General features: G+C 71.8%; 223 protein-coding genes, 1 tRNA gene and 1 riboswitch (2 of these 225 running past the window's edge). Of the genes, 86 read left to right on the top strand and 138 right to left on the bottom strand.

Translation table 11 applies throughout. The annotated features are described in order from the left end of the window. The 4 genes from ACN9MM_RS24470 to ACN9MM_RS24455 form a co-directional block, all read left to right on the top strand. On the top strand, positions 1 to 263 hold the final stretch of the coding sequence (locus ACN9MM_RS24470) for an ATP-binding protein (RefSeq protein WP_426365738.1). It extends 1,270 nt beyond the left edge of the window; only the last 263 of its 1,533 coding nucleotides appear in the window; its start codon lies beyond the left edge, outside the window; it ends in the stop codon at positions 261 to 263. Continuing rightward, entirely contained in the window at positions 260 to 880 is a 621-nt protein-coding gene (locus ACN9MM_RS24465) for a hypothetical protein (protein WP_426365736.1), read from the top strand. The genes ACN9MM_RS24470 and ACN9MM_RS24465 overlap by 4 nt, the downstream gene beginning before the upstream one ends. Before the next feature lie 145 nt (positions 881 to 1,025). After that, complete coding sequence (locus tag ACN9MM_RS24460) at positions 1,026 to 1,553, top strand: VanZ family protein (protein ID WP_426368816.1); 528 nt, start codon at positions 1,026 to 1,028, stop codon at positions 1,551 to 1,553. Positions 1,554 to 1,643: 90 nt separating this feature from the next. Beyond that, the gene (locus tag ACN9MM_RS24455) at positions 1,644 to 1,844 is read left to right on the top strand and encodes a PspC domain-containing protein (protein ID WP_365219655.1); all 201 of its coding nucleotides are present in this window, start codon (positions 1,644 to 1,646) and stop codon (positions 1,842 to 1,844) included. Positions 1,845 to 1,921: 77 nt separating this feature from the next. Here the strand turns inward: ACN9MM_RS24455 and ACN9MM_RS24450 are convergent, their stop codons facing one another. Both ACN9MM_RS24450 and ACN9MM_RS24445 read right to left on the bottom strand, forming a co-directional pair. After that, the gene (locus ACN9MM_RS24450; protein ID WP_426365734.1) at positions 1,922 to 2,293 is read right to left on the bottom strand and encodes a hypothetical protein; all 372 of its coding nucleotides are present in this window, start codon (positions 2,291 to 2,293) and stop codon (positions 1,922 to 1,924) included. A 171-nt stretch (positions 2,294 to 2,464) separates the two neighbouring features. After that, positions 2,465 to 3,619, bottom strand: a complete 1,155-nt coding sequence (locus ACN9MM_RS24445) for an adenosine deaminase (RefSeq protein ID WP_426365733.1) — start codon at positions 3,617 to 3,619, stop codon at positions 2,465 to 2,467. A 91-nt stretch (positions 3,620 to 3,710) separates the two neighbouring features. Between ACN9MM_RS24445 and ACN9MM_RS24440 the strand changes: the two genes are divergently transcribed. Further along, entirely contained in the window at positions 3,711 to 4,478 is a 768-nt protein-coding gene (locus tag ACN9MM_RS24440; RefSeq protein WP_426365732.1) for a GNAT family N-acetyltransferase, read from the top strand. Positions 4,479 to 4,566: 88 nt separating this feature from the next. Beyond that, positions 4,567 to 5,355: an alpha/beta hydrolase gene (locus tag ACN9MM_RS24435; RefSeq protein WP_426365731.1), complete on the top strand. Its 789-nt coding sequence runs from the start codon at positions 4,567 to 4,569 to the stop codon at positions 5,353 to 5,355. Here ACN9MM_RS24435 and ACN9MM_RS24430 read toward each other — a convergent pair. Further along, the gene (locus ACN9MM_RS24430) at positions 5,341 to 6,312 is read right to left on the bottom strand and encodes a LysR family transcriptional regulator (RefSeq protein WP_426365729.1); all 972 of its coding nucleotides are present in this window, start codon (positions 6,310 to 6,312) and stop codon (positions 5,341 to 5,343) included. The two genes, ACN9MM_RS24435 and ACN9MM_RS24430, sit on opposite strands and share 15 nt — an antisense overlap. A 62-nt stretch (positions 6,313 to 6,374) precedes the next feature. Between ACN9MM_RS24430 and ACN9MM_RS24425 the strand changes: the two genes are divergently transcribed. From ACN9MM_RS24425 to ACN9MM_RS24415, 3 genes are all read left to right on the top strand, one after another. Next, the gene (locus ACN9MM_RS24425; RefSeq protein WP_426365728.1) at positions 6,375 to 7,634 is read left to right on the top strand and encodes an MFS transporter; all 1,260 of its coding nucleotides are present in this window, start codon (positions 6,375 to 6,377) and stop codon (positions 7,632 to 7,634) included. Positions 7,635 to 7,751: 117 nt separating this feature from the next. Continuing rightward, positions 7,752 to 8,438: a L,D-transpeptidase family protein gene (locus ACN9MM_RS24420; RefSeq protein WP_426368815.1), complete on the top strand. Its 687-nt coding sequence runs from the start codon at positions 7,752 to 7,754 to the stop codon at positions 8,436 to 8,438. An 84-nt stretch (positions 8,439 to 8,522) separates the two neighbouring features. Beyond that, positions 8,523 to 9,494, top strand: coding sequence for a sigma-70 family RNA polymerase sigma factor (locus ACN9MM_RS24415; protein WP_426365727.1), 972 nt, complete (start codon positions 8,523 to 8,525; stop codon positions 9,492 to 9,494). On the opposite strand, the gene ACN9MM_RS24410 is transcribed toward ACN9MM_RS24415, so the two are convergent. After that, positions 9,483 to 9,791, bottom strand: coding sequence for an STAS domain-containing protein (locus tag ACN9MM_RS24410; RefSeq protein WP_426365725.1), 309 nt, complete (start codon positions 9,789 to 9,791; stop codon positions 9,483 to 9,485). The genes ACN9MM_RS24415 and ACN9MM_RS24410 overlap by 12 nt on opposite strands. A 27-nt stretch (positions 9,792 to 9,818) precedes the next feature. On the opposite strand from ACN9MM_RS24410, the gene ACN9MM_RS24405 reads away from it, so the two are divergent. Further along, complete coding sequence (locus ACN9MM_RS24405; RefSeq protein ID WP_426365724.1) at positions 9,819 to 10,469, top strand: HAD family hydrolase; 651 nt, start codon at positions 9,819 to 9,821, stop codon at positions 10,467 to 10,469. Here ACN9MM_RS24405 and ACN9MM_RS24400 read toward each other — a convergent pair. From ACN9MM_RS24400 to ACN9MM_RS24345, 12 genes are all read right to left on the bottom strand, one after another. Further along, positions 10,462 to 11,040 carry a Uma2 family endonuclease gene (locus ACN9MM_RS24400; protein WP_426365723.1) on the bottom strand — a complete coding sequence of 193 codons (579 nt, stop codon included), beginning with the start codon at positions 11,038 to 11,040 and terminating at the stop codon, positions 10,462 to 10,464. The genes ACN9MM_RS24405 and ACN9MM_RS24400 overlap by 8 nt on opposite strands. Before the next feature lie 99 nt (positions 11,041 to 11,139). Next, positions 11,140 to 12,417 (bottom strand): thymidine phosphorylase, encoded by a 1,278-nt coding sequence (locus ACN9MM_RS24395; RefSeq protein ID WP_426365722.1) that lies wholly within the window; start codon positions 12,415 to 12,417, stop codon positions 11,140 to 11,142. An 81-nt stretch (positions 12,418 to 12,498) separates the two neighbouring features. Continuing rightward, complete coding sequence (locus tag ACN9MM_RS24390; protein ID WP_426365721.1) at positions 12,499 to 12,894, bottom strand: cytidine deaminase; 396 nt, start codon at positions 12,892 to 12,894, stop codon at positions 12,499 to 12,501. Continuing rightward, positions 12,891 to 14,153, bottom strand: a complete 1,263-nt coding sequence (locus tag ACN9MM_RS24385) for an ABC transporter permease (protein WP_426365720.1) — start codon at positions 14,151 to 14,153, stop codon at positions 12,891 to 12,893. The genes ACN9MM_RS24390 and ACN9MM_RS24385 overlap by 4 nt, the downstream gene beginning before the upstream one ends. Then, entirely contained in the window at positions 14,150 to 15,265 is a 1,116-nt protein-coding gene (locus ACN9MM_RS24380; protein WP_426365719.1) for an ABC transporter permease, read from the bottom strand. The genes ACN9MM_RS24385 and ACN9MM_RS24380 overlap by 4 nt, the downstream gene beginning before the upstream one ends. Further along, a complete protein-coding gene (locus ACN9MM_RS24375) occupies positions 15,262 to 16,899 on the bottom strand; it encodes an ABC transporter ATP-binding protein (protein ID WP_426368814.1) in 1,638 nt (545 codons plus the stop codon). The genes ACN9MM_RS24380 and ACN9MM_RS24375 overlap by 4 nt, the downstream gene beginning before the upstream one ends. Positions 16,900 to 17,093: 194 nt before the next feature. Then, positions 17,094 to 18,152: a BMP family lipoprotein gene (locus ACN9MM_RS24370; RefSeq protein ID WP_426365717.1), complete on the bottom strand. Its 1,059-nt coding sequence runs from the start codon at positions 18,150 to 18,152 to the stop codon at positions 17,094 to 17,096. Between the two features lie 350 nt (positions 18,153 to 18,502). Then, the gene (locus tag ACN9MM_RS24365; RefSeq protein WP_426365716.1) at positions 18,503 to 19,723 is read right to left on the bottom strand and encodes an amidohydrolase; all 1,221 of its coding nucleotides are present in this window, start codon (positions 19,721 to 19,723) and stop codon (positions 18,503 to 18,505) included. A gap of 116 nt (positions 19,724 to 19,839) precedes the next feature. After that, positions 19,840 to 20,952, bottom strand: coding sequence for a hypothetical protein (locus ACN9MM_RS24360; RefSeq protein ID WP_426365715.1), 1,113 nt, complete (start codon positions 20,950 to 20,952; stop codon positions 19,840 to 19,842). Beyond that, on the bottom strand, positions 20,949 to 21,842 hold the full coding sequence (locus ACN9MM_RS24355) for an N-acetylneuraminate synthase family protein (RefSeq protein WP_426365714.1): 894 nt from the start codon (positions 21,840 to 21,842) through the stop codon (positions 20,949 to 20,951). The genes ACN9MM_RS24360 and ACN9MM_RS24355 overlap by 4 nt, the downstream gene beginning before the upstream one ends. A gap of 9 nt (positions 21,843 to 21,851) precedes the next feature. Beyond that, positions 21,852 to 23,045 carry a cytidylyltransferase domain-containing protein gene (locus ACN9MM_RS24350; RefSeq protein ID WP_426365713.1) on the bottom strand — a complete coding sequence of 398 codons (1,194 nt, stop codon included), beginning with the start codon at positions 23,043 to 23,045 and terminating at the stop codon, positions 21,852 to 21,854. After that, positions 23,045 to 24,334, bottom strand: a complete 1,290-nt coding sequence (locus ACN9MM_RS24345) for a DUF6716 putative glycosyltransferase (protein ID WP_426365711.1) — start codon at positions 24,332 to 24,334, stop codon at positions 23,045 to 23,047. Before ACN9MM_RS24345 ends, ACN9MM_RS24350 begins: the two co-directional genes overlap by 1 nt. Positions 24,335 to 24,553: 219 nt before the next feature. Between ACN9MM_RS24345 and ACN9MM_RS24340 the strand changes: the two genes are divergently transcribed. Both ACN9MM_RS24340 and ACN9MM_RS24335 read left to right on the top strand, forming a co-directional pair. Next, positions 24,554 to 25,573 (top strand): glycosyltransferase family 2 protein, encoded by a 1,020-nt coding sequence (locus tag ACN9MM_RS24340; RefSeq protein ID WP_426365710.1) that lies wholly within the window; start codon positions 24,554 to 24,556, stop codon positions 25,571 to 25,573. Next, positions 25,570 to 26,904 (top strand): polysialyltransferase family glycosyltransferase, encoded by a 1,335-nt coding sequence (locus tag ACN9MM_RS24335; protein ID WP_426365708.1) that lies wholly within the window; start codon positions 25,570 to 25,572, stop codon positions 26,902 to 26,904. The genes ACN9MM_RS24340 and ACN9MM_RS24335 overlap by 4 nt, the downstream gene beginning before the upstream one ends. A 90-nt stretch (positions 26,905 to 26,994) precedes the next feature. Here the strand turns inward: ACN9MM_RS24335 and ACN9MM_RS24330 are convergent, their stop codons facing one another. The 3 genes from ACN9MM_RS24330 to ACN9MM_RS24320 all read right to left on the bottom strand — a co-directional run bounded on the left by ACN9MM_RS24330 (position 26,995) and on the right by ACN9MM_RS24320 (position 30,203). After that, the gene (locus ACN9MM_RS24330) at positions 26,995 to 27,816 is read right to left on the bottom strand and encodes a MerR family transcriptional regulator (protein WP_426365707.1); all 822 of its coding nucleotides are present in this window, start codon (positions 27,814 to 27,816) and stop codon (positions 26,995 to 26,997) included. Between the two features lie 37 nt (positions 27,817 to 27,853). After that, positions 27,854 to 28,510, bottom strand: coding sequence for a leucine efflux protein LeuE (gene leuE / locus ACN9MM_RS24325; RefSeq protein WP_426365706.1), 657 nt, complete (start codon positions 28,508 to 28,510; stop codon positions 27,854 to 27,856). A 112-nt stretch (positions 28,511 to 28,622) separates the two neighbouring features. Further along, positions 28,623 to 30,203: an acyl-CoA mutase large subunit family protein gene (locus tag ACN9MM_RS24320; protein WP_426365705.1), complete on the bottom strand. Its 1,581-nt coding sequence runs from the start codon at positions 30,201 to 30,203 to the stop codon at positions 28,623 to 28,625. A gap of 144 nt (positions 30,204 to 30,347) precedes the next feature. Between ACN9MM_RS24320 and ACN9MM_RS24315 the strand changes: the two genes are divergently transcribed. Then, positions 30,348 to 31,241 carry a L,D-transpeptidase family protein gene (locus ACN9MM_RS24315; protein WP_426365704.1) on the top strand — a complete coding sequence of 298 codons (894 nt, stop codon included), beginning with the start codon at positions 30,348 to 30,350 and terminating at the stop codon, positions 31,239 to 31,241. Positions 31,242 to 31,391: 150 nt separating this feature from the next. Here ACN9MM_RS24315 and ACN9MM_RS24310 read toward each other — a convergent pair whose 3' ends face one another. The 5 genes from ACN9MM_RS24310 to ACN9MM_RS24290 all read right to left on the bottom strand — a co-directional run bounded on the left by ACN9MM_RS24310 (position 31,392) and on the right by ACN9MM_RS24290 (position 36,603). Next, positions 31,392 to 32,522, bottom strand: coding sequence for a hypothetical protein (locus ACN9MM_RS24310; RefSeq protein WP_426365703.1), 1,131 nt, complete (start codon positions 32,520 to 32,522; stop codon positions 31,392 to 31,394). Then, positions 32,522 to 33,211 (bottom strand): RNA polymerase sigma factor, encoded by a 690-nt coding sequence (locus ACN9MM_RS24305; RefSeq protein WP_426365702.1) that lies wholly within the window; start codon positions 33,209 to 33,211, stop codon positions 32,522 to 32,524. Before ACN9MM_RS24305 ends, ACN9MM_RS24310 begins: the two co-directional genes overlap by 1 nt. Positions 33,212 to 33,598: 387 nt before the next feature. Continuing rightward, positions 33,599 to 34,159, bottom strand: a complete 561-nt coding sequence (locus ACN9MM_RS24300; RefSeq protein ID WP_426365701.1) for a hypothetical protein — start codon at positions 34,157 to 34,159, stop codon at positions 33,599 to 33,601. 66 nt (positions 34,160 to 34,225) lie between these two features. Next, entirely contained in the window at positions 34,226 to 34,870 is a 645-nt protein-coding gene (locus ACN9MM_RS24295; RefSeq protein ID WP_426365700.1) for a DUF4328 domain-containing protein, read from the bottom strand. Between the two features lie 89 nt (positions 34,871 to 34,959). Further along, a complete protein-coding gene (locus tag ACN9MM_RS24290; protein WP_426365699.1) occupies positions 34,960 to 36,603 on the bottom strand; it encodes a beta-N-acetylhexosaminidase in 1,644 nt (547 codons plus the stop codon). A 152-nt stretch (positions 36,604 to 36,755) separates the two neighbouring features. Here ACN9MM_RS24290 and ACN9MM_RS24285 point away from each other — a divergent pair, with 152 nt between their 5' ends. From ACN9MM_RS24285 to ACN9MM_RS24260, 6 genes are all read left to right on the top strand, one after another. Then, positions 36,756 to 37,349 carry a 2-oxo-4-hydroxy-4-carboxy-5-ureidoimidazoline decarboxylase gene (locus tag ACN9MM_RS24285; protein ID WP_426365697.1) on the top strand — a complete coding sequence of 198 codons (594 nt, stop codon included), beginning with the start codon at positions 36,756 to 36,758 and terminating at the stop codon, positions 37,347 to 37,349. 192 nt (positions 37,350 to 37,541) lie between these two features. Next, positions 37,542 to 37,922 carry a succinate dehydrogenase, cytochrome b556 subunit gene (sdhC, locus tag ACN9MM_RS24280; RefSeq protein WP_015035721.1) on the top strand — a complete coding sequence of 127 codons (381 nt, stop codon included), beginning with the start codon at positions 37,542 to 37,544 and terminating at the stop codon, positions 37,920 to 37,922. Positions 37,923 to 37,930: 8 nt separating this feature from the next. Next, positions 37,931 to 38,410 carry a succinate dehydrogenase hydrophobic membrane anchor subunit gene (locus tag ACN9MM_RS24275; protein ID WP_366040856.1) on the top strand — a complete coding sequence of 160 codons (480 nt, stop codon included), beginning with the start codon at positions 37,931 to 37,933 and terminating at the stop codon, positions 38,408 to 38,410. A 25-nt stretch (positions 38,411 to 38,435) separates the two neighbouring features. Continuing rightward, positions 38,436 to 40,190 carry a succinate dehydrogenase flavoprotein subunit gene (sdhA, locus tag ACN9MM_RS24270; protein ID WP_426365696.1) on the top strand — a complete coding sequence of 585 codons (1,755 nt, stop codon included), beginning with the start codon at positions 38,436 to 38,438 and terminating at the stop codon, positions 40,188 to 40,190. After that, complete coding sequence (locus ACN9MM_RS24265) at positions 40,190 to 40,957, top strand: succinate dehydrogenase iron-sulfur subunit (RefSeq protein WP_426365694.1); 768 nt, start codon at positions 40,190 to 40,192, stop codon at positions 40,955 to 40,957. The genes sdhA and ACN9MM_RS24265 overlap by 1 nt, the downstream gene beginning before the upstream one ends. Before the next feature lie 84 nt (positions 40,958 to 41,041). Then, on the top strand, positions 41,042 to 41,581 hold the full coding sequence (locus ACN9MM_RS24260; protein WP_426365692.1) for a hypothetical protein: 540 nt from the start codon (positions 41,042 to 41,044) through the stop codon (positions 41,579 to 41,581). Positions 41,582 to 41,596: 15 nt separating this feature from the next. Here ACN9MM_RS24260 and ACN9MM_RS24255 read toward each other — a convergent pair whose 3' ends face one another. Further along, positions 41,597 to 42,142 (bottom strand): MarR family winged helix-turn-helix transcriptional regulator, encoded by a 546-nt coding sequence (locus tag ACN9MM_RS24255; protein ID WP_426365691.1) that lies wholly within the window; start codon positions 42,140 to 42,142, stop codon positions 41,597 to 41,599. An 86-nt stretch (positions 42,143 to 42,228) separates the two neighbouring features. Between ACN9MM_RS24255 and ACN9MM_RS24250 the strand changes: the two genes are divergently transcribed. After that, positions 42,229 to 43,452 (top strand): MFS transporter, encoded by a 1,224-nt coding sequence (locus tag ACN9MM_RS24250; RefSeq protein WP_426365689.1) that lies wholly within the window; start codon positions 42,229 to 42,231, stop codon positions 43,450 to 43,452. Between the two features lie 19 nt (positions 43,453 to 43,471). On the opposite strand, the gene ACN9MM_RS24245 is transcribed toward ACN9MM_RS24250, so the two are convergent. Next, positions 43,472 to 44,236 (bottom strand): alpha/beta fold hydrolase, encoded by a 765-nt coding sequence (locus ACN9MM_RS24245; protein ID WP_426365688.1) that lies wholly within the window; start codon positions 44,234 to 44,236, stop codon positions 43,472 to 43,474. A gap of 124 nt (positions 44,237 to 44,360) precedes the next feature. Between ACN9MM_RS24245 and ACN9MM_RS24240 the strand changes: the two genes are divergently transcribed. Genes ACN9MM_RS24240 through ACN9MM_RS24230 form a run of 3 tightly spaced genes read left to right on the top strand, consistent with a single transcriptional unit; the run spans position 44,361 to position 46,018 of the window. Then, a complete protein-coding gene (locus ACN9MM_RS24240; protein ID WP_426365686.1) occupies positions 44,361 to 44,795 on the top strand; it encodes a hypothetical protein in 435 nt (144 codons plus the stop codon). 34 nt (positions 44,796 to 44,829) lie between these two features. Next, complete coding sequence (locus ACN9MM_RS24235; RefSeq protein ID WP_426365685.1) at positions 44,830 to 45,252, top strand: thiol-disulfide oxidoreductase DCC family protein; 423 nt, start codon at positions 44,830 to 44,832, stop codon at positions 45,250 to 45,252. A gap of 10 nt (positions 45,253 to 45,262) precedes the next feature. Next, entirely contained in the window at positions 45,263 to 46,018 is a 756-nt protein-coding gene (locus ACN9MM_RS24230) for a TetR/AcrR family transcriptional regulator (protein WP_426365683.1), read from the top strand. 56 nt (positions 46,019 to 46,074) lie between these two features. Here ACN9MM_RS24230 and ACN9MM_RS24225 read toward each other — a convergent pair whose 3' ends face one another. Further along, positions 46,075 to 47,628: an ABC transporter substrate-binding protein gene (locus tag ACN9MM_RS24225; protein WP_426365682.1), complete on the bottom strand. Its 1,554-nt coding sequence runs from the start codon at positions 47,626 to 47,628 to the stop codon at positions 46,075 to 46,077. A gap of 194 nt (positions 47,629 to 47,822) precedes the next feature. Beyond that, on the bottom strand, positions 47,823 to 49,082 hold the full coding sequence (locus tag ACN9MM_RS24220; RefSeq protein WP_426365681.1) for a metallophosphoesterase: 1,260 nt from the start codon (positions 49,080 to 49,082) through the stop codon (positions 47,823 to 47,825). Positions 49,083 to 49,239: 157 nt separating this feature from the next. Between ACN9MM_RS24220 and ACN9MM_RS24215 the strand changes: the two genes are divergently transcribed. Continuing rightward, positions 49,240 to 49,479 carry an SCO4848 family membrane protein gene (locus ACN9MM_RS24215; RefSeq protein ID WP_426365679.1) on the top strand — a complete coding sequence of 80 codons (240 nt, stop codon included), beginning with the start codon at positions 49,240 to 49,242 and terminating at the stop codon, positions 49,477 to 49,479. A 303-nt stretch (positions 49,480 to 49,782) separates the two neighbouring features. After that, entirely contained in the window at positions 49,783 to 50,016 is a 234-nt protein-coding gene (locus tag ACN9MM_RS24210; protein ID WP_426365678.1) for a superinfection immunity protein, read from the top strand. A 4-nt stretch (positions 50,017 to 50,020) separates the two neighbouring features. Here the strand turns inward: ACN9MM_RS24210 and ACN9MM_RS24205 are convergent. Beyond that, positions 50,021 to 50,095 (bottom strand) — tRNA-Leu (locus ACN9MM_RS24205). Then, positions 50,058 to 50,555 (bottom strand): recombinase family protein, encoded by a 498-nt coding sequence (locus ACN9MM_RS24200; RefSeq protein ID WP_426368813.1) that lies wholly within the window; start codon positions 50,553 to 50,555, stop codon positions 50,058 to 50,060. The genes ACN9MM_RS24205 and ACN9MM_RS24200 overlap by 38 nt, the downstream gene beginning before the upstream one ends. A 141-nt stretch (positions 50,556 to 50,696) precedes the next feature. Between ACN9MM_RS24200 and ACN9MM_RS24195 the strand changes: the two genes are divergently transcribed. Beyond that, complete coding sequence (locus tag ACN9MM_RS24195) at positions 50,697 to 52,001, top strand: D-alanyl-D-alanine carboxypeptidase family protein (protein ID WP_426365676.1); 1,305 nt, start codon at positions 50,697 to 50,699, stop codon at positions 51,999 to 52,001. On the opposite strand, the gene ACN9MM_RS24190 is transcribed toward ACN9MM_RS24195, so the two are convergent. Continuing rightward, positions 51,895 to 52,833, bottom strand: coding sequence for a YihY/virulence factor BrkB family protein (locus ACN9MM_RS24190; protein ID WP_426368812.1), 939 nt, complete (start codon positions 52,831 to 52,833; stop codon positions 51,895 to 51,897). The two genes, ACN9MM_RS24195 and ACN9MM_RS24190, sit on opposite strands and share 107 nt — an antisense overlap. A 285-nt stretch (positions 52,834 to 53,118) precedes the next feature. Between ACN9MM_RS24190 and ACN9MM_RS24185 the strand changes: the two genes are divergently transcribed. Both ACN9MM_RS24185 and ACN9MM_RS24180 read left to right on the top strand, forming a co-directional pair. Beyond that, positions 53,119 to 54,495: an FAD-binding protein gene (locus tag ACN9MM_RS24185; protein ID WP_426365675.1), complete on the top strand. Its 1,377-nt coding sequence runs from the start codon at positions 53,119 to 53,121 to the stop codon at positions 54,493 to 54,495. A 16-nt stretch (positions 54,496 to 54,511) separates the two neighbouring features. Next, positions 54,512 to 55,267 (top strand): decaprenylphospho-beta-D-erythro-pentofuranosid-2-ulose 2-reductase, encoded by a 756-nt coding sequence (locus ACN9MM_RS24180; protein WP_426365674.1) that lies wholly within the window; start codon positions 54,512 to 54,514, stop codon positions 55,265 to 55,267. Positions 55,268 to 55,309: 42 nt separating this feature from the next. Here ACN9MM_RS24180 and ACN9MM_RS24175 read toward each other — a convergent pair whose 3' ends face one another. Together ACN9MM_RS24175 and trpS are read right to left on the bottom strand one after the other, a co-directional pair. Further along, positions 55,310 to 55,900, bottom strand: a complete 591-nt coding sequence (locus ACN9MM_RS24175; RefSeq protein WP_426365672.1) for a 2'-5' RNA ligase family protein — start codon at positions 55,898 to 55,900, stop codon at positions 55,310 to 55,312. A 94-nt stretch (positions 55,901 to 55,994) separates the two neighbouring features. After that, on the bottom strand, positions 55,995 to 57,008 hold the full coding sequence (gene trpS, locus ACN9MM_RS24170) for a tryptophan--tRNA ligase (RefSeq protein ID WP_426365671.1): 1,014 nt from the start codon (positions 57,006 to 57,008) through the stop codon (positions 55,995 to 55,997). Positions 57,009 to 57,064: 56 nt separating this feature from the next. On the opposite strand from trpS, the gene ACN9MM_RS24165 reads away from it, so the two are divergent. Both ACN9MM_RS24165 and ACN9MM_RS24160 read left to right on the top strand, forming a co-directional pair. Next, on the top strand, positions 57,065 to 57,655 hold the full coding sequence (locus ACN9MM_RS24165) for an RNA polymerase sigma factor (RefSeq protein ID WP_382862705.1): 591 nt from the start codon (positions 57,065 to 57,067) through the stop codon (positions 57,653 to 57,655). Between the two features lie 151 nt (positions 57,656 to 57,806). Beyond that, positions 57,807 to 58,559, top strand: coding sequence for a hypothetical protein (locus ACN9MM_RS24160; protein ID WP_426365669.1), 753 nt, complete (start codon positions 57,807 to 57,809; stop codon positions 58,557 to 58,559). Between the two features lie 109 nt (positions 58,560 to 58,668). Here the strand turns inward: ACN9MM_RS24160 and glyA are convergent, their stop codons facing one another. Further along, positions 58,669 to 59,952, bottom strand: coding sequence for a serine hydroxymethyltransferase (gene glyA, locus ACN9MM_RS24155; RefSeq protein ID WP_426365668.1), 1,284 nt, complete (start codon positions 59,950 to 59,952; stop codon positions 58,669 to 58,671). Between the two features lie 64 nt (positions 59,953 to 60,016). Next, positions 60,017 to 60,107: riboswitch (ZMP/ZTP riboswitch) on the bottom strand. A 107-nt stretch (positions 60,108 to 60,214) separates the two neighbouring features. On the opposite strand from glyA, the gene rocD reads away from it, so the two are divergent. Both rocD and ACN9MM_RS24145 read left to right on the top strand, forming a co-directional pair. Next, complete coding sequence (gene rocD, locus ACN9MM_RS24150) at positions 60,215 to 61,420, top strand: ornithine--oxo-acid transaminase (RefSeq protein ID WP_426365667.1); 1,206 nt, start codon at positions 60,215 to 60,217, stop codon at positions 61,418 to 61,420. 189 nt (positions 61,421 to 61,609) lie between these two features. Continuing rightward, the gene (locus ACN9MM_RS24145) at positions 61,610 to 62,302 is read left to right on the top strand and encodes a polysaccharide deacetylase family protein (protein ID WP_426365666.1); all 693 of its coding nucleotides are present in this window, start codon (positions 61,610 to 61,612) and stop codon (positions 62,300 to 62,302) included. Here the strand turns inward: ACN9MM_RS24145 and ACN9MM_RS24140 are convergent, their stop codons facing one another. After that, a complete protein-coding gene (locus tag ACN9MM_RS24140) occupies positions 62,303 to 63,487 on the bottom strand; it encodes a glutathionylspermidine synthase family protein (protein ID WP_426365665.1) in 1,185 nt (394 codons plus the stop codon). It lies immediately after the preceding gene. 15 nt (positions 63,488 to 63,502) lie between these two features. Continuing rightward, the gene (locus ACN9MM_RS24135) at positions 63,503 to 63,802 is read right to left on the bottom strand and encodes a hypothetical protein (RefSeq protein ID WP_426365664.1); all 300 of its coding nucleotides are present in this window, start codon (positions 63,800 to 63,802) and stop codon (positions 63,503 to 63,505) included. 121 nt (positions 63,803 to 63,923) lie between these two features. On the opposite strand from ACN9MM_RS24135, the gene ACN9MM_RS24130 reads away from it, so the two are divergent. Next, complete coding sequence (locus ACN9MM_RS24130) at positions 63,924 to 64,769, top strand: hypothetical protein (protein WP_426365662.1); 846 nt, start codon at positions 63,924 to 63,926, stop codon at positions 64,767 to 64,769. A gap of 33 nt (positions 64,770 to 64,802) precedes the next feature. Here ACN9MM_RS24130 and ACN9MM_RS24125 read toward each other — a convergent pair whose 3' ends face one another. After that, positions 64,803 to 66,236 (bottom strand): PLP-dependent aminotransferase family protein, encoded by a 1,434-nt coding sequence (locus ACN9MM_RS24125; protein ID WP_426365661.1) that lies wholly within the window; start codon positions 66,234 to 66,236, stop codon positions 64,803 to 64,805. Positions 66,237 to 66,282: 46 nt separating this feature from the next. Here ACN9MM_RS24125 and ACN9MM_RS24120 point away from each other — a divergent pair, with 46 nt between their 5' ends. After that, positions 66,283 to 66,801, top strand: a complete 519-nt coding sequence (locus ACN9MM_RS24120; RefSeq protein WP_426365660.1) for a carboxymuconolactone decarboxylase family protein — start codon at positions 66,283 to 66,285, stop codon at positions 66,799 to 66,801. Beyond that, positions 66,798 to 67,532 (top strand): isocitrate lyase/PEP mutase family protein, encoded by a 735-nt coding sequence (locus ACN9MM_RS24115; RefSeq protein WP_426365659.1) that lies wholly within the window; start codon positions 66,798 to 66,800, stop codon positions 67,530 to 67,532. The genes ACN9MM_RS24120 and ACN9MM_RS24115 overlap by 4 nt, the downstream gene beginning before the upstream one ends. A 93-nt stretch (positions 67,533 to 67,625) precedes the next feature. Here the strand turns inward: ACN9MM_RS24115 and ACN9MM_RS24110 are convergent, their stop codons facing one another. From ACN9MM_RS24110 to ACN9MM_RS24095, 4 genes are all read right to left on the bottom strand, one after another. Beyond that, positions 67,626 to 68,615 (bottom strand): malate dehydrogenase, encoded by a 990-nt coding sequence (locus ACN9MM_RS24110; RefSeq protein WP_426365657.1) that lies wholly within the window; start codon positions 68,613 to 68,615, stop codon positions 67,626 to 67,628. Between the two features lie 201 nt (positions 68,616 to 68,816). Continuing rightward, on the bottom strand, positions 68,817 to 69,956 hold the full coding sequence (locus ACN9MM_RS24105; protein ID WP_426365656.1) for a DUF2690 domain-containing protein: 1,140 nt from the start codon (positions 69,954 to 69,956) through the stop codon (positions 68,817 to 68,819). Between the two features lie 223 nt (positions 69,957 to 70,179). Beyond that, positions 70,180 to 70,668, bottom strand: coding sequence for a DUF3017 domain-containing protein (locus ACN9MM_RS24100; RefSeq protein ID WP_426365655.1), 489 nt, complete (start codon positions 70,666 to 70,668; stop codon positions 70,180 to 70,182). A 1-nt stretch (position 70,669) separates the two neighbouring features. Beyond that, the gene (locus ACN9MM_RS24095) at positions 70,670 to 71,530 is read right to left on the bottom strand and encodes a bifunctional methylenetetrahydrofolate dehydrogenase/methenyltetrahydrofolate cyclohydrolase (protein ID WP_382862661.1); all 861 of its coding nucleotides are present in this window, start codon (positions 71,528 to 71,530) and stop codon (positions 70,670 to 70,672) included. A 249-nt stretch (positions 71,531 to 71,779) separates the two neighbouring features. On the opposite strand from ACN9MM_RS24095, the gene ACN9MM_RS24090 reads away from it, so the two are divergent. Beyond that, a complete protein-coding gene (locus ACN9MM_RS24090) occupies positions 71,780 to 72,391 on the top strand; it encodes a hypothetical protein (protein WP_426365654.1) in 612 nt (203 codons plus the stop codon). A 161-nt stretch (positions 72,392 to 72,552) separates the two neighbouring features. On the opposite strand, the gene ACN9MM_RS24085 is transcribed toward ACN9MM_RS24090, so the two are convergent. The 3 genes from ACN9MM_RS24085 to purN form a co-directional block, all read right to left on the bottom strand. Beyond that, a complete protein-coding gene (locus ACN9MM_RS24085) occupies positions 72,553 to 73,986 on the bottom strand; it encodes a DUF2079 domain-containing protein (RefSeq protein WP_426365653.1) in 1,434 nt (477 codons plus the stop codon). A 175-nt stretch (positions 73,987 to 74,161) separates the two neighbouring features. After that, complete coding sequence (purH, locus tag ACN9MM_RS24080) at positions 74,162 to 75,727, bottom strand: bifunctional phosphoribosylaminoimidazolecarboxamide formyltransferase/IMP cyclohydrolase (protein ID WP_426365652.1); 1,566 nt, start codon at positions 75,725 to 75,727, stop codon at positions 74,162 to 74,164. Next, positions 75,702 to 76,331, bottom strand: coding sequence for a phosphoribosylglycinamide formyltransferase (purN, locus tag ACN9MM_RS24075; RefSeq protein WP_426368811.1), 630 nt, complete (start codon positions 76,329 to 76,331; stop codon positions 75,702 to 75,704). Before purN ends, purH begins: the two co-directional genes overlap by 26 nt. 322 nt (positions 76,332 to 76,653) lie before the next feature. Between purN and ACN9MM_RS24070 the strand changes: the two genes are divergently transcribed. Next, a complete protein-coding gene (locus tag ACN9MM_RS24070) occupies positions 76,654 to 77,433 on the top strand; it encodes a hypothetical protein (protein WP_426365651.1) in 780 nt (259 codons plus the stop codon). Positions 77,434 to 77,443: 10 nt separating this feature from the next. On the opposite strand, the gene ACN9MM_RS24065 is transcribed toward ACN9MM_RS24070, so the two are convergent. Further along, positions 77,444 to 79,237: a DUF6350 family protein gene (locus ACN9MM_RS24065; RefSeq protein WP_426365649.1), complete on the bottom strand. Its 1,794-nt coding sequence runs from the start codon at positions 79,235 to 79,237 to the stop codon at positions 77,444 to 77,446. Between the two features lie 119 nt (positions 79,238 to 79,356). Here ACN9MM_RS24065 and ACN9MM_RS24060 point away from each other — a divergent pair, with 119 nt between their 5' ends. Next, positions 79,357 to 80,760, top strand: a complete 1,404-nt coding sequence (locus tag ACN9MM_RS24060) for a helix-turn-helix domain-containing protein (protein WP_426365648.1) — start codon at positions 79,357 to 79,359, stop codon at positions 80,758 to 80,760. A 162-nt stretch (positions 80,761 to 80,922) separates the two neighbouring features. Here ACN9MM_RS24060 and sucD read toward each other — a convergent pair whose 3' ends face one another. The 6 genes from sucD to ACN9MM_RS24030 form a co-directional block, all read right to left on the bottom strand. Then, positions 80,923 to 81,807, bottom strand: coding sequence for a succinate--CoA ligase subunit alpha (sucD, locus tag ACN9MM_RS24055; protein ID WP_015035673.1), 885 nt, complete (start codon positions 81,805 to 81,807; stop codon positions 80,923 to 80,925). A gap of 19 nt (positions 81,808 to 81,826) precedes the next feature. Beyond that, the gene (sucC, locus tag ACN9MM_RS24050) at positions 81,827 to 83,005 is read right to left on the bottom strand and encodes an ADP-forming succinate--CoA ligase subunit beta (protein WP_033210588.1); all 1,179 of its coding nucleotides are present in this window, start codon (positions 83,003 to 83,005) and stop codon (positions 81,827 to 81,829) included. 464 nt (positions 83,006 to 83,469) lie between these two features. Then, the gene (locus ACN9MM_RS24045) at positions 83,470 to 84,618 is read right to left on the bottom strand and encodes a VWA domain-containing protein (RefSeq protein ID WP_426365645.1); all 1,149 of its coding nucleotides are present in this window, start codon (positions 84,616 to 84,618) and stop codon (positions 83,470 to 83,472) included. Further along, the gene (locus tag ACN9MM_RS24040) at positions 84,615 to 87,038 is read right to left on the bottom strand and encodes a DUF5682 family protein (protein WP_426365643.1); all 2,424 of its coding nucleotides are present in this window, start codon (positions 87,036 to 87,038) and stop codon (positions 84,615 to 84,617) included. Before ACN9MM_RS24040 ends, ACN9MM_RS24045 begins: the two co-directional genes overlap by 4 nt. Next, positions 87,035 to 88,192, bottom strand: coding sequence for an ATP-binding protein (locus ACN9MM_RS24035; RefSeq protein ID WP_426365642.1), 1,158 nt, complete (start codon positions 88,190 to 88,192; stop codon positions 87,035 to 87,037). Before ACN9MM_RS24035 ends, ACN9MM_RS24040 begins: the two co-directional genes overlap by 4 nt. A 212-nt stretch (positions 88,193 to 88,404) precedes the next feature. Continuing rightward, positions 88,405 to 88,818, bottom strand: coding sequence for a hypothetical protein (locus ACN9MM_RS24030; protein WP_426365640.1), 414 nt, complete (start codon positions 88,816 to 88,818; stop codon positions 88,405 to 88,407). Positions 88,819 to 88,964: 146 nt separating this feature from the next. On the opposite strand from ACN9MM_RS24030, the gene ACN9MM_RS24025 reads away from it, so the two are divergent. Together ACN9MM_RS24025 and ACN9MM_RS24020 are read left to right on the top strand one after the other, a co-directional pair. Next, positions 88,965 to 90,311: an SWIM zinc finger family protein gene (locus tag ACN9MM_RS24025; RefSeq protein WP_426365639.1), complete on the top strand. Its 1,347-nt coding sequence runs from the start codon at positions 88,965 to 88,967 to the stop codon at positions 90,309 to 90,311. A 38-nt stretch (positions 90,312 to 90,349) separates the two neighbouring features. After that, the gene (locus ACN9MM_RS24020) at positions 90,350 to 92,002 is read left to right on the top strand and encodes a DUF5691 domain-containing protein (RefSeq protein WP_426365637.1); all 1,653 of its coding nucleotides are present in this window, start codon (positions 90,350 to 90,352) and stop codon (positions 92,000 to 92,002) included. Between the two features lie 292 nt (positions 92,003 to 92,294). On the opposite strand, the gene ACN9MM_RS24015 is transcribed toward ACN9MM_RS24020, so the two are convergent. Next, positions 92,295 to 92,702, bottom strand: a complete 408-nt coding sequence (locus tag ACN9MM_RS24015; RefSeq protein WP_030549125.1) for a cobalamin B12-binding domain-containing protein — start codon at positions 92,700 to 92,702, stop codon at positions 92,295 to 92,297. 301 nt (positions 92,703 to 93,003) lie between these two features. On the opposite strand from ACN9MM_RS24015, the gene ACN9MM_RS24010 reads away from it, so the two are divergent. Then, on the top strand, positions 93,004 to 93,885 hold the full coding sequence (locus tag ACN9MM_RS24010; protein ID WP_426365636.1) for a lipase family alpha/beta hydrolase: 882 nt from the start codon (positions 93,004 to 93,006) through the stop codon (positions 93,883 to 93,885). A 222-nt stretch (positions 93,886 to 94,107) separates the two neighbouring features. Next, the gene (locus ACN9MM_RS24005) at positions 94,108 to 95,688 is read left to right on the top strand and encodes a M23 family metallopeptidase (protein WP_426365635.1); all 1,581 of its coding nucleotides are present in this window, start codon (positions 94,108 to 94,110) and stop codon (positions 95,686 to 95,688) included. Between the two features lie 70 nt (positions 95,689 to 95,758). Here the strand turns inward: ACN9MM_RS24005 and pcrA are convergent, their stop codons facing one another. Beyond that, the gene (gene pcrA / locus ACN9MM_RS24000) at positions 95,759 to 98,209 is read right to left on the bottom strand and encodes a DNA helicase PcrA (protein WP_426365633.1); all 2,451 of its coding nucleotides are present in this window, start codon (positions 98,207 to 98,209) and stop codon (positions 95,759 to 95,761) included. Positions 98,210 to 98,277: 68 nt separating this feature from the next. Beyond that, on the bottom strand, positions 98,278 to 98,631 hold the full coding sequence (locus ACN9MM_RS23995) for a hypothetical protein (protein WP_383668006.1): 354 nt from the start codon (positions 98,629 to 98,631) through the stop codon (positions 98,278 to 98,280). 304 nt (positions 98,632 to 98,935) lie between these two features. Between ACN9MM_RS23995 and ACN9MM_RS23990 the strand changes: the two genes are divergently transcribed. Beyond that, on the top strand, positions 98,936 to 100,051 hold the full coding sequence (locus tag ACN9MM_RS23990) for an NlpC/P60 family protein (RefSeq protein WP_426365631.1): 1,116 nt from the start codon (positions 98,936 to 98,938) through the stop codon (positions 100,049 to 100,051). 7 nt (positions 100,052 to 100,058) lie between these two features. Here ACN9MM_RS23990 and ACN9MM_RS23985 read toward each other — a convergent pair whose 3' ends face one another. Together ACN9MM_RS23985 and ACN9MM_RS23980 are read right to left on the bottom strand one after the other, a co-directional pair. After that, a complete protein-coding gene (locus ACN9MM_RS23985; protein ID WP_426365629.1) occupies positions 100,059 to 100,787 on the bottom strand; it encodes a LuxR C-terminal-related transcriptional regulator in 729 nt (242 codons plus the stop codon). Beyond that, entirely contained in the window at positions 100,784 to 102,046 is a 1,263-nt protein-coding gene (locus ACN9MM_RS23980; protein ID WP_426365628.1) for a PspC domain-containing protein, read from the bottom strand. The genes ACN9MM_RS23985 and ACN9MM_RS23980 overlap by 4 nt, the downstream gene beginning before the upstream one ends. Before the next feature lie 156 nt (positions 102,047 to 102,202). Here ACN9MM_RS23980 and ACN9MM_RS23975 point away from each other — a divergent pair, with 156 nt between their 5' ends. Then, positions 102,203 to 103,543: a PspC domain-containing protein gene (locus tag ACN9MM_RS23975; RefSeq protein WP_426365626.1), complete on the top strand. Its 1,341-nt coding sequence runs from the start codon at positions 102,203 to 102,205 to the stop codon at positions 103,541 to 103,543. Further along, positions 103,530 to 103,790: a hypothetical protein gene (locus ACN9MM_RS23970; protein ID WP_426365625.1), complete on the top strand. Its 261-nt coding sequence runs from the start codon at positions 103,530 to 103,532 to the stop codon at positions 103,788 to 103,790. Before ACN9MM_RS23975 ends, ACN9MM_RS23970 begins: the two co-directional genes overlap by 14 nt. Here the strand turns inward: ACN9MM_RS23970 and ACN9MM_RS23965 are convergent. The 4 genes from ACN9MM_RS23965 to guaA all read right to left on the bottom strand — a co-directional run bounded on the left by ACN9MM_RS23965 (position 103,700) and on the right by guaA (position 108,338). Further along, positions 103,700 to 104,335 (bottom strand): DoxX family protein, encoded by a 636-nt coding sequence (locus ACN9MM_RS23965; protein ID WP_426365624.1) that lies wholly within the window; start codon positions 104,333 to 104,335, stop codon positions 103,700 to 103,702. The genes ACN9MM_RS23970 and ACN9MM_RS23965 overlap by 91 nt on opposite strands. 90 nt (positions 104,336 to 104,425) lie before the next feature. Beyond that, a complete protein-coding gene (locus ACN9MM_RS23960; RefSeq protein ID WP_426365622.1) occupies positions 104,426 to 105,658 on the bottom strand; it encodes a hypothetical protein in 1,233 nt (410 codons plus the stop codon). Between the two features lie 187 nt (positions 105,659 to 105,845). Then, positions 105,846 to 106,634 carry a class II aldolase/adducin family protein gene (locus ACN9MM_RS23955; RefSeq protein ID WP_426365621.1) on the bottom strand — a complete coding sequence of 263 codons (789 nt, stop codon included), beginning with the start codon at positions 106,632 to 106,634 and terminating at the stop codon, positions 105,846 to 105,848. A 111-nt stretch (positions 106,635 to 106,745) separates the two neighbouring features. Next, positions 106,746 to 108,338 carry a glutamine-hydrolyzing GMP synthase gene (gene guaA, locus ACN9MM_RS23950; RefSeq protein WP_382871923.1) on the bottom strand — a complete coding sequence of 531 codons (1,593 nt, stop codon included), beginning with the start codon at positions 108,336 to 108,338 and terminating at the stop codon, positions 106,746 to 106,748. 334 nt (positions 108,339 to 108,672) lie between these two features. Here guaA and ACN9MM_RS23945 point away from each other — a divergent pair, with 334 nt between their 5' ends. Next, complete coding sequence (locus tag ACN9MM_RS23945) at positions 108,673 to 108,966, top strand: chorismate mutase (RefSeq protein WP_426365619.1); 294 nt, start codon at positions 108,673 to 108,675, stop codon at positions 108,964 to 108,966. Positions 108,967 to 109,682: 716 nt separating this feature from the next. On the opposite strand, the gene ACN9MM_RS23940 is transcribed toward ACN9MM_RS23945, so the two are convergent. The 6 genes from ACN9MM_RS23940 to ACN9MM_RS23915 all read right to left on the bottom strand — a co-directional run bounded on the left by ACN9MM_RS23940 (position 109,683) and on the right by ACN9MM_RS23915 (position 122,753). Further along, complete coding sequence (locus tag ACN9MM_RS23940; protein WP_426365617.1) at positions 109,683 to 111,488, bottom strand: GMC oxidoreductase; 1,806 nt, start codon at positions 111,486 to 111,488, stop codon at positions 109,683 to 109,685. Positions 111,489 to 111,540: 52 nt separating this feature from the next. Then, positions 111,541 to 113,208 (bottom strand): succinic semialdehyde dehydrogenase, encoded by a 1,668-nt coding sequence (locus tag ACN9MM_RS23935; protein WP_426365616.1) that lies wholly within the window; start codon positions 113,206 to 113,208, stop codon positions 111,541 to 111,543. A gap of 153 nt (positions 113,209 to 113,361) precedes the next feature. Continuing rightward, positions 113,362 to 115,074 (bottom strand): serine/threonine-protein kinase, encoded by a 1,713-nt coding sequence (locus ACN9MM_RS23930; protein WP_426365614.1) that lies wholly within the window; start codon positions 115,072 to 115,074, stop codon positions 113,362 to 113,364. 112 nt (positions 115,075 to 115,186) lie between these two features. Beyond that, entirely contained in the window at positions 115,187 to 118,270 is a 3,084-nt protein-coding gene (locus ACN9MM_RS23925; RefSeq protein ID WP_426365613.1) for a protein kinase, read from the bottom strand. 159 nt (positions 118,271 to 118,429) lie between these two features. Continuing rightward, positions 118,430 to 120,859 carry a protein kinase domain-containing protein gene (locus ACN9MM_RS23920; protein WP_426365612.1) on the bottom strand — a complete coding sequence of 810 codons (2,430 nt, stop codon included), beginning with the start codon at positions 120,857 to 120,859 and terminating at the stop codon, positions 118,430 to 118,432. Positions 120,860 to 121,046: 187 nt separating this feature from the next. Continuing rightward, the gene (locus tag ACN9MM_RS23915; protein ID WP_426365611.1) at positions 121,047 to 122,753 is read right to left on the bottom strand and encodes a glycerol-3-phosphate dehydrogenase/oxidase; all 1,707 of its coding nucleotides are present in this window, start codon (positions 122,751 to 122,753) and stop codon (positions 121,047 to 121,049) included. A 280-nt stretch (positions 122,754 to 123,033) separates the two neighbouring features. Here ACN9MM_RS23915 and ACN9MM_RS23910 point away from each other — a divergent pair, with 280 nt between their 5' ends. Together ACN9MM_RS23910 and ACN9MM_RS23905 are read left to right on the top strand one after the other, a co-directional pair. After that, positions 123,034 to 124,275: a nucleotide sugar dehydrogenase gene (locus ACN9MM_RS23910; RefSeq protein ID WP_426365610.1), complete on the top strand. Its 1,242-nt coding sequence runs from the start codon at positions 123,034 to 123,036 to the stop codon at positions 124,273 to 124,275. A 104-nt stretch (positions 124,276 to 124,379) separates the two neighbouring features. Then, a complete protein-coding gene (locus tag ACN9MM_RS23905) occupies positions 124,380 to 124,646 on the top strand; it encodes a hypothetical protein (protein WP_426365609.1) in 267 nt (88 codons plus the stop codon). 120 nt (positions 124,647 to 124,766) lie between these two features. On the opposite strand, the gene ACN9MM_RS23900 is transcribed toward ACN9MM_RS23905, so the two are convergent. From ACN9MM_RS23900 to ACN9MM_RS23885, 4 genes are all read right to left on the bottom strand, one after another. Then, positions 124,767 to 125,891 carry a GuaB3 family IMP dehydrogenase-related protein gene (locus tag ACN9MM_RS23900; RefSeq protein ID WP_093874493.1) on the bottom strand — a complete coding sequence of 375 codons (1,125 nt, stop codon included), beginning with the start codon at positions 125,889 to 125,891 and terminating at the stop codon, positions 124,767 to 124,769. Between the two features lie 106 nt (positions 125,892 to 125,997). Next, on the bottom strand, positions 125,998 to 127,500 hold the full coding sequence (gene guaB / locus ACN9MM_RS23895) for an IMP dehydrogenase (protein WP_426365608.1): 1,503 nt from the start codon (positions 127,498 to 127,500) through the stop codon (positions 125,998 to 126,000). 140 nt (positions 127,501 to 127,640) lie between these two features. Further along, positions 127,641 to 128,243: a sigma-70 family RNA polymerase sigma factor gene (locus ACN9MM_RS23890; protein WP_030211429.1), complete on the bottom strand. Its 603-nt coding sequence runs from the start codon at positions 128,241 to 128,243 to the stop codon at positions 127,641 to 127,643. Positions 128,244 to 128,486: 243 nt separating this feature from the next. Continuing rightward, complete coding sequence (locus ACN9MM_RS23885) at positions 128,487 to 129,098, bottom strand: response regulator transcription factor (protein WP_003948568.1); 612 nt, start codon at positions 129,096 to 129,098, stop codon at positions 128,487 to 128,489. A 430-nt stretch (positions 129,099 to 129,528) separates the two neighbouring features. On the opposite strand from ACN9MM_RS23885, the gene ACN9MM_RS23880 reads away from it, so the two are divergent. Beyond that, positions 129,529 to 129,903: a WhiB family transcriptional regulator gene (locus ACN9MM_RS23880; RefSeq protein ID WP_382864600.1), complete on the top strand. Its 375-nt coding sequence runs from the start codon at positions 129,529 to 129,531 to the stop codon at positions 129,901 to 129,903. Between the two features lie 121 nt (positions 129,904 to 130,024). On the opposite strand, the gene ACN9MM_RS23875 is transcribed toward ACN9MM_RS23880, so the two are convergent. After that, complete coding sequence (locus ACN9MM_RS23875) at positions 130,025 to 130,918, bottom strand: LysR family transcriptional regulator (protein WP_426365605.1); 894 nt, start codon at positions 130,916 to 130,918, stop codon at positions 130,025 to 130,027. Positions 130,919 to 130,998: 80 nt separating this feature from the next. On the opposite strand from ACN9MM_RS23875, the gene ACN9MM_RS23870 reads away from it, so the two are divergent. Beyond that, entirely contained in the window at positions 130,999 to 131,673 is a 675-nt protein-coding gene (locus ACN9MM_RS23870) for an MOSC domain-containing protein (RefSeq protein WP_426365604.1), read from the top strand. 28 nt (positions 131,674 to 131,701) lie between these two features. Beyond that, complete coding sequence (locus ACN9MM_RS23865; RefSeq protein WP_426365603.1) at positions 131,702 to 132,475, top strand: SDR family NAD(P)-dependent oxidoreductase; 774 nt, start codon at positions 131,702 to 131,704, stop codon at positions 132,473 to 132,475. 6 nt (positions 132,476 to 132,481) lie between these two features. On the opposite strand, the gene ACN9MM_RS23860 is transcribed toward ACN9MM_RS23865, so the two are convergent. Both ACN9MM_RS23860 and ACN9MM_RS23855 read right to left on the bottom strand, forming a co-directional pair. After that, positions 132,482 to 134,005, bottom strand: a complete 1,524-nt coding sequence (locus ACN9MM_RS23860) for a right-handed parallel beta-helix repeat-containing protein (protein ID WP_426365602.1) — start codon at positions 134,003 to 134,005, stop codon at positions 132,482 to 132,484. Continuing rightward, positions 134,002 to 135,840 carry a DUF2264 domain-containing protein gene (locus ACN9MM_RS23855; protein WP_426365600.1) on the bottom strand — a complete coding sequence of 613 codons (1,839 nt, stop codon included), beginning with the start codon at positions 135,838 to 135,840 and terminating at the stop codon, positions 134,002 to 134,004. The genes ACN9MM_RS23860 and ACN9MM_RS23855 overlap by 4 nt, the downstream gene beginning before the upstream one ends. Before the next feature lie 197 nt (positions 135,841 to 136,037). Here ACN9MM_RS23855 and ACN9MM_RS23850 point away from each other — a divergent pair, with 197 nt between their 5' ends. From ACN9MM_RS23850 to ACN9MM_RS23825, 6 genes are all read left to right on the top strand, one after another. After that, positions 136,038 to 137,135 carry a substrate-binding domain-containing protein gene (locus tag ACN9MM_RS23850; RefSeq protein ID WP_426365599.1) on the top strand — a complete coding sequence of 366 codons (1,098 nt, stop codon included), beginning with the start codon at positions 136,038 to 136,040 and terminating at the stop codon, positions 137,133 to 137,135. 147 nt (positions 137,136 to 137,282) lie between these two features. Next, complete coding sequence (locus ACN9MM_RS23845; RefSeq protein WP_426365597.1) at positions 137,283 to 138,599, top strand: ABC transporter substrate-binding protein; 1,317 nt, start codon at positions 137,283 to 137,285, stop codon at positions 138,597 to 138,599. Between the two features lie 4 nt (positions 138,600 to 138,603). Beyond that, positions 138,604 to 139,548 (top strand): carbohydrate ABC transporter permease, encoded by a 945-nt coding sequence (locus ACN9MM_RS23840; protein ID WP_426365596.1) that lies wholly within the window; start codon positions 138,604 to 138,606, stop codon positions 139,546 to 139,548. Continuing rightward, a complete protein-coding gene (locus ACN9MM_RS23835) occupies positions 139,545 to 140,396 on the top strand; it encodes a carbohydrate ABC transporter permease (protein ID WP_382864622.1) in 852 nt (283 codons plus the stop codon). The genes ACN9MM_RS23840 and ACN9MM_RS23835 overlap by 4 nt, the downstream gene beginning before the upstream one ends. A 17-nt stretch (positions 140,397 to 140,413) precedes the next feature. Next, the gene (locus ACN9MM_RS23830) at positions 140,414 to 141,433 is read left to right on the top strand and encodes a hydroxyacid dehydrogenase (RefSeq protein ID WP_426365591.1); all 1,020 of its coding nucleotides are present in this window, start codon (positions 140,414 to 140,416) and stop codon (positions 141,431 to 141,433) included. 51 nt (positions 141,434 to 141,484) lie between these two features. Beyond that, the gene (locus ACN9MM_RS23825) at positions 141,485 to 142,183 is read left to right on the top strand and encodes an ester cyclase (protein ID WP_426365589.1); all 699 of its coding nucleotides are present in this window, start codon (positions 141,485 to 141,487) and stop codon (positions 142,181 to 142,183) included. 138 nt (positions 142,184 to 142,321) lie between these two features. Here the strand turns inward: ACN9MM_RS23825 and groL are convergent, their stop codons facing one another. The 4 genes from groL to ACN9MM_RS23805 form a co-directional block, all read right to left on the bottom strand. Beyond that, entirely contained in the window at positions 142,322 to 143,950 is a 1,629-nt protein-coding gene (gene groL, locus ACN9MM_RS23820; RefSeq protein WP_426365587.1) for a chaperonin GroEL, read from the bottom strand. A gap of 119 nt (positions 143,951 to 144,069) precedes the next feature. After that, positions 144,070 to 144,378: a co-chaperone GroES gene (gene groES, locus ACN9MM_RS23815; protein ID WP_017239619.1), complete on the bottom strand. Its 309-nt coding sequence runs from the start codon at positions 144,376 to 144,378 to the stop codon at positions 144,070 to 144,072. Positions 144,379 to 144,524: 146 nt separating this feature from the next. Continuing rightward, a complete protein-coding gene (locus ACN9MM_RS23810) occupies positions 144,525 to 144,779 on the bottom strand; it encodes a hypothetical protein (protein ID WP_426365585.1) in 255 nt (84 codons plus the stop codon). After that, positions 144,776 to 145,726: a polysaccharide deacetylase family protein gene (locus ACN9MM_RS23805; protein ID WP_426365583.1), complete on the bottom strand. Its 951-nt coding sequence runs from the start codon at positions 145,724 to 145,726 to the stop codon at positions 144,776 to 144,778. Before ACN9MM_RS23805 ends, ACN9MM_RS23810 begins: the two co-directional genes overlap by 4 nt. 100 nt (positions 145,727 to 145,826) lie before the next feature. On the opposite strand from ACN9MM_RS23805, the gene ACN9MM_RS23800 reads away from it, so the two are divergent. From ACN9MM_RS23800 to ACN9MM_RS23790, 3 genes are read left to right on the top strand one after another with little or no spacing between them, the layout of a single operon-like run. Next, a complete protein-coding gene (locus ACN9MM_RS23800; protein ID WP_426365582.1) occupies positions 145,827 to 147,014 on the top strand; it encodes a THUMP-like domain-containing protein in 1,188 nt (395 codons plus the stop codon). A 21-nt stretch (positions 147,015 to 147,035) separates the two neighbouring features. Then, positions 147,036 to 147,683, top strand: a complete 648-nt coding sequence (locus ACN9MM_RS23795) for a hypothetical protein (protein WP_426365581.1) — start codon at positions 147,036 to 147,038, stop codon at positions 147,681 to 147,683. Further along, positions 147,676 to 148,233 carry a hypothetical protein gene (locus ACN9MM_RS23790; RefSeq protein ID WP_426365580.1) on the top strand — a complete coding sequence of 186 codons (558 nt, stop codon included), beginning with the start codon at positions 147,676 to 147,678 and terminating at the stop codon, positions 148,231 to 148,233. Before ACN9MM_RS23795 ends, ACN9MM_RS23790 begins: the two co-directional genes overlap by 8 nt. Here ACN9MM_RS23790 and ACN9MM_RS23785 read toward each other — a convergent pair. From ACN9MM_RS23785 to tsaB, 7 genes are all read right to left on the bottom strand, one after another. Further along, positions 148,230 to 149,432, bottom strand: a complete 1,203-nt coding sequence (locus tag ACN9MM_RS23785; protein ID WP_426368810.1) for an RNA polymerase sigma factor — start codon at positions 149,430 to 149,432, stop codon at positions 148,230 to 148,232. The genes ACN9MM_RS23790 and ACN9MM_RS23785 overlap by 4 nt on opposite strands. A 67-nt stretch (positions 149,433 to 149,499) precedes the next feature. Then, entirely contained in the window at positions 149,500 to 149,865 is a 366-nt protein-coding gene (locus tag ACN9MM_RS23780) for a YciI family protein (RefSeq protein ID WP_189800357.1), read from the bottom strand. Positions 149,866 to 149,964: 99 nt separating this feature from the next. Beyond that, positions 149,965 to 150,816, bottom strand: coding sequence for a polysaccharide deacetylase family protein (locus tag ACN9MM_RS23775; RefSeq protein WP_426365578.1), 852 nt, complete (start codon positions 150,814 to 150,816; stop codon positions 149,965 to 149,967). A gap of 46 nt (positions 150,817 to 150,862) precedes the next feature. Next, on the bottom strand, positions 150,863 to 151,108 hold the full coding sequence (locus ACN9MM_RS23770) for a hypothetical protein (protein ID WP_383671367.1): 246 nt from the start codon (positions 151,106 to 151,108) through the stop codon (positions 150,863 to 150,865). Positions 151,109 to 151,119: 11 nt separating this feature from the next. Next, entirely contained in the window at positions 151,120 to 152,217 is a 1,098-nt protein-coding gene (tsaD, locus tag ACN9MM_RS23765; RefSeq protein ID WP_426365577.1) for a tRNA (adenosine(37)-N6)-threonylcarbamoyltransferase complex transferase subunit TsaD, read from the bottom strand. Further along, on the bottom strand, positions 152,217 to 152,678 hold the full coding sequence (gene rimI, locus ACN9MM_RS23760; protein WP_426368809.1) for a ribosomal protein S18-alanine N-acetyltransferase: 462 nt from the start codon (positions 152,676 to 152,678) through the stop codon (positions 152,217 to 152,219). Before rimI ends, tsaD begins: the two co-directional genes overlap by 1 nt. A gap of 23 nt (positions 152,679 to 152,701) precedes the next feature. After that, entirely contained in the window at positions 152,702 to 153,358 is a 657-nt protein-coding gene (gene tsaB, locus ACN9MM_RS23755; protein WP_426365576.1) for a tRNA (adenosine(37)-N6)-threonylcarbamoyltransferase complex dimerization subunit type 1 TsaB, read from the bottom strand. A 95-nt stretch (positions 153,359 to 153,453) separates the two neighbouring features. Here tsaB and ACN9MM_RS23750 point away from each other — a divergent pair, with 95 nt between their 5' ends. Then, the gene (locus tag ACN9MM_RS23750) at positions 153,454 to 154,020 is read left to right on the top strand and encodes a hypothetical protein (RefSeq protein WP_426365575.1); all 567 of its coding nucleotides are present in this window, start codon (positions 153,454 to 153,456) and stop codon (positions 154,018 to 154,020) included. A 106-nt stretch (positions 154,021 to 154,126) separates the two neighbouring features. On the opposite strand, the gene ACN9MM_RS23745 is transcribed toward ACN9MM_RS23750, so the two are convergent. The 9 genes from ACN9MM_RS23745 to ACN9MM_RS23705 form a co-directional block, all read right to left on the bottom strand. After that, positions 154,127 to 154,282, bottom strand: coding sequence for a hypothetical protein (locus tag ACN9MM_RS23745; RefSeq protein ID WP_426365574.1), 156 nt, complete (start codon positions 154,280 to 154,282; stop codon positions 154,127 to 154,129). 111 nt (positions 154,283 to 154,393) lie between these two features. Beyond that, on the bottom strand, positions 154,394 to 154,936 hold the full coding sequence (gene tsaE, locus ACN9MM_RS23740; protein WP_426365573.1) for a tRNA (adenosine(37)-N6)-threonylcarbamoyltransferase complex ATPase subunit type 1 TsaE: 543 nt from the start codon (positions 154,934 to 154,936) through the stop codon (positions 154,394 to 154,396). 10 nt (positions 154,937 to 154,946) lie between these two features. Further along, positions 154,947 to 156,110 (bottom strand): alpha/beta fold hydrolase, encoded by a 1,164-nt coding sequence (locus ACN9MM_RS23735; protein ID WP_426365572.1) that lies wholly within the window; start codon positions 156,108 to 156,110, stop codon positions 154,947 to 154,949. A gap of 6 nt (positions 156,111 to 156,116) precedes the next feature. After that, positions 156,117 to 157,265, bottom strand: coding sequence for an alanine racemase (alr, locus tag ACN9MM_RS23730; protein ID WP_382864665.1), 1,149 nt, complete (start codon positions 157,263 to 157,265; stop codon positions 156,117 to 156,119). 20 nt (positions 157,266 to 157,285) lie between these two features. Beyond that, entirely contained in the window at positions 157,286 to 158,215 is a 930-nt protein-coding gene (locus tag ACN9MM_RS23725) for a L,D-transpeptidase (RefSeq protein ID WP_426365571.1), read from the bottom strand. Between the two features lie 125 nt (positions 158,216 to 158,340). Continuing rightward, positions 158,341 to 159,792: an NAD(P)H-hydrate dehydratase gene (locus ACN9MM_RS23720; protein ID WP_426365570.1), complete on the bottom strand. Its 1,452-nt coding sequence runs from the start codon at positions 159,790 to 159,792 to the stop codon at positions 158,341 to 158,343. Positions 159,793 to 160,219: 427 nt separating this feature from the next. Then, on the bottom strand, positions 160,220 to 160,588 hold the full coding sequence (locus ACN9MM_RS23715) for a holo-ACP synthase (RefSeq protein WP_391748133.1): 369 nt from the start codon (positions 160,586 to 160,588) through the stop codon (positions 160,220 to 160,222). A 7-nt stretch (positions 160,589 to 160,595) separates the two neighbouring features. Continuing rightward, positions 160,596 to 162,443, bottom strand: coding sequence for a glutamine--fructose-6-phosphate transaminase (isomerizing) (gene glmS, locus ACN9MM_RS23710; protein WP_426365569.1), 1,848 nt, complete (start codon positions 162,441 to 162,443; stop codon positions 160,596 to 160,598). Between the two features lie 187 nt (positions 162,444 to 162,630). Next, the gene (locus ACN9MM_RS23705; RefSeq protein WP_426365568.1) at positions 162,631 to 163,398 is read right to left on the bottom strand and encodes a hypothetical protein; all 768 of its coding nucleotides are present in this window, start codon (positions 163,396 to 163,398) and stop codon (positions 162,631 to 162,633) included. Positions 163,399 to 163,616: 218 nt separating this feature from the next. Between ACN9MM_RS23705 and coaA the strand changes: the two genes are divergently transcribed. Then, entirely contained in the window at positions 163,617 to 164,705 is a 1,089-nt protein-coding gene (coaA, locus tag ACN9MM_RS23700; RefSeq protein ID WP_426365567.1) for a type I pantothenate kinase, read from the top strand. An 18-nt stretch (positions 164,706 to 164,723) separates the two neighbouring features. Continuing rightward, positions 164,724 to 165,671, top strand: coding sequence for a DUF389 domain-containing protein (locus tag ACN9MM_RS23695; RefSeq protein ID WP_426365566.1), 948 nt, complete (start codon positions 164,724 to 164,726; stop codon positions 165,669 to 165,671). A gap of 70 nt (positions 165,672 to 165,741) precedes the next feature. Here ACN9MM_RS23695 and glmM read toward each other — a convergent pair whose 3' ends face one another. The 4 genes from glmM to ACN9MM_RS23675 form a co-directional block, all read right to left on the bottom strand. Next, a complete protein-coding gene (gene glmM, locus ACN9MM_RS23690; RefSeq protein WP_426365565.1) occupies positions 165,742 to 167,100 on the bottom strand; it encodes a phosphoglucosamine mutase in 1,359 nt (452 codons plus the stop codon). 132 nt (positions 167,101 to 167,232) lie between these two features. Continuing rightward, complete coding sequence (rpsI, locus tag ACN9MM_RS23685; protein WP_015035601.1) at positions 167,233 to 167,745, bottom strand: 30S ribosomal protein S9; 513 nt, start codon at positions 167,743 to 167,745, stop codon at positions 167,233 to 167,235. A 44-nt stretch (positions 167,746 to 167,789) separates the two neighbouring features. After that, positions 167,790 to 168,233, bottom strand: a complete 444-nt coding sequence (gene rplM, locus ACN9MM_RS23680) for a 50S ribosomal protein L13 (protein WP_426365564.1) — start codon at positions 168,231 to 168,233, stop codon at positions 167,790 to 167,792. Between the two features lie 257 nt (positions 168,234 to 168,490). Next, positions 168,491 to 170,113, bottom strand: a complete 1,623-nt coding sequence (locus ACN9MM_RS23675) for an ABC-F family ATP-binding cassette domain-containing protein (protein ID WP_426365563.1) — start codon at positions 170,111 to 170,113, stop codon at positions 168,491 to 168,493. A 56-nt stretch (positions 170,114 to 170,169) separates the two neighbouring features. Between ACN9MM_RS23675 and ACN9MM_RS23670 the strand changes: the two genes are divergently transcribed. Further along, positions 170,170 to 171,138, top strand: a complete 969-nt coding sequence (locus ACN9MM_RS23670) for a hypothetical protein (protein ID WP_426365562.1) — start codon at positions 170,170 to 170,172, stop codon at positions 171,136 to 171,138. On the opposite strand, the gene truA is transcribed toward ACN9MM_RS23670, so the two are convergent. From truA to ACN9MM_RS23505, 33 genes are all read right to left on the bottom strand, one after another. Continuing rightward, a complete protein-coding gene (gene truA, locus ACN9MM_RS23665) occupies positions 171,109 to 171,966 on the bottom strand; it encodes a tRNA pseudouridine(38-40) synthase TruA (RefSeq protein WP_426365561.1) in 858 nt (285 codons plus the stop codon). The genes ACN9MM_RS23670 and truA overlap by 30 nt on opposite strands. A 91-nt stretch (positions 171,967 to 172,057) precedes the next feature. Next, positions 172,058 to 172,522 (bottom strand): 50S ribosomal protein L17, encoded by a 465-nt coding sequence (rplQ, locus tag ACN9MM_RS23660; RefSeq protein ID WP_015035596.1) that lies wholly within the window; start codon positions 172,520 to 172,522, stop codon positions 172,058 to 172,060. 203 nt (positions 172,523 to 172,725) lie between these two features. Next, a complete protein-coding gene (locus ACN9MM_RS23655; RefSeq protein WP_003966937.1) occupies positions 172,726 to 173,748 on the bottom strand; it encodes a DNA-directed RNA polymerase subunit alpha in 1,023 nt (340 codons plus the stop codon). 131 nt (positions 173,749 to 173,879) lie between these two features. Then, on the bottom strand, positions 173,880 to 174,284 hold the full coding sequence (rpsK, locus tag ACN9MM_RS23650; RefSeq protein ID WP_006376016.1) for a 30S ribosomal protein S11: 405 nt from the start codon (positions 174,282 to 174,284) through the stop codon (positions 173,880 to 173,882). Between the two features lie 66 nt (positions 174,285 to 174,350). Beyond that, positions 174,351 to 174,731: a 30S ribosomal protein S13 gene (gene rpsM, locus ACN9MM_RS23645; RefSeq protein WP_015035595.1), complete on the bottom strand. Its 381-nt coding sequence runs from the start codon at positions 174,729 to 174,731 to the stop codon at positions 174,351 to 174,353. Positions 174,732 to 174,920: 189 nt separating this feature from the next. After that, positions 174,921 to 175,034: a 50S ribosomal protein L36 gene (gene rpmJ, locus ACN9MM_RS23640; RefSeq protein WP_003956441.1), complete on the bottom strand. Its 114-nt coding sequence runs from the start codon at positions 175,032 to 175,034 to the stop codon at positions 174,921 to 174,923. 63 nt (positions 175,035 to 175,097) lie between these two features. After that, positions 175,098 to 175,319: a translation initiation factor IF-1 gene (gene infA / locus ACN9MM_RS23635; RefSeq protein WP_003956442.1), complete on the bottom strand. Its 222-nt coding sequence runs from the start codon at positions 175,317 to 175,319 to the stop codon at positions 175,098 to 175,100. 201 nt (positions 175,320 to 175,520) lie between these two features. Continuing rightward, positions 175,521 to 176,372: a type I methionyl aminopeptidase gene (map, locus tag ACN9MM_RS23630; protein ID WP_190101706.1), complete on the bottom strand. Its 852-nt coding sequence runs from the start codon at positions 176,370 to 176,372 to the stop codon at positions 175,521 to 175,523. A 97-nt stretch (positions 176,373 to 176,469) separates the two neighbouring features. After that, the gene (locus ACN9MM_RS23625; protein ID WP_426365559.1) at positions 176,470 to 177,117 is read right to left on the bottom strand and encodes an adenylate kinase; all 648 of its coding nucleotides are present in this window, start codon (positions 177,115 to 177,117) and stop codon (positions 176,470 to 176,472) included. Continuing rightward, positions 177,117 to 178,436, bottom strand: a complete 1,320-nt coding sequence (secY, locus tag ACN9MM_RS23620; protein ID WP_382864705.1) for a preprotein translocase subunit SecY — start codon at positions 178,434 to 178,436, stop codon at positions 177,117 to 177,119. The genes ACN9MM_RS23625 and secY overlap by 1 nt, the downstream gene beginning before the upstream one ends. Before the next feature lie 213 nt (positions 178,437 to 178,649). Continuing rightward, complete coding sequence (rplO, locus tag ACN9MM_RS23615; RefSeq protein ID WP_030318646.1) at positions 178,650 to 179,105, bottom strand: 50S ribosomal protein L15; 456 nt, start codon at positions 179,103 to 179,105, stop codon at positions 178,650 to 178,652. A gap of 1 nt (position 179,106) precedes the next feature. Then, positions 179,107 to 179,289, bottom strand: a complete 183-nt coding sequence (gene rpmD, locus ACN9MM_RS23610) for a 50S ribosomal protein L30 (RefSeq protein ID WP_015035589.1) — start codon at positions 179,287 to 179,289, stop codon at positions 179,107 to 179,109. Then, on the bottom strand, positions 179,289 to 179,891 hold the full coding sequence (gene rpsE, locus ACN9MM_RS23605; RefSeq protein ID WP_015035588.1) for a 30S ribosomal protein S5: 603 nt from the start codon (positions 179,889 to 179,891) through the stop codon (positions 179,289 to 179,291). Before rpsE ends, rpmD begins: the two co-directional genes overlap by 1 nt. A 45-nt stretch (positions 179,892 to 179,936) precedes the next feature. Beyond that, entirely contained in the window at positions 179,937 to 180,320 is a 384-nt protein-coding gene (gene rplR, locus ACN9MM_RS23600; RefSeq protein WP_015035587.1) for a 50S ribosomal protein L18, read from the bottom strand. Between the two features lie 3 nt (positions 180,321 to 180,323). Next, positions 180,324 to 180,863, bottom strand: a complete 540-nt coding sequence (gene rplF / locus ACN9MM_RS23595) for a 50S ribosomal protein L6 (protein ID WP_073810162.1) — start codon at positions 180,861 to 180,863, stop codon at positions 180,324 to 180,326. Between the two features lie 21 nt (positions 180,864 to 180,884). Continuing rightward, a complete protein-coding gene (gene rpsH / locus ACN9MM_RS23590) occupies positions 180,885 to 181,283 on the bottom strand; it encodes a 30S ribosomal protein S8 (RefSeq protein ID WP_015035585.1) in 399 nt (132 codons plus the stop codon). A gap of 208 nt (positions 181,284 to 181,491) precedes the next feature. After that, on the bottom strand, positions 181,492 to 181,677 hold the full coding sequence (locus ACN9MM_RS23585) for a type Z 30S ribosomal protein S14 (RefSeq protein WP_003948630.1): 186 nt from the start codon (positions 181,675 to 181,677) through the stop codon (positions 181,492 to 181,494). A 5-nt stretch (positions 181,678 to 181,682) separates the two neighbouring features. Further along, positions 181,683 to 182,240 carry a 50S ribosomal protein L5 gene (gene rplE / locus ACN9MM_RS23580; RefSeq protein ID WP_106975815.1) on the bottom strand — a complete coding sequence of 186 codons (558 nt, stop codon included), beginning with the start codon at positions 182,238 to 182,240 and terminating at the stop codon, positions 181,683 to 181,685. Continuing rightward, positions 182,237 to 182,548 (bottom strand): 50S ribosomal protein L24, encoded by a 312-nt coding sequence (gene rplX / locus ACN9MM_RS23575; protein ID WP_017239581.1) that lies wholly within the window; start codon positions 182,546 to 182,548, stop codon positions 182,237 to 182,239. The genes rplE and rplX overlap by 4 nt, the downstream gene beginning before the upstream one ends. Before the next feature lie 2 nt (positions 182,549 to 182,550). Continuing rightward, entirely contained in the window at positions 182,551 to 182,919 is a 369-nt protein-coding gene (gene rplN / locus ACN9MM_RS23570; protein WP_003956455.1) for a 50S ribosomal protein L14, read from the bottom strand. Between the two features lie 97 nt (positions 182,920 to 183,016). Continuing rightward, positions 183,017 to 183,298 carry a 30S ribosomal protein S17 gene (gene rpsQ, locus ACN9MM_RS23565; protein WP_024755411.1) on the bottom strand — a complete coding sequence of 94 codons (282 nt, stop codon included), beginning with the start codon at positions 183,296 to 183,298 and terminating at the stop codon, positions 183,017 to 183,019. Next, positions 183,298 to 183,522: a 50S ribosomal protein L29 gene (gene rpmC, locus ACN9MM_RS23560; RefSeq protein ID WP_017239580.1), complete on the bottom strand. Its 225-nt coding sequence runs from the start codon at positions 183,520 to 183,522 to the stop codon at positions 183,298 to 183,300. Before rpmC ends, rpsQ begins: the two co-directional genes overlap by 1 nt. Beyond that, on the bottom strand, positions 183,522 to 183,941 hold the full coding sequence (rplP, locus tag ACN9MM_RS23555; RefSeq protein ID WP_017239579.1) for a 50S ribosomal protein L16: 420 nt from the start codon (positions 183,939 to 183,941) through the stop codon (positions 183,522 to 183,524). Before rplP ends, rpmC begins: the two co-directional genes overlap by 1 nt. A gap of 5 nt (positions 183,942 to 183,946) precedes the next feature. Next, positions 183,947 to 184,795 carry a 30S ribosomal protein S3 gene (gene rpsC, locus ACN9MM_RS23550; protein ID WP_017239578.1) on the bottom strand — a complete coding sequence of 283 codons (849 nt, stop codon included), beginning with the start codon at positions 184,793 to 184,795 and terminating at the stop codon, positions 183,947 to 183,949. Further along, positions 184,795 to 185,142, bottom strand: coding sequence for a 50S ribosomal protein L22 (gene rplV, locus ACN9MM_RS23545; protein ID WP_004571827.1), 348 nt, complete (start codon positions 185,140 to 185,142; stop codon positions 184,795 to 184,797). The genes rpsC and rplV overlap by 1 nt, the downstream gene beginning before the upstream one ends. 42 nt (positions 185,143 to 185,184) lie before the next feature. Further along, positions 185,185 to 185,466 (bottom strand): 30S ribosomal protein S19, encoded by a 282-nt coding sequence (gene rpsS / locus ACN9MM_RS23540; RefSeq protein ID WP_015035577.1) that lies wholly within the window; start codon positions 185,464 to 185,466, stop codon positions 185,185 to 185,187. 12 nt (positions 185,467 to 185,478) lie between these two features. Further along, entirely contained in the window at positions 185,479 to 186,315 is an 837-nt protein-coding gene (gene rplB, locus ACN9MM_RS23535; protein ID WP_017239576.1) for a 50S ribosomal protein L2, read from the bottom strand. Positions 186,316 to 186,355: 40 nt separating this feature from the next. Beyond that, positions 186,356 to 186,679, bottom strand: a complete 324-nt coding sequence (gene rplW / locus ACN9MM_RS23530; RefSeq protein WP_024755407.1) for a 50S ribosomal protein L23 — start codon at positions 186,677 to 186,679, stop codon at positions 186,356 to 186,358. Further along, complete coding sequence (gene rplD / locus ACN9MM_RS23525; RefSeq protein WP_116159344.1) at positions 186,679 to 187,329, bottom strand: 50S ribosomal protein L4; 651 nt, start codon at positions 187,327 to 187,329, stop codon at positions 186,679 to 186,681. Before rplD ends, rplW begins: the two co-directional genes overlap by 1 nt. 7 nt (positions 187,330 to 187,336) lie before the next feature. Beyond that, positions 187,337 to 187,981, bottom strand: coding sequence for a 50S ribosomal protein L3 (gene rplC / locus ACN9MM_RS23520; RefSeq protein ID WP_030687820.1), 645 nt, complete (start codon positions 187,979 to 187,981; stop codon positions 187,337 to 187,339). A gap of 11 nt (positions 187,982 to 187,992) precedes the next feature. Beyond that, positions 187,993 to 188,301, bottom strand: a complete 309-nt coding sequence (gene rpsJ, locus ACN9MM_RS23515; RefSeq protein ID WP_003948644.1) for a 30S ribosomal protein S10 — start codon at positions 188,299 to 188,301, stop codon at positions 187,993 to 187,995. A 432-nt stretch (positions 188,302 to 188,733) separates the two neighbouring features. Beyond that, entirely contained in the window at positions 188,734 to 189,975 is a 1,242-nt protein-coding gene (locus ACN9MM_RS23510; protein WP_426365554.1) for an RNA polymerase sigma factor, read from the bottom strand. Further along, positions 189,972 to 190,334 carry a YciI family protein gene (locus ACN9MM_RS23505; RefSeq protein ID WP_426365553.1) on the bottom strand — a complete coding sequence of 121 codons (363 nt, stop codon included), beginning with the start codon at positions 190,332 to 190,334 and terminating at the stop codon, positions 189,972 to 189,974. Before ACN9MM_RS23505 ends, ACN9MM_RS23510 begins: the two co-directional genes overlap by 4 nt. 198 nt (positions 190,335 to 190,532) lie before the next feature. On the opposite strand from ACN9MM_RS23505, the gene ACN9MM_RS23500 reads away from it, so the two are divergent. Beyond that, positions 190,533 to 192,506, top strand: coding sequence for a PIG-L family deacetylase (locus ACN9MM_RS23500; RefSeq protein WP_426365551.1), 1,974 nt, complete (start codon positions 190,533 to 190,535; stop codon positions 192,504 to 192,506). A 93-nt stretch (positions 192,507 to 192,599) separates the two neighbouring features. On the opposite strand, the gene tuf is transcribed toward ACN9MM_RS23500, so the two are convergent. From tuf to ACN9MM_RS23475, 5 genes are all read right to left on the bottom strand, one after another. Further along, entirely contained in the window at positions 192,600 to 193,793 is a 1,194-nt protein-coding gene (gene tuf / locus ACN9MM_RS23495; RefSeq protein ID WP_382864721.1) for an elongation factor Tu, read from the bottom strand. A 150-nt stretch (positions 193,794 to 193,943) separates the two neighbouring features. Further along, positions 193,944 to 196,073, bottom strand: a complete 2,130-nt coding sequence (gene fusA, locus ACN9MM_RS23490; protein WP_189800382.1) for an elongation factor G — start codon at positions 196,071 to 196,073, stop codon at positions 193,944 to 193,946. 39 nt (positions 196,074 to 196,112) lie between these two features. After that, the gene (gene rpsG / locus ACN9MM_RS23485) at positions 196,113 to 196,583 is read right to left on the bottom strand and encodes a 30S ribosomal protein S7 (RefSeq protein WP_015035567.1); all 471 of its coding nucleotides are present in this window, start codon (positions 196,581 to 196,583) and stop codon (positions 196,113 to 196,115) included. Between the two features lie 2 nt (positions 196,584 to 196,585). Next, positions 196,586 to 196,957 (bottom strand): 30S ribosomal protein S12, encoded by a 372-nt coding sequence (gene rpsL / locus ACN9MM_RS23480; protein ID WP_003948652.1) that lies wholly within the window; start codon positions 196,955 to 196,957, stop codon positions 196,586 to 196,588. A gap of 438 nt (positions 196,958 to 197,395) precedes the next feature. Then, positions 197,396 to 197,845: a helix-turn-helix domain-containing protein gene (locus ACN9MM_RS23475; RefSeq protein ID WP_382864727.1), complete on the bottom strand. Its 450-nt coding sequence runs from the start codon at positions 197,843 to 197,845 to the stop codon at positions 197,396 to 197,398. Between the two features lie 252 nt (positions 197,846 to 198,097). Here ACN9MM_RS23475 and ACN9MM_RS23470 point away from each other — a divergent pair, with 252 nt between their 5' ends. From ACN9MM_RS23470 to ACN9MM_RS23460, 3 genes are read left to right on the top strand one after another with little or no spacing between them, the layout of a single operon-like run. Beyond that, positions 198,098 to 198,373, top strand: a complete 276-nt coding sequence (locus ACN9MM_RS23470; RefSeq protein ID WP_426365549.1) for a WhiB family transcriptional regulator — start codon at positions 198,098 to 198,100, stop codon at positions 198,371 to 198,373. Beyond that, entirely contained in the window at positions 198,366 to 199,091 is a 726-nt protein-coding gene (locus ACN9MM_RS23465; RefSeq protein ID WP_426365548.1) for a hypothetical protein, read from the top strand. The genes ACN9MM_RS23470 and ACN9MM_RS23465 overlap by 8 nt, the downstream gene beginning before the upstream one ends. Continuing rightward, on the top strand, positions 199,085 to 199,288 hold the full coding sequence (locus ACN9MM_RS23460) for a hypothetical protein (protein WP_426365547.1): 204 nt from the start codon (positions 199,085 to 199,087) through the stop codon (positions 199,286 to 199,288). Before ACN9MM_RS23465 ends, ACN9MM_RS23460 begins: the two co-directional genes overlap by 7 nt. A gap of 55 nt (positions 199,289 to 199,343) precedes the next feature. On the opposite strand, the gene ACN9MM_RS23455 is transcribed toward ACN9MM_RS23460, so the two are convergent. Then, the gene (locus ACN9MM_RS23455; RefSeq protein ID WP_426365546.1) at positions 199,344 to 200,168 is read right to left on the bottom strand and encodes a hypothetical protein; all 825 of its coding nucleotides are present in this window, start codon (positions 200,166 to 200,168) and stop codon (positions 199,344 to 199,346) included. Positions 200,169 to 201,024: 856 nt separating this feature from the next. Between ACN9MM_RS23455 and ACN9MM_RS23450 the strand changes: the two genes are divergently transcribed. The 4 genes from ACN9MM_RS23450 (at position 201,025) to ACN9MM_RS23435 (ending at position 202,944) form a co-directional block, all read left to right on the top strand. Further along, positions 201,025 to 201,432, top strand: coding sequence for a hypothetical protein (locus ACN9MM_RS23450; RefSeq protein ID WP_426365545.1), 408 nt, complete (start codon positions 201,025 to 201,027; stop codon positions 201,430 to 201,432). A gap of 107 nt (positions 201,433 to 201,539) precedes the next feature. Continuing rightward, positions 201,540 to 202,151 carry a phage tail protein gene (locus ACN9MM_RS23445; protein WP_426365544.1) on the top strand — a complete coding sequence of 204 codons (612 nt, stop codon included), beginning with the start codon at positions 201,540 to 201,542 and terminating at the stop codon, positions 202,149 to 202,151. 89 nt (positions 202,152 to 202,240) lie between these two features. Next, positions 202,241 to 202,531, top strand: coding sequence for a hypothetical protein (locus ACN9MM_RS23440; RefSeq protein WP_382864745.1), 291 nt, complete (start codon positions 202,241 to 202,243; stop codon positions 202,529 to 202,531). A gap of 113 nt (positions 202,532 to 202,644) precedes the next feature. Beyond that, on the top strand, positions 202,645 to 202,944 hold the full coding sequence (locus ACN9MM_RS23435; protein WP_426365543.1) for a hypothetical protein: 300 nt from the start codon (positions 202,645 to 202,647) through the stop codon (positions 202,942 to 202,944). 53 nt (positions 202,945 to 202,997) lie between these two features. On the opposite strand, the gene ACN9MM_RS23430 is transcribed toward ACN9MM_RS23435, so the two are convergent. Beyond that, positions 202,998 to 203,867, bottom strand: a complete 870-nt coding sequence (locus ACN9MM_RS23430; protein ID WP_426365541.1) for a hypothetical protein — start codon at positions 203,865 to 203,867, stop codon at positions 202,998 to 203,000. 303 nt (positions 203,868 to 204,170) lie between these two features. Between ACN9MM_RS23430 and ACN9MM_RS23425 the strand changes: the two genes are divergently transcribed. From ACN9MM_RS23425 to ACN9MM_RS23360, 14 genes are all read left to right on the top strand, one after another. Continuing rightward, positions 204,171 to 204,383, top strand: coding sequence for a hypothetical protein (locus tag ACN9MM_RS23425; RefSeq protein ID WP_426365540.1), 213 nt, complete (start codon positions 204,171 to 204,173; stop codon positions 204,381 to 204,383). A 98-nt stretch (positions 204,384 to 204,481) separates the two neighbouring features. Beyond that, positions 204,482 to 205,435 carry a hypothetical protein gene (locus ACN9MM_RS23420; RefSeq protein WP_426365539.1) on the top strand — a complete coding sequence of 318 codons (954 nt, stop codon included), beginning with the start codon at positions 204,482 to 204,484 and terminating at the stop codon, positions 205,433 to 205,435. A 28-nt stretch (positions 205,436 to 205,463) separates the two neighbouring features. Beyond that, positions 205,464 to 206,666: a phage tail protein gene (locus ACN9MM_RS23415; protein ID WP_426365538.1), complete on the top strand. Its 1,203-nt coding sequence runs from the start codon at positions 205,464 to 205,466 to the stop codon at positions 206,664 to 206,666. Then, on the top strand, positions 206,663 to 207,910 hold the full coding sequence (locus ACN9MM_RS23410) for a tape-measure protein (protein ID WP_426365537.1): 1,248 nt from the start codon (positions 206,663 to 206,665) through the stop codon (positions 207,908 to 207,910). Before ACN9MM_RS23415 ends, ACN9MM_RS23410 begins: the two co-directional genes overlap by 4 nt. Positions 207,911 to 208,011: 101 nt before the next feature. Beyond that, positions 208,012 to 208,935 carry a phage distal tail protein gene (locus ACN9MM_RS23405; RefSeq protein ID WP_426365536.1) on the top strand — a complete coding sequence of 308 codons (924 nt, stop codon included), beginning with the start codon at positions 208,012 to 208,014 and terminating at the stop codon, positions 208,933 to 208,935. Between the two features lie 39 nt (positions 208,936 to 208,974). Continuing rightward, positions 208,975 to 210,168, top strand: coding sequence for a hypothetical protein (locus tag ACN9MM_RS23400; RefSeq protein ID WP_426365534.1), 1,194 nt, complete (start codon positions 208,975 to 208,977; stop codon positions 210,166 to 210,168). 38 nt (positions 210,169 to 210,206) lie between these two features. Further along, positions 210,207 to 211,427 (top strand): hypothetical protein, encoded by a 1,221-nt coding sequence (locus ACN9MM_RS23395; protein WP_426365533.1) that lies wholly within the window; start codon positions 210,207 to 210,209, stop codon positions 211,425 to 211,427. A gap of 46 nt (positions 211,428 to 211,473) precedes the next feature. After that, the gene (locus tag ACN9MM_RS23390) at positions 211,474 to 212,616 is read left to right on the top strand and encodes a hypothetical protein (RefSeq protein WP_426365532.1); all 1,143 of its coding nucleotides are present in this window, start codon (positions 211,474 to 211,476) and stop codon (positions 212,614 to 212,616) included. Between the two features lie 12 nt (positions 212,617 to 212,628). Then, positions 212,629 to 213,759 carry a hypothetical protein gene (locus ACN9MM_RS23385; RefSeq protein WP_382864775.1) on the top strand — a complete coding sequence of 377 codons (1,131 nt, stop codon included), beginning with the start codon at positions 212,629 to 212,631 and terminating at the stop codon, positions 213,757 to 213,759. Further along, positions 213,759 to 214,328 carry a hypothetical protein gene (locus ACN9MM_RS23380; protein ID WP_426365530.1) on the top strand — a complete coding sequence of 190 codons (570 nt, stop codon included), beginning with the start codon at positions 213,759 to 213,761 and terminating at the stop codon, positions 214,326 to 214,328. Before ACN9MM_RS23385 ends, ACN9MM_RS23380 begins: the two co-directional genes overlap by 1 nt. Positions 214,329 to 214,345: 17 nt before the next feature. Then, complete coding sequence (locus tag ACN9MM_RS23375; RefSeq protein WP_426365529.1) at positions 214,346 to 214,729, top strand: ATP-binding protein; 384 nt, start codon at positions 214,346 to 214,348, stop codon at positions 214,727 to 214,729. 76 nt (positions 214,730 to 214,805) lie between these two features. Then, the gene (locus tag ACN9MM_RS23370) at positions 214,806 to 215,717 is read left to right on the top strand and encodes a peptidoglycan-binding protein (RefSeq protein ID WP_426365527.1); all 912 of its coding nucleotides are present in this window, start codon (positions 214,806 to 214,808) and stop codon (positions 215,715 to 215,717) included. A 17-nt stretch (positions 215,718 to 215,734) separates the two neighbouring features. Then, on the top strand, positions 215,735 to 215,968 hold the full coding sequence (locus ACN9MM_RS23365; RefSeq protein ID WP_116159371.1) for a hypothetical protein: 234 nt from the start codon (positions 215,735 to 215,737) through the stop codon (positions 215,966 to 215,968). After that, positions 215,955 to 216,218: a hypothetical protein gene (locus ACN9MM_RS23360; RefSeq protein WP_426365526.1), complete on the top strand. Its 264-nt coding sequence runs from the start codon at positions 215,955 to 215,957 to the stop codon at positions 216,216 to 216,218. Before ACN9MM_RS23365 ends, ACN9MM_RS23360 begins: the two co-directional genes overlap by 14 nt. Positions 216,219 to 216,290: 72 nt before the next feature. Here the strand turns inward: ACN9MM_RS23360 and ACN9MM_RS23355 are convergent, their stop codons facing one another. Next, on the bottom strand, positions 216,291 to 220,164 hold the 3' portion of the coding sequence (locus ACN9MM_RS23355; protein WP_382864790.1) for a DNA-directed RNA polymerase subunit beta'. The gene runs 26 nt beyond the window's last position; 3,874 of the gene's 3,900 nt are visible here — the last part of the coding sequence; the start codon falls outside the window, past its right edge; the stop codon is at positions 216,291 to 216,293.

Genomic DNA, 220,164 nt, shown 5'->3' with positions numbered 1-220,164 from the left:
CCGAGGAGGTGCTGCCGCACGTCTTCGACCGCTTCTACAAGGCGAGCGCGTCCCGGCCGCGGTCCGACGGCAGCGGGCTCGGTCTGTCGATCGCCATGGAGAACGCGCTGATCCACGGCGGTTCGATCACGGCGTCGAACTCGGTCGGCGAGGACGGGAACGTCGACGGCGCGGTGTTCGTGCTGCGGCTGCCGCTGGACGCCTCGGGGATCACACGCGAGGTGCAGACCCGCAGCAGCCAGGGCGAGGTGGAGGAAGCGTGAGGCGTCGCGTCCATGTCCTGGCGGCGGCGGTGCTCGTCGCGCTGGTCGGCGGCTGCGGGATCCGGACCACATCGGTCCCGGTCGACGCGGGCGCGGCCCCGTCCCGGGTCCCGTGCAGCGTGACCGACGACGGTACGACCGGGGCGGCGGCGCAGGGCGTGCCGGTCCGGGTGTTCCTGGTGTGCGGCTCGCAGCTGGAGGCGGTGGACCGCCGGTCGCCGCTGCCGGAGGAGAAGGCGGGCGGCGATCCCGTGCGGACCGCCGGGGGCCTGCTCGCGCAGCTGCTCGCCGAGCCCTCGGAGAGCGAGCGGGAGGCCGGATTCACGACCGAGGTGCGCGGGCCGCTGACCGTGGGCGGCGGGCACCGGGGCGACCCGGCGGGCACGCTGCGGCTGAGCCGGCAGCCGGAGGACCTGGCGCCGACGGCGCTGTCGCAGCTCGTCTGCACCTTCGCGGAGAGCTCGGCGGGCGCGGGCGGGCACACGGTGCTGCTCGGGGGGCCGGGTGCGTACCCGCCGAAGCGGTACCGCTGCACGGCGGAACTCCGCGAACGCCCGGACACCACCCCACCCACGGCACCACCCACGGCCCCGACCCCGATCCCGACCCCGAGCTGACCCGCCGCACGTGCCGTGCGGCGCCCGTCGCCACCCACGCCGTGCGGGCCGGTAGGCCGCGCGCGGAGGCGGCGGCGGAACCGATTCCGGTGTGGGGGGCGTCTTGGGGGGCGTGCAGCGTCAAGGTTCGGGCGGCCAGGCCGCCATGGTCGTCCGCGTGGCGGGGTTCGTCCTCCTCGCCGCGCATCTGCTGCTCGTCGCCTGGATCGGTCTCCGCCCACGCGACGTCGCCTGGGTGACCGCCCCGAACACGATCCCGCTGCACGGCCTGCGCGCCGATCTGGCGCTCGGCGGCGCCGAGGCCGCCCGGCTGATCGGTGAGGGTCTGCTGCTCCTGGCCCCGCTCGGGGTGCTGCTGCCGATGGCCGACGGACGGCTCCATGTCTCCGGGTGGGCCTCCCTGGCCCGTACGACCGCCGCGGGCGCGCTCGTGTCGCTGGCGCTGGAGCTGCTGCAGACCGCGGTACCCGGGCAGGTCGTCGACGTGGACTCCGTACTCCTGAACACGACGGGCGTCGCCCTGGCGCACCTCCTGCTGGTCCCGGCCGGCCGGACCCGGCTGCGCCGCAGGTGGGAGGGGCGGCGCACGCCGGGTCAGGGTTCCGCCCTGCCGCGGAACGAGGGTTCTCAGGGTGCGACCCCGACGATTACCAGGGTCCCGATCGCCCGGTAGACCGACGCTCCGTCCCCCTCCGCGGCGGCAGTATGGAGTCATCGGGAGCCCGAAGGAGCGGCTCCCGGACGAACTCCGAAGGAGCCCACCATGGCCGCACTGACCCGCCCCCGTGACGGACGCGTGCTCGGCGGAGTGTGCGCGGCGCTGGCCCGGCGCTTCGGCACCTCCGCGACGACGATGCGTCTGATCTTCCTGGTCTCGTGCCTGCTGCCCGGACCGCAGTTCCTGATCTACCTGGGCCTGTGGATCTTCCTGCCGGCGGAGAAGACCGCGAGCTCGGCCTGGTAGCCGCCGTTCGCACGTACGCCGAAGGGGCGCGTACCCGGGGTTCCGGGTGCGCGCCCCTTCGGCGTGTACGGCGGGGGTCAGCCGATCGGGAGACCACCGGCGCCGAGCGGCAGGCCGCCGAGGAGGCCGCCGAGCGGGGTGGCGCCGAGGCCGCCGGCGGCGGCGTCGAGCGGGAGGTTCTGGGTGGCCTGGCCGGCGGCGGCGGGAAGGGTCTTCACGCCCTGGTCGACGCCCTGGCCGAGGGCGCCCTGCCCGGCACCGAGGGACTCGGTGGCGCCGTCAGGGAGCGTGGTGAGGCCGTCACCCAGCGGGACGGCCGAGGTCACCGTGCCCAGTGCGTCGGCGTCGAGCGGCAGGGACGGCGCGGCGGAGGCCGCGCCGGCACCGGCGGCGACGAAAGCGGCACCGAGAGCGGCGACACCGAGCTTCTTGGCGGCAGACTGCTTCATCAGAAAATCTTCCTTGGGGAATCCGGGGGCTTCGGGAAAGCCGGGAGGGGAAATCCTGGGAATCGAGAGCGGCTCTGCAACCTAACCAGCGAATGTCGCCTCTGCAAACACCGGAAAGCGGCCGGGTGTCGCATCGACCCGGCCGCTCCCACCCCCTTCACGGGGCGCCCCTCAGCCCTCCGTGCGGGAAGACTCGCTGGTCGTGGCGGTCTGCTGGAACAGCCATTCGGACTTGAGCTCGGCGTATCCGGGCTTGATGACCTCGTTGATCATGGCGAGGCGTTCATCGAAAGGAATGAACGCTGATTTCATCGCATTGACCGTGAACCACTGCATGTCGTCGAGCGTGTAATCGAATGCCTCGGTCAGGAGCTCGAATTCCCGGCTCATGCTCGTCCCGCTCATGAGCCGGTTGTCGGTGTTGACCGTGGCCCGGAAGTGCAGCTTGCGGAGCAGGCCGATGGGGTGCTCGGCGAACGAGGCGGCGGCGCCGGTCTGGAGGTTGGACGAGGGGCACATCTCCAGCGGGATCCGCTTGTCGCGGACGTACGCCGCGAGGCGGCCGAGGCGGACGGAGCCGTCGTCGGCGACCTCGATGTCGTCGATGATCCGGACGCCGTGGCCGAGCCGGTCGGCGCCGCACCACTGGAGCGCCTGCCAGATCGACGGCAGCCCGAAGGCCTCGCCGGCGTGGATCGTGAAGTGGTTGTTCTCCCGCTTGAGGTACTCGAAGGCGTCGAGGTGGCGGGTGGGCGGGTAGCCGGCCTCGGCGCCCGCGATGTCGAAGCCGACGACGCCGGAGTCGCGGTAGCGGTTGGCGAGTTCGGCGATCTCCAGGGCGCGGGCGGCGTGCCGCATGGCGGTGAGGAGGGCGCCGACCCGGATCCGGTGGCCGTTGGCCCTGGCCTGCCGCTCGCCCTCGCGGAAGCCCTCGTTGACGGCCTCCACGACCTCTTCGAGGGTGAGACCGCCTTCCAGGTGCTGCTCGGGGGCGTAGCGCACCTCTGCGTAGACGACGCCGTCCTCGGCGAGGTCGAAGGCGCACTCGGCGGCAACGCGGAAGAGGGCGTCGCGGCTCTGCATGACGGCACAGGTGTGCGCGAAGGTCTCCAGGTACCGCTCCAGGGAACCGGAGTCGGCGGCTTCGCGGAACCAGATGCCGAGCTTGTCGGGCTCCGTCTCGGGAAGCTGCCCGTAGCCCTGCTCCCGGGCGAGTTCGATGATCGTGCCGGGGCGCAGTCCGCCGTCGAGGTGGTCGTGGAGCAGCACCTTCGGGGCACGGCGGATCTGGTCCGCGGTGGGGACGTTGGGGGTCTGGCTCGTCATTTCCGCACTCTAGCCCCTACGCGCGTAGAACGCGCCTCGTGGCGCCGTTTTTCTCGTGGCGGGGCGACGACGGCCCGCCTAACCTGCCCGCATGACCTCGACCGCACCCGAACTCCCGCGCGTCCACCGCTTCCTGGCCGACTTCCACCGCCGGCAGGCGACCCGGACCGTCGACTTCCCCGGCGCCGTCGCGGTGCTCCACGACGCCTACCCGCTGTCCCGGGGGAACAACCACGTGCTCGTCGACGGGGCCGTGGACCCCGAGGCGCTGCCCGGGTACACGGAGGAGGCGCTGGGCCACCTCCCGTACCGCTACGCGTACGTCCTGGACGAGACCACCGCCGCCGCCTGCGTGGCGCCGATGGAGAGGGCGGGGTTCCGGCACGCCACCACGCTGGTCATGGCGCACCACGGCCCGGTGCCGGAGCACGGCGGGGCGCGGGAGGTCGACTTCGACGAGCTGCGCGGCCCGGTCACCGCGTCCTGGCCGCGCTTCGCCCCGGACGCGACGCCGGAGCACATCCGCGACCTGGTGGAGCGGCGGACGGCGCGGCGGCGCGGGGCCGAGGTCGTACGGTTCTTCGCCGTGCACACCCCGGAGGGCGAGGTCGCCGCCTGGGTCGACCTGTACATGGACCCGGCGGCGGGGATCGCGCAGATCGAGGACCTGGTGACCGTGGAGGCCCACCTCGGCCAGGGGTACGCGGGCCGGGTCCTGGACACGGCCCTCCACGAGGCCGCCGCCGCGGGCTGCGGGACCCGCTTCCTCACCGCCTTCGCGGGCGACTGGCCGCACCGCTGGTACGCCCGGAAGGGCTTCCGGATGATCGGCACGGTGGCCCGGTTCGAACGGGTATAGGAACAAAGGGCGTTCGCTCCCCGGACGATACGTAACAGAGACCGCGCGTACGGCTGGCGTACACCTCCGCTTCTGAGACTGTTCTGCCATGGCGCACATCGCACTCGTGGGGCCGCCCGAATCCCGGAGACCCCGGCTGGGACGGCCCGTCAGTTCCCGGTCGGCTGCCGCGGAGGTGGGCGGCGTGGTGCTGCTCCTGCCCGACGGTGAGCCGGTGTCGGCGCGGCGGGCCTCCACGCGGGCCCACGCGGCGATGCTGCCGCTGGGGCGCGGTCTGGTCAGGGCGGGCCGGTCCGAGGGGCTCGCCGCGCACGTGGTGCGCTACCGGGCCCGCGGCTGGAACGGCGCGGACGCGGACCTCGTCACGGACGCCTCCTGGGCGGTCGAGGAGGCCGTACGGCGCTACGGCGACGTCCCGGTCTGCCTCCTGGGCCACGGGATGGGCGCACGGGCGGCCTTGCGGGCGGCCGGGCATCCGGCGGTCGCCGCGGTCCTCGCGCTCGCGCCGTGGCTGCCGGAGGACGACGTGGCGGCCGAGCCGGAGCCGGTGCGGCAGCTGGTCGGGCGCCGGGTGCTCCTCGTGCACGGCACGAACGACGCGCGGAGGGACCCGGAGCTGTCGTTCCGGTTCGCCGAGCGGGCGAAGAAGGCCAACCGGGACACCTGCCGCTTCGAGGTCCACGCGGACGGCCACGCGCTGCGCCAGTACGCGGCCGAGGTCCGGGCCCTCGCCGGGAACTTCGTGCTCGGCGCCCTCTTCTCCCGGCCGGTCGCCCGCCCGCTGGCCGACGCGATGGCCGCTCCCCCGCCGCTCGGCCTGCGGATGCCGCTGGCGGCGGGCTTCGGGGCGGCGAGGAGCGGCTCACGCCGGAGGTGAGGGCTCCTTCGGGAGCAGGTGGCCCCGGCGGCTCAGCAGGAACTTCTTGAAGGCGGCCACCGGGGCCGTGTCCGGGTGGCCGTCGAGCCAGGCGACGCCGATCTCGCGGACCGCGCGCGGCGCGGTGACGGTGAGTTCGACGACGCCGGGGCGGGGGACGGCGGGCGGGGGCAGCAGGGCGACGCCGAGCCCGGCGGCGACGAGCCCGCGCAGGGTCTCGGCCTCCTCGCCCTCGAACGCCACCCGGGGCCTGAAGCCCGCCTCGGCGCACAGGTCGTCGGTGATGCGGCGGAGCCCGTACCCCGGCTCCAGGGTCACGAAGGTCTCCTCCGCCGCCTCGGCGAGGCGGACCCGCTTGCGGCCGGCGAGCCGGTGGTCGTCGGGGACGACGAGCCGCAGCCGCTGTTCGTCGAGGCGCCGGGCCACCAGGTCGGGGGCGTCCGGCACCGGGGAGGTCAGGCAGAGGTCGAGGTCGCCGGCCCGCAGCCGCTCGATCATGGCCTCGCCGTAGTTCTGGACGAGGGTGAAGCGGATCCTCGGGTGGTCGACGCGGAAGGCGCGGATGAGGCCGGGGACGGTCTCGGAGCCCATCGTGTGGAGGAAGCCGAAGGCGACCCGGCCCGCCGTGGGGTCGGCGTCCGCCCGTACGGTGTCGGCGGCCCGTTCCACCTCGGCGAGGGCCCGCTCCGCGGCGGTGAGGAAGCGGCGGCCCGCCGGGGTGAGGGAGACCGTGCGGCCGCGCCGGGCGAAGAGGGTGACGCCGAGGTCCTGTTCGAGCCGGACGATGGCCCGCGAGAGCGTCGACTGCGGCACGCCCATCTCCGCCGCGGCCCGGGTCACGTGCTCGTGCCGGGCGACGGCGGCGAAGTACGCGAGCCGCGGCGCGAGCAGCGGTCCCATGTCTTCTTCGTTACTGTTCGGTGACAGGCGAGGCTGTGACCTGTACTCATGCACCATGGGAACGATTACAGCAGTTCCGTGCATTGGACGCATGAAACGGACCGTCCTACGTTCGTGACATGCCTTCCGCCAGTACCAAGGCGGCCGCCACCACCGCGTCCGCCGACACCCGCCTCTCCCCCGGTGCCCCCGGCTACCGCCGGATGAGCCTCGCGCTCTTCGCCGCCGGACTGGCCACCTTCGCCCTCCTCTACTCCACGCAGGCCCTCCTCCCGGCCATCTCGGCCGAGTTCGGCGCCACCGCCTCCGCCGCCTCCTGGACGGTCTCCGCCGCGACCGGCGCCCTCGCCCTCTGCGTCCTGCCGCTCAGCGCCCTCTCGGAGCGCCTCGGGCGGCGCACGATGATGACGGCCTCCCTCTCGGTCGCCGTCGGCGTGGCGCTCCTGGTGCCGCTCGCCCCGAACCTGGAGTCCCTGATCGCGCTCCGCGCGGTCCAGGGCGCCGCGCTCGCCGGCCTCCCGGCCTCGGCGATGGCGTACCTCGCGGAGGAGGTGCGGCCGCGGGCGCTGGTCGCCGCGATCGGCCTCTTCGTCGCGGGCAACTCGATCGGCGGCATGAGCGGCCGGCTCGTGACCGGCTGGGTGGCCCAGATGTGGGGCTGGCGTGCGGGTCTGGCCGCCGTCGGCCTGACCTCCCTGGTGTGCGTGCTCGCCTTCCGGGTGCTGCTCCCGAAGGCCCGGCACTTCACGCCCGGCACGCTGCACCCGAAGGCGCTCGCGCGGACCGTGCGGGGACACCTCGCCGACCCGCTGCTCATGCGTCTGTACGTGATCGGCGCGCTGTTCATGACGGTCTTCGGCGCCGTGTACACGGTGATCGGCTACCGCCTCGTTGAGGCGCCGTTCTCGCTGCCGCAGGGTGTGATCGGCTCGATCTTCCTGGTCTACCTGGTGGGCACGGTCTCCTCCGCCGCCGCCGGGAAGCTCGTCGGGCGGCTCGGGCGGCGCGGGGCGCTGTACCTGGCGGTGTCGACGACGGCGGCGGGCCTGCTGTTCTCGCTCTCGGACTCCCTCGCCCTGGTCCTCGTGGGCCTGGTCCTGATCACGGCCGGTTTCTTCGCGGGCCACGCGGTCGCCTCCTCCTCGGTGAGCCGCACGGCGAAGACGGGCCGGGCGCAGGCCTCGGCGCTCTACCAGTCCGCGTACTACCTGGGCAGCAGCGCTGGCGGCACGCTCGGCGCGATGGCCTTCCACGCGGGCGGCTGGGCGGGCACGGTCCTGATCGGCCTGGTCGCGGTCCTCGGGGTCGTCTCGGTCACGCTGTACGGCTCGCACAGCGCGCGGGCCGCGGCGCGGCGACCGCATCCGGCCACCGCGTAGGTTCGATCGGGAGCGCGTGGTTCCCCTTCTGGGCTGCAACCGTCACACTCCCCCGTACGTCCTCAAATACAGGGACTCAAGGGGGAGTTGACGATCATGAACAGAGTCACGCGACAGATGGGCAGAAGGGCGGGCATCGCCGCCGGGATCACGTCGCTCGTGGTGCCGATGACGATCGCGCTCGGTACGGCTCCGGCGCAGGCGGCGTCCTGCAACGTGACGACGGGGCCGTACCAGAAGCAGGTCGAGAAGTTCCTCGGACGGCCGGTCGACGGACGCCAGTCGCTCGCCGACTGCCAGGCGATACAGGCCTTCCAGCGCAAGCACGGCATCACCCCGACGGTGGGGTACGCGGGGCCGCTGACCTGGCGGACCATGAACACGATGATCCAGCAGAAGGCGGCGGGGTCGAACCCGAACAAGGACCGCAGGTGTCCGACGAACAAGGGCCGGATCGCCTGCGTCGACCTGACGCGCCAGCTGAGCTGGATCCAGGACGGCTCGCGCCTGAAGTACGGGCCGGTGCCGGTCCGCACGGGCAAGGACGGCACCGAGACCCGTACCGGCGCCAAGAAGATCTACTGGCGGAACATCAACCACTGGTCGACGCTCTACCACGTCTCCATGCCGTACTCGCAGTTCTTCGACGGCGGCCAGGCCTTCCACTCGACGACCAAGTCCATGTGGAACCCGCCGGGGTCCGGCGGCTGCGTCAACATGACGTCGAAGGACGCCAAGGCGTACTGGAACCTGCTCAGGAACGGCGACGACGTCTTCGTCTACGGCCGCAAGCCGGGAACCTGACCCCGGCTGTCAGTGCCCTGCGGTAGCTTCCCTCTCACCGGCACCGAACGGGTGCCGGTGAGGGGTGAGTGGGGTGTGGACCCGATGAGTGACGCCGCGGCCGCGACGACCGAGGAACTCGACAAGTACCGCAGGGAGCTGACCGGTTACTGCTACCGGATGCTCGGATCCTCCTTCGAGGCGGAGGACGCGGTGCAGGACACCATGGTCCGCGCCTGGAAGGCCATCGACTCCTTCGAGGGCCGATCCTCGCTGCGCTCCTGGCTGTACCGGATCGCCACCAACGTCTGCCTCGACGCGCTGAACGCCGGCAACCGGAGGGCGCGGCCCATGGACCTGACCGGACCGACGCCCGTCGCGCAGGCGCAGCTCGTCAAGCAGCCGGAGATCACCTGGCTGGAGCCGGTTCCCGACGGGCGGGTCCTGCCCTCGGCCGGCGACCCGGCCGAGACGGCCGTCTCCCGCGAGACCGTGCGGCTCGCGTTCGTCGCCGCGCTCCAGCACCTGCCGCCCAAGCAGCGGGCCGTGCTCATCCTGCGGGAGGTGCTCGCCTGGAAGGCGAGCGAGGTCGCCGAGCTCCTCGACACCTCCGTCGCCTCGGTCAACAGCGCCCTCCAGCGGGCCCGCGCGACCCTGGCCGAGCAGGCGCCGGCCGCCTCCGACCCGGCGAACCCGCTGGACGAGGAGCAGCAGGCGCTCCTGGAGCGTTATGTCGCCGCCTTCGAGGGCTACGACATGAAGGCGCTGACGGCGCTCCTCCACGAGGACGCGACGATGTCCATGCCGCCGTTCGACCTGTGGCTCCGGGGTCACGACGACATCGTCGGCTGGATGCTGGGCGTCGGCGACGTGTGCCGGGGTTCGAAGCTGGTCGCCACCGTGGCGAACGGTTCGCCGGCGTTCGCGCAGTACCACCCGGACCCGGCCGGCGGCTTCAGCCCGTGGGCACTGATCGTCCTGGAGCTGCGGGACGGCAAGGTGCATGGGATGGACTTCTTCCTGGACACCGAGCGGTGGTTCCCGCTGTTCGACCTGCCGGCGCGGCTAGAGGCCTAGAGTCTCGGCGAGGCCGGTCAGGAGGAGCAGGGCCCGCAGCTCGGGCCCCACTCCCTCGAAGCGGATGCGGTGGCCCCGCCGCCCGGCGGCCAGCCTCAGCCGGGCGAGGGCGTCGACGGCGGTGAGGTCGGCGCCCGCGAGCGCGCCGGCCTCGCAGACGACCTCGCGGGGCGGGGCGGCGGCGAGCTCGGCGCAGAGCCGGGCGACGTCCTCCCGACCGGGCCGGGCGGGCAGGGTCACGACGAGGGGCTGACTGGTGTCCACGTTCGTACGACCGTCCGGGTTCCCGGAACTCATCGCAGGACACCCCCTAGGCTCCCGATCATGACTCTTGAGCCTGTCGAACTGGTGATCTTCGACTGTGACGGCGTTCTGGTGGACAGCGAGCGGATCTACTGCCGGGTGGACCGGGAGGTCTTCGCCTCGCTCGGTGCCGAGTTCACCGAGGCGGAGATGGCCGAGTTCTTCGTCGGCTCCTCGCACGAGATGCTCACCGCGATCGTGGAGGAGCGGCGGGGCCGCCCCCTGGAACCCGGCTGGCAGGCCCCGTTCAGGCAGCGGTACGAGGACGCCCTGGACGCGGAGCTGACGGCCGTCGAGGGCGTCGTCGACGTCCTGGACGCCCTGTCCGTCCCGTACTGCCTCGCCTCCAACGGCAGCCACACCAGCATCCGCAGGAACCTGGGCCGCACCGGGCTGCTCGGGCGCTTCGAGGGGCGGGTGTTCAGCGCCCGGGACGTCTCCCGCGGCAAGCCCGCTCCGGACCTCTTCCTGCACGCGGCGGCCACGCTCGGGGTCCCGCCGGAGCGCTGCGCGGTCGTCGAGGACAGTCCGTACGGAGTCCAGGCGGCCCGCGCGGCCGGCATGCGGGCCTTCGGCTACTGCGGGGGGCTGACGCGGGCGGACCGACTGACGGGGACGCGGACGGTGGTCTTCGACGACATGCGCGAGCTGCCGGGACTGCTGCTCACGTGACGGGGAACTCGGCGGTGTCGAGGGTGAGGTCGATGGGTGCGGGGAGGTGGAGCTCCCCGCCGAAGGGGATCGCCCTCAGGACGCGGTAGACGCCGCCGGAAGGTTCTCCGTAGAGCGTGATCGTCGGCCCGCCCGGCACCCAGCGGTCTACCAGGAGGTAGAGGGGTACGCCGGCCGTCGCGTATCCCGCGGCCTTGGCGATGCGGTCGTGGTTCGCGTTCGACTGCGAAGTGATCTCCACCACGAGCTCCGCTTCCGCGGCCGGGATGAAATGACCGGACCCCATCAGCGCCGCCCGGGGAGCGACCAACAGGTCGGGGATGTACATTCCCGACCGAGCCGGGATGGCGACGGCCTGTGTCTGGTAGATGCCCCACTCATCCGGAATCACCCGGTACAGCCTGCGCTGGATCTCCTCCGCAATGCTGTTGTGCTGGTTGGCGGGTGACGGTGCCACGGTGATGATCCCCTCGATGATCTCCACCTTGCAGCCCTCGGGCCAGTCCATCTCGTGCCAGAGGCGGACGACATCGTCCCAGCCCTGCCCGGCCTCGGTGGCGAGTGCGCTCATGGTGTGCTCCTCAATCGGTCGTCACCGATCCCAGCATGCCGAACGGGGCCGGTGGTGGTCCACCGGCCCCGTTCACCCGAAGGTGTCACAGGCATATGCCTAGGCGATGCGGTCCAGCACGATCGGGTTCGCCGTGAACGCCGTGCCCGGGGCCGCGATGTCCCAGGCGCCCTCCAGGGAGCCCAGCGCGTACTCGAACTTCTCCGGGGTGTCCGTGTGGAGCGTCAGCAGCGGCTGGCCCGCCGTCACCGTGTCGCCCGGCTTCGCGTGGAGCTCCACGCCCGCGCCCGCCTGCACCGGGTCCTCCTTGCGGGCGCGGCCCGCGCCCAGGCGCCAGGCGGCGATGCCGATGTCGTACGCGTCGAGGCGGGTCAGGACACCGGTCGACGGGGCCGTGACGACGTGCTGCTCGCGGGCGACCGGCAGGGTCGCGTCCGGGTCGCCGCCCTGGGCCGCGATCATCCGGCGCCAGACGTCCATCGCCGAGCCGTCCGCGAGGGCCTTCGCCGGGTCGGCGTCCTTGATGCCGGCCGCGGCCAGCATCTCGGCCGCCAGGGCGATCGTCAGATCGACGACGTCCTTGGGGCCGCCGCCGGCCAGGACCTCGACGGACTCGCGGACTTCGAGCGCGTTGCCGGCGGTCAGGCCGAGCGGGGTGGACATGTCGGTGAGGAGGGCGACCGTCTTCACGCCGCTGTCCGTGCCGAGGCCCACCATCGTCCGCGCCAGCTCGCGCGCGTCCTCGATGTTCTTCATGAAGGCGCCGGTGCCGACCTTCACGTCCAGGACGAGCGAGCCGGTGCCCTCGGCGATCTTCTTCGACATGATCGAGGAGGCGATGAGCGGGATCGCTTCCACCGTGCCCGTGACGTCGCGGAGCGCGTACAGCTTCTTGTCCGCCGGGGCCAGGCCGTCGCCCGCCGCGCAGATCACCGCGCCCGTGGTGTCGAGGACGTGCAGCATCTCCTCGTTGGAGAGCAGCGCGCGCCAGCCGGGGATGGACTCCAGCTTGTCGAGCGTGCCGCCGGTGTGACCGAGGCCGCGGCCGGAGAGCTGCGGGACGGCCGCGCCGCAGGCGGCGACGAGCGGGGCGAGCGGGAGGGTGATCTTGTCGCCGACGCCGCCGGTGGAGTGCTTGTCGGCGGTGGGACGGGAGAGGGCGTCGAAGTTCATGCGCTCGCCGGACGCGATCATCGCGGCGGTCCAGCGGGCGATCTCCGTGCGGTTCATGCCGTTCAGCAGGATGGCCATGGCCAGGGCGGACATCTGCTCGTCGGCGACCACACCGCGGGTGTACGCGTCGATGACCCAGTCGATCTGCTCGGGGCTCAGCTCGCCCTTGTCCCGCTTCGTGCGGATGACGGAGATGACGTCCATGGTGGTGCCTCTTTCTACGCGCATAGAGGGGGAAAGGGGGAGCGACCCTTCCCATCGTGCCGGAAGGGCCGCTCCGAGGAACTACTTGGCGAGGTGGCCCGGGCCGAAGGCCTGCGGGAGCATCTCGGCCAGGGTCAGGAAGCCGGCCGGGGTCTCCAGGACGAGCTCGGGGCCCCCGAACTCGTACAGCAGCTGACGGCAGCGCCCGCACGGCACCAGGGACTCGCCCCGGCCGTCCACGCACACGAAGTGCGTCAGCCGTCCGCCGCCGGTGGCCTGGAGCTGCGAGACGAGCCCGCACTCGGCGCACAGGCCGAGGCCGAAGGAGGCGTTCTCCACGTTGCAGCCGGAGATCACCCGCCCGTCGTCCACGAGGGCCGCCGCGCCGACCGGGTAGCCCGAGTACGGGGCGTACGCGCGGGACATCGCCTCGCGGGCCGTCTCCCGGAGGAGGTCCCAGTCGGGCGCCGTCGTCACTTGCCCTCGCCCTTGCGGTACGGCAGGCCGTCCGCCTTCGGCATCCGCAGGCGCTGCGCCGAGAGGGCGAGCACGAGCAGGGTGGTGATGTACGGGGCGGCGTCGACGAACTGGCTCGGGACCTCGTCGGTCAGGAAGTACCAGAGGAAGAAGGCGGCCGAGAAGCCGGCGGAGACGGCCGCGACCACGTACTTCTTCTTGTACAGCTGCCACAGCGCGGCGATCACCAGGAGCAGCGCGACGAGCAGCAGCAGCGCGTGGACGTTCTCGGCGCCGCCGCGGAGCTTGAGGCTGTCGGTGAAGCCGAAGAGGCTCGCGCCGAGCGCCATGCCGCCGGGCATCCAGTTGCCGAAGATCATCGCGGCGAGACCGATGTAACCGCGGCCGCCGGTCTGGCCCTCCTGGTAGATGCCGGTGGAGACGATCGAGAGGAACGCGCCGCCGAGGCCGGCGAGGCCGCCGGAGACGACGACGGCGATGTACTTGTACTTGTAGACGTTGACGCCCAGGGACTCGGCCGCGACCGGGTTCTCACCGCAGGAGCGCAGCCGCAGGCCGAAGGCCGTGCGCCAGAGGATCCACCAGGTGGCCGGGATGAGCAGGGCGGCCACGATCGTCAGCAGCGACAGGTGGGTGACCAGACCGCCGAGGATGCCGGCGACGTCCGAGATCAGGAACCAGTGCTTCTGCTGGAGGTCCATCAGCCAGTCCGAGAGTCCTGGGATGGTGATGTCGGTGATCGGGTCGATGCGCGGGGACTGCTTGGAGGAGCCGCCCTCGGCCTTGTCGAAGGTGAAGTTCGACAGGTACTGGGTGAAGCCGACCGCGAGGATGTTGATCGCCACACCGGAGACGATGTGGTTCACGTTGAACGTGACGGTGATGATCGCGTGCAGGAGGCCGCCGAGCGCGCCGCCGAGAATACCGACGACGACGCCGGTCCACGGGCCCCACTGGTAGCCGGCCCAGGCGCCGAACCAGGTCCCGAGCACCATCATGCCTTCGAGGCCGATGTTGACGACGCCCGCGCGCTCGGCCCACAGGCCGCCGAGACCGGCCATGGCGATCGGCACGGCGAGCTGGAGCGCGCCGGAGATCTGGCCGACGGAGGTGAGGTCGTCGGCGCCGGAGACGACGCGGACGAGCGAGAAGAGGACGAGGCCGGCCGCGACGATCAGCAGGATCCAGGGCCAGGTCAGCTTGCGGCGTCCGGCCTTCTTGGGCGCGGCGCTCGGCTTGGCGACAGTGCCGGTGCTCATGCCGAGACCTCCTTGTCGGTCTTGATGGCGCCGCCGGCGGCGAGCTCCTCGCCGACCTTCTGCTGCTGGCGGCGGGTGCCGTAACGGCGGACGAGCTCATAGGAGACGACCACGGCGATCACGATGATGCCCTGCATGATCTGGGTGATCTCCTTCGGGTAACCCGAGACGTCGAGGTTCGAGGACGCCTTGTCGAGGAACGCGAAGAGGAGGGCCGAGAAGAGGATGCCGACCGGGTGGTTGCGGCCGAGCAGGGCGACGGTGATGGCGGTGAAGCCGACGTTGACCGGGAAGGCCAGGCTGTACGTGTGCGACTCGCCGAGCAGGATAGGCATGCCGGCCAGACCGGCGAGGCCGCCCGAGATCAGCATCGCGGTGAGGATCATCTTCTTGGCGTCGACGCCGCTGGCCTGGGCCGCGGACTCGCTCTCACCGGTGGCGCGCAGGTCGAAGCCGAAGCGGGTGCGGTTGAGGACGAACCAGTAGACGACGCCGAGCGCGAGCGCGACGAAGGTGAAGCCGTAGATCTCGCCGCCGTCGCCCATGTCGATGCCGGGGAACCAGCCGGACTCGGCGATCTGACCGGTGGTGAGGTCGTTGGAGCCGGCGGGCTGGACGCCGAAGTTCTTCGGCAGGATGAGCCAGGCCACCAGGGAGGTGGTGATGGCGTTGAGCATGATCGTCGAGACGACCTCGGAGACGCCCCGGGTGGTCTTCAGGATGCCCGCGATACCGGCCCAGACGGCGCCGGTCGCGATGGCGACGATCACGATGAGCAGGATGTGCAGCGGACCGGGCAGGTCGACGGCCGCACCGACGAGCGCCGACACCATCGCGGCGAGGCGGTACTGGCCCTCGACGCCGATGTTGAAGAGGTTCATCCGGAAGCCGATGGCCACGGCCAGGGCCGCCAGGTAGTAGATCCCGGTCTGGTTGACGATGAGGACCTGGACGTCGGAGTACCCGGCGTTCTCGATCATCAGCCGGATCGGCTCGATCGGGTCCAGGCCCGTCGCGAGCAGCACCAGGACGGTGAGCACGAAGGACGTGACCAGGGCGAGCACCGGGCCGGCGGCCCCGATGATCAGCTTGTCCTTGTCGATCTTCATCATCGGGCGTCACCGTCTTCGGGCTGCTCTTCGGTGCCTTCGAGGCGGCCGGTGGCTGCGCCGGTCATGGCGGAGCCCAGCTGCTCGGGCGTGATGGTGGCGGGGTCGGCGTCGGCGACCAGCTTGCCGCGGTACATGACACGCAGGGTGTCGGAGAGGCCGATCAGCTCGTCGAGGTCGGCGGAGATCAGCAGCACCGCGAGGCCCTCGCGGCGGGCGTCCCGGATCGCGTCCCAGATCTGCGCCTGCGCGCCGACGTCCACACCGCGGGTGGGGTGGGCGGCGATCAGGAACTTGGGGTTGTGGCTCATCTCGCGGCCGACGATCAGCTTCTGCTGGTTGCCGCCGGAGAGGGAGGACGCGGTCACGTCGATGCCGGGCGTGCGGACGTCGTACTCGCGCACGATCCGCTCGGTGTCCTTGCGGGCGCCCTTCGGGTCGAGGATGCCGCGCTTGGAGTTGGGGGCCTCGGTGACGTGGCCGAGGATGCGGTTCTCCCAGAGGGGGGCCTCCAGGAGCAGGCCGTGGCGGTGGCGGTCCTCGGGGATGTAGCCGATGCCGCCCTCGCGGCGCTTGCGCACCGAGACCTTGGAGATGTCCGCGCCGTCGAGGGTGATGACGCCCGCGTCGGGGCTGGCGATGCCCATCAGGGCCTCGATGAGCTCGGTCTGGCCGTTGCCCTCGACACCGGCGATGCCGAGGATCTCGCCCTTGTGGATGGTGAGCGAGATGTCGTCGAGGAGCTTGCGGCCGGCGGCGGCCTCCTCGTGCACGGTGACGGTGACGGACGGGTCGGCCGGGGCGGCGGTGGTCAGCGGGGCGGCGGCGGCGCCGCTCTCCAGCAGCGTCAGGCCTTCGACCTTGAGCATGGCCACGTCGGTGACCGTCGACTCGCGGGTCTCCGGCGAGGGCAGCTCGCTGCCGACCATCAGCTCGGCGAGCTGCTTGGTGGTGGCGGTCTTCGGGTCGGCGGTGCCGACCGTGGTGCCCCGGCGGATGACGGTGATGTCGTCGGCGACCTTCAGGACCTCGCCCAGCTTGTGCGAGATGAAGATGACCGTGAGGCCCTCGGACTTGAGCTCGCGCAGGTTGTCGAAGAGCGCGTCGACCTCCTGCGGGACGAGGACGGCGGTCGGCTCGTCGAGGATGAGGATCTTCGCGCCGCGGTAGAGGACCTTGAGGATCTCCACGCGCTGCCGGTCGGCGACGCCGAGGTCCTCGAGGAGGGCGTCGGGGCGGACCCCGAGGCCGTACGCGTCGGAGATCTCCTTGATCTTCTTCCGCGCCTTGGCGCCGATGCCGTAGAGCTTCTCGCCGCCGAGGACGACGTTCTCCAGGACGGTGAGGTTGTCGGCGAGCATGAAGTGCTGGTGCACCATGCCGATGCCGCGCGCGATGGCGTCACCGGGGCTGGAGAAGGTGACCTGCTCGCCGTCGACCGCGATGGTGCCCTCGTCCGGCTTCTGCATGCCGTAGAGGATCTTCATGAGGGTCGACTTGCCGGCACCGTTCTCGCCGATGAGGGCGTGCACGGTGCCCTTGCGGACCGTGATGGCGATGTCCTTGTTGGCGACGACGCCGGGGAATCGCTTGGTGATGCCGTGCAGTTCTACGGCAGGGGGGCTGGACGCGTTGATGACGCACTCTCCTTGGCCGGAAGGAGTGGGAGCGGGGAGGGCAGGGCGGGGCGAAGTTATCGTGCCAGGGAGACATCTACACGCGTAGCGCTGCCGAAAAATGAAAACCCGTACGGGAATGGGCCCGGGGCCCGGGATCCGGTGGGGGTGCCACCGGACGCCGGGCCCGGGCTCAGGTCGTGACCTGCGTGTCCTTACGGAGCGGTCTTGACCGTGATCTTGCCGTCGACGATCGCCTGCTTCGCCTTGTCCACGGCGGCGGTGACGTCGGTCATCTTGACGTACGCCGGGTTGGAGTCGGCCAGGCCGACGCCGTTGGTGGCGAGGCCGTAGCGGATCTCACCGGTCTGCGGCTTGCCGTCCTTGACGGACTTGATCACGTTGTAGACCGAGCCCTGGACGTCCTTGGTGACCGAGGTCAGGATCTGGTTCTTGTACGCGGCCAGACCCGCCTGCTTGTACTGGTCGGAGTCGACGCCGATGGCCCACTTGCCCGCGGCGGAGGCGGCCTCGATGGCGCCGGAGCCCGCGAGACCGGCGGCGGCGTAGATCACGTCGGCGCCCTTGTCGAGCTGGCCCTGGGCGGCGGCCTTGCCGAGGTCGGGCTTCGAGAAGCCGTCGAAGTTCGGCGGCTGGGTCAGGTACTGGGTGAGCACCTTCGCCTTGGGGTTGGTGTCCTTGACGCCCTGCGTGAAGCCCGCCTCGAACTTCTTGATCAGCGGAACCTCGACACCGCCGATGAAGCCGACCGTGCCGGTCTTGGACGCCTTGGCGGCGGCGACGCCGGCCAGGTAGGAGCCCTGCTCCTCGTTGAAGACGAGGTTGGCGATGTTCGGGGCGGTCACCGAGGTGTCGTCGATGAGGCCGAACGTGGTCTTCGGGAAGGCCTTGGCGACCTTCGCGATGGCCGGGGCGTAGGAGAAGCCGACGCCGATGACCGGGTTGTTGCCGGCGCGGGCCAGCGAGGTGAGGCGCGCGACCTTGTCGGCGTCGCTCTCGCCCTGCGACGGCTCGGCCTCGGAGCCCTTGACGCCGAGCTCGTCCTCGGCCTTCTTCAGACCGGCGTAGGCGGCGTCGTTGAAGGACTGGTCGCCGCGGCCGCCGATGTCGTACGCGATGGCGACCTTGGTCGCGCCCGCGGACGAGCTGGGGCTGGAGCTCGAACCGCTCGACGACTTGCCACAGGCGGTGGCGGAGAGCGCGAGCGCCGCGGTGGCGATGCCCACGGTCGTGATCCTGGTGATCCGGCGCAAGAGGAGGGTCCCTTCAAGACTGACCGAAAGCGCCTCTTCCGGCGCTGGTTTCGCGGCGATCGTAACGCGCGTAGATGTCAGTTAAAGACCCGTTCATGAGTCGTTATCGGATCGTCGCGAACCGGCCAGCCGAGGCGACCGGGGGCGTTCGGCCCGGTACCGCCGGTTATACCGCCCTGGAGGGGTGGCGCGACAGGGCCCGGGAGGCGACGCGCCGTGCCCTGGGCCGACCGGGGGACACGGCGTCGGGCCGACCGTGCGACGGGCGGTGGACCGCCCGGGGGAAGGTCGGTGGGCCGGACGGATGACGGGCCCCACGGGCTCCTTCCGGCCTTCCTTCCGGCCGGAAATCAGCGCTGGGGCGTGGCGTCGAGCAGGGCCGCGGCCGTGAAGAGCTCCACGCCGGCCTCGATGCACCGCTCGTCGACGTCGAAGTCGCCGGCGTGCAGGTCCCTGACCCGGGTGTCGCCGGGGGTGCGGACGCCGAGGCGGGCCATGGCGCCGGGGACGTGCTCCAGGTACCAGGAGAAGTCCTCGCCGCCGAGGCTCTGCTCGGTGTCCTCGATCGCCTGCGGTCCGCGGCGGGCCGTCATGGCGTCGCGGAGCAGTTCGGTGATGACCGGGTCGTTGACCACCGGGGGGACGCCGCGGACGTAGGTGACGGTCGACTTGGCCCGGTGCAGGGTGGCGACCTCGTCGATCGCCGCGTGGACCAGGTCGGGCGCGTCCCGCCAGGAGGGCAGGTCGAGGCAGCGGACGGTGCCGGAGAGCTCGGCGTGCTGCGGGATGACGTTGGGGGCGTGGCCGGTCTCGATGCGGCCCCAGGTCACGGAGAGGCCCGAGCGGGCGTCGACGCGGCGGGCGAGGACGGCGGGGACGTCGATGGCGACCCGGGCGGCGGCGGTGACGAGGTCGGTGGTGAGGTGCGGGCGCGCGGTGTGGCCGCCGGGGCCGTCGAGGGTGACCTCCAGGCGGTCGCAGGCGGAGGTGATGGGGCCGACCCGGAGCCCGATCTTCCCGGCGTCGACGCGGGGGTCGCAGTGGACGGCGATGATCCGGCCCACGCCGTCCAGGACCCCGGCCTCGATGGCGTCGGCGGCTCCGCCGGGCAGGACCTCCTCGGCGGGCTGGAAGATCAGCCGCACGGCGTTCGGCAGCAGGCCCCGGCGGTCGAGCTCGGCGAGGACGAGTCCGGCGCCGAGGACGGTCGTGGTGTGGACGTCGTGTCCGCAGGCGTGGGCGCGGTTGGCCACGGTGGAGCGGTAGGCGACGGTCTTCACGTCGGGGATGGGGAGCGCGTCGAGGTCGGCGCGGATCGCCAGCATGCCCCGGCCCGGGTCCCGGGTGCCGATGTCACAGATGAGCCCGGTGCCGGCCGGGAGGACCTTCGGCGCGAGGCCGGCCGCCTCCAGGCGGGCCTTGAGCGCGGCGGTCGTACGGAACTCCTGGTTCCCGAGCTCGGGGTGCATGTGCAAGTCCCTGCGGAAGGCGACGAGTTCGGCGCGCAGGGAGTCGGACAGCGTTCCGGGCAGGGTGACGGAGCCTGGCTCACGGGACTTCAACTGGTTCACCCTTTGAAGGGTAGGCCCGTCGAGAGGTCAACTGCCCGTTGATCACGAGAATTTCAGCCCCTTAGGGGAAAGAATCTCGGTTTCGCAGGCATGAAGCTCACTCCTTGTGGGTACGCTCAGCCGAATTCGAGCCGGTCGGCCGGATGGGACGCCCGGGTGGTGAGGCGGTCGACCTCGTGGGCCGCGGTGCCCGCGACGCCGGACAGGAAGCCCTGGGCGCGGGGCGAGGCGGTCGCCCGCAGCCACTCGGGCGCTATCTCGATGACGGCGACCTTCACCCCGGTGCCGGCGAGGGCCAGCGGCAGGGTGTGCACGACCGTGGAGGGGAAGCTGACGACCGTGCGCCCGATGGGGCCGCGCCGGGCGATCAGCTCCAGGGGCAGGTCCGGCCGGACGACCTGGAGGCCGGTCTCGACCGCGATCCGGTGCAGTTTCTCGGCGCTCTCCCTGCGGTGCGCGAAGTAGCGGGTGGCGCCGTGGGCGCGGGCGAGCTCGCTCACCACGCGCGCGTAGTGGTCGGCGTCGACGACACCGGTCTCGACGAGCGAGGTGCCGACCAGGTCGGCGCCGCCAGTGAGCCGCGGCGGACCGAAGGTGTCCCGGGTCCAGGCGTACGCGTTCTCGGTGACCGTGACGCCCGGCGGGGCCTCCACGGGCAGCGAGGTGAAGATCTCGACGGTACGGCCCCGGGTGGGGGCGAGCTTCCGCCGGGCGAGGCTCGTGACCGGGGCGAGGACCAGCTCACGGGGGCCGAGGCTGCCCTTGCGGTGCCAGCGCACCAGGCGCTCGCCGCGGCCGAGCTGGGCGGCGAACTCCATGGTCGCGGTGCCGTCGTCGACGACCGTCAGGTGCCGGGGGGCGAAGAGGGTCAGCAGGAGCTGGACGTACCGGGAGAACGGGTCCCCGATGATCACCCGCTCCGCCGAGCGCAGCGGCCGGGCGAGCTCGCGCAGGGTGCGGACGAGCGCGCCCCGGCCGCCGCGGGCCTCCTGCCAGCGCACGGTGAGGCCCTGGTCGCGGGCCAGCTGGGCCATCCGGCGCAGCTGGCCCCGCGACATGGGATCGGTCGGCGAGAGGACGACGACCGTGAGGGGCGGGGTGGCGTCCGCGGGGCCGGCGTCCGCCGGATCACCGGTCGGGGGCGCCGTGCCGGGGTTCTGCGTGTGTGCCCATTCCAGGACGTTGAGGAGCTGGACCGGGCTCTCGACGAACGCCAGCTGCCCGGTCATGCGGCGACGGTGCCCTGGACCCGGCGGAGCTTCTTCATCGGGCCGAGCTCCGACTCGTACACCTTCTTGACGCCGTCGCCGAGCGCGGCCTCGATGGTGCGGATGTCGCGGACGAGGCGCTGGAGGCCCTGCGGCTCGACGGAGGCGGCCTGGTCGGAGCCCCACATGGCGCGGTCGAGGGTGATGTGGCGCTCGACGAAGGTGGCGCCGAGGGCGACGGCGGCCAGGGTGGTCTGGAGGCCGGTCTCGTGGCCGGAGTAGCCGATCGGGACGTTCGGGTACTCCTCCTGGAGCGTCTGGATGACGCGGAGGTTGAGCTCCTCGGCCTTGGCCGGGTAGGTCGAGGTGGCGTGGCAGAGCAGGATGTTGTCGCTGCCCAGGACCTCGACCGCGTGGCGGATCTGCTTCGGCGTCGACATGCCGGTGGAGAGGATCACCGTGCGGCCGGTGGCGCGCAGCTCGCGCAGCAGCTCGTCGTCGGTGAGGGAGGCGGAGGCGACCTTGTGGGCGGGGACGTCGAACTTCTCCAGGAAGGCGACGGCCTCGGTGTCCCACGGGGAGGCGAACCAGTCGATGCCGCGCTCCTTGCAGTGCTCGTCGATGGCGCGGTACTCGTCCTCGCCGAACTCCACGCGGTGGCGGTAGTCGATGTACGTCATCCGGCCCCAGGGGGTGTCGCGCTCGATGTCCCACTGGTCGCGCGGGGTGCAGATCTCCGGGGTGCGCTTCTGGAACTTGACGGCGTCACAGCCGGCCTCGGCGGCCACGTCGATCAGCTTGAAGGCGTTGTCGAGGTCGCCGTTGTGGTTGATGCCGATCTCGCCGCAGACGTAGACGGAGCGGCCCGGGCCGGCGGTCTTGGTGCCGAGGGTGCGCAGACGGGTGTTCATGGTCGTTCCTTACGGGTTGGGGGTGTTCAGCTCGGGTCCGAGGAGCCAGGCGGCGATCTCTCGGATCGCTCCGGAGCCGCCCGGGGTGACGGTGACCGCGCGGGCGGCGGCCCGTACGGAGTCGTGGGCGCTGCTCACCGCGACGGGCCAGCCGACGAGGTGGAAGCAGGGCAGGTCGTTGACGTCGTTGCCGGCGTAGAGGACGCGCTGCGGGTCGATGCCCTCGGCATCGCACCACTCCTTGAGGGCGCGGTCCTTGCGGTCGATGCCGTGCAGGACGGGGATCTTGAGCTTGCGGGCGCGGGCGGCGACCACGGCGTTCTGCTCGGTGGAGAGGATGAGGACGGGCAGTCCGGCGCGGCGCAGGGCCGCGATGCCGAGGCCGTCGCCGCGGTGCGCGGAGACGAACTCGCGTCCCTCGGCGTCGAGGTGGACCCGGTCGTCGGTCTGCGTGCCGTCGAAGTCGAGGACGACGGCGTCGACGTCGGCGAAGCCGGGCGTGACGGGCTCGGCGGCCTTGTCGACGAGTGACGCGATGGCATTGGCGCGGGCGAGGTCGTGCGGGTCGTCGATCTCCAGGACCCGGGCGGGGTCGGTGACGACGAGCGCGGTGCGGCCGAAGAAGCGGTGCTCGTGGGTGCGGAACCCGGCGGCGTCCATCGCGTAGACGGCGCCGGTCTCCAGGTACTCGGGCTCCCGGTCCTGGCGGCGCGGACGGTAGGACTTGTCGTGGTTGACGCCGGTGGCCCCTTCGGGGCTCTCGCGCCAGAGGAAGCCGTGGGACGGGGCGGCCGTGAAGGCGGTGTCGGCGGCGCCCGAGGTGATCCGCTCGGCGGTCTCGGCGACCTCGGCGGAGGTCAGGAAGGGGCTGGTGCACTGGACGAGGAGGACCACGTCGGCCGGGCGGCCGTGGGTGGCCTCGAAGGCGTCCATCGCGTGCAGGACGGCGGCCTCGCTGGTGGCCGTGTCGCCCGCGATCGCGGCGGGCCGCTGGACGGCCTCGGCCCCGGCGGTGCGGGCGGCGGCCGCGATGGCGGCGTCGTCGGTGGAGACCACGACGTGGGTGACGGCGCGGGCGCCGAGGCAGGCGTGGACGGCGCGGGTCACGAGGGGGATCCCCGCCACCGGGGCGAGGTTCTTGGCGGGCACGCCCTTCGAGCCGCCCCGGGCGGGGACGACGGCGAGCACGATCGGGGACGACATCACAGTTCTCCCAGGCGGCGGATGACGGGGGCGACGCGCTGCACGCCGTGGCGGTACGCGCCCCGCGCGGCCTCCCGGACGACCCGGCGCAGCCCGCTCTCGCGGGGCTCGGGCGCGGTGACGTCCAGGCGGTGGCGGGCGAGGATCCCGGGCAGGTATCCGGGGGCCGTCTCCGTGGTGTAGTAGGGGCTGATCGGGGGCAGAGCCGGGAGCTCCAGGAGCTCGGCGACCCGGTCGCGGGCGGCGTCGAAGGCCTCCTCGTACGAGCCGTCGGAGGCGACGCCCTGCCGGGCGAGCCAGGTCTCGTCGGGTGCCGGCGCGTCCCCCTTGTCGAGCCGGTCGAAGGAGGCCAGCAGGCCGGAGCCGACGAAGTGGTGGTTGCCGAGCGCCTCGCGGACCCCGAGGTCGGTGAGGATCGCGGTGGGGATCCGGCGGTGCAGCGCTTCGAGGGCGGCCGTCGAGGAGACGGTGACCAGGAGGTCGGTGCGGTCGAGGACCTCGCCCATGTGTCCGTACACGAGCCGGAAGTTGTCCGGCGGGTCGAGCTCGCGGACCAGCTTCTGGAAGGGGAACTCCTCCAGGTGCGTGGTGTGTTCGCCCGGCTTGGAGCGCAGCTTGAGGAGCACCTCGCGGTCCGGGTGCAGCCGGGCGTGTCCGATCAACCGCCGGAGCACGTAGGCGCGTTCGGCGCGGGTGGCGGGCACGGAGGGCTGGGCGGCGAAGACCAGGGTGTCGCGGCCGGCCTCGGGGGCGTGCGGGGCGCCGCCGAGGAAGGGCAGCGCGGCCTCGACGACCGACTCGGCACCGGCGCCCACGCCCTCGTACACGGCGCGGAAACGCTCGGCGTCGTGACGGGAGTTGGCGAGGACCACGTCGGCGCCGTGGCGCAGCAGGAGGCCGTCGGTCAGCTTCTCGTAGACGACGCCGACGTAGCCGGTGACGACCACCGGGCGCCGCTCCAGGGCGAGGTCGGCCAGGCCCTGGAGGACGGCCCGGACGGTGCCGCCGACCAGGGCGAGCACGAGGACGTCGTAACCCTCGCCGCGGGCCTCCGCGTCCCGTATCGCACGCAGGAACTCCGCGCCCGTCACCTCGCGCGGGGTGGTCGTGGACACCCCGGTCTCGGCGAGCTGGCGCGCGGTGGGCGTGGCCCGTCCCCGCAGGACGAAACCGGTGGGTTCGGCGGTCGCCGTGGTGATGCGGCGCGCGGTGAGGGCGCCCCATTTCCACCGGGTGTCGGAGTCGGCGAGTACGGCGACCCGTACCGCTTCTCTGGTACTTGCTGGCACGTCGAGGACGCTAGAAGGGCATTCCGCTTTCCGGCCCAACTGAGCCACAACAAACGGTGAACAGAGCCTCTCCGCCCGCTGAAGTGGGTCGCTATCCGGACGTGCGGCGGCTGATTTCCCCCGCGGGTAAAGGCGGTTAATCGGCCCGCCGCTTGGTGTTCACCGAAAGGCTGCCCGGCGGTCGGTGGGAATGCCGGGGCGGCGCCTAGCGTCGGCCGCGTGGTCAAGCTCTCCGTCGTCGTGCCGTTCTTCAACGTGCAGACATACGCCCCCGACACCCTCACGAGCCTGCGGTCCAACGCCCGCGAGGACTTCGAGTTCCTGCTGGTCGACGACTGCTCGTCGGACGGGACCCCGGAGCTCCTCGAACGGGCCGCGCGCGAGATCCCGGGTGCCGTCCTGATCAGGCACGAGCACAACGAGGGCCTCGCCACGGCCCGGAACACCGGCCTCGACGCCGCCCGCGGCGAGTACATCGCCTTCCTCGACGGGGACGACTGGCTCGCCCCCGGCTACTACGACCGGCTCGTCACCGCCGCCGAGGAGCTGCGCTGCGACTTCCTGCGCACCGACCACGTCACGGTGACCGGCCGCAACCGCGCGGTGCGCCGGGTGCCGGTCCCCCGCCGCGGCGAGGTGCTGCGGCCCCGGGACGCGATCCTGCCCTCGCACCGGACGACCTCGGTCGACTACCCGTACGCCTGGGCCGGGATCTACCACCGCCGGCTCCTGGACCGGGGTCTGCTGCACTTCCCGCACGGCCTGCGGACGGCGGAGGACCGGCCGTGGATCTGGAAACTCCACCGCGAGGCGGAATCGTTCGCCGCCATCGGGGAACTCGGTGTGTTCTACCGGCGCGGAGTGGCGACCTCGCTCACCCAGATCGGCGATGTCCGGCAATTGGATTTCATCCGCGCCTTCGACCAGGTGATCGAGGAAACGGCGCGGGACAAGGACGCGGACCTTCTTCTCCCGAAGGCCGTCCGGACGTATTGCGCGGTGATTTCCCACCATGTCGGTTCGATCGAGAAGTTCGAACCCGAGGTGGCGCGCCTGCTGAGGTCGATGAGCTCGGGCGCGCTGCGGCGGATGCCGCAGGGGGTCCTCGACGAGGCCCTGACGGCGATGGGCGGGGACCGCGCGACGATGCTGCGGCGGCTGCGCAGGCGCCGGCCCGCACCACCACCGGCGGCACCGGTCCGTGACGGCGGCGCCGGCTCCCCGGAGGTGGCCGCGTGAACGCCCGGACCACCCAGGACTCCCGCCGGATCACCCAGGTCTTCTGCGCCTCCACCCTCTACGGCGCCGTGACGCTCGCCGCCGCGCTCGACAGCGGCGCCTTCGCGCCCGCCGACCGCCGCGTCCTCCTCGTCACCAACAACGCGGCCGTGCCGGAGACGACCCCCGCCCTCGACGAGGCCGAGGGCTTCGAGCGGCTGCGCGGCCGCTTCGACTCCGTCCTGTCCTGGAACGAGACGATCTCCCCGCTCCACCCGGCCGGCTGGACCCCGCGCCCCAGCGACCTGCCGCTCCTCCAGCGGCATCTGCGCAAGCTCTGGGACCTCGGCGACGACCGCGTCGAGATCGCCCTGGAGTCCCTCCAGGTGACGCCCGCGCTCGCCATCGCCCAGCTCCTTCCCGACGCGCCGGTCACCGTGTACGCGGACGGCCTCATGAGCTACGGGCCGACCCGCAACAAGATCGACCCGCTGATCGGCGGGCGCGTGGGCCGGCTGCTCCACCTGGACCTCGTCCCCGGGCTCGCGCCGCTGCTGCTCGCCGAGTTCGGGGCGGTGCCCGAGCCGGTGCCGACGGAGGCCTTCACGAAGGTCGTCGAGGAGCTGGCGGGACCGGTCGCCGGAACCGCCGCGGAGGGCCCCGCGCTGCTCCTCGGCCAGTACCTGGCCGCGCTGAACCTGCTGACCCCCGCCGAGGAGGAGGAGCTGCACCTGCGGATGGTCCGGGGCGCGATCGCCCGCGGCCACCGGCGGCTCGTCTTCAAGCCGCACCCGACGGCCCCCGACGCCTGGACGCGGACGCTCGTGGAGGCGGCGGCGGAGCTCGGCGCCGAACTGACCGTCGAGGACCGGCCGGTCCTCGCCGAGGTGCTCTACCGCGAGCTGCGGCCGGCGCTCGTCGTCGGCTGCTTCTCGACGGCGCTGCTCACGGCGGCGACCTTCTACGGGCTGCCGGTCGCCCGGGTCGGCACGCGCGCGCTCCTGGAGCGGCTCACCCCGTTCCAGAACAGCAACCGGATCCCGCTCACGGTCGTCGACGCGGTCGTCCCGCCCCTGGAGGAGGAGGGCGCCGCCGCCGGGATCGGTACGGAGGAGCTGAACGACCTGGTCGCGGCGGTCGGCTTCGCGATGCAGCCGAAGATCCGCCCGGAGCTGCGCGAGCCCGCCGTACGGCACCTCTCGGGCCCGCTCGCCGACCGCACCCGGCACCACTTCACCCGACGCCGCCTCACGGTCCTGGACCTGCCGGGCGGCCTGCCGATCCCCCGCCACCCGAAGGTCCGCCGGCTCGCGCGCCGCGCGCTGCGGCTGCGCAGGGCGCTGCAGAGGTAGCGGGCCGGGGAGGAAGCGCCACCTGCCGAAGGACGGCGGGCCCGGGCACCCGTGCGGGGGCACCCGGGCCCGCAGGGGCCGAGCGGGGGATCAGGCGCGGACGATCGGCTCCTGGATCTCGGAGACCCAGCCGGCCGGGTCCTCCGGGCACTCCAGGTACAGCTCACGGGCGTAGCCGGCGGACCGGAAGCCGTTGGTGTCGATCCAGGCGGCCAGGGTCTGCACGGTCGGCAGGATCTCGTCCATGGAACCGCGGTGGACGATGGTGGCCGCCTCCTCGATACCGGGCAGGACGTGCACCTCGACGCCCTCCGCGGCGGTGCCCTCGGGCACGGTCGTCGCGGCGTGCACGCGGACCGAGCCGTCCCCCTTGCCCGCGTCCTCGTAGTACGCGACGGCCGGGCCGAAGCCCGTGACGCCCGCGGCCTCCAGGCGGCCGCACAGCTCCTCGTACAGCGGTCCGATGACCGGGGTGATGTCCTCGGGGCCGAAGCTCGCGGCGACCGCGCTCAGCTCGGCGACACGGACGGCGGGGACCTTCTTGACGACGACGTCCTGGGTGGACATGCGTCCCTCACTCTCGATGGCGTGGAGCCTCGCACCGACCTGGGCGAGCCGGGCCCGCGCCGCCTCCAGGGCCGCTTCCAGCTCGGCCTGGCGCAGGCGCAGCATCCCGCGCAGCTCCTCCGCGCCGATCTCGTCCCGGAGGATCGACCCCACCTGTTCGAGGGTGAAGCCGAGGTCCTTGAGCGCGATGACGCGGTTGAGCGGGGCGAGCTGGTCCGCCGAGTAGAAGCGGTAGCCGCTGTGCGGGTCGACGTGGGCCGGGCGCAGCAGTCCGATGGCGTCGTAGTGGCGCAGCATCCGGACCGACACCCGCCCGTGCCGGGCGAAGTCTCCGATGGTGAACATGACGACTCCTACGGAACGGCCTCACACGGTGTGAGGGTCAAGCGGCGCTGCTGAGGGAGAGCTTCGCCGCGAAGCCGAGGAAGAGGGCGCCGGCGGCGGAGGTGGCTCCGGCGGAGAGGCGCTTGCGGCGGCGGAAGGCCTCGGCGAGCCGCGTGCCGCCGAAGATCAGGGTCGTCAGGTAGAGGAAGCTGCCGAGCTGGAGCAGGGTGCCGAGGACCAGGAAGGAGAGCGCCGGGTAGGCGTAGGACGGGTCCACGAACTGCACGAAGAAGGAGATCAGGAAGAGGATCGCCTTCGGGTTGAACAGGCTGATGATCAGCGCCCGGCGGTACGGGTGCTCGGACGGTCCGGCGTCCGCCTCGGCCGCGGCCTCGGCGGCGACCTCGTGGCGGGTGCGCCACATGGCCAGGGCGGCCCGCAGCATGCCGATCGCCATCCAGGTCAGATAGCCCGCGCCCGCGTACTTCACGATCGTGAAGAGGAGCGGGGTGGTCTGGAGCAGGGAGGCGGCGCCGAGCGCGGCGAGCGTCATCAGGACGGCGTCGCCGGTGAACACCCCGGCGGCGGCCTTGTATCCGGTGCGGGTGCCCTTGCGGGCGGCGACGGACAGCACGTACAGCGAGTTCGGCCCCGGGAGGAGGATGATGAGGACGAGCCCGGCGAGATAGGTCGGAAGATCGGTGACACCCAGCATGAAGCGGAGTGTCGCACACCGGTACGACCTTCCGCTTTAAGTTTCAACAGGCGAAATCGACCGGAAGATGACGCCGGGCCGTCGGTGGGGCCGGCGGGGATGACGGGGCCGTTCAGAACGCGTCGGTCGGGACGTACGTGCCCCAGACCGCGCGCAGGGCGTCGCAGACCTCGCCGACGGTGGCGCGGGCCCTGAGCGCCTCCTTCATCGGGTACAGGACGTTGTCCGTGCCCTCCGCGGCCTTCCTGAGCGCGGCGAGCGCCGCGTCCACGGCCGGCCGGTCGCGCTCGGCGCGCAGCCTCGCGAGGCGCTCGGCCTGCTGGGCCTCGATGGCGGGGTCGACGCGGAGCGGCTCGTAGGGCTCCTCGACGTCGATCGCGTAGCGGTTGACCCCGACGACGACCCGCTCGCCCGAGTCCGTCTCCTGCGCGATGCGGTAGGCGGAGCGCTCGATCTCACCCTTCTGGAAGCCCCGCTCGATCGCGCTGACCGCGCCGCCCATCTCCTCCACCCGGCCCATCAGCTCCAGGGCGGCGGCCTCGACGTCGTCCGTCATCCGCTCGACGACGTACGAGCCGGCGAACGGGTCGACGGTCGCGGTGACGTCCGTCTCGTACGCGAGGACCTGCTGGGTGCGCAGGGCGAGGCGGGCGGACTTGTCCGTCGGCAGGGCGATGGCCTCGTCGAAGGAGTTGGTGTGGAGGGACTGGGTGCCGCCGAGGACGGCGGCCAGGCCCTGGACGGCGACCCGGACGAGGTTGACCTCGGGCTGCTGCGCGGTGAGCTGCACGCCGGCGGTCTGGGTGTGGAAGCGGAGCATCAGCGACTTGGGGTTCTCCGCGCCGAACTCCTCCCTCATCACCCGGGCCCAGATCCGGCGGGCCGCCCGGAACTTGGCGACCTCCTCCAGGATCGTCGTCCGGGCCACGAAGAAGAACGAGAGGCGGGGCGCGAAGTCGTCGACGTCCATGCCGGCGGCGACGGCCGTCCGGACGTACTCGATGCCGTCGGCGAGGGTGAACGCGATCTCCTGCGCGGGCGAGGCACCGGCCTCGGCCATGTGGTAGCCGGAGATCGAGATGGTGTTCCACTTCGGGATCTCGGCCCGGCAGTACTTGAAGATGTCGGCGATCAGCCGCAGCGAGGGCTTCGGCGGGAAGATGTACGTGCCCCGCGCGATGTACTCCTTGAGCACGTCGTTCTGGATGGTGCCCGTCAGCCGGTCCGCCGGCACGCCCTGCTCCTCGCCGACGAGCTGGTAGAGCAGGAGCAGGAGTGCGGCGGGGGCGTTGATGGTCATCGACGTGGAGACCTGGTCCAGCGGGATCCCGTCGAACAGGACGCGCATGTCGTCGATCGAGTCGACGGCGACGCCGACCTTGCCGACCTCGCCGTGCGCGATCGGTGCGTCGGAGTCGTGGCCCATCTGGGTCGGCAGGTCGAAGGCGACCGACAGGCCGGTGGTGCCGTTGGCGATGAGCTGCTTGTAGCGGGCGTTGGACTCGACGGCGGTGCCGAAGCCGGCGTACTGCCGCATGGTCCAGGGCCGCCCGGTGTACATCGAGGGGTACACGCCGCGTGTGAAGGGGTACGAGCCCGGCTCGCCCAGCTTCTCCGCGGGATCCCATCCGTCCAGGGCGTCCGGCCCGTACACCGGCTCGATGGGCAGCCCCGACTCCGACTCGCGCGCCATGCTGTGTGCCTCCCGACGGTCCTGTCGCCCGGGCCCGTCACCCGGGCTTCCTCAAACAGGATGCGCGGTCCGTGCCCGGAGTGCGCAACCGCACGCGCGCGGGAAGCATCCCTACGTACACACGACGCACCACGGGGGGCAACGATGAAGCGGTCTTCGGCCGTCATACGCAGAGTGGTTCTGGCAGCGGCGGCGGTGGCGCTCGCCGCCGGCTGTACGCCGGACGCGTCCGGTACGGGCACGGGCACGGGTACGCCCTCCGCGTCGGCCTCGGCCTCGTCCGGGACGCCCGGCGCCTCGCCGACCGACTCTCCGACCTCGGACGGCAAGCCGCCGTCCCCGTCCGCGAGCGCCCCCACCGCATCGCCTTCGGGGAGCCCGTCCGCGTCCGCCGGGACGGCCGCGCCGAAGCCGCTCCTGGGCGACGGGGACGAGAACGAGCAGGTGCGCGAGCTCCAGGCGCGCCTGCGGCAGCTCGACTTCTTCGACCGGGCCCCCACCGGGTTCTACGGGACGATGACGGCGGGCGCGGTCAGGAAGTTCCAGGCGAGCCGGGGGCTGCCGGAGACCGGCTCGGTCGACGAGACGACCTGGCAGCAGCTGCTGTCCGCGAGCCGGAAGCCGACCGCCGACGAGCTGAAGCCCGCGACCACGAACAAGCTGGACACCCCGGACCCGCGGTGCATGACCGGCCGGGTGCTCTGCATCAGCAAGGAGAGCCGGACGCTCGCCTGGATGATCGACGGCAGGGTCGTCTCGTCGATGGACGTCCGCTTCGGCTCGGAGAACACGCCGACCCGTGAGGGCCTCTTCAAGGTCGAGTGGAAGGCGCGCGACTGGACGTCGACGATCTACCACACCCCCATGCCGTACGCGATGTTCTTCAGCCGCGGGCAGGCGGTGCACTTCTCGGCGGACTTCGCGGCGCGCGGCTACGCCGGGGCCTCGCACGGCTGCGTCAACGTCCGGGACAAGGTCAAGCTCTCGGCGCTCTTCGACCAGGTGAAGGTCGGCGACAAGGTCGTCGTCCACTGGTAGGGGCGGAGGCAGAAGGGGCGCGGGTGGGACCGGGGGAACGTGTCCCACCCGCGCCAGGTGCGCGGAGCCGTAGGTACGGGGGGAACCCCGGCTCTCTGCGCGGCCGATGACCAGTCGGCATTTCTTACTGCGCCGACGGGCCGAGAAGTGTTACACCCCGAGCGGGACGCGTGCCCGGGCGGTGATTCCGGCGGGCAGCGCGGCGGTGACTCCGGCCTGGAGCCGGGCGTCGGGAAGGGCGGTTCCGGCCCGGGTCCTGGCGTCGCCGCCGCTCCCGTTGCTGCCGTTCTCGCCGCTGTCTCCGCCTGGAGTGCCACTCTCGGACCCGTCCTTCGAGCCGCCCTTGCGGTCGTCGTCGGTGTCCTCGTCGCCCTTGCCGTCGCCCTTGGACGTGTCCTTGGACTCGTCCTGGCCGTCTTCCTTCGACGTGCCGGTGTCGCCGGAGAGGATCCGGTCGCAGTAGAGGCGCAGGGTCTCGCCGGTGCGCAGGGTGTTCGTGAGCTGCCGCCGGCCGGTGGCGTCGAGCTTGCCCGTGCGGTACTGCCGGCAGGCCTTGAGGGCCTTCTCGCGGAGGCCGGTGGAGCCCGAGCCGCCCGTGCCGCCGGTGTCTCCGGTCGTCCTGCCCGGTTCCGGGGTGCTGCGCGGTGCGGGGGTGATCGAGCCGCGCCCGTCCGAGGCGCGGGGGGTCGGGGCGGTGGACCCGTCGGCCGAGGGGGACGAGCCGGGCGTGGGATCGCCGCCGCCCGGTTCCGTCGGGGGTGCCTCGGGGTCCTGGCGTATGCCGGGCTCCTTCGAGACGAGCGGGTCCGCCGTGTCCCCCGCCGAGACGGAGCTGGCGGGCGCCGGGCCGACCAGCGGCAGCACGCCCGTACCTGCGGCGACGGCGACGCCGCCGACCGTGACGGCGGCGAACGCGGCGGCGAGGCCGTACCGCACGGAGCGTCCCCAGCGGCGCGCCGGGGCGGTGCCGGGTGCGAGCCGCACCCGGCCGAGGTCGCGGGCGTGGCCCGCGGGGACGGGCGCGGCGGTCGCGACGGAGGCCGCTGCGGCGGTCGCGGCCCGCTCGGCGGTGGCCTCGCGGAAGGCGGCGAGCGCCGCCGCCTCGCCCGGGAGTTCGGTGCCCGCGGCCGGCGGGGCTGCGGGCGTGCGGGCCGTGCCGAGGGCCTGGGCGAGGCGCTCGGCCTGGTGACGCGCACGGTCGTCGAGGGCCTCGACCGGCTCGCCCCGGAGCAGCCGCTCCGCGGCCTCCTGGTCGAGCCACTGGTACCGCTCGTCGGCCATCACATGTCCTTCTGCGTACGCGGACGTGATTGCGTCACACCGCCGGGGGTCACGGCCCCCGGTGCGCGGCCGCGTTGCGGAGGGACACCGTCCAGTGGGACGACGGCCCCGCCGGTGCCGTCCGGCCCGTCCTGCCCGCCGTCGGCTCCGAGGAGTTCGGCGAGCTTCTTGAGCCCCCGGTGCGCGGCGGTGCGCACGGCGCCGGGGCGTTTGCCCAGGGTGTCGGCGGCGCTCTTGGCGTCGAGGCCGACGACGACGCGCAGGACGACGGCCTCGGCCTGGTCCTGCGGGAGCTGGGCGATCAGGTGCATGGTGTCGCCGGTGGCGAGGGCCTCCAGGGCTTCGCCGGCCGTGTCGGAGTCGGCGGGCTTGTCGGTCAGTTCGGTCTCGTCGGCGCCCACGGCGGGCCTGCGGCCGCGCATCCTGATGTGGTCGAGGGCGCGGTTGCGGGCGATCCGGGCCGCCCAGCCGCGGAAGCGGTCCGCGTCGCCGTCGAAGCGGTCGAGGTCGCGGGCTATCTGGAGCCAGGACTCGGAGGCGACGTCCTCGGCGTCCGCGTCGCCGACCAGCGTGCGTATGTAGCCGAGCAGCCGGGGTTGCACGGCGCGATACACAGTACGGAAGGCGTCCTCGTCCCCGTCCTGCGCAGCGAGCACCGCGGCCGTCAGCTCCGCGTCGTCCCCCAGCACTCCCCAAACCCTGTTCGTCGGTGACGTGGTCGCGCCCCGCGTCATCGCGGCTGGTCATCGCCGCCACGCGGCCTCGCGCACCTGCACGCTACGTCGTGTCGCGGCATCACGTCCACGCGGTCCGGGGTCTTTGTACAACTTGCAACCTTCGGGTGGCCCGCGTGAGTGTGACAGAAACCGCACCCCTGGCGCTGATAGGAGTACGGAGCCGTGCTGCGGCTCCGTGGACGACGACCGGGGCCTCTCCTGTGGGGGGTGGCGGCCCCGGTCGTCTCCCATTTCCCCGCGCTTCTCACCCTTTCGCGCGACCTCACGTCGCGCGGGGCGGATTCCACCCTTCGAGTGCCGACGGGTCGGACGCCGAGACGACGGACCGTGTCCTCGGCCTCAGGCCGTGCGGGCCCGGCGGGAGACGACCGCGCGCAGCACCCGGCCGCCCTCGACGGAGAGTTCTCGCGCCCGGCGCAGTCCGGTCGGGCCGTGGGCGACCGTTTCGAGGACGGCCTGCTGGCGGCGGAGCTCCCCGGCCAGCAGCGGGCCCGCGCCGTCCGCGTCCCCGGCCCGGCAGCGCTCGACGAGGCCATCGGGCACCCCGGCCGCGTCGTACCGCCCGTGCAGGGCGAGCGCCGCGACGGAGCAGTCGGCGGCCCAGACGCGCAGGGCCTCGGCGGTCCAGTCGGCCGGGGCCTGGGCGAGCATCGCGCGGACGGCGCCGGAGTCCTGCGTGCCGTCGGCGTCGAGTTCCACACGGGCCTTGGCGACGGCCTCACCCCAGGCGTGCCCGTCGCCGCGCGCGACGGCCGCCCACACGGGGCGGAGGGCGTCGGCCCCGTCGGGGGCGAGCAGCGGCAGACAGCGGTCGAGGCAGGCGAGTCCGGCCGCGGCCAGCCCTCGCGCGTCGGCCCCGTCGATCAGTTCCAGCAGGCTCCGGCCGTTCCCCGACGTCATGGACGCCTCCTCGCCACCCGATGCGGACGCAGTACTTCCCCTACTGCGCCGGGGGGCGCTTTTTCGTCACTGCGCGGCCGGAATCATGCCAGTGGCCTTGGCGTGCTGCATAGAGGTCAGACGGCGGACGACGAGGATCGCGAGGACGGCGGCGACGACGTTGGTGGTGTAGCTCGCGAGGGACCAGGCGGCGGCGGAGTCGTAGGCCTCCTGCGTATCGGCCCCCTTGTACGCCTGCGAGGCAGCCCTGTCCACGATCCAGTCGATGATCCAGAACGTCCACCAGGCATTCAGGAGCGTCAGCTCCCGGGCGCCGTCGGCGGCATACGGCTGCCAGCGACTGGCCCGCCAGATGTCGACGGCCATCACCCGCGGGATCCAGAGGTTGCCGATCGGGATGAACCAGCCGCCGATGGCCCAGCCGGGCTTCCGTCCCTGCAGGTCGCCGGCCCAGACCTCGGCGTTGTTCCGCAGCCGGTGGAACCAGATGATGAAGACAACGATGGTCGCCACGAAGACCAGGACGTGCACGCTGTAGGCCAGGTTCAGGTCGACCGGCCCGAACACGGCCGGATCGAAGGTGTAGGGCAGCGCGTCGGCCATCAGCCAGCGGGCCTCGAACAGACCGAGCAGGACGTCGAAGAAGATGTTGCCGGCCAGCAGAGCCACGACGGCCTTCGCGAGGCCGTTCGGATCTTTGAGCGTGAGCATGTGGTTCCCCCCAAGGAACGAGCGGCGGCCCGATGGCCGCCGCCGGGGGAACGTACGCGATCCGCACCGATCGCGTCCACGAAGAAGATTCAGCGCACCTTCGCCGCAAGCGCCTTGAACTGGTCCCAGGTCAGCGTCGGTTTCGCCGGGTCCCAGAGCTTCTGCGCGAGGGCCGCGAGCGGCAGCCGGATGCCGGCCGCCACCTGCGCCTGCGTCTGGGCCCGCGGCAGGTCGCCCCAGACCGCGAAGCGGGCGCCGAGGATCTGGGAGTCGTACCGCGCCGGCACCGGGGTGGTGCCGCGCACGACGAGCGGCGTCCACTGCTCGTAGATCCGGCGGCCGGTGGGGTACGTGAAGTCGTTGGGCTGGCCGAGGACGTAGTACAGGTACTCGTCGTTGAGGTTGACCAGCTTCCGGCCCGCGCTCAGGTACGAGACGGGCTGCCGGGCGCCGATCTCCTTGCCCGTCCAGTACTCCACCTCGATGTCCGGGGCCGCGTTCACCACCCCGCCCGTGAAGAAGCCGTCGTTCCAGGCCTTGAGGGTCTTGCCGGTGGGCCGGACGGCGGCCGCGCGGTCGTTGAGCCAGCCGGTGGCGAGGTCCTGGACGCGGCCGGAGGGCCCGTACTTCGCGCGCGCGGCCGCCGCGAGGCGCGGGTAGCTCGCCTCGGGGTTCTTCGACATGAGGGCGACGTACTCGTCGGCCCCGAGGTGCCAGTACGCCCCGGGGAAGAGCCGGGCGTACTCGCGGAGCAGGTCGTCGACGATCCGCGCCGCGTCGGGGTCGGAGATGTCCACGGCCCCGCGCGGGGTCCGCCCGCTCGCGCTCACGAGCTGGAGGTCCGGGTGGGCGGCGATGACCGCGCCGAGGTGTCCGGGCGAGTCGATCTCGGGGACGACGGTGACGTGGCGGCTCGCCGCGAGGGCGAGGATCCGGCGGACCTCGGCCTTGGTGAGGTGCTCCGCCGACACGACCTCGGGGTGGCTCTCGGACTCGATCCGGAAGCCCTGGTCGTCGGAGAAGTGCAGCCCGAGCTGGTTGAGCTTGAGGTCGCCCATCTCGCGGATGCGGTCCTCCAGCCAGGCCGCGGTGAAGGGCTTGCGGGCGATGTCGACGTTGAGCCCGCGCTGCGGTTTCGCGGGCCGGTCGGCGACGGTCCCCTCGGGCATCGCCCCGTCGGCCTTCACCGACTGCTTGAGCGTGCGGGTCCCGTAGAAGACCCCGGCCTCGTCGGGGCCGGCGATCCGGACGCGGCCGTCGCGGACCGTCAGGGTGTACGACTCGGGGGAGCCCGACCCGCCCAGGGCCAGTTCGACGTCCCCGGGTCCGGCCGCGGCGGCGCCGCGGTACGGGATGCCGAGCTCCCCGGCGATCAGCCGTCCCTCGTCGGCGAGGCCCGCGCTGTTCGCGGCGAGGACGACCCCGCCCGTGGGCGCGGGCTTCCAGCCGGGGCCGCGGGCGGCCACGTGGGAGCGGACGGAGGGGATCGTGCGCGGAGCGGTGGAGAGGGGGTAGTCCTTGGTGGGCGCGGGCGTGGGCGTGGGTGTCGGCGTCGGGCTCGGCGGCGGGGCGCTCGTGGTGGTCGCGCTCGCGGACGCGCCGGTGGAGGACGGCACGGAGGGACCCGACGGACCTGACGGAGAACCGTTCGAGCAGGCCGCCACGGTGGCCAGTGTCACCGCGGTGGCCAGAAGGGCGGGGCCCCGGCGGGGCGCCCGTATGGAGTACCGCATCACCCGGAATCCTCCCGCACGGACGGCGGTCCGGCCAATCGGGGGAACGACGGGAGGGCCGGAACCCGATCGTCCATCACCTGTTCCGAAACTCTCCCTTCCGGGTGAAATTCGCGCATCCGTCGGACACTTCCCTCATCCCGTCGATAACGTTGAGTCACGCCCACCCCACCCGTCCCGGAGCACCGGAGCCCACGCTGACCAGCGACACTCATGCCCCCTGCCGGAATCCGGGCTCCACGGACACGCCTGCCATACCTGCCCAGCAGGGATCCGCCCGGCACCTCTCCGGGCTCGTCCGCTTCAACGCCGCACCGGCCGGGGCCGCCGAGGCGCTCCTCTTCGACTGCTGCGCGAGCCGCCGCTGGGCCGAACGGGTGAGCGCTCACCGCCCGTACCCGACGGTCGACGCGCTGCTCGCCGCCGCGGACGAGGCCTCGTACGACCTGTCCCGGGCCGAGCTGGACGAGGCGCTCGCCGCCGAGTCCGCCGCCGCCCCGCACCCCGACGCCCCGCCGGCGGCCCTCATGGCGCTGGGCGCGGCCCACGCCGCGTACGAGAGCCGCTTCGGGCACGCGTTCGTGATCAGCCTGGACGGCGTCCGGCACGACGAGCGTCTCGACCGCGTACTGGCCGGTATCCGGTCACGTCTCGGCAACGAACCGGAGGAGGAGCGCGTGGTCGCCGCCGACGAACTGCGCCGGCTGGCCCGCGCCCGCCTCACGTTCGAAGTCACCACGCCGTGAATTCATCCGTAATGCGGCGATTCGAGCCTGTGCGATAGCCCGTCCGTGCCTGTTTGATCACACTGACGGACCCCGCGCGAGCGAACCGACAAGTCGTCGCTACGATGACCGGGGCCGGTGGACCGTACCCGGCCGGGTCAGACCGACAGAGAAGCCGGCCGACCCTGATCCCCGCTCCCGGAGGGTTTTTCCGTGCCGGCTGGAACGCTGTACCGCGGCCGGGAAGGAATGTGGAGCTGGGTGGCTCATCGAGTCACCGGCGTCCTCATCTTCTTCTTCCTGTTCGTACACGTGCTGGACACCGCTCTCGTCCGCGTCTCCCCCGAGGCGTACGACGAGGTCGTCGCGACCTACAAGACGCCGATCGTCGCTCTCCTCGAGTACGGCCTCGTCGCTGCCATCCTCTTCCACGCGCTGAACGGCCTCCGGGTCATCGCCGTGGACTTCTGGTCCAAGGGCCCGCGCTACCAGAAGCAGATGCTCTGGACCGTCGTGGGCATCTGGGTCGTGCTGATGGCGGGCTCGCTGTACCCCGTCCTCGGCCACGCCGCACGTGAACTGTTCGGGAGCTGACGCCACTCATGTCTGCTGACACGACCTCCGCAGCGATCGGCCCCGTCGAGGGCGGCGCGCACTACGACGTGGACAACCCCGCGCCGTACATCGAGGCCCCCCGCAAGCGCACGGGCAAGACCCCGCGCGCGACCCGCGGCAACTTCGAGATGGCCGCATGGCTCTTCATGCGCCTCTCCGGCGTGGTCCTCGTCGTCCTGGTCCTCGGCCACCTGCTGATCCAGCTCTTCCTGGACGGCGGCGTCACCAAGGTCGGCTTCGCCTTCGTGGCCGGCCGCTGGGCGTCCCCGTTCTGGCAGGTCTGGGACCTGCTGATGCTCTGGCTCGCCATGCTGCACGGCGCCAACGGTCTCCGCACGGTCATCAACGACTACGCGGAGCGGGCCAACACGCGCCTGTGGCTCAAGGGCCTGCTGTACACCGCCACGGTGTTCACCATCCTTCTGGGCACGCTGGTGATCTTCACCTTCGACCCGAACATCCGCTAGGCACGGGGCTGAGGTAATCCACGTCATGAAGATCCACAAGTACGACACCGTCATCGTCGGCGCCGGTGGCGCCGGCATGCGCGCCGCCATCGAGTCGACGAAGCGCAGCCGCACCGCCGTGCTGACGAAGCTCTACCCCACCCGCTCCCACACGGGCGCCGCGCAGGGCGGCATGGCCGCCGCGCTGGCGAACGTGGAGGAGGACAACTGGGAGTGGCACACCTTCGACACGGTCAAGGGCGGTGACTACCTGGTCGACCAGGACGCCGCCGAGATCCTGGCGAAGGAGGCCATCGACGCCGTCCTCGACCTGGAGAAGATGGGCCTGCCGTTCAACCGCACCCCGAACGGCACCATCGACCAGCGCCGCTTCGGCGGTCACTCCCGCAACCACGGCGAGGCCCCGGTCCGCCGGTCCTGCTACGCCGCGGACCGCACCGGCCACATGATCCTCCAGACGCTGTACCAGAACTGCGTCAAGGAGGGCGTGGAGTTCTTCAACGAGTTCTACGTCCTGGACCAGCTGATCACCGAGATCGACGGTGTGAAGCACTCCGCGGGCGTCGTCGCCTACGAGCTGGCCACCGGCGAGATCCACATCTTCCAGGCCAAGGCCGTCATCTACGCCTCCGGCGGCACCGGCAAGTTCTTCAAGGTGACCTCCAACGCCCACACCCTGACCGGTGACGGCCAGGCCGCGTGCTACCGCCGCGGTCTGCCCCTGGAGGACATGGAGTTCTTCCAGTTCCACCCGACGGGCATCTGGCGCATGGGCATCCTGCTGACGGAGGGCGCCCGCGGTGAGGGCGGCATCCTCCGCAACAAGGACGGCGAGCGCTTCATGGAGAAGTACGCGCCGGTCATGAAGGACCTCGCGTCCCGTGACGTCGTCTCCCGCTCCATCTACACGGAGATCCGCGAGGGCCGCGGCTGCGGTCCCGAGGGCGACCACGTCTACCTGGACCTGACGCACCTCCCGCCGGAGCAGCTGGACGCCAAGCTGCCCGACATCACGGAGTTCGCGCGCACCTACCTCGGCATCGAGCCCTACACGGACCCGATCCCGATCCAGCCCACCGCGCACTACGCCATGGGCGGCATCCCGACGAACGTCGAGGGTGAGGTCCTCTCGGACAACACCACCGTCGTCCCGGGCCTGTACGCGGCCGGCGAGGTCGCGTGCGTCTCCGTTCACGGCGCCAACCGCCTCGGCACGAACTCGCTGCTCGACATCAACGTCTTCGGCAAGCGCTCCGGCATCGCCGCCGCCGAGTACTCCGCCAAGCACGACTTCGTCGAGCTGCCGGAGAACCCGGAGTCCCTCGTCGTCGCGACGATCGAGAAGCTGCGCAACTCCACGGGTCACGAGCGGGTCGCGGACATCCGCCGCGAGCTGCAGGAGACCATGGACGCCAACGTGATGGTGTTCCGTACGGAGCAGACCATCAAGACGGCCGTCGAGAAGATCGCCGAGCTGCGCGAGCGCTACGAGAACGTGTCCATCCAGGACAAGGGCAAGCGCTTCAACACGGACCTCCTGGAGGCCATCGAGCTGGGCAACCTGCTCGAACTGGCCGAGGTCATGGCCGTCTCGGCCCTGGCGCGCAAGGAGTCCCGTGGTGGTCACTACCGCGAGGACTACCCGAACCGCGACGACGTCAACTTCATGCGCCACACCATGGCGTACCGCGAGGTCGGCGAGGACGGCTCCGAGACCGTCCGTCTCGACTACAAGCCGGTCGTGACGACCCGCTACCAGCCGATGGAGCGTAAGTACTGATGGCTACCCCCGTACTGGACAAGGTCGAGTCTGCCTCTTCTGGGTCCCCTGCCTCCCCGTACATCACGGTCACGATGCGGATCCGCCGCTTCAACCCCGAGGTGTCGGACGCCGCGGTCTGGGAGGACTTCCAGATCGAGATCGACCCGAAGGAGCGCGTGCTCGACGCCCTTCACAAGATCAAGTGGGACGTCGACGGCACGCTGACCTTCCGTCGCTCGTGCGCGCACGGCATCTGCGGCTCGGACGCGATGCGGATCAACGGCAAGAACAGGCTGGCCTGCAAGACGCTGATCAAGGACATCAACCCCGAGAAGCCGATCACGGTCGAGGCCATCAAGGGCCTCACGGTCCTCAAGGACCTGGTCGTGGACATGGAGCCGTTCTTCCAGGCGTACCGGGACGTCATGCCGTTCCTGGTCACCAAGGGCAACGAGCCGACGCGCGAGCGTCTGCAGTCCGCCGAGGACCGCGAGCGCTTCGACGACACCACCAAGTGCATCCTGTGCGCCGCGTGCACGTCGTCCTGCCCGGTCTTCTGGAACGACGGCCAGTACTTCGGTCCGGCCGCGATCGTCAACGCGCACCGCTTCATCTTCGACTCGCGTGACGAGGCGGGCGAGCAGCGCCTGGAGATCCTGAACGACAAGGACGGCGTGTGGCGCTGCCGCACGACGTTCAACTGCACGGACGCGTGCCCGCGTGGCATCGAGGTCACGAAGGCCATCCAGGAAGTCAAGCGCGCGCTCATCACGCGCCGTTTCTGACCCGCCGGGTTCGGTGCTTCGGCCCGCTTCTGTACGCTGCGGCGTGCAGGAGCGGGCTTTTTTCTTTGTGGAGGACGGGGACTGATGAGCGAGCCGAACCCTTACGCGGACGGTGAGTACAAGTGGGGGCCGGGGCAGGGTGGGGCGCCCGGGCAGCCGGCGTACGGCTACCCGCAGGACGCGACGCCCGGGTACGGGTACCCGCAGACGCCGCCGCCCTACCAGCCGACCCTGCCGGGTGGCGTGCCGGTGCCGCCGCAGCACGGGCCGGCGGGCGGCGGGGCGCCGCTGCTGAGCCTCGGTGACATCACCGTGGTCGGCGACCAGATCATCACGCCGGCCGGCAACATGCCGCTCAAGGGCGCGGTGTGGAACGCGATGGACATGTCGCGGACCGAGGAGAAGATGCCGACGGTCGCGATCGTCCTCGCGGTCATCTTCTTCCTCTTCTGCCTGCTCGGCCTGCTGTTCCTGCTGATGAAGGAGAAGTCCACGACCGGCTTCATCCAGGTCACGGTGACCAGCGGCGGCCGGCACCACTCGACGATGATCCCGGCGACCGGCCCGGACACCATCCACTGGGTGATGGGTCAGCTCAACTACGCGCGCTCGCTGAGCATCTGACGGACGGCGCGCCCGTCAGGCGTGCCAGGACGGGGTCGGGCCGCCCGACTCGGCCTCGACCATGATCCGGCGCAGCATGTCGTTGAGCAGGTCGCGCTCCTCGGGGCCGAGGACACCGAGCAGCCGGTACTCCTCGTGGCCGAGGACGTCCATCGCGCCCAGCCAGGTCTCGCGGCCGGAGGCGGTGAGTTCCACGACGACCCGGCGGCGGTCGGTCGTGGACTGGGTGCGGCGGACGAAGCCGCGCTTCTCCAGGACGTCGAGGCGCCCGGAGACGGAGGCGGGGGCCAGGTCGAGGTCCTGGGCGAGTTCGGAGGGGGCGGCGCTGCCGCCGCGCCCCGCGAGCTTGTGGAGGGTGTCGAACTCGTGGCGTTCCAGGTCGAAGTCGACGAGCGACTGTTCCCGGACCCGGCGCAGGTGGACCGAGAGCTTCTTCATGCGGGTGACCGCGCCTTCGACGACGGGGTCGAGGCCGGGCAGGACGGGCTGCCAGCGGGCGACGTGGTCGTCGGTCCAGTCGCGCGGTTCGCGTGGGGTACGCGGTTCCTCGGGGGACGCCATGGGGTGATCGTACGTGGGTACGGGCACTCTCCCCTCCCGAAGTATTTCGTTGACGAATTATTCGGTGGCGAAATACTCTGCGTCCCATGCCCACGGCCCCCGTGCACCCCGTCGCGACCGCGCCCGTCCGCCACCCCCTGCGCAGCCGCTCCTTCCGCCTCCTCTTCACCGGCCGCGCCCTCTCACTCCTCGGCGACGCCGCCATCCCCGCCGCCCTCGCCCTCGCCGTCCTGGAGGCCACCGGCTCCACCTCGGCGCTCGCCCTGGTCCTCGGCTGCGCGATGGTCCCCAAGCTGCTCCTGCTGCCGGTGGGCGGAGTGGTCGGCGACCGCTTCGACGCCCGTACGGTCGCGCTCACCACGGACCTCGTACGCTGCGCCACGCAGCTCCTCGTCGGCGTCCAGCTGCTCGGCGGCTCCCCCAGCCTCGCCGTCCTCGCGGTCGCCGAGGCCGTCGGCGGCGCGGCCGGAGCCTTCGCCATGCCGACCGTCTCGCCGCTGGTGAAGGGCACGGTGGAGGCGGACGCGCTGCACCGGGCCAACGCGGCGATGGGGGTCGCCCAGAGCGCCACCCGCCTCGCCGGACCCGCGCTCGCGGGCACCCTGGTCCTGACCGTGGGCGCGGGCTGGGCGTTCGTCCTGGACTCGGCCACCTTCGCCGTCAGCGCCCTCCTCCTGACCGCCGTCCGGGTGAAGCGGATCCCCATCCCGCGCCGCTCCCTCCGGGCCGACCTCGCCGAGGGCTGGCAGGAGGTCCGCTCCCGGGACTGGTACTGGACCAGCCTCATCGGCCACAGCGCCTGGAACGGCGCCGCCGCCGTCCTGATGACGCTCGGCCCCGCGATCGCCGTGCGGCAGCTCGGCGGCGGCACCACCTGGGTCGTCCTCCTCCAGGTCGGCGCCGTCGGCTTCCTCCTCGGGGCGCTGCTCGCCGACCGCGTCAGCCCGCGGCGCCCGGTCCTGACCGCGAACCTCGGCCTCGCCACGTACGCGCTGCCGCTGGTGCTGCTCGCCCTCGCCGCGCCCGCGCCGGTGACGATCGCGTCGTACGGGCTCGCGCAGGCCGGGCTCGGCTTCCTCTCCCCCGTGTGGCAGACCGCCGTCCAGCGCGCCGTGCCCGCCCACGCGCTCGCCCGGGTCACCTCGTACGACTGGCTGCTCTCGCTCGCCGCCATGCCCCTGGGGTACGTCCTCGCACCGGTCGCCGCCGCGGCCTGGGGACCCGAAGTGCCGCTGCTCGTGGCCGCGGTGGTGGTCGGCGGCTGCTGCGTGGGCACGGCGCTGGTGCCGGGGGTGAGGCGGTTCCGGTAGGACCGCGCGCGGACCGGCCCTAGGAGAGCTCGGCGAGGAAGGCGAGGAGCAGCCTCGCGGTCTCGTCCGGGCGCTCCAGGGCGGGGAGGTGGCCGGCCCAGTCGAGGTCGACGCGGCGGGCGGCGGGCAGGAGGGCGCCGAGCTCGTCGGCGATCGCCCGGAAGTCGGGCAGGTCGTGGGCGCCGACGGCCACGAGGGCGGGGGCCTGGATCCGGGCGAGGTCGTCGCGGGTGACCTCGGGCGCGACGGGGTGGTTCTCCTCGGCGGCGGCGAGCTGGAGGTCGAAGGCGCGCCGCTGCCCGTCCCGTACGAGGGCGCGGGCGGCGTCCGAGGCCTCCGGCCCGAGCCAGGTGTCGACGTTGAGCTCGACGGCGGCGTCGAGGTCGCCCGCCTCGATGAGCGCGTCCTCGCGGGCACCCCAGGCGCGCAGCTCCTCGCTCGGCGCCATGCCGGGCTTCGCGGAGCCCAGCAGGGCGAGGGCCCGGACGCGTCCGGGGTGCAGGGCGGCGAGTTCGAGGGCGACGCGGCCGCCGAAGGAGGAGCCGACGACGGCGGCCCGTTCGGCGCCGAGGTGGTCGAGGAGCTCGCGCACGTCCTCGGCGTGGGTGTGCGGGGCGTCGACGGGGGTGTCGCCGAAGCCGCGGAGGTCGCAGCGGACGACACGGTGTCCCGCCCCGGCCAGCGTATGGAACTGCCCGTCCCACATCCGGCGGTCGCAGACCCCGGAGTGCAGCAGGACGACGGTCGAGGGGCCGGTGCCGGCCAGGTCATGAGAGAGCGTCACCCGTCGACCCTACGCGGGCGGACGCGACCGGACCAGCGCATAACCGAAGCGACTTGAACGCGTTCAAGAAGAGGTCTACAGTCATGCCTGCCAGCTTTTGAACGCGTTCAAGGGAGGGTGGGGCATGGACCTCACTGTCATCGCGTACATCGCCTACCTGCTGATCGCCGTGGCCCTCACCATCTGGGTCGCCCGCACGCTCAGCCGCAACGGAAGGATCTTCCTCTCCGACGTCCTGCACGGGAACGAGAAGCTCGCGGACGCCGTCAACCACCTCCTGGTGGTCGGCTTCTACCTCGTCAACTTCGGCTTCGTCGCCCTCTACCTGAGCCAGGACGCCGCCGTCGTCGACGCCCGGGCCCTCTTCGAGGCGCTCTCCGTCAAACTCGGCGTGGTCCTGCTCGTCCTCGGCGTGATGCACCTCGCCAACGTGTACGTGCTCAACAAGATCCGCCGCCGCGGGGTCATGGAGCGCGAGCAGGTGCCGCCCGTCCGCCCGCAGGGCTGGACCGCGGCCCCCAAGGCCGGCCCCTGGGCCCCGCCCGCCCCCCAGGGCTGACACGGTGTCGACCCCGGCACACCCCACGATCCCCGTGGGACGCCTGACCGTGCTGTACGACGCCGACTGCCCGCTCTGCGTGCACCTCCGGCACTGGCTGCTGCGCCAGCGGCAGCTCGTCCCGCTCGACCTCGTACCGGCCGGATCGCAGCAGGCGCGACGCCTCTTCCCGGCCCTCGACCACGCCGCCACCCTGCGGGAGATCACCGTGATCGGGGACCGGGGCCAGGTCTACCGGGAGACCGCCGCCTGGATCGTCTGCCTCTGGGCCCTGGCCGAACACCGGCCCCGGGCCCACTGGCTGGCCACCCCCGCCGGACAGCCCTTCGCCCGGATGACCGTCCTCGCGGCCGCGAAGTGGCGCGAGGCCCTCAGGGGCCCGGGACAGGACGACGGGTCCTGGAGGGACGGACCCTGCGGGGACGGGCACTGCGAGGTGCCCGGTCCGCCCCGTTAGGCTCGGCTCTGTGAAGGACGTGAAGGAAGAGAAGACGGCCGACGAGAAGAAGGCCCCCAAGAGCGAGCAGACCCGCACGCTCATCCTCGAAACCGCGCTCCGGCTGTTCAAGGAGCGCGGTTACGACAAGACGACCATGCGGGCCATCGCCCAGGAGGCAGGGGTCTCCGTCGGCAACGCGTACTACTACTTCTCCTCCAAGGAGCACCTCGTCCAGGGCTTCTACGACCGGATCGCCGAGGAGCACCAGGCCGCCGTCGAGCCCATCCTGACCGGCCCCGACAAGGACCTGACCGCCCGGATCCGCGGGGTCTACCTCGGCTGGCTCGACATCGCGGAGCCGTACCACGAGTTCGCGGCCCAGTTCTTCAAGAACGCCGCCGACCCGGACAGCCCGCTCAGCCCCTTCTCCCCCGAGTCCGAGGGACCGCGCGAGGCCGCCATCGAGGTGCACCGGCGGGTCATCTCCGGCGCCTCGGTCAAGGTCGACCCGGAGCTCAGGGAGGCCCTCCCGCAGCTCCTCTGGCTCCAGCAGATGGGCCTGGTGCTGTTCTGGGTGTACGACCGCTCGGAGGGCGCGGCGAACAGCCGGCGCCTGGTGGAGCGCCTGGCGCCGGTCACCGCCCGCGCGATCTCCCTCTCCCGCTTCCGGATCCTGCGCCCGCTGGTCAAGGAGACGCACGAGCTGCTCTCCGACTTCATGCCGACGGCGGCCGGGATGGCAGCCTCGGGCAAGCCAAAGAAGAAGGCGAGCCCGAAGCCCTAGCCGGGGTGCCGGGCGGGCCCCCGAAGCCCCGGCCGGGACGCGGGGCGGGGCACCCCCTAGATCCAGCTGAGCTCCCACAGGCGCCAGATGCCCGTGCCGTCCGTCAGGTACTGGGAGCCGGCGACGGCCTCCGTGGACAGGACGTAGTCCTTCTTCTGCCAGAGCGGGACGAGCGGGACGTCGGAGGCGACCTCGCTCTGGATCTCCTTGAAGTCGCTCGTCGCCCGGCCCCGGTCGCTGTACTGCTGCGTCGAGGCGATCAGGCTGTCGATCCTCTTGCTGGAGAAGCCGTTGTGCAGGGTGTTCTCGGTGCCGACGAGCGGAGCGGTGAAGCTGTCGGAGTCGGGGAAGTCGGGGAGCCAGCCGACGGGGTAGGCGTCGTAGCCGCCCTTCGCGTACCCCTTCTGGAAGGTCTGCCAGTCGGCCTCGACGACCTTGACCTCGAAGAGGCCGGTCTCCTCCAGCTGCCGCTTGATCTCGGCGGCCTCGGCGGCGTAGGTGGCGTCCTTGCGGTAGCCGTACGTGAACTTCACCGGCGTCTTGATCCCGGCCTCCTTCAGGAGGGCCTTGGCCTTCTTCCGGCTCGGCTCCGGGTAGACGTCGAAGAAGGCCGTGCTGTGGCCGACGAAGCCCTGCGGGATGAGGGAGTAGAGCGGCTCGACCGAGTCCTTGTAGACGCCCTCGGTGATCGCCGGGCGGTCGAGGACCGCGGCGACGGCCTGGCGTACGGCCTTGTCCGCCATGGGCGAGCCGGGCCGGACGTTGAAGTTGAGGTTGCGGATCTCGGCGCTCTCAGCCTCGGTGACCCGGGTGCCGTCGTCGGTCTCCAGGGTCGACAGGAACTTGGGCGGGAGCTGCCGGTGCGTCACCTGGACGTCCTTCGCCTTCCAGGCGTTCGCGAGCTCCTCGGACTGGCCGTAGTACTTCACGAGGACCGCGTGACCGGACTTGGTGACGGCGCCCCGGTAGTTCGGGTTGGGCTCCAGGAGCGCGGACTCGCCCTCCTTGTACTCCTTGAGGACGTACGGCCCCGAGCCGTCGACCGCGTAGCCGCCGCGCAGCCTGTTGGCCGGGTACTGGTCCTTGTCGACGATCGAGCCGGCGCCCGTGGCCACCTTCAGCGGGAACGTGGCGTCACGGCCGCTCAGGTGGAAGGTGACGGTGCGGCCCTCGGCCGAGACGCTCTTCAGGGTCGGGAAGAGCGGCTGCGGACCGACGTCCGCCTTGATCCGCAGCATCCGCTCGAAGGAGTACTCGACGTCCTCGCCGGTGATCTTGCGCCCGTTGGCGAAGGTGAGGTCGTCGCGGAGCACGCACTGGTACGTGGTGAGCTTGGTGCCCACGAACTTGCAGCTCTCGGCGGCGTCCGGAACCGGCTGGCTCAGGCCCGGCTTGAACGTCAGCAGCGACTGGAAGACGTTGCTGTACATGGCCCAGGAGCCGGCGTCGTAGGCGCCGGCCGGGTCGAGTGATGTCACCTCGTCGGTCGTGCCGACGGTGATCGGATCGGTCCGGACGCCGTCGGAGGGCAGGAGTTGCCAGCCCCCCACTCCGGCGGCCACCAGTACTCCACAAGTGATGAGGATCCGCAGACGGACCGTCGACCGCATTGCCGTGCTTCCTTTTTTTGGTACCACCCCAGATGCGACGGCCCCCGGAAAACGTCGCGATGGCTGCATCCCATCACACGGATTTCACAAGTGGAAGGAAAAACTTTCACACCACATGTATATGTCCGGGATATGGGAATTTAAGTCGATGAGCAGCACGTATCGCTCTCGGCGCGGGGAGTGACTACGCCCGATCAGGCCTGTTTCGAGGCGAGTTCGACGATCGTGATGTCGGAGGGCGCGCCGACCCGGACCGGGGGCCCCCAGGCGCCGGCACCCCGCGAGACGTACAGCTGGGTGTCCCCGTACCGCTCCAGGCCCGCGACCGTCGGGTTGGCCAGTTCGGCGAGAAGGTTGCCCGGCCAGAGCTGACCGCCGTGGGTGTGGCCGGAGAGCTGGAGGTCCACGCCGTGGCGTACGGCGTCGTGGACGACGATCGGCTGGTGCGCGAGGAGCACGGCGGCGCGGGCCCGGTCGCGGTCGCCGAGGGCCCGTACGAAGTCGGGGCCGTGGCCCTCGCTCTCCCCCGCGACGTCGTCGACGCCCGCGAGGTCGAAGCCGGCCGGGATCTCCACGCGCGCGTTGCGCAGCGGATACAGGCCGAGTTCGCGGACGTGGTCGACCCAGGCGTCGGCGCCCGAGAAGTACTCGTGGTTGCCGGTCACGAAGAACGAGCCGTGCCGGGCACGGAGCCGGGCGAGCGGCTCGGCGGCCGGGCCGAGGTTCTCGACGGTCCCGTCGACGAGGTCGCCGACGACCGCGATCAGGTCGGGCTGGGTGGCGTTGATCGTGTCCACGATCCGCTGGGTGTGGGCGCGGCCCAGGATCGGCCCGAGGTGGATGTCGGACACGACGGCGATCCGGTAACCGTGCGCGGCCCGCGGGATCTTGGCGAGCGGGACGGTGACCCGCTTGACCCGGGGCCCGCGCAGCACGCCGTACGTCCCGTATCCGACGGTCCCGAGGGCGACGGCCGCGGCGGACCCCCCGACGGCCCGGGCCACGAACAGACGCCGGGAGACGTCACCGGCGGCGGGCGCGGGCGCGGGTACGTCCACTGGCTCCGCGGGTACCGCCGGGGATACGGGTACGGTCGCCGCCGCCACGGCCGCCGGCACGGATGCGGGCTCCGCCGCGCGACGGCTCGTCCAGGCGCGCAGGAGCGGCCGGACGGCCTCGCCGACCAGCAGGGCCAGGACCAGGTACAGGAGCACGGCGAGCCACAGGAAGCCGGGCCAGGCGACCGCCTGCTGGACGGGGAAGGGAGCGCCCGCCCGCGAGGAGACCAGGGCGGCCAGCGAGAGCAGCGGCAGGACCACGACGGCGGCCGTGCCCAGACGCCGCGGCAGGCCTCCGGGCGCCGTCACGTCACGCACCAGACGCCGCCACACGTACCAGTGGACCGCGCCGAGCAGCGCGAGCACCACGACCAGGACCAGCAGAAACACGACCACGCCCCCGGAACCCCTCTTCTACACGTCCACGCGGCGCGCGGCACGCACCCCACGCAACCCGATCACGCCGATCACCGTCCCCAGACCCAGCCGCAAGATCGCGGCAGGCCCGTCCGATACTGGCAGGGCACGACCACCCCACTCCGAAGGACACCCCATGAAGCTCAGCCGCCGCGTCTCCTGGTTCCTGCTCGCGTTCGGCGTCTGGTCTTGGGTGATCTGGGTGACCTTCGCGAAGAACCTCTGGAAGGACGGGAGCGGCCTCGCCTTCGACGACGCGGGGAACCCGACGGCGTACTTCTGGGTCCACCTCGCCCTCGCTGTCACGTCGTTCATCCTAGGGACGGCCGTGGGCGTGATCGGCCTGAGGGGCGTACGAGCGAACCCGGGCAAGTAGAAAGCCCCGCCCACGCGGTCCCCTTCCGCTCGATGATCCGGCGGAGCCGTGCAGCAGCATCGTTCCGGGCCGCACGTCGTCGGCTCCGTGCACGGCGGGTGCGAACCGTCGGACGGTCCTCGTACGCCCCGTGGTGTGTCTTGCAGCGGCCCCGATGGGTCGCCGGCTCGGTGCAGTCGATACAGCGCACGGCGCCTCCCGGTGCTTGATGTTGAGCTTGTCACCCATCCTCGGATCAGAACTGAGCGGTGCCGCTCCCGTCGGACTACGCGGCCTGGACAAGCCGCAGCGAGCGAGATAGGGATGGCGTCAACCAACGTTCAGGCCGGGGGACTTATGAGTTACAACGTGCTTGTGCCAGCGGCGCTTGTTGTCGCGCTGCTGTACTTCGTACCGACAGTCGTCGCGGTCGCACGAAGTGTCCCGAACCGAGGGTCGGTCATAGTGATCAACATCTTTCTCGGATGGACGGTGCTCGGCTGGATCATCGCGTTGGCCATGGCAGCCCGGAGCGGGCCGCCGCGTTCCTACACGTAACTCGTGCCCGCCCCCGGACTCGAACCGGGGACCTTCGCGGTCTAAGCGCGACGCCTCTTGCCGTTTGGGCTAGGCGAACTGGTGGTCGTACGCGCCCACCCCGGGAGTCGAACCCGGAACTCTGCGGCCGATATCCCGAGCGAGCCGGGCCGGTACCGCGCACCGCTACCGATTGACCGGGCTCGTTCGACACACGCCGCTTCTTGATGGAATCCATCCGCTTCTCGGTGACGCGTCGCTCGGCTTCTCCGGGCGCCGGTGTCGATCTCCAGGGCGTTGTGTGCGCCCTTGCGGGTCAGCCGGGAGAGTTCGTTGACCACCACCACGTCGACCTCGCCCGCGCGCACGGCGGACATGAGGTCTTCGAATGACGGACGGATCACATGTGGATCCCAACCCGACCTGCCCACGTCTTTGAACGTGTGAACAACCTCCCACCCCCTGCTCGCCGCCAGCGCCTCGCCAGCCGCCACCTGCGCCTCCGGAGACGCCTCGGACGAATCGGGGCGCGCCTTGAACTGTCGGGCGTAGACGGCCACCCGTACGGTGTCCAGCCGCTCGGCTCCCACGGGCGAAACGCATCACCGTCGGTCTCCCGGCCCCCGCTTCCGGGTGGACGGGCGCGGGCGAACCGCCTGCCGGGGTTCGGATCGCTTGTGCGTACCTGTACGTTCTCGACCGTGTCTGCTTCGAAGAAGACCGCTTGGGCGGTCGCCGCTGCTGTGCTCCTGCCGCTCGTCACCGCCGCGCCCGCGGCCCACGCCGACGGGAAGGACGGGAAGGACAAGCAGCCCAAGCCGCCCGCCGTGATGTCCCAGGTCGGCGGGGCCCTGCTCAGCAGGCCGGGGACGCAGGTGCAGCTCCTGTCCGGTGCCCCGGTCCTCCCTAAGGAGCTGTCGGGCCGTTCCTGGATCGTCGCCGACGCGGAGAGCGGCCAGATCCTCGCCGCGCACAACGCGCACTGGCGGCTCGCCCCGGCCTCCACGCTCAAGATGCTCTTCGCGGACACCCTGCTGCCGCAGTTCCCCGCCAAGACGCAGAACCACCTGGTCACCAGCCAGGACCTGGCCGGCATCGGGGCCGGCTCCAGCCTCGTCGGCATCAAGGAGAAGCAGACCTACAGCGTCCGCGACCTGTGGCTCGGTGTCTTCCTCCGTTCCGGCAACGACGCCGTGCACGTGCTGACCAGCATGAACGGCGGTCTCGCCAAGACCGTCACCGACATGAACGACCACGCGGCCGACCTCCAGGCCCTCGACACCTTCGTGGTCTCCCCGGACGGCTACGACGCCCCGCGCCAGGTCTCCTCCGCGTACGACCTGACGCTCATCGCCCGCAGCGGCATGCAGAAGCCGGACTTCCGCGAGTACGCCGCCACGCCCCGCGCCGCCTTCCCCGGCGAGGCCAAGCCGGGCAAGAAGCGCGAGACCTTCGAGATCCAGAACACCAACCGGCTCCTGACCGGCGACATCGGCGTCGCCCCGTACCCGGGCATCGCCGGGGTCAAGAACGGCAACACCACGCACGCGGGTGCCACCTTCACCGGAGTCGCCGAGCGCAACGGCCGGGTCCTGCTCGTCACCGTCATGAACCCCTCCTCGGAGGAGCAGCACGCGGTCTACCGCGAGGCCGCCCGGCTGCTCGACTGGGGCTTCGCGGCGTCCGGGAAGGTGACGCCGGTCGGCGAACTGGTCGCGCCGCGCTCGGCCCGCACGACGCCCCCCACCCACGACGAGGGCACGGTCCCGGCGCCCGGCAAGGACGCCCCGAAGGAGCCGGTCCACGCGACCGCCACCGCCGGGAGGTCCGGCGGGGTCGGGATCGCGCTGGCCGTTGCAGGCGGTGTCCTCGTCCTCCTGGCCGCGGGCGTCTTCCTGGTCAACCGGCGCTGGCCGCTGGCCGCGTCGGCGGCGCGTCGTCGCCGTGCGGAGGAGGACCGGACGACTCCGGAGCCGCAGGACTCTTCGTCGGACGTGAGTCCGTAGCCGTCCACGCCGCGCAGAACAGCAGGAGCTTCGCGGTGAGGTTGATCCAGAGGAGCAGGGCGACCGGCACGCCGAACGCCCCGTACATCGACTTCGCCGCGACCCCCTTCATGTAGCCGCCCAGCAGCAGTTTCAGCAGCTCGAAGCCGACAGCGCCCATGAGCGCCGCCACCACGAGGTCCCGGCGCCGCGGTTCGACGCCCGGCAGCAGCGTCAGCACGTACAGCAGGATCAGGAAGTCGGCGATGACGGCGACCAGGACGGCGGCCGCCTGGAGCAGGTAGCCGCCCGCGCCCTCGCCGGAGATGCCGATCCGGTCGGCGCTCCAGCCGACGGCGGTGGAGCCGAGCCAGGACGCGGCGAGCGAGGCGAGCGCGACGCCGCCGAGGCCGACGAGGACCAGCGCGTCCTTGCCCTTCAGCAGGATCGGGTTGCCCTCGACGGCGTCGAGCCCCCAGACCGCCCGCAGGCACTCCCGCATCGAGCCGACCCAGCTGATGCCGGTCACGAGCAGCAGGGCGCCGGCGACGAGGCCGACGGTGCCGGCGTTGGCGACGAGCGCGCCGATGTCGAGCTGGTCGGAGATGCCGGGCACCTGGTCGGCGACCTTCTTCTCGATCTTGTCGAGCTGGTCGTCGGTGAGGAGCGTGGCGCCGATCGCGGCGGCGACCGTGATCAGCGGGAAGAGGGCGAGGAAGGAGATGAAGGTGATCGCGGCGGCCAGCCGGGTCCAGTGGGCCTCGTCGAGGGTCTCGTACGAGCGCCACGCGTGGGTCCGCATGAAACGCGTCACCCACGGGCCGATGACGGGGAGTCTGCTCAGCCAGTCCATGTCGTACGTCCACTCCTCACGCCGTCGGATCACCCGGGTACGAGAATCCCCCGCCGGGGCGCACAGACCCGCGACCGACATCCCGTACATCGCGGTCCGTGCGAGGGCCGGTGCCGGCGGGCGGCGGGTCGCGGAGCACGACGTCCTCCGGCGCGTGTCGTGCTCGCGCGCGCGCCGCCGCCGCGGGCGCGAGGTCTCTTTCCTGACACTCCTTTAATCACCCATTTCGACGAACCGCCATCCAATACCGGCATAAGCCACAGACCCGGCTATACGGTCACCCTCATGGCTGTCGAGACCCACGTCCTGGACGACGACTGCGAAGCGATCACCGGCTGGGGCCGTACCGCCCCCACCCTCGCGCGCGTGCGGCGCCCCCGCGGGCACGCCGAGGCCGTCGAGGCCGTCCTCGCCTGCGGGCCACGGGGTGCCGTCGCCCGCGGTCTCGGCCGCGCGTACGGCGACGCCGCGCAGAACGCCGGCGGCACCGTCCTCGACATGACCGGCCTCGACCGGATCCTCGCCGTCGACACCACCGCCGGGCTCGTCGTCTGCGAGGCGGGCGTCAGCCTGCACCGGCTGATGGAGGCGCTGCTGCCGCTCGGCTGGTTCGTCCCGGTCACCCCCGGCACCCGGTACGTGACCGTCGGCGGCGCGATCGGCAGCGACGTCCACGGCAGGAACCACCACGTCTCGGGCTCCTTCGGCCGCCACGTGACGGCGCTCGAACTCCTCACCGCCGACGGCGAGATCAGGACCGTGCCGCCCGGGACCCCCCTCTTCGACGCCACCACCGGCGGCATGGGCCTGACCGGCGTGATCCTCTCCGCCACCCTGCGGCTGCTGCCCGTCGAGACCTCCCTCCTGCGCGTGGACACCGAGCGCGTCCCCGACCTCGACGAACTGATGGCCCGGCTCACCGCCGGCGACCACGCGTACCGCTACTCGGTCGCCCGGATCGACCTGCTCGCGCGGGGCGCCGCCACCGGCCGCGCCGTCCTCACGCGCGGCGACCACGCCCCGTACGATGCGCTGCCCCGCCGCCACCGGGCCCGCCGCGCGCCGCTCGCGTTCTCGCCGGGCCGGCTGCCCGTCCCGCCGCCGCGCGTCCCCGGCGGGCTCCTCGGCCGCACGTCCGCCGGGCTCCTCAACGAGCTCTGGTACCGCAGCGCCCCCCGCGCCGCGACCGGCCGTCTCCAGTCGCTGCCGGCCTTCTTCGACCGGCTCGACGGCGCCCTGCACCGGAACCGGATCTCCGGCCCCGGCGGCTTCGTCCACTACCGGTTCGTCGTCCCGTACGGGCAGGAGGAGACCCTCCGGCGGATCGTGCGGCGCATCGCGGACCGGCGCTGCCCGTCCTTCCCCGCCGTCCTGAAACGGTTCGGCGCGGGCGACCCCGGCTGGCTCTCCTTCCCCCTCCCCGGCTGGACCCTCGCCCTCGACCTCCCCGCCGGCCTCCCCGGTCTCGGCAGGTTCCTCGACGGGCTCGACGAGGAGGTCGCGGGCGCCGGCGGCCGGGTCTGCCTCGCCGAGGACTCCCGGGTCCGGCCGGAGGTCCTGGCCGCGATGTACCCCCGGCTCGACGAGTTCCGGGCGCTGCGCGCCGCGCTCGACCCCCGGTCCGTGTTCACCTCGGACCGGGCCCGCCGTCTCAGTCTCTAGATCTCCAGGAGTTCCCGTGAAGGACGCCTTCGGTGCCCCGCAGTCCCTGCTCGTCCTCGGCGGCACCTCCGAGATCGGGCTCGCCACCGCCCGCCGGCTGATCGCTCGCCGTACCCGTACGGTCTGGCTGGCCGGCCGCCCCTCCCCCGCCCTCACGGCCGCCGCCGACTCGCTGCGCGCGCTGGGGGCGGAGGTGCGCACGGTGCCGTTCGACGCGCTCGACACCGAGTCGCACGAGGAGCGCCTCGGGAAGATCTTCACCGAGGGCGACATCGACATGGTGCTGCTCGCCTTCGGGGTCCTCGGCGACCAGGCGCGGGACGAGTCCGACCCGGTCGCGGCGGTCCGGGTCGCGCAGACCAACTACACGGGCGCCGTCTCGGCCGGCCTGGTGTGCGCGGGCGCGCTCCAGGCGCAGGGGCACGGTTCCCTGGTGGTGCTCTCCTCGGTGGCGGGCGAGCGGGCCCGCCGCGCGGACTTCATCTACGGCTCGTCCAAGGCGGGGCTCGACGCCTTCGCCCAGGGCCTCGGGGACGCGCTGCACGGCACGGGCGTGCACGTCATGGTCGTACGGCCCGGGTTCGTGCGCTCGAAGATGACGGCCGGGCTCGCTCAGGCGCCGCTCGCGACGACCCCGGAGGCGGTCGCGAGCGCGATCGAGCTGGGGCTGAGGCGGCGCTCGGAGACGGTGTGGGTGCCGGGGGCGCTGCGGATGGTGATGACGGCGGTACGGCATGTACCGAGGCCGCTCTTCCGGCGCCTGACGGTGTGACCGTACGGGCGTACGGGTGTACGGGTGAACCGGCGTACCGGCCTACGCCGTCGGCGCCGGTGCGTCCACCGGGCTGCCGCCCTGCGCGGGGACCGCCGAGATCGGGCGGCCGCTGCCGAACTCGTAGTCGTACAGCTTCCGCCAGACCCCGTCCGGGCCCTGCTCGTACAGCGCGAAGGAGCGGCAGGTCCAGGCCGCCTCGTACCCGGCGAGCTCCTCGAACGCCCGGTCCATCCCCTCCTCGGAGATGCCGTGCGCCACGGTGACGTGCGGGTGGTACGGGAACTGGAGCTCGCGCACCAGGGGCCCGGCCTCGTCCCGGATCCGGTGCTGGAGCCGGTTGCAGGAGGGCACGCCCTCCGCCAGCTTCACGAAGACGACCGGGGACAGCGGGCGGAAGGTCCCGGTGCCCCGGAGGCGTACGGGGAACGGCTGGTGGTCGGCGGCGACACCCGCGAGGTGCGCCTCGATCTCCGGCAGCCGCTCCTCGGCGACCTCGGTCGGCGGGACCAGGGTGACGTGCGTGGGGATGCCGTAGGCGGCCGGGTCCCCGAAGCCGGCGCGCCGCTCCTGGAGCAGGCTGCCGTAGGGCTCCGGGACCGCGATCGAAACGCCGAGCGTTACGGTCCCCACGTCGTTCTCCTCCGTCGTCCGTCGTCGAGTCGTGTGTGGTGGTGCAGCCGCCAGTGTGCGGCCTGCACCACCCTCGTGGCCAGGGTCCCTGGACTCAGTGCTTGGCGGGCAGGAAGCCGATCCGCTCGTACGTCTGGGCCAGCGTCTCCGCGGCGACCGCGCGGGCCTTCTCCGCTCCCTTGGCCAGGACCGAGTCCAGCGTCTCCGGGTCGTCCAGGTATTCCTGGGTGCGGGCCCGGAACGGCGTGACGAAGTCCACCATGACCTCGGCGAGATCCGTCTTCAGCGCGCCGTACATCTTGCCCTCGTAGCTCTTCTCCAGGTCCTCGACGGACGTGGCGGTGAGCGTGGACATGATGGTGAGGAGGTTGGAGACGCCGGCCTTGTTCTCCGGGTCGAAGCGGATCACCGTGTCGGTGTCGGTGACCGCGCTCTTGACCTTCTTCGCGGTGGCCTTCGGGTCGTCCAGGAGGTTGATCAGGCCCTTCGGCGAGGACGCCGACTTGCTCATCTTGATCGTCGGGTCCTGGAGGTCGAAGATCTTCGCCGTCTCCTTGAGGATGTACGGCTTGGGGATCGTGAACGTCTCGCCGAAGCGGCCGTTGAAGCGCTCCGCGAGGTCGCGGGTCAGCTCGATGTGCTGGCGCTGGTCCTCGCCGACCGGGACCTCGTGGGCCTGGTAGAGCAGGATGTCCGCGACCTGGAGGATCGGGTACGTGAAGAGGCCGACGCTCGCGTTGCCGACGCCCTGCTTGGCGGACTTGTCCTTGAACTGGGTCATGCGGGAGGCCTCGCCGAAGCCGGTGAGGCAGTTCATGACCCACGCGAGCTGGGCGTGCTCCGGGACGTGGCTCTGGACGAAGAGGGTGCAGCGCTCCGGGTCGAGACCGGCGGCGAGCAGCTGGGCGGCGGCGAGCCGGGTGTTGGCGCGCAGCTCGGCGGGGTCCTGCGGGACCGTGATCGCGTGCAGGTCGACGACCATGTAGAAGGCGTCGTGGGTCTCCTGCAGGGCGACCCACTGGCGGACGGCGCCGAGGTAGTTGCCGAGGTGGAACGAGCCTGCGGTGGGCTGGATTCCGGAGAGCACACGGGGACTGTCAGAGGCCATGCACATCATTCTCTCAGGTGTGGGAACCGATCCCCGACTGCCGGTGTATCAAGAGTGTGAGGACGCGGGAGGGGGGCCTGGTCGACGACGAGGCCGCGGTGATCGCCCGTGTGCGCGCCGGGGAGCCGGAGGCGTACGCGGAGCTGGTCCGCGCGCACACGGCGGTGGCGCTGAGGGCGGCCGTGGCGTGCGGCGCGGGCGCGGAGGCCGAGGACGTGGTGCAGCAGGCCTTCTTCAAGGCGTACCGGTCCCTGGGGCGTTTCAAGGAGGGTGCGGCGTTCCGTCCTTGGCTGTTGCGGATCGTCGCCAATGAGACCAGGAACACAGTGCGCTCGGCGGGTCGGCAGCGTGCCGTGGCCGGCCGGGAGGCGGATCTGCTCGGGGGCGAGCCTCGGATACCGGAGTCGGCGGACCCGGCGGTCGCGGCCGAGGAGCGGGAGCGGAGCCGGCGGTTGTGGGAGGCGCTGGACGGTCTCGCCGAGGACCATCGGCAGGTGGTGATCCACCGGTATCTCCTGGAGCTGGACGAGACGGAGACGGCCGTGGCACTGGGCTGGCCGAGGGGGACGGTGAAGTCCCGGCTGAGCCGGGCGCTGAAGAAGCTGGGGCGGGCGCTGGTGACGGAGGGAGGTGAGGGGCGTGGGTGAGGAGCGACACGGGCCGGACGGTCCGGGGCGCGGATCTGACGGTCCGGGGCGCGGGTCTGACGGGCGTCTGCCGGGCGGGCTGGGGGGCGGGTCCGGGGACGGTCTGACGGGTGAGCTGCGTGAGCTGGGGCGGCGGCTGCGGGTGCCGGACGTGGACGGCGAGACGATGGCCGAGCGGGTGCTGGCCCAGCTCCTCGCCGAGCACGTGCCGGTGCCGGAGCGGGTGCCCGAGCCGCGGCGGATCCGGTGGCGGACGCGTGCGGGGGCGTGGGCCCGGGAGCGGTGGCGGGCGGTGGTGGCCGGCCTGACCGGGGTGCTGATCGTGCTGGTGCTCACGCCTCCCGTGCGGGCGGCGGTGGCGGAGTGGTTCGGCTTCGGCGGGGTCTCCGTGCGGTACGACCCGGAGGGCGGCCGGCCGGTGCCGGGCGAGGCGTCGGCAGGCGGGGTGGTGCCGGGGTGCCCCGCCCCGGTGGACCTGGCGGAGGCCGGGCGCAGGGCGGGCTTCGCGCCGCTGATACCCGCCGCCCTCGGAGCGCCGGACGCGGTCGCGGTGACGGGGGCGGCGGAGCGGGGCCGGGCGGTGATCAGCCTGTGCTGGCGGGTCGGGGAGCGGACGGTCCGGCTGGACGAGTTCCCGGCGCGGCTGGAGCTGGGCTTCGTCAAGCAGGTGCCGGTGCAGCCGGAGGCGGTGACGCTGCCGGACGGGACGCGGGGGTACTGGTTCGCCCGCCCGCACCGGCTGACGTTCCCGCTGGAGACGGGCGACGGCGCGGTCTGGACCCACGCGGCGCGCCCCGCGGGCCCCACGCTCCTGTGGACCGGGAGCGCGGGGGCCGTGACCCTCCGTCTGGAGGGCATACCGGACCGGACGGAGGCCCTGCGCGTCGCGGGGACAGCGGGCTGACGGGCCGTCGGCCGACGACCGGCGGGCGGCGGGCGGCTGGCGGGCGGCGGGCGGCGGGCGAAGGCCCGGACGACCGGGTGTCGACCGGGTGCGGGTCGGACCGGGTGCGTCAGACCGGGAGGCCCGGGGCCGGGTAGGAGGCCATGAGGTCGGCGACCTCGGCGCGGACGGTGCGGAGGGCGTCCTCGTCGCCCGTGCCGGCGGCGGCGACGGCGCGGTCGATCCACTCGGCGACCTGGTCCATGTGGTCCGTGGTGAGGCCGCGGGAGGTGAGGGAGGGGGTGCCGATGCGGATGCCGGAGGGGTCGAACGGCTTCCGGGGGTCGTAGGGGACGGTGTTGTAGTTGACGACGATCCCGGCCCGGTCGAGGGCCTTCGCGGCGATCTTGCCGGGGACCCGCTTGGGCGTGAGGTCGATCAGGATCAGATGGTTGTCGGTGCCGCCGGAGACCAGGTCGAAGCCGCGGGCGAGGAGCGCCTCGGCGAGGGCCCTGGCGTTGGCGACGACGGCGTGGGCGTAGTCGCGGAAGGAGGGCTGGGAGGCCTCGCGGAGGGCGACGGCGATGGCGGCGGTGGTCTGGTTGTGCGGGCCGCCCTGGAGGCCGGGGAAGACCGCCTTGTCGAGGGCCTTGGCGTGCTCCTCGGTGGACATGAGCATGGCGCCGCGCGGGCCGCGGAGGGTCTTGTGGGTGGTCGTGGAGATGACGTCCACGTGCCCGACCGGGGAGGGGTGGGCGCCGCCCGCGATGAGGCCGGCGATGTGGGCGACGTCGGCGACGAGGACGGCGCCGGACTCGCGGGCGATCTCGCCGAAGGCGGCGAAGTCGATGGTGCGGGGCAGTGCGGTGCCACCGCAGAAGATGATCTTCGGGCGCTCCTTGAGGGCGAGCTCGCGGACCTGGTCGAAGTCGATCAGACCCCCGCCTTCGGAGATCGGAGCCTGGCGGACGCCGTACTGGACGCCGCGGAACCAGCTGCCGGTGGCGGAGACGCCCCAGCCGTGGGTGAGGTGGCCGCCCATGGGCAGGGCCATGCCCATGACGGTGTCGCCGGGCTGTGCGAAGGCGAGGTAGACGGCGAGGTTGGCCGGAGAGCCGGAGTAGGGCTGGACGTTGGCGTGGTCGACGCCGAAGAGGGCCTTGGCGCGCTCGATCGCGAGGGTCTCGACCTGGTCGATGTTCTGCTGGCCCTCGTAGTAGCGGCGGCCGGGGTAGCCCTCGCTGTACTTGTTCTGGAGGACCGTGCCGGAGGCTTCGAGCACGGCGGCGGAGACGTAGTTCTCGCTGGGGATGAGGCGGAGGGTCTCGGCCTGGAGCCGCTCCTCGGCGCCGACGAGGGCGGCGAGCTCGGGGTCGGCGGCGGCGAGCGCGGGGTGCTGCTGCGGGGTGGTCATGGTGGTGTCCTCCGGGCGTTCGGCGGAACGGTCCCGGGGCTGAGGTGCGCACGGGACCAGGGGCCCGTGATGCCCAGGCGAGCGGCACCTCGTGTGGTGGAGCGCGCACGGCTCCCCCGGGGTCGCTTCCCCGTACGCCAGTCGCCGTGCGTGATTCCAGGGTAGCTGGCGTGCCGTCGCCGAGGTTTCCCTGTCCGGCATCCGAGCGACGATAAGAAGGGGGCCATACGCACTCCCGAGCCGCAGGACGAACGGAGATCCCGTGTCGAGGACAGAAGACGCGATCGCTTCCGCGGACGCGCACAGCGCTCACAACTACCACCCCCTTCCGGTCGTCGTCGCCTCGGCGGACGGCGCCTGGATGACCGATGTCGAGGGCCGTCGCTACCTCGACATGCTCGCCGGGTACTCGGCGCTCAACTTCGGGCACGGCAACCGGCGTCTGATCGACGCCGCGAAGGCGCAGCTGGAGCGGGTGACGCTGACCTCGCGCGCCTTCCACCACGACAGGTTCGCCGAGTTCTGCACGCGGCTCGCGGAGCTGTGCGGCAAGGAGGCGGTGCTGCCGATGAACACGGGGGCGGAGGCGGTCGAGACGGCCGTGAAGACCGCCCGGAAGTGGGGGTACGAGGTGAAGGGCGTGCCGGACGGGCACGCGAAGATCGTGGTCGCGGCGAACAACTTCCACGGCCGGACGACGACGATCGTGAGCTTCTCGACGGACCACGAGGCGCGGGACCACTTCGGGCCGTACACGCCGGGGTTCGAGATCGTGCCGTACGGGGATCTGACGGCGATGGAGGCGGCCGTCACCGAGAACACGGTGGCGGTGCTGCTGGAACCGATCCAGGGGGAGGCGGGGGTCCTGGTGCCGCCGGCCGGGTATCTGGCGGGGGTCCGGGAGCTGACGCGCCGGCGGAACGTGCTGTTCATGGCGGACGAGATCCAGTCGGGGCTGGGCCGGACGGGGCGGACGTTCGCGTGCGAGCACGAGGGTGTGGTGCCGGACGTGTACATCCTCGGGAAGGCGCTGGGCGGCGGGGTGGTGCCGGTGTCGGCGGTGGTGGCCGACCGTGACGTGCTCGGGGTGTTCCGGCCGGGTGAGCACGGGTCGACGTTCGGCGGGAACCCGCTGGCCTGCGCGGTGGCCCTCGAGGTGATCGCGATGCTGCGGACGGGCGAGTTCCAGGAGCGGGCGGCGGAGCTGGGCGAGCACCTCCACGCGGAGCTGGGGCTGCTCGTGGGCGGCGGTGCGGTGGAGGCGGTGCGCGGGCGCGGGCTGTGGGCGGGCGTGGACATCGCGCCCGCGAAGGGGACGGGCCGGGAGATCTCGGAGCGTCTGATGGAGCGGGGCGTCCTGGTGAAGGACACGCACGGGTCGACGATCCGGATCGCTCCGCCGCTGGTCATCTCGAAGGAGGACCTGGACTGGGGCCTGGAGCAGCTGAGGGGCGTCCTGTCGGACTGACGGCGTCCGTCGCGGGTGGGGGCGACGGAACTGACGGCGCCCGTCGCGGGCGGGGCGACGGACTGACGGCGTCCCTCGTGGGTGGGGCGACGGACTGACGGGATCCGCTTTCACGAGGGCGGCGAGCGGGAGGGGCGGGGTCAACTCGGCTCATTGACACCGGACTTGGTCTAGGCCAATGATGCCGCCATGCCGAGACTCCGTCTGCGTCACGCCCTGCGTGCCGCGCTCGCCGCCCTCGTCCCGCTCGCGCTCCTCGGCGCGGTCGCCGGACCCGCGCACGCCGCCCCGGCGGCCTGGCCCGAGCCCGTCCCGGTGGTCTCCCGCGTGGAGACCACCGACCCGGTCGTCTTCATCACCGTCGACGACGGCTGGAACCACGACCCCGCCGCGGCGAGGCTGCTGCTCGACCGCCGGGTACCCGCCTCGCTGTTCCTGCTCCCCGGCGCCTACTCGTACGACTCCGGCTACTTCCACGCCCTGCTCGACCAGGGCCGCTCCCGCGTCGAGAACCACACCGTCGACCACCCCGACCTGACCACGCTCGACGCCGCGGGCCAGAAGGCGCAGGTGTGCGGGGCCCGCGACCAGCACCTCGCGCAGTTCGGCGACGGGCCCCGGCTGTTGCGCCCGCCGTACGGCACGTACGACGCGACCACCAGGACCACCGCCCGCGCCTGCGGGGCGAAGGCCCTGGTGACGTGGACGTACGACCTCACGACCTGGGGCGGGTGGACCCCGCCGGCCCCGCGGCTCAAGGCCGGCGACATCGTCCTGCTGCACTTCAACGAGACGGTGACGCAGGACCTTCGGCGGGCCCTGGACGCGGCCGAGGCGGCGGGCCTGACCCCCGCGCCGCTCCGCGACTACGTACCGGAGTAGCTAGAGGATCACGTGCGGGAGGAAGCGGGCGTACTCGTCGGTGACGGGCCCCGCCGACTCCCGGATGCCGAGCCCCGCCGCCTCGTCCTCGACGACCCACGCGCCGAGCACCACCCGGTTGCCGTCGAAGTCGGGCAGCGGGGCCAGCCCCTGGTAGCAGCAGGCCTCCCCGTCCCGTACGAAGGGCTCCGTACCGGCCTCGTGCAGGGTGACGCCCGCGCCCTCGCGGCCGAGCAGCGGCTTGGCGACCCAGCCGGTGGTCGAGGCGAGTTCGCGCGGCCCGTCGAGGTAGGCGGGGAGCAGGTTGGGGTGGCCCGGGTTCAGCTCCCACAGGACGGCGAGGAGCGCCTTGTTGGAGAGGAGCATCTTCCAGGCGGGTTCGATCCAGCAGGTGGTGCCGGTGCCGCCGCCGTTGTCGAGGGTGTCCAGGACGTGCCGGCCGAAGCGGTCGGTGGTCAGCCACTCCCACGGGTAGAGCTTGAAGCAGCTGCGGACGAAGCGGAGCCGGTCGTCCACGAAGCGCCGCGAGAGCCGGTCCCAGCCGATCCGTTCGACGGACAGCGCCTCGGTGTCGAGTCCGGCCTGCTGGGCGGTCTCGCGCAGGTACGCGACCGTCATCAGGTCCTCGCCGAGCTCGTCGCCGTCCGAGTGGGCGAAGTGGACGGGGCCGGGCGGGAGCAGGGGGGCCTGCCGCCGCCAGGCCTCGACGAGCCGCTCGTGGAGGGAGTTCCACTGGTCGGCGCCGGGGAACCGTTCCTCCATCCAGAACCACTGCGGGCTCGCGGCCTCCACGAGCGAGGTAGGGGTGTCGGCGTTGTACTCCAGCATCTTGGCCGGACCCGTGCCGTCGTAGCGGAGGTCGAAGCGGCCGTACAGGGAGGGGAGTTCGTCCCGTCGGCGCCAGGACTCGGCGACGAGGCCCGCCAGCTTCGGATCGGTGATCCCGAGCTCGGCGAATCGATCCTGCTCGACGATGTGCGCGGCTGCCTCGAGGGACAGCGCGTGCAGCTCCTCGACGACCTCCTCCAGGGCCTCGACCTCGGGCAGCGAGAAGGAGTAGTAGGCGCTCTCGTCCCAGTACGGGCGCAGCGAACCGTCCGGGTAGCGGGTCAGCGGGTAGACGAGGCCCTGCTCCTCGACCGTCTCCTGCCAGCCGGGCCGGGGCTCGATGGTGTGGCGTTCCACGGTGCCGGGCCCGCCTCAGCCGCCGCCGGTGCCGGAGCACCCGAAGCCGCCGGTGTCGACGGCGGTCTTGTCGAAGCTGCCGCCGCTGACGCGCTTGTCGCGGACGGAACCACCGTAGTAGTACGAACCGCGGTGGGTGGAGCCGTTGTCGTCGTCGTCGCTGCCGCCGCCGCTCCGGCACTCGTAGCTCGGCAGTTCCTCCCGGGTCAGCGGGTCCACGCACCGCTTGTCCGGTTCGGAACCGCACGCGGTGATCGTCGCCGCGAGCACACCCATCCCGCCGAGCACGACCGTGCTCGACCTCAGCCTGCGCATGTCCCTCGCCTCCCTTCACCGTCACGACCGCCTCGCGACCCGTCGCGACCGCACAGTGTAGGCCGGTGATTTCCGGCCTCACGGTCCGGAAGGGCCCTAGAGTCGTTTCGTGCTCCTCGGGATGATTTGTGCGCTCGCCTCGTCCGTCTGCTTCGGCGCGGCCTCGGTCCTCCAGGCGATGGCTGCCCGCGCCGCCGAGCCGGGGACGGGCAGCGGCGTCGACGTCGCGCTGATGTGGCGGGCCCTGCGGCAGTGGCGCTATCTCGCCGGCCTCGGGATGGACGGTCTCGGCTTCGTCCTGCAGATCGTGGCGCTGCGGACGCTGCCCATCTACGTGGTGGGCGCGGCCCTGGCCGCGAGCCTGGCGGTCACGGCGGTCATCGCCTCCCGGGTGCTGCGGGTGCGGCTGAGCCGGGTGGAGTGGGCGGCCGTGGCCGTCGTCTGCCTGGGGCTCGCGATGCTGGCGCTCGCCTCCGGCAAGGAGGGCCACCGGGAGCCCTCCGAGGCGCTGGACTGGGTGCTCCTGGGGATCTCCTTCGGGGTCCTGCTGGTCGGCTTGGCGGCGGGCCGGCTGCCGGAGAAGCCCCGGGCGCTGATCCTCGGCCTCGGGGCGGGCATCGGCTTCGGGGTGGTGGAGGTGGCGGTCCGGCTGATCGACGGCATCGACTTCGCCGACCCCGTCTGGTACGCGCTGATCGTCGGCGGCGGGGCCGCGTTCCTGCTGCTGACCTCGGCGCTCCAGCGCGGTTCGGTGACCACGGCGACGGCGGGCGCGGTGCTCGGCGAGACGGTCGGACCCGCGATCGTCGGCGTGACCTGGCTGGGGGACAGCACCCGGGAGGGGCTCGGCTGGCTGGCGATCACCGGTTTCGCCGTGGCGGTGGCAGGCTCCCTGACCCTGGCCCGCTTCGGCGAGGCCCCGGCCCCGGAGCCCAGCCGGAACCCGGCGCCGGAGACGTCGGCGTGAGGATGCGGGCGGCCCGGCCGACACGGACAGCCCCTACGGGAGCACCCCGCACAAGGCGCCGAGCGCGCCCTGCCAGCCGCTGTCCGGGGGTGTGGCGTAGCCGACGACGAGGCCGTCGAGGGTGGGCGGCACCGTGGGGCGGCGGAACTGGTTGACGCCCTGGACGGCGAGGCCGCGCCAGGCGGCGGCGCGCAGCGTGGCCTGCTCGGTGCCGGGCGGGAGGGCCAGGACGGCGTGTAGGCCGGCCGCGATGCCGCTGACCCGGGTCTCCGGCGAGTGTGCGGCGACGGCCGCCACCAGCTGGTCGCGGCGGCGCCGGTAGCGCAGCCGCATCGCCCGTACGTGCCGGTCGTACGCCCCCGAGCGCAGGAACTCGGCGAACGCCAGCTGGTCCGGCGCGCTCGACGACCAGTCCACCGCCCCCTTCGCCTCCGCCACCTCCACGGCCAGGTCCCGCGGCAGGACCATCCAGGCGAGGCGCAGCCCGGGGGCGAGGGACTTGCTCGCGGTGCCCAGGTAGACGACGCGCTCGGGGTCGAGGCCCTGGAGCGCCCCCACGGGCTGCCGGTCGTAGCGGAACTCCCCGTCGTAGTCGTCCTCCAGGACGAAGCCGCCGGAGGCGCGCGCCCAGTCGACGACCGCCGCCCGCCGGTCCGGGGGCAGGGCGCCGCCCAGCGGGTACTGGTGGGCGGCGGTCATCAGGACGGCCCCGCACCCTTCGAGGCCGGCCAGCTCCTCGGTCCTCGTGCCGCGTTCGTCGAAGCCCAGGGCGGGCGTGCCGAGTCCGGCCCGGCGCAGGAGGCCGTCGTGGAGATCGAGCCCGTACGACTCGACGGCCACGTCCCGCACGCCCCGGGCCCGCAGCACCTGGCCGATGAGCATCAGGCCGTGCACGAAGCCCGCGCAGATCACGATCCGCTCGGGCCGGGCGTGCACGCCCCGGGCGCGGGCGAGGTACTCGGCCAGCGCGGTGCGCAGTTCGGTCCGGCCGTGCGGATCGCCGTACCCGAAGGCCTCGTTGGGGGCGTCGGTGAGCGCCCGGCGGTACGCCTTGAGCCAGTCGGCGCGCGGGAAGGAGGCGAGGTCGGGGGTGCCCGAGTTGAGGTTGTGCACGGGCGCGGCAGGCCGGCGCCGGCCCGTGCCGGCCGACGGAGGGGACGGCGGGGCGGAGGACGGGGCGGAGGGCACCGGGGTGCGGGGCGCGGTCCGGCGGGCGACGCGCGTCCCGGAGCCCTGCCGGGCGGTGAGCCAGCCCTCGGCGACCAGTTCGGCGTAGGCGTCGGCGACGGTGTTGCGGGCCATGCCGAGGTCGGCGGCGAGCGAGCGGGAGGACGGCAGGCGGGTGCCGGCCTCCAGGCGCCCGCTGCGGACCGCCTCCCGCAGCGCGTCCATGAGGCCGGCGCGGAGCCGGGTGCCGCGGAGTTCCAGATGGAGGTCGGCCCCGAAAGTGGCCCAGTCGCTCGCCATGGAAATGGACCATACAGCTGCGCCATCCGCTTCGTACGGTGGACGCATGACGACCACGGACATGACGACGACGGAATCGACCGAGCAGACCGCGTACGCGCACGAGCACGCCCCCCGCCTCCCCTTCGCCGAGCGCGTCCCCGAGTTCTACCGGGCGATGATCAGGCTGGAGACGGCGGCCGCGAAGGACATCGACCCGACCCTGTACCACCTGATCAAGCTGCGGGCCTCGCAGATCAACCGCTGCGCGTTCTGCGTCGACATGCACAGCAAGGACGCGCTGGCGGAGGGCGAGAGCATCGAGCGGATCGTGCAGCTCCCCGCGTGGGAGGAGTCCCGGCACTTCTACACCGAGCGGGAGCTCGCGGCGCTCGCGCTCACCGAGGCGGTCACCGTCCTCACCGACGGATTCGTGCCCGACGAGGTGTACGCGAAGGCCGCCGCGCACTTCGACGAGACCGAGCTCGCCCGGGTCATCGCCGCGATCGTCACGATCAACGCGTGGAACCGGATCGGCGTCACCACCCGGATGACGCCCGGCCACTACACCCCGCGCCCCGCGTGAGCGCCGCGGAGCTGCGGGCCCTCCACCGGGGGCGGCCCGCGGACGGCCCGCTGGTGCTGCCCGGCCCGTGGGACGCGGCGAGCGCCCGCGCGTTCGAGGAGGCCGGGTATCCGGCGCTCGCCACACCGAGCGCCGGGATCGCCGCGTCGCTCGGGTACGAGGACGGGGCGACCCCGCCGGCGGAGATGTTCGCCGCCGTGGCGAGGATCGTCCGGTCCGTCTCCGTACCGGTCACGGCGGACCTGGAGGACGGGTACGGCCTTCCGGCGGCCGAACTGGTCGAGCGCGTACGGGAGTCCGGGGCGGTCGGCGTCAACCTGGAGGACAGCGGCCCCGGCCGGGCCCTCAAGGACCCGGAGGCGCACGCGGAGTGGCTGGCGGAGGTACGGGCCGCGGCCGGCCCCGATCTCTTCCTCAACGCGCGCGTGGACGTGTACGTGCGCCGGGCGCCCGGACCCCTGGAGGCGGCGATCGCCCGGGCACGGCGGTACGCGGCGGTGGGCGCGGACTGCGTCTACCCGATCATGGCCCCGCCCGCCGACCTGCCGGCCCTCCGCGCCGCCCTCGGCGACCTCCCGCTCAACGCGCTGGCCCTGCCGGGCGGCCCGTCGTTCCCGGAACTCGGGGGCCTGGGGGCCACGAGGATCACCTTCGGGGACGGGCTCCTGCGGAGGGCGCTGGCCGGGGTGTCGGCGACGGCCGCGGAACTCCTGGCCACCTCCGCCTTGTGAGTCCCCGCCAGGGCGTGGAGAAAACGGCGCCCCCGGGCCGTACGGTCGGTCGTACGGTCCGGGGGCGCCGGGTCTGTGGAGCTGGGATCAGCTTCAGATGAGGCCGAGCTCGCGAACCGCGTCGCGCTCCTCGGAGAGCTCCTTGACCGACGCGTCGATGCGGGCGCGGGAGAACTCGTTGATGTCCAGGCCCTGGACGATCTCGTACTTGCCGTCCTTGCAGGTGACCGGGAAGGAGGAGATCAGGCCCTCCGGGACGCCGTAGGAGCCGTCGGACGGGATGCCCATGGAGGTCCAGTCGCCCTCGGCGGTGCCGTTGACCCAGGTGTAGACGTGGTCGATGGCGGCGTTGGCGGCGGAGGCCGCGGAGGACGCGCCACGGGCGTCGATGATCGCGGCGCCGCGCTTGGCGACGGTCGGGATGAAGGTCTCGGCCAGCCACGCCTCGTCGTTGACGACCTCGGCGGCGTTCTTGCCGGCGATCTCCGCGTGGAAGATGTCCGGGTACTGGGTCGCGGAGTGGTTGCCCCAGATGGTGAGGCGCTTGATGTCCGTGACCGAGGACTTGGTCTTCTGGGCCAGCTGCGTCAGCGCGCGGTTGTGGTCCAGGCGGGTCATCGCGGTGAAGCGCTCGGCCGGGACGCCCTTGGCGGCGGACTGGGCGATCAGGGCGTTGGTGTTGGCCGGGTTGCCGACGACCAGGACCTTGATGTCGTCCGCGGCGTGCGCGGCGATGGCCTCGCCCTGCGGCTTGAAGATGCCGCCGTTGGCGGCGAGCAGGTCGCCGCGCTCCATGCCCGGGCCACGCGGACGGGCGCCGACGAGCAGGCCGATGTTGGCACCCTCGAAGCCCTTGTTCGGGTCGTCGAAGATGTCGATGCCCTTGAGCAGCGGGAACGCGCAGTCGTCGAGCTCCATGGCGGTGCCCTCGGCGGCCTTCACGCCCTGGGGGATCTCGAGGAGGCGAAGCTTGACCGGCACGTCCGCGCCGAGCAGGTGGCCGGAGGCGATGCGGAAGAGCAGCGCGTAGCCGATCTGGCCGGCCGCGCCGGTCACGGTGACATTCACGGGAGTGCGGGTCATGGCGATCTCCGTAAGACAGCTGGCGGTGGGGGTCCCTGCCCCTGGTGCGGGATAGCTCTCTTGATCGATCGGTGTCTCGACATGAAGAGATATCCAGCGGTCAGGCTATCCGACCCGGACCCCCGCCAATCCCCACCCCCTTGTGGTCCGGCTCACTGCCACCCGTCCGGGAGGCCCCCCGGGGGTGTGCTCCGCCGTCGGCTACGGCCGGGCGGTGCAGCCCTCGCGGCCGTCCGCGAGCGTGCCGCAGGCCCGCGCGTCGGCGCCCGACGCGGCGGCGAGCATCGGCGTGTACGCGTCCGTGCCGGCCGGGGCGGAGCCGTCCCCCACGGTGACTGTGGCGCCCCGGTCGGCGCCCGCGACCTCCACGGTGACCGTGTCCCCGGGGGCGGCCCCGGTGATCCGGGCCCAGGCGGCCGCGCAGGTGTCGCTGTACCGGAGCTCGACCAGGGCGGAGCCGACGCGGGTGCTCGCGACGGTGGTGGCGAGGTCGCCGCCGCACCCCGTGGCCTCCGCGTCCTGTCCTGCGCAGTCGGCGCCCGCGCATGTCACCCCCTGGGGGAGGTGGGCGCGCTTGGTCGGGGGCGGGGTCGTGGTGGCGGGCGGGGCGGCCGCGGGGGCGTCGGCGCCGCCCGTGCCGCCGAGGTCGACGAGGAGGAGGGCGGCGGCGACGAGCAGGGCGGCGAGGATCCCGGCCACGGAGAGGAGCACGGCCCGGGAGCGGGTCGGACGAGTCGGGCTGACCGGGCTGACCGGGCTGGCCGGACGGTCCGGGCTGGCCGGGCTGGCCTGTGCGGGAGGCTGCACGGGGTCGGCAGGGCGGGGGGCGCGGTCCGGGTCGATCCGCCGGATCTGCAGGGTGCGGTCGTCGCCAGGAGGACGGGAGACCTGCCGGGCTTCCTGACCGGCCTCCTGCCGGGCCTCCTGGCCGACTTCCGGAACCTCCTGGCCGGCCTCCGGAACCTCACGAGCGACCTCGGGAGCCTCACGTACCGCACGCGACTCGGGTACGTCACGAGCCCCGCGTACGTCACGGGCCTCGGGCCCCTCGTCGCTCCCAGGGGCCGTACGGGCCGCGACCCAGGCGCGCCCGGCGCGGTCCCACCGGGTCGCCAGGTCCCCGGTGTCGGCGCCGGTCAGTTCGGCGAAGTCCACGACGGCGGTGCTGGGCACGGGTCGGCGCGCGTCCAGATACGCGTCCCACACCGCCCGTTCGCGCCCGGTCCGCTCGGAGACGGCCGCGACGTCGAGGCCGCTGTGGTCGAGCAGGCGCCGCAGCTCTTCCGTGAACGCGCGAATGTCCGCGTCGAGTTCGTCCGGCAGCAACTTCCAGCCAGGCATGCGCACCCCCTTCTCCCCTGCCGATTCCGCCTCACCGAAGGATGGCAGTTCCTGGGAGGCCGCGCGTCCCGGATGCGGAGGCGACGTAGCGGAATGGTCACTTCCGTGCCACAGCGCACCGACGGACCTTGAACCAGCGTTGGCACGTACATGACCCTTGATCGGGACGGCGCCCGCCCTCCCACGGGGGAGAGGGTGGGCGCCGCGCCCCACGGATCGCCGGCTACGTCACCGTGAGGTGGAGTACGTCCTCCAGGAACGGGATCCGCAGCCAGGGATGCGGCTGGACCATGAGCGCGAGCAGCACGATCAGGCCACCCATCACCCCGTACGTGATCACGTCCGTGAAGCGGGAGCGGACGGCCAGCATGCCGACGGACGGCAGCACCCGGCGCATCGCCGCACCCGTGAGGAGCGCCGCCCCCACCAGGATCGCCCCCACCCGGAAGGCCTGGGGGAACGGATCCGTCCCCACCACGACCAGGCCGAGCCCGGCGAGCACGAGGACGGTGAGCAGCGGCCACTGACGCGCGGGTGCCGGGGCGTCACCGGGGGCCGCCCGGCCGCCGCCCTCGGGGCGCACGGTGTCGGTGGTGACGGTGGGCGGCCGCCGCCGCGGCCCGCCCTTCGTCCCGGCCTCCGCGGCACCCTTGTCGTCCGCGGGCGCCGCCCCGTCCGGGGTCCCGGGCGCCTCCGGGGTCCCGGAGGTCACGTCAGAGCGCCGCGGCCGCGCGCTCGGCGGCCTCGACGACGTTGACGAGGAGCTGGGCACGGGTCATCGGGCCCACGCCGCCGGGGTTCGGGGAGATCCAGCCGGCCACCTCGGCGACACCGGGGTGGACGTCGCCGACGATCTTGCCCTCGCCGTTGCGCGAGACGCCGACGTCGAGGACGGCCGCGCCCGGCTTCACGTCCTCGGGCCGGATGAGGTGCGGCACGCCGGCCGCCGCGACGATGATGTCGGCGTTGCGCAGGTGGGCCGCGAGGTCCCGGGTGCCGGTGTGGCACTGGGTCACGGTGGCGTTCTCGGAGCGGCGGGTCAGCAGCAGCGGCATCGGGCGCCCGATGGTGACACCGCGGCCGACGACCACGACCTCGGCGCCGTTGATCTCCACGCCGTGGCGGCGGAGCAGGGTGATGACGCCGTTCGGCGTGCAGGGCAGCGGGGCGGGCTCGTTGAGGACGAGCCGGCCGAGGTTGGTCGGGTGCAGACCGTCCGCGTCCTTGGACGGGTCCATCAGCTCCAGGATGCGGTTCTCGTCGATGCCCTTGGGCAGCGGCAGCTGGACGATGTAACCGGTGCACTCCGGGTCCTCGTTGAGCTCCCGGACGACCGCTTCGATCTCCTCCTGGGTGGCGGTGCCCGGCAGGGTGCGCTGGATGGAGGCGAGGCCGACCTCCGCGCAGTCGCGGTGCTTTCCGGCGACGTACTTCTGGCTGGCCGCGTCGTCACCGACCAGGACCGTGCCGAGGCCGGGCGTGATGCCCTTCTCCTTGAGGGCCGCCACACGGACGGTCAGATCGGACTTGATCGCGGCTGCGGTGGCCTTGCCATCGAGAATCTGGGCGCTCATGGAGACATCCTCCCGGATGAACCCCGCCTTGTTCCAATTCGCTCCCGTGGAGCGGCCGGCGAAGTGGAACGACAGGTTGCATCTGCACAACTCCATGACCTATCGACTGGACAAGAACTCGCCATTGCGACGACGATGATCCGCGTAGTACCGCGGAAAGTGCCGGGGGGAATCCGCTCAAATGCCGTGAACGTCCTCCGCGCGGGCCGCGTCGTCCCCGCACAGAGAAATTCACGGAGGAATCCCGCGATGAGCTTCGGCGACCCGAACAACCCCTACGGCCAGCCGCAGGGACAGGGCCAGCAGCCCGGGCAGCAGCCCGGCTACGGGTACCCGCAGCAGGCCCCGCAGGGCGTGCCGCAGCAGGGCTACGGCTACCCGGCGGCCCCGCCGGTCTCCCCGTACGGCGGCGGCTACCCCGGCGCGGCGATGGTGATGCCCGGGGGTGTGAAGGCCGCGCGCGTGATCCTCTGGATCCTCGGCGTCCTCCAGGTCCTGATCGGCATCATCATGGCCCTCGCCGGCGGCTGGTTCGCCGACCAGCTCTCGAACTCGTCCGAGTTCGAGAACACGGACGGCGCCGCGGCCGCGGTCACGGGCGTGTTCGTGGTCTTCGGCATCATCTTCGTCGCCTTCGGCGTGTGGGCGATCATGATGGCCGTGAAGTCCGCCACCGGTGGCAACGGCATCCGCATCTCGGCGATCGTCTACGGCTCGCTCTCGACCCTGGGCAGCCTCGTCAACCTGCTCGGTGGCAACGTCTTCGCCCTGGTCAGCCTCGCCCTCGGCATCCTGATCATCGTCTTCTACGCGAAGTCGGACGCCTCGGCCTGGTTCAACCGGAACAAGCAGCAGTACTGAACCGCATGACGTGAGTGAGGGGCGGGATCCGTACGGGATCCCGCCCCTCACTCGTGTTCACCGCCGCGGTTCACCGCCGCCGTTCACCGCCGCCGTTCACCGCCGCCGTTCACCGCCGCCGTTCACCGCCGCCGTTCACCGCCGCCGTTCACCGCCGCGGTTCACTGCCGCTTCAGGACCGCGAAGCCGTCCGAGCGGTACGTGATCTCGTACCGCGCCTCCGGATGCAGTTGCGAAGCCAGCTGCGCCGGATCCGACACCTGCTGCCCCCATCCGCGCAGGTCGAAGGCGAGATAGTCCGGGGTGGCCCCCTTAGACGTGCCGACCCAGTAGACCCGGTGGTCCGCCGTGAGGTGGGCCAGGAGCGAGACGTCCGCCTCGACGCTCACCCCCTCCGGCACCGCGTCGACCGCCGCCTGCGCCTCCTGGGTCCGGGTGTCCGTCCGGTACGTCTCCGCCTTCGTCAGCTCCCGCAGCGGCAGGTTCGCCGCGAGGACGAGCGCGACGGCCGTGGCGACCGGGACGGCGACCTTCCCGTACGAGGCGAGCCAGGCGCGCGGCGAGGTGCGGACCGAGCGGACGCCGTCCACGAGGGCCAGGAAGACCACCGGCATCAGGATCGCGCTGTAGTGCCAGTGCATGCCCCAGTGGTTGGGGTCCTGGGAGAGGAAGCGCCAGCCCAGGGTCGGCAGGACGAGCAGGACCAGCGGGGAGCGCAGGGCGAGGAAGCCGGTGATCGCGAGCAGGTAGAACACCATCTCCCACCGCTCGCCGGAGCCGAGGGCGTCGGCGACGACCTGGCCGAAGGAGGTGTCGGCGCCCTGACCCGTCTTCTCGATCTTGGACCAGTAGTCGTACTGGCCGAGCGCGCTCGCCGCCGGGATCAGGACGAGGACCGTCAGCGCGAAGGCGGCCGTGCCGAAGCCCGCCAGGGCCGCGCCCAGCTTCTTCTGCCCCTTCAGGAAGAGGACCGCGCCGACCATGGCGACGGTGAGGCCCATGTCCTCCTTGACGAGGACGAGCGGGGCGGACCAGGCGGCGGCCGCGGTCCAGCGCCCGAGGAGCAGGGCCCGGCAGGTCAGGGCGAGCAGCGGGACGGCGAAGGCGATCTCGTGGAAGTCGGACTTGACGGCCTCCTGGAGCCCCCAGGACAGCCCGTACGCGACGGTCAGTCCGATGCCGGCGGCCCGGCTGCCCAGGATCTGTTGGGTGGTGCGGCCGACGACGACGGCGGAGGCGGCGAAGAGCGCGGCCTGCCCGAAGAGCAGGGAGACCGGCGAGGGCCAGATCCAGTAGAGCGGCGCGAGCAGCGCGGTGACGGGGCTGAAGTGGTCGCCGAGTATGGGGAAGCCGGGGCCCTTGATGTCGACGACGGGGGCCCGGAACTCGGCGTACGCCCGGACCGACTGCCCGAAGATCCCGAGGTCCCAGGAGGGCGTGCGGAACTGCGCGTACTGGACCCAGGAGTACAGGAAGTACAGGGCGCACAGGACGCCCGCGAGGATCAGGTACGGGCGTATCGGGGCCGGGGAGAGACCGTCGGACGGCTCCGCGTCGGTGGACTCCGCAGCGGGCCTGTTCAGTACGTCCAACACCACGTCCCCCACTACCGGCGGCCGACAAAAGAGCAACCCATTAGACCAGAGTCCACCCGATCGGCGGATCCGCCGATCACCGATCCACGGTCGAGCGGGGCGGCCCGCCGGTACCCCGTGGGTACCGGCGGGCCGCCCCGCTCATGTCGCGTGCGTCAGGGGAGACGCCTGCGTGTCAGTGGAAGAAGTGGCGCGTGCCCGTGAAGTACATCGTCACGCCGGCCTTCTTCGCCGCCTCGACGACGAGCTCGTCGCGCATCGAGCCGCCCGGCTGCACGACCGCCTTCACGCCGGCCGCCGTGAGGATCTCCAGGCCGTCGGGGAAGGGGAAGAAGGCGTCAGAGGCGGCGTAGGAGCCGCGCGCCCGCTCCTCGCCCGCCCGCTCGACGGCCAGCTTCGCGGAGTCGACGCGGTTGACCTGGCCCATGCCGACGCCGACCGAGGCGCCGTCCTTGGCGAGCAGGATCGCGTTGGACTTCACCGCGCGGCAGGCCTTCCAGGCGAAGGCGAGCTCGGCGAGCTCCTCGGCGGAGAGCGCCTCGCCGGTGGCGAGGGTCCAGGCGGCCGGGTCGTCGCCCTCGGCCTGGAGGCGGTCGGTGACCTGGAGGAGGGCGCCGCCGTCGATCGGCTTGACCTCGACCGGGTTGGCCGGGGCGCCCTCGGCCTTCAGGACGCGGATGTTCTTCTTCTTGGCGAGGATCTCGACCGCGCCGTCCTCGTAGCCGGGGGCCACGATGACCTCGGTGAAGATCTCCGCGACCTGCTCGGCCATCGCGACGGAGACCGGGCGGTTGACGGCGATGACGCCGCCGAACGCGGACAGCGGGTCGCAGGCGTGCGCCTTGCGGTGGGCCTCGGCGACGTCGGCGCCGATCGCGATGCCGCACGGGTTGGCGTGCTTGATGATCGCGACGCAGGGCTCGGTGTGGTCGTACGCGGCCCGGCGCGCGGCGTCGGTGTCCGTGAAGTTGTTGTACGACATCTCCTTGCCGTGCAGCTGCTCGGCCTCGGCGAGGCCGCCCGTGCCGTCGACGTAGAGCGCGGCGCCCTGGTGCGGGTTCTCGCCGTAGCGCAGGACGTTCTTGCGCTCGTACGTGGCACCCAGGAAGTCGGGGAAGCCGCTGTCGTCGGCGGCCGCGTAGTCGTCGGCGAACCAGGAGGCCACGGCCACGTCGTACGCGGCGGTGTGCTGGAAGGCCTCGGCCGCGAGCCGCTTGCGGGCGGTCAGGTCGAAGCCGCCGGCCTGGACGGCGGCGAGCACGTCGGCGTACCGCTCGGGGCTGGTGACGATCGCGACCGACGGGTGGTTCTTGGCCGCGGCGCGGACCATCGACGGGCCGCCGATGTCGATCTGCTCGACGCACTCGTCCGGAGTGGCGCCGGAGGCGACCGTCTCGCGGAACGGGTAGAGGTTCACGACGACGAGGTCGAAGGGCTCCACACCGAGCTCGGCGAGCTGCTCGCGGTGCGACTCCAGGCGCAGGTCGGCGAGGATGCCGGCGTGCACGCGCGGGTGGAGCGTCTTGACCCGACCGTCGAGGCACTCGGGGAAGCCGGTCAGCTCCTCGACCTTGGTGACGGGGACCCCGGCGGCGGCGATCTTCCCGGCGGTGGAGCCGGTGGAGACGAGCTCGACACCGGCCTCGTGCAGACCGCGGGCCAGCTCCTCGAGCCCCGTCTTGTCGTAGACGCTGACCAGCGCGCGGCGGATGGGCTTAACGGTGTCCGTGTTCACCGACATGAACCTTTCGTCCCTCAATGCGGTAGCCGTGCCGGGCGAGACGCCCCACGACGTCGACGAGCAGCGAGCGCTCGACTTCCTTGATGCGCTCGTGCAGAGCGGCTTCATCGTCCTCGTCCCGCACCTCGACCACGCCCTGGGCGATGATCGGGCCGGTGTCGACACCGTCGTCGACGAAGTGGACGGTGCACCCGGTGACCTTCGCCCCGTAGGCGAGGGCGTCACGCACCCCGTGGGCACCGGGAAAACTGGGGAGCAAGGCCGGGTGGGTGTTGACGACCCGGCCGCCGAAGCGGGCGAGGAACTCCTTGCCGACGATCTTCATGAATCCGGCCGAGACGACGAGGTCCGGTTCGTACGCGGCGGTGGCCTCGGTCAGCGCGCGGTCCCACTCCTCGCGGGTCGCGTGGTCCTTCACCCGGCACACGAAGGTGGGCAGTCCGGCGCGCTCGGCGCGCTCCAGACCGACGATGGAGTCGCGGTCGGCGCCGACGGCGACGATCTCCGCGCCGTACCCCTCGGGGTCGGCGGCGATGGCGTCGAGGAGGGCCTGCAGATTGGTACCGGAGCCGGAGACCAGGACGACGAGGCGGGCGGCAGCCACTGTGGTCACTCTTTCCGTGGAGTTCGTGCGGTCGTACGAACGAATCGTGCCCCTCGATACGGGTAACCCTACGAATGGCTCGAACGTCAGCAACGATACCGGCACACGGGACGGCCCCCACGGGACGGGGGCCGACCAGGGCGGTAGCGTCAGGGTCCGACGCCGGATGCGCACCGGACCGGGCAGGGACCGGGGCCGGGTCCGGGCGGCGGGACGGCTCGGCGGACGAGCAGCAGACGTGACAGCACGAGACAGCACGAGACAGCAGCGGAGACCACGGGTGCGGCCGTGGTCGAGACGACAGAGGGAAGACGTTCAGCAGATGCCGGAACGCCAGTCCACGGACGACAACAACCCGTTCGCTCCGCCGCCCGAGGGCCGGCCGGATCAGCCGTGGCAGCCGCGGCGACCGGAGGGCTCGGACGACGACCCGTCCGGCACCCCGGACCCGTCGGGGCCGTCCGACGGCCGCTGGAGCCCGCGCCAGCCGGGCCCGTCCCAGGACGGCTTCGGCCGGGGACCGGAGCGCCGGGGCGGCGGCCAGGGCGGGCCGGAGGGCGGCCCTGGACAGGGCGGTCCCGGGCGCGGCCCGGGGCTCCGCTGGGACCCGACGGACCCCGCGCAGCGACGCGCGCGGTACGCGATCCTCGCGGGCATGTGGGGCTTCTTCTTCGCGATCTTCGAGATCCCCGAGCTGGCGCTGCTGCTCGGCGCCCTCGGTCTCTACTGGGGGATCAGCTCGCTGCGCGCCAAGCCGAAGCCGGCCGGGGAACTGTCGCCGACATCACAGTCCGCGTCCGCGTCCCCGTCCGCGCGGACGGCTCCGCCGCAGGGTCAGCCGGCGGCCCCTGCGGCCGACCGGCCGTCGGGGCAGGGGGCGTCCGCCGCGATCGCCCCGCTCCGCTCGATGCGGACGGCGGCGATCAGCGGTCTCGTCGCGGCGAGCCTGGCGCTGATGATCGTCGCGGTGGGCTTCACCATGCAGATCGTCTACCGCGACTTCTACGAGTGCCGCGACGACGCCCTGACCCACGCGGGCGAGCTGGCCTGCAACGACCTCCTGCCGAAGCCGCTGCGCGCGGGCTTCGGGGTACGGGAGTAGCCGCCCGGCGTCAGTCGGAGGGGGGCGGCGGAGCGGAGGGCTCCCAGGCCGCCGGGAGGTAGTCATACGGCTCGTAGCCGGGGTCGTCGAAGGGGTCGGCGAGCGGGCCGGCGAGGTGGGGACCGCCGCCGGGTCCGGTGGAGACGTCGGGGCCGGTGTACGGGGGGCCGGCGGGGGTTTCGGCTGCGGTCCGGCCCCCGGGGCCTGTGGTGGTGGCCCGGTCCTTGCCGGTGGCGGGGCCGGTGCCGAGGCCGTTTCCGGTGCCGGGGGCGCGTCCTCTGTCCGGTCCCGTGCCGGGAGCGTGTTCTGTGTCCGGTCCCGTGCCCGGAGCATGTCCTGTGTCCGGTCCCGTGCCGGGGGCGGTGACCGGGCCGCTGTCGGAGAACCGTTCGGCGCCCGGGACCTGGCCCTTGCCGGAGTCCGAGTCCCCGCCGCCGCCGGGCTCCAGGAGTGTCGGGGCCTGGGGAGTGACGACCTCCGGGCGGCCCTCCGCCGAGCCGGACGAGGCCGCGGCGGGCCTGCCGAACACCGCGCCGACGGCCCCGACCGCAGCCGCCACCGCCGCCGCCACACGGCCCGGCCCCGGCGCCGGCACGCGCCGCGGCCGCTGGGAGCGCGGGATCCGGCGGCCCCAGGCCCGTACCCCCAGAGCCACCGGGAGCGCCACGCACGCGCCCCACAGCACCGCGGCGGCGCCCGCCTGCCACCACACCGGGCCGAAGCCCGAGAGCCGGCCCGTGCCGAGCGGGCCGCCCGCCGCGCCCGCCAGGACCGCGACGGCCGCCCCGCACCCCCAGGCCGCACCGAGGGCCGTCAGGGCCGCGTCCCGGGCCGTCCAGGGCCGCGCCGCACGGCCCACGCGCAGGCCCATGCCCAGGGCGGCGGCCAGAGGGACCGCGGCGGTCGCCCAGTGGACCCAGGTGCCGCGCCCCTCGGCGGGCAGCGCGGCCAGGAGCGGGAAGGGCGGCACGGTCGGGTCGCCGACGAGGCCCAGCGGGGTCGCGAGCGCGCCCGTACCGAGGGTGAAGCCGGGCCCGAGGCCGTACGCGGCTCCCCAGACGGCCATGTTCGGCAACAGCGCCAGGACGAGCAGCAGGACCGTCACCCGACCGGACCACTCCCCCGCGAGACCGTCGAACGAGGCCTGCGCCCGGCCCGCGTGCCAGGCCAGCGAGACCGCCGCGGCCACCGCGCCGCCGCCGAGCAGCGTCAGGGTCCCGAGCCCCGCGGCGCGCAGGGCCACGGCCGCCTGCCGCCGGCCGGGCAGCGGGCGGCCGAGCGCCGTCCAGACGCCGGCGGCGGCCGCGCAGACGACGACGGCGGGCAGCCAGATTCCCGCCGTGACCAGGTCGGCGGGGAGCGGGCCGCTCTCGCTGTAGACCACGACACCGGCCGCGACCAGCAGGTATCCCCCGGCCACGGCGGCGACGGCGACGCCCGGGGAGGGGCGCGGCCGGCTCGTGTCGCCCCCCGGGTCGAGGGTGTCGCGGGCGGCCCGGTGGACGAGCCAGACGGGCAGGGCGACGAGGAGCAGCGGGACGATCCCGACGGGAGCGTGCAGGCCGGACAGCGTGTCCGTACGGACCAGGTCCGCGCCGTGCGCGAGCAGCCAGATCCCGGCGGCGACGTGCAGGGCGCCGACGGGGCCGCCGTCGGGGTACGGGGAGCTGATCCAGGCCGCGATCACCAGGACCGCGAGGGCGCCGAGCCCGAGTCCGGCGGCGACCCCGCCCCGGACGCAGGCGGTGGCGAGCGCGGCGGAACGGCCGCCCTGGACCAGGGGGTGCTCGGTCACATGGGTCACGGGGTCATGCTGCCAACGACACGCGCTTTTGCCGCGTAACAGGCAAACCTCCGTTGTGTCGCTCAATATACGTTTATGTACTTTTCCGCCCACAGCAGCTCTGCGGGAGGTCGACGCCGATGAGCCGGAGCACTGCGGATTCCGCACCCTCCGTCACCCTGCCGACTCCGAAGGAGCGGCGCAGGTTGCGAGAGGCCCTCGCCCTGAGCGAGGAGCAGGTCGCCGAGGCCATGGGCGTCACGAGGGCGACGGTCAGGTCGTGGGAGACCGGTCGCTCGGCTCCCCGCGGCCGCAAGCGCGAGGCGTACGCGAGGCTGCTCGGCGCCCCCGAGCCGGAGGACCCGCGCCCGGCCGCTCCGGAAAGGCCGGAGACCCGGGCCGGGTCGGCCCACACCCAGCCCCGCCCGGACCAGGACCAGGACCGGGACCAGGAACAAGGCCAGGAACAAGGCCAGGGCCAGGGCCAGGACCAAGCCCGGACTTTGGCGCAGCCGCAGAGCCCGGCCCAGGCCCAGCCGCAGCCACAGCCACAGCCACATCCGTCCGCTTACGCCAACGTCCGGCCCAAGGCCGCCGTCAAGCGGGCTGCCAAGCCGCCGCGGGCCCCCTCCCCCGCCCCTGCCATCGCTGCGGGTCCCGCCCGCAAAGGCCCCCCGAAGCCGCCGGAGCGGCTGAAACCGGCGGCGACCGAGGCCCCCGCGGAACCGGCCCCCGCCGGACCGGCCCTCACCCCCGAAGAGGCCTTCGACGCGCTGTACGCGTACGCCGCACCCGGCCTCGTCCACCAGACGTACCTGCTCACCGGGCGCCGCGGCCTCTCCCGCGAGTCCGTCGAGCGGGCCTTCCACCACGCCTGGGAGCACTGGCCCGAGGTGGCCGTGGACGCGGACCCGGTGGGCTGGGTGCGGGCTGCGGCGTACGAGTACGCCCTCTCCCCCTGGCACCGGCTGCGCCGCGCCCACAAGCACCCCGACGCCCCGCCGGCCGAGGCGAACCGGCGGACGCTGCTCGGCGCGCTCCTCGAACTGCCGGCGCCGTACCGCCGGACCGTCCTGCTCTACGACGGGCTCGGCCTCGACCTGCCGGAGACGGCGGCCGAGACGGAGGCGAGCACCCCCGCCACCGCGAACCGGCTGCTGCACGCCCGGACGGTCCTCGGGCAGCGGATCCCCGAGCTCGCCGAGCCGGACGCCCTGCACCGGCGGCTGAGCACGCTGGTCGCGGAGGCTCCGGCGGCGACCCTGCCCGCGGCCCGGGCGATCCGGTCGGGCAGCGAGCACCGGGCCCGCACCTGGACGCGGGCGGTGCTCGCGGTGACGGCGGCCCTGATCGTGGTCACCGGGTTCACGGTGGCGACCGCGCCGACCCGCTACATCCCGGTGAACGCCCCAGGCGAGACCGTCAACGGGGTGCCCGTGCGCGGCGGCCCGCAGAAGCTCGGCCCGGAGGACCTGGAGCTCCGCGACAAGCTCCGCTCCGGACCCAACCCGGGCCCGGAACGCCTGATCCCGGCGGTCGAATAGCCGCCGCACCGTACGCCGCGGGCCCCGGCCCGCGCACCGTACGCGCGTGGGCCCCGCCCCACGCGCCACGAACGCGAGTGGGCCCCGCCCCCACCCGGTCTCCCGGGAGGGGCGGGGCCCACTCGTGTGCTGCCCGTCAGGCTGCTGTGCGTTTCAGCCCGTTCAGCCCGCGAGGATGGCGCGCGCCAGCTTGGCGGTCTCGGTCGGCGTCTTGCCGACCTTGACGCCGGCGGCCTCGAGGGCCTCCTTCTTCGCCTGGGCGGTGCCGGAGGAGCCGGAGACGATGGCGCCGGCGTGGCCCATGGTCTTGCCCTCGGGCGCGGTGAAGCCCGCGACGTAGCCGACGACCGGCTTGGTGACGTTGGCCTTGATGAAGTCGGCCGCACGCTCCTCGGCGTCGCCGCCGATCTCGCCGATCATGACGATCAGGTCGGTGTCGGGGTCCGCCTCGAACGCCGCGAGGGCGTCGATGTGCGTGGTGCCGATGACCGGGTCGCCACCGATGCCGACGGCGGACGAGAAGCCGATGTCACGGAGCTCGTACATCATCTGGTACGTCAGCGTGCCGGACTTCGAGACCAGGCCGATGCGGCCCGGCTTCGTGATGTCGCCCGGGATGATGCCGGCGTTGGACTGGCCCGGGGTGATGAGACCGGGGCAGTTCGGGCCGATGATGCGGGTCTTGTTGCCCTTGGCCTGCGCGTACGCCCAGAAGGCGGCGGAGTCGTGGACGGCGATGCCCTCGGTGATCACGACGGCCAGCGGGATCTCGGCGTCGATCGCCTCGACCACGGCGGCCTTCGCGAACGCCGGCGGGACGAAGAGGACCGAGACGTTGGCGCCGGTCTCCTTCATCGCCTCGGCGACGGAGCCGAAGACCGGGACCTCGGTGCCGTCGAAGTCAACGGTCGTGCCGGCCTTGCGCGGGTTCACGCCACCGACGATGTTGGTGCCGTCACCCAGCATGAGCTTGGTGTGCTTCATGCCCGTGGCACCGGTCATGCCCTGGACGATGACCTTGCTGTCCTTGGTCAGGAAGATAGCCATGGTGTTCTGACCTCGTCCCTTACTTCGCAGCCGCGAGCTCGGCGGCCTTGTCGGCCGCGCCGTCCATGGTGTCCACGCGCTGCACGAGCGGGTGGTTCGCGTCCGACAGGATCTTGCGACCCAGCTCCGCGTTGTTGCCGTCGAGGCGCACGACCAGCGGCTTGGTGACCTCTTCGCCCTTGGAGGCGAGGAGCTCCAGGGCCTGGACGATGCCGTTGGCGACCTCGTCACAGGCGGTGATGCCACCGAAGACGTTGACGAACACGGACTTGACGTCCGGGTCGCCCAGGATGATCTCCAGGCCGTTCGCCATGACCTCGGCGGAGGCGCCGCCACCGATGTCGAGGAAGTTGGCCGGCTTCACGCCGCCGTGGTTCTCACCGGCGTACGCGACGACGTCCAGGGTCGACATGACCAGACCGGCACCGTTACCGATGATGCCGACCTCGCCCTCGAGCTTGACGTAGTTGAGGTTCTTGGCCTTGGCGGCAGCCTCGAGCGGGTTGGCTGCGGCCTTGTCCTCGAGCGCCTCGTGGTCAGGCTGACGGAAGTCGGCGTTCTCGTCGAGAGACACCTTGCCGTCCAGGGCCAGGATGCGGCCGTCCTTGGTCTTCACCAGCGGGTTGACCTCGACGAGGAGCGCGTCCTCGGCGACGAAGGTCTTCCACAGGGTGACCAGGGCCTCGGCGACACCCTCGGCCACGTCGGCCGGGAACTTCGCCAGGGCCACGATCTCGCGGGCCTTCTCGATGTCGACGCCGTCGACGGCGTTGACCGGGACCTTCGCGAGGGCCTCGGGGGTCTTCTCCGCGACCTCCTCGATGTCCATGCCGCCCTGCACCGACGCCATCGCGAGGAAGGTGCGGTTGGTGCGGTCGAGGAGGTACGAGACGTAGTACTCCGCCTCGATCTCCGGGGACAGCTCGGCGATCATCACCTTGTGGACCGTGTGGCCCTTGATGTCCATCCCGAGGATGTCCGTCGCACGGGCGACGGCCTCGTCCGGGTTCGCCGCCAGCTTCACGCCGCCGGCCTTGCCGCGGCCACCGACCTTCACCTGCGCCTTGACGACCGACTTGCCGCCAAGACGCTCGGTGGCCTCGCGCGCCGCCTCAGGCGTGTCGATGACTTCACCGGCCAGCACCGGTACACCGTGCTTGGCGAAGAGGTCCCTCGCCTGGTACTCGAACAGGTCCACGCGCGTCCGTCCCTTTTCTGATGATCGCGGTTCGTTGTCTGCGTGGGCGTGCCGCGAAGGGCAACGTGACTGCGCTGTCACAAGGGAGGCGTGCACGGAGTCCGTGGACGCGGCATGTCCGTCTCGCAGGTTATCCCCGAGGGCCGTGGGTCCCTAAATCGCGGATACCGACAGAGCGGTGATACGGGTCACAGACCGTGCGGGTCAGGGGGCTTTCCGTAGGGGTGACGGGGTGACCCCGGGAGGCCCTCGCGGCAGGCGGGGACTGGGCTTCGGGGTTCTCACGACGCGCCGGACGCCGAGGTGAGGGGCGTTTCGGGACGAGTGTGATATGAGCCTCAGTCGGCTCGTGGGCACCCGTGTGGGTGGTCCGGCGGCGACGGATTCCGCACCCCGCGGGCCTCGCGCCCCGCCCTCGGCCCTCAGCGTTCAGCGCTCAGCCCTCAGGCCTCGGGTATCGGCCCTCAGGCCTCGGGTATCGGAAGGGGGCGCCGCTCCAGAGCGGCCGCCATGATCTCCGGGAACAGGTCGGGGGTGCAGGCGAAGGCCGGGGCGCCGAGCGCGGCGAGCGCCGCCGCGTGGTCCCGGTCGTAGGCCGGGGCGCCCTCGTCGGAGAGCGCGAGGAGCGCGACGAACTGGACGCCGGACGCCTTCATCGCCGCGACCCTCTTCACCATCTCGTCGCGGATGCCCCCCTCGTACAGATCACTGACGAGGACGACGACGGTGTCGGCCGGGCGGGTGATCCGGGACTGGCAGTAGGCGAGGGCGCGGTTGATGTCGGTGCCGCCGCCCAGCCGGGTGCCGAAGAGGACGTCGACCGGATCGTCGAGCTGCTCGGTGAGGTCGACGACGGAGGTGTCGAAGACGACGAGGCGGGTGGCGAGCGACCGCAGGGAGGCGAGCACCGCGCCGAAGACGGCGGCGTGGACCACGGAGGCCGCCATGGAACCCGACTGGTCGACGCAGAGCACCACCTCCTTCCTGACCGCGCGGGAGGCGCGGCCGTGGCCGACGAGCCGCTCGGGGACGACGGTGCGGTGCTCGGGCTGGTAGTGCCTGAGGTTGACGCGGATCGTGCGGTCCCAGTCGATGTCGCGGTGGCGGGGGCGGCTGATCCGGGCGGAGCGGTCGAGCGCGCCGGTGAGGGTGGCGCGCGTACGGGCGGAGAGGCGCTCCTCCAGGTCGTCGACGACCTTGCGGACGACGGCCCGCGCGGTCTCCCGGGTCGTCTCGGGCATGGCCCGGCCGAGGGAGAGCAGGGTGCCGACGAGGTGCACGTCGGGCTCGACGGCCTCCAGCATCTCCGGCTCCAGGAGGAGGGTGGCGAGCCCGAGGCGCTCGATCGCGTCGCGCTGCATGACCTGGACGACGGAGCTCGGGAAGTAGGTGCGGATGTCGCCGAGCCAGCGGGCCACGGAGGGCGCGGAGGCGCCGAGCCCGCCCGAGCGGTCGCCGCCGTCCCGGGCCTTGCGGTCGTAGAGCGCGGTGAGGGCTCCGTCCATGGCGGCGTCGGTGCCGGTGAGGGCCCGGCCGGTGCCGTCGGCTTCGCCGCCGCCCAGGACCAGCCGCCAGCGCCGCAGCCGCTCGTCGTCGGTGAGCGTGGTGGTCATGCGAGGGCCTCCGTTCCGAGGATGAGGTGGAGCAGCGGCAGGACGCCGTCGGCCCGTGCGGGGTCGGTGGTGGGGGCGAAGCCGGGCGTGCCGGGATCGGAGGGCCCCGGCCCGCCGGAACGCGGTCCCCGGGCGACCAGCTCGCCGAGGGTGCGGCGCACGCCCGGCTCGTACGCGGAGAAGGTGCGGCGCAGCAGCGGCAGGACGCCGCCGAAGGCCTGGTCCGGTACGGACGTCAGCCAGGCGTCGACCAGGCCGAGGAGGCGCTCGTCGTGGACGAGGAGCAGGCCGCCGCCGGAGGCCCCGCCGACGAAGCCGTCGATCCAGGCGGCGGCGTCGGCCGGCGGGGTGCCGGGCGAGAGGGCGCGGCTCATGAGCGTCGCGGCGCCTTCCTCCCCGATCCGCCCCTCGTCGAGCAGCAGGCGCGCGGCCCGCCCCCGGATGCCCCCGTGTATCCGGTCCCGCTCGGCAAGCCGCCGCAACACCCCGGCCCAACGACGGACGAGATCGGGGAGATCGGGACGGTCCCCAGCGGCATGAGGCGCGACGGGGTCGGCCCGGACCCCGGTGGTGGGGCGGTCGGCGAGGAGGCCGATCGAGGTGTGAACGGCGTCGAGCCGGTCCCGCATCTGTGCGGCGGCGTCCGTGTCGAGTCCGGCGCAGGCGGGCGGCAGGCCGACGCAGATCCGCTCGGCGAGCCCGGCGGCGACCTCGCCGAGCGCGGCCGTGCCGGTGCCGCGGACGTCGCCGTAGCGCAGGGAGCGGGCCAGGGCCGGGAGCGCCTCGGCGAGGTGGGCGACGTCGGTGTCGAGCGCGGCCCGGTCGGCGAGCGCCCGCATGACGACGGGCAGCGCGTCGGTCAGCCCGGCGAGGAGGCACTGCTCGGCGAGGGTGGTGATGTCGGTCAGCGCGGTCGCGGCGAGGGCGCGGGACTCGGCCTTCGCGGTGGCGGCGGCCTCGACGGTGGTGCCCCAGACACCGGCCTCGGCGACCTGGACGTGCAGCTCGGGTTCCCAGCGCAGGCGCCAGGTCTCCCGGAAGGTGCCGGTGCCGGCGCGTCCGGTGGCGGGCTCGCCCCAGTGGACGCCGAGGAGGCGCAGGCGGTGCAGCAGGCGGCTGCGCTCGGCGTCGGTCTCCTTGCGGAGGTCGAGCCCGAGCTCGCGCTCCTGGGCCTCGGGCTTGAGGCGCAGGGTGCGCTGGCGGCGGGTCAGGTCGCGCTGGAGCGGGACGGCGGGGGCGGCGGCCGGGACCTCGCCGAGGACATCGCCGACGACGAGCCGGTCGCGGACGAGGTCGAGCGGCACGTCGGAGCCCTCGCAGAGCACGGCGCGGACGGCGTCGGTCGTCTCGTCGAGCCCGGGGGCGGGACGGCCGCGCAGGGCGGCGAGGGTCTCGGCGAGGCGGACGGCCTCGATGACGTGGGCGGAGGAGACGGGGTGGTCCTCGGCCCTGAGGAGGCCGGCGACCTTGGTCATCCAGCGCTCGACGGGCCGGTCGGGGGCGGCGAAGAGGTGGGCGTACCAGCCGGGCGCGTCGATTCCGGCGCCGTAGCCGGAGCGGCGGGCGAGTCTGCGGTGGGTCCAGGGGACCCAGGTCAGCTCGGTCTTCGCGCGGGGCAGGCCCTTCAGGAGGGCCTTGTCGGCGGCGACGGTGGTCCTGCGGGTGAGCGCGGGCACGTGCCAGGCGCCGCAGACGACGGCGACGGAGTCCCCGAACTCCTTGCGGGCGGCGCGCAGCCGGAGCCGCATGGAGGCCTCGCGGACCAGGTCGCGGGGGTGGCCGCCGTGCCCGTACGTCTCGCGCAGGGCGCCCATGGCCTCGGCGAGGGCCTCGAAGGGGGCGGTGGGGTCGCCGTCCCCGCGCAGCTCGACGACGTCCTCCCACCAGCGCTCGGCGTCCTCGTACCCGGCGGCCCTGGCGAGTTCGGCGACGGGGTCGATCCGCAGGCCGCTCCCGCTGACCGCGTCCTCGTCGTCCTCGTCGCTCCACGTGGGGTCGGCGGCGGCGAGGGTGTGGGCGGCGGGGACGTCGATGAAGCGGACGGCGGCGCCGTGGTCCAGGGCCCAGCGGATCGCGACCCACTCGGGCGAGAACGCGGCCATCGGCCAGAACGCGGCGCGCCCGGGGTCGTCCACGGCGTGGGCGAGCAGCGCGACGGGGGGCCGCATGTCCGGGTCGGCGGCGAGCGCGACGAGGGCGTCGGCCTCGGCGGGCCCCTCGACGAGCACCGCGGCGGGCCGCGCCGCGTCCAGGGCGGCCCGCACCCCACGAGCGGATCCGGGTCCGTGATGCCGTACCCCGAGCAGCAGAGGGCCGCCCGACGGCCGGGCACCCGCGCTCACGCCCCCGGCCCGGCGGGGGTCCGGTTCCGTCTCACGGCACGCGCCGGGCGCGTCCGGCTCCGTGGTCGTGGGTGTCATGCGCTCACCTCGCGGCAGGCGCGGTAGAAGTCCTTCCAGTCGTCTCTCTCCCGGACGACGGTCTCCAGGTACTCCTGCCAGACGACCCGGTCGGCCGCCGGGTCGCGGACGACCGCGCCGAGGATGCCGGCGGCGATGTCGGCGGGGCGCAGGACGCCGTCGCCGAAGTGGGCGGCGAGGGCGAGTCCGCCGGTGACGACGGAGATGGCCTCGGCCGTGGAGAGCGTCCCCGAGGGGGACTTGACCCGTGTCCGGCCGTCGGTGGTCACCCCGTCCCGGAGCTCGCGGAAGACGGTGACGACCCTGCGGATCTCGTCCACGCCGGCGGGCAGCGCGGGCAGTTCGAGGGAGCGCCCGAGCTGCTCGACCCGGCGGGTGACGATGTCGACCTCGGCCTCGGGGGTGGCGGGCAGCGGGAGCACGACGGTGTTGAAGCGGCGGCGCAGGGCGCTGGAGAGCTCGTTGACGCCCCGGTCGCGGTCGTTGGCGGTGGCGATCAGGTTGAAGCCGGGGACGGCCTGGACCTCCTGTCCCAGCTCGGGGACGGGCAGGGTCTTCTCGGACAGGATGGTGATGAGGGTGTCCTGCACGTCGGCGGGGATGCGGGTGAGCTCCTCGATCCGGGCGGTCGTGCCGTGGGACATCGCGCGCATCACGGGGCTGGGGACGAGGGCGTCCCCGCTGGGGCCGTGGGCGAGGAGCCGGGCGTAGTTCCAGCCGTACCGGATGGCTTCCTCGGGGGTGCCTGCGGTGCCCTGGACGAGGAGGGTGGAGTCGCCGCTGACGGCGGCGGCGAGGTGCTCGGAGACCCAGGTCTTGGCGGTGCCGGGGACGCCGAGCAGGAGCAGTGCGCGGTCGGTGGCGAGTGTGGTGACGGCGACTTCGACGATGCGGCGCGGTCCGACGTACTTGGGCGTGACGACGGTCCCGTCGGGGAGCGTGCCGCCGAGGAGGTAGGTGGCGACGGCCCACGGCGAGAGGCGCCAGCGGGCGGGCCTGGGCCGGTCGTCGGCGGCGGCGAGGGCCGCGAGCTCATGGGCGAAGGCGTGCTCCGCGTGCGGCCGCAGGGCCTCGGCGGTGGCCTGCGGCCGTCCCGGTCCGGTGTCCGTCTCGACACCGGAACCGGGCTTCGCGATGGTTTCGGGCACGGGCATGGATCCCCCTCCAGATCGTTCGACCTGCTGTGCGATCCACCGTGCACCATGCCACTGACAATCGGATGTCACCGCAGGTCAGGGCCGGTTGGAGAGGTGAGGGAGAGTCAGCCCGGTAGGCCCGGGGTCAGCCCGGGAAGGGCCGGGGTCGGCCCGGGGTCAGCCCGGGGTCAGCCCGGGAAGGGCCGGGGTCAGCCCGGGAAGGGCCGGGGTCAGCCCACGACCGGGGAGACGGCGACGCAGCCGCCGGCCATCGCCTGCTCGGCCTTGGCCTCCTTGATGACCTTGCCCTTGTAGATGACCTTGCAGGTGAGGTCGGCGGGGTCGAGCGAGATCGGCATGACGGCCGGCGGCATGATGCCCTTCAGCGTCACGGTCTTCTTCCACGGCGCGGACGGCTTCTTCTCCGACTCGACCTTCGGCTCCATGGCCGTGCCGCCACCGGCGTGGTAGTCGATCGACTCGAGGTTCTTGCCACTGACCTCGTACGTGACCTCGTAGGTCTCGTTCACCGACTTGTCGACCTGGTCGGCGGCCTTCTCGGCGGCCTCGGAGCAGGCCCCGAGGCCAAGGGCGAGGCCGGTGACGGCGAGGGCCGAGACGGCGGTGCGGACAGTGCGCTTCATGGGGTCCCCTGGACGGCGTGGTGCGATTCGTCGGTCGCCGCAGAGAATCGTAAAGAGAGAGTAAAGTCAAATCGCTTACCGGCCGTTCCGGCTCGCGGAACACCGGGTCGGCGGCGTTGTCAGTGGCGACCTCTACCGTCGAGGACATGAATGCCATGGGGGTGCGCTGGACGTCGGAACAGGTGCTGGCTCTGGCTGTTGACGACGCGTCACGCAGAGCGGGGAGCAGGCTCGGCACGGCCGGGCCGTGGTCGGAGACCGGCTGTGGCGACGGCGCGGTCTGGGGCCTGTGCAAGGGCAGCGGGAGCACGCCGTACCGGACGGTCGTCGACACCACGGGCCCCGCGTACTCCTGCGGTTGCCCCAGCCGGAAGTTCCCCTGCAAGCACGCGCTGGGCCTGCTGCTGCTCCGGGCGGCGGACGGCATCGCCGCCGAGGACTCCCCCGCGCCCGACTGGGCCGCGCGGTGGCTCACCTCGCGGCGCGGCAGGGCCGCGAGCGCGGGCCGGCCGGCGGGGGACGCGGCCCCGGGGTCGACGGCGGACCCCGAGGCGGCGCGCCGCAGGGCCGAGCGCAGGGCGGCCCGGATCACCTCGGGCGCGCGGGAGTTGGAGCAGCGGCTCGCCGACCTGCTGCGCGGCGGCCTCGCGGCGGCCGGGCAGGTGGGGTACGGGCTGTGGGAGGAGACGGCGGCCCGCATGGTCGACGCCCAGGCACCGGGGCTGGCCGGGCGGGTCCGGGAGCTGGGGGCGATACCGGGCTCGGGGCCGGGCTGGCCCGTGCGACTCCTGGAGGAGTGCGCGCTGACGCATCTCCTCGACCGGGCGTGGCTGGCGGCGGACCGGCTGCCCGCCCCGTTCGCGACGACGGTACGGACCCGGGTGGGCCTCCCTTCCCCCGCCGACGGCGTCCCGGTGCGCGACCACTGGCTGGTCCTCGCGCAGTACGACGCGGCCGACGCCCGGCTGACCACCCGGCGGATCTGGCTGCACGGCACGACGACGGGCCGCACGGCGCTCCTCCTCTCGTACGGCGCGGCGGGCCGCGCGCCCGGGCTCGCGCTCCCGGTGGGCGCGCTGCTCGACGGCGAGCTGACCCCGCACACCGGCTCGGGCCAGGTGCGGGCGGAGCCGGGAGAGCGGTTCGTCCCGGTCGAGGGCCCCGTCGCCCCGCCGGCGGGCGGACCCGTCGGCGCGGCGCTCGACGCGTACGGCCGCGCGCTGTCAGGGGACCCCTGGCTGGAGTCCTGGCCGGTGACGCTGAGCGGGGTCGTGCCGACGCGCGCCGAGTACGGCTGGCAGCTCGCCGACGCCGACGGCCGCGAGGCCCTGCCCCTGACGCCCGCCGCCCAGTCCCGGCCGGGTCTCTGGCGCCTGGTCGCCCTGTCCGGCGGCGCGCCGGTGACCGTCTTCGGGGAGTGCGGGCACCGGGGGTTCACCCCGCTCGCCGCCTGGTCGCCGGAGACCCCGGGAGAGACGGTCCCCCTCATATGACGCCCGGTCACCCCGCACCACCCCACGGGAGGAGCCCGATGGACACGACCACGACCACCGACGGGGCCGCCCGGCTCTGGGAGGAGCTCGTCAGCTCGGCGCTCCTGGGGACGGATCGACGGCCTCCCGCCCGGCTGCCGGGCCCCTTGGCGGCCCGGGACGTACCCGGGGCGCTGCTCGACGCCGCCGCGCTGCACACCGTACGGCGCAGGGCCGGTCTGCGGCCCGGCATCGCCGCGCCCCTGCCGGAGCCCGCTCCCGAGGACCCGCGCGCGCCGCTGCCCGAGGCCGCCCGGCGCCGCCTCGACCAGCTGCTCGCGGGCCGCGCCGCGCCCTCGCCCGCCGGGCGGCGCGGGGCCGCCCCCGACCTGGCCGAGCTGCTCCCCCAGTGGCTGGCCCTCGCCAACCGGCACGGCTACAGGGCATCGCCCGCCGCCCTGCCGGCGCTGCTCGACGCGGCCAGGGCCCGCACCGACCTGCGGCCCCAGGCGCTCCGTCTGGCCGGTCCGCGCGGCCTGTGGCTGGCCCGCCTCAACCCCGAGTGGAGGTTCGCCCTCCGGGGCACGGGCGCGGGCGGCGGCCTCCCGTCCCCGAAGGACCCGGAGGGGGTCCGCGCCCTGTGGGACGAGGGCCTGTTCGCCGAGCGGGTCGCCCTGCTGGCAGCCGTACGGACCGACGACCCGGCCGCCGGTCTCGCGCTGCTCGCCTCGACCTGGTCCGCCGAGCGGGCGGAGGACCGGCTGATGTTCCTGGACTCGCTGCGTACCGGACTCTCCGATGCCGACGAGGAGTTCCTGGAGGAGGCCCTCGGCGACCGGAGCCGTAACGTCCGGGCCACCGCCGCCGAGCTGCTGTCGGCGCTGCCCGCCTCCGCTCTCGCGGGCCGGATGGCGGGCCGGGCGGCCACCTGTGTCGGCCTCGACCGGACGGCCCCGACGCCGACGATCGCGGTCGAGGCCCCGCACGAGTGCGACGCGGCGATGCAGCGGGACGGCCTGGTGGCGACGCCTCCGGCGGGCCGGGGCGAGCGTTCCTGGTGGCTCGGCCAGCTCGTCGAGGCGGCACCGCTGTCCTCCTGGCCGGGCAGATTCGGCGGGCGGAGCCCGGAGGAGATCGTGGCGCTGCCGGTGGCCGACGACTGGCAGAGCGAACTGCACGCGGCCTGGTGCAGGGCGGCCGTACGACAGCGGGACCCGGCGTGGTCGCGCGCGCTGCTCGGCTCCCCCGCGGTCCCGCCCGCGACCGGCCCCGGCACCTCGTCCCTGGCCGAGCGGGCCCAGCTCCTGTCGACGCTTGCCGTGGAGGAACGGGCGCGCTGGGTCGCCTCGTTCGTCGCGGCCCACGGGCTCTCGGAGGCGTTCCAGCTGCTGGGCGTCTGCACCGTTCCGTGGGCGGAGCCGCTCGGCGCGGCGGTGATCGACGCCCTCGACATCGCGCGGGAGGCGGGCAGTTACCCGTGGAGCTTCAGCGGGGTGATGGGCCTGGCGGAGCGCTGCCTCGCTCCGGAGGCGGCTCGTCAGCTGGAGTCCCTGACCGCACGGTCCGACGAGGCGGAGGACAGTTCCCCCGGCGCGGGCGACTACTGGGCGGAGGCGTTCCAGCGCCTGGTCTCCACGCTCCGGCTCCGCGCGGCGATGCATGCCGAACTCACACCGCCGCCGCACCCCGCCGCGGCCCCGCCGACTCCGTAGCACCACACGACCGCGACCCACCGCCCGACCACGACCGCGATCCCGACCGCGACCCACCGCCCGACCACGACCGCGATCCCGACCAAGATCCACCGCCCGACCAGAACCGCCATCCCGACCGCGATCCGCCATCCGACCACGACCGCCATCCCAACCACGATCCCCGCCCGACCACGGCTGCAGTCCGCCACCCGACCGCGACCGCCGCCCGACCGGAGCAGCCCCGCCCCGGACGGCGAAAGGGCCCTCCCGAACGGGAGGGCCCTGTGGCCGTATGCGCACGCGCAGCGGACTACGCGGCGACGCGGACGTTCGCGTTGACCCAGTCGACGATGGACGTGGTCGTCGCACCCGGCGTGAAGATCTCCGCCACGCCCTTCTCCTTCAGCGGGGCGATGTCCGCGTCGGGGATGATGCCGCCGCCGAAGACCTTGATGTCCTCCGCGTCGCGGTCCTTGAGCAGCTCCAGGACCTTCACGAACAGCGTGTTGTGCGCTCCGGAGAGGATCGAGAGGCCGATCGCGTCGGCGTCCTCCTGGATCGCGGTGTCGACGATCTGCTCGGGCGTCTGGTGGAGCCCGGTGTAGATGACCTCCATGCCGGCGTCGCGGAGCGCCCGCGCGATCACCTTGGCTCCACGATCGTGGCCGTCGAGACCCGGCTTGGCGACCACGACGCGGATCGGACCGCTCACACCCATCACTGCCTCCACATGCGACCCCCGCGCCTCATTGCCGGGGAGGTGAACGAACGTTATCCCCAGCATCCCGCACCCGGCCGTTTCGCGGAGGCCACCGAGGGGGAAATCACACGTGGGACATGTTCGCTCTGCGCCGTCCCCGCTTTCGGGCCCTCCTCCTGGGCCCACCAGCCGCGAGCGGGGCCGGTCGCGAAGGGAGCCGCGACGAGGTCGCCGCGCCCCCGTGCCGCCGTCCGTGCGGCGCGGGGGCGCGGCGGACCGGCGTACCGTTCGGCCCCGCGTGCCGATCGGGAGGCCGGCCATGGAGCTCACCAAGGTCACCGCCCTGATGAAGGCCACCGCGCTGGAAGTCGCGATCCTGGCCGGTCATCTCGTCCTCTACCCGTCCGGGATCGTCGCCGAGCGGCTCTCGCCCGCCCCGACCTCCGCCAGGACCCCTTCCGGGACCTCACCCAAGACGTCCTCCAAGACCTCTGCCGAAGACCCCGACCCGGCCGACACGCCGACCCCCACGACGATCACGCAGGGCAGCGGCAGCCGCCCGGTGATCCTGCTGCACGGCTTCGTCGACAACCGTTCGGTCTTCGTGCTGCTGCGCCGTTCCCTCACCCGGAACGGCCGTGACTGCGTCGAGTCGCTCAACTACTCCCCGCTCACCTGCGACCTGCGGGCCGCCGCCGAGCTGCTGGGACGCCGGGTGGACGAGATCCGCGCCCGCACCGGGCACGCCGAGGTCGACGTCGTCGGGCACAGTCTGGGCGGGCTGATCGCCCGCTATTACGTGCAGCGCCTGGGCGGTGACAGCCGGGTGCGAACCCTGGTCATGCTCGGTACCCCGCACGCGGGCACCACGGTGGCCCCGCTCGCGGACGCGCATCCGCTGGTGCGGCAGATGCGGCCGGGTTCGGAGGTCCTGCGGGAGCTCGCGGGGCCCGCGCCCGGCTGCCGGACCCGGTTCGTGAGCTTCTGGAGCGATCTGGACCAGGTGATGGTGCCGGTGGAGACCGCGTGCCTCGACCACCCCGACCTGCTCGTGCACAACGTGCGGGTGAGCGGGATCGGCCACCTCGCGCTGCCCGTGCACCCGACGGTGGCCGCCGGGGTCCGGGAGGCCCTCGACGCGGGCGGTCCGGTCGCCTCCGGAACGCGGGAAGAGGGACCCGGGTCCACCTCCGTCGCCTGAGCGCGCGACACCGTTCTTCGAACGTTCATCGAACACAAGGCCAAAGCTCTCCACCCGACCTGGCGAAACACGGTCGATTGCCCTTTTCCTGCGGGCCCGAACCCCGCCGAAGATTGTCCGCCGCGCATACCGCCGGGTACAGTCGCGCCACTGCTTACCCCCGGGACACCCCTCACGGGCCCGCCCCGGACTGGTCCTGCTGCCGAGGCGAGAGAGACGTTGGTGAACGACCAGCACCCCCACGCCGGGTACGTCGGAGACGGCGCCCACACCACCGGCAGTTTCGCCATCGACCCGCTGTTCGGCGCCTACCCCGACGGTCAGGCCGACCACAGCGGCCAGTGGGACCTCGGCCAGTACGCGGCCACCGGCACGTACGCGACGACGGGGCAGTACGACACGACCGGGCAGTACGACACGACCGGCCAGTGGGACACCACGGGCCAGTGGAACACCGCCGCCACCGGCTACGAGGCCACCGGCGCTTACGGGACCACCGCGGCGCAGTACGACAGCACCGGACAGTGGGACGCCTCCGCCTGGACCGACGCCCAGCACACCGGCCAGTACGAGACCGCCCACGCCGGCGCCTACGCCGCCCAGGGCACGTACGGCTACGAGGCCTACGACGCCACCGGCCAGTGGGCCGCCCCCGCCTTCGCGACCGAGACCGGCGCCTTCGACGCGACCGCGTGGAACCACGCGGCCCCGGAGCCCGAGCCGGTCGTCCCCCAGCAGTACACCCCGCAGGCCGAGCACACCGCCGCGTTCGCCTTCGAGTACGCCCCCGAGGGGCACGAGGAACACGCCGCCGACGAGGCCGAAACCGGCTACGCCCCGGCCGAGGCCCACGACGCGGAAGCCCCCGAGGCCTTCGACGGCGGCGAGGACGACTCCTACGCCTACGAGCACGACGGCGACCTCGACCACGGCGACCACACCGACCACGGCCACGACGAGCCGGCCGTCGGCTCGGAGCCCGCCGCCGAGCTCCGGACCGAGTCGCCCCTCGCGGGCCGCCCCGTACGCCGCTCCTCCGGCGGCAGCCGCGGCCGGCGCCGTACCCCCGCCAAGCGGTCCGCGCTGCTGACCGTCGCCGTCCCCTCCGCCTGCGTCATGGGCGTCGCCGGCATCGCCGCCGCTTCCGTCGGCGGCCTGACCGGCACCACCCCGGCCGGCGGGCAGAAGGACGACACGACCACGCTCGCCGCCGCCGACCCGGCCTCCGTCAAGCAGGTCGCCGCCAACAACGCGCTCGACACCCAGCTCGCCGCGCTCAGCGCCGACGCCCGCGACTTCGGCGACCGCGCCAGCCGCACCCAGGAGCGCATCGACCTCAAGGCCCGCCAGGTCGCCGACAAGAAGAAGCGCGAGGAGGAGGCGGCCCGCAAGGAGGCGCTGCGTCCCAAGTACCTGCTGCCGGTGAAGCTCCACCAGCTCAGCGCGCGCTTCGGCCAGTCCGGCGTCAACTGGATGTCGGTGCACACCGGCATCGACTTCCCCGTGCAGTACGGCACCCCCGTGATGGCCGCGACCGACGGCACCGTGCGCACCCAGTGGAACAGCGCCTACGGCAACATGGCGATCGTGACCTCCCCCGACGGCACCGAGACCTGGTACTGCCACCTGAGCAGCACCAAGATCCGCTCGGGTTACGTCAAGGCCGGCGACGTCATCGCGTACTCCGGCAACTCCGGCAACTCCACCGGCCCGCACCTCCACTTCGAGGTCCGGCCCGGCGGCGGCTCCGCGATCGACCCGCTGGCCTGGCTGCGCAGCCACGGCCTCGACCCGACCAGCTGAGCCTTCCGGCGTACGAGCGAGGGCGGGGCCCCGGCGGATCATCGCCGGGGCCCTTTCCCGTACCGCCCCGCTACAGCTTCTCGACCGGCGCGTACCGCAGCAGCAGCCGCTTCGGCTTCTCGTCGCCGAAGTCGATCGTCGCCTGTGCGTCCGAGCCCGCGCCGGTCACCGACACGACCGTGCCGAGGCCGAACTGGTCGTGCGTGACGCGGTCGCCGACCTGGAGGGAGATCACCGGCTTCTCGCCGGCGCGCCGGGTGGCGAAGCCGGAGGGGCCGGAGCGCGAACGGGAGGAGGAGAGCGAGGACGTGATCCCCGAGGTCGGCCCGGCGGGCTTCACCATCGGACCGGTCCGCTTCCACTCCAGGTACGCGGGCGGGATCTCCTCCAGGAAGCGGGACGCCGGGTTGTACGAGGGCTGGCCCCAGGCGCTGCGCATCGACGAGCGGGTGAGGTAGAGCCGCTCACGCGCGCGCGTGATGCCGACGTACGCGAGGCGTCGCTCCTCCTCCAGCTCCTTCGTCTGCCCGAGGGCGCGCATGTGCGGGAAGACGCCGTCCTCCATGCCGGTGAGGAACACCACCGGGAATTCGAGGCCCTTGGCGGTGTGCAGGGTCATGAGCGTGATGACGCCCCGGCCCTCCTCGTCCTCGTCGGGGATCTGGTCGGAGTCGGCGACGAGGGCGACCTTCTCCAGGAACTCGGCGAGGGTCGCGGGCTCGTCGCCGCGCTCCTGCTCGAACTCGAGGGCGACGGCGGCGAGTTCCTGGAGGTTCTCGATGCGGGTCTCGTCCTGCGGGTCGGTCGAGGCCTGGAGCTCGGCCAGGTAGCCCGTCCGCTCCAGGACCGCTTCCAGGACGACGGCGGGGCCGGCGCCGGACTCGACGACCGTGCGCAGCTCGTCCATGAGCGCGTTGAATCGCTTCACGGCGTTCGCGGAGCGCGCGGCCATGCCGTACGCCTCGTCGACCCGCTTGAGGGCCTGCGGGAAGGTGATCTTCTCGCGCAGGGAGAGGGCGTCGATCATCGCCTCGGCGCGCTCGCCGATGCCCCGCTTGGGGACGTTGAGGATGCGGCGCAGCGGCACGTTGTCCTCGGGGTTGGCGAGGACGCGGAGGTACGCGAGGACGTCCCGGACCTCCTTGCGCTCGTAGAAGCGCACGCCGCCGACGACCTTGTAGGGCAGTCCGACGCGGATGAAGATCTCTTCGAAGACCCGGGACTGGGCGTTGGTCCGGTAGAAGACGGCGACGTCTCCGGCCTTGGCCTCGCCCGCGTCGGTGAGCCGGTCGATCTCGTCGGCGACGAACTGGGCCTCGTCGTGCTCGGTGTCGGCGACGTAGCCGGTGATCTGCGACCCCGCGCCCGCGTTCGTCCACAGGTTCTTGGGGCGGCGGGACTCGTTGCGCTCGATGACGGCGTTGGCCGCGGAGAGGATCGTCTGGGTGGAGCGGTAGTTCTGCTCCAGGAGGATCGTCGTCGCGTCCGGGTAGTCCTCCTCGAACTGGAGGATGTTGCGGATGGTCGCACCGCGGAAGGCGTAGATCGACTGGTCGGCGTCGCCGACGACGCACAGCTCGGCCGGGCCGAGGTCCTCGTACCCGGTGCCGACGAGCTCCCGCACGAGGGTGTACTGGGCGTGGTTGGTGTCCTGGTACTCGTCGACGAGGACGTGACGGAAGCGGCGGCGGTAGTGCTCGGCGACGTCCGGGAACGCCTGGAGCAGGTGCACCGTCGTCATGATGATGTCGTCGAAGTCCAGGGCGTTGGCCTCGCGCAGCCGCGCCTGGTACATCCGGTACGCCTCGGCGAGCGTCTTCTCGAAGCCGTCGGCGGCCTGGTCGGCGAAGCTCTCCTCGTCGATCAGCTCGTTCTTGAGGTTCGAGATCTTGGCGCTGAACGACTTCGGCGGGAACTTCTTCGGGTCGAGGTCCAGGTCCCGGCAGACCAGCGACATCAGCCGCTTGGAGTCGGCGGCGTCGTAGATCGAGAAGGAGGAGGTGAAGCCGAGCCTCTTCGACTCACGGCGCAGGATGCGGACGCACGCGCTGTGGAAGGTCATGACCCACATCGCGTTGGCGCGCGGTCCGACGAGCTGCTCGACGCGCTCCTTCATCTCGCCGGCGGCCTTGTTCGTGAAGGTGATCGCCAGTATCTGGCCGGGGTGGACGTGCCGCGTGCCCAGGAGGTGGGCGATGCGGTGGGTCAGCACCCGGGTCTTGCCGGAGCCGGCGCCGGCGACGATGAGCAGCGGGGTGTCGGTGTGGACGACGGCGGCGCGCTGCTGCTCGTTCAGCCCGTCCAGGAGGGCGGCGGGGTCCACAGCGGGCCGGGGGTGGCCGTCGCGGTAGTGCGTCTCCCGGGCGGGCGGGGGCACGTCGAAGTGCTCCCCGAAGAGGTCGTGCGGGACCTCCTCCGTGGCCGGGGAGCCGTGCTCGTCGTCCTCGGGGTGGGGCGGGGGCTCCTCCGAGGAGTGGTTCTGGAGGCCGGCCAGGAAGCTGTCGTCAAAGAGGCTGCTCATCGCCTCACGAGTCTAGGACGCCCCACCGACATCCGGGTCCGCCTTCGGAAGGGTCTCTGTGGAAGCCCTCACACCCAGAGGGTCGCGATGAAGATGTTCGCCATGGTCAGGCCTCCGACCGCGGCGAAGAGGCCCTTGTCGACCTTCTCCTCGTCCCGCTTGACGTAGACCAGGCCGAGGATCACGACGAGGATCGCGAGCTTGATGCCGACCTTGAGGTTGTTCACGGTCTGGTCGTCGGCCTCGTTGAGGCCGACGAGCGCGATGCCCGTGATCAGCATGGTCAGCGCACCGTGCAGCATCGCGGGGCTGAAGCGGGCCGTACCGGCGCCCATCGCCTTCATCTGGGTGAGGAAACCGCCGAGGAGGGAGGCGATACCGATGATGTGCAGGGCGACGAAGACATTGATGAGTACGTCCATGGGCGGAGCCTAACCGGGGCGCCGGGACCGCCTTCCGACCGGGTGTCCTCACTCCAGGACTCCGGGCGAAAGAAATCGATCCCCGACACGCCTTCTGGCGCCAATTACGGTCAACTCCCCATCCGGCCGTGACCCCAGGTTTAGCGTCCTCCACCAGGTGACCGGCTCCCCACCACCGCCGGCGATCCGGCGGCCGTCGGTCACCCCCGCCGAGAAAACCCGGCGGCGGTCCGTCTCCCCTGTGCGGCCCGCCGTCGGCCCGGCGGGCACCGTCCCCCCAGGGAAGAGGATGTGACCCGCCCTCGTGGCAGCGCACCGGAAGTCCAAACCGTCCCCCCTCGGTGGCTCGGCGGTCCGTACCGCCGCCACCCTCGCCCTCGCCTCGGCGGCGACGGCGACGCTCTTCGAAGGGTCCGGACACGCGGACCCCCGGCCCACCACCGCCCAGGTCAAGGCGAAGGTCGACCGGCTCTACGAGGAGGCCGAGGTCGCGACGGAGCGGTACAACGGGGCGAAGGAGAAGGCCGACGAGGCGCGCACGGCCCTCGACCGGCTGCGCGACGAGGCGGCCCGCAGGACCGAGCGGCTCAACACCGCCCGGGACGGACTGGGGGCCATGGCCGCCGCCCAGTACCGCACCGGAGGGCTGGACCCGGCCGTGCAGCTCGCCCTCACCTCCGACCCGGACCAGTACCTGGAGCGGGCCGCGCTCGCCGAGAAGGCCGGGGAACGGCAGGCGGTCGCCGTCACGGCCGTACGGCGCGAGCTCGCCGCGATCCGGCGGCTGCGCGGCGAATCCGCGGGAAAGCTCACCGCGCTGCGCGCCCACGAGGCGGAGCTGCGGCGGCAGAAGGCGGCCGTGGTCGGCAAGCTGGCGGAGGCCAGGACACTCCTCGCCCGGCTGACGGACGAGGAGCGAGCGCGGTACGAGGCGGCCGCCGCGGCCCGGAACGGCTCCGGCGCCTCGACGGGGGCCGACGACCCGAGCGCCACCGGCACCGGCGGAGGCACCGCGACGGTGCGCGCCGGCCGCTCCTCGGGCGGCGTGCGCGGGCCGGTGACCGCCCCGAACGCCCGGGCCGCCGAGGCGATCTCCTTCGCCCGCGCCCAGCTCGGCAAGCCGTACGTGTGGGGGGCGACGGGCCCCTCCGCGTACGACTGCTCCGGTCTCACCCAGGCGGCCTGGCGCGCGGCCGGCGTCACCCTGCCCCGCACCACGTACACCCAGATCAACGCCGGACAGCGCGTCTCCCGCTCCCAGCTCGCCCCCGGTGACCTGATCTTCTTCTACTCCGGGATCAGCCACGTCGGGCTCTACATCGGCGGCGGCCAGATGATCCACGCCCCCCGCCCGGGCGCCCCGGTGCGCGTCGCGCCGATCGACGAGATGCCCTTCGCCGGCGCGACCCGGGTCGGCTGAGCCCCGCTCAGACCAGACGACGGGCGGTGGCCCAGCGGGTCAGCTCGTGGCGGTTGGAGAGCTGGAGCTTCCGCAGCACCGCCGAGACGTGCGACTCGACCGTCTTCACCGAGATGTAGAGCTGCTTGGCGATCTCCTTGTACGCGTATCCCCGGGCGATCAGGCGCAGCACCTCCCGCTCCCGCTGGGTGAGCCGGTCCAGGTCCTCGTCCACCGGGGGCGCGTCCGTGGAGGCGAAGGCGTCCAGGACAAAGCCCGCGAGGCGCGGCGAGAAGACGGCGTCGCCCTCCTGCACGCGGAAGATGGAGTCGACCAGGTCCGTCCCGGTGATCGTCTTGGTGACGTAGCCGCGGGCACCGCCCCGGATCACCCCGATGACGTCCTCGGCCGCGTCCGAGACCGACAGGGCCAGGAAGCGGACCGGGTCCTCGGGCGCCCCCATCAGGCTCGCGCACCGCCGCAGCACCTCGACCCCGCCGCCGCCCGGGAGGTGCACGTCGAGGAGGACGACCTCGGGGCGGGTCGCGGTGATGACCGTGACCGCCTGGTCGACGTCGGCGGCCTCGCCGACCACCTCGACGCCGGTGATCTCGGTCCGGCCGATCTCGGCCTGGACCCCGGTGCGGAACATGCGGTGGTCGTCGACGAGCACCACCCGCACCCGGCGCTCCGTGCCCTGCGCCCCCGCATCGGTTCCGGTCGCCGCTCCGGTCGCCGCTCCGGTCTCGTCGCTCATCCGTCCGCCCTCTCCATCTCGAGCTCCACTTCGGTGCCGCCGCCCTGCGGTGACCGCAGCCGGGCCGTACCGCCGTTGCGCTGCATACGACCGATGATCGATTCTCGTACGCCCATCCGGTCATCGGGTACCGAGTCCAGGTCGAAGCCCGGTCCCCGGTCCCGCACCGAGACGAAGACCGTGCGCCCCTCCACCTCGGCGTACACCTGTACGGCCCCGCCCTCGCCACCGTACTTCGCGGCGTTGACCATCGCCTCGCGCGCGGCCTGCATCTGTGCGGCCAGTTTGTCGTCCAGGGGGCAGTCGCCGACGACGACCACCTCCAGCGGGACCCCGTGCTTGTCCTCGACCTCGGCCGCCGCCCGCTTCACCGCCTCCGCGAGGGTCTCGGGCTCCTCGTCCCTGCCGGTGCCCTCGGGCTTGTAGAGCCAGTTCCGCAGCTCGCGCTCCTGGGCGCGGGCCAGGCGGCGCACCTCGCCGGCGTCGTCGGCGTTGCGCTGGATCAGGGTGAGGGTGTGCAGCACGGAGTCGTGGACGTGGGCCGCGACCTCGGCGCGCTCCTGGGCGCGGATGCGCATGGTCCGCTCGTCCGTGAGGTCCTGCGACATGCGGACCAGCCAGGGGCCGGCGAGGAGCGCTATGCCGGTGAGGACCGCGACGGCGGCGGTGACGGCCGTGCCGAGCTGGGCGACGGAGCCGCGGACCACCACGAAGACCGCGAGACCCGTGCCGACGAGGCCGACGCCGACGAGGCCGCGGACGAGCTGGAACGCGCGTCTGTGGCGCCCGGGATCGGTCCAGCTGGCGCGTCGGGCGTTGTCCGCCTGGCGCCACACGAGGGCGACGCCGACCGCGATGAGGATCAGCGGCCATATGTAACGTCCGGTCTCGTTGTCGACGCTGACGTTCCCCACGAGGGCCGCGAGGCCGATGCCTAGCGCGATGAGCGCGACGACCTGGCCGCGGTCGGGCTTGCGGAGTCTGCGGCGCCCGTCCGACGTGGTCTCGAAGAGGGAGCGGGGGGCGGACCGGCCGCCGACGCCGAGCGGGACGACGATCCAGAAGACCGCGTAGAGCACGATGCCCAGACCGTTCGAGAACGACAGCATCACGAACAGCACGCGCACCCAGACGACCGGGAGGCCGAGGTGGCCCGCGAGGCCTCGCGCGACACCGCCGAGCCACCGGCCGTCGGCGCTCCGGTAGAGCCTGCGCACGGGCGGTTCGTCGGTCTCGGTGACACGAGCGGTTGCGGACATGCACCGATCGTCACACGTTCGGCCCGCCCGGGACATCAGGGTCGGCCCTGAGATCGTCCCTGGTACGGACTCGGGGGCGACGCCCCCGCGAATATCAGGGTCGGGCCAGGGTCGGCCCCGGTGCCGCCGGGCGTCACCGGCCGTCACCATGGAGGCATGACGAGTTCGATGCCTTCGCAGCACGAGGCCCCGCCGCCGGCGGAGGCCGATCCCGCCCCGCCGCTCCGGCGCTCGCGCGGAAGCAACGTCGTGGGCGGCGTCTGCGGAGGTCTCGGGCGGCACTTCGATCTCGACCCGGTGATCTTCCGGGTGGTGATCGGCGTGCTGGCCGTGGCCGGCGGCCTGGGGCTGGTGTTCTACGGCTTCGCGTGGCTGCTGATCCCGCTCGCGGGCGAGGAGGAGAGCGAGGGGCGCCGGCTGCTGACGGGCCGGGTGTCCGGGGCCTCGCTCGCCGCGCTGCTGATGGCACTGATCGGCTGCGGGGTGTTCCTCTCGACCCTGCACAGCGGTGAGGTGCTCGGCTTCACCCTGGTCCTGTCGCTCGCGGTGTGCGGGGCCGCGGTCTGGTCGCAGCGGCGGCGGGCCGGCGGCGAGACCGACGGAAGACCGGACACGGCCGCCGTGCTCACGGTCGCCGAAGCGCCGCCCGAGACCAAGGCCCCTCCGATCTTCGAGTCCCCCTCCTGGTGGAAGGACCCGATCGTCAAGGACGGTTCGACGGGCAAGGTGGCCATCGGCTACCTGTGGGGTCCGCACGGGATGCTCGACGACGACGGCAAGGTGAACGGCGAGGTGCCCAGGCCGGGCAGTCAGTGGGGCCCTGATCCCTCGGAGCCCGGGCGTCCGACACCCTCAGTCCGCCGGAGCCCGCTCTCCATCGGGGGTCTGGTCTTCCTTCTCGCCCTGCTCGCGGGCGGTCTCGGGACGGGCCTGACCTGGGACACCCACCCGCTGGGCACCAGCCTGCAGATCGGTCTCGCGGCCGCGCTCGCGGTGTTCGGCCTGGGCCTCGTCGTCAGCAGCTTCCTCGGACGGACCGGGTTCGGGACGGTGTTCCTGACCGTGGTCACGGCGGGCCTTCTCGCGCTGTCCTCGGCGGTGCCCGACCGGATCAGCACGGAATGGGTCCGCGAGACGTGGCGGCCGGTGTCCGTCGCCGCCGTGCAGCCGGACTACGAGCTGGGCACCGGCGTCGGCACGCTCGACCTGTCCGCGCTCCCGCTCCCGGCGGGCACGACGGCGACGACGCGGGCCTCGGTGGGCGCAGGAAAGCTCAAGGTGGTCGTCCCGAAGAACGCGGTGGTCAAGCTGCACGCCCAGGTGGCCCTGGGCGACCTGCAGCTACCGGGCGCGCCCGCCGACGACATCGACATCGAACCGGACCGTGACGTCACCCGGACGCTCACCCCGCCGGCCGGGACCACCCCGGCGGGCACCCTGGACCTCTCCCTGGAGGTCGGACTCGGACAGGTGGAGGTCACCCGTGCTGCTTCATGAGTTCCGCCCCGGCAGGCTGCTCGTCGGCCTGACCGCCCTCGCCCTGGCCGCCGTCTACGCGGGCGACGCCGCCGGCGCCTGGACCACTCCGTGGTACGCGGTGATCCCGCTGCTCTGCGGCGGCCTGGGCACCGCCGCCCTCGCGACCTGGGTCGCCTATCGAATACGGCGCCGTTCGGCGAGGACCCGGTCCAGCGACAGCACCGGGGCCCCGGCCAGCAGCAGCGGGAGCCAGGACATCAGATAGGCCAGGTCGTTGCCGAGGTAGTACGGGTGCACCTGCCAGCTCACGGTCAGCCAGAGGCTCAGTGAGATCAGAGCGCCGCCGAGCGCCGCCAGCCGGGCGAACAGACCGAAGAGGGTCCCGAGCCCGACGGCGAGCTCTCCGAAGGCGATGGCGTATCCGAAGCCGGTCGGGTTGTTGAGGGCGACGTCGACGAGGGCGGGGATCGCGGAGCCGTCGCGGACGCCGCGCATCATCTCGCCGATGGAGCCGCTGCCGGTGTCGGCGAAGAAGGCGGGGTCGGTGAGCTTGTCGAGCCCGGCGTAGATGAAGGTGACGCCGAGGAAGATCCGCAAGGGAAGGAGGGCATAGCGGGAGGCGATCGCCTTCCACTGGTCGAAGGTGGCCACCCGCTCGACGAAGCGCCCGTCGCCACCGCGACCGTCACCGCCCCCGTCACTGCGACCGTCATCGCGACCGTGACCGTGGCCGCCACTGTCACCCGTTCCCCCGCCGGTACCGCCCGGGCCGTCGCCCGCGTCGTACGGTCGGTCCGTCTGTCCCGTCATCGTCGGTCACCTCTCCACACCCCGTACGACTGTTCGCGGAACGATTCTCCTCGCACCCGGCGCCCGGGACACGGGAAGGGGGCGGGACGCTCAGTCCACGACGTCGATCGTGACCCGGTTGGTCTCCACTCCGGCGGCCGTGACGACCGAGACCTCCACCCGGCCGGGCTCGACGTCCGCCGGGAGGGGGACGGTCAGGGCGGCGTCCGTGGGGTTGGCGAAGCCGCCCGGGACCGGGACGAGCGGCACGTGGGCGTGGACGGGACCGATGCGGACAACCAGCCGGGTCAGCGGGTCGGGGGCGCCGGCGCCGGGCGGGACGAAGCCGCAGCCGCGGATCTCGATGTCGTCGCCCGTGCGGATCGGGGCGTCGAGGTCGCCGGCCTCCCGGGACCGGACCACGGAGTGGATCGTGGGGCGGACGCCCTCGGTGCACTTCGTGGCGAGGTGCCAGGCGGCCGAGACGCCGACGAGCAGCACGAGGGACCAGGGCACCTCGGGGAGCCGGTCGGGGTCGCGGGCCAGGCCGACGGCGGCCAGGGCCAGGACGGAACCGGAGACGAGGAGGTACTGGACGTCGGCGAGGGCGGCCCGGCCGCTGTCGTCGCACACCAGGTCGGCGGCGCGCGGGCGGTCGGCGCGCACCTTCTGGAGGCGGCCGGCCGCGATCCCCAGGGCGACGACGAGACGGGCGGTGACGGTGACGGAGGCGACGAGGGCGAGGACGGTCAGCAGGCCCGCGCCCCGGGCCAGACCGAAGGCGTTCGCGCCCGGCGACCGGAAGGTCAGGAAGAGGAGGGTGTAGCCGAGGAGCAGGAGCCAGCCGGCGGCGACGGCGCGGGTGGTGGAGAGCCGGTTGTCCTCGCCGATCAGGGGGGCGAGGAGACCGCCCCGGGCCCGGTGGGCGTGGGCGGCGGCGCTGAGCAGCACGGCGAGGACCAGGGCGGTGCAGAGGCCGGCCGTGCGGGCGCCGGTCCAGCCGTCGCCGACGGCGGTGAGGGCCTCGCCGAGGAGGAGTGCGAGGACGGCTCCCCACACCGAGCCGAGGCCTCCGCGCCGCACCCGGTCGAGCCAGGCGGGCCCGGCCTCCCGGCCGCGGACGGCCACCGCTCGGGCGGACTGGGCGAGCTCGTCGGAGACCCACTGGCGGGCGGCGACCGGAGAGTGGGCCACGGCCGCGGGGACGCCGTGCCCGGCGGCGAGCTCGTCGCGCTTGGCCAGGAACGCGGCGACGGCCCTCCGGTGTCCGGCCTGCCCGCAGTGGGCGCAGCCGGCACAGGCCGTCGCGTGCTCGCCGTACTGTCTCGCCTCTTGAACCGCCACGGTACTCACTCCCGGAGCTCACTTCACGGCCCGCGTCGATGCGTACCGGAGCGCCCCGAAGGGCCAACCAACCGTTGATTCAACGGAATTGTGCCGTACCGGCGGCTCCCGCGCCTGCCGCGTGCGCCCCGCCGGAGAGTGATTGCCGCGCCATCTCATTGACGTACAGAAGGGTGAAGCGATGGTGTTACGACAGGAGTTCGGGGTCCGTTCGACTGATCCTGCGCCACAGAGGCTGGTAGTTGATCCAGGCGACGAGGTCGCTGCCGAGCTGTTCGCGGGTGGCGACGGCCTCGTGGTGGTCGATGAGCACGGGTTTTCCGGCGGCTCGCGCGGTCAGCTGGACCCGGGCGCAGCGTTCGAGGGCGATGAACCACCAGGCGGCCGCGTCGACGGAGGTGCCCACGGTGAGCAGGCCGTGGTTGCGGAGCACGATCGCCTTGAAGGTGCCGAGGGCGACGGCGATCCGGCGGCCCTCCTCGGCGTCCACGGTGACTCCGGTGTAGGCGTCGTAGAGGGCGTGGTCCTGGTAGAAGGCGCAGGCCTCCTGGGTGATCGGGTCGAGGAGCTCGCCGAGCGCGGCGAGGGCCCGCCCGTGGACGGAGTGGGTGTGGGCGACGGCGACGGCGTCGGGGCGGGCCCGGTGGACCTGGGCGTGGACGGTGAAGGCGGCCTGGTTGACGTGCTGGCCGCCCCGGACGACCTGTCCCTCGCCGTTGACCAGGATGAGGTCGCTCGCGGCGAGCTCCTCGAACGGCGCCCCGAAGGGGTTCACCCAGTAGCAGTCGGGGTACTCGGGGTCGCGGGCGCTGATGTGGCCCGAGACGCCCTCCTCGTACCCGAGCCGCCCGAAGAGCCGGAGCGCGCCCGCGAGCCGCTGCTTGCGGTGGGTGCGTTCCTCCTCGGCCGTCGCGTGGACGGGCGGCAGGGCGAAGTGGAGCCGTTCGACGGGGACGGGGTCCGGTATCACGCTCATGCGCCGGAAGGTAACGCCCGGCCGGTCAAGTCACCAGAGTCCGGACGTGAACACGACGAAGCCGTCGCCCCGGAGGTCCGGGGCGACGGCTTCACGCACACGTGGGAGCGACTACTCCCACTCGATGGTGCCCGGCGGCTTGCTCGTGACGTCGAGGACGACACGGTTCACGTCGGGGACCTCGTTGGTGATGCGGGTCGAGATCTTGGCGAGCACCTCGTAGGGCAGGCGCGACCAGTCGGCCGTCATGGCGTCCTCGGAGGAGACGGGGCGCAGCACGATCGGGTGACCGTAGGTGCGGCCGTCGCCCTGGACGCCCACGGAGCGGACGTCGGCGAGCAGGACGACCGGGCACTGCCAGATCTCACGGTCGAGGCCGGCCGCGGTGAGCTCCTCGCGGGCGATGGCGTCGGCCTCGCGCAGCAGGTCCAGGCGCTCCTTGGTGACCTCGCCGACGATGCGGATGCCGAGGCCGGGGCCGGGGAACGGCTGGCGCTGGACGATCTCCTCCGGCAGGCCGAGCTCCTGGCCGACCATGCGGACCTCGTCCTTGAACAGCTGGCGCAGCGGCTCGACGAGCTCGAACTCGATGTCGTCGGGGAGGCCGCCGACGTTGTGGTGGGACTTGATGTTCGCGGTGCCGGTGCCGCCGCCGGACTCGACGATGTCCGGGTACAGCGTGCCCTGGACCAGGAACGCGACCTCGGGGCCGTCCTCCTGGAGGATCTCCAGCTGCGCCTGCTCGAACACGCGGATGAACTCACGGCCGATGATCTTGCGCTTGGTCTCCGGGTCGGAGACGCCGGCGAGCGCGTCGAGGAAGCGCTCCTGCGCGTCGACGACGACCAGGTTGGCGCCGGTGGCGGCCACGAAGTCCTTCTCGACCTGCTCGGTCTCGTTCTTGCGCATCAGACCGTGGTCGACGTACACGCAGGTGAGCTGCGAGCCGATGGCCTTCTGCACGAGCGCGGCGGCCACGGCGGAGTCGACGCCGCCGGAGAGGCCGCAGATGGCGCGCTTGTCGCCGACCTGGGCGCGGATGGCCGCGACCTGCTCCTCGATCACGTTGCCCGTGGTCCAGCTCGGCTCGATGCCGGCGCCGCGGTAGAGGAAGTGCTCGAGGATCTGCTGGCCGTGCGTGGAGTGCAGCACCTCGGGGTGGTACTGGACGCCGTACAGCTTCTTCTCGTCGTTCTCGAAGGCGGCGACCGGCACGACGTCCGTGGAGGCGGTGACGGAGAAGCCCTCGGGGGCGGCGGAGCAGGCGTCGCCGTGCGACATCCACACCGACTGCTCGACCGGGGTGCCCTCGAAGAGGGTGGAGCCGGCCTTGGAGACGTGCAGCGGGGTCCGGCCGTACTCGCGGGCACCGTTGTCGTCGACGGTGCCGCCGAGGGTCTGGGCCATCAGCTGGAAGCCGTAGCACATGCCGAAGACGGGGACGCCCGCCTCGAAGAGCGCGCGGTCGAGGCGCGGGGCGCCCTCGGCGTACACGGACGACGGGCCGCCGGAGAGGATGATCGCCTTCGGGTTCTTGGCCAGCATCTCGGCCACCGGCATGGTGGACGGGACGATCTCGCTGTAGACCCGCGCCTCACGGACGCGACGGGCGATGAGCTGGGCGTACTGGGCGCCGAAGTCGACAACGAGGACTACGTCCGGGTTGGAGACGTCGGGCGCGGCAGCGGGAGTCGCTGATGACACTACGGCGGCCTTCCGGCGGTAGGAGAGGTTCCCTGGGGTTCCCCCGAAGGGGGGCTATTTGTCGATTCTACCGGCGCGCCGGTGTCTCTTTTCGTCTCACCATCCGAACCCGGGTTGTCCCCGGCTTCGGGAGGGGGTCCATACTGGGGCCATGCGCAAGCTCCCGACCTTCCTGTTTACCTATGGCAACCGGCCCACCGGCTGCCATGGTCGTGCTGCTTGAGCAACTGACAAGCGACTTCCCAGGCGCCCCGGGCCGACAAGGCCCGGGGCGTTCTGCTTTCCCTCCGGGCCGTGCCGCTCCGGGGCCTCCGACACCACGAGGAGCCCCACCATGACGACGAACACCGCCACCACGGAGAAGACCGGCGCCCGCACGGACGAGGCGGCGACGCTGATCGGCGACGCCCGCGAGCGGATCGATTCGCTCGACGACCGGATCATCGGCCTCATCCAGGAACGGATGGCCGTCTCGGCCGTCATCCAGGAGGCCCGGATCACCTCCGGCGGCCGCCGGGTGAACCTGGCCCGCGAGATGGAGGTCCTCGGCCACTACAGGGACGCGCTGGGCAAGCCGGGGACGGCGCTCGCGATGACGATGCTGGAGCTGTGCCGGGGCCGCATCTGAGCGACGGCGACAGCGCCCACCGGGGGCCGCACCCCCGGGAGCCGCACCCCCGGGGGCCGCATCTGGGCGACGGCGACAGCACCCGCCGGAAGCCGTACCCCCGGGACCCCGCCGGAGCGACGCGCCCGGGTGGGTTCCCGCACCCGAGTTCGGGGCCGCTCTCACCCGTACGGCGCGTGACCGGCTCCGGCCGGGCTTCGTTGGTCCGGGTGTCCGTGCCAGCCAGGGGCGGGCCCGTAGAAACCACGCGTGGCTTCGCTGGGGCGTGTGGCGTACCTCTCGGGTACGTCGTGGGACCTCGCACCAGCGCGTGTGACCGGACAGCAGGGGACAGCAGCCCGGTCACCCAGAAAGGGCGGTCGGTCCCGGGGACGCCCGGGGCCGGCCGCAACCGGCCGATCTCCCGACCCCCTCCTCCCCGTCCCGGCGATCTCCCGATCCCCTCCCCCCTGCGGTGCAACCCCCCGGCGCCGCCCCGCTCGGCGCCGCCGCTGCCCTGACACCGGTGCCGACCCGAAGGGCCCCGCGCCGCGACCGGAATCGCGAGCGCGGGGCCCTTTTCACACCCCTCCACACGACGTGACGCGCGTCACACGAAGAACCTGTGCAACCGCTACAACCAATCGCGGGGGCGGCGGGTCATCTAAGCAGCAACACCAAAGCTGGAAGGGCGCTGCACTCGGAGGGGGGTGCAGCGCCCTTTCGCGCGAAGAGCGTCAGTCCTGCTTCGGCGGGACCGCCGGCATCCCGAGGAACGGCAGCCGCAGGGCGCCGAAGGCCTCGGAGGGGACCGCGGGGGACTTCGGCTCGACCGCCGAGAGCCGTACGTACGCCTCTCCCTGCCGCGGGCGCTGGTCCTCCTCGCCCTTGTTCGGCCAGAAGGACATGGCACGCTCCGCCTGCGCCGTGATCGTCAGGGACGGGTTGACGCCGAGGTTCGCGGAGACGGCCGCGCCGTCGACGACGGAGATGCCGGGGTGGCCGAAGAGCCGGTGGTACGGGTCGATGACGCCCGTGTCGGCGTCCGCGCCGATGGGGCAGCCGCCCAGGAAGTGGGCGGTGAGCGGGGTGCCCATGAGCTCGCCGATGTTGGAGCCGGCGAAGCCGTTGATCTCCTCGGCCATCAGGCGTGCGGCCCGGGTCGCGGCCTCGATCTGCGTGGGGTTGGGCGCGCCGTGCCCCTGGCGGGCGGTGAGCAGGCCCTTTCCGACGCCGCCGGGCTTGCGGTAGGTGGTCAGCGAGTTGTCGAGGGACTGCATGACCAGGCCGATGATGGTCCGCTCCGACCAGCGGCGGTTGGACAGCGAGCGGACGGCGAGGGCGGGGTGCTTGACCAGTTCGAGGAGCCAGTTGCGGACCCGGTGCGCGCCGTACGGCACCTGGAGGACGGTCATGCCGCCCATGGAGTTGGACCCCTTGCCGTAGCGGACCGGCTCGATGTGGGTGTTGTCGTCCGGGTGGATCGACGAGGTGATGGCGACGCCCTTGGTGAAGTCGACCCGGTCCTTGCCGTGCCGCTTGCGGTAGCGGCGGTCGGTGGTCTGCGAGCCGACCAGTGCTTCGGAGTTCGTGCGGGTCAGCTCGCCGAGCCGGCCGGAGATGCGGGGCAGCAGCCCGGTGTCCTTCATCCGGTGGAGCAGGGTCTGCGTGCCGTACGTGCCGGCGGCGATCACCACCCGCTCGGCGGTGAAGGTGCGGCCCGCGCCCTTCTTCCTGTTGTCGGTCGGCAGGGTCCTGACCGCGTAACCGCCGCGCGAGTCCTCGGTGACGGCGACCACCGAGGTCATCGGGTGGACGACGGCGCCGGCCTTCTCGGCGAGGTGGAGGTAGTTCTCGTTGAGGGTGTTCTTGGCGCCGTGGCGGCAGCCGGTCATGCACTCGCCGCACTCGGTGCAGGCCTTGCGGGAGGGGCCCGCGCCGCCGAAGAACGGGTCGGGCACCTCGCCGCCCGGCTTCGCCCTCGCGGTCCCGTCGCCGTCCTTCCCGTCCCCGAAGAAGACGCCGACCGGGGCCATGTGGAAGGTGTCGCCGATCCCCATCGCCTGGGCGGTGGCCTTCAGGTGCACGTCGGAGGGCGTCATCGTCGGGTTGAGGCGCACGCCCAGCATCCGCTTGGCCTGGTCGTAGTACGGGCTCAGCTCCGCGCGCCAGTCCGTGATGTCCTTCCACTGCGGGTCCTCGAAGAACGGCGCCAGCGGCTCGTAGAGGGTGTTGGCGTAGTTGAGGGAGCCGCCGCCCACGCCGGCGCCCGCGAGCACCATGACGTTGCCGAGCAGGTGGATGCGCTGGATGCCGTACAGGCCGAGGGCGGGGGCCCACAGGAAGTTCTTCAGGTCCCAGGAGTTCTTCGGGAGGGTCGCGCGGGTGAAGCGGCGCCCGGCCTCCAGGACACCGACCCGGTACCCCTTCTCGGTGAGGCGGAGGGCGGTGACCGAACCGCCGAAGCCGGAGCCGACGACGAGGACGTCGTAGTCGTACGAACTGTCCTCGCCCTGATTCTGGGCAGGGGGTACCGCGGTCATGGCTCTCCTCGTACGGAACGGTGTGAAAAGGAAAGGTCGCCAGGGATGGACGTCAGCGCAGGCGCAGGGCCTTCATCGCCTTCAGGGACACGCTCATGAACGCGGCGTACTTCTCGTCGTCCATCCCGAAGGAGGGCGCGAGCGGGATCAGCCGCTGCTGGGCGACGGTCTGCGCCTCGGTGTACTTGAGGATGCCCTCGGAGCCGTGGCGGCGGCCGAGCCCGGAGTCCTTCATGCCGCCCATCGGGGACTGCACGCTGCCGTACGCGGGCGCGTACCCCTCGTTGATGTTGACGGTTCCGGTGCGCAGCCGGGCCGCGACGGAGTGGCCGCGGCGCGAGTCCTTCGTCCAGACGGAGGAGTTCAGGCCGTACGGGGTGGCGTTGGCGAGGTCGACGACCTCGTCCTCGTCCGTGAAGCGGTAGACGGAGACGACCGGGCCGAAGGTCTCCTCGGAGCAGACGGCCATCGGGGCCTCGACGCCGTCGAGGATGGTCGGCTCGAAGAAGAGCGGGCCGATGTCGGGGCGGGCGACGCCGCCGGCGACGAGCCTGGCGCCCTTGGCGACGGCCTCCTCGACGTGCTGGGTGACGGTCTCCAGCTGCCGTTCGCCGACGAGGGAGCCCATGTCCGCCCCGTACGCGAGGGAGCTGCCGAGTCGCATGGCCCTGGTGCGGGCGGCGAAGCGCTCCAGGAAGGCGTCGGCGATCGACTCGTGCACGTACAGCCGCTCGATGGAGATGCAGAGCTGTCCGGCGGAGGAGAAGCAGGCGCGGACGGCTCCGGCGGCGGCCTTCTCGACGTCGGCGTCCGCGAGGACGAGCATCGCGTTCTTGCCGCCGAGTTCGAGGGAGACGCCGACGAGCCGGGCGGCGGCGCCCCGGGCGACCTCGCGGCCGGTGCGGGTGGAGCCGGTGAAGGAGACGTAGTCGGCGTGGGCGACGACCTCGGGGCCGACGACCGGGCCCTCGCCGAGGACGACCTGGAAGACCTCGGCGGGAAGGCCGGCCTCGATGAGCAGGTCACGGGCCCAGAGCGCGGTGAGCGCGGTCTCCGTGTCGGGCTTCATGACGACGGCGTTGCCCGAGACGAAGGCGGGGAGGGCGTCGCCGACGGAGAGCTCCAGGGGGTAGTTCCAGGGGGCGATCTGGCCGACGACCCCGCGCGGCTGGCGCAGCTCGGTGACCTTGGTGAGGGTCGGCACGACGCCGGTGTGCCGCTTGGCGCGCAGGTAGGAGGAGGCCTTGCGGCCGTAGTGGCGGGCGGCGACGGCGACGGCCTGGACCTCTTCGTGGGCGTGCAGGCGGGCCTTGCCCGTCTCCAGCTGGATGAGGTCGAGGACCTCGGCCTGCCGCTGGAGGACGAGGTCGTGGAAGCGCAGGAGGACGGCGGCACGGGCCCGGACGGGGATGGCGGCCCAGGCGGGCTGGGCGGCACGCGCACGCGTGAAGGCCTCGGCGACGTCCTCGGGGGTGGACTCGGGCAGGTCCGCCAGCTTCTCCCCGGTGAAGGGGGTGTGGTTGGCGGTCCGGCCGGAGCCGGCGACGCCGCGCGTGAGCCGGGCGACCAGTTCGGGAGTCACGACGTCGGCGGCGGTCCGCACGCCCGCGGGCGCGGGCGCGACCGGGTTGGTCGCGCCGGCGGGGGCGGCCGGGCGGGCCGCCTCGGCGGCGGTGTCGGCGGGAACCGTGGGGGCGGCGGGGGCCTGCGAGTCCGTCATGAGCCCGAGCGTAGGGCGCGTTCCGACCTTTGGGTACCCGTCGGTAACGCGTTTTCACCCTCTTCACACCATCGCGCCAGCGATCACTGGCACATAAGGCCTGATCAGGGGCTTACGGCCAGCAGGGGCCGAGCGCGGAGATTTTCCCGCCCCTCAGTCCCCCGGCGCGCGCCAGTGCTGGAGGACGATGTCGAACTGCTCCCGCGTCCTCTCCCAGCTCGACTCCGGAGAGGACATGTAGATCGCGTACTCGGTGCCGTCGTCCTCGTAGTACATCTGGTCGATCGCGTGCCGGGGACCGGGGAAGTCCTTCCGCTCGGTCCAGGTGAACTCCCACAGGACGGAGCGGACCTGGTCGCGGTAGGTGGCCTGGCCGAGCTTGACCCGGTCGTAGTTCATCCGCTTCTGCAGGACGCGCTCCAGGTCGAGGGCGTGCAGGTACGGGTTCTCGAAGTCGGGGCTCTTGTCGATGCTGATCCGGATGCGGTGCTTGCCGTTGTCCGGGGTGTAGTCGACCTGGTCGCCCTCCGTCTGCCGCTTCCAGCCGTTCGGTACGAGGAGGCTGAAGCCCTTGGGGTCGTCCACGCGCCGCCAGCCGGCCGGGATGCCGTCCCCGGAGCCCTTGGAGGCGGGAGAGGTCGCGGAGGTGGTCCGACCATCGTCGCCCGGGGCGCCGTGGTCGCCTCCCGCGTAGTTCATGGCGGCGAAGACGGCACCGCCGGCGACGACCCCGGCGAGCAGCGCCGCGAGGACGGCGGAGCGCCAGCGGCCGCGGCCCGAGGGGGGCGGGGAGGCGGGAACGAGGGTGGGGTGCGGTACGGGGGGCTGGTGGGGTCCGTGGGGCGGCCGGGCCGAATGGGGCCACTGCGCGGTCGCCTTCACCGGCTCGCCCGCGAGGCTCCCCGTGCCTGTGCCTGTGCCTGTGCCCGCACCTGTACCCGTGCCGTCCGCCGCGTGCGCGGCCGCCGCCGAGTCCAGCTCCTCCCTGGCCACGCGCTGGGTCGGCACGTACGCCTGGGCGGCCGTCGGCGCACGCCCCTCCATCGCGTCGAGCAGCATCCGCTCGGCCTCGTCCGCGCGCGGACGCTGCCCCGGGTCCTTGCGCAGCAGGGCCACGATGACGGAGGCCAGCGGGCCCGCCTTCTCCGGGTGCGGCGGCTCCTCGGTCACCACGGCCTGCATGGTGCTGATCGGGGAGGTGCGGCGGAACGGCGACGTGCCCTCCACCGCCGTGTAGAGCGTGGCGCCGAGGGACCAGAGGTCGGAGGCGGGACCGGGGTCGCCGCCCTGTACCCGTTCGGGCGCCAGGTAGTCGATGGAGCCGACGATCTCACCGGTACGGGTGATCGTGGAGTCGCCCTCGATCGCCGCGATGCCGAAGTCGGTGATGAGGACGCGCCCGTCGCGCGCGAGCAGCACGTTGCCCGGCTTGACGTCCCGGTGCAGCACCCCGGCCGCGTGCGCCGCGCGAAGCGCGCCGACGACGTGCAGACCGATCCGGGCCGCCTCGCGCGGCTCGATCGTGCCGGCCGCCTTGGCGGCGTCGGCGAGCGAGGGCCCGTCGACGTACTGCATCACGATCCAGGGCCGGTTGTCGTGCTCCAGGACGTCGTGGACGGTCACCACGCCCGGGTGCGTGATCCGCGCGGCGGCCCGCGCCTCCTTCTGCGTACGGGCGTGCAGGACGAGCCGGTCGGCCTCGGCCACGAACCGGCCCGCCGTCAACTCCTTCACCGCCACGACGCGGTGCAGCACCTCGTCGTGCGCGCGCCAGACCTTGCCCATGCCGCCGCGTCCGATGGACTCGCCCAGCCGGTAGCGACCGGCGAGCAGCAGCCCCGCACCTGTGCTCTGAGAATGTTCCACTTGCCCCCGCCCGTTCCTTCTGATGCCAGGTTACGGAGGGGGGTACGGGCGGCGGAACCTCGGGGCGGTCATAGGAACAGCACTGTGACCGGGGGCCGGTGGGACTTACGTATCAGCGTCCCGGGCGGAAACCCTTCGCGGCCTGCTCGTAGATCTCCGACACCTTGTCGCGCTCGCTCTCCGGGCCGATGACCTGGACCACGTGGTACCGACCTCCGTCGATCAGGGCGAGGTTGCGCACGAACACGATGCGGCCCGTGCTGTCCGGCCAGGTGTAGGACCCCTCGGCCGTCGGCGTACGGCCGATGTCCACCCGGCGCGTCCTCTCCACCTGCGACCAGCTGGACGACCGGTACGGCTCCAGCTCGCGCTCCTTGACGTTCTGGTACTCCAGCGGGTCCGAGCCGTTGTCCCGGACGGCGTCCCGGCCGGGGACGACGATCAGCGTGAAGTCCCCGTCGGTGTAGCGCACTTGACCCGCGTCGTTGATCGGGCTGCGCCGCCACCCCTTCGGGATCCCGATCCGGAAGCCCTCCGGGTCCTGGCGCAGCTCGTACCCGGCGGCGAGCGCGGGAGCCGAAGGGTCCGCCGGGGGCGGGGTGGTGGCCGGCTTCGTGGTGGGATCGGCGGACGGCTTCGCAGTCGCGGGCGGGCCGCTCGTGGGCCGGGTGGTGCCGGGCGCCGAGGACGCCGGACCGGCCGTGGGCGTGGCCCGCGCGGTGGGCTGCTCGCCCTCGCCGGGCATGAACAGGACGGCGTACGCGACGGCTCCCCCGAGCAGCAGGAGGACGAGGATCAGGAGCGTGCGGCCCAGGGACCGCGGGGAGCCCGGGACGCGGGAGGACGCCCGGGACTCTTCACGGAATCCGTCCCGGAACTCCTCGCGATGCTCCTGCTGCACGCGCGCGTGGCCGTGCTCCTGGCCGTACGCCTGCCCGTACTCCTGGTCGAACTCCTGGTCGTGCTCGTGCTCGTGGCCGGGTGCGGGCCCGCGCTCGGGTGCGCGCCGTTCCTCGTACCGGGTCTCGGGGCGCACGTCCTTGCCGCGCTTGTGGCGGCCCGCCCCCGCCTTCCCCCGCCACCGGCGCACCAGCTCGCCGCGCCGGCGCACGATCGGGAGCCGCGCCTCGTCGAAGGACGGCAGCGGTACGACTCCGAGCCCGGCCTCCGGCTCCGGCGCGGACCGCACCAGGGAGCGCAGCCAGCCGCGCAGCTCCTCGAAGTCGGGCCGTTCGGTGGGGTCCTGACGCAGCAGGGACTCCACGACCGGGCGCAGCGGCCCGCACTCCTCGGCGAAGGCCGGCGGTTCGGCGCAGACCAGCTGGACGAGCTCGGCCGCGCTGTCCTCCGGGTACGGGGCATGACCCTGGACGGCCCGGTAGAGGAGCGCGCCGAGCGCCCACAGGTCGGTGGCGGGGCCGATGGGCGGGGCCAGGCGCCAGTTCTCGTGCACCGGACCCGCCTGCTCCGGCGCCCAGCGCTCGGTCACGGCGCCGACGACCGCGATCCGGGTCTGGCGGGCCCGTCCGGCGGCGAGCCGCGTGGTCGGGCCCCGGTACGCCTGGGCCGGGATCGCGACGGGCGCGTCGTCCCGTGGACCTGCCGGGGCCGGGAGGCGCGCCGGGTCCGGGGTCGCCGCCGTGTACCCGGCGGGCAGGGCCGGACGGCCCGAACCGGGCAGGACGGGGCTGCCGCCGGCCGGGATCGGCCCGGAGCCGTCCCGCGCCGCGTGCGGGCCGTCGCTCCAGCTGCCGGCCAGCATCACGCGCGGCGGCGGTCCGGCCGCCGGACCCGCGCCGTACGGCTCGTCGCCGTCGTCCTCGTCGTCCTCGTCGTCCGCCACGCGCGCCCACCACTGGGGCTCGGGCGCGCCGGACGCCTGCGCGGTCGGAGGCGGGGGCGGCGGGGGCTCGGGCGACTCCGGCGGCGCGGGGCGCGGGCCGGGGAGCGCCCCGGTCTCGCCGAGCCGGGCGGCGGCCCGCGCACCGGCCCGGTACGCGGCGATGGCGCCGGCCCGCGCGGCCCGCACGTCGGCGGTGGGCGGCGTGGCCACGGGCTGCGTCTCGGCGACGGCGGGCGCGGCCCGCCCGTAGGGGTCGGAACCGTAGGCGTCGGGGGGCCCGTGAGGGTGGGAGCCGGTGTCGTCCCGGCCGGGGTCCCCCGGCCGGTCGGGCTCGGCCGCGTACGACTCCCCGCCGGTCTCCTCGTCCACCTCGACCTCGTAGGTCTCGGGGCCGTACGGCTCGGGGCCGTACGTCTCGGAGCCGTTCGGATCGGGGCCGTACGTCTCGGAGCCGTAAGGCTGGGCAGGCTCGGCCACGTACGGCTCAAGCTCGTAGGTCTCGGTCGCGGGTGACCCGGGCTCGTACGACTGGGACCCGTACGCCTCAGGCTCGTACGGCTCCGGCTGGTACGCCTCAGGCTCGTACGTCTCGGGGACGGACCCACGCGGTTCAAGCGCGTACGCCTCGGGCTCGTACCCTTCCGGGCCGTACTCCCCCCGGCCGTACCCCTCCGGTCCGTACTCCTCCGGTCCGTACTCCTCCGGCTCGGGGTCCTCCCCTTCGGCGGCCGGGGGCGGTGCGAACGCGTCGGTCTCGTCCGGGACCGGGGCGTAGCCGCAGAGGGCCTCCTCGGCGGCGCCCACCGCGAGGCCGCTGAGGACCACGCGGCCGTCGTCGCAGACGAGCACCGTCCGCGAGGTGATGTTCCGGTGCACCCAGCCGTGGGCGTGGAGGGCGCGCAGGGCGGTGAGGACGTCGGCGCCTATCTCGGCCGCGCGGTACGGGTTGAGGGGCCGCTCGGCGAGGAGCGCGGCCAGCGGCCGGGCCGCCACGCGCTCGCTCACTATCCACAGCGAGCCGGCCTCCGCGAAGACGTCGAAGACCTGGTCGAGGAGGGGATGGTCGGGGATCTGCGCGGCGGCCTGGGCGGCTTCCATCGCGCGGCGCACCACGGGCTCGGCAGGCCGGCGGGTGGCCGGGCCGGTGCCGCCGTAGGGGCCGGCGGGACCGTCCCGCCCGTCGAGGACCTCGGCGTCGACGAACTCCGGCAGCGGCACCTGGCGGACCAGGACCTCCTGCCCGCTGTACGTGTCGAAGGCGCGCGTCTCGACCGGGTCGTACGCGTCGGCGTCCGCCGGCGGCAGCGGCAGGCGGTAGCGGTCGGCGAGCACCCTTCCCGCGTAGTCGTCCACGACGCCTCCCCACGCGCGCACGCTGTCCCCGTGGAGGACCCGCGGATCCCCCGAAATCGGGAGGGATCGCGCGAGTCCGTCAGTTTCGGTCCGGCACCGCGCAGTTGACGGCTCTGTTCGGCTGCGTTCGGTCCGCGAACCTCACGATACGTGGCACGGTCAGTCCTTGGGGCTGAACGTGGCGAACGCCGTCTCCCGCAGCGTCCTGCACTCCGCGCCGTCCCACTCGTCCGACGCGCAGCTGATCATGATGGAGTAGCCGTGCTGGGCGTCCACCTTGAAGCCGCGGTTGAGCACGTGGACCCGGATGCCCTTCTGCGTGCGCTCGAACTCCCAGTCGGCGACGGTCGGGTAGCCCTTGTAGGAGACCGGCCGTATGCCGAGGTGCTTGTAGTCCTGGCTGGTGGCGGCCACGCCGTACCTGGCCAGCTCCCAGGCGCTCGCCGCGTTGTCCTTGGGGCTGTCGTTGTAGTCGACCTGGACGCGCGGGAAGCCGCCGCTCTCGCTGAAGATCCCGCCGAGGGCGTATCCGGGGATCGAGCGGAGCGTGAAGTTCGACGGCATGGCCATCGAGAAGTGGAAACGGTCGTTGGTGACGAGGGTGTAGCCGGCGGGCAGCTGCGCGCCGGTCCCGCCGCCGGGCTTCCCGGAGGGCGTGGTGCCGTTCTGCCCGTCCGTGGTGGAGCCCGTCGTGCTGCCGTTCTGCCCGCCCGTGGACGTGCCGCCGCCGTCGCTGCCGGGCTGGACTCCGCCCTGCTGGCCGGTGCCGCCGGAGGACTGGCCCTGGGCGCCGCCGTTCCCGCCGGAAGCCTGGGCGCCTCCGGAACCGTCACCGCCCGCCGAGGCGCCGGCGGAGGCCGTGTTTCCGCCGCCGCCCTTGCCCTGGTCGCCCTCGTCGCCCCCGCCGCCGAGCGAGACCGCGAGGATCGTCCCGAGCACGGCGAGGACGGCGACCGCGGCGATGATCACCAGGGTGCGGCGCGGGACGACGTCGGTCAGCGGAGCACGGGCCGGGGCCGGCTTGCCGCCGCCCCGCAGGGGCTCGGTCGCGAGCCCGGACGCGGGCTTCGGCTCGGCCTTCACCGACGCCGCCGCGTTCCGTACGGAGTTCAGCGCGCCCCGCATCCGCTCGGCGGCCGCGTCGGGCCCCTTGTCGGCCGCCGGGGCGACGGGTGCCTGCTCGGGGCGCGGCGGCAGCGGGATGACGGTCGTGGCCTCGGACGAGACGACGGGCGGCGCCTCGGGCGCGTCGAGCACGGCCCGCAGCAGGACCCGGGCGCGGGCGTCGTCGAGCCGCTGCGCCGGGTCCTTGGCGAGGAGGCCGTAGATGACCTGCTCCAGCTCGGGTCCGGCGTTCTTCGGAGGGTCGACCGGCTCGGTCATGACGGCCGTGAGGGTGGCGATCGCGGAGCCCTTGTCGTACGGCGGGCTGCCCTCGACCGCCGCGTAGATGAGGCCGCCCAGCGACCACAGGTCGGCGGCCGGACCGGGCTTGTGGCCGCGGGCGCGCTCCGGGGAGATGTACGAGGGGGCGCCGACGAGCATGCCGGTGGAGGTGATCGAGGGGTCGCCCTCCACCTGGGCGATGCCGAAGTCGGTGAGGACGACCCGGCCGTCGTCGGCGATCAGCACGTTGGACGGCTTCACGTCGCGGTGCAGGATGCCCTCGCGGTGCGCCGAGCGCAGCACGTCGAGGATGGCGAGGCCGACCTCGGCGGCGCGCCGGGGCGTGAGCGTGCCGTCCTCACGGACGGCGTCCGCGAGGGACTTGCCCTCGATGAGCTCCATGACGATCCACGGACGGTCGTCCTCGTCGACGACGTCGTACACGGTGACGGCGCCGTTGTTGCGGATCCGGGCGATGGCCTTCGCCTCGCGCAGCGTCCGGGTGATGAGGCGTCGCTTCTCGTCGTCGTCGATGCTCGTGGGGAAACGGAGTTCCTTGACGGCGACGGTGCGGCCGAGGGTCTCGTCGACGGCGCGCCACACGGTGCCCATGCCGCCGCGTCCGAGGACCACGCCGAGCCGGTAGCGGCCCGCGAGCAGCCTTCCTTCGCCGACGGGCGCCTTCTTGAGCCTGTCGCTCCCCCGTACAGGGGCGGCGCCCGTACGGCGGTCGCTCTCGCCGTCGCCGTCACCGGCGCCGAAGCCGGCCCGTCCGGTCGACGGCTCGGTGCCGCGCAGCCGCCCGGCGGCGACGGCGTCGTCACCGTCCGTTCCACCAGTGGTTCCGGCAGCGGACCCGGAACCGGCGCCGGAACCGGCTTCGGTTCCGCTCGTCCCCGTCGCCCTGTCGGACGGCGTGTCCTGAGGGTCCTTCACGTCCGCGGCGGCCTCCCGGCCCTGCGGATCCGCGGGGCCCGCCGCGGACCCCACGGAGTCCGCGGGCTTCGCGTCCGCGACGTCCCGCTCCGGCCCGCGCGTGTCCTCCGGGGCCTGTGCACCCCCGCTGACCTGCGCGTCCTTCGGGTCCCGCGCCGGCTCACGCGCGGCCGGAACCGATCCTCGGTCGCCGTCGGTCGCGGCCCCCGCGGCGGCGTCCCGCCTGGGGTCCCTCGCCCTGTCCCGCGACTGCTCCGCCTCCGACATGCGTCCCCTCTGCGATCCCTGATCTTCGCCGCGTCTGCCGCTTCCCGCGCGATGCGGTAACCCGCCCTGGAAGAGAGGCCATTGTCCCTCACCTCGGGGCGGGTGACGCCCCCGGGTCCGCACTCCGGGATACGACGCCTCCACACGGCCCCTAGGTTCCCCCGGGGCGGGACCCTCGGACGCCCTGTCAGAGGGGCACGATGTCCGGTGCCCCGAGCCGTGCGGCGTCCGCCGTCAGGTCGTCGGGCTGCCGCTGGGACTCGCGCTCCGCCTCCACGCGCTTCTCGTAGTGCTCGACCTCCTTCTCGATCTGAAGCTCGTCCCAGCCGAGGACCGGCGCCATGAGTTCCGCGCACTCCCGGGCGCTGAGCGTGCCCCGGTCGAAGGTCTCGATGGAGATCCTGGTCCGCCGGGTGAGGACGTCGTCGAGGTGGCGGGCGCCCTCGTGCGAGGCGGCGTAGACGATCTCGGCGCGCAGGTAGTCCTCGGCCGCCGCGAGCGGTGCGCGGAGGCCGGGGTCGGCCTCGATCAGGTCGAGGATCTCCTCCGTCAGGGAGCCGTAGCGGTTGAGGAGATGCTCGACCCTGACGACGTGCAGCCCGGTTCTCGCGGCGATCCTGGCCCGCGCGTTCCACAGGGCGCGGTAGCCCTCGGCGCCGAGGAGCGGGGTGTCCTCGGTGACGCAGGGGGCGACGCGCTGGTCGAGTCCGTGCACCGCCTCGTCGACGGCGTCCTTCGCCATCACGCGGTACGTCGTGTACTTGCCGCCGGCGACGACCACGAGTCCGGGAACCGGGTGGGCGACCGTGTGCTCGCGGGAGAGCTTGCTGGTGGCGTCGGACTCGCCGGCGAGGAGGGGCCGCAGGCCCGCGTAGACGCCCTGGACGTCGTCGCGGGTGAGCGGGGTGGCGAGCACGGTGTTCACGTGCTCCAGGAGGTAGTCGATGTCGGCGCTGGAGGCGGCGGGGTGGGCCTTGTCGAGGTCCCAGTCGGTGTCGGTGGTGCCGACGATCCAGTGGCGTCCCCAGGGGATGACGAACAGCACGGACTTCTCGGTGCGCAGGATCAGTCCGGTGGTCGAGTGGATGCGGTCCTTGGGCACGACGAGGTGGATGCCCTTGGAGGCGCGGACGTGGAACTGGCCGCGCTCCCCGATGAGGGCCTGGGTGTCGTCGGTCCACACGCCGGTGGCGTTGACGATCTGCTTGGCCCGGATCTCGTACGCCACGCCGGCCTCGACGTCCTGCACGCGCGCGCCGACGACGCGCTCGCCCTCGCGGAGGAAGCCGATGACGCGGGCCCGGCTGGCGGCCATGGCGCCGTAGGAGGCGGCGGTGCGCACGAGGGTGGTGACGAAACGGGCGTCGTCCATCTGGGCGTCGTAGTACTGCAGGGCGCCGACCAGGGCGTCCTTCTTCAGGCAGGGCGCGACCCGCAGGGCGTTGCGCCGGGAGAGGTGCCGGTGGACGGGGAGTCCGCGGCCGTGGCCGGAGGAGAGCGACATCGCGTCGTACAGCGCGACTCCGGAGCCGGCGTAGAACCGCTCCCAGCCCTGGTGCTGGAGCGGGTAGAGGAAGGGGACCGGCTTCACCAGGTGGGGGGCGAGCCGCTCCAGGAGGAGTCCGCGCTCCTTGAGCGCCTCCCGGACGAGGGCGAAGTCCAGCATCTCCAGATAGCGCAGGCCGCCGTGGATGAGCTTGCTGGACCTGCTGGAGGTGCCCGAGGCCCAGTCGCGGGCCTCCACGATGCCGGTGGAGAGGCCTCTCGTGACGGCGTCCAGGGCGGTTCCGGCGCCGACGACCCCGGCGCCGACGACCAGCACGTCCAGCTCTCGCTCGGCCATGGCCGCGAGCGCCTCGGCGCGCTCCGCGGGTCCCAGTGTCGCTGTCCTCACGCTGCTGCCTCCCGTCGTCCCCCGTCTGTCACGCACGGACCGTACGCACACGGCGAACCGGGCCCGTGTGGTCCGGCTCACAGCTCGATTCTGGCCCGGTCCGGCGACTTCAGCCACCGCCTCGCCACGGACCTGTGGATAACACTCGGCGACCTTCGACCTCGCAATGCCGCATATCGGTCATATTTACGCCTAGTCTGACATTGCGCTCGACCCGTTCTGTCCACCGGGCTTGCGCCTCGCGTCCCCTCCGGCTACTGGGAAGGACGGCCCACCCCCCATGCCCGCTGATCTCGCCGTCATCGGCCTCGGCCACCACGGACTCCCCCTGGCCCAGGCCGCCACCGCCGCAGGCATCGACACCATCGGCTACGACACCGACCCACGGCCCGTCGCCGAACTCGCCGCCGGCCGCTCCCCCGTCGACGGCTCCCTCACCGCCCCCGAGATCCGCCGGATGCTCTCGGGGAGCTTCCGGCCGACCACCAACCCCGCCGAGCTCGGCCGGGTCCGCACCGCCGTCCTCTGCGCCCCGACCCCCCTCGGCCCCGACCGGACCCTCGACCTCACCGCCGTCACCGACGCCGCCCGCGCCCTCGCCGCCCGGCTGCGCCCGCACACCACCGTGCTCCTGGAGTCCCCGGTCCCCCCGGGCACCACCGAGGGCCTCCTCCGCGACGTCCTGGAGGAGGGCTCCGGCCTGCGTGCCGGACGCGACTTCCACCTCGCGTACTCCCCCGGCCGCCTCGACCCCGGCAGCCGCACCCCCGGCTACACCGGCACCCCCAAGGTCATCGGCGGCCTCACCCCCGCGTGCACCGAGTCGGCGGCCGCCTTCTACGGCCGGCTCACCGACAAGGTGGTACGCGCGCGTGGACCCCGCGAGGCGGAGACGGTCAAGCTCCTGGAGACCAACTTCCGGCACGTCAACATCGCCCTCGTCAACGAGATGGCGGTCCTCTGCCACGAGCTCGGCGTCGACCTGTGGGACGTCATCCGCTGCGCCGAGACCAAGCCCTTCGGCTTCCAGGCGTTCCGCCCCGGCCCCGGCGTCGGCGGCCACGGCGTCCCCGTCGACACGGTGGGCGCCCACCGCCCGCTCCGCCTCGTCGAACTCGCCGGCCAGGTCAACGAGCGCATGCCGCAGTACGTCGTCCAGCGCGCCGCCACCCTCCTCAACGAGCACGGCAAGTCGGCCCGCGGCGCCCGGATCCTGCTCCTCGGCATCACGTACAAGCCCGACCTCGCCGACCGGCAGGGCTCCCCCGCCGACGAGATCGCCCGCCGCCTCATGGACCTGGGCGCGGCCGTCAGCTACCACGACCCCCACGTCCCCGACTGGCGCGTCCGCGAGCTCCCCGTCCCCCGCGCCGACTCCCTCTACGAGGCCGCCGCCCACGCCGACCTGACGGTCCTTCTCCAGCACCACCGCACGTACGACCTCCAGGGCCTCTCCGTGAAGGCCCAGCTCCTCCTGGACACCCGGGGCGCCACCCCCGCCGGAGCGGCACACCGCCTGTGAGGGCGCCCCCGACCGGAATTCCCTGTACCGGTGTCATATGCGGCTGCTAGCCTCCGGGACCACCGCGCGCCCTCCACCCGCGCGCATCGTCCCGGGGGCCTCACGTGTTTCTCTTCATCCTCCTGCTGCTCGTGTTCTTCCTGTCGGCAGGAGTCGCCGGCCTCTGCTTCGCGCTGAACGTCAAGGACTGCGCCGTCCGCTTCGAGCAGCGGCAGCTGCGCAACATCGAGCTGCGCGCGCACGCCAGGGGGCAGCTGGGCCCGCCCGACCGGATCGCCACCGCCTTCGGCGTCCGTGTGGCCGGCGGGCTGCTCGCCCTGGTCTCGTTCGGACTGATCCTCGCGCCGGTGATCGCCGCGGCCGCCGGCTGAGCCCCGCTCCGGGCCCGTTCGGCCCGGGGCCGACGTCCTGGCCGACCGCACCCTTCCCCGTACGCCGAAGGGGCCCCGCACCACCCGGTGCGGGGCCCCTTCGGCGTACGTACGGAACGGTCAGCGCTTGTGCTGGGCGTCCGCGACCGTGACCTCGACGCGCTGGAACTCCTTGAGCTCGCTGTAGCCCGTGGTGGCCATCGCGCGGCGCAGGGCGCCGAAGAAGTTCATCGAGCCGTCCGGGGTGTGCGACGGGCCCGCGAGGATCTCCTCGGTGGTGCCGACGATGCCCAGGTCGACCAGCTTGCCGCGCGGCACGTCCTCGTGGACGGCCTCCATGCCCCAGTGGTGGCCCTTGCCGGGCGCGTCCGTGGCACGGGCCAGCGGGGAGCCGATCATCACGGCGTCGGCGCCGCAGGCGATCGCCTTCGGCAGGTCGCCGGACCAGCCGACACCGCCGTCGGCGATGACGTGCACGTACCGGCCGCCGGACTCGTCCATGTAGTCGCGGCGGGCCGCGGCCACGTCGGCGACCGCGGTCGCCATCGGGACCTGGATGCCGAGGACGTTACGGGTGGTGTGCGCGGCGCCGCCGCCGAAGCCGACCAGGACACCCGCCGCGCCGGTGCGCATCAGGTGCAGGGCCGCCGTGTACGTGGCGCAGCCGCCGACGATGACCGGGACGTCCAGCTCGTAGATGAACTGCTTCAGGTTCAGCGGCTCGGCCGCGCCCGAGACGTGCTCGGCGGAGACCGTCGTACCGCGGATGACGAAGATGTCCACGCCGGCGTCGACGACCGCCTTGGAGAACTGGGCGGTGCGCTGCGGGGAGAGCGCGGCGGCGGTGACGACACCGGAGTCGCGCACCTCCTTGATGCGCTGCCCGATCAGCTCCTCCTTGATCGGGGCGGCGTAGATCTCCTGCAGACGGCGGGTCGCGGTCGCCTCGTCCAGCTCGGCGATCTCGTCGAGGAGCGGCTGCGGGTCCTCGTACCGGGTCCAGAGACCCTCCAGGTTCAGGACGCCGAGGCCGCCCATCTCACCGATGCGGATGGCGGTCTGCGGCGACACGACCGAGTCCATCGGGGCGGCCAGGAACGGGAGCTCGAAGCGGTAGGCGTCGATCTGCCAGGCGATCGAGACCTCCTTCGGGTCCCGGGTGCGCCGGCTCGGGACGACGGCGATGTCGTCGAACGCGTACGCCCTGCGGCCGCGCTTGCCGCGCCCGATCTCGATCTCAGTCACGATGTGTGGCCTTTCCCTCTACGTCTGCGCCTACCAGTATCCCCGACACAAGCGTGGGGGGCGGCTCCGGCCACATGCCGGAACCGCCCCCACGCGTCGCGCTGTGTTACTTCCTGCTGTAGTTCGGCGCCTCGACCGTCATCTGGATGTCGTGCGGGTGGCTCTCCTTGAGGCCCGCCGAGGTGATCCGGACGAAGCGGCCGTTCGACTGAAGCTCCGGAACCGTGCGGCCGCCGACGTAGAACATCGACTGGCGCAGACCGCCCACCAGCTGGTGGACGACGGCCGAGAGCGGGCCGCGGTAGGGCACCTGGCCCTCGATGCCCTCGGGCACGAGCTTCTCGTCGGAGGCGACGCCCTCCTGGAAGTAGCGGTCCTTGGAGAAGGAGCGCTGCTCGCCGCGGGACTGCATGGCGCCGAGCGAGCCCATGCCGCGGTACGACTTGAACTGCTTGCCGTTGATGAAGAGCAGCTCGCCCGGGGACTCCTCGCAGCCCGCGAGCAGCGAGCCGAGCATCACCGTGTCGGCGCCCGCGACGAGGGCCTTCGCGATGTCGCCGGAGTACTGCAGGCCGCCGTCGCCGATGACCGGGACGCCGGCCGCCTTGGCGGCGAGGGAGGCCTCGTAGATCGCGGTGACCTGCGGGACGCCGATGCCGGCGACCACGCGGGTGGTGCAGATGGAGCCGGGGCCGACACCGACCTTGATGCCGTCGACACCGGCGTCGATCAGCGCCTGGGCACCGTCGCGGGTGGCGATGTTGCCGCCGATGACGTCGACGGAGGAGTTCGACTTGATCTTGGCGACCATGTCGCCGACCAGGCGGGAGTGGCCGTGGGCGGTGTCGACGACGATGAAGTCCACACCCGCCTCGATCAGGGCCTGGGCGCGCTCGTAGGCGTCACCGGCGACACCGACGGCGGCACCGACGAGGAGGCGGCCCGCCTTGTCCTTGGCGGCGTTCGGGTACTTCTCGGCCTTGACGAAGTCCTTGACCGTGATGAGGCCCTTGAGGATGCCCGCGTCGTCGACCAGCGGCAGCTTCTCGATCTTGTGGCGGCGCAGCAGCTCCATGGCGTCCACGCCGGAGATGCCGACCTTGCCGGTGACCAGCGGCATCGGGGTCATGACCTCGCGCACCTGGCGGCTGCGGTCCGACTCGAAGGCCATGTCGCGGTTGGTGACGATGCCGAGCAGCTTGCCGGCCGGGTCGGTGACCGGGACGCCGCTGATGCGGAACTTGGCGCAGATCGCGTCGGCCTCGGCGAGCGTGGCGTCGGGGTGGACCGTGATCGGGTCCGAGACCATGCCGGACTCGGAGCGCTTGACCAGGTCGACCTGGTTGGCCTGGTCGGCGATGGAGAGGTTGCGGTGCAGTACGCCGACACCGCCCTGCCGCGCCATGGCGATCGCCATGCGGGACTCGGTGACCTTGTCCATCGCGGCGGAGAGCAGCGGGATGTTCACCCGCACGTTCTTCGAGATGTACGAGGCGGTGTCGATCTGGTCGGGCGCCATGTCGGACGCGCCCGGCAGGAGCAGCACGTCGTCGTAGGTCAGCCCGAGTGTCGCGAATTTCTCGGGCACTCCGTCGACGTTGGCAGTCATGACACCTTCCCAAATGGCCTTGATCGGTGCGGGATGTCCATGCTAACGGGCCTGAGCCGTGTCTCATTCCACGATCAAGATCAGCGGGAAGCTTTGGACGTTCGCACGTGTACGAAAGGGACGACCGTGCCCGGCAAGGCTTACTGCTCGGCCAGTGCGCGGAGCCGGCTGAGGGCACGGTGCTGCGCGACCCGGACGGCGCCGGGGGACATGCCGAGCATCTGGCCGGTCTCCTCGGCGGTCAGTCCGACCGCGACCCGCAGCACGAGCAGTTCGCGCTGGTTCTCCGGGAGGTTGGCGAGCAGCTTCTTGGCCCACTCGGCGTCGTCGCTGAGCAGCGCGCGCTCCTCGGGACCGAGGGAGTCGTCGGGCCGCTCGGGCATCTCGTCGGAGGGCACGGCGGTGGACCCCGGGTGCCGCATGGCGGCCCGCTGGAGGTCGGCGACCTTGTGTCCGGCGATGGCGAAGACGAAGGCCTCGAAGGGCCTGCCCGTGTCCTTGTAGCGCGGGAGCGCCATCAGGACGGCGACGCAGACCTCCTGGGCCAGGTCCTCGACGAAGTGCCGGGCGTCGCCCGGCAGCCGGTTGAGGCGGGTGCGGCAGTACCGCAGGGCGAGCGGGTGGACGCGCGCGAGCAGGTCGTGCGTGGCCTGCGCGTCGCCGTCGACCGCACGGTGCACGAGCGCGCCGATCTCCCCCTGCCCGGCAGGCATGGGGGAACCCACGGTCTCGTCGTCGCGCATCGCTCCATGGTGCCCCGACGCCTCGGCGTTCGTGGCACCGCGTCCGTAGTTGTGCACCGGAACGTTATGAGCAGGTGCGCCGGTACTCATCTCCGCCGCCCTCCCCTCCCGCTCGATCGACTCGTCCCCGAGGAACTCCACACCTCAAGGATGCGGCATACCGCGGGGAAGTGACACAAGCCCACCCCGTCCACCCCACGACGGACGCGGGCGAGGACGGGGAGACGGCAGGTGACCTGCGATTCAGCGGACCAGGCCCCAGCGGAATCCGAGCGCCACGGCGTGCGCCCGGTCGGAGGCGCCGAGCTTCTTGAAGAGGCGCCTGGCGTGGGTCTTGACCGTGTCCTCGGAGAGGAAGAGCTCGCGCCCGATCTCCGCGTTGGACCGGCCGTGGCTCATGCCTTCGAGGACCTGGATCTCGCGCGCGGTGAGGGTGGGCGCGGCGCCCATCTCGGCCGAACGGAGGCGGCGCGGGGCGAGCCGCCAGGTCGGGTCGGCGAGCGCCTGGGTGACCGTGGCCCGCAGCTCGGCGCGCGAGGCGTCCTTGTGCAGGTAGCCACGGGCGCCCGCGGCGACCGCGAGGGCGACGCCGTCGAGGTCCTCGGCGACCGTGAGCATGATGATGCGGGCGCCGGGGTCCGCGGAGAGCAGCCGGCGGACGGTCTCCACGCCACCCAGACCGGGCATGCGTACGTCCATCAGAATCAGGTCCGAGCGGTCCGCGCCCCAGCGGCGGAGGACTTCCTCGCCGTTGGCCGCGGTGGTCACGCGCTCGACGCCGGGCACGGTCGCGACCGCGCGGCGGAGCGCCTCTCGGGCAAGCGGGGAGTCGTCGCAGACGAGGACGGATGTCATGCCTGACCTCCGCGGCTCTCGCAGCTGTTGCGCGTCACCTTGAGCCTCCAGGGCTGTACGTATCGTCACCTGTGCGGTTGACGCTCTCGGACATGTGCCCGATCGCTTGTTCCTTCAACCGCCTCCGCACTCTCAACGACGGTCACTCGAAAGAGTTACGGGTCGGACGGCGTCTTCGGCACTCTACGTGAGGGGTCGTGCGCGGAGGAGAGTGTCGCAGGTTGTTCGTCCCGACATCGAAAGCTATGCCCCATTTAGCGGGATTTCTTCCCTTTTCGCAGTGTCTGTGGCTAGATTCGCAATGAGTCATATTTACATCTACTTCGACAGTAGGTGTAGCCATCGGACCTGTCGGGACCGAGGAGCCCCGGCGATCAGCCATCAACCCGCCCACCTATCCGTTCGACACGGTTTCAAGGGGACAAGCGCAATGGCAGATTTCTCCCGCCTTCCCGGACCCAACGCCGATCTGTGGGACTGGCAACTGCTCGCGGCCTGCCGCGGAGTCGACAGCTCCCTGTTCTTCCACCCCGAGGGAGAGCGCGGCGCGGCACGGAGTGCGCGTGAGAACTCGGCGAAAGAGGTCTGCATGCGGTGCCCGGTGCGCGCGGAGTGCGCGGCACACGCACTCGCCGTGCGGGAGCCCTACGGCGTATGGGGCGGCCTCACCGAGGACGAACGCGAAGAACTCATGGGACGCGCGCGCAATCGCCTGATCACGACGGCGCCGGCCTCCCCGCCGGTCACGTCCGCCACGTCCGTGACATCCATGACGTCGATGACATCCATCGGGGAACGTATGTGAAGGAACGTTTCTTCTAGTGCGCTGAGCAGCTGAGCGGCCGAGCAGCACCCGATACGGACCCGCGCGCCCGCGCGCGTCGCCACTACGCGCGCGCGGCGGCGCGGATCGGCCCTGTCCCCGCCTACGCGCGCGTGGCCGCGCGCATCAGCTCGTCGAGCGTGGCGGCGACGGCCGGGACCTGCGCGAGGTCGGGCAGCGTCAGGGCCACGATCTCCCGCTCCACGGCCGGCTCCACGGCCACGGTCCGCGCACCCTTGGGGCGTACGGACTCGATGGCGAGCTCCGGCAGGACGGCGACGCCCAGACCGGCGCCGACCAGGCCCACCACGGCCGGGTAGTCGTCGGTGGCGAAGTCGATGCGGGGGGTGAAGCCGGCGTCCTCGCAGACGTCCACGAGCTGGCGGCGGCAGCGCGGGCAGCCCGCGATCCAGGACTCGTCCGCGAGTTCCGCGATGCCCACCGCCCCGGCGCCGGCGAGCCGGTGCCCCTCGGGCACCAGGCCGACGAGCCGGTCGGCGAGGAGCGGGCGGACCACCAGGTCGTCCCACTCGGCCTGCCCCGCCCCGTACCGGAACGCCAGGGCGATGTCGCAGTCGCCCTCGCGGAGCATCTCGATCGAGCGCGGCGGTTCGGCCTCGACGAGGGAGACCCGGGTGCCGGGGTGCGCGGCCCGCAGCGCGGCGAGCGCGGTGGGCACGAGGGTGGAGCTGCCGCTCGGGAACGACACGAGGCGGACGCGGCCCGCCCGGAGCCCTGCGATGGCCGCGACCTCCTCCTCTGCGGCGGTGAGCCCGGCGAGGATGCCGGAGGCGTGGCGGACCAGGACCTCGCCGGCCTGGGTGAGGCGCATCTCGCGTCCGGTACGGATCAGCAGCGGCGTGCCGGCGGAGGCTTCGAGCGCCTTCATCTGCTGGCTGACGGCGGGCTGGGTGCAGCCGAGTTCGCGCGCGGCGGCCGAGAAGGAGCCGGTGGCGGCGACGGCGCGCAGGACGCGGAGGTGGCGGGCCTCGATCATGCGTCCAGCATAAGCGACTCTTGGGTGAAGCTTCCTGTTCTCGCGAGCGCCTTTGAGATCGGCGCCCGTAAAGTGCCCACATGACCTTGCTCAGCGTGAATGTGGGCCGCGCCAGGCCCGTGGAGTACACCGACGCCGCCTCGGGGATGACGGGTATCGACAAGCGCCCCGTGGAGGGGCCCGTACGGATCGAGGCGCCGGGCGCGCCCGGCGTCGGGGCGAGCGGGGTCGCCGGGGACGCGGTCTGCGACCTGCGCTTCCACGGCGGCGACGACCGGGCGGCGTACGCCTTCGCCCGGGAGGACATGGACCTGTGGGAGCGGGAGCTCGGCCGCGAGCTGGCCAACGGCTCGTTCGGCGAGAACCTCACCACCCGGGGCCTCGACGTGAACGGGGCGCTGATCGGCGAGCGGTGGCGGATCGGCGAGGAGGTCGTCCTGGAGGTGACCGGCGGCCGCATCCCCTGCCGTACCTTCGCGGGCTTCGTCGAGGAGAAGGGCTGGGTGAAGCGGTTCACGCGGTCCGAGGCCGGTCCGGGCGCGCTGCTGCGGGTCATCGTGCCGGGCGAGGTGCGGGCCGGCGACCCGATCACGGTGCTGCACCGGCCGGACCACGACATCACCGTGGCGCTGCTGCACCGCGCGGCGACCACCGAACGCGCCCTGCTGCCCGACACGTTGGCCGCCGCCGAGTGGATGGAGTCCGGACTCCTGGCACTCGCCCGCCAGTACAAGGAGAAGTACGCCAAGGCGTAGGCGCGGGACGGGGCATTAGGTTGCCCGTATGACGACAGCACTGATTACGGGCGCCACCGCGGGCATCGGGGCCGCCTTCGCACGGAGACTGGCGGCGGACGGCCACGACGTCGTGCTCGTGGCCAGGGACGTGAAGCGGCTCCGGGAGCAGGCGACCGAGCTGCACGACCGGCACGGCGTCGAGGCCGAGGTGCTCGCGGCGGACCTCGCCGAGGAGAAGGGCATCGCCGCCGTCGAGGCCCGGCTCTCCGACCCGAGGCAGCCGGTGGACATGCTCGTGAACAACGCAGGCTTCGGCAACAAGGGCCGCTTCCTAGAGGTCTCCATGGCCGACGAGCTGAAGATGCTGACGGTGCACTGCGAGGCGGTGCTGCGGCTGACCTCGGCGGCCGCCGCCTCGATGAAGGAGCGCCACCGGGGCGCCGTGGTGAACGTGGCGTCGGTGGCGGCCTTCCTGCCCCGCGGCACCTACGGCGCCTCGAAGGCGTGGGTCGTGCAGTTCACCCAGGGCGCGGCGCGGGACCTCACGGGCAGCGGGGTACGGCTGATGGCGCTCTGCCCCGGCTTCGTACGGACCGAGTTCCACGAGCGGGCCGGGATGGGCACGGACAACATTCCGGGCTGGATGTGGCTCGACGCGGACAAGCTGGTGACGGCGGCGCTCGCCGACCTGGAGCGGGGGCGGACCCTGTCGATCCCGGACCCCCGCTACAAGGCCCTCATGGGTGTGGTGAAGCTGGCGCCGCGCGGCCTGCTCGGTGGGGTGTCCTCCAAGGCGGGCCGCAAGTACGGGCCGAAGTAGTCCCGGTCAGGAGGGCAGCCCCGGCCCCTCGTAGGCCCCGATGTTGGGAACCGCCGTCGCCGACACGGCGTTTCCGAACCAGTCCCTGCCGCCGTTGTCCGCGATGAGCGTGCCAGCGGACAGGGCCGGGGAGCCGGCGCCGAGCCGCAGGTCGGGGCGGAGCAGCGGGTCGGCGTCGACGCCGCCGGGGTCGGGGCGGGTCATGGCGATGCCGTGGAAGAGGTTGTGCGAGAAGGAGAGCCCGGGGGTCGGATTCTTGAAGGCGTAGCCTCCGGTGCCCTCGCCGACGAAGATGTTGTTGCGGATCGACAGCTCGTGCTGGGTGGTGGCGGGGCTGCCCGCGTCGTCCTGGACGAGGAAGCCGGGGCGCACCTTCCGGTTCACGAAGGTGTTGTTGTGGATCTGCGTGTTGAGGATCGGGCCCCAGCAGTTCTGGATCAGCCGGGCGCCGTCGTCGACGCTGATGTTGTAACGGACCACCGTGTCGAGGGTCTTGGCGCCGCTGTAGGGGCAGATCAGCAGGAAGCCGCCGGTGTTGTCGTGGCTGAGGTTGTACTGGAAGACCGTGCCCCTGGACGCTCCGTCGGCGTCGAAGGACATGCCGTCCTTGGCGTTGCCACCGCCGGAGACCTCGTTGTGGTCGATGAGGGTGTCGTCGGTGTTGAAGGTCCAGATGCCGGCGTTGGCGGCCTGGGAGCGGAGCTGGAAGCCGTCGAGCCGGTTGTGGTCGATCCGGGCGCCGCTGGTCGTGTCGATCTTGATGCCGTCGCCGGCGAGCGAGGTCAGGGTGTTGTGGTGGATCCGGACGTTCAGGCTCGGGGTCCAGGCCCCGGGGTAGGCGTTCGGGTCCTGCTGGTTGCCGACCAGGTCGCGCTTGGAGAAGCGGGACTTGAAGTAGATGCCCTCGCGGTCGACGTCCCGGATGTCGTTGTGGTGGATCTCCAGGCCGTCGTACCAGCTGGGGACGGTCGTTCCCTCGACGGCGATGTGGACGGCGCTGGAGCCGGTGAGGGTCTTGAAGTCGCCGCCGCGCACGTCGTGGATCGACAGGTGGTCGAGGGTGATGCCGCGCGCGGCGCCGAAGTCGGCGAGGCGGAGCCGGACGCCGTTGCGTTCGGTGCCGGGGGCGGCGGCGTTGGTGATCTCCAGGCGGGTGAGGCGCAGGTACTGGCTGTCGGCGAGGAGCACGGCGTCGTGGGCGCCGTTCCCGTCGATGACCGCGCGCCCGGCGGCGTGCCCGTAGTCGGAGACGGTGAAGGGGTGGGCGGCGGAGCCGGAGCCCTGGGGGCTGAGGGTGCCGGTGCAGGTGGTGCCGCGCTTGAACAGGAGCCGGTCGCCGGGCCCGTAGGGGTGGGCGTTGGCCTCGGCGAGGCTGGTCCAGGGGTGCCGGACGGAGCCGTCCCCCGCTTCCCGTGCGGAACAGTCGACGTAGTGGCGGTCGCCGGGCGGCGGTGCGGCCTGGGCGGGGGCGGCCGCGAGCAGGGACAGCGTGAGGGCGGCGAGCGCGGTGTACGTACGGCGCTGGGTCACTGGTCCTCCGGATCGGGGGCTTCGAGGGCGGCGAGCTCTTCGAGATCGAGGTGTGCGGTGGTGCCGTTCTGCCAGGTCACGGTGAGCGTGTGGGGGCCGGTGACCTGGACGGTCGCGAGGGCCGAGACGGGGGCGGGGGCGGGTTCGGCGGTGAGGGAGGCGAGGGCGACGAAGAGGGTGGCCGGGCCGCTCGTGCCGCCGTGGAGGGCGAGGGTGCGGCTGCCGGGTCCCTGGAGGGTCTCCCCGGTGGGGAGTTCGGCGGCTTCGGGCCGGTAGCCGTGGACCGGGTGGAGCTGGGCGTGCGGGCCGTCCGGGGTGACGGCCCAGCCGGTCTGCCGTACGGGGGTCCCCTCCGGGGCGCCGAGGACGAGGTGGGCGCGGAGCTCGGCGCGGCCGTGGGCGAGGGTCGCGGAGAGGACCCGGACGCCGGGCAGCGGGTGGTGGAGGGAGGCGGCCCGGTCGGGGCCGGTGGTGAGCGGGGTGGCGGGTCCGCGGGTGGTGGGCGTGCCGTCGACGAGCAGCGCGAAGTGGTTGTCGGCCACCGCGGTGCCCGTACTGGGTCCCGTACGGGTGGAGTAGGCGTGGCGGGCGTAGCCGGGGTCGTCCTCCTCGCCCGGCGCGCTGTGGACGTGGTTGCTGCCGTGGTTGTGGAGGCGTACGAGCCCGTCGGCGGCGGTGGTCTGGACGAGCAGCCCGGCGGGGGCGACGGCGCGGACGGTGTCGGCGCGTTCGGCGGGCAGGGGTTCCTCGGGGTCGGTCCAGGCGGAGTGGCCGGCGGGCAGGAGGAGACCGAGGAATCCCTTGGAGGCCCAGTAGGGGGAGCCGGGGCCCGAGTACTCCTGGACGAGCGGCGGGTACGGGCCGTGCCAGCCGAGGCCGAGGAGCCCGCGCTCGTCGGTGGCGCCGCGGTCGAGGAAGTACCGCAGGGTGCCGGAGGCGAGGCGGCGGGTGGCGCCGGGGGTGAGCGGGGTGTGGCCGGTGAGGGCGCCGAGCCAGGGGGCGGCGGCCGCGGCGAAGCGGTAGATCAGGGACCGCCCGTACGGGAGGGGGGCGCCGTTCGCGTCGAAGAGGTGGACGTACGTGTCGAGGTGGGCGCGCAGCCGGGGGCCGTACCGGTCGAGGAGGTCCTTCTCCCCGGCGAGGTGGGCGTGGAGGACGGGGTAGAAGTGCAGGGCCCAGGCGTTGTAGTGGTCGAAGGCGCGGTTGTCGCCGTCGCTGTACCAGCCGTCGCCGAGGTACCAGTCCTCGATGCGGGCGAGGGAGCGGTCGACGGTGGCGGCGGCGCGGTCGGTCTCGATGCCCGCGTCCTGGAGGAATCCGGCGACGGTGAGGCCGAAGAGCCACCAGTTGTTGTCGACGGGGGAGGGGTCGAGGGCGGGCCGGAGCCAGTCGGCGGTCCGTTGCCGGGTGCGGTCGTCGAGGCGGTCCCAGAGCCAGGGGCGGGTGAGGCGGAGGCCGAGGGCGACCGAGGCGGATTCGACGATCGCCTGGCGGGTGTCGGTCGTCAGGGGCCAGGACTCGCGGTCGTCCCGTCCGGGGTGCGCGGTGCCCGCGGCGAGCCCGGCGGCGTACCGGTCGAGGTGGCCGTGCGGGTCCTCTCCGTGGGCGCCCGCGACACGGAGGGCGGCGAGGAGGAAGGTGCGGGCCCAGCCCTCCAGGCCGTCGGAGCGGGGTCCCGACCAGCTGGGGCGGGGCCCGGGGAGGTCGACGAGGGCGTGTCCCGGTGAGGCGAACGGGCGTACGTCCAGGAGGAGTCGGTCGGCCGCGGTCTCCCAGTGGGCGCGGGTCCAGCCGGTGTACGGGCTGAGCTCACGGTTCTCGGGCGGCGTGGGCATGATGCTCCCTGGGGCTCCGTGCGATGACGTCTGCGTCGCCGGGAATCCTGGACAGACTCCGATCGAACGTCAAGAGAATCAGAGCGAATGATCGAAACTCCCGTCGTTCGATCATTTCTGGGTTAGGGTGGGCGACCCCGGTCCGCCGGGCCCACCCTGGGGTCGACGGACCACCACCACCGCGAGGGGGAACCGCCGTGCGCGAGAGCGCTGCCGAACGACACGACCGACTGCTGGCCCTGGTGCGCGAGCGCGGCACGGCCCGCGTCTCCGAACTGGCCGAACGCCTCGGGGTCTCCCCCGTCACCGCCCGCCGCGACGTCGAGGTCCTGGCCGGCCGGGGCCTGCTCGACCGGGTGCACGGCCAGGTGTCCTGGCCCCAGCGGCAGGGCACCCCCGGCGGCGGACGCTCCGGCGAGGGCCTGGTCCTGGGCCTGCTCGCCCCCTCCGCCACGTACTACTTCGCCGAGGTCATCCGGGGGGCGCACGAGGCCGCGGCCCGCGCCGGGGCGCGGCTCGTGCTGCGGATCTCCGACTACCGGCCGGAGGAGGACCGCGCCCGCACCGAGGGCCTGCTCGCCGCGGGCGCCGAGGGCGTCCTGGTCGCGCCCGGCTGGCGGGGCCCCGAGGACCGGCTCGCGTACGGGGACTGGCTGGCCGAGCTGCCCGTGCCGGCCGTCCTCCTGGAGCGCCGCGCCGAGCCCGGCAGCCCGCTCGACGGCTTGGACCGGGTCGCCTCCGACCACGCCCACGGGGTACTGCTCGCCCTGCGCCATCTGCTCGCCCTCGGCCACGCGACGCCGCTGCTCGTGGCCCGCCGGGACTCCCCGACCGCGCTCGCGGTGCGCGCGGGCTACGCCGAGGCGCTGGGGACGCTGGGCCTGAAGGAGCCGCGCCCGGTCATCGACTCCGTACCGGCGGAGGCGGACCCGGAGGGCTTCGAGCGGGCGGTGCGGGCGCTGCACGAGGCCGTCGGCTCGGGCCTGGCGAGCGCGGCCCTGGTCCACAACGACGTGGACGCGATCGAGATCGTGCAGCGTCTGGCCGAGCTGGGCGTGCGGGTGCCGCAGGACCTGGCCCTGATCGCATACGACGACGAGGTCGCCGCCCTCGCCGACACCCCGCTGACGGCGGTCGCCCCGCCGAAGCGGCAGGTGGGGCGGCACGCTGCGGAACTCCTGGTGGAGCGGCTCACGGAGGCGCCCGGCGAGGACACGGCGCGGCGCCATCTGAGCCTGCTGCCGTGGCTGCGGGTGCGGGCCTCGTGCGGGGCGGGTTCGGCGCCCTCGGTCTGATCCGGCGCGGGGCCTCCGCCCCGACCCGGCGCGACCTTCGATCTGATCTTTTTTCGATCAATCAATCTTTCGCTCTTGACTTCGGTCATGAACGGTCACAGGATCACGGCCACAACCTCCCAGCCGCCCGCCCTCAGGAGCCGTGCCGTGACCCGTACCTGGAGCAGAACGTCCCGCGTCATAGCCGGCACCGCCACCGCCCTGGCCGTCCTCACGGCCTGCGGCGGCGGCGGTGACGACACCGCAAGCAAGCCGAACGGGCCCGTGACCCTCACCTTCTGGGGCTGGGCCAAGGGCTCCAAGGACGTCGTGGACGCCTTCAACGCCTCCCACACCGACATCCAGGTCAAGTTCGAGGAGATCCCCTCCGGCACCGCCGGCGGCTACGCCAAGATCTCCAACGCCGTGAAGGCGGGCAACGCCCCCGACCTGGTCTCCATCGAGTACTCCTCGCTCCCCGAGTTCGTGAGCTCCGGCGCCCTCCAGGACATCGGCGACCAGTTCACCGAGGCCGACCGCGCCAAGCTCCTGCCGCAGTCCGTCGAACTCACCACCCTCGGCGGGAAGTCCTGGGCCGTCCCCTTCGACGCCGCCCCGCAGGCGTTCTTCTACCGCAAGGACCTCTTCGCGAAGTACAAGGTCCAGGTCCCCACCACCTGGGACCAGTTCAAGAAGGCCGCCGAGCAGGTCAAGAAGGCCGACGCGAAGGCCCGCATCGCCACCTTCTTCCCCGACGACCCGACCACCTTCGAGGCCATGGCCTGGCAGGCCGGCGCCCAGTGGTTCAAGGCCGAGAACGACACCTGGAAGGTGAACACCACCGACCCGGCCACCACCAAGGTCACCGCCTACTGGCAGGGCCTCCTCGACGCCGACCTCGTCCAGAAGGACGCCTCCTTCAGCCCCGAGTGGGTCGGCTCCCTCAAGAACGGCACCACCGTCGGCTACCTCGGCGCCTCCTGGGGCGCGGGCGTCCTCAAGGGCAACGTCCCCGAGATGGGCGGCAAGTGGGCCGTCGCGCCCATCCCCACCTGGGACGGCAAGCCCGCCAGCGGCATGCTCGGCGGCACCTCCTTCGCCGTGACCAAGGACAGCAGGCAGAAGGCCGCGGCCGTCACCTTCGCCGAGTGGATGTCCACCACCGAGGCCGGCATCAAGGCCCGCATCGCCTCCGGCACCTCCAGCGCCTTCCCGGCCGCCGCCTCCCTCCGCCCCGTCGCCCAGAAGGCCTTCGACGCGAGCTTCTACGGCGGCCAGGACATCTACGCCCTCTTCGAGGCGGCCGGCGCCTCCATCAACCCCAACTGGTCCTGGGGCCCGACCACCGGCACCACCAACACCGCGATCAAGGACCGCTTCGGCAAGATCGCCCAGGGCGGCCCCGGCATCGCCGACGCCGTCAAGGGCGGCCACGACGCCACCGTCGCCGAGCTCACCAAGCGCGGCCTGAAGGTCGAGGGCTGACCCGGTGAAGGCCCGCACCCGCGCCGCCACGCTCCTGCTGACCCCCTTCTTCGTGCTGTTCACCGCGGTGATGGTGGTGCCGATCGGATACGCGGTCTGGCTCAGCCTCTTCACCGAGAAGCAGTCCGGACTGGGCTTCGGCGGCACCGAGACCGTCTTCACCGGCCTCGACAACTACACCGCGGCGCTGGGTGACCGGGCCTTCCTGGAGGGCTTCGGCGTCCTGCTCGGGTACTGCCTGCTGTACATCCCGCTGCTGCTCGCCGGGGCCCTCGGCCTCGCCCTCCTCCTCGACTCGGCGCTCGCCCGCGCCCGCCGCTTCTTCCAGCTCGCGCTCTTCCTGCCGCACGCCGTCCCCGGCATCATCGCCGCCCTGATCTGGGTCTACCTCTACACGCCCCAGCTCAGCCCGGTCGTACAGGCGATGGACGCCGGAGGCATCGGCTTCGACTTCTTCTCCCCCGAGGGCACCCTCCCGTCCGTCGTCAACATCGCCCTGTGGGAGTGGCTCGGCTACAACATGGTCATCTTCTACGCCGCCCTCCAGGCCATCGACCGCTCCGTCATCGAAGCGGCCACCGTCGACGGCGCCGGCGCCTGGCGCATCGCCTTCGCCATCAAGATCCCGCTCGTCAAGGCCTCGCTCGCGATGGTCGGCCTCTTCACGGTCATCGGCTCCCTCCAGCTCTTCACCGAGCCGCTCATCCTCAACAAGGGCACCGGCTCCGCCGTCACCTCCACCTGGACGCCGAACATGTACGCCTACACCGCGGCCTTCGACCGCAACGACTACGGGCTCGCCGCCGCGGCCTCCGTACTCCTCGCCCTGACGGCGGCGCTGCTCTCCTTCGCGGTGACCCGGCTGACGGGCCGCCGCAAGGCGGGCACGGCACGGCAGCCCGCCCCGGCGCGCAAGCCCGCCCCGGCACGGAAGGAGCAGACGGCATGAGCACCCGCTCCCCGAACAGATGGCTCTCCCAGGCCGCCGTCAACGGCGCCCTCGTCCTCGCCGTCGTCTACATGCTCTTCCCGCTGGTCTGGCTGCTCACCGCCGCCACCAAGGACGCCGGAGGCCTCCTCGCCGGAGACGCCTTCTCCTTCGAGGGCTTCGACCTCGACGGCAACCTCTCCCGGCTCGCCGAGTACAACGACGGCATCTACTTCCACTGGTACGCCAACAGCCTCCTCTACGCGGGCCTCGGCGCCCTCGCCTGCTCGCTGGTCAGCGTCGCCGCCGGATACGCCTTCCACGTCTACGACTTCCGGGGCAAGGAGAAGCTCTTCGGCCTCGTCCTGCTCGGCGTGCTCGTCCCCACCACCGCGCTCGCCCTGCCGATGTACCTCCTCGCCAGCGAGGTCGGCATCGTCAACACCTACTGGGCCGTCCTGATCCCCGTCCTCGTCAACCCCTTCGGCGTCTACCTCTCCCGGGTCTTCTGCGCCGGCTACATCCCCGACGAGGCCCTGGAGGCCGCCCGTATCGACGGGGCGGGCGAGATGCGGGTCTTCTGGTCCATCGGCCTGCGCATGGTCATGCCCGGCTTCGTGACCGTCTTCCTCTTCCAGTTCACCGCCGTCTGGAACAACTTCTTCCTCCCCCTGGTGATGCTCTCGGACCAGAAGCTCTTCCCCGTGAGCCTCGGCCTGTACGCGTGGAACAGCAACGCCCACGCCGAACCCGACTACTACCCCCTCGTCGTCACCGGATCCCTGCTCGCCGTCGTCCCCCTCGTCGTCGCCTTCGTCTCCCTCCAGCGCCACTGGAAGGCCGGTCTGACGGCCGGCAGCGTCAAATGAGGAGCACAGGTACCACGATGCACCCGACCACTGACAACCGCCCCGCCGTCCTCCTGGCCATGGGCCCGGGAGTCGACGATCGCCTCCTCACGGACGCCCACCGCACCCGCCTCGCCGCCCTCGCCGACACCGACCCCCACCTGGTCGCCCACGACCTGACCCGCCCGGACCCGCGGGTCGCCGCCGCCCTCGCCGAGGCCGAGATCCTCCTCACCTGCTGGGGAGCGACCCCGCTCACCGCCGAGGTCCTCGACCGCGCGCCCCGGCTGCGCGCCGTCGTCCACGCGGCCGGCTCCGTCAAGCACCACGTCACCGACGCCTGCTGGGAGCGCGGCCTGCGCGTCACCTCGGCCGCCGCGGCCAACGCGCTGCCGGTCGCCGAGTACACGCTCGCCGCGATCCTCTTCGCCGGGAAGCGGGTCCTGCGCTCGGCCCAGCGGTACGGCGAACTGCGCACCGACCACGCCTGGCTGGAGGAGTCCACCACCTGGGGCAACTACCGCCGCACCATCGGCATCGTCGGCGCCTCGCGCATCGGCCGCCGGGTCGTCGACCTGCTGCGCCCCTTCGACGTCGAGATCCTGCTGTACGACCCGTACGTCGACGTCCCGCCGCCCGGCGTGGAGCTCGTCGGCCTCGACGAACTGTGCGCCCGCAGCACGGTCATCTCGGTCCACGCGCCCCAACTCCCTTCCACGTACCGCATGATCGGCGCGGCGCAGCTGGCGGCGATGCCGGACGGCGTGACCCTGATCAACACGGCCCGGGGCTCCCTCGTCGACGAGACGGCGCTCCTCCCCCATCTCGTCTCGGGCCGCATCCACGCGATCCTCGACGTGACGGACCCGGAGCTCCCGCCCCCGGACTCCCCCCTCTACACCCTCCCGAACGTCCTGCTCACCCCGCACGTCGCCGGCTCGCTGGGCAACGAGCTCCACCGCATGGCGGACCAGGCGCTGGACGAGGTGGCGCGCTACGGCAGGGGGGAGCCGTTCGCGGAGGAGGTCCGGGCGTCGGACCTGACACGATCGGCCTGACCGGTCCATCCCACCTAGACTGGAGAGGTCCTACCTGGGTCGGGAGGCGTCATGACATTCGTGCAGATCATCGACTGCAGGACGAGCCGGGTGGAGGACCTGAACCGGCTCATGGACCAGTGGGTCGAGCAGACCAAGGGCAAGCGGACCGCGACGCACAGCATCGTCGGCAAGGACCGTTCCGACGCCTCGCACGTCGTGGAGATCGTCGAGTTCCCCTCGTACGACGTGGCGATGCGGAACTCTCAGCTCCCCGAGACCGACCGGATCTTCCGGGAGATGGTCGCGCTCTGTGACGAGATGCCGACCTTCACCGATCTGGACGTGGTCCGGGACGAGCAGATGTACAAGGCGGCGTCCCGCCGCTTCTTCGAGCTGGTCTCGGCCCCCGGGGAGCTCGCGCCGCTCGACGAGGTGCTGGCCGAGGGGTACCACGACCACGACCCGACCAACCCGGCCGACTCGGTCGGCATGGACGCGGTGCGGCGCCAGGCCGAGATGTGGCGGGCCGCCTTCGACTTCACGTTCACCGTCGAGGACCAGATCGCCGACGGCGACCGGGTCTGCACCCGCTGGACCTGGAACGGCACCCACGTCGGCGACTTCATGGGGCTCCAGCCCACGGGGATGGAGGTGGGCATGGCCGGGATGCTCGTCCAGCGCTTCCGGGAGGACGGCAAGGCCGTCGAGGGCTGGTGGATGTACGACATGCTCGGGCTCATGGGGCAGCTCGGAGCCGTGGAGGCCTGAGGGGCCTCACGAGACGGCACCTCCCGGAGGAGACCCTCACGAGACGGACCCTCACGAGACGAGCACCTGCAGGAGAAGACACCGAGGCCCGGTGCCCCCGCGACGGGGGCACCGGGCCTCAACGATCAGTCAGCTGCCTCAGTGGGAGTGGCCGTGACCGTGGCCGTGGCCGTGGTCCGCCGGCTCCTCTTCCTTCTTCTCCACCACGAGGGTCTCGGTGGTGAGGAGGAGGGAGGCGATCGAGGCGGCGTTCTCCAGGGCGGAGCGCGTCACCTTCACCGGGTCGATGACGCCGGCCTTGACCAGGTCGCCGTACTCGCCGGTCGCGGCGTTGAAGCCCTGGCCCTTGTCGAGCTCCGCCACCTTCGAGGTGATGACGTAGCCCTCGAGGCCGGCGTTCTCGGCGATCCAGCGCAGCGGCTCGACGGCGGCGCGGCGGACGACCGCGACACCGGTGGCCTCGTCGCCGGTCTTGTCGAGGTTGCCCTCGAGGACCTTGACGGCGTGGACGAGCGCGGAGCCACCACCGGAGACGATGCCCTCCTCGACCGCGGCGCGGGTCGCGGAGATGGCGTCCTCCAGACGGTGCTTCTTCTCCTTCAGCTCCACCTCGGTGGCGGCGCCGACCTTGATGACGCACACGCCGCCGGCGAGCTTCGCGAGGCGCTCCTGGAGCTTCTCGCGGTCCCAGTCGGAGTCCGTGGACTCGATCTCGGCCTTGATCTGGTTGACGCGGCCCGCGACCTCCTCGGAGTTGCCGCCACCGTCGACGATGGTGGTGTCGTCCTTGGTGATCGTCACGCGGCGGGCGGTGCCCAGCACGTCCAGACCGGCCTGGTCGAGCTTGAGGCCGACCTCCTCGGCGATGACGGTCGCACCGGTGAGGGTGGCGATGTCGCCGAGCATGGCCTTGCGGCGGTCACCGAAGCCGGGGGCCTTGACGGCCACGGCGTTGAAGGTGCCACGGATCTTGTTGACGACGAGGGTGGAGAGCGCCTCGCCCTCGACGTCCTCGGCGATGATCAGCAGCGGCTTGCCGGCGCCGGCCTGGATGACCTTCTCCAGAATGGGCAGCAGGTCCTGGATCGAGGAGATCTTGCCCTGGTTGATCAGGATGTACGGGTCGTCGAGGACGGCCTCCATACGCTCCTGGTCGGTCACCATGTAGGGGGACAGGTAGCCCTTGTCGAAGGCCATGCCCTCGGTGAAGTCGAGCTCCAGGCCGAAGGTGTTGGACTCCTCGACGGTGATGACACCGTCCTTGCCGACCTTGTCCATCGCCTCGGCGATGAGCTCGCCGACCTGCTGGTCCTGCGCGGAGAGCGCGGCGACGGCGGCGATGTCGGACTTGTCCTCGATCGGGCGCGCGGTGGCGAGCAGCTCGTCGGAGACGGCCTTGACGGCGGCGTCGATGCCCTTCTTCAGGGCGGCCGGGGAGGCGCCGGCGGCGACGTTGCGCAGACCCTCGCGGACCAGGGCCTGGGCGAGCACGGTGGCGGTGGTGGTGCCGTCACCCGCGATGTCGTTGGTCTTGGTCGCCACCTCCTTCACCAGCTGGGCGCCGAGGTTCTCGTACGGGTCCTCGATCTCGACCTCGCGGGCGATCGTGACACCGTCGTTGGTGATGGTGGGGGCGCCGAACTTCTTGTCGATGACGACGTTGCGGCCCTTGGGGCCGATCGTCACCTTCACCGTGTCGGCAAGCTTGTTGACGCCGCGCTCAAGGGCGCGACGGGCGTCCTCGTCGAACTTCAGGATCTTCGCCATGGGAGCGGTTCAGCCCTCTCGGAATCGGGTGGAACGAACCGCGCCCCGGGGCGCCTGGGAAAGGGGCCTCGGGGCGCAGCTCAAAGCATCTGCTTCAGGTACTTCGGTACTTCGGTGAATTACTTCTCGACGATCGCGAGCACGTCGCGAGCCGAGAGGACGAGGTACTCCTCGCCGTTGTACTTCACCTCGGTGCCGCCGTACTTGCTGTACAGCACGATGTCGCCGGTCTTGACGTCGAGCGGCAGACGCTCGCCGTTCTCGAAGCGGCCCGGGCCCACGGCCAGGACGACGCCCTCCTGGGGCTTCTCCTTGGCGGTGTCCGGAATGACCAGGCCAGAGGCGGTGGTCTGCTCGGCGTCGAGCGGCTGGACCACAATGCGGTCCTCGAGCGGCTTGATGGCAACCTTGGAGCTGGTGGTCGTCACGATCCGACCTCCCCCTTCGGAGATCTCACGGGGTTAACTGTCTGAGGTGGCGACCAGGTGGATCCGTCGTCGCGGGTGCCGGACCTGCCCGTCGCTGTGTTGGCACTCTCCAGTGGGGAGTGCCAGAGCCGAGACTATGACCGCGATTAGCACTCGGTCAAGCGGAGTGCCAATTCCTCGCTCTGTGGCGTGACCGTACGGGGCGCTCCCACCCCCGCGCAGGTCTTCGCGTCCACCGCCGCCCGTACGGGCTCGCCCGGCTCGGCCCGGGGGCTCACCCGTTCCGCCGCCTTCCGGCCGAGCCGTTCGATCGGGTCGACGGACGAGGCGCAGGCGGTGAGGACGAGGAGGGTGCCCGTCACGGTCAGCGCGGCGGCCCAGAGCCGCCCCCGGGCTCTCACACGTAGTCCTCGAGCTTCGCGACCGCGTACCCCTTGGACGTGATCACGTTCATCACCCGGCGGATCATGTCGGGCATGGTGCCCTTCCAGTCCGCCTTGCCGCGGAAGTGGGTGAGCACGATGTCGCCGGGGTGCAGGTCCTGGTCCCACTCGCGCCACTCCATGTGGTCGGGGAAGGCCTCGGCGGACCAGAGCGGGACCGCCTTGACGCCGCAGGACTGCGCGGCGCGCAGGGTGTCCTCGTTGTAGTTGCCGTAGGGCGGGCGGAAGAGCCGGGGCCGCTTGCCGAACCGCTTCTCGATGATGTCCTGCATGCCGCAGATCTCGCGCTTCTGCGTGCCGTACGAGAGGGCGGGAAGGTAGCGGTGGTGGAGCGTGTGGTTGTTCAGGGAGATCCCGGACTCCTGCGACTTCTGCATCTTCGCGAAGTAGCCGTAGTCGTCGTTGACGACGTAGTCGCTGAGGAAGGCGCTGTAGGGGATCCGCAGCTCCTTCATCATCCGCAGCAGCTCGGGGTCCTTCTCGGCGCCGTCGTCGATCGTCAGGAAGACGATCTTCTCCTTGGTCGGCACGGTGGTGAAGACGGGCGGGAGTCCCTCGCCGTCGGTCTCGAAGCCCTTGCGCGTGGTGATCCTCGGTTTGACCGCGGGCGGGGCGGGCGCTTCGAGCGGGGGTTTCGCGAGGCCCCACTTCTTGGCGGCGAGCACGCGGGCGGCCCGCTGTGCGCGGACCTTCTCGACGTACGCGTTCAGGGCGCCGGCCGCGCCCGGGGCCTGCTGTCCGGCGGCGGGGGCGGGCGCGGGGGCGACGCGCGGGGGTTCGGCGCCGCCGGAGCAGGCCGTGGCGGCGGAGGCGAGGGCGGCCACGGCGAGCGCCGCCCCGAGCGTCCGGCGGGAGCGGTGCACGCCTTGTGCCATCATCTGGTCCTTTTGTCGTACGAGCTGCATGGCGCCGCATCCTGTCAGCGCGACAACCCCTTCCGGGCCGCGACACCGCCGTACCGCGCCCACCGTCCCCCGGCCGGCCCACTGCCTCCCAGGGCCCAGAATGGGACGGGTGAACGACCTCGCCTCCTTCGCCGCCCTGCTCGCCCCCGAGGGGCAGACGCTCCTCGCCGCCCTGCGCGACTACGACCCCGCGCAGGAGCTGGCGGTCGCCTCCCGGCTGCGCCGCGACCACCCCGCCGAGCTCGTCACCGCCGCCCTCGGCCAGGCACGGCTGCGGCAGCGGGCGGTGGCGAAGTTCGGCGCCGAGGACGCGTACCGGATGTACTTCACGCCCCACGGCGTCGAGCAGTCGACCCGCGCCTCCGTCGGCACCTACCGGGCGGCCCGGCTGAAGGCGCTGGGCGTCGGCAGCGTCGCGGACCTGTGCTCCGGGATCGGCGGCGACGCGATCGCCCTCGCCCGCGCCGGGATCTCCGTCCTCGCCGTCGACCGGGATCCGCTGACCGCCGAGACCGTCCGGGCCAACGCGGCCGCCCTCGGCCTGGCGGAGCTGATCGAGGTGAGGTGCGCGGACGTGACCGAGATCGACACGAGCCCGTACGAAGCGGTCTTCGTCGACCCGGCGCGGCGCGGCGGCCGGGGCAGGATCTTCGACCCCGAGGCGTACTCCCCGCCGCTGTCCTGGGCGATCGAGGCGGCCCGCAAGGCCCCGCACGCCGCGCTGAAGGTGGCGCCCGGCATCCCGCACGAGGCGGTGCCCGAGGAGGCCGAGGCCGAGTGGATCTCGGACGGCGGCGACGTGAAGGAGGCCGTGCTCTGGTTCGGCACGGAGCCGGGCGCCCGCCGGGCCACCCTGCTGCCCTCCGGCGCCGGGCTCCTCGGCCGGGGGCTGCCCGACCCGGCGGTCCGCCCGGTCGGCCGCTACCTGTACGAGCCGGACGGCGCCGTCATCCGCGCGCACCTCGTCGCCGAGGTCGCCGAGGAGCTGGACGGCGGCCTGATCGACGAGACGATCGCGTACGTCACGGCGGACGCTTTCGTCCCCACCCCGTACGCCTCCGCGTACGAGATCACCGACGAACTACCCTTCAACCTGAAGAAGTTGAAGGCTCTGCTGCGGGAGCGTGAGGTCGGCACCCTCACCGTGAAGAAGCGGGGCTCCGCGGTCGAACCCGAGGAGATCCGGCGGAAGGTGAAGCCGAAGGGCCCCAACGCGGCGACCGTACTGCTCACTCGGGTCGCGGGCGCCCCGACGATGCTGATCGGCCGCCCGGCGACCGCGTCCTGAAGGGCCACGAACAGGGGGATCATGGCACTGCATCCGGAAGGCGTGTTCACCGGCGGGCCGCTCGCCCACCTCGCCGGGCTCGCCGGCGGGCCCGACCCGCTGGAGTGGGAGGTCCCGCGCCTCAAGCGGGTCCTGAACCCGAACCACTGGGACGCGGCCTGGCGGGAGACCCCGCAGACGCTCGCCTCCCAGCTGGACTACCTGTCCACCGCGTTCAGCGAGGAGTTCTTCGCGACCTGCCCCGAAGCGGCCCGGCGCACCTGGCGGGCGGCCGCGGGCGACAGGGGCCTGCCCGCGTTCATGACGGAGCTCGCGATGCTGCTGCGGCTCGCGGACCGCGAGGGGGACGCCCCGTACGAGGACGTCCCGCTGGCCGCCTGGGAGGTGCGGGCGCGGTTCCCGCTCCTCCTGTCCCTCGACGGCTGGGCGTACGACGGCGAGTTCTCCTCGTACGAGGAGAGCCTGAACGCCTTCGTCGAGGCCGAGCACCCCTACTGCTCCTACGAGTTGATCCCCCGCCTGACCCAGGCCCTGGAGGCGCGGACCCTCTGCGCGGACTCACCGGCCTTCGCCGCCTCCTTCCGCGCGCTCGCGCCGACGGCGGCCCCGGAGACCCTGGACGTCCTCGTCCGCACGACCTACACCCACCTGACGGAGCACCATGGCTGAGCCCTTCCCCGAACTGCTCGGAGGCGCCGACCAGGCGGTCGTCAGCGCCGACGGGCGGTGGGTCGCGGCGAGCGCGTGCTGGGACCGCCACAGCCGCGTGGCCGTCTACCGCACCGCCGACCTCTCCCTCGCGCACCTCCTGACCTTCACCGAGGAGGCCGAGCCGATCGCCTTCCACCCCGCGCTCCCGCTCCTCGCCGTCGGCCTCGACAACAGCGACGAGTACTTCCGCGCGGGCGGCCTGACGCTCCTCGAAGCCGACACCGGCCACCGCGTCGACTTCACCGACCCCGGCCGGGGCATCGACCTGGTCCGCTGGCTCGACCCGCACACGCTCGAACTCACCTTCCGAGCCGTGGACATGCACGACGAGTACTGGCACCACGTCTCCCGGCCCACCGTGGTCCGCGCCGACTGGCGCGGCCTCACGCCCGACGCCCTCGACCTGACCGCCCTCCACGGCCCCCTGCTCGACGAGGTCACGTACCCCGACACGGGATCGGCGCGGGAACTCCTCCGGTCACTCGCCGAGCAGGCGGGCACCCCCTAGGGGTCCTGGTCCCGGGCCCGTCCGAGCAGCAGTGCCCGCTCGCTCTCGTTCCTCGTGAGCGCGGCCGCCCGCTCGAACTCCGTCCGCGCCTCCGCCGTCCGGCCGAGGCGGGCGAGCAGGTCGCCGCGGACGCTCGGCAGCAGGTGGTAGCGCGCCAGGGCCGGTTCGGCGGCGAGGGCGTCGACGAGCGCGAGCGCCGCCGCGGGACCCTCGGTCATCGACACGGCGACCGCGCGGTTCAGCTCGACCACCGGGGACGGAGCGAGGGTGCCGAGCCGTCCGTACAGCGCGGCGATGGTCGCCCAGTCCGTGGCCCCGTAGGAGCCGGCCCGCGCGTGGCAGGCGGCGATCGCGGCCTGGAGGGCGTACGGGCCGTAGGAGCGCCCGTCCCCGGCCCGTGCCAGCGCGGCGAACCCGCGCCGGACGAGCAGCCGGTTCCAGCGGCTCCTGTTCTGGTCGGCGAGGAGCACCGGCTCCCCGCCGGGCCCGGTCCTGGCCGCCGTCCGGGAGGCCTGGAGTTCGAGGAGCGCGGCGAGGCCGTGGACCTCGCTCTCCCCCGGCATGAGGGCGGCCAGGCCTCGGGCGAGCCGCAGCGCGTCCTCGCACAGGCCGGGCCGCAGCAGGTCGTCGCCGGCGGTCGCCGCGTACCCCTCGTTGAAGATCAGGTAGACGACCTCCAGGACGGAGCCGAGCCGGGCGGCCCGGTCCTCCCCGTACGGCACCTCGAACTCCACGCCCGCCTTCGCCAGCGTCCGCTTGGCCCGGGTGATCCGGGCCGCGACCGTCGCCTCCGGTACGAGGAAGGCGCGGGCGATCTCGTCCGTCCGCAGCCCGCCGACGAGCCGCAGGGTGAGCGCCGCGCGGGCGTCGGCGGAGAGCACCGGATGGCAGGCGGTGAAGACGAGCCGGAGCACGTCGTCGTCGATGTCCCCCGGGCCGGACGGCTCGGGGTCGTACGACTCCTCCGGGAGCGTCCGGCCGACCTCGGCGAGCTTCCGCGCGTACGTCTCGCGGCGCCGCACGAGGTCGACGGCGCGGTGCTTCGCGGCGGCCGTCAGCCAGGCGCCGGGCCGTTCCGGGACGCCTGACCGCGGCCACTGCTCCAGGGCGGAGACGAGCGCGTCCTGGGCGATCTCCTCGGCGATGCCGACGTCCCGGACGATCCGCGTCACCGTGGCGATGATCCGCGCCGACTCCATCCGGAAGACCGTCTCCAGCGTGCTCTCCACCGTGGCCGTCACAGGTCACATGACACCACGGCGCGGGTCAGCCCTCCGGCATCTCCTCGACCTCGCGGACCTCCAGGCCGACCTTCCAGTGCGGCGGGTGGACGGCCAGGAACCGCTTGCCCCACTCGACGGCCTCGGCCATGTCCTTGCACTGGAGCATCGCGTAGCCGCCGACGACCTCCTTGGTCTCGGTGAACGGGCCGTCGGTGAACGACAGGCTCCCGTCCGACCAGGTGATCCGGGTGGCCTCGGCGGTCGGCCTGAGGCCGGCCGTGTCCACCATGGCCCCGGCCTTGGTGATCTCCTCGAAGAGGGCGCCCATGCGCTGCTCGAAGCCGGGGTCGGCGCTCTCCATGTCGATGGTGTTCTCCTCGATGCGGACGAGGGACAGGAAGCGGGGCATGACGACTCCTCGGTGGTGCGGTGGGCGGGGCCGTTCCCCGCCGTCCACACATACGTCGAACGGGCCGGGCCCGCATCGACACCGCGCCCGGAGAATCTTCTAGACGTAGTCCTCCAGGCGGGCCACGGTGAAGCCCTGCTCCTGGATCCGGCGCAGCATCGTCGCCGTCATCTCGGTCATGGTGCGGCCCTTGAGCTCGGACGGGCCGCGGAAGTGGGCCAGGATGATGTCGCCGGGGTGCAGCTTCCGGTCGCCGCGCTGGTACTGCATGTTCTTGATCTGCATGGACTCGCGCCACAGCACGATCGCGTCGACCCCGCACTCCCCCGCCGCCGCGCGCGTGGCCTCGTTCCAGTTGCCGTACGGCGGCCGGAAGAGCCGCGGGGTGGTGCCGTACCGCGCCTTCAGCTTCGTCTGCTGGCCGCATATCTCCCGGCGCTGGGCCTCCGGACCGAGGGTGCGCAGGTTGGGGTGGGTCAGGGTGTGGTTGGCGAGGCCGTGGCCCTGGGCGATGAGGGGCTCGAAGTACGGGTAGTCGGCGCGGATGGCCGCGTCCGTGAGGAACATCGTGAAGGGGACCCGGAGGTCCTTCATCATCCGGACGAACCCGGGGTCCTTCTCGGCCCCGTCGTCGATCGTGATGAAGACGATCTTCTCGCGGGTGGGTATCTCGCTGATGACGGGCACCGGCCCGCCGTCCGGGCGGACCACCGGCTTGACGGCGGGCGGGGCGGGCGGGGCGGCGAAGGGCTTCAGGCCCCATTTCCGGTACGCGGCGGCCGTGGCGGCTCCGGGTGCCGCGGGTGCCTCGGGTGCCTTGTGCTCGGCCCGGGGTGTGGTCGTCCTCGCCGGGGCGGGGGTCTGGGCGGCCGCGGGCTCGTTCACCGTGCAGCCGGTCACCAGGAGGGCGACGGTGGTCAGGGCCGCCCACAGCGCGATCGTCTTCTTCACGCGCTGTGGGATGCCCGACGGAGTCGAAAGGTTGCTCGATGCTCGGTTATTCGACCGATTCGAAGCGCCACCGGTGGACCGGACGGGTGATCAGCTCCGCGTCCGGCTCCGGCAGCTCGGGCAGCTCGGCGTCGAAGGTCTCCGCCTCCCACCAGGTGAGGACGAGGACCCGGTCCTGCGGGGCCCTGAAGACCTCCCGCCGGACCGGCTCGCGCGCCAGGACCCGCGCCGAGGCCCGCGCCCACTCCAGGAGCTCCGCGCCCCTGCCCTGGGCGGCCCTGGCCTCCCACATGAGCGTGAGCCTCACGAGTACAGGTTCTCCTTGCTGACCTCGTGCACGTGGTCGTGGTGGTGGGCTCCCGGCACATGCGGGTCCGTCACCGGCAGCGACGAGTCCGCCGACAGCTCCAGGTCCGAGGCCGGCCGGTTGCGGGCGACCATCTCGGAGCCGAGCGCCGCGACCATCGCGCCGTTGTCCGTGCACAGGCCCGGCCGGGGCACCCGCAGCCGGATCCCGGCGCGCTCGCAGCGCTCCTGGGCGAGGGCCCGCAGCCGCGAGTTGGCGGCGACGCCACCGCCGATCATCAGGTGGTCCACGCCCTCGTCCTTGCAGGCCCGGACGGCCTTGCGGGTGAGCACGTCGACGACCGCCTCCTGGAAGGACGCGGCCACGTCCCGCACGGGCACGTCCTCGCCGGCCGCCCGCCTGGCCTCGATCCAGCGGGCCACGGCGGTCTTGAGGCCGGAGAACGAGAAGTCGTACGCGGGGTCGCGGGAGCCGCTGAGTCCGCGCGGGAAGGCGATCGCCGCCGGGTCGCCCTCCTTGGCGAGCCGGTCGATGACCGGTCCGCCGGGGAAGCCGAGGTCGAGCACGCGCGCGATCTTGTCGAAGGCCTCGCCGGCCGCGTCGTCGATGGTGGCGCCCATCGGCCGCACGTCGGAGGTGATGTCGGAGGAGAGCAGCAGCGAGGAGTGCCCGCCGGAGACCAGCAGGGCCATCGTCGGCTCGGGCAGCTTGCCGTGCTCCAGCTGGTCCACGCAGATGTGCGAGGCCAGGTGGTTGACGCCGTACAGCGGCTTGCCGAGGGCGTAGGCGTACGCCTTGGCGGCGGAGACGCCGACGAGCAGGGCGCCCGCGAGGCCGGGTCCGGCGGTGACGGCGATGCCGTCGAGGTCCTTCGCGGAGATCCCGGCCGTCTTCAGGGCGCGCTCGATCGTCGGGACCATGGCCTCCAGGTGGGCGCGGGAGGCGATCTCCGGCACGACGCCGCCGAAGCGGGCGTGGGTGTCGACGCTGGAGGCGACGGCGTCGGCGAGGAGCGTGGTCCCGTGGACGATGCCGACGCCGGTCTCGTCGCAGGAGGTCTCGATGCCGAGCACCAGGGGTTCGTCAGCAGCCATCAGATATCGGTTCCGGTTCCTTGGACGGTCAGTCGCATCACGAGCGCGTCGACGTTTCCGGGCTGGTAGTAGCCGCGCCGGAAACCGATGGGCTCGAAGCCGAAGCGCTCGTAGAGCTTCTGGGCCCGGGTGTTGTCCACGCGCACTTCGAGCAGGACCTCGTCGCACTCGAAGGCGGTGGCGTGCTGGAGCAGGTCGGTGAGGAGCCGGGCGCCGAGGCCCGTGCCCCACTGGTCGCGGGAGACGGCGATCGTCTGGACGTCGCCGAGACCGCCGGCGGCGGCGAGCCCGGCGTACCCGACGACCCTGCCGTCGGTGTCCTCCGCGACGACGTACCGGCGGGTGGCGTTCGGTCCCCGGGAGTGCGCGAGCTCGGACCAGAACATCCCCGCCGACCAGGCGTCCTCGGGGAACAGCTCACCCTCCAGGGTGAGCACCGGTGCGATGTCCCACCAGCGCATCTCGCGCAGTTCCGCGGCGCCGGTCACTTGGGGGTGACCACCTTGTAGTTCTTCGGCACCTGCGCGTCGGGGCGCCGCAGGTACATCGGCAGCGGGTCGAGGAAGCCGCCCCCGCCCCCGGCAAGCCTCTCGGCGGCGAGCCCGGCGAGCGCGGCGGCCGACTGGTGCTCGGGGTCGCGGGCGTCCGGGAAGGCCTCGGGGTAGAGACGGGCGCCCGCGCCGACGACGGGGAGCCCGGCGAGGGACCCGGCGATGTCGGCGGGCCGGTCGACGGCCGCGTCGCCCACCCGGGTGCGGGAGTCCTCGTACCGCGCCCAGTAGACCTCCTTGCGGCGCGCGTCCGTCGCGACGGCGAAGGGCTCGTCGATCCCGGAGGCGTACGCGAGGCCGTCGAGGGTGCACAGGCCGTGCACGGGCACGCCGAGCGCGGACGAGAAGGCCGCGGCCGTGACGAGGCCGACGCGGAGCCCGGTGTACGGGCCGGGGCCGACGCCGACCACGATCCCGGTGAGCGCGTCGAGCTTCAGCCCGGCCTCGTGGAGGACCCGGTCGACGGCGGGCAGCAGCAGCTCCCCGTGGCGGCGGGCGTCGACCTGACTCGACGAGGCGACGACGGCCTCGCCGTCGTGGAGGGCGACGGTGACGGCGGGGGTGGCGGTATCCATGGCGAGCAACAGCACGCGAACAGCCTACGGCTCCCGGGCACGGTGCCCCGAACCTCGGGGCGGCGGCTGCTACCGTCACCCTCGATACGTTCGTACGAGAGGTGGGCACGGTGGCAAGGAGCAGCTCGGGATTCGTGGCCGGGCTCACCGCGGCAGCCGTCGTCGCGGTCGGCGTCCTCGCCTACCAGGCCTCGGCGAACGCGCCCGCCGATCTGTCGGTGAAGCCGCGGACGCCGGGCACGGCCGCCCCCTCGGTCTCGCCGAGCGGCGGCCCGAAGCAGCCCGCCAGGGACCCCCTGGCCGTCCCCGCGAACTCGGGCACCGGCGAGCGGGTCGTGTACGCGCTGTCCGACCGCCGGGTGTGGCTCGTGGACGGGAAGGGCAAGGCGACCCGGACGTTCACGGTGTGGCCGAGCACGGTCGACCCGGTGGCGGGGGCGTACAAGGTGACCTCGCGCTCGGGCACGGTGCGCGGCTCGGACGGGGTGCAGATCGAGCACGTCGTGCGGTTCGCGACGGCCGAGGACGTGGCGATCGGCTTCAGCGCGGCGGTGGACGGCTCGACGCCGTCCCCGGATCCGGCGCGGAAGACCGGCGGCATCCGCATGAAGCGCGCCGACGGCGACGCGATGTGGACGTTCGCGGTGATCGGCGCGAAGGTCGTCGTCGTCGACTGAGCCGCCCCCGCGAGCCCGGCACGATCCGGATGACGGCCCCCTGGGGCCTGTCGTCACCTTCCCGTCGTCGCCCGAAGGGCGGCCCGGCCGCGTCTGACGACGGGACCTAGGCGGCTTCGTCCCGTGCGGGTTCCGCCTCTTCGTGTTCTCCGGGTTCGGCAGGCGGCGGGGTCGAGAGGGCTCGGGCGGCCGCGCAGGACGCGAGCAGCTCACTCATCGAGACGTGGTCCCGGCCGGGTTCCGCGCGTTCGGGCGTCGCCATGCATGCCTCCCGTAGGTTAGGTACACCTAACCAGCTCGTGCATCCATGTGACCACGGCGCGTGCGGCCCACGCAACACCTTCCCGACACGTTGTCGGAATCTACGTGGGGTTCAGAGCCGGGCGAGGTCATCCTCGGCCCAGCGCGCGCCGATCCCGCGCAGCACGACCGTGCGCCGGTCGTCGTCGGTGTCGCCGGTCACCCGGTGGATGAGCAGGTGCAGCCGGTCGTCGGTCAGCTCCTCGACCTTGCCGTCACCCCACTCGACGACGACCACGGACTCGGGCAGCGAGACGTCCAGGTCGAGGTCCTCCATCTCGTCGAGGCCGCCGCCGAGGCGGTACGCGTCGACGTGGACCAGCGCCGGACCGCCGACCAGGGAGGGGTGGACGCGGGCGATCACGAAGGTCGGGGAGGTGACGGCGCCCCGCACGCCGAGCCCCTCGCCGAGGCCGCGGGTCAGGGTCGTCTTCCCGGCGCCGAGCTCACCGGTGAGCATGACGAGGTCGCCGGGGCGGAGGATCTTCGCGAGCCGGCGGCCGAGCTCCTGCATCTGCTGCGGGGACTCGACGGAGAGGGTGGCGCCGGAGACGGGCCGGGTGGCGCCGGAGAGAGGCTGGGTGGCGCCGGGGACGGGCTGGTGCGCTGCTTCCATACCCGCAAACCTAGCGCGTGCGGAAGCTCTCCCCGGCCGGGACGGCACCGGCCCGCACGAGCAGGTCGGCGAGCCGGTCGGTGACCGCCTCGGGGTGCTCCAGCATCACCAGATGGCCCGCGTCCGGGACGATGACCAGCTCCGCGTCCGGCAGCAGGGCGGCGATGGCCTCGGTGTGCGAGCTGGGGGTGACCAGGTCGTTGTCCCCGGCGAGCGCGAGCACCGGCAGCTCGCGGAAGGCGGCGAGGGCCCCGGCCTTGTCGTGCTCGGCGAAGGCCGGATAGAACGCGGCGACCACGTCGATCGGGGTCGACTCGATCATCCGCTCCGCGAAGCGGGCGACCGCCGGGTCCACGTCCTTCGAGGCGAACGAGTACTTCTTGATCAGCCCGGCGAAGAGGTCGGCGGTCGCCCGCCGCCCGCGCTCGACCAGCTCGGCCTGGGAGCCGAGGGCCCGCAGGACGCCCGGCAGGACCCGCCGGACGGCGTTGACGCCGGCGAGCGGCAGCCCGTACGTCACCTCGCCGAGGTTCCCCGCCGAGGTGCCGACGAGGGCGACGCCGACGACCCGGTCGCGGATCAGCTCCGGGTCCTGCTCGGCGAGCGCCATCACCGTCATGCCGCCCATCGAGTGCCCGACCAGGACGAGCGGCCCCTCGGGCGCGGCCGCGTCGAGGACGGTCCTGAGGTCGCGGCCCAGCCGGTCGATGGAGACGGGCACCGCGTCGGCCCCGGTCTGGGAGGCCCCGTGTCCGGAGCGGCCGTGGCTGCGCTGGTCCCAGTGGACGGTCCGGACGAGACCGCGCAGGGCGGCCCGCTGGAAGTGCCAGGAGTCCTGGCTGAGGCAGTAGCCGTGGCTGAAGACGACGGTGACGGGAGCGGGTTCGCGGCGTCCGAACAGCCGGCGCCGGCGGGCGGCCGGGGCATCGGACTCGACCTCGTCCACCTCGTAGTACAGAACGGTCCCGTCGTCGGCGAGCGCCCGCCCGGGGGTGCCGCGCAGACCGCCGTACGGTCCGGTGGCGTCCAGCGCGAGCCGTGCCTTCTGCCGCACGGAACGGCCCACGGTGAGCCGCTCGACGGCGACCCCCGCGGCCGCCCCCGCGGCGAGGACGCCTATCGCGGCGCCGGCGAACCCGGCACGCCGCCAGCTGCTGCCACTCGACTCCGCCATGGCGGGCTACTCCCCCAGGTAGACCCGCGGGACGCGCGCCCCGATCCGGGTGACGATCTCGTACGCGATGGTGTCGGCGGCCACCGCCCAGTCCTCGGCGGTCGGTTCGCCCCCGTCGCCGGGGCCGAAGAGCACGGCCTCGGTGCCGGGTTCGGGGGTGTCCCCACCGAGGTCGACCACGAACTGGTCCATGGCGACGCGCCCGGCGACCGTGCGGACGCGGTCGCCGACGAGGACGGGCCCGCGACCGGAGGCGTGCCGGGGAACCCCGTCGGCGTACCCCAGCGGCACGAGCCCGAGGGTCGTCTCGCCCTCGGTGACGTAGTGGTGCCCGTAACTCACCCCGTGCCCGGCGGGGACGTGCTTGACCAGCGCGACGCTCGCCTTCAGCGACATGACGGGCCGCAGCCCCAGCTCGGCGGAGGTGCCGAGCTCGGGGCTCGGCGAGACGCCGTACATCGCGATGCCGGGCCGGACCAGGTCGAAGTGGGTCTCGGGCAGGGTCAGGGTGGCCGGCGAGTTCGCGATGTGCCGGACCTCGGGCCGGACGCCCGCCTTCTCGGCGTATTCGAGCATCGAGCGGAAGACGCCCAGCTGGGCGGCGATGGACGGGTGGTTCGGCTCGTCGGCGCAGGCGAAGTGCGACCAGAGGCCGGTGACCTTGACGAGCCCGTCGACCTCGGCCTTCAGGGCGGCCCCGACCAACTCCGGCCAGTCGGCGGGCTGGCAGCCGTTGCGCCCGAGGCCGGTGTCGGCCTTGAGCTGGATCCTCGCCGTCCTCCCGACCGCCCTGGCGGCCTCGACGACCTCCTCCAGGGCCCACATCCCGCTCACGGACATGTCGAGACCGGCCTCGATGCCCTGCTCCCAGGGATCGCCCGGGATCCAGAGCCAGCACATGACGGGCACGTCCGTGATCCCGGCGGCCCGCAGGGCGAGCGCCTCGTGCGGGGTGGCCGTGCCGAGCCAGTCCGCGCCCGCGTCCAGGGCGGCGCGGGCGCACTGCAGGGCGCCGTGTCCGTACGCGTCGGCCTTGACCACGGCCATGATCCGGACATGGGGGGCGACACGGGCGCGCAGCGTGCGGACGTTCGCACGCAGCGCACCGAGGTCGATCTCGGCGCGGGCCCTGCGGGGCGGAGGTGTCTCAGTCATCGCGCCCAGTCTCTCAGGTGTCAGCCACCGGGCCGCTTTCCCCAGATGTAGACCCGGTCACCCTTACGGAGGACGCCCCAGAGTTTCCGCGCGTCGGCGTGGCTGAGATTGACGCAGCCACGGCTCCCGCCGGGCGTGGCGAGCTGCCCGTAGACGGCGTGGAAGGCCTGGCCGCCGCTGAAGAACTGGGCGTACGGCATGGGCGTGCCGTAGATGGACGACCAGTGGTCCTTGTGGCGCCAGTAGACGGTGTGCCAGCCGGTGCGGGTGGCGTATCCGGGCCGCCCGCTCCGCATGTTGACCACGGCGTACGTCACCTCCTTGCCCTTCCGCACCCACATCAGCTGGCGGTCGAGGTCGACGCAGGCGACGGCGTACTTCTTCACGGGGCAGCGGCGGCCCGGGTCGAGGTTCTTCCGGGCGGCGAGCAGTTCGGCGCGGGCCCAGGTGACGGGCCCGGCGTAGCCGACGGCCGGCTTGATCTTCTCCCGCACCTGGAAGGCGCGGATCGCCCGGCAGTCGGCCGCGGACTGCTTCCCGTCGGCCCGCAGCCCGAGGAGCCGCTCGACCCGGCGCTGATGGGTGCCGGTCTTCGCGGTGCAGGCCGCCCCGACGGCGCTCCGGGGCAGGTACTCGACGAGCTCGTCGACCCCGGGCTCGGGCTCGGGCACGGCGACGCCCCCCTCCTCCTCCCGCAACGGCGGCAGCACCTGATCGGGCGTGTCCATCGGGTACTCGGCCCGCCCACCCCCGACGACACCGGGCACGAGCGGGTCCTCGGCGGGCAGGGGCTCGGGCGGGGCGGCGCGGGGCGGGTGTTCGGACGGGGCGGCGCGGGGCGCGGGCGCCCCGGGGTCGGACGGGGAGGTGAGGAGCCGGGTCGCCCCGGGGCCGGACGGGGCGGCGAGGGCGACGGGGCCGAGCACGAGGGAGGCGGCGAGGACGAACAACGACGGCGCGGTACGACTTCTCCAACAGGTCACCCCACCCACCCAATCCGCCCCCCGCCCACCGAGCGCGCCGGAACCCACGGCCGGCCCAACGGGTTCGCCCGAGTGGGGGCCGGGGACGAGTCCTACGCCTCCGTGACGTCCCGCCACGCCCCCCGCAGGGAGTCCGCCACCTCCGTCGCCGTCACCGGTGCGCCGCCCTCCGACGCCCGCCGCGCGGCGAGCCCGTGGAGGTAGGCCGCGCAGGAACCCGCGTCCAGGGGCGGCAGCCCGGCCGCCAGGAGGGAACCCGCGAGGCCGGAGAGGACGTCGCCGCTGCCGGCCGTGGCCAGCCAGGACGTCCCGGTCGGATTGACCCGCACCGGACCGGTCCCGTCCGGCCCGCACACCAGCGTCGTCGAGCCCTTCAGGAGGACCGTCGCGCCGAACCGGCCCGCCAGTTCGCGGACCGCCGCGAGCCGCCCGGCCTCCACCTCCTCCCGCGCGACGCCGAGCAGCGCCGCCGCCTCGCCCGCGTGCGGGGTGAGCAGGGTGGGGGCGCCGCGCCCCCGGACGGCCGCCGGGTCGAGGCCACGGAGCCCGTCCGCGTCGACGAGCACGGGCACGTCGGTCGCGAGGACCTCGGCGACCGCGACCGCGGCCCCGGGACCCTCGCCGAGGCCGGGGCCGACGACCCAGGACTGGACCCTCCCGGCCTTCTCGGGCCGCCCGGAGTGGACGAGGGTCTCCGGGTGGGCGGCGAGGACCGTGTCACCGGCGGGCCCGACGTACCGGACGGCCCCCGCACCGCCGCGCAGCGCACCGCCGACGGTGAGGACGGCGGCGCCGGGGTAGCGGGTGGACCCGGCGACGACACCGACGACCCCGCGCCGGTACTTGTCGCTCTCGGCACCCGGCACGGGCAGCAGCCACGCCAGGTCGTGGTGCTGGAGCGCCTCCAGGTCCGGTACGCCGGGCAGGACCGCGCCGAGCCCGATGTCGACCAGGCGCAGGGCGCCCGCGTACTCCCGCGCGGGGTCGACGAGCAGACCCGGCTTGTACGCCCCGAAGGTGATCGTCGCGTCGGCCCGCAGCGCCTCCCCGTGGACCTCCCCGGTGTCGGCGTCGACGCCGCTCGGCAGGTCGACGGCGACGACGACGGCGTCCGAACCGCGCGCCGCCCGGGCGACGGGCACGGCGCCGGGGCGCAGGCCGCCGCGGCCGCCGATGCCGGTGATGCCGTCGAGGACGAGGTCGGCGCCCGCGAGGACGTCGAAGGGCTCGTCGGCGACCCGTCCCCCCGCCGCCCGGAGCGCTGCGAGCCCGCCCTCGTGGGCGCGGTCGCCGAGCAGCACCGCCGTGACCCCGGCCCCGCGCCGGGCGAGCCGGGCCCCGGCGTACAGGGCGTCACCGCCGTTGTCGCCGCCACCGACGAGCAGGACGACCCGGGCGCCGTACACCCGCCCCTTCCCGAGCAGGGAGCAGCAGGCGGCGGCGAGCCCGGCGGCGGCCCGCTGCATGAGGGCACCGTCGGGAAGGCGCTCCATGAGTACGGCCTCGGCGGCCCGGACGGTCTCGACGCGATAAGCGATACGCATGCCAGCAGTCTGCCCCGCCCCCTCCACCCCCGCGCGCGCCGCGCGCCCGCGTGTGCCCGCGCCTAAGCGGGGCGCCTGCGGTGCCCACCCCCTCGCCTGTGCCCGCGCCCGGGCGGTGCCCGCCACCCGCTGCCCGTGTGGGCAATCGTCCCGCTGGGCGGGACGGGTGGGCACACGGGACGGCGCCCTTCGCGGCGCCTCCGCTCCCTGTGCCTGGACCCGCACCACCAGGTGCCGTCACCAGGAGTGCGGGTTCAGGCGCTACAGCCTCTGGCGCCGGCAAGGGCGCCGTCCGTTGTGCCCACCCGTTCCGCCCCTTGCGGAACGCCTGCCCACAACGAGGGCGGGCGCGGGCCCACAACAGGACCGGCGGGGCCAGACCACAACGGCGGGGGCGCGGGCCCAAAGGGCGGAGCCGTCCGGCGCGTCAGCCCTCCGCGATGACCACCGCCGACGCCACCCCCGCGTCATGGCTCAGCGAGACGTGCCAGTGCTTCACGCCCAGTTCCGCCGCCCGCGCCGCCACCGTCCCCCGTACCCGCAGCCGTGGCTGCCCCGTGCCCTCGACGTACACCTCGGCGTCCGTCCAGTGCAGCCCGCCCGGCGCGCCGAGCGCCTTCGCGAGCGCCTCCTTCGCGGCGAACCGCACCGCGAGCGACGCGGGCCCGCGCCGGTCGCCGCTGGGGAGCAGCAGCTCCCGCTCGACGAAGAGGCGCTGCAGCAGCCCCGGTGTGCGTTCGATCGACGCGGCGAAGCGGTCGATCTCCGCCACGTCGATCCCCACCCCAATGATCATTTCCCACTCACTCCACGGTCACGGATTTGGCCAGGTTGCGCGGCTGGTCGACCTCGTTGCCCCGCGCGGTGGCGAGCTCGCAGGCGAAGACCTGGAGCGGCACCGTGGAGACCAGCGGCTGGAGCAGCGTAGGCGTGGCGGGGATGCGGACGAGATGGTCGGCGTACGGGACGACGGCCTCGTCGCCCTCCTCCGCGATGACGATGGTCCGGGCTCCGCGGGCCCGGATCTCCTGGATGTTGGAGACGATCTTGTCGTGGAGGACGGAGCGTCCGCGCGGCGAGGGCACGACCACGACGACCGGCAGGTCCTCCTCGATGAGGGCGATCGGCCCGTGCTTGAGCTCGCCGGCCGCGAAGCCCTCCGCGTGCATGTACGCGAGTTCCTTGAGCTTGAGCGCGCCCTCGAGGGCCACCGGGTAGCCGACGTGCCGCCCGAGGAACAGCACGGTGTCCTTGTCGGCGAGCGACCGGGCCAGGGCCCGTACCGGCTCCATCGTCTCCAGCACCCGCTCGACCTCGTCGCCGATCCGGGCGAGCTCGCGCACGACGGCGTGGATCTCGTCGCCCCACTTGGTGCCGCGCACCTGGCCGAGGTAGAGGGCGAGGAGGTAGCAGGCGACGAGCTGGGTGAGGAAGGCCTTGGTCGAGGCGACGGCGACCTCGGGCCCGGCGTGGGTGTAGAGCACGGCGTCGGATTCGCGCGGGATGGTCGAGCCGTTCGTGTTGCACACGGCGAGCACCTTCGCGCCCTGCTCGCGGGCGTGCCGGAGCGCCATGAGGGTGTCCATGGTCTCGCCGGACTGGGAGATCGCGATGACCAGGGTGCGCTGGCCGAGGATCGGGTCGCGGTAGCGGAACTCGCTGGCGAGTTCGACCTCGCAGGGGATCCTGGTCCAGTGCTCGATGGCGTACTTGGCGATGAGCCCGGCGTGGAAGGCGGTGCCGCAGGCGATGATGACGACCTTGTCGGCCTCGCGGAGCACGGCGTCGGGGATGCGCACCTCGTCGAGGGTGAGCCGGCCGGACCCGTCGATCCGCCCGAGGAGGGTGTCGGCGACGGCCTTGGGCTGCTCGGCGATCTCCTTGAGCATGAAGTAGTCGTAGCCGCCCTTCTCGGCGGCGGAGGCGTCCCAGTCGACGTGGTAGGCCCGGACCTCGGCGGGCACCCCGTCGAAGTCGGTGACGGTGACGCCCTCCCTGGTCAGCTCGACGACCTGGTCCTGGCCGAGTTCGATCGCGGAGCGGGTGTGGGCGATGAAGGCGGACACGTCGGAGGCGAGGAAGTTCTCGCCCTCGCCGACGCCGACGACGAGCGGCGAGTTGCGGCGGGCGCCGACGACGACGTCCGGCTGGTCGGCGTGCACGGCGACGAGGGTGAAGGCCCCGTCGAGGCGGCGGCAGACGAGCCGCATGGCCTCGGCGAGGTCTCCGGCGGAGGAGAACTCCTCGGCGAGGAGGTGGGCGACGACCTCGGTGTCGGTCTCGGAGAGCAGCGTGTGACCGCGGTCGCCGAGCTCCTCGCGCAGGGCGGCGAAGTTCTCGATGATGCCGTTGTGGACGACGGCGACGCGCCCGGCGTTGTCGAGGTGCGGGTGCGCGTTGGCGTCGGTGGGCCCGCCGTGGGTGGCCCAGCGGGTGTGTCCGATGCCGACGGAGCCGCCGGCCAGCGGCCGGTCGACGAGCTCCTTCTCCAGGTTGACGAGCTTGCCCGCCTTCTTGGCCGCGGCGAGCCCGCCGTCGGCGAGGACCGCGACACCGGCCGAGTCGTAGCCCCGGTATTCGAGCCGCTTGAGGCCCGCGACCACCACATCAAGCGCCGACTGCCCGCCGACGTATCCCACGATTCCGCACATGACGGCAGAGTACGGCGGAACCCGCCCCACCGGCCGGAGTCGGCGCGTCGCGAGCCCCCGCCCGTGTCGTACCCCGCACGCTGGAGCGCGAGGAGCGGGCGCCGGGGGCGCGAGGACCCGAAACCCGCTCCTGAAGCCCGGAAGCACCGGAAGCCCGGCGCACCCCGGTACCTGCCTGCGCCCCGGGTCAGCCGAGCTTGGCGGCCTGGGCGTCGATCACGGCCTTCGGCAGGGCCTTGACCGTGCCGCCGAGGCTGAGGGTGGAGAAGGAGGCGAGCGTGCCGCCCTTGCGGAAGACGACCACCTTGGTGACGAAGGGCTCGCCGTCCATGTCGGTGGTGACAGTCCAGGCGAGGGACTCCTCACCGGCGGACACCGTCTCCGGCGCGACCTTGGTGACCTTCGTCTTCTCGCCGCCGCCGATGACCGTGAAGCCGCCCGCGCAGTCCGTGCCGGCCGTCTTCAGCGAGGCGAAGGCCTCCTGCGCGCCCTGACCGTCGTACGAGCCGAGGGCCACGCTGGTGACGGGTGCGCTGAGCGCCCCGAGCGCCTCCTGCGGCGAGGCCGTGGCGCCCTCGGTCTTCGGCACCTCGATGACCTTGCGGTTCGCGGTGGCGGCCGGGTTCCCGGTGGAGAGGAAGGACATCGCGTCGGCGAGCGGCTTGCAGGAGGCCTTGTCGGTGGAGACCGCCTCGGACTTCACGAGGTCCGCGGGCTTGGCCTTCTGGACCTGGTGGCCCGGCAGGTCGGTCTGCTCGACGATGAGCTTCTCCAGCTCGGCGGCGGACAGGGCCTTCGCGGCGGGCGCGCTGCTCGTGGCGGAGGCGCTCGGCGACGCGGAGTCCTTGCCGGTGCCCTTGCCGGCGTCCTTGTCCCCGCTGCCGCAGGCGCTGACGAGCAGCGCGAGGGAGGCGGCGGTGACAGCGACGGCGGTGCTTCGGGTGAACGTACGCATCGGGCGTGGCTCTCTGTTTCTCTTCGTGACGACGTGACGCGTCGGCGTCATGGCGTCGTGGTGACTTCGCGCCGCCTCGTGGCGGCTCCCCCCGCGTGAAGACAGGAGCCCACGCGGCATCACAGCATGATCGCCGCAGCGGGAGGACGGTACAACGCCTTTTGGGGCGTGACCGACCCCACGGCCCACGGAGGCCGCCGACCCCCGACAATGGCGGGGTGATCACTTCGCCGCCACGAAGCCCCGACGGAGAACCCGGCAACGGCGCCGGACCCGCCGCCCCCGGCACACCCGGTACCCCCGCCGCCCCCGCCACACCCGGTACCCCCGCCGCCCCCCGCAACGGCACCGGACACCGCAAGCCGTCCGAGGCGACGCCGTACGTCGACCTCACCCGCGCCGAGTGGAGCGACCTGCGCGACAAGACGCCGCTCCCGCTGACCGCCGACGAGGTCGAGCGGCTCCGCGGTCTCGGGGACGTCATCGACCTCGACGAGGTGCGGGACATCTACCTCCCCCTCTCCCGGCTGCTCAACCTGTACGTGCAGGCCACCAGCGGCCTGCGCGGCGCGCTGAACACCTTCCTGGGCGAGAGCGCCGAACAGCGCGGCACGCCCTTCGTCATAGGGGTCGCCGGTTCGGTGGCCGTCGGCAAGTCGACGGTCTCCCGGCTCCTCCAGGCGCTGCTCGCCCGCTGGCCGGAGCACCCGCGCGTGGAGCTGGTGACCACGGACGCCTTCCTCTACCCGATGGAGGAGCTGAAGGCGCGCGGCCTGATGTCCCGGAAGGGCTTCCCCGAGTCATACGACCGCCGGGCCCTGACCCGCTTCGTCGCGGACGTGAAGGCGGGCAAGGACGAGGTCACGGCCCCGGTCTACTCGCACCTGATCTACGACCGAGTGCCCGGCGAACGGCTCGTCGTCCGCCGCCCGGACATCCTCATCGTGGAGGGGCTGAACGTCCTCCAGCCGGCCCTTCCCGGCAAGGACGGCCGGACCAGGGTGGGCCTCGCCGACTACTTCGACTTCTCTGTGTACGTGGACGCGCGGCCGGAGGACATCGAGCGCTGGTACCTGAACCGCTTCCGGAAGCTGCGCGACACCGCGTTCCAGGACCCGTCCTCGTACTTCCGGCGCTGGACGCAGGTCTCCGAGGACGAGGCCTTCGACTACGCGCACACGATGTGGCGGACCATCAACAAGGTGAACCTCCTGGAGAACGTGGCCCCGACGCGTGGCCGCGCGACCCTCGTCGTCCGCAAGGGCCCCGACCACAAGGTGCAGCGCCTGAGCCTCCGGAAGCTCTGACCTCCGTACGCTCTCCCCATGCTGCATCTCCGGATGATCGTCCCGCCCGACCGCACCTCCGAAGCGGTCCGGCTGATCGAGTCGACGGTGGGCACCACCCATCTGGTGGTGCTGCCCGGCGCGGCCCGGGACCCCTCCGGCGACCTCGTGATGTGCGACGTGGCCCGCGAGGCGGGGGACGAACTGCTCAACGGGCTGCGCGGGCTGAGGATCGATCAGGACGGCTCGATCGCCGTCGGGAGCATCGACCTCTCCCTCTCCACACGCGCGGACGCGGCCGAGGCGGAGGCCCCGGGCGAGCCCGCGGACGCGGTGATCTGGGAGCAGCTGGCGGGCGCGACGAACGAGGAGTCGACGCTCTCCATCACGTACAGCGCGTTCATGATCCTGGCGACGATGATCGCGGCCTGCGGTGTCGTCCTGGACAACGCGATCCTGATCGTGGGCGCGATGGCGGTCGGGCCGGAGTTCGGACCGCTGGCCGGGGTCTGTACGGCGATCGTGCGGCGCGCGCCGAAGCTGGCGGCCCGGTCGCTGTTCGCGCTGGTCGTGGGTTTCGCGGCGGCGATCGTGGCGACGACGGTGTTCAGCCTGGGGATGGACGCGCTCGACCTGTTCAGCAAGGCCCAGCTGGACGCGGACCGGCCCAACACCAGGTTCATCTGGCAGCCGGACCCGTTCTCGTTCGTCGTGGCGCTGCTCGCGGGCGCGGCCGGGACGCTCTCCCTGACGTCCGCCAAGTCGGGGGCCCTGGTGGGCGTGGCGATCTCGGTGACGACGGTCCCGGCCGGCGCGAACGCGGCGGTGGCACTCAGCTACGGGGACCTGAGCCAGATGTGGGGCTCGGTCGAGCAGCTGGGGCTCAACCTCTTCGGCATCATGCTGGCCGGGACGCTCACCCTGTACGGGCAGAAGCTGCTGTGGCGCACCCAGCGCGGCCGATGGCGCCGGGAACCGAAGGTGTGAAGCACGGAGGAGGGCCCCCGCCGGAAACCGGCAGGGGCCCTCACTCGTGCATGACGGTGCCTCAGAAAGGCTAGCCCAGAGCGGACTTCACGACATCCGCGAGGCGCTGCGCGACCGCGCGGGCCTGCTCGATGTCGGCGGCCTCGACCATGACGCGGACCAGCGGCTCGGTGCCGGAGGAGCGCAGCAGGACACGGCCGGTGGAGCCGAGCTCCCGCTCGGCGTCGGTGACGGCGGCGGCGAGTTCACCGGAGGTGGTGACCCGGGACTTGTCGACGTCCTTGACGTTGATGAGGATCTGCGGGAGCCGCTCCATGACGCCGGCGAGGTCCGCGAGCGACTTGCCGGTGGCGGCGACGCGGGCGGCCAGCATGAGGCCGGTGAGGGTGCCGTCGCCGGTGGTGGCGTGGTCGAGCACGATGACGTGCCCGGACTGCTCGCCGCCGAGCGCGAAGCCGTTCTCCTTCATGGACTCCAGGACGTAGCGGTCGCCGACCGCGGTCTGGACGAGGTTGAGGCCCTCGCGCTCCATGGCGAGCTTGAAGCCCAGGTTGGACATGACGGTCGCGACGACGGTGTCGCCGCGCAGGGTGCCGGCCTCGCGCATGGCGAGGGAGAGCACGGCGAGGATCTGGTCGCCGTCGACCTCGTTGCCGGCGGCGTCCACGGCGAGGCAGCGGTCGGCGTCGCCGTCGTGCGCGATGCCCAGGTCGGCGCCGTGCTCGACGACGGCGGCCCGGAGCAGGCCCAGGTGGGTGGAGCCGCAGCCGTCGTTGATGTTGAGGCCGTCCGGCTCGGCGCCGATGGTGACGACCCGGGCGCCGGCCCGGGTGAAGGCCTCGGGCGAGACGCGGGCGGCGGCGCCGTGGGCCTCGTCGAGGACGATCGTGAGGCCGTCGAGGCGGTTGGGGAGGACGGAGAGGAGGTGGGAGACGTACGTCTCGAAGCCCTCGTCGTAGTCGCGGACGCGGCCGACGCCGGAACCGGTCGGGCGCTCCCAGGGGGCGCCGGTGCGGTGCTCCTCGTAGACGGCCTCGATCTTGTCCTCGAGGTCGTCGGCGAGCTTGTGGCCGCCGCGGGCGAAGAACTTGATGCCGTTGTCGGGCATGGCGTTGTGGCTGGCGGAGAGCATCACGCCGAGGTCGGCGCCGAGGACGCCGGTGAGGTGGGCCACGGCCGGCGTGGGCAGGACGCCCACGCGCAGGACGTCGACGCCGGCGCTGGCGAGGCCGGCCACGACGGCCGCTTCGAGGAACTCTCCGGAGGCGCGCGGGTCCCGCCCGACCACGGCGGTCGGCCGGTGGCCCTCGAAGGTGCCCGCCTCGGCGAGCACGTGCGCGGCCGCGACCGAAAGGCCGAGCGCAAGCTCCGCCGTCAGGTCCGCGTTGGCGACGCCGCGTACGCCGTCCGTGCCGAAGAGTCGTCCCACAGCTGTCCTCCGAAAATACGTGCCCAAGCTGATGAAAGATGAAAGAGGTGACGAAAGAGGTTACGAAAAAACGTACGCCCCGACGGCACGGGCAGTGCCGCCGGGGCGTACGAAAGCAGACCGAGCAGGCGATTAACGCTTGCTGTACTGCGGAGCCTTACGGGCCTTCTTGAGACCGGCCTTCTTCCGCTCGACCGCACGGTCGTCACGGGAGAGGAAGCCGGCCTTCTTCAGCGCCGGGCGGTTGTTCTCGACGTCCGCCTCGTTCAGCGCACGGGCCACGCCGAGGCGCAGGGCGCCGGCCTGGCCGGAGACACCGCCACCCGCGATGCGGGCGATGACGTCGTAGCGGTTGTCGAGCTCGAGCACCTTGAAGGGCTCGTTGACTTCCTGCTGGTGCACCTTGTTGGGGAAGTAGTCCTCAAGGGTGCGACCGTTGATCTTCCACTTGCCGGTGCCCGGAACGATCCGGACGCGGGCGATGGCGTTCTTGCGACGGCCCAGGCCGGCGGCCGGCTGCGGGTCGCCGAAGCGGGACGCGAGCGACTCGGAGGTGTACTCACCCTCGACGAGCTCGGTCTCGGTGGTGTACTCCTCGACGCCCTCGAACTCGTCGACGGGGGTCTCGGGGGTGGTCTCGGCCACGATGCTCCTCAGATTTCTTTCGTTCTTAGGGGGTGTGGCCGGAACTACTGCGCGACCTGGGTGATCTCGAACGGGACCGGCTGCTGCGCAGCGTGCGGGTGGTTCTCGCCCGCGTAGACCTTCAGCTTCGAGAGCATCTGACGGCCCAGGGAGTTCTTGGGGATCATGCCCTTGATGGCCTTCTCGACGGCCTTCTCGGGGTTCTTCTCGAGCAGCTCGTCGTAACGGACGGAGCGCAGACCACCCGGGAAGCCAGAGTGGCGGTAGGCCATCTTCTGGGTCTTCTTGTTGCCGGACAGGTGGACCTTGTCAGCGTTGATGATGATGACGAAGTCGCCCATGTCCATGTGGGGGGCGTAGACGGGCTTGTGCTTGCCTCGCAGGAGGTTCGCAGCCGTCGTCGCCAGACGGCCCAGGACGATGTCCTGCGCGTCGATGATGTGCCACTGGCGAGTGACATCGCCGGGCTTGGGGCTGTACGTACGCACTTCGTAGCCTTCGCTTCTTCAGTGGATGGAGTCCAGACACACCTGAAGCGATCATGCAGCTGGGGCCTGCACTGCCGGGAACACCGCCCGTATGCGAGCCACTGGTAACTGCTCCAGGGAACCTGCGCAAAGGCCCTTCGCGTGAGAACGACGAAGCCAATACGCATAACAAACCGCAACAGTACCCGCGCCACCCCGGACGGGTCAAAACGCGCGACCCCCACCCCGCGCGCCCGGCCCAGCGGCCGTGACCGGCGTCACCGCGCCCGCTCGACCCGTCGCTCGTCCCACACCGGCTCGGACGTCTCGCGTACGACGCCGTCCGAGCCGAAGACCAGGAACCGGTCGAAGGACTTCGCGAACCAGCGGTCGTGAGTGACGGCCATCACCGTCCCGTCGTACGACTCGAGACCCTCCTGGAGCGCCTCGGCCGACTCCAGGTCCAGGTTGTCCGTCGGCTCGTCCAGCAGCAGCGCCGTCGTCCCCGCCAGCTCCAGGAGCAGGATCTGGAAGCGCGCCTGCTGCCCGCCCGAGAGCCGGTCGAAGGACTGGTCGCCCTGGCGCTCCAGCTCGTACCGCCGCAGCATCGACATCGCCCCGCCCCGGTCCTTGGCGTGCTCCGTCCACAGGATGTCGACGAGCGGCCGCCCGGCCAGCTCCGGGTGCGCGTGGGTCTGCGCGAAGTGCCCCGGCACGACCCGCGCGCCGAGCTTCCACGCACCCGTGTGGGCGACGGTCGGGTCCCCCGCGAGCAGCCGCAGGAAGTGCGACTTCCCGGAGCCGTTCGAACCGAGGACGGCGACCCGCTCCCCGTAGAAGATCTCCAGCGAGAACGGCTTCATCAGACCGGTCAGCTCAAGGTTCTCGCAGGTCACGGCCCGCACCCCGGTCCGCCCGCCGCGCAGCCGCATCCGGATGTCCTGCTCGCGCGGCGGCTCCGGAGGCGGCCCCGCCTCCTCGAACTTCCTCAGCCGGGTCTGCGCCGCCGCGTACCGGGAGGCCATCTCGTGGCTGACCGCGGCCGCCTGCCGCAGGTTGATCACCAGCTTCTTCAGCTGCGCGTGCTTCTCGTCCCAGCGGCGCTTCAGCTCCTCGAAGCGGGCGAACCGCTCCCGCCGGGCCTCGTGGAAGGTGTCGAAGCCGCCGCCGTGCACCCAGACGTCCGACCCGGCCGGGCCGGGCTCGACCGCGATGATCTTCTGGGCGCCCCGGGAGAGCAGCTCCCGGTCGTGGGAGATGAAGAGCACGGTCTTGCGGGTCTCCCGCAGCCGCTCCTCCAGCCACCGCTTGCCGGGCACGTCGAGGTAGTTGTCCGGCTCGTCGAGGAGCAGCACCTCGTCGGGGCCGCGCAGCAGCGACTCCAGGACGAGCCGCTTCTGCTCACCGCCGGAGAGCGTCCGGACCTCACGGAACTGCGCCTTCTCGTACGGGACGCCCAGCGCGGCCATCGTGCAGATGTCCCAGAGGGTCTCGGCCTCGTACCCCTGCACCTCGGCCCAGTCGCTGAGGGCCTGCGCGTACTTCATCTGCGCGGCCTCGTCGTCGACCGTCATGATCAGGTGCTCGGCCTCGTCGACCGCCTTCGCGGCCTCCCGGATCCGCGGCTGCGCGACCGAGACGAGCAGGTCGCGGACGGTGGACTCGTCCCGTACGGAGCCGACGAACTGCGGCATGACACCGAGGCCGCCGCTGACCGTGACCGTGCCGCCGTGCGGCTGGAGCTCCCCGGCGATCATCCGGAGCAAGGTGGTCTTGCCGGCGCCGTTGGCCCCGACCAGGGCGACGACGGCGCCCTCCCCGACCCGGAAGGAGGCGTCCCCGAGGAGGACCCTCCCGTCGGGAAGGTAGTACTCCAGATGCGCGGCCTCGACATGTCCCATGGGATGCATTGTCGCCGCCCGCGTCGGCCCGGCCCAACCGGTTTAGGATGCGCGGCATGAGCTTTGGGGGACCGCAGTGGCCGCAGGAGCCGCAGCAGCAGGGGCAGCAGGGGTACGGACAGCAGCCCGGGTACGGACAGCAGGGTCAGGGGCAGCAGCACGGGTACGGGTACCCGCCGCCCCAGCAGCAGGCACAGCCGAACCCGTTCCCGGGGGCGCAGGGCAGCGGTGACACGCCCGACTGGGGCGCCCTGGCCGACGCCTCGGCCTCGCGCGGCCGCCGCAAGCGCCTCCTGCTGATCGGCGGCGGCGTCCTGGCCGCGGTGGCCGTGGGCGCGATCGTCGCGACCGCCGTCGTGAGCACGAACAAGAAGAACGACGAGGCCAAGAACGGTCCGGTCCCCACCGGCACCGTCTCCCCCACCGGGACGCCGACCCCCGAGCCGACCTTCTCGTCGGTGGCGCCGCCGCCCCCGCCGAACCCGAAGGACTACATCTCCGACCCGAAGAAGGACAAGGCCCCGCTGAGCGCGGAGGGCCTCTTCCCGGGCAAGAAGCTCACCATGAGCGGCCGCCCGTACAAGAAGGGCGCGACCTCCTCGACGACGAACTGCGCGGCCGTCACCCAGGGCGGCCTCGGCACGGTCCTGAAGCGGAACGGCTGCCAGCGGGTGCTCCGCGCCACCTACGTGAAGGACGGGGTGGCGGTCACCGTCGGCGTCGCCGTCTTCCCCTCCGAGAAGGCGGCCCAGAAGGCGAAGGACCAGGCCGCGGGCGGCATCGCGCCCCTGGTCGGCGCGGGCGTGGGTGATTTCTGCCACGCCACGGTCTGCCTGCGCCGCTCGAACGCGATCGGCCGGTACGCGTACTTCACCCAGGCCGGGTTCACCAACGGCAAGAAGGTCACCAAGGCCGACAAGCCCGTCTTCCAGGCCAGCGACGACCTCGGCACCTTCGCCTTCAACCAGATCTACGCCCGGGGCCGCTCCCAGGCCTCAGCAGCAGCCGGCGCTCCCCGGGAGTGACCGCTTGTTGCGGGCCTCCCGGCTGCGGGCGGCGAGCAGCTCGTCCGCCGGGTAGCCGACCTCTTCGAGGGTGAGACCGTGCGGCCGCACGACGTGGACGGCCGAGTCGCGGACACCGGCGGCGAGCACCTTGCCGGGCCAGTCGACCGGCCGGTGGCCGTCGCCGACGAAGAGCAGGGCGCCGACGAGCGAGCGGACCATGTTGTGGCAGAAGGCGTCCGCCTTGACGGTCGCCTCCAGGATCCCGTCGTCCCGCCGCTCCCAGCGCAGCACCTGGAGCGTGCGGATGGTGGTGGCGCCCTCGCGCTTCTTGCAGTACGCGGCGAAGTCGTGCTCGCCGACGAGCGCGGTGGCCGCCTCGTTCATGGCGTCCATGTCGAGGGCCCAGTCGTGCCAGAGCACGTGCCCGCGGAGCAGCGGGTCGACGCCGCCGGGGTTGTCGGTGACGCGGTAGGCATAGCGGCGCCAGATGGCCGAGAAACGCGCGTTGAAGCCGGCGGGGGCCTCTTCCACGCTCCACACCCGCACGTCGTGGGAGAGCCGCCCCGCGAGCCGCCGCAGCAGCTTGTCGCGGTGCTCCGCCCACACGTCCACGGGCAGGTCCACGTGGGCGACCTGGCCGCGCGCGTGCACCCCGGCGTCGGTCCGGCCGGCGACGGTCAGCTCGTACGTCTCCCTGGACCGGGTCACGGTCCGCAGGGCGTTCTCGATCTCGCCCTGTACGGTCCGCTGCCCCTGGGCCTGTTTGGCCCAGCCGGAGAAGTCCTTGCCGTCGTACGAAAGGTCAAGGCGTACCCGTACGAACCCGTCCTGCACGTCATCGCTCACGCGAAGATCCTCTCAAACACACAGCCGACACGCGGGAACGGGCCCGCACCCCAGGGGGTACGGGCCCGCTCACGAGAAACGGAAGAAACGCTTACGCGTCCTTCGACTCCTCGGCCGGAGCCTCGGCGGCCGCGTCGGCCTCCTTGACGGCGCGCACGGTGGCGGCCTCGGCCTCGGCGACGGTCGCCTTCTTGGCGATCTCGCCCTCGACCAGCTCGATCACGGCCATCGGGGCGTTGTCGCCACGACGGTTGCCGATCTTGGTGATACGGGTGTAACCACCCGGACGCTCCGAGTAACGCGGGGCGATCTCGGTGAAGAGGGTGTGGACGATGCCCTTGTCGGTGATCGTCTGCAGCACCAGGCGACGGTTGTGGATGTCGCCCTTCTTCGCCTTGGTGATCAGGCGCTCGGCGACCGGACGCAGGCGACGGGCCTTGGCCTCGGTGGTGGTGATGCGGCCGTGCTCGAAGAGCGACTTCGCCAGGTTGGCGAGGAGCAGCTTCTCGTGCGCGGCGGAACCGCCGAGGCGGGCACCCTTCGCGGGACGCGGCATGGTGTTTCTCCTTGTGATCTGCACCGGCCGTATGAGGTACCGATGTCAGTGTCCGAGCGGGCGGATACCCGTCGGAGATCCGGGCGGCCCCCGAAGGGGCGCCCGGAAGGGGCGCGGGGCGGAGCCGGTTTACGGCTCCGCCGTGTGGGCGCGATCAAGCACAGCGCACCCGCACCCGGGTACGGACCGTGAGGCCCGAGCTCTTAGTACTGCTCGGTCTCGACGAAGCCCGCGTCCGCGTCGTCGTCGGCGCCGAAGGCGTCCGCCGCGGCGGTCGGGTCGAATCCGGGCGGGCTGTCCTTGAGGGCCAGGCCCATGCCGGCCAGCTTCGCCTTGACCTCGTCGATCGACTTCGCACCGAAGTTGCGGATGTCGAGCAGGTCGGCCTCGGAGCGGGCGACGAGCTCACCCACGGAGTGGATGCCCTCACGCTTGAGGCAGTTGTACGACCGAACGGTGAGCTCCAGCTCCTCGATCGGCAGCGCCAGGTCGGCGGCGAGGGCGGCGTCCGTGGGGGACGGGCCCATGTCGATGCCCTCGGCGTCGATGTTGAGCTCGCGGGCCAGACCGAACAGCTCGACCAGGGTCTTGCCGGCGGACGCCATGGCGTCACGCGGGCGCATGGCCTGCTTGGTCTCGACGTCGACGATGAGCTTGTCGAAGTCGGTGCGCTGCTCGACTCGGGTCGCCTCGACCTTGTAGGTGACCTTCAGCACGGGGCTGTAGATGGAGTCGACCGGGATGCGGCCGATCTCCTGGCCGACCTGCTTGTTCTGGACGGCGGAGACGTAGCCGCGACCGCGCTCGACGGTCAGCTCCATCTCCAGCTTGCCCTTGCCGTTGAGCGTGGCGAGAACGAGGTCGGGGTTGTGCACCTCGACACCGGCCGGGGGCGCGATGTCGGCGGCGGTGACCAGACCCGGGCCCTGCTTGCGCAGGTACATCACGACCGGCTCGTCGTGCTCCGAGGAGACGACCAGCTGCTTGATGTTGAGGATGAGGTCGGTGACGTCCTCCTTGACGCCCGGCACGGTGGTGAACTCGTGCAGGACACCGTCGATGCGGATGCTGGTGACAGCGGCACCCGGGATCGAGGAGAGGAGGGTACGGCGGAGGGAGTTGCCGAGGGTGTAGCCGAAGCCCGGCTCCAGCGGCTCGATCACGAACCGGGAGCGGAACTCGTCGACGACCTCTTCGGTCAGCGACGGACGCTGAGCGATAAGCATGTCTGTGTTTCCTTCAGTCGTGGACGCCCACCATTTGACGTCCTCGGGGTACTACGTACTGCAAGGGTACGGGCGGTACACCCCCAGAAGGGGGCGCACCGCCCGAAAGCCCTGGTCAAGCAAGCCGTGCGTCAGACGCGGCGGCGCTTGGGGGGACGGCAGCCGTTGTGCGGCGTGGGGGTGACGTCCTGGATCGAACCGACCTCGAGGCCCGTGGCCTGGAGGGAGCGGATCGCGGTCTCACGGCCGGAGCCGGGACCCTTGACGAAGACGTCGACCTTGCGCATGCCGTGCTCCTGCGCGCGGCGGGCGGCCGACTCGGCGGCCATCTGCGCGGCGAAGGGGGTGGACTTGCGCGAGCCCTTGAAGCCGACGTGGCCGGCGGAGGCCCAGGAGATCACGTTGCCCGCGGGGTCCGTGATCGAGACGATCGTGTTGTTGAACGTGCTCTTGATGTGCGCGTGGCCGTGAGCGACGTTCTTCTTTTCCTTGCGGCGCACCTTCTTGGCAGCGCCCTGACGACCCTTGGGGGGCATCTATAACTCCTACGGGAGGTGGTCGGTCCTACAGCGAAGACCGCTTGGTCAAGCGTCCGCTGAGGACTACTTCTTGCCCGGCTTCTTCTTGCCGGCGATGGCGCGACGCGGGCCCTTGCGGGTACGAGCGTTCGTGCTGGTGCGCTGGCCGCGGACGGGCAGGCCACGACGGTGACGCAGGCCCTGGTAGCAGCCGATCTCGACCTTGCGGCGGATGTCGGCGGCGATCTCGCGGCGGAGGTCACCCTCGGTCTGGAGGTTGGCGTCCACGTACTCGCGGATCTTGACGAGGTCTTCCTCGGCAAGGTCGCGGACACGGGTGGACGGGTTCACGCCGGTCGCGGCGAGGATCTCCTCGGACCGGGTACGCCCGATGCCGAAGACGTAGGTGAGTGCGACCACCACACGCTTTTCGCGCGGGATGTCAACACCGGAAACGCGTGCCATTCAATGGCTCCTGTGTTCTCGGGGGTCTGCTGCAGAACCGTTCCCGGCTGCCGTATGAGGTACAGGTCGGGTCCCCGGCCCCCGCCGGAGGTGCCGTCAACCGTGGGACACGGTCGGACGGGCTCTGCGTATGTACGAATTGCTATGCGTCGCGCGAAGAACTGCGAAATGCAGGTCGGTCGGCGTGCGTCAGCCCTGGCGCTGCTTGTGGCGCAGGTTGTCGCAGATGACCATGACCCGGCCGTGACGGCGGATCACCTTGCACTTGTCGCAGATCTTCTTGACGCTCGGCTTGACCTTCATGGGATGTGAGGTTCTCCGGGTCAGTGCCACCACCCGCGCACGGAGGCGGGGTGCGGGCAAGATCTACTTGTACCGGTAGACGATCCGGCCACGCGTCAGGTCGTACGGAGAGAGCTCCACGACGACCCGGTCGTCCGGGAGGATTCGGATGTAGTGCATCCGCATCTTGCCGGAGATGTGCGCGAGGACCTTGTGACCGTTCTGGAGCTCCACCTTGAACATGGCGTTCGGGAGGGACTCGATCACGGTGCCCTCGATTTCGATGGCACCTTGCTTCTTGGCCACGCTTCGCCTTTCGAATCGGCTACCTTGATCGACTCCCGCCGCCGTGTGCGGACACACGGGTACACGAGAGCCGACGCATCAGTCTACGTCAGGCCCCAGGAAAAGACGAATCGGGAAGTCTGCCCACCGTAGAAGATCATTACGCGAAGGACGAATCCACTACGCCGACGAGAAAACCGTCCCTGGCGCAGGGCCCCGCGCCTACGCCAGCGGGTCCGGGGCCGCCGTCACGCCCAGCTCCGCCAGCTTCGCCTTGCCGCCGTCGACCGCGGTGAGGACCAGGGGGCCCTCTTCCGTCAGGGCGATGGAGTGCTCCCAGTGCGAGGACCAGGTGCCGTCGGTCGTGATGACCGTCCAGTCGTCCTTCAGGACCTCCGTCTGAGGGGTGCCCAGGGAGACCATCGGCTCGATCGCCAGGCAGAGGCCGGGGACCAGCTTCGGGCCCTTGCCGCGCTTGCGGGAGACGTAGTTCAGCAGGTGCGGGTCCATGTGCATCTCGGTGCCGATGCCGTGGCCGCCGTAGTCCTCGATGATCCCGTACCGGCCGAGGCTGTGGTCGCCCACGGCCGGCCGCGGCTGCCGCTTGATGTACGTCTCGATGGCCTTCGAGATGTCCACCAGCCGGTTGCCGAGCTTCATGGCCGCGATACCGGCCCACATCGACTCCTCGGTCACCCGGGAGAGCTCCACGAGCTCGGGCGCGTGGCCGGTGCCCACGAAGGCCGTGTAGGCCGCGTCACCGTGCCAGCCGTCCACGATCGCGCCGGCGTCGATGGAGATGATGTCGCCGTCCTTGAGGACGGTCTTGTCGTCGGGGATGCCGTGGACGACGACCTCGTTCACCGAGGTGCAGATCGTCGCGGGGAACCCGCCGTACCCGAGGAAGTTCGACTTCGCCCCGTGGTCGGCGATGACCTTGCGCGCGACCTCGTCCAGGTCCTTCGTCGTGGCGCCCGGCACGGCCGCCTCACGCGTCGCCGCGTGGATGGCGGCGACGACCAGGCCCGCCTCGCGCATCTTCGCGATCTGCTCGGGGGTCTTGATCTGCACCATCGTGGCCGCGGCCTTTCCATCGAGTACGGGGAACAGAACAACGATACGGCCGCGACGCCCCCGAGGGGCACCGCGGCCGTATCGAACGAACCAGGGGTTACTTCTTGAGCGCGGCCATCGCCTTGGCGGTGACCTCGTCCACCTTGCCGAGCGCCAGGATCGTCTCGACCAGGCCCTGAGAGCGGTAGTAGTCGATGATCGGCTCGGTCTCCGTGTGGTAGACCGACAGGCGCTTGCGGACGGTCTCCTCCGTGTCGTCGTCACGCTGGTACAGCTCGCCGCCGCAGACGTCGCAGACGCCCTCGGTCACCGGAGCGTTGTACGTCACGTGGAACACGTGCGCGGAGTCCTTGCGGCAGATGCGGCGACCCGCGATCCGCTTCACGACCTCGTCCTCGGGGACCTCGAGGTCCAGGACGGCGTCCAGCTTGATGCCGTTGGCCGTGAGGAACCCGTCCAGAGCCTCGGCCTGGGCCACGTTCCGCGGGAACCCGTCGAGCAGGAAGCCGCCCTCGGCGTCCGCCTGGCGCATGCGGTCCTCGGCCATCCCGATCGTCACGGAGTCCGGCACGAGCTGGCCGGCCTTCATGTACGACTGCGCCTCTACGCCCAGCGGCGTGCCCTGCGAGATGTTGGCACGGAACAGGTCGCCCGTAGAGATGTGCGGGATGCCCAGGTTCTTGGCGAGGTACGCGGCCTGCGTGCCCTTGCCCGCACCGGGCGGTCCGACGAGGACGATTCGCATCAGCGGAGGAACCCTTCGTAATTGCGCTGCTGGAGCTGGCTCTCGATCTGCTTCACGGTCTCCAGCCCCACACCCACGATGATCAGGATGCTCGTCCCGCCGAAGGGGAAGTTGGAATTGGCTCCGCCGAAGCCTGCCAACGCCATCGTCGGCACAAGAGCGATCAGACCCAAGTACAGCGAGCCCGGCCAAGTGATCCGGTTGAGCACGTAGCTCAGATACTCGGCAGTAGGTCGACCAGCCCGGATACCCGGGATGAAGCCACCATACTTCTTCATGTTGTCCGCAACTTCCTCGGGGTTGAACGAGATCGCCACGTAGAAGAAGGCGAAGAACACGATCAGGAGGAAGTACGCAGCGATGTAGTAGGGGTGGTCACCCTTGACGAAGTGGGCTTCGATCCAGGTCTTCCACCCTGCGGTGGAGTTCGAGAACTGCGCGATCAAGGCCGGGATGTAGAGCAGCGACGACGCGAAGATGACAGGAATCACACCTGCCTGGTTCACCTTCAACGGGATGTAAGTGGACGTTCCGCCGTAGGAGCGCCGGCCGATCATGCGCTTCGCGTACTGGACCGGGATGCGTCGCTGGGCCTGCTCGACGAAGACCACGAGGGCCACCATCACGAAGCCGATGAGGATGACGACGCCGAACTCGATCCAGCCCTGGGCGAGCTTGCCGCTCTTCTTGATGGCCCACAGGGCGCCCGGGAAGCCGGCCGCGATCGAGATGAACATCAGGATCGACATGCCGTTGCCGATGCCACGGTCCGTGATCAGCTCACCGAGCCACATGACGATGCAGGTGCCCGCGGTCATCGTGATGACCATGGTGGCGATGGTGAAGATCGACTGGTTGGGCACGACCTGGTCGGCGACGATGCAGCCGCTGAAGAGCGCACCGCTCTTGGCGGTCGCGACGAGACCGGTGCCCTGGAGGATGGCGAGGGCCACGGTCAGGTACCGGGTGTACTGCGTGATCTTGGCAGTGCCGGACTGACCCTCCTTCTTGAGGGCTTCCAGACGCGGGATCACGACGGTCAGCAGCTGCAGGATGATGCTGGCCGTGATGTACGGCATGATGCCGAGCGCGAAGATGGTGATCTGCAGCAGCGCTCCGCCACTGAACATGTTGACCAGGCCGAAGAGGCTGTTGTTGCCCTCGCTGGCCTGCTTGACACACTGCTGGACGGCCTCGTAGCTGACGCCGGGGACCGGGATGTGGGCCCCGAGGCGGTACAGCACGATGATGGCGAGCGTGAAGAGCAGCTTCTTGCGCAGGTCGGGCGTCTTGAACGCCCGGGCGAACGCGGTGAGCACGGTGCCTCCTGCGACCCCCGCGCTAGGCGTCAAGGGTGACGGTCTTGAGGTTCGACGAATAGGTATCGGTCTTCAATCCCGTGCGGGCATACCGCACGGAGTCTAGACAGTGCACGCCACCTTACCGGCGACCATGCCCCCCTAGGAACGACCAATCGGGGATGCCCCTTTTGGGAGGCATCCCCGATCGGATGTTCAAGCCATCGAGTCGTCTTAGACGAGCTCGGTGACGGTGCCACCAGCGGCGGCGATCTTCTCCTTGGCGGAGCCGGAGACGGCGTCGACCGTCACCTGCAGCGCCACGGTGATCTCGCCGGTGCCGAGCACCTTGACGAGCTGGTTCTTGCGAACCGCACCCTTGGCGACCAGATCGGCCACCGTGACCTCGCCACCCTGCGGGTAGAGCGCGGTGAGCTTGTCCAGGTTCACGACCTGGTACTCGGTGCGGAACGGGTTCTTGAAGCCCTTGAGCTTCGGCAGACGCATGTGGAGGGGCATCTGCCCACCCTCGAAGCGCTGCGGAACCTGGTAACGGGCCTTGGTGCCCTTGGTACCACGACCGGCCGTCTTACCCTTCGACGCCTCACCACGACCGACACGGGTCTTCGCGGTCTTGGCACCGGGGGCGGGACGGAGGTTGTGGGCCTTCAGCGGGTTGGTCTCCGCCATGTCAGTCAACCTCCTCGACCGTCACGAGGTGGCGGACGGTGTGCACCATTCCGCGGAACTCGGGGCGGTCCTCCTTGACAACCACGTCGTTGACCTTCTTGAGGCCGAGCGAACGCAGGGTGTCGCGGTGGTTCTGCTTGCTGCCGATGTACGACTTCGTCTGCGTGACCTTGAGGCGAGCCATTACGCACCCGCCCCGGCACGTGCACGGAGAAGAGCCGCGGGGGCGACGTCCTCGAGGGGCAGACCACGGCGAGCCGCGATCTCCTCGGGACGCTGCAGGCCCTTCAGGGCCTCCACGGTCGCGTGCACGATGTTGATCGCGTTGTCGGAGCCGAGCGACTTCGACAGGATGTCGTGAACGCCGGCGCACTCGAGCACGGCACGCACCGGGCCACCGGCGATGACGCCGGTACCGGGGGAAGCCGGCTTGAGCAGGACGACGCCCGCGGCCTTCTCGCCCTGGATCGGGTGAGGGATGGTGCCCTGGATGCGGGGAACCTTGAAGAAGTTCTTCTTGGCTTCCTCGACGCCCTTGGCGATGGCCGCGGGAACTTCCTTGGCCTTGCCGTAACCGACACCTACGGTGCCGTCACCGTCACCCACCACGACGAGCGCGGTGAAGCTGAAGCGACGACCACCCTTGACAACCTTGGCGACGCGGTTGATCGCGACAACGCGCTCAACGTACGCGGTCTTCTCGGCGGCAGCGCCACCGTCGCGGCCCTTCCGGTCCCGCCGCTCGCCGCCACCGGCACCGCTTCCGCGGCGCTGGGGTCCAGCCATTGGATTACCTCTCTCTGTTACGTCCGTTAGTCCCGGAACCGGGGCTTAGAACTTCAGCCCGGCTTCGCGGGCGGCGTCAGCCAGAGCGGCAATGCGCCCGGCGTACCTGTTGCCACCACGGTCGAACACGACAGCCTCGACACCGGCGGCCTTGGCGCGCTCAGCGACAAGGGCACCGACCTGCTTGGCCTGCGCGGACTTGTCGCCCTCGCCACCGCGGATCGACGCGTCCAGGTTCGACGCAGACGCAAGGGTGTGACCCTTGAGGTCGTCGATGACCTGGGCGGTGATGCCGCGGTTGGAACGCGTCACGACGAGGCGCGGACGCTCCGCCGTACCCGACACGTTCTTGCGGATGCGGATGTGGCGGCGAGCCTTGGCCGCACGCTTGTAAGCGTCGCCCTTGGCGATCTTCACACCGTATGCCATGGCTTACTTACCAGCCTTTCCGACCTTGCGGCGGATGACCTCGCCGGCGTACTTGACGCCCTTGGCCTTGTACGGGTCGGGCTTCCGCAGCTTGCGGATGTTCGCCGCGACCTCGCCGACCTTCTGCTTGTCGATGCCCTCGACCGAGAACTTGGTCGGCGACTCGACCTTGAACGAGATGCCCTCGGGCGCCTCGATCAGGATCGGGTGGCTGTAGCCGAGCTGGAACTCCAGAGCGGAGCCCTTCGCGGCCACGCGGTAACCGACACCGCTGATCTCGAGCGCCTTCACGTAACCCTGGGTCACACCGGTGATCATGTTGGCCACCAGCGTGCGGGACAGGCCGTGAAGGGCCTTGTTCTGACGCTCGTCGTTCGGACGGTTGACGTTGAGCACGCCATCCTCGCCCTTAACGATCTCGATCGGCGCGGCGACGGTGTGGCTCAGGGTGCCCTTGGAACCCTTGACCGTGACCGTGCGGCCATCGATGGTGACGTCCACGCCGGCGGGAACCTGGATAGGCAGCTTGCCAATACGCGACATTAGCTATTCCTCCGTTCCCGACTACCAGACGTAGGCGAGGACTTCCCCACCTACGCCCTTCTTGCCTGCCTGCTGGCCGGTCAGGAGACCGTGGGACGTGGAGATGATCGCCACGCCCAGGCCGCCGAGGACCTTCGGCAGGTTGGTGGACTTCGCGTAAACCCGGAGACCGGGCTTCGAGATCCGCTTGATGCCCGCGATGGAGCGCTCACGGTTCGGACCGAACTTGAGCTCGAGGACGAGGTTCTTGCCGACCTCGGCGTCCTCGACCTTCCAGCCCGTGATGAAGCCCTCCTGCTGGAGGATTTCCGCGATGTGAGACTTGATCTTGCTGTGCGGCATCGTCACGGAGTCGTGGTATGCCGAGTTCGCGTTACGCAGACGAGTCAGCATGTCCGCGATCGGATCAGTCATGGTCATGAATTGGCCTTCGGCCTCTCTCGCCGGGGTTTCCTGTATGCGCCATCCCTCTCCCCACACAGGGGCGGGACGGGTGCGGCGCGGGGACCTACGGCGTAGTAAGTCGTACGGGCGGCGGACGCCCAACCCTCCTAGCCTAAGCCATGGAGGCCTGGGCGTCCGCCAACCCAGTGCTTACCGAGAGACTCCGGTCATCCCAACTAAGGGATTACCAGGAGCTCTTGGTCACGCCCGGCAGCTCGCCACGGTGAGCCATCTCACGGAGGCACACGCGGCACAGGCCGAACTTGCGGTACACGGAGTGGGGACGACCACAGCGCTGGCAGCGCGTGTAGCCGCGCACGCCGAACTTGGGCTTGCGGGCAGCCTTCGCGATGAGAGCCTTCTTCGCCATCTCGCTTACGCCTCCTTGAACGGGAAGCCGAGGTGACGCAGAAGGGCACGGCCCTCGTCGTCGTTGGTCGCCGTGGTCACCACGGTGATGTCCATACCCCGGACACGGTCGATCTTGTCCTGGTCGATCTCGTGGAACATGACCTGCTCCGTGAGACCGAAGGTGTAGTTGCCACGCCCGTCGAACTGCTTGGGGGACAGACCACGGAAGTCGCGGATGCGCGGAAGCGCGAGCGACAGGGTGCGGTCCAGGAACTCCCACATGCGGTCGCCACGGAGGGTGACGTGCGCACCGATCGGCTGGCCCTCACGCAGCTTGAACTGCGCGATGGACTTGCGAGCCTTGGTGACGGCCGGCTTCTGACCGGTGATCGTGGTGAGGTCACGGACGGCACCGTCCATGAGCTTCGAGTCACGGGCGGCGTCGCCGACACCCATGTTGACCACGATCTTCACGAGGCCGGGAACCTGCATGACGTTCTCGTACGAGAACTCCTCACGCAGCTTGCCCGCGATCTCCTCGCGGTACTTCGTCTTGAGACGCGGAGTGGTGGTAGCCATCAGATGTCCTCACCCGTCCGCTTGGCAACGCGGATCTTGTTGCCCTCGTCGTCGAAGCGGTAACCGACACGCGTGACGACCTTCTTGCCGTCCTTCTCCACGACCAGCTGGACGTTGGAGACGTGGACCGGAGCCTCGGTCGTGACGATGCCACCGGCCTGCGACGGGCCGGCCTTGGTGTGCTTCTTGACCCGGTTGACACCCTCGACGAGGACGCGGTTCTCGCTGGGGAAGGCCGTGATGACCTTGCCCTGCTTGCCCTTGTCCTTACCGGTGATGACCTGGACCAGGTCGCCCTTCTTGATCTTCATGCTTACAGCACCTCCGGCGCGAGCGAGATGATCTTCATGAACTTCTTCTCGCGCAGCTCACGGCCCACCGGGCCGAAGATACGGGTGCCACGAGGGTCGCCGTCGTTCTTGAGAATGACAGCGGCGTTCTCGTCGAAGCGGATGTACGAGCCGTCCTGGCGGCGGCGCTCCTTGACGGTGCGAACGATGACCGCCTTGACGACGTCACCCTTCTTCACGTTGCCACCGGGGATCGCGTCCTTGACGGTGGCGACGATGACGTCACCGATGCCCGCGTAGCGGCGACCCGAGCCACCGAGAACACGGATGCAAAGGATCTCCTTGGCACCAGTGTTGTCGGCGACACGCAGTCGCGACTCCTGCTGGATCACGTCTATCTCCTGATTGTCTGCCGGTTCCCGGCCGGGGCTTCAGAAGAAGCCCCGACCGAGCCTGGCGGAACTGACCCGAGGGAAACCCCTCGAGTAATTACTTGGCCTTCTCGAGGATCTCGACGACGCGCCAGTGCTTCGTCGACGACAGCTTCCGGGTCTCCATCAGGAGGACGCGGTCACCGATGCCGGCAGCGTTCTGCTCGTCGTGAGCCTTGAGCTTGTTCGTACGGCGGATGACCTTGCCGTACAGCGCGTGCTTGACGCGGTCCTCGACAGCGACGACGACGGTCTTGTCCATCTTGTCGCTGACGACCAGGCCCTCGCGGACCTTGCGAGCGTTGCGCTCGGTCTTCTCAGTCACGTTGCTCTCGCTCATCAGGCGTTCTCCACCGTCTCGATGCCCAGCTCACGCTCACGCATCAGGGTGTAGATCCGGGCGATGTCCTTACGGACGGACTTGAGCCGACCGTGGTTCTCGAGCTGGCCCGTCGCCGCCTGGAAGCGGAGGTTGAACAGCTCTTCCTTGGCCTCGCGGAGCTTGTTGAGAAGCTCCTCGTTGCCCAGCTCGCGCAGCTCGGACGCCTTGGTACCGGCCGACATCACAGCTCACCTGCTTCGCGCTTCACGATCTTGCACTTCATCGGCAGCTTGTGGGCCGCACGGGTGAGGGCCTCGCGCGCGATCTTCTCGTTCGGGTAGGACAGTTCGAACATCACCCGACCCGGCTTGACGTTCGCGATCCACCACTCCGGAGAACCCTTACCGGAACCCATGCGGGTCTCGGCGGGCTTCTTCGTCAGCGGGCGGTCCGGGTAGATGTTGATCCAGACCTTGCCGCCACGCTTGATGTGGCGGGTCATCGCGATACGAGCCGCCTCGATCTGGCGGTTGGTCACGTACGCCGGCGTGAGGGCCTGAATGCCGTACTCGCCGAACGCAACCTGCGTACCACCCTTGCTCGCGCCGGAGCGCTTCGGGTGGTGCTGCTTGCGGTGCTTGACCCTACGGGGGATCAGCATTTCGGTCAGGCCTCCGTTCCGGTGCTCTCAGCCGGAGCGGCAGCGGCGGCGGGAGCGTCGGCCTTGGGGGCCTCGGCAGCCGGCGCGGACTGCTGCTGCGGCTTGCGGCCGCGGCCGCCACGCTCGCCACCGCGGCCACCACGGCCGGCCGGGCGGTCGCCAGCGCCGGCACCACGGGCCGGGCGGTTACCCGCACGGGCCGCAGCGTTCTCGGCGCGGACCTCGGCGATGTTCTTGACGTCGCCCTTGTAGATCCAGACCTTGACGCCAATGCGACCGAAGGTCGTCTTGGCCTCGAAGAAGCCGTAGTCCACGTTCGCGCGGAGCGTGTGCAGCGGCACACGACCCTCGCGGTAGAACTCCGAGCGGGACATCTCGGCGCCGCCGAGACGACCGCCACACTGGATCTTGATGCCCTTGGCGCCGGCCTTCATCGTGCCCTGCATGCTCTTACGCATGGCGCGACGGAAGGAGACGCGGGAGGAGAGCTGCTCGGCAACGGCCTGAGCAACCAGCTGAGCGTCCATCTCGGGGTTCTTGACCTCGAGGATGTTCAGCTGGACCTGCTTGCCCGTGAGCTTCTCGAGGTCACCGCGGATGCGGTCGGCCTCGGCGCCACGGCGGCCGATGACGATGCCGGGACGCGCGGTGTGGATGTCCACCCGCACGCGGTCACGGGTGCGCTCGATCTCAACCTTCGAGATGCCGGCGCGCTCCATGCCGGACGTCATCATCCGACGGATGGCGACGTCTTCCTTGACGTAGTCCTTGTACAGCTTGTCGGCGTACCAGCGGGACTTGAAGTCCGTGGTGATGCCGAGCCGGAACCCATGCGGGTTAACCTTCTGGCCCATTACCGGGTTCCTTCCTTGCTGCTGACGACCACGGTGATGTGGCTGGTCCGCTTACGGATCCGGTAGGCACGGCCCTGAGCACGCGGACGGAACCGCTTCAGGGTCGGGCCCTCATCCACGTACGCCTCGCTGATGACCAGCGAAGAGGCGTCGGTGTGGTCGTAGTTGTGCGCGGCGTTGGCAATGGCGCTGTCCAGCACCTTGCCGACCGGCACGCTCGCGGCCTGCGGGGCGAAACGCAGGACCGCCTGAGCCTCCGTGGCATCCATGCCACGGATAAGGTCCACCACGCGGCGGGCCTTCATGGGCGTGACGCGGATGTACCGCGCCTGGGCCCTGGCTTCCATGGTTGTCCTTCCAGTGTCTGTCATGGTCATTCCACCCCGCTACTAGCGGCGCTTCGACTTCCGGTCGTCCTTCACGTGACCCCGGAAGGTGCGCGTCGGCGAGAACTCGCCGAGCTTGTGGCCGACCATCGACTCGGTGACAAACACCGGAATGTGGGTCTTGCCGTTGTGCACCGCGATCGTGTGGCCGAGCATGGCCGGGATGATCATCGAGCGACGGGACCAGGTCTTGATGACGTTCTTGGTACCGGCTTCGTTCTGGGCGTCCACCTTCTTGACGAGGTGGCCGTCGACGAAGGGTCCCTTCTTGAGACTGCGCGGCATCTAAACCCGCTCCTAGCGCTTCTTGTTCGTCTTGCGGCGGCGGACGATGTACTTGCTCGAAGCCTTCTTCGGCGAGCGAGTACGACCCTCCTTCTGACCCCACGGGGAGACCGGGTGGCGACCACCGGAGGTCTTGCCCTCACCACCACCGTGCGGGTGGTCGACCGGGTTCATCGCCACACCGCGGACGGTCGGGCGAACGCCAAGCCAGCGCTTACGGCCGGCCTTGCCCCAGTTGATGTTCGACTGCTCGGCGTTGCCGACCTCGCCGATGGTGGCGCGGCAGCGGGCGTCGACGAGACGGATCTCACCGGACGGCATACGAAGGTGGGCCATCGTGCCCTCCTTCGCCAGCAGCTGCACGGAGGCACCAGCCGAGCGAGCGAACTTGGCGCCGCCACCGGGACGGAGCTCGATCGCGTGGATCGTGGTACCGACCGGGATGTTGCGGAGCGCCAGGTTGTTGCCGGGCTTGATGTCAGCGCCGGGGCCGTTCTCGACGCGGTCACCCTGCGTCAGACCCTTGGGGGCGATGATGTAGCGCTTCTCGCCGTCCAGGTAGTGGAGCAGCGCGATGCGCGCGGTGCGGTTGGGGTCGTACTCGATGTGAGCGACCTTCGCCGGCACGCCGTCCTTGTCGTGACGACGGAAGTCGATCACGCGGTAGGCGCGCTTGTGGCCGCCACCCTGGTGTCGAACCGTGATCCGACCGGTGTTGTTACGGCCGCCCTTGCTGTGCAGGGGGCGGACCAGCGACTTCTCCGGCGTGGACCGCGTGATCTCGACGAAGTCGGCTACGGAGGAGCCACGACGGCCCGGCGTAGTCGGCTTGTACTTGCGGATTCCCATTTCTCAGTCCTCGTCCGATTCCGGACGATCCAGACCGCCGTTAGGCGGTCGGACCGCCGAAGATGTCGATACGGTTACCCTCGGCAAGGGTCACGATGGCGCGCTTGGTGTCCTTGCGCTTACCGAAACCGGCCTTGGTGCGCTTGCGCTTGCCCTGGCGGTTGATCGTGTTGACCCCGGTGACCTTGACCGAGAAGACCGCCTCGACGGCCTGCTTGATCTGGGTCTTGTTGGAGCCAGGCGCGACGATGAACGTGTACTTGTTCTCGTCCAGCAGGGCGTAGCTCTTCTCCGAGACGACCGGCTTGACGAGAATGTCGCGCGGGTCCGAGAAGGTCTTGCTGGTGACGACGGCCTCAGTCATCAGGCGTCGCTCCCTTCGGTCTCAGCGGTCTGGGGGCCAGACACGAAGGACTCGAGGGCGGCCTGGGTGAAGACCACGTCGTCGGAGACGATCACGTCGTACGTGTTGAGCTGGCCCGGCTCCAGGATGTGCACCTGGGGCAGGTTACGAGCGGACAGCCACGCGGCCTCGTCGGAGCGCTCGACGACCAGGAGCAGGTTCTTGCGCTCCGAGATCTTGCCGAACAGCGTCTTGGCGGCCTTGGTGGAGATGCCACCCTCGACCACGCCGGTGACGACGTGGATGCGGGAGTGGTTCGCGCGGTCCGAGAGGGCACCGCGGAGAGCGGCGGCCTTCATCTTCTTCGGCGTCCGCTGCGAGTAGTCACGCGGCTGCGGGCCGTGGACGACGCCACCACCGGCGAACTGCGGGGCGCGGGTCGAACCCTGACGGGCGCGGCCGGTGCCCTTCTGGCGGTAAGGCTTCTTGCCACCACCACGGACTTCGCCACGGGTCTTGGTCTTGTGCGTGCCCTGACGGGCCGCGGCCAGCTGCGCGACGACGACCTGGTGGATCAGCGGGACGCTGACCTTGGCGCCGAAGATCTCCTCGGGGAGGTCGACGGTCCCGGCCTTGTCGCCAGACGGCGAAAGGATGTCAATGGTGCTCATCGGTTCCTCAAACCCCCTTGGCCGCAGTGCGGACCAGGACGAGGCCACCGTTGGGGCCGGGGACGGCGCCCTTGATGAGCAGCAGACCCTTCTCGGCGTCAACGGCGTGGACGGTCAGGTTCTGGGTGGTCACACGCTCGTTGCCCATGCGACCGGCCATGCGCATGCCCTTGAAGACACGGCCCGGGGTGGCGCAGCCACCGATCGAACCGGGCTTGCGGTGCACGCGGTGGGCACCGTGCGAGGCCTTGCCACCACGGAAGTTGTGGCGCTTCATCGCACCGGCGAAGCCCTTGCCCTTGCTCTTACCGGTGACGTCGACCTTCACGCCGGCCTCGAAGACCTCGGCGGTGATCTCCTGGCCGAGCGTGTACTCGGAGGCGTCAGCGGTGCGGAGCTCCACCAGGTGGCGGCGCGGGGTGACGTCGGCCTTGGCGAAGTGGCCCTTGAGGGGCTTGTTCACCTTGCGCGGGTCGATCTCGCCGAAGGCGATCTGGACCGACTCGTAGCCGTCGACGTCGTTCGTACGCACCTGGGTCACGACATTGGGGCCGGCCTTGACGACGGTCACCGGGACGACCCGGTTGTTCTCGTCCCAGACCTGCGTCATGCCGAGCTTCTCGCCCAGGATGCCCTTGATGTTCTTAGCCATCTCGCGCGCCCTCAGAGCTTGATCTCGATGTCAACGCCCGCCGGGAGGTCGAGACGCATGAGCGAGTCAACCGTCTTCGGCGTGGGGTCGAGGATGTCGATGAGGCGCTTGTGCGTGCGCATCTCGAAGTGCTCGCGCGAGTCCTTGTACTTGTGCGGCGACTTGATGACGCAGTACACGTTCTTCTCAGTGGGCAGCGGCACCGGGCCTGCGACCGACGCACCAGTGCGGGTCACCGTCTCGACGATCTTCTTCGCCGAGGAGTCGATGACCTCGTGGTCGTAGGCCTTGAGCCGGATGCGGATCTTCTGTCCCGCCATGGCTACTAGTAGTCCTTTGTCTCGTAACGCTCTGGAACCCGCTGCGTTCGCGTTTTGCTCCGACCCACGCGGTCGGGCGTGTCGCGCTCCCTCTACGCAGAAATCCCTGAGGATTTCCCAACCAAGGGGGCACGGTCGCCATGACCGCAGGCCGGGGGCGAAACACCCACCGGGCGCCTGGTCGGCACCCCGCTGACGCTTCCCAGAAGATTCCCGTACGTCCGCTCCTGAAAAGGAGCGACGAGTACTGTGGGACTCGCTTCCGGTCCTCCCGACGGGAGGCGCGCAGCATCGGCACTCAACCGAGCAACCCCGACAGTCTGCCATACGGGGGCTTCCCGCCGCCAATCGGGATCGAAGACTGTACCCCACGTCACGTACGACCATGCGCCGGGGCGCATGCGCCTGTCGCGCGCGCCCCCCGCTCCCCCGTCATCCCAACCGCCGGGCCCGCTCCGTCAGATGGCGCCGCTCGGGCGCGCTGGTGGTGTGCCGGGCCGCCTCCCGGTAGGCCTCGGCCGCCCCCTTCTCGTCGCCGAGGAGTTCGAGGAGGTGCGCGCGGGTCGCGAGGAGGCGGTGGTTCCGGGCGAGCAGCCGGTCCGCCGCGAGCCCGTCGAGCAGGTCGAGACCCGCCTCCGGACCGTGGACCATCGCGACGGCCACCGCGCGGTTGAGCGTGACCATGGGGTTCGGCCCGGTGCGCTCCAGGAGCTCGTACAGGGCGAGGATCTGCGGCCAGTCCGTGGCCTGCGCCGTGCCGGCCTCGTCGTGCACGGCCGCGATCGCCGCCTGGAGCTGGTACGGGCCCACCCGCCCCCGCGGCAGGGTGCGGCTGATCAGCTCCACGCCCTCGGCGATCAGCCCGCCGTCCCAGTTCCCCCGGTCCTGCTCGGCGAGCGGTACGAGTTCCCCGTGCGGGCCCGTGCGGGCCGGCCGCCGGGCGTCGGTGAGCAGCATCAGCGCGAGCAGGCCCGCCGTCTCGGTGTCGTCCGGGACCAGCCGGTGCAGCATCCGGGCCAGCCGGATCGCCTCCGTGGACAGCTCGGGCGCGGTCAGCGCCTCGCCGCCGCTGGCCGTGTAGCCCTCGTTGAAGACGAGGTAGAGCACGTGCCGCACCTCGGCGAGCCGGGCGGTGCGGTCCGCACCTTCCGGCGGTGCGAGGGACCAGCCGCCGGCCTTGATCGTCTGCTTGGCCCGGCTGATCCGCTGCGCCATGGTCGCCTCGGGCACGAGGAAGGCGGCGGCGATCTGCGCCGTGGTGAGGCCGCCGACGGCGCGCAGGGTGAGCGCGATCCGGCTGGGCGGCGACAGGTCGGGGTGGCAGCAGAGGAAGAGCAGCGACAGGGAGTCGTCCGCGTCGGTGCCCGGAGCGTCGTCGGCGGCGGGCGCGAGGAGCGCCGCGTCCGGGGTGGCGAGGGCGACGGCGTCCTCGCGGCGGCGGCGCGCGGCCTCGCTGCGGACCTGGTCGACGTACTTGCGCTGGGCGACGGTCAGCAGCCAGCCGCGGGCGTTGTCCGGGACCCCTTCCCCGGGCCACTGGCGGGCGGCGGCGATCAGGGCCTCCTGGACGGCGTCCTCGCAGAGGTCGAAGTCGCCGTACCGCCGGACGAGCGCGCCGAGGACCTGCGGCGCACACGCGCGCAGCAGGTCCTCGACCTCGTGCGGGCCGGTCACACGTCCGCCGCGGACTCGTGCAGGACCGGCCACAGCTCGACGGGCTCGACGTCCGCGAAGGGCATGTCCGCGGCGATCGCCTGGGCCCGCTCCAGGCTCTCGCAGTCGAGCAGGTAGACGCCGGCGAGGTACTCCTCGGTCTCCAGGTACGGGCCGTCGGCGACCGCGGGGGCCCCGCCCACGCGCCGTACGAGCTGGGCGGCGGCCGCGTCGGCGAGGCCGTACGCGCCGATCAGCTCGCCGCTCTCCCGGTACTTCCGGTTGAAGGCCTCCTGCCGGGCGATCGCCTCGGGCCAGGCCTCGGCCGGGAAGGAGTCCCACGTGGCCTGGTTGCCGTAGGTCATCGCGACGTACTTCATCCCGGGTGTCCTCCCCGTCCCGCGCGGTCCGCCGGCGTGCTGTCACCCTTCGGTCGGAACCAGGATCACCTCCTCGACATCCGCCCGCACGCTCCGGCGATCTTTTTCGGTGTTCCTCCCGGGCGGCCCCGCCCGGGGCACAACCCCCTCGCTCGAACATCCGTCTTCCAGGAGACCGATTGAGCGAAGGGCCCTGTCGTGCACACTCCTCCCCGTCGGCGGACGGTCCTCGCCGCCGCCCTCGCGGTCACCGCGGCCGCCGCCGGGTGCTCCGTACCGGAGCCGCGCCGCGCCGCGCCGACGGCCGATCCCGCGCCCGGCAAGCCGATCGCCTCGGCACGGACCCGGCGGGCACTGCTCATGCAGTTCTCCGCGCACCCGGACGACGACCTGTACTTCATGAACCCGGACACGCAGCGGCTGCTCGACGCGGGCGTGCCCCTCGTCTCCGTGTACGTGACGGCCGGCGAGCACACCGGCCGGAACCGGATCGCGGGGATGCCCGAGACGCCCCCGGACCGGGCCGCCTACTCCTCCGCCCGCCACCAGGGCCTGCGCCAGTCGTACGCGGTGGCGCTCGGCCTCCCCGCGTTCACGCCGTGGCGGCGCGAGGTCCTCACGCTCCCCGGCGGACGGCGGGCCGAGTCCGACACCCTCACGCACGGCGGCCGCAGGATCGAGCTGGTCTTCCTCAACCTGCCGATGCACACGAACCGCCGCTACATGGCCGTACCCGCCCTCTGGCACGACCGGGCCCTGGAGCTGCGCACCCACCTGTCGGCCGGCTCCCCCGTCACCCGCTCCGACACCTACGACTACGACCGGCTCGTCGACGTCCTCACCGGACTGCTCCGCCGCCACCGGCCCACGGTCGTGCACACCCTGGACCCGGACCCCGACATCCAGCCCGGCGACGAGGCCACCCGCAAGCGGGACTCCGAGCAGCCCGGCTACTCGGACCACGGGGACCACACGGCGGTCGCCTCCTTCACCTGGGCCGCGCTGTGCCGCTGGGTCACCGACGCGGTCCGGGACGGCGAGCCGATACCGGCCTTCACCACCACCGCCTTCCGCGGCTACTACAACCGGCACTGGCCCAAGAACCTCCCGCCCGAGGTCCTGGAGGAGAAGGCGGCCCGCCTCGTCCCGTACGGCGGGGACCCGTCCTGGGAGTGCGGGAACCCGTCGGGCTGCGGCGACTACGGCGTCGGCGGCGACCGGCCGCTTACCAACCGCAAGGGCTGGGTCCGCTCCACGCACCACCGCTGGCCCGGCCCGGCCCCGGCGCTCGCGGCGGAACCGGACGGCCGCCTCGCCGCCTACGGGGTGCTCGGTCTGCGCGCGGTCCGCTGGCGGGAGACCGCGCCCGGCGTCTGGGGCGAGCCGGTGGACCTGGGCGGCGGCCCGCTCGCACCGGCCCTCGGCTCGGCGGTGCTCGACGACGGCCGGGTCCTGCTCCTCGGGGTGCGGTTCGCCGCGCTCGACGGGCACGGCGGGGCCAACCGGCGCGAGGTGGTGCTCCTGGAGCAACGCTCTCCCGGCGGCGGGTTCCTGGCCTGGCGGGGCCTGGGCAGCCCGGAGCGCGGGGACGACCGGGGCCGCAGGATCGGCGCCCCGGTGGCGGTGGCCGCCCGGGACGGCCGGGTCCACCTCTTCGTACGGAACGCGGACAGGGGCGTCTCCACGCGGGTGCGGGCGGCGGACGGGTCCTGGTCCCCGTGGCGGCCGCTGCCCGGCGGCGGAGAGGTCCAGGACGGTCTGGCGGTCTCGCTCGACGCGACCGGCCGGGTGCACGTGTACGCGGCGGGGCGGGAGTCCGTACGGCACTGGGTGGACGGGGTCCCGCAGCCCGCCCGGCTGCCGCTCTCCGGGTCCACGGTGGCGAGCGCGGGCGGCGGGCTCTACCGGCGGGCCCCGGCCGCGGCCCGGCTGGACGGCCCGGACGGCGACGCCGGTCTCGACGGCTACGGGGGCGTGTTCGCCGCCCGGTCCCCGGAGCTCGGGACCGTCCTGCTCGGCACGGACGAGCGGGGCCGGGTCGCGCTCCGGGCCGGCGGCCGGCTCCGTACGCGCGGCGGGACGGCGGTGGCGACGGCACTGCGCCTGGACGCCCGCGGGGCGACGGTGGTGGGCCTGGGCGCGGACGGGCACCCGTGGAGCTGGCGACCGTAGGAAGGCCGGGAACGCGAGAAGGCCCCGCACCTTTCGGTGCGGGGCCTTCCCTCACTGCTAGCAGCTCGTAGGAGCTACCAGGTCAGTTCAAGATCAGGCAGTGATCTTGACGACCTGGCCGGCGCCGACGGTCCGGCCACCCTCACGGATGGCGAACTTGAGGCCCTCCTCCATGGCGATGGGCTGGATCAGCTCAACGGACATGGAGGTGTTGTCGCCCGGCATGACCATCTCGGTGCCCTCGGGGAGGGTCACGACGCCGGTCACGTCCGTGGTACGGAAGTAGAACTGCGGGCGGTAGTTGTTGAAGAACGGGGTGTGACGGCCACCCTCGTCCTTCGACAGGATGTAGGCCTGGGCCTCGAAGTTCGTGTGCGGCGTGACCGAACCCGGCTTGATGATGACCTGGCCGCGCTCGACGTCCTCGCGCTTGATGCCACGGAGGAGCAGACCGACGTTCTCACCGGCCTGGCCCTCGTCGAGCAGCTTGCGGAACATCTCGATGCCGGTGACCGTGGTGGTGGTCTTCTCGGTCTTGATGCCGATGATGTCGACGGTCTCGTTGACCTTGAGGACACCACGCTCGATACGACCGGTGACGACGGTGCCACGACCGGTGATCGTGAAGACGTCCTCGATCGGCATCAGGAACGGCTTGTCGACGTCACGCTCGGGCTGCGGGATCGACTCGTCGACGGCGTGCATGAGGCCGAGAAGCTTCTCGCCCCACTCCTTGTCGCCCTCGAGCGCCTTGAGCGCCGAGACGCGGACGACCGGCAGGTCGTCGCCCGGGAACTCGTACTCGGAGAGGAGCTCACGGACCTCGAGCTCGACGAGCTCCAGGATCTCCTCGTCGTCCACCATGTCGGCCTTGTTCAGGGCGACGACGATGTACGGAACGCCGACCTGGCGGGCCAGGAGCACGTGCTCCTTGGTCTGCGGCATCGGGCCGTCGGTGGCGGCGACCACGAGGATGGCGCCGTCCATCTGCGCCGCACCCGTGATCATGTTCTTGATGTAGTCAGCGTGACCGGGGCAGTCGACGTGCGCGTAGTGACGCGACTCCGTCTGGTACTCGACGTGCGCGATCGAGATGGTGATACCGCGCTGGCGCTCCTCGGGAGCCTTGTCGATCTGGTCGAAGGCCGAGGCCTCGTTCAGGTCCGGGTACGCGTCGTGCAGCACCTTGGTAATGGCGGCCGTGAGGGTCGTCTTACCGTGGTCGATGTGACCGATGGTACCGATGTTGACGTGCGGCTTAGTCCGCTCGAACTTTGCCTTCGCCACTGAATCCTCCTGCGGAGTGGTTCTGTACGCCTTGCTTCATCGGCGCCAGGTGATCTTTGCTGGGATGCCAGTCGCCGGGGCCCGATCCTCGGGGTTCCGGGGCGAAACCCCGGCGACTGGTGTCAAGCCTAAAGCGTGAACTCGGGAGAGTTACTCGCCCTTGGCCTTCGCGATGATCTCCTCGGCGACGTTCCGCGGAACCTCGGCGTAGGAGTCGAACTGCATCGAGTAGCTTGCGCGACCCGAGGTCTTGCTGCGGAGGTCTCCGACGTAGCCGAACATCTCCGAGAGGGGCACGAGGCCCTTCACGACGCGAGCGCCGCTGCGCTCCTCCATGGCCTGAATCTGGCCACGGCGGGAGTTGATGTCACCGATGACCTCACCCATGTAGTCCTCGGGCGTGACGACCTCAACGGCCATCATCGGCTCAAGGATGACGGGAGAAGCCTTGCGCGCGGCCTCCTTGAAGGCCTGCGAACCGGCGATCTTGAACGCGAGCTCGGAGGAGTCGACCTCGTGGTAGGCACCGTCGAGAAGGATGACGCGGACGCCAGTCATCTCGTAGCCGGCCAGGATGCCGAACTGCATGGCCTCCTGCGCACCCGCGTCGACCGAAGGGATGTACTCCTTCGGGATGCGGCCACCGGTGACCTTGTTCACGAACTCGTAGGAGGCGTCGCCACCCTCGATGGGCTCGATCGCGATCTGCACCTTGGCGAACTGACCGGTACCACCGGTCTGCTTCTTGTGGGTGAAGTCCACGCGCTCGACGGCCTTGCGGATCGTCTCGCGGTACGCGACCTGCGGCTTGCCGACGTTCGCCTCGACCTTGAACTCGCGACGCATGCGGTCGACGAGGATGTCGAGGTGAAGCTCGCCCATACCACCGATGATGGTCTGGCCGGTCTCCTCGTCCGAGTGAACCTGGAAGGAGGGGTCCTCCTCCGCGAGACGCTGGATGGCGACACCCAGCTTCTCCTGGTCACCCTTGGACTTGGGCTCGATGGCGACCTGGATGACCGGCGCCGGGAAGTCCATGGACTCCAGGATGACCGGGTTCTTGTCGTCGCACAGCGTCTCACCGGTGGTGGTCTGCTTGAGGCCCATGACGGCGACGATGTCGCCGGCGCCCACCGAGTCGATCTCCTCACGCTTGTTCGCGTGCATGCGGTAGATCTTGCCGATGCGCTCCTTCTTGCCCTTGACGGAGTTCAGCACCGCGGTGCCGGCCTCCAGGCGACCGGAGTAGATCCGGACGAAGGTGAGCTTGCCGAGGTGCGGGTCGCTCGCGATCTTGAACGCGAGGGCCGACAGCGGCTCGTCGTCGGACGGCTTGCGCTTGACGACGAGCTCGGCGTCCTTGACGTCGTGGCCCTCGATGGCCTCGACGTCCAGGGGCGAGGGGAGGTAACGGACGACAGCGTCGAGCAGGGGCTGAACGCCCTTGTTCTTGAACGCGGTGCCACAGAAGACGGGGGTGACCGTCTTCTCGCCGTTGCCCTTGCCGGAAGCGATGGTGATACGACGGACAGCCGCGTACAGCTGCTCCTCGGTGGGCTCGACGCCCTCGAGGAAGAGCTCCATGAGCTCCTCGTCGTTCTCCGCGACGGTCTCGACGAGCTTGGCGCGGTACTCCTCGGCCTGCTCGAGCTTGTCCGCCGGGATGTCGACGACGTCGTACATCTCACCCTTGCTGGCCTCGGCGGACCAGACAAGCGCCTTCATGCGGACCAGGTCGATGACGCCCTGGAAGTCCATCTCGGCGCCGATCGGGAGCTGCATGACGATCGGGACGGCGCCGAGGCGGTCCACGATCATGTCGACGCAGCGGAGGAACTCGGCGCCCGTACGGTCGAGCTTGTTGACGAAGCAGATACGCGGGACGCCGTAGCGGTCCGCCTGACGCCAGACAGTCTCGGACTGGGGCTCGACACCGGCCACACCGTCGAACACGGTGACAGCACCGTCGAGCACGCGCAGCGAACGCTCCACCTCGACGGTGAAGTCGACGTGGCCCGGCGTGTCGATGATGTTGATCGTGTGATCGACATTCTCGAGCGGCCAGTGGCAGGTCGTCGCGGCAGACGTGATCGTGATGCCGCGCTCCTGCTCCTGCTCCATCCAGTCCATCGTGGCAGCGCCGTCGTGGACTTCACCGATCTTGTACGAGACACCGGTGTAGAACAGGATCCGCTCGGTGGTGGTCGTCTTGCCCGCGTCGATGTGGGCCATGATGCCGATGTTGCGCACCTTGGCCAGGTCAAGCGAAGTGGTAGCCATATCGGCTCAGTCTTCTCTCGGTCTCGATGTGGGTTGCGACTACCAGCGGTAGTGCGCGAAGGCCTTGTTGGACTCGGCCATCTTGTGCGTGTCCTCGCGCTTCTTGACGGCAGCACCGAGGCCGTTGGAGGCATCGAGGAGCTCGTTCATGAGGCGCTCGGTCATGGTCTTCTCGCGACGGGCGCGGGAGTAACCGACGAGCCAGCGGAGGGCCAGCGTGGACGCGCGGCCCGGCTTGACCTCGATCGGCACCTGGTAGGTGGCGCCACCGACACGGCGGGACTTGACCTCGAGGGCCGGCTTGACGTTCTCGAGAGCGCGCTTCAGCGTGATGACCGGGTCCTGGCCGGTCTTCTCGCGAAGACCCTCCATGGCGCCGTACACGATGCGCTCGGCGGTGGAACGCTTGCCGTCCAGCAGGATCTTGTTGATCAGCGAGGTGACAAGAGGAGAGCTGTAGACCGGGTCGATGATGACCGGGCGCTTCGGGGCGGGGCCCTTACGAGGCATTCTTACTTCTCCTTCTTGGCGCCGTAGCGGCTGCGAGCCTGCTTACGGTTCTTGACGCCCTGCGTGTCGAGGGAACCGCGGATGATCTTGTAACGAACACCCGGCAGGTCCTTCACACGGCCACCGCGCACGAGCACGATCGAGTGCTCCTGCAGGTTGTGACCCTCACCCGGGATGTAGGCCGTGACCTCGATGCCCGAGGTCAGACGCACACGCGCGACCTTACGGAGGGCCGAGTTCGGCTTCTTCGGGGTGGTCGTGAACACACGCGTGCAGACGCCGCGACGCTGAGGGGAACCCTCGAGTGCGGGCGTCTTGTTCTTCTCGACCTTGTCCTGCCGGCCCTTACGGACCAGCTGCTGGATCGTAGGCACTACTTCTCCGGTTTCTGTGTGCCGTCGGTAAAACTAACCTGGAACATTCACCGACCCACGCGGTCGGGTGTGTCGGATCTCGCGGACCTCCGCCAGAGGCGGAAAAAGCGCGGATCACGGTGGCCGATATATGACTCGCCGTGCGGTTGAGGACACGCACGGGAGCCCAGGCACACCCCAGGCACAAGGCATGAGCGTACCTATCGCATGGACTCCGGTCAAAACAAATGCCCACGCGCACGTGGTCCCGGCCGGAGCGGGCCGGGACCAGGGCGGATCGTTCCGGCGCCGGACGGTTCCGGCCCGGCGCCGTGGCCCGCCGGATCGTTCCGGCGCCGGGCACCACGTCCCGTCGCCGGTCCCTTCCGCCCCTTTTCAGCCCTCTTCGGCCGTCATCGGCCCTCTCCGAGCCTCTTCAAGCCCCTTCGGCCCCCGTGGTCAGTCCCGGGCGGTGCGGCGGGGCTCGGGCGCCTCGCCGGCGCCCGACTCGTCCACGTCCGGCTCCAGGAACTGATTCACGACCTTGACGAAGACTCCCATGCGCTCGTCGGGCACGCCCAGCCAGCGCGCGAAGTCCTCCATCGAGGGCTGCCAGTCGCTCGGCGGCAGCAGGTCCGCCGCCATCGGGAGCTCCTCGGGGGTCACGCGGCCGGACCGGATGAGCATGTCGCGGACGGAGACGCCGAGCAGCGGGGCGATCCGGCGCATGGTCTCCAGGTCGGGCATGCTCTGCCGCTGCAGCAGGCGCGTGACGGCGGCGCGGTGGACTCCGGCCTCGTCCGCGATCCGGGACTTGCCGCCGCCGCGCGGGCTGTCGATGTCGTAGCCGCGCTGTCTCATCAGGCCTTCGACCCAGCCTGCGAACTCGTCGAGCCCTTGAGTGCTCATGTGTACCGCTCCTCGCTCCCCACCCTCCGGATCCCATACCTTAGCGTGCTTGCGCGCACGGAATTACGTGCTTTCGGGCACGCAATCGTGTCGAATCGGTGAAGGGTCGGCCTCGTCGGTCCCGTTTTTTGTTGCGCGCTCGCACGCAACGTGTAAGTCTGGCTCGCCGCCGCACTCGTCGGCCCCCCGAGCCCCAGGCGCCCCACCGGCCCCATGGACGGCCCCGGTGGGCCCCGGACCGTGGAGAACCCCTTGTTCCATCCCGACCCGTCCCCCTGGCAGGCCTCCGCCGCGTGCGCCGGCCTCTCCCCGTCCGTCGTCTTCGCCCGCCGCGCCAAGGAGGCGGCCCCCGCCCTGCGGGCCTGCGCCTCCTGCCCCGTGCGCGGCGAGTGCGAGACGGCCGTGGCCCCGGCGGAGAGCTACTTCGACGGAGTCTGCGCGGGCCGGCTCTGGCGCAACGGCCGCCCGGCGGACGCCCTGCGCGTCGCGAAGGCCCTCGCCACGCGGGGAAGCGGCCGCCGTGACTGACCACACCGACCTCGTCCTGCGGGATATCACGCTCTGGACCGCCTCCCTGGTACGGCAGTTCCCCGAACTCTCCGAGGAGCTCGCGCCCGGGCGCCGCGGGCCCGCCGGGACCGCCCCCGGCCCCTCCCCCGCCGGCCTCGACGAACTGATCCGCGAGGAGCGCCGGGAGGCGCTGCTGCTCCAGCAGCGGCACGGGCTCGTCGTCCCCGGCCACGGGGCCGCCCCGATCCGGCTGCACGTCTCCGACGCCATCCGTGACATCACCGACGGCGTGGTGGAGCTGGAGGAGGCGGTGTGCGCCCGGCTCGCGCTGCCCCGGCCGCCCCGCGCCGGGGTGATCGACCGGCTCCGTCGCCTGGTCGGGCTGCTCGACCCGATCGCGGCCCACCCGGACCTGGCCCGGCACGTGCGGGACGAGATCCGGCGGATGGCCCGGCGCTGCGCCCGGACGCTCGGCGACGCGGAGACGATCGTGCGGGTCTCGGGCCGGTGCCCCTGGTGCGACTCGGTGTCGCTGCGGGCGTTCCCGGACCGGCGCGCGGTGCTCTGCGTGAACCCGGCCTGTGTCTGCACGGACGAGGTGTGCGGCTGTCAGGACGACCCGGCCTACCGGCACCTGTGGCCGGAGGACCGGTGGGAGGAGCTGTCGGAGGCGTCGGGGACGCGTACCGACGAGATCGAGGCGGCGATGGACGACACGAAGGAGACCTCATGCTGAGCTCGCCCGCCCTGCCCACGCTGGTCCCCGGCCGGCTGGCCGCCGAGGAGGCGGGGGTGGCGCCCGCGACCATCCGCAAGTGGGTCCAGCTCGGTCACCTGCGGGCCGCGGGACGGGCGGGACGGGCGCAGCTGTTCCGCCTGGAGGACGTGTTCGCGGCGGAGCGGCTGGCCCGCCGCCGCCCCCGTACCGCCTGACCTTCCGTCACAGAAGCGCCCCGCGTCCGGTCTCCCCCGGACGCGGGGCGCTTCGTCATGCCGCCAGGAAACGGCGGAGGGAGTCGACGAGGGTGGCGGCGAGGCGCTCGCGGACCGGCTCGGGGACGCGGTCGAGGGAGAGGTACGGGTTGAGGTCCTCCAGCTCGACGAGGAGCAGCTCGCCGCCGGGGGCGCGGCAGGCGTCGACGCGCTGGATGCCGTGGTCGAGGGTGTTCCAGTCGATGAAGCGGCGCGCGAAGGCGAGGTCGTCGGGGGTGGGTTCGTACGGCTCCAGGACCCAGCGGCGCTCGGGGTCGGGGGCGTACAGGGCGTACTGGAAGAGGTCGTCGACGAAGTAGAAGGAGACCTCGTACCGGAAGTCGACGCGCGGCTGGACGAGGACGTCGCCGTAGGTGAGGCCGCCGAGCTCCTCGTACGGGACGAAGCGCAGTCCTATGGAGTCGGCGCCGGCCTTGGGCTTGACCGCGTAGCGCTCGGCCGCGGGGAGGCGGTGGAGGTCCTCGGCGCGGTCGGCGGTGGGAATGACGGGGAAGCCGGCGGCGGTGAGGTCGAGGAGGTACTGCTTGCCGGCCATGTCGCCGCGGCCGTGGAGGGGGTTGTAGACGCGGGTGCCGCGGGCGAGGGCCTGCGCGCGGAAGTCCTCGTACTCCTTCTGGTAGCCGAGGACGGGCCCGCTGTTGCGGACGACGACGCCGTCGAAGCCGTCCATGAGGGCGGCGGCGTCGAGCGGGTGACAGAGCGCCAGGTCGAAGGAGCCACGGAGCCGGGCGGTGAGCCCGATGTCCTCGTCGCAGTAGCGCCGGCCACGGGCCGGGTAGGCGAGGTCGGTCACGTAGAGCAGGCGGGGTCGGGGGGACACGGGGCGGCTCCTGAGTCGGTACGGGACGGCCAACCTACCGACCCCGGCGACCGCCCTCCCCCCCCTCACCGGGCCCGACGCCCGCACCGCCGGGTCCGGCCGGGGCGAGCCCCACCCCGGTGGCAGAACCGGGCCGCACCAGGGCCCGGCCCCCAGCGGAGCCGGGCCCTGAAGGGCCCCTGGGGGCCCCAGCGGGTCCGGCCCGTACGGGGCCGCGCCCCCGCGCAGCGCGCCGTACGAGGCGCCACCCCGCCGCAGCGCCGCCCGGCCGTGCGGGGCGCGGCCGTGCGGGGCGCGGCCACGCACGGCGGACAGGCGGGGCACAGAAGAGCGGAGCGGACGGACGCGGCCCGGATCCCGCGGCCCCGGACCCCGCGACCGGACCCCGCGACCGGACCCCGCGGCCGGACCCCGGGGAGCGGACGGGCGCGGGTCTTGCCCCGCGGGTCTTGCCCCGGCGCAGTGCGGGCCCGGCGCACGCGGGCCCGGCGCAGTGCGGGCCCGGCGCAGTGCGGGCCCGGCGCACGGCGGGCCCCGCGCACGGCGGGCCCGGCGCAGGCGGCTCGGACGCACGACGGCCCAGGCGCAGGCCGCCCAGGCGCACGGCCGCCCAGGCTCAGGCGGTCCAGGCGCGACGCCGCTCAGGCGCCGCGCGGCCCTCGGTCAGATCCGCACCCAGAACTAGTTGCGTGCGCGCACGCTCCCTGTCACAGTTGGTGCAGCGGCGGAGCTGCGCCCGCAAGGCGGGACGCGGCTCCGCCGTCCGCCGTCCGGGAGCGCTCCGCGCCCCCGCCCCTCCCCGCGTCGAGCGCCCCGGACGGGCCCGTCCCGCCCCCGTCTCCCGAGGAGAACCGTCATGACCACTCCCCCGAGTGCGTTCCCGGACGTCGAGAAGCTGGTCGTCGACGTCCTCAAGGCCGACCCGGCCCTGGCCGGCGTCACCGTCGCCGTACAGGCGCCGGCCGGCTTCGACGGCACGCAGAACGCCGTCCTGGTGAACCGCCGCGGCGGCGCCTGGATCGGCGACCTGCACGTCGACAAGCCGCTGATCGAGTTCGAGGTGTACGGGCCGACCAAGAACGCGGCCCACGTCCTCGCCAACGCCGCCCGGCGCGCCCTGCTCGCCACCATCGGCAAGCAGCTCGGCGCCAACTTCGTCAGCGACGTCGAGGAGCAGGACGGGCCGCGCTGGATGCCCGACTACCTCTACCGGGGCGCCAACCGCTACCTCTGCGTCATCCAGATCTCGCTGAACGTCTTCTAGACCCCAGCGACCCACAGACCAGGCCTCGCCGTCCGGCGGGGCCTTTGCCGTACCCGGACCCCTTTTCCGGGCACGGCCGCCCTCATCACCCAAGGAGAAACACCACCATGGCTGGAAACAACTCCGCCGAGATCCGCGTCGCAGGCATCGGCAAGCTCTTCGTCGCCGACGCCGGCACCTCCCTCCCCGCCACCTTCGGCGCGGACTCCGCCGCCGACTGGACCGGCGCGGGCTGGAAGGACCTCGGTTTCACCTCCGGCGACGGCGTCACGTTCTCGAAGAAGGACAAGCTGGAGGCCATCGACTCGTGGCAGTCGGTCTCCCCGGTCCACTACATCTACTCGAGCCGTGACCTGTCGCTGAAGTTCTCGCTGCTCCAGTTCAACGAGGACACGCTGCCGTTCTTCATGGGCGGCGACGCGGTGAAGGCCGAGCCGACCCCGGCGGTCGACACCTACCGCTACGAGATCGCCGAGCGTCCGTTCGCGGACGTCCGCGCCCTCGGCCTGGAGTTCACCGACGTCAAGGCCGGCGGCACGACCGCGGTGAAGTACCGCTTCATCATCCCGCGCGGCCAGGTCACCGCCACCGACGACATCAAGCTGGCCCGCAAGGCGGCCTCCCAGCTGGGTGTCACCTTCACCGCCATGTCGAAGGGCGACGGCAAGCCGCTGGCGACCTTCCTCATGAAGGACAGCCAGTACTCCGCGACCGTCTGATCCTTCTCCACCCGGGGCGGGACGGCGCACCGCCGTCCCGCCCCACCCCCTCTCCTCCTCACTCACCCGAACAAGGAGTACGCATCACCATGGCCCGTTTCGACGTCAACGCCGCCCGCGCCCAGCGCCTGGAGGCCCACGGCCGCACCTGGTCGTTCGAGCTGGACGGCGAGTCCTACACGCTTCCCACCGAGCTGTCCCGCAAGACCGCGAAGGCGCTGCGCAGGCTCGACGACAACGACGTGGACGGCCTGCTCGCGCTCCTGATGGGTGAGGAGCAGTTCGCCCGCTTCGAGGAGCACGACCTCACGATGCAGGACATCGCCGCGATCCTGGAGGCCTACGGCAAGGAGACCGGGCTCGGCCTGGGGGAAGACTGAGCCTCGCCGAGTTCGTCGACGAACACGCCGAGGCCCTCGAAGCGGACCTGCTCCGCTACTACGCCACCGATCTCCTCGACTGGTACCGGGGCGACCTCTCCAGTCGGCGCCTGATGGTCCTCGTGAAGCACCTTCCGCCGGACGGAGCGGTGCAGCGCCAGATCCACGGGGAGTCGGCGGAGTGGTCGATCACCGACCACCTCCTCGCCGCCACGGTGGATCACCTGGCCGTCTCCAACTGGATGTTCCAGTGCGTCAACACCGGTGAGGACGACGAGACCCCCGATCCGCCGAAGCCCGTCCCCCGTCCGGGCATCACGGACGAGGACGGCGAGGAGCGGGACGACGACTCCGCGGAGGAGGCTGCCGGTCCGGCGGTCTCCCCGTCGGCCCTCGCCCGCTTCTTCGGCTGAAGCGCCGCCGCTCCGGCGGCCGAAGCCCCCGCAGCCCCCGGCGCCCGCTCCCCTCAGGAAGCGGGCTCCGGGGGCGCTTCCTGTGCTCGCTCGGCGGCCAGCTCCTCCTCCAGGCTCCTGGCCCGTTCGGAGAGCCGGCGGCCGCGCCGCTCGGGGGTCCCCCCGGTCTGGCCGGGTACGCCGCTGAGCGGGGGCACGATCGGCCGGCCGCCCTTGCCGCGGACGACCTTCCGCACCGGCTGGGGGTTCCTGCGGGTGCGGCTCTCCTGCGAGGCCTGGGCGCTCACCCGGACGTCCGCCCCGGACTCCGGCTCGGCCGCCGGTTCTGGTCCGGACGCGTGCTCCGGCTCGGGTTCGTACACGACAGCGGGCGCGGGCGAAGGCAGGGACGCAGGCGCGGGCAGGGGCGCGGGCGAAGGCAGGGACGCGGGTGCGGGGCCGGGCTCCGGCTCGTACTCCTCGCGCTCCCCGTACTCCGGCTCGGGACGCTGTTCGAACAGTTCGCGCTCCCGCCGGACGCGCTCCTCGGCCCTGACCACCGCCGCCGGGGGTTCCATGAGCCGGGCGAAGGGCAGCGGGATGACCCGGGCCCCGTCCTGGGAGGAGGTGTCCGTGCGCCGCTGCGGGCGCCGTATGCCCCGTGCGTCGCCCTGGCCCTGGGCGTAGGCGTCGGCCACGCGCTTCTCGTACTCCCTGCGGATGCGCGGGAGTTCGTCGGAGACGGCCTCGGCCCAGCCGGCGGTGAACGCGGCGGCCTCGCGGCGGTCCACCTCGGCGCGGGGCAGCACGACCAGGTCCTCCGGGGCGTGACCGGCGACGTGGACGAGTTCGGCGAGGCGTGCGAAGAGATGGGGCAGATCAGGGTGGGATTCGAGCCAGTCGATGACCTGCTCGCGCCGGTTACCGCCCGGCTCCGTGTCCATGCGTCAGCACTGCCTTCCGACCCCCTGGGGTCCCCACGCGCCCCTCGCGCCCCCGGCTCCCCGGATGAGTCAGGTCCAGGGAACGCGCCTTCCAGAGTACCCCGGTCGAACACAAGCTCTGTTCTCGCATCAACCCCCGTGGGAAACCCGCAGGAAGACACGCCGTCAGACGTTTCCCGCTCGACAAACACCGAACAGGTGTTCCAAACTCTGTTCGCACAGCAGTTCGAACATGTGGTGCCCCCGCCTCACTCCGCGGCGCCGCCACGCACGCACGGGCAAGCAACCGGAAGGCAGGCGTCCATGACTCAGCAGGCCGAGGCATCGCGACCGCACATCCCGCTCCAGGACCGCCTCCGCCAGCTCCTCGACGGACCCGTCGCGCTCGACAAGAGAGCGTTGCTCGGCACCCTCTGCGCCGAGGTCAGCCGTTACGAGACCCTCGCGTACACGGCGGGCTGGAACGACGCCCTCGCGACGGCACGCCGCGGCTCCCGCCGGGACGCCGACGCCTAGCCCTCCGAACCGCCCCTACGCACGAGCCCCTGCCGAAGCTCCATACCGGCAGGGGCTTTTCGGCGCTTGGCCGTCACCGGCCGGAAGCGGAGCAAAACATGGCAGACGTAACGAACGAGGACCTCTCGATCCAGGTGGCCGGCCTCAGGCACTACCTGCGGAAGGTGGACGGGGGCTGGCTGCCCACGACCGACTGGATGAAGCAGCAGCTGGCCCCCATCAACAAGCTGGTCGAGGACCTCAAGGCGCAGCAGGACAAGGTCGCCGAAGAAGCCGCCAAGGCTCCCTGGGAAGAATGGATGGAGACGGTCGGCCTCGGCACCCTGGCCGAGGTCATCAAGGGCGCCCTGGAGGGCGGCATCCTCGGCGCCCTGGCCGCCATCGGGACCGCCCTCGCGGTCATCCTCGTACCCATCCTCCTCGCCACGTTGGGCGCGTTCATCGTCAGCAAGATCCAGACATGGCACGCCGGCAGGAACGGCGGCTACACCTACGCCCCGGACCAGGAAGGCGTCCTCAGGCGCCAGAGGCTCACGGACATCCAGAACCAGCAGAACGGCGGCGGCAATCTTCTCGACCAGATCCCGGCGGGCGCGAACTTCGACAACCTGCGCACCCAGCTGGAGCTGCTGAACCCGGAGCTGCTGAAGTTCAACAACCGGGCCCCCTCCTTCATTCAGTCGTTCCGCAAGCTGCCGCCCGAGGGCAAGGCGACCAAGGCCGCGAACGCCATCAAGAAGATCGCCGACGCCATCACGGGCATCGACCACGCGCAGATGCAGCCGGTCGCCGAGGGCGTCAACAAGATCAACAACGCCATGCGGAACGCCGACCCCCGGAAGGTCACCAAGGTCGCCAGGGCCACCGACAAGCTCAAGGCCGCCATGGTCGGCTTCGACGCGACCAAGATCCCCAAGTCGAGCGACCTGGGGCCGGCCGCCACCAAGATGGGCGAGCTCGCCACGGCGACCGGAACCCTGCGCACGAAGCTGCGGGAGTTCGCGTCCACGGTCCGCGACCTCGACTCCGCCCTCGGCGCGCCGACCGCCTGATCCCCACCACCCCGAAAGGAGGTAACCCATGTCTCTCGTCAAGTCCCTCAAGAACGCGTCCGACTCCCTGCGCAACCTCAAGACCCAGGCCTCCGGCGCCGGCACCTCGGTCAAGAAGGTCGGCGACGCCGGAAAGTCCGCGTCCGGTCAGCTCAAGACGCTCAAGACCAACGCCCAGGGCTCTAACACCCAGCTCAAGAACCTCAAGACGGCCTCGGACCAGGCCGAGAAGTCCATGTCGAAGGCCGGCACGACCGCCGAGTCCGCCGGCAAGAAGATGGGGAAGTACGAATCCGGCGCGGGCAAGGCCGCCAAGGGCCAGGACAAGCTCAACAAGTCGATGAAGGGCAATCTCCTCGCCCGTCTGATCGAGCTCTTCATGCCTCTCATCGAGAAGATCGTCGAGATGGCGATGCAGTCGAAGACGATGCAGAAGATCCTCAAGAAGGCCTTCGACGCCATCAAGACCGTGATCAGCTCGGTCATGAAGGCCGTCGGCCCGATCATGCAGAAGGCCGGCGCCCTGATCAAGACGGTCTGGAACGGCATCAAGAAGGCCGTCTCCACCGTCGTCAAGGCCGTCGCCACCGTCATCAAGACCTACGTCAACATCTGGAAGACGGTCATCACCACGGTGATGAAGGCGATCAAGACCGTCGTCGGCGCCGCCTGGAACGGCATCAAGTCCGTCATCACCCCGGTGGTGAACTGGATCAAGAGCGCGATCCCGAACGCCTTCAGCGCCGTCAAGGACAAGATGTCCTCGATCTGGAACGGCCTCAAGGGCATCGCGACCCGGGCGTTCGAGGGGATCAAGAGCGGCGTGTCCGGTCCGGTCAACGCCGTCATCGGCCTGATCAACCGGATGATCCGGGCCGTCAACGGCGTCAAGGTCAGCGTCCCCGGCTGGGTCCCGGTCGTCGGCGGCAAGACCTTCGGCGTCAACATCCCGACCATCCCCATGCTCGCCACCGGCGGCGTCGTCATGCCCCGCAGCGGCGGTGTCCCGGCGATCCTCGCCGAGGCCGGCGAGGCCGAGGCCGTCCTGCCGCTGTCCAAGCTGGACCGGCTGCTCGCCATGACCGCCCGCCGCGCCCGGATGACGGCGCAGCTGCAGACGGGCAGCGGCGGCGGCGCCGGGCTGCACATCGAGAACTACCACGCGGCCCGTGACAGCGACCCGCAGTCCACGGCGGACGCGCTGATGTACCTGGCGAAGGCACGCGGATGAGTGCCGGCGCCGTCCGCATGCCGGCGTTCGGCCGCATGACGCCGACGATGACGTCCCTGCGGCAGGGCGCCGAGACGGCCAACGGCGCGCTCGGGCGGCTCAAGCAGGACGTCCAGGCGGCGGCCGGCGGCATCGCCGGGTTCGCGACCGGGCTACGGACCGCCGGCACCTCCGTACGCACCCTCGGGAGCACCGCTTCCGGCGCGGCGACCTCCGTCGGCCGGATCCAGCGGTCGAAGGCCGCCGCCGGCATCCAGAAACTCGGCGTCGCGGCCGGGAAGATCCGTACCGCCGCGGGAAGGTTCGGCCCCGCGGTGGGCACGATCCTGGCGATCCTGGTGCCGCTGCTGCCGTTCGCCGACACCATCACCAAACTGATGGACACCTACGGCACGGTGATGGAGATCGCCTCCGTCGCCATGACCGGCGTCAACCTCGCCATGCGCGGCAACCCGCTCGGCTTCCTCGCCGGCATCCTCGTGCCGGTCATCGCCTGGCTCATCGAGTACGCGGTGAACAGCGAGACCGGCCAGAAGATCATCAGACAGGTCATGCAGCAGGCGCTGAAGGGCTTCCAGTCCGTCTGGACGTTCCTGCAGCCGGTCGTCAAGGTCATCGGCCAGGCCGTCGGGACCTACTTCAAGGCCTACCTCACCCTGTTCACGACGGCCCTGAAGCTCATCGGCTCCGGCATCAGCGGCATCTCCCGGGTCGGCACCGCCGTCACCTCCGCGTCCCAGGCCCTGCGCGGCATCGCGTCACGCACGATCGGCGGGATCAAGGACGCGGTCCACCCGTTCCTGTCCTTCTTCACCGACAGGATCCCGGGCTTCTTCCGCACCGCCAACGAGGCGGTCGGCAAGGCCCTGCACGGCATGGGCGAGCTGATCAAGGGCGCCCTGACCGCCGTGCTGGGGGTCGTCAAGGGGCCGATCAACGGCCTCATCGCCTTCGCCAACTGGATCATCGACGGGCTCAACAAGCTGAGCTTCAGCATCCTCGGCAAGAAGTTCGGCGTCGACCTCGACAAGATCCCGATGCTCGCCGAGGGCGGTGTCGTCTTCCCCGGCGCCGACAGCGCGCCGCGCATCGACCCGCTCACCGTGCTCGAACAGCGGCGCGTCCCGGCCCTCACCGAGGCCCCCCGGCAGCCCCACCGCATCGCGGAGTTCCGCGAGGATCCGGGCGCCGGCCCGCGGTCGACCGCCGAGGACCTGCTCTTCCTCCTCGCCGCGCACCGCTGAAGCCCTTCTCATCGACAGGCGGTCGGACATCCGACCGGCAGTCAGAAGCGCGACAGACCGTCAGAAGTCAGACAACCCCTCAGAAGTGAGGTGACGGCCCCATGGCCGAGACCACAACCACATACGCCGGCAACAGCCTCACCGCCGACATCGCGCCCGGCTCGCTGATCACCCAGGACGGGCAGATCCAGTGGGCCGGGCTCCTCATCGGCCCCGGCACGCCGTTCAACGTCGACCGGTCCGGTCTCCAGGGCTGGGAGGACCTGCCCGAGTACGACTCCTCCGACGCCGACCGGCCCACCTCGCACGGCGCCTGGCCCGGCTCCCGGTACGCCAAGCCGCGCAAGATCAGCGGCACGATCGTGCTGATGCCGGAGTACGACGGCGCCACCGAGGCCATCCGTGCCCTGCGCCAGTCGCTCGCCCTCCTCGACGAGGAGCGCTGGCTCACCGTCCGCCTGCACGGCGAACTCCTCGCCGTACGGGCCCGGATAGCCCAGCGCGTCGTTCCCGCGGACCAGGGCTTCGCCACCCAGGGCAGCTCGAAGATGTCCATCCAGTGGCTGGCCTCCGACCCGCGGCGCTACACCGTCAACGAGCAGAGCGCCTCCACCACTCCCCCGCAGCCGGAGACCGGCCTCACCTGGCCGCTGGTCTGGCCGCTCAACTGGGGCCAGGCCAAGTCCACCGGTGACGCCGTCGCCGAGAACACCGGCTCGGCCGCCACGCACCCGGTGATCGTCTTCCGCGGCCCCTGCTCCATGCCGACCGTCACCGAGCGGGTCAGCAAGCGCCGGCTGCGGTACGCGATCGACCTGGCCGCCGGCGACGAGCTCGTCGTCGACACCGCCAACGGCACGGTGATGCTCAACAACACCGCCTCCCGCCGCCACACCGCGATGGCCGACTCCAGCCCGGAGGAGCTGTTCCTCCTCGAACCGGGCCGCACGGAGCTGTCGTTCCGCCCCGACGCGGCGACCCCGGAGGCCCTGATGACCATCCGCTGGCGCAGCGCCGAATGGTGATCCGGCCCCCTTCCCGCCCCGCACAGAAGAGGTGAACCCATGACCGTACGGGCCGCCTGGCTCCAATCCACCGGCCAGACCCGCGAGGACACCCGGATCGCCCTGTCCGCGCTCCTCACGCCCAACGGGCAGAGCGCGGCGGAGACTCCGCTGCGCTCGCGGCCCGGCATCGTGCCCGGCGGCCTCGCGCTGACCGGCACCTCGGCGATGCAGTGCTCGATCGGCACCGGCCGGGCCGTGGTCCAGGGCAGCGACACCGCCCAGGGCGCGTACATGCTCGCGGTGACCGCCCCCGAGACGCTGACGATCGCGGACGGCGATCCGCAGTACGGCCGGATCGACCTGATCGAACTGGCCGTCCTCGACGACGCGTACGACCGCAGCGGCGCCACGGGGGCCGTCATCCGGCTGGTCAAGGGCACCCCCGCGGCCACCCCGGCCGTGCCCTCCTCGGGCCCCGGCAGCGCCTTCCCGCTCTACACCGTCTCGGTGCCGGCCGGCACCTCGGCCGGCACCGGCGGCGTCCAGTGGACCACCGCGGGCGTCGTCACGACCCTGCACTACCCGATGACCGCGCTCGGCGGCATCATGCCGACCAGCGGCTTCAAGGGCGCCTACGCCGGCCAGTACCGGGACGTCGCCGGGCTGCTCCAGCGCTGGGACGGCACGACCTGGGTCTCGTACGCGAAGCCCCTCGGCGGCATCGCCCCGCACGGCACCATGACGACCGGCGGCTACACCGGCCAGTACCGCGACAACGCGGGCGTCCTCCAGCGCTGGGACGGCTCGGCCTGGCAGTACGCCGAGGGCAAGGCGGCCGTGCTGTTCAGCGTCTCGCAGACCGCGATGCAGAGCGTGCCGGCGAGCACCTGGACGCCGATCACCCTCCAGTACGTCGACATCGACGACTTCACCGGCTGGAACGGCACCGACAGCTTCGTCGTCCCGCGCACCGGCTGGTGGCGGGTCTCCGGCCACGTCGCCTGGAACGGCGACTCCACCACCGGGGTCCGCGGCGCCCGCATCACCCTCGGCGGCGTCGGCGTCCCCCGCATGACCTGGCTGACCCAGGCGTCCACCGGAGCCGTCACGGTCGGCGGCGGGGGCCTGATCAAGCTCACCGCGGGCAACGTCCTGCAGCTCGCCGGCTACCACAACCACACCGCCGCCGTCCGCACCCTCGGCGGCTCGGGCTACTACAGCAACCTGTCCGCCCAGTGGATCAGGTCCTGACCGCCCCTCCCACCGCACCTCCCGATTGGAGAACCCCCATGGCACTGCGCAGCAGCTGGGTCGCCGAGACAGGCCAGACCCGCGAGGACACCCGCCTCAACCAGGTCGGCGCGACCACCATGGTCAACCCCGTCCAGGTCCGCTCCGGCATCCTGCCGGGCTCCTACGACGGCAAGTTCCGGCTGTCCGGCTTCTGGATGGACAAGGCCTCCGCCATGACGGCGACGGTCTCCGAGGGCCGGGCCGTCATCCAGGGCGACATCTCCCAGGGCGTCTACCCGGTGTCCCTGCCGGCCTCCGAGCAGGTCACGTTCGCCGCGGGCGACGCCCAGTACGGCCGGATCGACCTGGTCGTCCTGAAGGTCTACGACAACCTCTACGACGGCAGCACCCGCAACGAGGCGAAGGTCGAGATCATCCAGGGCGTGCCGGGCCAGGCCCCCAAGGCGCCGGTGGCGCCCGCACGCAGCCTCGCGCTGTACGAGGTGACGGTCCCGGCCGGCGCCAGCGCGGGCAACGGCGGCATCCCGTGGAACACCTCCCTGCGGGACCTGCGCACCCCGGTCGTCGCCCTCGGCGGCATCCTCCCGGTCGAGGGCCCGGTCCTGCCGGGCGCCCACCCGGGTCAGTACCAGGACACCGCCAACAACCAGCTGCAGCGCTGGGACGGCGGGCAGTGGGTCGCCTACCCCGAGGCGATCGGCGGCATCGTCCCGACCTCCGTCAACACCACGACCGCGGGCAGCTACACGGGCCAGTACCGGGCCACCGCGGCCGGTCCGATCCAGCGCTGGAACGGCGCGGCCTGGGCACCGGCCTACCCGGGTCCGTACTTCAACGACTCGCTGGACGGCGGCTACACCCTCTCGACGACCTTCGTGAACACCCTGGTCGACCGGGCGGAGAACCCGCTGACGCTGACCTTCGTCGCCCCGGAGAGCCGGCAGGCGATCCTCTCCTTCGGTTCGAAGATGGAGCTGTCCCTGAACTCGGGCACCACGGGCGTCGCCAGCTCCGCGCTGATGTGCGTCCGCATCACGCAGGGCGCCACCGTCGTCCGCGAGGTGGACGACGAACTCTCCGCCTACGCCTCCAAGTCGGCCAGCCCCACGGACGCCGTCTCCGTCTCGACGACGCAGCGCCTGTCCGGCCTGACGCCCGGCGCGACCTACACGGTCACCGCGTACTACCGGAGCACCAACGCCAACGTGCGGGCCTGGTTCGACAACTCCTACCTCCAGGTCACCCCCCAGTACTGAGTCCGCAAGGCCGCCACCCGACCGCCCCTAGCTCCAGGAGAACCACATGCCCGTTCGCTCCGGATGGCTGATGCCCACCGGGCAGACCCGCCAGAACACCCGCATCACCAACATCGGCGCCACCACCCCCGTCAACCCGCTCGGCGTCCGGTCCGGCATCCTCCCCGGCACGTACGACGGCAAGTTCCGGGTCGGCGGCCTGTGGATGAGCTCCTCCGGCCCGATGACGGCCACCGTCTACCACGGCAAGGCCGTCGTCCAGGGCGCCACCACCGACGGCGCCTACCCGGTCGCCCTCGACGAGGACATCACGCTCACCTTCGCCGACGGCGACCCGCTCAACGACCGCATCGACCTGGTCGTGGTCCGCGTCTACGACAACGACGTGGACGCCCTGGGCAGGTTCGACGCCGGCATCGAGATCGTCAAGGGCACCCCGGCGGCCGTCCCGGCCGCCCCGGCGGCCCCCGCCCGCTCCCTCATCCTGTTCACGGTGAAGGTGAAGAAGGGCGCCTCCGCCGGCACCGGCGGCATCGACTGGGCCGGCGGCGCCACCACCGACCTGCGCACCACGACCGTCTCCGCCGGCGGCATCCTGCCCGTCTACAACAACGCGGGCGTGCCCGGCGCCTACCCGGGCCAGTACCAGGACAACGACAACGCCCACTTCCTCCAGCGCTGGGACGGCACCGCCTGGGTCGCCTACCCCAAGGAGATCGGCGGCATCGCGCCCAGCGGCACGATCACCACCGGCAGCTACAACGGCCAGTACCGCGACTACAACGGCGGCCAGCTCCAGCGCTGGAACGGCAGCGCCTGGGTGGTCTACCAGCCGCCCGTCGAGACGGAGACCACGGCCTCCGGGGCCACGGCCCTGCCCAACTGGTCGGTGGTCTCGTTCAGCGGCCGCAGGACCAAGAGCGGTCTGTGCACCGTCACCGTCACCGTCACCCGCACCGGCGCCCAGGTCAACGTCGACAGCGCCGGCAACATGCCCGACGAGGGGCTGTGCACCCTCCCGGCCGGCTGGCGCCCTTCCATGGACTTCGAGGCCTCGGCCTGCGACGGCTTCGGCGACGGCGGCGCGAACATCTACACCAACGGCCAGATCAACCTGCGGACCTGGTCGTCCAACGGCGCCCTCGTCGCGGGGCGGAACATCCGCATCTCCGCCACCTACGTCCTGTAAGGAGGGTCCCCGATGGCCATCGACACGCCCTACCGGGCGATCTTCTGCGACCTGCTCACCGACCAGACACTGGACATCCTCCCCCTGCGGGACGTCTCGTTCGACGACTACATCGGCAAGGCCGGCTCGCTCTCCGGCACGATCCCCATCCCCTCCCAGGCCATCGCCGACCGCGTCAAGAAGGTCCGGGAGGGCCGCACCGCGGTCTACCTGGAGCGCGGCGGCGACCTGTGGTGGGGCGGCATCGTCTGGACCAGCACCCTGCAGTCCAGTGGCCGCGGGGTGCTGACCCTCGGCATCCAGGCCGCCACCTTCGACTCTTACGCCGGCCGCCGCCGCATCCGGACCGACATCACGTACGACACCCCCACCGACCAGGTGGAGATCGCGCGCCGGCTCTGGCGCGAGCTCGACGTCCAGGCCTACCCCGACGCCCCCGAGGGCGAAGAGCCCCGCCGCCTCGGGATCACGTTCGGCGACGAGATCCCCAAGTTCCAGAAGACGGCCTCGTGGCGCAAGGGCGACGAGACCGTCTACCTGGAGGCGCTCGACCAGCTCGCCGCCACCGAGGACGGCTTCGAGTACCAGATCCTCGTCTACCGCGACCCGGTCACCGGCTCGCGGATCCGGCAGCTCCGCCTCGGCGAACCCAAGATCGTCACCGGCGCGACCGACCTGGTCTTCGACCGGCCCGGCGTCATCCTGTCGTACTCCTTCCCGTACGACGCCACCCGCGGCGGCACCACCGCCCTGGCCCGCGGCTCCTCCACCAACGCCAACGCCGCCGCCGAGTCCCGGCCGATCTTCTCCACCCAGCAATACGCCAGCGACCTGCTCGTGGACGGCTGGCCGCTGATCGACCTGTCCTCGGACCACAACGAGATCACCGACCCGCTCGCGCTCGACTCGGTGGCCGCCACGGAGCTCAAGCAGGCCCGCGGCGCCGTGGTGATCCCCTCGGTCTCCATCCACCTCGGCGGGATCGTCCCGCCGGCGCTCCTCGGCCGCGTCGCCCGCATCCGGATCACCGACGAGTGGTACTCCCAGGGCCTCGACGCCCGCTACCGCATCATCGGCGTCAAGATCACCCCGCCGGAGCGCGGCCGCCCCGACACCGCCGAGCTCTACCTCGAGGAGGCCTGATGCCCCAGCTGCCCGAGGACATCATCGACCGGCTCAACCAGATGGAACGCCGGATCAAGGCCCTGTCCACGGCCGTCAACACCCGTCCCGCCGTCAACGAGTTCCGCCCCACGCAGTCCGGCAGCGTCACCATCACCCGGCCGCTGTTCCGGATCTTCGACGGCTACAACCACGAGATCTTCGCCGACGACATCATGACCGGCGGTCTCGCCCGGCCCTGGCTGCAGCTCATGCCGCCGCTGGCCAGCGACCCGGCCAGATGGCCCTCCACCACCGCCCCCGCCTTCACCACCATCGCCCGCTGCATGAACCCCGTCTGGCAGCCGAAGATGCGGCTCTCCATCGGCACGGCGGCGTCGAGCGGCGGCACCGGCCAGGTGCGGGTCCTCGTCGACGGCGTCCCGTTCGGCCCCACGGTCACCGCGGGCACCACCTACGACTACCTCGGCCTGCTGCCCGGCGACATGAAGACCCGGTTCGGCCAGACCATGACCATCGAGATCCAGGCCATGGCCGGCGCCGGCACGGTCTACGCCCAGCCCCTGCTCATCCACGGCGCCCAGACCTGACCCCACGAGGAGCACCCATGAACATCGACCCCACCCAGCCCTGGGGCGTGGCCATCGACTACGCGGGCCGCGCGACCGTCACCGAGGAGGGCCACACCCTCACCGTGCGCGTCTACGACAACAGCATGGGCTACACGCTGCAGCGCGACCCGGTGACCGGGCAGTACCCGTCGGTGTACGTGACCGCCGAGGTCACCGAGAGGGGCACCGGCGACACCTTCCTGCGCGGCTCCGCCCTGATCGTCGTGGACGCCCGCGACGGCGTCCCGGCCGTCCCCGACCAGACCGCCGTCCAGCGCGCGGTGACCGCCGCCCTGGCCGACTTCGGGAACCGCCGGGCCGCCTTCGCCGCCCTGTGCGCGACCTGGGCCCCGGCCGAGCCGCCCGCCCCGGCCCCGTAGAGCCGCCCGAGCCCCACCCCGTACACCCGCCCGACCGGCTTCCCGGCGGGCCTTTTTCATGTCCGGAGGACACCAGATGGCCACTCCCCTCACCGCGGACCGGCTCGTCGCCGCGCTCCGCGCCGAAGGCGTCAACGTCGTCGAACACCCCGGCTGGCGCGCCCACAACCGCAACCACGTCGGAGCCTGGGGCCCGGTCACCGGCGTGATCATCCACCACACCGTCTCCACCGGCACCGCCCACTCCGTCGAGATGTGCTTCGACGGGTACGAGGGGCTGCCGGGCCCGCTCTGCCACGGCGTCATCGCCAAGGACGGCAGCGTCCACCTCGTCTCCGACGGCCGCGCCAACCACGCCGGCGGCGGCGACCCGTCCGTCCTCCAGGCCGTGATCAGCGAGACCTACGGCGAGCGGCCGCCCACCCCGCGCGCCCACCAGGGCAGCCCCGGCGCCGTCGACGGCAACTCCCGCTTCTACGGCTTCGAGTGCGTCAACCTCGGCGACGGCACCGACCCCTGGCCGCCCGCCCAGCTCGACGCGATCGAACGGGTCTCGGCCGCCCTGTGCCGCGCCCACGGCTGGGGCGCCCGCTCGGTCATCGGCCACAAGGAGTGGTCCGACTGGAAGGACGACCCCCGGGGCTTCGCCATGCCGACGATGCGCGACCGGGTCCAGGCCCGGCTGAACAAGGCCCCCGCCAGGCCCGCCCCCGACACCGGCAAGCCGACCACCCCCCGCCTCCAGCCCTTCCCGGGCACCTCGTTCTTCCGCAGGGAGACGAGCTCCCCGGTCATCACCGCCATGGGCCGCCGCCTCGTCGCCGAGGGCTGCTCCGCGTACACCGTCGGCCCAAGCCCCCGCTGGGGCGAGGCCGACCGGCTCAGCTACGCCAAGTGGCAGCACAAGCTCGGCTTCCGCGGCACCGACGCCGACGGCATCCCCGGCGCCGCGTCCTGGAACGCGCTGAAGGTCCCCCACACCAAGTGAACCCGAGGAGCAGACCGATGTCCGATGCCGCCAAGCGCACGGCCCGAACCGTCCTCCAGTCCGCCGTCGGCATCGCCGTCGTGCTCCCCGCCATCGTCGACGCCTCCGGCATCCCCGCGACCCTCCCCTGGGTCGCGGGGGCGCTGGCCGTCGCCGGCGGGCTGGCCCGGGTGATGGCCCTCGACCTGGTGCAGAACCTGCTGCCGTCCTGGCTGCGCCCCACCCCGGGCGGTGCCGATGACCGAGCCTGACCCGAACGACCCCGTCGCCGTCGCCCTCGAACTGGAGCGGCTCCGCGGCACCCTGGAAGCCGGCTTCGCCCGGGTCGACGGCTCCCTCGCGCTGCTCGTCCAGCGCAGCGACCAGACCGACAAGCAGCTCGCCGACCACGAGGCCCGCCTCGACGACCTGGAACGGGCCCGCTGGCCGCTGAGCAGCATCGCCGCGCTCACCGCGAGCGCCGGCCTGCTCGTCGCGGTCTGGGAGCTGGCCGCCAGGTGATCCCCCTCCCCGGCGAACGCCGAAGGGCGGTCACCCCGCACGGGGTGACCGCCCTTCGGTCAAGCGACTCGCTTACTGGTTGTACGGACCGTAGTCGTAGTCCTCCAGCGGAACGGCCTGGCCGGAGCCCGAGCCGAACGGCGAGTAGTCGATGTCGTCGTAGCCGACGGCCGAGTACATCGCGGCCTTGGCCTCCTCGGTCGGCTCGACCCGGATGTTGCGGTAGCGGGACAGACCCGTACCGGCCGGGATGAGCTTACCGATGATGACGTTCTCCTTGAGGCCGATGAGGCTGTCGGACTTGGCGTTGATCGCCGCATCCGTCAGGACTCGGGTCGTCTCCTGGAAGGACGCCGCCGACAGCCACGACTCGGTGGCGAGCGAGGCCTTGGTGATACCCATCAGCTGCGGACGGCCGGAGGCGGGGTGACCGCCCTCGGTGACCACACGACGGTTCTCGGTCTCGAACTTCGACCGCTCGACCAGCTCGCCCGGCAGGAGCTCCGCGTCGCCGGACTCGATGATCGTCACACGGCGCAGCATCTGCCGGATGATGATCTCGATGTGCTTGTCGTGGATCGACACGCCCTGCGAGTTGTAGACCTTCTGGACTTCGCCGACCAGGTGGACCTGGACCGCGCGCTGACCGAGGATCCGGAGCACGTCGTGCGGGTTGGTGGCACCCACGGTGAGCTTCTGGCCCACCTCGACGTGGTCGCCCTCGCCCACGAGCAGACGGGCACGCTTCGAGATCGGGAACGCCGTCTCGTCGGTGCCGTCGTCCGGGGTGACGACGATCTTCTTGGTCTTCTCGGTCTCCTCGATGCGGACACGACCGGCCGCCTCGGAGATCGGGGCGACACCCTTCGGCTGCCGCGCCTCGAAGAGCTCGACGACACGGGGCAGACCCTGGGTGATGTCGTCACCGGCCACACCACCGGTGTGGAAGGTACGCATCGTCAGCTGGGTACCGGGCTCACCGATGGACTGGGCGGCGATGATGCCGACCGCCTCACCGATGTCGACCAGCTTGCCGGTGGCGAGCGAACGGCCGTAGCAGAACGCACAGGTACCGACGGCGGACTCACAGGTCAGGACCGAACGGGTCTTGACCTCCTCGACGCCCGCGTTGACCAGGGCGTCGATGAGCACGTCACCCAGGTCGACGTTGGCCGGCGCGATGACCTTGCCGTCGACGACGACGTCCTCGGCGAGCATCCGCGCGTACACGGAGGTCTCGACGTCGTCCGTCTTCCGCAGGACACCGGCCTCGTCCTTGGCCGCGATCCGCAGCTTCAGACCGCGCTCGGTGCCACAGTCCTCCTCGCGGATGATGACGTCCTGCGAGACGTCCACCAGACGACGGGTCAGGTAACCCGAGTCGGCGGTACGCAGGGCGGTGTCGGCGAGACCCTTACGGGCACCGTGCGTGGAGATGAAGTACTCGAGGACGGTGAGGCCCTCACGGAACGACGCCTTGATGGGACGCGGGATCGTCTCGTTCTTGGCGTTGGACACCAGACCACGCATACCGGCGATCTGACGCATCTGCATCATGTTTCCTCGGGCACCCGAGTCAACCATCATGAAGATGGGGTTCGTCCGCGGGAAGTTCGCGTTCATCGCCTCGGCGACCTCGTTGGTCGCCTTGGTCCAGATCGCGATGAGCTCCTGCGTGCGCTCTTCCTTGGTGATCAGACCGCGCTCGTACTGCTTCTGGACCTTCTCGTCCTGCGCCTCGTAGCCCTTGACGATCTCCTTCTTCGCCTCGGGAACGACGACGTCGGAGATGGCCACGGTGACGCCGGAGCGGGTCGCCCAGTAGAAGCCGGCCGCCTTCAGGTTGTCGAGCGTCGCCGCCACGATGACCTTGGGGTAGCGCTCGGCGAGGTCGTTGACGATCTCGGAGAGCTGCTTCTTGCCGACGGAGTAGTCGACGAACGGGTAGTCCTCGGGCAGCAGCTCGTTGAAGAGCGCGCGGCCCAGGGTCGTCCGCAGACGGAAGGTGTCACCCTGCTGCCACTCCGGCTCGCCCTCCTCGGCGACCGGGGGAACCCAGCCACGCGGAGCGACGGTGCCGACGGGGAAGCGGATCTCGATCTCCGACTGGAGCGCGAGCTCGCCGGCGTCGAACGCCATGATCGCCTCGGCCGTGGAGCCGAACGCGCGGCCCTCGCCCTTGGTGTCACGGAGCTCACCGTCGGTGGTCAGGAAGAACAGACCGAGGACCATGTCCTGGGTCGGCATCGTGACCGGACGGCCGTCGGCCGGCTTCAGGATGTTGTTCGAGGACAGCATCAGGATGCGGGCCTCGGCCTGCGCCTCCGCGGAGAGCGGCAGGTGGACGGCCATCTGGTCACCGTCGAAGTCCGCGTTGAACGCGGTGCAGACGAGCGGGTGGATCTGGATGGCCTTGCCCTCGACCAGCTGGGGCTCGAAGGCCTGGATGCCGAGGCGGTGCAGCGTGGGCGCACGGTTCAGCAGAACCGGGTGCTCGGCGATGACCTCTTCGAGGACGTCGTACACGACCGTGCGGCCGCGCTCGACCATCCGCTTGGCGCTCTTGATGTTCTGCGCGTGGTTCAGGTCGACCAGGCGCTTCATCACGAACGGCTTGAAGAGCTCCAGCGCCATGGCCTTCGGCAGACCGCACTGGTGCAGCTTGAGCTGCGGGCCGACGACGATGACGGAACGCGCCGAGTAGTCGACACGCTTGCCGAGCAGGTTCTGACGGAATCGACCCTGCTTGCCCTTCAGCATGTCGCTGAGGGACTTCAGCGGACGGTTGCCGGGGCCCGTGACCGGGCGACCACGACGGCCGTTGTCGAAGAGGGCGTCGACCGCCTCCTGGAGCATCCGCTTCTCGTTGTTCACGATGATCTCGGGGGCACCGAGGTCGAGCAGACGCTTCAGACGGTTGTTGCGGTTGATCACGCGGCGGTACAGGTCGTTCAGGTCGGAGGTCGCGAAGCGGCCACCGTCCAGCTGCACCATCGGACGCAGGTCCGGCGGGATGACCGGCACGCAGTCGAGAACCATGCCCTTGGGGCTGTTCGCGGTCTGCAGGAACGCGGAGACGACCTTGAGGCGCTTGAGCGCACGGGTCTTCTTCTGGCCCTTGCCGGTACGGATGATCTCGCGGAGGCGCTCGGCCTCCTCGTCCAGGTCGAAGGACTCCAGGCGCTTCTGCAGCGCCGCGGCACCCATCGAACCGTCGAAGTACGTGCCGAAGCGGTCACGCAGCTCGCGGTAGAGGAGCTCGTCGCCCTCCAGGTCCTGGACCTTGAGGTTCTTGAAGCGCGACCAGACCTCGTCCAGACGGTCGATCTCGCGCTGCGCACGGTCGCGCAGCTGCTTCATCTCGCGCTCGGCACCCTCGCGCACCTTGCGGCGCACGTCGGCCTTGGCGCCCTCGGCCTCCAGCTCGGCGAGGTCGTTCTCGAGCTTCTTGGCGCGGGCCTCCAGGTCGGAGTCGCGACGGTTCTCGATCTGCTGACGCTCGACGGAGACGTGCGCCTCCAGCGAGGGCAGGTCACGCGTACGACGCTCGTCGTCGACGAACGTGATCATGTACGCCGCGAAGTAGATGACCTTCTCGAGGTCCTTCGGGGCGAGGTCGAGCAGGTAGCCAAGACGCGACGGAACGCCCTTGAAGTACCAGATGTGAGTGACGGGAGCGGCGAGCTCGATGTGGCCCATCCGCTCACGGCGCACCTTGGCGCGGGTGACCTCGACGCCACACCGCTCACAGATGATGCCCTTGAAGCGGACGCGCTTGTACTTGCCGCAGTAGCACTCCCAGTCCCGGGTCGGACCGAAGATCTTCTCGCAGAAGAGTCCGTCCTTCTCGGGCTTGAGCGTGCGGTAGTTGATGGTCTCCGGCTTCTTGACCTCGCCGTGGCTCCACTGACGGATGTCGTCAGCGGTGGCCAGACCGATCCGGAGC

The organism is Streptomyces sp. E-08 (assembly GCF_049913095.1).
GTDB lineage: Bacteria > Actinomycetota > Actinomycetes > Streptomycetales > Streptomycetaceae > Streptomyces.
Note: the sequence above shows the minus strand (reverse complement) of the source record. Positions and strands in the feature narration are given on the sequence as shown.

Excerpts from the sequence above, each read along its gene's own strand:
- ACN9MM_RS24460 (WP_426368816.1), top strand. The coding sequence starts at position 1,026 with ATGGTCGTCCGCGTGGCGGGGTTCGTCCTCCTCGCCGCGCATCTGCTG.
- ACN9MM_RS24455 (WP_365219655.1), top strand. The coding sequence starts at position 1,644 with ATGGCCGCACTGACCCGCCCCCGTGACGGACGCGTGCTCGGCGGAGTG.
- ACN9MM_RS24450 (WP_426365734.1), bottom strand. The coding sequence starts at position 2,293 with ATGAAGCAGTCTGCCGCCAAGAAGCTCGGTGTCGCCGCTCTCGGTGCC.
- ACN9MM_RS24445 (WP_426365733.1), bottom strand. The coding sequence starts at position 3,619 with ATGACGAGCCAGACCCCCAACGTCCCCACCGCGGACCAGATCCGCCGT.
- ACN9MM_RS24440 (WP_426365732.1), top strand. The coding sequence starts at position 3,711 with ATGACCTCGACCGCACCCGAACTCCCGCGCGTCCACCGCTTCCTGGCC.
- ACN9MM_RS24435 (WP_426365731.1), top strand. The coding sequence starts at position 4,567 with ATGGCGCACATCGCACTCGTGGGGCCGCCCGAATCCCGGAGACCCCGG.
- ACN9MM_RS24430 (WP_426365729.1), bottom strand. The coding sequence starts at position 6,312 with ATGGTGCATGAGTACAGGTCACAGCCTCGCCTGTCACCGAACAGTAAC.
- ACN9MM_RS24425 (WP_426365728.1), top strand. The coding sequence starts at position 6,375 with ATGCCTTCCGCCAGTACCAAGGCGGCCGCCACCACCGCGTCCGCCGAC.
- ACN9MM_RS24420 (WP_426368815.1), top strand. The coding sequence starts at position 7,752 with ATGGGCAGAAGGGCGGGCATCGCCGCCGGGATCACGTCGCTCGTGGTG.
- ACN9MM_RS24415 (WP_426365727.1), top strand. The coding sequence starts at position 8,523 with ATGAGTGACGCCGCGGCCGCGACGACCGAGGAACTCGACAAGTACCGC.
- ACN9MM_RS24410 (WP_426365725.1), bottom strand. The coding sequence starts at position 9,791 with ATGAGTTCCGGGAACCCGGACGGTCGTACGAACGTGGACACCAGTCAG.
- ACN9MM_RS24405 (WP_426365724.1), top strand. The coding sequence starts at position 9,819 with ATGACTCTTGAGCCTGTCGAACTGGTGATCTTCGACTGTGACGGCGTT.
- ACN9MM_RS24400 (WP_426365723.1), bottom strand. The coding sequence starts at position 11,040 with ATGAGCGCACTCGCCACCGAGGCCGGGCAGGGCTGGGACGATGTCGTC.
- ACN9MM_RS24395 (WP_426365722.1), bottom strand. The coding sequence starts at position 12,417 with ATGGACGTCATCTCCGTCATCCGCACGAAGCGGGACAAGGGCGAGCTG.
- ACN9MM_RS24385 (WP_426365720.1), bottom strand. The coding sequence starts at position 14,153 with ATGAGCACCGGCACTGTCGCCAAGCCGAGCGCCGCGCCCAAGAAGGCC.
- ACN9MM_RS24380 (WP_426365719.1), bottom strand. The coding sequence starts at position 15,265 with ATGATGAAGATCGACAAGGACAAGCTGATCATCGGGGCCGCCGGCCCG.
- ACN9MM_RS24360 (WP_426365715.1), bottom strand. The coding sequence starts at position 20,952 with ATGACCGGGCAGCTGGCGTTCGTCGAGAGCCCGGTCCAGCTCCTCAAC.
- ACN9MM_RS24355 (WP_426365714.1), bottom strand. The coding sequence starts at position 21,842 with ATGAACACCCGTCTGCGCACCCTCGGCACCAAGACCGCCGGCCCGGGC.
- ACN9MM_RS24350 (WP_426365713.1), bottom strand. The coding sequence starts at position 23,045 with ATGTCGTCCCCGATCGTGCTCGCCGTCGTCCCCGCCCGGGGCGGCTCG.
- ACN9MM_RS24330 (WP_426365707.1), bottom strand. The coding sequence starts at position 27,816 with ATGTTCACCATCGGAGACTTCGCCCGGCACGGGCGGGTGTCGGTCCGG.
- leuE (WP_426365706.1), bottom strand. The coding sequence starts at position 28,510 with ATGCTGGGTGTCACCGATCTTCCGACCTATCTCGCCGGGCTCGTCCTC.
- ACN9MM_RS24320 (WP_426365705.1), bottom strand. The coding sequence starts at position 30,203 with ATGGCGCGCGAGTCGGAGTCGGGGCTGCCCATCGAGCCGGTGTACGGG.
- ACN9MM_RS24315 (WP_426365704.1), top strand. The coding sequence starts at position 30,348 with ATGAAGCGGTCTTCGGCCGTCATACGCAGAGTGGTTCTGGCAGCGGCG.
- ACN9MM_RS24310 (WP_426365703.1), bottom strand. The coding sequence starts at position 32,522 with ATGGCCGACGAGCGGTACCAGTGGCTCGACCAGGAGGCCGCGGAGCGG.
- ACN9MM_RS24300 (WP_426365701.1), bottom strand. The coding sequence starts at position 34,159 with ATGACGTCGGGGAACGGCCGGAGCCTGCTGGAACTGATCGACGGGGCC.
- ACN9MM_RS24295 (WP_426365700.1), bottom strand. The coding sequence starts at position 34,870 with ATGCTCACGCTCAAAGATCCGAACGGCCTCGCGAAGGCCGTCGTGGCT.
- ACN9MM_RS24290 (WP_426365699.1), bottom strand. The coding sequence starts at position 36,603 with ATGCGGTACTCCATACGGGCGCCCCGCCGGGGCCCCGCCCTTCTGGCC.
- ACN9MM_RS24275 (WP_366040856.1), top strand. The coding sequence starts at position 37,931 with ATGTCTGCTGACACGACCTCCGCAGCGATCGGCCCCGTCGAGGGCGGC.
- sdhA (WP_426365696.1), top strand. The coding sequence starts at position 38,436 with ATGAAGATCCACAAGTACGACACCGTCATCGTCGGCGCCGGTGGCGCC.
- ACN9MM_RS24265 (WP_426365694.1), top strand. The coding sequence starts at position 40,190 with ATGGCTACCCCCGTACTGGACAAGGTCGAGTCTGCCTCTTCTGGGTCC.
- ACN9MM_RS24260 (WP_426365692.1), top strand. The coding sequence starts at position 41,042 with ATGAGCGAGCCGAACCCTTACGCGGACGGTGAGTACAAGTGGGGGCCG.
- ACN9MM_RS24255 (WP_426365691.1), bottom strand. The coding sequence starts at position 42,142 with ATGGCGTCCCCCGAGGAACCGCGTACCCCACGCGAACCGCGCGACTGG.
- ACN9MM_RS24250 (WP_426365689.1), top strand. The coding sequence starts at position 42,229 with ATGCCCACGGCCCCCGTGCACCCCGTCGCGACCGCGCCCGTCCGCCAC.
- ACN9MM_RS24240 (WP_426365686.1), top strand. The coding sequence starts at position 44,361 with ATGGACCTCACTGTCATCGCGTACATCGCCTACCTGCTGATCGCCGTG.
- ACN9MM_RS24225 (WP_426365682.1), bottom strand. The coding sequence starts at position 47,628 with ATGCGGTCGACGGTCCGTCTGCGGATCCTCATCACTTGTGGAGTACTG.
- ACN9MM_RS24215 (WP_426365679.1), top strand. The coding sequence starts at position 49,240 with ATGAAGCTCAGCCGCCGCGTCTCCTGGTTCCTGCTCGCGTTCGGCGTC.
- ACN9MM_RS24210 (WP_426365678.1), top strand. The coding sequence starts at position 49,783 with ATGGCGTCAACCAACGTTCAGGCCGGGGGACTTATGAGTTACAACGTG.
- ACN9MM_RS24190 (WP_426368812.1), bottom strand. The coding sequence starts at position 52,833 with ATGGACTGGCTGAGCAGACTCCCCGTCATCGGCCCGTGGGTGACGCGT.
- ACN9MM_RS24185 (WP_426365675.1), top strand. The coding sequence starts at position 53,119 with ATGGCTGTCGAGACCCACGTCCTGGACGACGACTGCGAAGCGATCACC.
- trpS (WP_426365671.1), bottom strand. The coding sequence starts at position 57,008 with ATGGCCTCTGACAGTCCCCGTGTGCTCTCCGGAATCCAGCCCACCGCA.
- glyA (WP_426365668.1), bottom strand. The coding sequence starts at position 59,952 with ATGACCACCCCGCAGCAGCACCCCGCGCTCGCCGCCGCCGACCCCGAG.
- ACN9MM_RS24145 (WP_426365666.1), top strand. The coding sequence starts at position 61,610 with ATGCCGAGACTCCGTCTGCGTCACGCCCTGCGTGCCGCGCTCGCCGCC.
- ACN9MM_RS24135 (WP_426365664.1), bottom strand. The coding sequence starts at position 63,802 with ATGCGCAGGCTGAGGTCGAGCACGGTCGTGCTCGGCGGGATGGGTGTG.
- ACN9MM_RS24130 (WP_426365662.1), top strand. The coding sequence starts at position 63,924 with ATGATTTGTGCGCTCGCCTCGTCCGTCTGCTTCGGCGCGGCCTCGGTC.
- ACN9MM_RS24125 (WP_426365661.1), bottom strand. The coding sequence starts at position 66,236 with ATGGCGAGCGACTGGGCCACTTTCGGGGCCGACCTCCATCTGGAACTC.
- ACN9MM_RS24120 (WP_426365660.1), top strand. The coding sequence starts at position 66,283 with ATGACGACCACGGACATGACGACGACGGAATCGACCGAGCAGACCGCG.
- ACN9MM_RS24110 (WP_426365657.1), bottom strand. The coding sequence starts at position 68,615 with ATGACCCGCACTCCCGTGAATGTCACCGTGACCGGCGCGGCCGGCCAG.
- ACN9MM_RS24105 (WP_426365656.1), bottom strand. The coding sequence starts at position 69,956 with ATGCCTGGCTGGAAGTTGCTGCCGGACGAACTCGACGCGGACATTCGC.
- ACN9MM_RS24095 (WP_382862661.1), bottom strand. The coding sequence starts at position 71,530 with ATGAGCGCCCAGATTCTCGATGGCAAGGCCACCGCAGCCGCGATCAAG.
- ACN9MM_RS24090 (WP_426365654.1), top strand. The coding sequence starts at position 71,780 with ATGAGCTTCGGCGACCCGAACAACCCCTACGGCCAGCCGCAGGGACAG.
- purH (WP_426365652.1), bottom strand. The coding sequence starts at position 75,727 with ATGTCGGTGAACACGGACACCGTTAAGCCCATCCGCCGCGCGCTGGTC.
- ACN9MM_RS24070 (WP_426365651.1), top strand. The coding sequence starts at position 76,654 with ATGCCGGAACGCCAGTCCACGGACGACAACAACCCGTTCGCTCCGCCG.
- ACN9MM_RS24060 (WP_426365648.1), top strand. The coding sequence starts at position 79,357 with ATGAGCCGGAGCACTGCGGATTCCGCACCCTCCGTCACCCTGCCGACT.
- sucD (WP_015035673.1), bottom strand. The coding sequence starts at position 81,807 with ATGGCTATCTTCCTGACCAAGGACAGCAAGGTCATCGTCCAGGGCATG.
- ACN9MM_RS24045 (WP_426365645.1), bottom strand. The coding sequence starts at position 84,618 with ATGACCACCACGCTCACCGACGACGAGCGGCTGCGGCGCTGGCGGCTG.
- ACN9MM_RS24040 (WP_426365643.1), bottom strand. The coding sequence starts at position 87,038 with ATGACACCCACGACCACGGAGCCGGACGCGCCCGGCGCGTGCCGTGAG.
- ACN9MM_RS24035 (WP_426365642.1), bottom strand. The coding sequence starts at position 88,192 with ATGCCCGTGCCCGAAACCATCGCGAAGCCCGGTTCCGGTGTCGAGACG.
- ACN9MM_RS24030 (WP_426365640.1), bottom strand. The coding sequence starts at position 88,818 with ATGAAGCGCACTGTCCGCACCGCCGTCTCGGCCCTCGCCGTCACCGGC.
- ACN9MM_RS24025 (WP_426365639.1), top strand. The coding sequence starts at position 88,965 with ATGAATGCCATGGGGGTGCGCTGGACGTCGGAACAGGTGCTGGCTCTG.
- ACN9MM_RS24020 (WP_426365637.1), top strand. The coding sequence starts at position 90,350 with ATGGACACGACCACGACCACCGACGGGGCCGCCCGGCTCTGGGAGGAG.
- ACN9MM_RS24015 (WP_030549125.1), bottom strand. The coding sequence starts at position 92,702 with ATGGGTGTGAGCGGTCCGATCCGCGTCGTGGTCGCCAAGCCGGGTCTC.
- ACN9MM_RS24010 (WP_426365636.1), top strand. The coding sequence starts at position 93,004 with ATGGAGCTCACCAAGGTCACCGCCCTGATGAAGGCCACCGCGCTGGAA.
- pcrA (WP_426365633.1), bottom strand. The coding sequence starts at position 98,209 with ATGAGCAGCCTCTTTGACGACAGCTTCCTGGCCGGCCTCCAGAACCAC.
- ACN9MM_RS23995 (WP_383668006.1), bottom strand. The coding sequence starts at position 98,631 with ATGGACGTACTCATCAATGTCTTCGTCGCCCTGCACATCATCGGTATC.
- ACN9MM_RS23985 (WP_426365629.1), bottom strand. The coding sequence starts at position 100,787 with ATGAGCGACGAGACCGGAGCGGCGACCGGAGCGGCGACCGGAACCGAT.
- ACN9MM_RS23980 (WP_426365628.1), bottom strand. The coding sequence starts at position 102,046 with ATGTCCGCAACCGCTCGTGTCACCGAGACCGACGAACCGCCCGTGCGC.
- ACN9MM_RS23975 (WP_426365626.1), top strand. The coding sequence starts at position 102,203 with ATGACGAGTTCGATGCCTTCGCAGCACGAGGCCCCGCCGCCGGCGGAG.
- ACN9MM_RS23965 (WP_426365624.1), bottom strand. The coding sequence starts at position 104,335 with ATGACGGGACAGACGGACCGACCGTACGACGCGGGCGACGGCCCGGGC.
- ACN9MM_RS23955 (WP_426365621.1), bottom strand. The coding sequence starts at position 106,634 with ATGAGCGTGATACCGGACCCCGTCCCCGTCGAACGGCTCCACTTCGCC.
- ACN9MM_RS23945 (WP_426365619.1), top strand. The coding sequence starts at position 108,673 with ATGACGACGAACACCGCCACCACGGAGAAGACCGGCGCCCGCACGGAC.
- ACN9MM_RS23940 (WP_426365617.1), bottom strand. The coding sequence starts at position 111,488 with ATGACCGCGGTACCCCCTGCCCAGAATCAGGGCGAGGACAGTTCGTAC.
- ACN9MM_RS23935 (WP_426365616.1), bottom strand. The coding sequence starts at position 113,208 with ATGACGGACTCGCAGGCCCCCGCCGCCCCCACGGTTCCCGCCGACACC.
- ACN9MM_RS23920 (WP_426365612.1), bottom strand. The coding sequence starts at position 120,859 with ATGTCGGAGGCGGAGCAGTCGCGGGACAGGGCGAGGGACCCCAGGCGG.
- ACN9MM_RS23910 (WP_426365610.1), top strand. The coding sequence starts at position 123,034 with ATGCCCGCTGATCTCGCCGTCATCGGCCTCGGCCACCACGGACTCCCC.
- guaB (WP_426365608.1), bottom strand. The coding sequence starts at position 127,500 with ATGACTGCCAACGTCGACGGAGTGCCCGAGAAATTCGCGACACTCGGG.
- ACN9MM_RS23890 (WP_030211429.1), bottom strand. The coding sequence starts at position 128,243 with ATGCGCGACGACGAGACCGTGGGTTCCCCCATGCCTGCCGGGCAGGGG.
- ACN9MM_RS23885 (WP_003948568.1), bottom strand. The coding sequence starts at position 129,098 with ATGACATCCGTCCTCGTCTGCGACGACTCCCCGCTTGCCCGAGAGGCG.
- ACN9MM_RS23880 (WP_382864600.1), top strand. The coding sequence starts at position 129,529 with ATGGCAGATTTCTCCCGCCTTCCCGGACCCAACGCCGATCTGTGGGAC.
- ACN9MM_RS23875 (WP_426365605.1), bottom strand. The coding sequence starts at position 130,918 with ATGATCGAGGCCCGCCACCTCCGCGTCCTGCGCGCCGTCGCCGCCACC.
- ACN9MM_RS23870 (WP_426365604.1), top strand. The coding sequence starts at position 130,999 with ATGACCTTGCTCAGCGTGAATGTGGGCCGCGCCAGGCCCGTGGAGTAC.
- ACN9MM_RS23865 (WP_426365603.1), top strand. The coding sequence starts at position 131,702 with ATGACGACAGCACTGATTACGGGCGCCACCGCGGGCATCGGGGCCGCC.
- ACN9MM_RS23855 (WP_426365600.1), bottom strand. The coding sequence starts at position 135,840 with ATGCCCACGCCGCCCGAGAACCGTGAGCTCAGCCCGTACACCGGCTGG.
- ACN9MM_RS23835 (WP_382864622.1), top strand. The coding sequence starts at position 139,545 with ATGAGCACCCGCTCCCCGAACAGATGGCTCTCCCAGGCCGCCGTCAAC.
- ACN9MM_RS23830 (WP_426365591.1), top strand. The coding sequence starts at position 140,414 with ATGCACCCGACCACTGACAACCGCCCCGCCGTCCTCCTGGCCATGGGC.
- ACN9MM_RS23825 (WP_426365589.1), top strand. The coding sequence starts at position 141,485 with ATGACATTCGTGCAGATCATCGACTGCAGGACGAGCCGGGTGGAGGAC.
- groL (WP_426365587.1), bottom strand. The coding sequence starts at position 143,950 with ATGGCGAAGATCCTGAAGTTCGACGAGGACGCCCGTCGCGCCCTTGAG.
- ACN9MM_RS23805 (WP_426365583.1), bottom strand. The coding sequence starts at position 145,726 with ATGCAGCTCGTACGACAAAAGGACCAGATGATGGCACAAGGCGTGCAC.
- ACN9MM_RS23800 (WP_426365582.1), top strand. The coding sequence starts at position 145,827 with ATGGGACGGGTGAACGACCTCGCCTCCTTCGCCGCCCTGCTCGCCCCC.
- ACN9MM_RS23795 (WP_426365581.1), top strand. The coding sequence starts at position 147,036 with ATGGCACTGCATCCGGAAGGCGTGTTCACCGGCGGGCCGCTCGCCCAC.
- ACN9MM_RS23790 (WP_426365580.1), top strand. The coding sequence starts at position 147,676 with ATGGCTGAGCCCTTCCCCGAACTGCTCGGAGGCGCCGACCAGGCGGTC.
- ACN9MM_RS23785 (WP_426368810.1), bottom strand. The coding sequence starts at position 149,432 with ATGGAGTCGGCGCGGATCATCGCCACGGTGACGCGGATCGTCCGGGAC.
- ACN9MM_RS23780 (WP_189800357.1), bottom strand. The coding sequence starts at position 149,865 with ATGCCCCGCTTCCTGTCCCTCGTCCGCATCGAGGAGAACACCATCGAC.
- ACN9MM_RS23770 (WP_383671367.1), bottom strand. The coding sequence starts at position 151,108 with ATGTGGGAGGCCAGGGCCGCCCAGGGCAGGGGCGCGGAGCTCCTGGAG.
- tsaD (WP_426365577.1), bottom strand. The coding sequence starts at position 152,217 with ATGGCTGCTGACGAACCCCTGGTGCTCGGCATCGAGACCTCCTGCGAC.
- rimI (WP_426368809.1), bottom strand. The coding sequence starts at position 152,678 with ATGCGCTGGTGGGACATCGCACCGGTGCTCACCCTGGAGGGTGAGCTG.
- ACN9MM_RS23745 (WP_426365574.1), bottom strand. The coding sequence starts at position 154,282 with ATGGCGACGCCCGAACGCGCGGAACCCGGCCGGGACCACGTCTCGATG.
- tsaE (WP_426365573.1), bottom strand. The coding sequence starts at position 154,936 with ATGGAAGCAGCGCACCAGCCCGTCCCCGGCGCCACCCAGCCTCTCTCC.
- ACN9MM_RS23735 (WP_426365572.1), bottom strand. The coding sequence starts at position 156,110 with ATGGCGGAGTCGAGTGGCAGCAGCTGGCGGCGTGCCGGGTTCGCCGGC.
- alr (WP_382864665.1), bottom strand. The coding sequence starts at position 157,265 with ATGACTGAGACACCTCCGCCCCGCAGGGCCCGCGCCGAGATCGACCTC.
- ACN9MM_RS23720 (WP_426365570.1), bottom strand. The coding sequence starts at position 159,792 with ATGCGTATCGCTTATCGCGTCGAGACCGTCCGGGCCGCCGAGGCCGTA.
- ACN9MM_RS23715 (WP_391748133.1), bottom strand. The coding sequence starts at position 160,588 with ATGATCATTGGGGTGGGGATCGACGTGGCGGAGATCGACCGCTTCGCC.
- glmS (WP_426365569.1), bottom strand. The coding sequence starts at position 162,443 with ATGTGCGGAATCGTGGGATACGTCGGCGGGCAGTCGGCGCTTGATGTG.
- ACN9MM_RS23705 (WP_426365568.1), bottom strand. The coding sequence starts at position 163,398 with ATGCGTACGTTCACCCGAAGCACCGCCGTCGCTGTCACCGCCGCCTCC.
- ACN9MM_RS23695 (WP_426365566.1), top strand. The coding sequence starts at position 164,724 with ATGCTGCATCTCCGGATGATCGTCCCGCCCGACCGCACCTCCGAAGCG.
- ACN9MM_RS23675 (WP_426365563.1), bottom strand. The coding sequence starts at position 170,113 with ATGGGACATGTCGAGGCCGCGCATCTGGAGTACTACCTTCCCGACGGG.
- ACN9MM_RS23670 (WP_426365562.1), top strand. The coding sequence starts at position 170,170 with ATGAGCTTTGGGGGACCGCAGTGGCCGCAGGAGCCGCAGCAGCAGGGG.
- rplQ (WP_015035596.1), bottom strand. The coding sequence starts at position 172,522 with ATGCCGCGTCCCGCGAAGGGTGCCCGCCTCGGCGGTTCCGCCGCGCAC.
- ACN9MM_RS23655 (WP_003966937.1), bottom strand. The coding sequence starts at position 173,748 with ATGCTTATCGCTCAGCGTCCGTCGCTGACCGAAGAGGTCGTCGACGAG.
- rpsK (WP_006376016.1), bottom strand. The coding sequence starts at position 174,284 with ATGCCCCCCAAGGGTCGTCAGGGCGCTGCCAAGAAGGTGCGCCGCAAG.
- rpsM (WP_015035595.1), bottom strand. The coding sequence starts at position 174,731 with ATGGCACGCGTTTCCGGTGTTGACATCCCGCGCGAAAAGCGTGTGGTG.
- rpmJ (WP_003956441.1), bottom strand. The coding sequence starts at position 175,034 with ATGAAGGTCAAGCCGAGCGTCAAGAAGATCTGCGACAAGTGCAAGGTG.
- map (WP_190101706.1), bottom strand. The coding sequence starts at position 176,372 with ATGGTGCAGATCAAGACCCCCGAGCAGATCGCGAAGATGCGCGAGGCG.
- ACN9MM_RS23625 (WP_426365559.1), bottom strand. The coding sequence starts at position 177,117 with ATGCGAATCGTCCTCGTCGGACCGCCCGGTGCGGGCAAGGGCACGCAG.
- rplO (WP_030318646.1), bottom strand. The coding sequence starts at position 179,105 with ATGGCGGAGACCAACCCGCTGAAGGCCCACAACCTCCGTCCCGCCCCC.
- rpmD (WP_015035589.1), bottom strand. The coding sequence starts at position 179,289 with ATGGCTCGCCTCAAGGTCACGCAGACGAAGTCGTACATCGGCAGCAAG.
- rpsE (WP_015035588.1), bottom strand. The coding sequence starts at position 179,891 with ATGGCTGGACCCCAGCGCCGCGGAAGCGGTGCCGGTGGCGGCGAGCGG.
- rplR (WP_015035587.1), bottom strand. The coding sequence starts at position 180,320 with ATGGCATACGGTGTGAAGATCGCCAAGGGCGACGCTTACAAGCGTGCG.
- rplF (WP_073810162.1), bottom strand. The coding sequence starts at position 180,863 with ATGTCGCGTATTGGCAAGCTGCCTATCCAGGTTCCCGCCGGCGTGGAC.
- rpsH (WP_015035585.1), bottom strand. The coding sequence starts at position 181,283 with ATGACCATGACTGATCCGATCGCGGACATGCTGACTCGTCTGCGTAAC.
- ACN9MM_RS23585 (WP_003948630.1), bottom strand. The coding sequence starts at position 181,677 with ATGGCGAAGAAGGCTCTCATCGCGAAGGCTGCCCGCAAGCCCAAGTTC.
- rplX (WP_017239581.1), bottom strand. The coding sequence starts at position 182,548 with ATGAAGATCAAGAAGGGCGACCTGGTCCAGGTCATCACCGGTAAGGAC.
- rpsQ (WP_024755411.1), bottom strand. The coding sequence starts at position 183,298 with ATGAGCGAGAGCAACGTGACTGAGAAGACCGAGCGCAACGCTCGCAAG.
- rpmC (WP_017239580.1), bottom strand. The coding sequence starts at position 183,522 with ATGTCGGCCGGTACCAAGGCGTCCGAGCTGCGCGAGCTGGGCAACGAG.
- rplP (WP_017239579.1), bottom strand. The coding sequence starts at position 183,941 with ATGCTGATCCCCCGTAGGGTCAAGCACCGCAAGCAGCACCACCCGAAG.
- rpsC (WP_017239578.1), bottom strand. The coding sequence starts at position 184,795 with ATGGGCCAGAAGGTTAACCCGCATGGGTTCCGGCTCGGCATCACCACG.
- rplV (WP_004571827.1), bottom strand. The coding sequence starts at position 185,142 with ATGGAAGCCAGGGCCCAGGCGCGGTACATCCGCGTCACGCCCATGAAG.
- rpsS (WP_015035577.1), bottom strand. The coding sequence starts at position 185,466 with ATGCCGCGCAGTCTCAAGAAGGGACCCTTCGTCGACGGCCACCTCGTC.
- rplB (WP_017239576.1), bottom strand. The coding sequence starts at position 186,315 with ATGGGAATCCGCAAGTACAAGCCGACTACGCCGGGCCGTCGTGGCTCC.
- rplW (WP_024755407.1), bottom strand. The coding sequence starts at position 186,679 with ATGACTGAGGCCGTCGTCACCAGCAAGACCTTCTCGGACCCGCGCGAC.
- rplD (WP_116159344.1), bottom strand. The coding sequence starts at position 187,329 with ATGAGCACCATTGACATCCTTTCGCCGTCTGGCGACAAGGCCGGGACC.
- rplC (WP_030687820.1), bottom strand. The coding sequence starts at position 187,981 with ATGGCTAAGAACATCAAGGGCATCCTGGGCGAGAAGCTCGGCATGACG.
- rpsJ (WP_003948644.1), bottom strand. The coding sequence starts at position 188,301 with ATGGCGGGACAGAAGATCCGCATCCGGCTCAAGGCCTACGACCACGAG.
- ACN9MM_RS23505 (WP_426365553.1), bottom strand. The coding sequence starts at position 190,334 with ATGAAGTACGTCGCGATGACCTACGGCAACCAGGCCACGTGGGACTCC.
- fusA (WP_189800382.1), bottom strand. The coding sequence starts at position 196,073 with ATGGCTACCACTTCGCTTGACCTGGCCAAGGTGCGCAACATCGGCATC.
- rpsG (WP_015035567.1), bottom strand. The coding sequence starts at position 196,583 with ATGCCTCGTAAGGGCCCCGCCCCGAAGCGCCCGGTCATCATCGACCCG.
- ACN9MM_RS23475 (WP_382864727.1), bottom strand. The coding sequence starts at position 197,845 with ATGAGCACTCAAGGGCTCGACGAGTTCGCAGGCTGGGTCGAAGGCCTG.
- ACN9MM_RS23460 (WP_426365547.1), top strand. The coding sequence starts at position 199,085 with ATGCTGAGCTCGCCCGCCCTGCCCACGCTGGTCCCCGGCCGGCTGGCC.
- ACN9MM_RS23450 (WP_426365545.1), top strand. The coding sequence starts at position 201,025 with ATGACCACTCCCCCGAGTGCGTTCCCGGACGTCGAGAAGCTGGTCGTC.
- ACN9MM_RS23445 (WP_426365544.1), top strand. The coding sequence starts at position 201,540 with ATGGCTGGAAACAACTCCGCCGAGATCCGCGTCGCAGGCATCGGCAAG.
- ACN9MM_RS23440 (WP_382864745.1), top strand. The coding sequence starts at position 202,241 with ATGGCCCGTTTCGACGTCAACGCCGCCCGCGCCCAGCGCCTGGAGGCC.
- ACN9MM_RS23435 (WP_426365543.1), top strand. The coding sequence starts at position 202,645 with ATGGTCCTCGTGAAGCACCTTCCGCCGGACGGAGCGGTGCAGCGCCAG.
- ACN9MM_RS23430 (WP_426365541.1), bottom strand. The coding sequence starts at position 203,867 with ATGGACACGGAGCCGGGCGGTAACCGGCGCGAGCAGGTCATCGACTGG.
- ACN9MM_RS23425 (WP_426365540.1), top strand. The coding sequence starts at position 204,171 with ATGACTCAGCAGGCCGAGGCATCGCGACCGCACATCCCGCTCCAGGAC.
- ACN9MM_RS23420 (WP_426365539.1), top strand. The coding sequence starts at position 204,482 with ATGGCAGACGTAACGAACGAGGACCTCTCGATCCAGGTGGCCGGCCTC.
- ACN9MM_RS23415 (WP_426365538.1), top strand. The coding sequence starts at position 205,464 with ATGTCTCTCGTCAAGTCCCTCAAGAACGCGTCCGACTCCCTGCGCAAC.
- ACN9MM_RS23410 (WP_426365537.1), top strand. The coding sequence starts at position 206,663 with ATGAGTGCCGGCGCCGTCCGCATGCCGGCGTTCGGCCGCATGACGCCG.
- ACN9MM_RS23405 (WP_426365536.1), top strand. The coding sequence starts at position 208,012 with ATGGCCGAGACCACAACCACATACGCCGGCAACAGCCTCACCGCCGAC.
- ACN9MM_RS23400 (WP_426365534.1), top strand. The coding sequence starts at position 208,975 with ATGACCGTACGGGCCGCCTGGCTCCAATCCACCGGCCAGACCCGCGAG.
- ACN9MM_RS23395 (WP_426365533.1), top strand. The coding sequence starts at position 210,207 with ATGGCACTGCGCAGCAGCTGGGTCGCCGAGACAGGCCAGACCCGCGAG.
- ACN9MM_RS23390 (WP_426365532.1), top strand. The coding sequence starts at position 211,474 with ATGCCCGTTCGCTCCGGATGGCTGATGCCCACCGGGCAGACCCGCCAG.
- ACN9MM_RS23385 (WP_382864775.1), top strand. The coding sequence starts at position 212,629 with ATGGCCATCGACACGCCCTACCGGGCGATCTTCTGCGACCTGCTCACC.
- ACN9MM_RS23380 (WP_426365530.1), top strand. The coding sequence starts at position 213,759 with ATGCCCCAGCTGCCCGAGGACATCATCGACCGGCTCAACCAGATGGAA.
- ACN9MM_RS23375 (WP_426365529.1), top strand. The coding sequence starts at position 214,346 with ATGAACATCGACCCCACCCAGCCCTGGGGCGTGGCCATCGACTACGCG.
- ACN9MM_RS23370 (WP_426365527.1), top strand. The coding sequence starts at position 214,806 with ATGGCCACTCCCCTCACCGCGGACCGGCTCGTCGCCGCGCTCCGCGCC.
- ACN9MM_RS23365 (WP_116159371.1), top strand. The coding sequence starts at position 215,735 with ATGTCCGATGCCGCCAAGCGCACGGCCCGAACCGTCCTCCAGTCCGCC.
- ACN9MM_RS23360 (WP_426365526.1), top strand. The coding sequence starts at position 215,955 with ATGACCGAGCCTGACCCGAACGACCCCGTCGCCGTCGCCCTCGAACTG.